This is a genomic window from Microbulbifer mixtoriginis (SeqCode) (assembly GCF_052467705.1).
Genome location: NZ_CP174322.1, coordinates 2,647,332 through 2,878,017, shown reverse-complemented (window position 1 = coordinate 2,878,017; position 230,686 = coordinate 2,647,332). Strand labels below are relative to the sequence as shown.

The window sequence follows — 230,686 nt, the reverse complement described above, 5'->3', positions numbered from 1 at the left end:
TATCTTCTGTTACTTCGATTTGCCGGGTTACACCAATTGCACTGTTGTCTGGAATAGTTGCCTGCAAGGCTTCCTCTCCAGCAGTTGAGCCTAGACCTTTCCATTCGGTGATAATTTGCTCACCAAGACTTTCTGAGTAGTCTAAAGCCTTAGCAACAGCTGCGCCGGCATCAACACGGCCAAAGCCATAGAGGTTATTAAAGTGATAACCTGCTGCATTTTTAACCCAGCCGTCATGAGCAAAGAAAGAGCCACCTGGGAGTGTGAGCTTAACTTTTTCGTTTCCAGCGTCAATCAAAGTACTTGTTGAAGCCAGAATGTGTCTAACATCACGCCAGGTCAGTTCTGGGTTTGCGGATAAGATTAGAGACACAACACCTGATGCATTCGGTGCAGCGGAAGATGTCCCATTGAAAGTTGAAGTATAGTTGCAACTCGCATTTTCTGGGTGGCCAGGGTAGTTGAACGGGAACTGGCTAGCTGCAAAGTCTTCGCCATAAGCGCCGCCCCAAGCGCTGATTGTTCTACCATTGAAGCCGGAATAACCATTAATACAGGTCATTTGGTCTGTTGTTACCATCGCTGGCGCCCAGCGACCATACTCACCAGCAGGAGCCGATATCATTGTGCTTGCGCCGGCTGTTGAGTAACTGGTATGTTTGCCGTTGGCGTTCACTGCAGCAACACTCAAGTAGTATGGGTGGGCCTGACTAGGTTCGAATGCTGCGCTATAACATGTTAAACCTAATTCATTAGCGCCATTGTCTTTACAGAAAGCCCCTTCGCGGCCGCCATCTATAAAAGAATTACCATTAGACTTAATGTTCAAAGCGCCTTTGCCGCTTCGAAGCATAAGGTTAGGGTAAGATTCAATAGCTTCATCTAAAGCAGAGTAAGCAATAAAAGCTGGCCAAGTGATACCGTAGCTGCGATTAAATGCTGAGATTTCCTCGCTTGTAGAAATACCACTTCCAGGAAACCCATGAATTAACAGTTCGGTTTGCTCTATTGTATCACCGCCCAAATAATTCATGCCGATTAACCCAGTATCTGGGGATGTGCCACGGCTACCTATATTGTTCCACCCTTTAGCAGCAATTAAGCCCGCGACACTAGTACCATGATCGCCGCTATCGGAAAGACTGGTTGGGTCTGTTCTGTCGTTTGCTGATACAGCTAAATTGAGAGAGCGATTAACTAGTACATTATCTATTAAGTCTTCATGACGAATCTCTAAACCAGAGTCTACGACAACCGCTGTTACACCTGCACCAGTTACACCCTGAGCATAAGCAGCTGCAACATTCATATCTTCGCCGGCAACAAGCTCCTCGGCTTCACCTTCTGCAAGTGCTTCGGCAGCTTCTACGGGAGTGTAAAATCCAGCATCTACCAGTCCTTGAGCCATCTGCTCACTTAATGCATACGATTTTTGGCCTGTATTGCGAAGGTGCCATTGCTGATAGGCTAGTGGGTCGTTTGCAACATTCACAAACTCAATTTTTGCAGATGTTGAGATATCATTTGCTGTTACGGAATAAGAAATTGAGACATCCTGGCCTGATATTGAAGTATATTCAAATTGGTTGCCATCTAACTTTAGCTCACCATGACTAAAGGTATAGATAGAAACGTCATCTACTTTATTAATAGCTACATCATTCTCAGAAATACTATATGCTAAAGCATCGCCATCTTCATCGCTGCCCAGCAGCTCACCAGATATAGGTACCCACTGCTTTGCTCCATCTATAGTAACAGTGTCCGCCGTTGGAGGAATATCGGCAATGATTTCGATCTTAGCCGTGGCTGAAGCACCATTCGCTGTTACAGTATAAGTAATTGAGGCGTCTTGTCCTGAAATTGAAGTGTATTTAAACTGATTGCCGTTTACTGATAATTCACCATGGCTGAATGCATAAACGTCATCAATTAAATTAATAGCTTTATCTTTTTCTGAAAAACTATAAGTTAAGGCGTCGCCATCAGGGTCGCTGCCCAATAGTTCTCCAGATACCGGAATTCCTTGCTTAACACCGCTGATAGTCACATCGCTAGCAATAGGCGGTTTATCAGCGGGAGCAGTTGTAGTAGGAGTAGGAGTAGGATCAGAAGATGAGCTACTATTACTATCACAGCCTGTTAATGTTAATAGAACAGCTGCTGAAATTACAGAAAGTCGAAACATCTTTTTATTCATTAAAATTCCCCATTGTCCCTATTTTAAGTAGTTATCGGGTTCTGGCATTATAAACCACCTAGTAGATATTTAGCCAACTAGATTAGGTTAACTTTATTCTGTATAAAACCTGACAAAAAGTATTATTGTGACATTCTATTACCTTTAGGTTATTTAGTGTGCAGTTAACATAGGCAGGAGATAAACGACTTAAGCTAATCCAGTACTCATTGAGTTACTCAGGCTACTGGGTACATTTTATGTGTGAAGCGATTGGGGGGGAGCAAAATAAATTGGTTGGTGAATTTGAAGGTTACACCAGTAGCTACAGCGAAAGGGATATGCTTTCATGAGCTAGTATGATATTTAAGGTGAGCTGAAAGATTAAAAGCCCCTTTGAATATTACTTTACATGACCAACTTTCAAATTGGTTCAAAAGTAATTCAAGGTTTGAAGTTGACACTTCAGGCTATAGTGCCAAGCAATTTTGAGAGGCTTTTAAGCTTAATATGGCAGCAATTAAGGCTAGGAAAAGAGCAAAATAAAAAATCTTTTATCGGTAGTTTTAAGGGCTTGGAAAAATAACATATAAAAATAATAATTTTTTTGAGGTGAAGTCAGTCTTAGCTAATTTTCCTTGGGATGGGTTTTTATCTAAATATTGTATAGTATGAAAGGCAAGTGTTTTTGGGGGAAACTTGATAGTTGATTTTCTATGCAAATTGAGTGACATTGTCGTTTCATGGCCTCTAAACGAAGAAGTTTATAAACATTAATTAAATAAAGGTGTTTTCGACTGTTATATTTGGGCTGATTTGAAGTGCGTTCTATATGGATATTTCTTTCTCGTGCCTTTCTTATTCTGTTTTATACATAAAGCCTTGCTAATAAAGTTGCGGTGTTGACTTAAGTTTTGCTGGCTTCTCGACTTTGCGCCAATGTGAGGGATTTTGAATGCAATGCTAAGGGAGGTTTCTAGAATGGCTGCGCCAACAATTTCACATGGTTGGGAGGGGGCTTATTTTAATGGCTACTTTGCTCAAGTGAAAACCATGTACACAAGTAGTAAAGTGTGACGTCTATTTCTAGTGCATCAAACAATATAAAATACTTAATTTCCGAGTTGCAGATGCCCTGTAAAAAACAGCCTTTTTATAGGAGTGTTTCCTGTGGGGTGGAGATAGCCTAATAGGTTGCCTTTTTATCAGGGCCATGGTTCTATTAATTTGAGTTAGAGAAGTTGTGACTGTTAAGTAAAAAACTCATGTGAGGTCTCTGGCATATTTTTGCTGCCATTCCAGAATAAAATCAAATAAAAAGGAAGTAGTTTTGAATAAGATAGTATTTGTGGTGTTGCTGATTGTATTGAGTGTAAAGGTCTTTGCATCAGATCCCAATGTAGATCAAGCCAGGGCCTCTTTACAGGTTGTCAAAGAGCTAACACCCTGGCCTTGGGAGGAGCCTGTTACTCCAATACTCGATGATTATTTGGCGGCTGAGTTTGACCAGTATCAGGGGTGGGCTAAATCACTTTATATGGTTGATGAATTGAAAATGCACAAGTGGGGTCAGTCTATCACTGAGTTTACCGTGCTAGCCGAACTTTTATATACCTTTCAGCCGGAAGATTACCAAGAGGAGAACAGGTTAACTTTTGAAGCTGCTATTGCGGATTTAGATATGTTCCGGATGGAGCTTAATGAATTCCTGTATCCCTATGTGCCTAGCTATAACCTCAAGCATCAGAATTTGGTACGGCATTTTGACGGTGAGGGCATTGTCATTGGGGTGTTTGATTTGTTTGATCCTGTTCGTTTACAGGAACAGCGCGAGCGGTACCCTAATATCGAAGCCGAAGTTCAATTTGGTGATCCCATCACCTTCCTGCATGGCAATACCGTTATTGATATTATCCTCGATATTGCGCCCAAGGCTACTATTGTACCCATAAGTACTGAAAGCAAAACGTACAATGAAGCCATGGCTTACATGCGTAACCGAGATGATATTGATGTAATTAATATGAGTCGGGCTTTTCATATCACCAATGATCAGCTGGATCCGGAGTTCTCTGAGCATCTATCGCATATTTTGCAATCCAAATTATTTACCAAGTCAATTGGGAATACAGGTACTGACCTGGAAGGTGAGAATACGGATGTTCGCAAGCGTCTAGGCCTTCCTCCGTTGGGAAGTTTCTTTACCTATGACCTGGATCTGATCAAGGCTTTTTTACAGCAAAATCAAGGTGCTCCAGGCAGTCAAAACTTGATGTTTGCGATCAATTTGCAGCCATTCTCCAACGAAGTCTCTTTAACTGCCACGGTTCCTGGTTATAACCCCTTGGCGATCAAGCGGAGCTTTGCTATTTCGGGAGATGCAGTTTACTCAGTTTCAAGCCATAACTTTGAATCCGGTAGCTCTTTTGCCGCACCACAGTTGGCGGCTATCAGCGCGTTGCTATTGGATGCAGCGGATCATTATGGGTACACCAGCGGTGAGGCCGTGCCATTGGTAGCGCAGTCGCTTCAGGGTACGGCAAGGCGATCCCACTTAGGTGCCAATAATACCGGATTGGGCCTTGTTGATGCCCACAAGGCATTAGCAAAGCTAATTCAGTCGAGTCGAAGGGTAGAATAGCTCTTTGCGCAGTTTTCGATGCCGGTAACAGCTACCTGTGCAATCTTCGTGTCGGAGTACTCTTTAAATGAAGGCAGGTGAGAATGCGGCAGGATCGTTTATGATTGCTACCCTGATCAGATATTTTATTAACCAGTACCTCTGGGAAGTTTAAATTGAAAGCAATCGTATTATTATTTCTGCTCTTTAGTAGTCTCGCCTGGTCTTCCGAAGATATCGAATGTGGCAAATCATGCACATTTGTACTGAAAAATCACAAAGAGGCCACTTACTCAATCATCAATGAAAAGAGAGCCGATGTAAGGCTCACTCCATTCTCAACCTTTAAGGTGCCTAACACTCTGATTGCATTAGATGCTGGTTTGGTCCGCAGCCTTGTACAGGAATTAACCTATGACCACTTGAAGTATCCGGCTCAGCGGTGGTGGCCCAGTATTTGGTATGACAAGCCGCTACCCATCCGGGCGGCTTTTCAAAATTCCGCAATGCCTATTTATCGGCAATTAGCCTCTCAAATAGGCAGGAAGAGAATGAACCAATATTTGATTCAGTTCGACTATGGTAACAGGGATATCTCCTCTGGTTTGGATAAATTTTGGCTAAATGGGAGCCTGAAGATATCGGCCAAGGAGCAGGTGAATTTCTTACAAAAGCTATTTTCTGGAGCCCTGCCTATTTCTGATGACTCTCTTGCTTTATTCAAAGAAGTTATGTTTGTAGAGGAGACAGACTCGTACAAGCTCTATGCAAAAACGGGAGGCGGGCAGATTAATGATGAATTTGCTTTGGGTTGGTATGTTGGCGTAGTGGAAACTGGCAACAATATGTATTTTTTTGCAGTCAATATAGATGGTAAGAGTTTTGCCGAAGTACAGCAGAGAAGGATTCAGTTTGCCCGACAACACTTGTCACGGCTCGGAGTGCTTTAGGTTTCCGCTTTATAAATAAGTTAATGATTTCCCATTACTGGCAAGCAGTGGTGCCACTTGGCACTACTGCTTTATCGTTTAAATTAAATTCGGATTTTTTCGCCCATTACTATCACACGGCTCATAGGAATACGGTAATATTCTACAGCGCTACTCACATTGCGGAACATAACCGCAAACAACCGCTCTCGCCATAAGAACATACGGCTATCCTCCTGCTTGGTTGGGGTGATGGTTTGTCTTGTTAAAAAATATGAAGCCTTATTGGGGTCGATATCCAGCTCTTTCTTAAGGCGTAGCCGCTTTAAAACCTTCCAAATATCCGGCTGCTCTATGTAGCCATAGCGTAAAAGTAAGTAGTGGCAGTTTTCACGGATTTCGCTGAGGATATACCGGTTGCCAGGCATTACTCGTGGAGTATTCACAAATGATACAGTAATGAACAGTAAGTTTTCGTGTAATACTTTATTGTGCTTCAGGTTATAAATCAGTGCGTGGGGAGTGGATAGCTGTCTTGAGGTAAGGAATACTGCAGTTCCAGGAACTCTTATAGGGTTTTTCTTCAGCAGGGCGGTTAGATAAGGCTCCAGTTTGAATTCTTGTCGCTGAAGTTGCAGTGCTAAGGCTTCCCTGCCATCTCTCCAGGTGAACATTGAGATACAGGCTATAGCACCTAAACCGAGAGGAAACCAGCCACCATGACTAATTTTTAGCAAGCTGGAGGAGAAAAAGGCGAGATCGATGCAGATAAAGAAGGCCGCCACTGATAGACAAAGTAGTAAGTGACATTTTAATTGAATGCGGTATACAACCGCGGCCAGGCAAGTACTTATCAACATGGCGCCGCTTACGGATACACCGTAGGCAGCGGCTAAATTGGTGGATGAACCGAAACCCACTACCGCTCCTATCACTAAAAACATAAGCAGCCTGTTAACACCAGGCATAAATATCTGCCCCTCAAGATGAGCTGAGGTATGACGAAGGGTAAGGCGGGGTAAAAGCCCTAGCTGCATTGCTTGTTTGGCCAAGGAGAAGCTGCCGGTAATACAGGCTTGAGAGGCAATAACTGTGGCGGCGGTGGCAAGTATGATTACCGGATAAAGCCCCCAACTGGGAAACATGCGGTAGAAGGGGTTATCGACTGCATGGGGATGGCTCATCAACAGTGCACCTTGTCCCATGTAGTTCAGAAAAAGAGCGGGAAAAACCAATCCCAACCATGCCATTCTGATTGGGCTGCGGCCGAAGTGGCCCATATCGGTGTAAAGTGCCTCAGCCCCGGTAAAAACCAGAAGAACAGCGCCTAATACCAAGAATGAGCTAAAACCATGACTGGTGAGGAATCTCAGGGCATGTTCAGGGTTGATCGCATGGAGAATCTGAGGGTTGTTGATGATGCTGGATACTCCAGCCACCAAAAGTGTGAGAAACCAGAGAGCAGTGATGGGTCCAAATAGTGTTCCTACGGTAGAGGTACCGTAGCGCTGAACTGAGAATAGGCAAATTAAGACTCCAATGGAGATAGGTACCACTAGAGATTGGTGTGTCTGATTTCCAACCTCAAGCCCCTCTATAGCCGAGAGTACAGAGATCGCTGGGGTAATAATGGCATCCCCAAAGAAAAGTGCAGCGCCAAGTATACCGGCGGTAACTACAAACCATTGGAGGTATTTTCGCCCTTCTGTGGCATCCATTGCCAGCGTCATCAGTGCCATGATGCCGCCTTCCCCACGATTATCCAGCCGCATTATCAATGTCACATATTTGATTGTCACGATCAGTATCAGGGCCCAGAAGATCGTTGAAACGCCACCGAGTATATTGGCCTCAGTTAAAGGAATATTGAGCCTCGAGTGGAAGATCAATTTAACCGCGTACAGGGGGCTGGTGCCTATGTCTCCGAAAACCACGCCGAGCGCCGCCAGCGATAGAAACCATTTTCCCTTGCGAGTCTTCTCTTTGCTTTTCATAAGGGGCTGCTATCAAAAGGCGGCCGAGCTTTCTCGATCTGCTGGCATTAGAGTAGATTGTGGGGCTGTTGTGGCTGGCTGATTCGGGATTGGCAATATCAATTTATTGCTTTCACTCTTGTGGTCCATGGGGTCCGCCTATCCAGATCCAGTTCTCCGTTGAAAGATATTAGCAAGCCGCTGGCATGGGCAAATTTGCCTTGCAAAGTAGTCTTCCAAACTGGACTAATAGGAAAAGTGGAGTTTGCGGCCTCCGAAGGAGTCATCCTGTGCTAAAACTCAGAGGGGTTTTGCATCCGTAGGTGCAAAATATTGACTCTGCCCAATGGGTGTGGGGAATGCTGGATCAGGTTTTAGGCTAGCAAGTAAAAAAGCAAAGAAAGAAGCGTCGAATACCCCATTTCCGGCCAAATCATGAGTGATTACAACGACGAGAGACGCCCCTATGAAAGCATCCGATCTATTTGTGCGCGCCCTGGAAGCCGAGGGGGTTGAGTATGTTTTTGGTATTCCCGGCGAGGAAAACCTGGATATGCTGGAGTCTTTGCGGGGCTCCAAAATACAATTAATCCTTACTCGTCACGAGCAGGCCGCTGGTTTTATGGCGGCCACTTATGGCCGCCTTACCGGTAAATCGGGTGTGTGTTTGGCAACCCTGGGGCCAGGTGCTACTAATCTGGTTACCGCGGCTGCTTATGCTCAGCTGGGAGGGATGCCTATGGTGATGATTACTGGGCAGAAACCTATTAAGAGTTCCAAGCAGGGACAATTTCAAATTATTAATATCGTCGACATGATGCGGCCCCTTACCAAGTACACAAAAACGATTGTGGGAGGGGATTATGTGCCGGCGTATGTGCGCGAAGCCTTTCGCCTCTCAGAGGAAGAGCGGCCAGGGGCTACGCACTTGGAGTTTCCTGAGGATATCGCCCGGGAGCATTCTGCCATGCCGGTGCTCGACATCAGCTATCAGCGCCGTCCCATTGCTGAAGAAAAAGCCATTCGTAAGGCGGCTGAGGCTATCGCCAGCTCTCGCAAGCCTCTACTGCTGATCGGCGCCGGCGCGAACAGAAAGCTGACGTCGAAGATGCTGAGAAAATTTGTGGAAAAGCTGGGAATCCCCGCAATTACCACGCAGATGGGTAAGGGAGTGATCGATGAATCGGGGCCGCACTTTATTGGCAATACGGCCTTATCCGATGGTGACTTTATTCATCGCACTATTGAGCAGGCAGATTTGATCATTAACGTAGGTCACGATGTTGTAGAGAAGCCCCCGTTCTTTATGCGCCCTGGTGGGCCAGAAGTAGTACATATTAACTTCAATGCGGCCCAGGTAGACCCGGTGTATTTCCCGCAGATAGAAGTGATCGGTGATATCGCCAACAGCCTATGGCAGCTGCAGGAACACCTAGAGCCGCAAGAGCACTGGAGTTTTAGTGATGCTCACCGCATCCGTGCTGCCTTGCAGAAGCATATTGAGGAGGGTTCGAGCGCAGATACTTTCCCCATCAGACCCCAGCGACTAGTAAGGGATGTGCGTGAGGTGATGCCAGAGAAGGGCGTGATTGCCCTTGATAATGGCATGTTCAAGATCTGGTTTGCCCGCAATTATCCCGCTTACTTTCCGAATACCGTACTTTTGGATAATGCGCTGGCCACTATGGGGGCTGGTTTGCCATCGGCCATGGCGGCCAAGCTGGTTTGTCCCGATCGCCGAGTGGTGGCTATCTGTGGGGACGGGGGTTTTATGATGAACTCCCAGGAAATAGAAACCGCTGTGCGCTTGAAGCTGGACTTAATTGTGTTGATTTTGCGCGATGATGCCTATGGCATGATCAAATGGAAGCAGTCCATGATGGGGCTTAAGAATTTTGGTCTCGATTTTACTAATCCTGATTTTGTGGCTTATGCGAAATCTTATGGTGCCGAAGGGCATCGAATACAGGCAACAGATGAATTGAAACCGATGATTGAGAAGTGCTGCCGGGAGGGTGGGGTACATTTGATAGAAGTTCCCATGGATTACAGCCATAACGATCGAATACTGAATCACGAAATTAAGGACTTGGCGAGCAAGCTATAGCTTGAGGTAGCAATGCTAGTTGCGGCCACATTTCAAGCTCTGGGCCGCAGTGATACCGCGATAGTATTCAGGAGGCTTCACCGATCAACAATTTTTTTCATTGCACTGCTACGCCAACTGAACCAGCTCAGTATCAAAACGAAAACGGCCGCAATGGCAGTGATAAAAAATGGTAGTCGGATATTAATTTCCATAGCGCCGCCTCCCAATAGTGAGATAAGGGTGGCCACAATGGTGAAGCCCGCTGTAGCGATACCCATTACCCATCCCTGTTCGCTCTCATCCACACTATTGGCAAACAAGTTCAGTAGTGCCGGATAGGCTAGTCCAAAGCACAAGTAGGCGAGAAACACACTCAAGTAACAAAGCCAAACCTGGATACTGAAAGCAAAAACCAGCGCACAGGCCCCCATAGTTAATGCCGATACCTTGATAACCAGTGGCTTACCCCATTTAGACAGCACGGGTTTAACCAAAAAGATACTGGAAGTACCCACGGCGATTCCCATGAATAGCATGGCCATACTGGTTCCCAGTAAGCCGAGGCCAAAGCGGCTGCTGAGATAGTTGGTGATAAAGATATAAAAACTGAGGTGAACCAGCATAAAACTTAGGTAAGCTGGGCAAAGCCTGATGACTAAGGGCCTCTCTTTGAGGTGTGCAAATTGCCTGAACAAGTCAGATAAGCGCAATTGAATAGGCGAAGTCGGGGGGCGGCTATCGTGATAAAAGAGCAGAATTAGGCCGAGGGTGATAGCAACCAAAAGTAGCGCAAAATAAAAAGGCAGTTGAATGCTTGCAATATTACCGAGCAGGGCCTTGTCGGCTAAGACTCCAGCGATAATTGGTCCCGCAACTGCTCCCGCGCTCATTCCCGCCACCAGTAACCCCAAGTTTTTTGAAGCATCAAGTTCATCGCGGCTTGCATCAATCATTGCCGCTTGGGCAATGGGCTGGTTACCGGCAGTAAATCCACTGACCACGCGCCCAAGAATCAGCAACCACAGGCTGCTGGCAAATAAGGCAGCGAGTGTAATGGCATAGCCTGCCAGGGCACCGACCAAGCAAAGTACCATCGCGCTTTTTCGGCCGATACTGTCAGATAACTTAGCGATATACACCGCCCCAATAAACCAAGCTAAAAAAAAGCTACTGATAACAATGCCATAGTAGAGGTGGCGGGTGGATTGTGTGGTGTCTGTAGGCAGGAATTGAAACTTGGTGGACATGACCAGTTCATTAATGATGGGGAATAGCAGTCCTTGACCCATCAAGTCGATAAATACCACAGCCAGCAGGGCCAGACGGCTCATTGCAGACATCGAGTTTCCTTATGGGGTTTGTATTGATCGCTGTGCAGGGTTGATGGCCCTGAAGAGAAGATAGCACTGAGGTAGTTGTTAGATGGGGCTGCTGAGGTGATGGTGTGGAAAGTTTGAAAGCTACAAAGGTCGCCCCCAAAGGGGATGGAGGCGAAAAGCTCGGCGTGATCAGTTAGCGCACTTCCTGGCACAGGTTGTATTGCGCAACGCAGCGGCTGACATAGCCAATCTTGATAAACGTTGCGCTGATAATCATAAAAATATGGCCCGCTACTTGGGCTGGGATAGAAAAATAATGGGAGAGCGGGTAGCAGATGACAACGGTGAGCAATAGCAGGGGGGTAGAGAGCAACAGGGTGAGATTTCCGGCCTTGAGCAAGAGTTCAAAACGCCTGCGAATTTTTAAAGTGTATGTGTTCAGCATTGTCTTCGCCTCTATTACTAAATGACCTCAATGGTTATTAGGCAAATGTTATGCCAGCTTAATAATTCTCTATAAATCAATATCTTAGGGTGATTATGATATTTGTTTGTGTCAATTTGACCTATATGGTGACCATGTCATAATGACACAAAAGAAGCTTATTGACTTGGTGGGATATGGTGGATATCAATTCTACTCTACTGCTTGAAGTAGCTCTGGATCTCGCAAATAGCCTGAATAATAGTGACCGATTTGAACGACTGCTCTCTACCATCCGCAAGGCAATTAAGTGTGATGCGGTGGCCTTGCTGGGGCTGAATGGAGAGGTGCTTACCCCCCTGGCTGTGCAGGGCTTGGCCAGGCGTACTATGGGGCGGCGTTTCCTAATTAACGAGCATCCCCGCCTAGCGCAAATCTGCAGTTCTGATGCTCCCGTTCGCTTCCCCTCTGATTGCAATCTGCCGGACCCTTTTGATGGCTTACTACTAGATAGGGAAGGGGACCTACCGGTGCACTCCTGTCTCGGTTTGCCGCTCTATTCTGACAATCATCTAGTGGGGCTGCTTACTTTGGATAGTATGACCTCAGACGCCTATAGCCTGATTAGCGATCGAACGCTTGAGCTAATCGCCGCACTCTCAGCCGCTACTCTCAAAACGGCTTTGGAGCTAAAAGCGCTGTCCCTTTCTGCTGAACATGCCGAACAACTGGTGAAAGAGTTGACCCAGGAAGCCTTTCTGCGCGATGGCGGTGAGTTAATTGGCGAAAGCCAAGTGATGAGGGCCTTGCGAAGCGACATTGAATTAGTTGCGGGGTCTGACTACAGCGTGCTTATTCTAGGGGAAACTGGAGTGGGGAAGGAGCTGGTTGCCCGCACGGTACATCGGCTGTCATCTCGCCGGGAAAAACCCCTTGTCTATCTCAACTGCGCCTCCTTAACAGAAACACTGGCAGAAGCGGAGTTATTCGGGCATGCGAAGGGGGCTTTTACTGGCGCTGATCGGGATCGCCCGGGAAAGTTTCTATTGGCAAACGGCGGGACACTTTTTCTGGATGAAGTGGGTGAACTGCCTTTATCAGTCCAGGGTAAACTGCTGCGGGTACTGCAAAGTGGTGAAATCCAGCCTGTTGGTAAGGATGCGGTACAGCATGTAGATGTGCGTATTGTGGCCGCTACCAATCGGGATTTGCTCAAAGAAATCGACTCAGGTGGATTCAGGGCCGATTTGTATCACCGCCTCTCTGTTTACCCTCTGGAAGTACCCGCACTATCAAAGAGAGAAAATGATGTTCTCCTGCTGGCAGATTATTTTCTGGAGCGCTCCACGAGGAAACTAGGCTTCCGTCAGTTAAGGCTATCAGCAGATGCTTCCAGTAAATTAAAGCGCTATGGCTGGCCTGGAAATGTGAGAGAGCTGGAGCATATCATCAGTCGCGCAGCGCTCAAGGCAAGAAAAAACGCATCACTCTCTGAAATTGTATCGCTGACAGCGGCACATATAGAGATTCCGGATGACATAGCAGCGCAACCAGAGTTTGAGAAGCCCGTTCAGCCTCCGCTTGGGGCAATAAATCTTAGGGTAGCCACTGAAGAATATCAGCGGGATCTTATAAAGCATATATTGACTCAGAGCGATGGGAATTGGAGTAGGGCAGCGAAATCGCTCTCAATGGATAGGGGTAACTTGGTCCGCCTTGCAAAACGTCTGGGTATCTATATAAAAAAAGAGGTTGTGGGCGTAAATTGATGGCGCTTTGCGCAATATAGGTTGCTAGGGGATATGGATGAATAGGGATATTTGTGATTGGGTTTGGAGTAGTTACTTTCACTAAGGATAATAAACAAATCTCTATAGCAGATTAGAAACCGGCGAGACACACCTGCGCTGACATTTTGGTTGTTATTGCCAGCACAGGATAGATCTATTGATAACCACCCTTATATTATGCACGAGCAGGTTCAGGCACGTCCAAGTCGGCCTTTTGAGTAAAACTCTGTAGCTCAGAGCGGAACAGCTTTTGTGAGAGTAGTGCAGACATAAAGGCTAAAACAAACAGAGCGCTAAATATCATCCCGCCAGTAATCACCGTCGCCAGGCCTCGATAAATTGCAGCGCTGCTCCCTGGGTTTAACACCAAAGGCAGGTTGCCAAAGATACAGGTGATTGTTGTTAGCATAATGGGACGAGCGCGCAAGCTGGCTGCTGCATAAATAGCTTCTAGCTGACTGGCCCCGGCCTGTAATGACTTTTGAAATTGATTCACTAATAGTATTGCATTGTTGACTACAAGCCCCATCAGAATTACGAATCCAATCATTGTAATTACATCAAGGCTTTGGGGGGTGAAAAGGTTTAATAGCTGTAAACTTAGCATTCCGCCGGCAAATGAGAGGGGTATAGCGCAAAGCACGGCGGCGGCCAGCTTTGCAGATCTTAGGGCAAAATACATCAACAGGGCGAGTACTGCGAGAGCAGCCAAGAATATTTTAAGAAATTCAACTAGAAACAGATTTAGTTCGTTTGCGCTGCCCCTGAACTGAGTGTGCAAATCGCTATAGGAGCTTTCAGCTAAAAAGGACTGTACCGATTGGTCTACATTTTCAACAAATGACTTCATTGCTACCCCTTCTGGCGGGGTTAGGTTTAACGATGCGCTGACTTCTTGCCCAACTCGTAAAATACTGGCAGGGGCTTGGGTTATTTTCGCGCTTGCTAATTCACGGACAGGAATCAGGCCGTGCCCATCAATCCATATTTCAGTGTTTAGAAGTGCTTCCAGGTTCTGAGGGTCTTTTGCTTTGAAGTAGAATGGTAGCGTGTTAGTGCCAGTATAAAAATGGCCTATGTATATCCCATCGGTCAAAGCCATAAGTTGGCGGTTTAGCTCTGAAACTGTAATACCTAAATAAGTTAATTGATCCAGGCGAGGTTGGAACTCTATGCGTACAGCCCGGTTTTGCAGTGCGCTCCCCTCCTGGATTTGTGCGTCTGGAAACTCTGCGCGCAGATGGTTCATTAACTCAGTGCCAGCCATTTGTAGCCTGGAAAGTTCAGCCCCTTTAATATCCAGTTGGCTTATTCGATTGTTTGGCATTGCAAATCGTAAAAGACCCCCATGCCTGAAATGGATACGGGTGCCTACAAGTCCATAGAGTACTTTCTCATTCATCCATTCCCGCAGTGATTCAAAATCCCAATCGCCTTGGGTATACATATAGAGGTTGCAATTGCTTGGGTTGCAGATAATGCCGTAAGTGGAAACATGATCTTCTATTTCCTTAAAGTTGTTGGTGATTCGATTCACCACGCGTTCTCCGTAATCCGTTCTAATAGCATCTGTGGCTAGTGCGCTCTCAAAGTTGATGAAAACAGAAACCATATTCTGTTTTGGGTCTGGCAATACATCTATGGATGGTGTGGAAACATAGGTAGCTATGACTGCGATGGGTAGCCCAAGAATAATGGCTGTAATAGACCGTCTGGGGGTAGCTGTAGCTTTGATGGAAAGGGCAACCCATCTTTTTAGGGCTAATAGAATTCTTGTGTTTGAAGATTCTTTCTTTATTTTTTTTGAATGGCCCAATATGTACCTTGCGAATGAAGGTAGTATTAATAAGGCAAAGAGCAATGAGGCGAGTAAAGCGCTTGAGATTGTAAAAGCAAGATCTCTAAATAACTGGCCTGTTGCAGATTGCATAGCAATTATAGGCAAGAATACAATGACGCTTGATATCGTTGATGATGCCAATGAACCTGTAACTTCTCGTGTTCCCTGTACAATGCTTTCCTGGGTGCCAATGCCTTGCTGGCGAATCCTTTGAATATTTTCCACCACAATAATTGCCGCATCTACCATCAATCCGATAGAAAGAGCGATGCCTGCCAATGAAATAACATTCATGCTTCTACCCCCAATATACATACCCACAACGACGAGGGAGATGCATACGGGAATGCTGAGGAATATTAACGTTAAAGTTCTCAGGTTGCGCAGAAACCAGTACAAAACCAAGCAGGCTAGCAGTGATCCAAGAAGGAGGCTCCCGTACACCAGATTTAGGGAGTCTCGGATTCCTTTGGAGTCATCACGGCTTATGGCCAATTCCATGTCTAACCGAGCTAACTCTCCACTATTCAGCTCCGCCATGGTTGACTTCAGCTGTGCAATAGTGTCAAGAACATTGACGTTTTCGGTGGGGAGCAAGTAGAAATAAAAGGATCGATTACCCTCAAGGGCAAAATATGCCCAGTCAGATGCAGGCCGTGCGTTTACAGAGGCAATGTCAGAGAGCCGTATAATCTGGTTCCCACGTGTGGCGATAGGTAATTGTGAGAGCTCATCTAGGGGGATCTGGCCCTTAAAGTGTAGTGCATAGTCTTTAGAGCCAATTTTCAGGTTGCCGCCCGATCGGTCCACCAGATCATTAAGATGTGCAGTTACCCCAGCAATACTTAAGGAATTTTGAGTCATCTTCTCTGGATCGAACTCAATATCGACACGCTGTGCGATAGGCGTAGCGGCAACTTCTATAGAGGATACTCCCTGGATTTTACTGATGGCTGGCTTTACGTGGTTTAAAAATGCATCAATTAATTCCAGCTCACTGGCTGATTTCTTCGAGTAGAGGAAGAAGGTTGCCAGCGTAGCCCCCGCACCATTGGCAAAGTTAAAAACTTGGGGTGTGCGGACTTGTGTGGGCCAGTTGGGTACCTGATTAATTCTGGAGAGTACCTCAATATACATTTGCTCCATATCTGCTTCAGAGTGAAAGTCAATCGTGACCCAGGCAAAGCCACTGTTGATATTTGTCTGCACTTCTTTCAGGTAGCTTAGGCTCGATAGCTCCTGCTCAAGTGGTGCAACTAATATCTGTTCTATCTCTTCCGCTGTCTTTCCCGGCCAAGGAATGGCCAGTGCAATTTGTGGGCGATTGATAGTGGGGAGTAGAGCGTTAGGTAAGTTTAGGCCCGCAATAATACCGGCAACAATTAAGGCAAAAGTGCAACTTATAATAAATGAACTGTATTTTTCCAGGGATTTCATGTGTTTTCCCTCTTTGTCGGAGAGACAGTTTCATTGGGTTGTAGGCCTTCATAACCCAGAACGACTACAAGATCTCCAGGTTTAATGGTTGAACGTACAACAAAGTGCCCCTTTAAGGTATCTATTATTTGAACCTCGGTACTAACCGCCCTTTGATCACTGTCTAGAGTCCAGACTTTATATTGGTCGCCCTCTAGTATTACGGCATCACTGGGAACTTTTGTTACCCTCTCCTGCGTTTTTTTAGTTGAGAGGGGTGTTTGCATCATTATTTCGAATCTCTGTCCTACTAATAGGGACGGGAATTGCTCTGATTCTGTTTCAAAGTAGAGGTTGAGATTTTGCGTTTCCGGATTGACCGTATGACTAATATTTCTTAAGGGGATATTTTGGTCCCTAAAAGTAAAGGAGCTGCTGTTGAGTAAATTCTCATTGTTTAATTTTTCTTCGGGAAGGCTGCACTCAATTTGATTTTCTTTTAGAGGCAGTAACTGCATGATTCTTTGCCCCGAATTTAGTCTCTCACCGGGGTTGGCTTCTATACTTACAACTTGACTATCAGTTCTTGCATAGTGTTGCAGTCGCTCTAAACGGTATTCGGCTGTTGTTAGCTGGTGCTCAAGTCTTTGCTTTGTGAGCCGGTAGGTATCAGCATTGAGTTTAAGGCTGTTTAAGTGGGACGGAGACACCATATCTGCTGAGCGAAGCTTCTCCAGTCTGCTCAGCTCTTCTTCCGCATAAATCAGCTGGCTCTGTGTGATTGCAATATCTGTGCGAATAATCTCAATCTCCTGAGAGAGATAAAATCCATCCTGTGCGGCTACTAACTCGCCAGCTTTAATTATTGAACCTACGGGTTTTATTTGGGTGAGCTCGGCTTCAGTGTGGCTGGAGACTTGGTGTAGGGGAGGAGATAATACCGAACAAAATAATCTGGTATTAATGGCTTGCTGCCACGGGTGTGCAGCCTCAACGAGTACTGCACGACTATCATCTGCCAATATACTAGAGCTAGAAAATAGAGTGGTAGAAATGATGCTGCTGGCAAGAAATGCTCTAAATTGACTGTTTCGCATTCGGAGGCTCTAGTCGATTTTATTCTTAGATTAATGTTTGTGGTGAGACTATCTGACACTAAAGAGACTTAATCTCTTTAGTGTTGTAGTTGACAAAAGGGTATGGGGATGCTGATTTTCCTGCAATTGGCCTACGACAAGGTGAGGCCTAAAGGGGATAAGCGGTGTTTGGAATTAGTTTCCATTTGCTCGGTTTTTTGAGAGGGCTTTTTGCTAGCATAATTTTTGTTTAGACACTTCCTAAGTGCCATTGGACATATCTTGCTAAAGCGGAATCGAAAAATTTTATTGTAGGCCTGCAACGTGTTATCAGTGTTGCTGAGTTCTGCTTTCTTTATGTTTATAGTTTTTTGTCATGCCAATTTTGCACTATCCAAAGAAACTCTCGAAGGCGCCTGCTTTTGCTGGTTAATAAGGCAATCAATAATTGCGTATCCAAGCACCTGTTTAACGAGAGCTTCTGCGGGATAGACTGGTTGCGTATTAAATAATTGGTACTGTCTTTTCTATTTTCTAGACTTTTCTACCGTCTTGTTTTGAGGTCACTTCCGCATCAGCCTTAACCCATTGAAAACCACCAGCAGGCTGGTTCCCATATCGGCGAATACTGCCATCCACATAGTGGCTTCACCGGCAAAGGCGAGTGCCAGAAAGACTGCTTTGATACCCAGGGCAAGGATAATGTTTTGCCAGAGAATATGAGCTGTCGTACGGGAGAGGCGGATAAAACTGGCGATTTTACCCAGGTTGTCATCCATCAGGGCAACGTCTGCCGTTTCTATGGCGGTATCGGTGCCGGTGGCGCCCATGGCGAAGCCGATATCAGCTCGCGCCAGGGCTGGTGCATCATTGATGCCGTCGCCCACCATGCCGACCCGGCCGTGGCCGGCAAGGGAATCCACTTCACGGAGTTTATCTTCTGGCAGCAGGTTGCCCATGGCCCGATCTATGCCCACCTCCTTGGCAATGGCATCGGCGGTGTGCTGATTGTCACCGGTCAGCATCAGGGTTTTCACCCCCAATTGGTGGAGCTCATCAATGGCTTTGCGGCTGGATTCTTTTACCGTATCGGCTACGGCAAACAGAGCCAGAACACGGTTTGTATCCACCAACATAACAACAGTTTTCCCCTGATACTCCAGTTTTGAGAGGCGATCCTCTAGCTCCTCACTGCAAACGCGCAATTCTTCCACCAGGCGGTGATTGCCCAGGTAATAGCCTGTGCCTTCAATCTCTCCGCGAATCCCGCGCCCGGCCAGGGCTTCAAAAGCTTCTACTTCTAGTAAGGGTGCTCCACTGGCGTTGAGAAAATCTGCCACTGCCTTTGAAACCGGGTGATCGGAGCGGTGGGCGAGGCTGGCGGCGAGGCGCTTTACCCGCGCCTCATCTGTGCCAGTTATCAGGGCAAAATCTGTTACCTGCGGTGCACCGTGGGTGATGGTGCCGGTTTTATCCAGGGCCAGCCAGCGCAGCCGGCGCCCCTCTTCGAGGTATGCCCCCCCTTTAATCAGCGTGCCGTGTCTTGTTGCTGCTGCGAGGCCGCTGACGATGGTGACCGGGGTGGCAATGACCAGGGCGCAGGGGCAGGCGATAACCAGCAGTACCAGGGCGCGGTAGATCCACTCCATCCAGGCACCGGAGAAAAACAGCGGAGGAATTAACGCTGTGGCTAGGGCAACTGCAAATACCAGAGGGGTATACCAGTGCGCGAACTGATCGACGAAACGCTGGGTGGGCGCGCGGCTGCCTTGCGCCTCCTCAACCGCGTGGATGATTCGGGCAAGTACGGCATCACTGGCTACGGCAGTCACCCTATATTCCAGTGCGCCAGACTCATTGATGCTACCGGCAAAGAGGCTGTCTCCAGCTTCTTTATCTACCGGAAGGCTCTCCCCAGTGATTGGGGCTTGGTTCACCGCAGAGTTGCCTTTTATTACTTCGCCATCCAGGGCGATGCGCTCACCGGGTCTGACCCTGACCTTGGCGCCGAGGGAAACGGTTTTTGCATTCACCTCGCGCCACTGGCCATCACTCTGAAGTACTGTGGCGGTTTCCGGGGCCAAGTCCATTAACTCGCGAATAGCGTTTCTGGCCCGGTCCAGAGACTTGGCCTCAATCAGCTCGGCGAGGGTGAACAGTACCATCACCATGGCGGCCTCGGGCCAGTGCCCAATCAAAAGTGCGCCTGTGACCGCGATGGACATTAGCGCATTCATATTCAGGTTGCGGTTCTTAAGGGCGATCCAACCTTTTTTGTAAGTAGAGAGCCCCCCGCCGGCAATGGCGGCTAAGGCCAGCAACATGACCAGCCAGCTGTTTCCTCCCTGTAACCAGAACACTACCTCAGAAGCGAGCGCCGCCAAGCCGGCCGCCCCCAGCAGCCACCAATTGGCCTTGGTTGCGGGTGGTGCATTTTCTGTATCCGATGGGGAGGCGACCCTGGCATCCAGATCCAGAGGGGCGAGTATATCCAGGATCTGTTGCTGCATACCCGGAGCGTGCCCAACCCGCAAAATGCGTTGCACCAGGTTAAAGTCCAGGCTGTAAATGCCTTCGAGTGGGGTGAGCTTGGCGCGGATCAAACCTTCTTCGGTAGGGCAATCCATTTTGGTGATTGAGAAGAGGGAGCTTTCGCTATCTTTTCCGGCGCCACTATCGAGCGGTTGTTGTAATGGTTCAGTGCTACTGCCACAGCCGCAAGTGGAATCCTGTTTTCCCATGGTTAACTCTCGAATAGCTCAATGAGTGAGCCAGCATTACAATCCCTCTAGTAACTATAGAGTCAAGGGGACACCAGCATGCGTTACCGAATAGGGGAGGCGGCCAAGCAGGCAGGCTGCAAGGTGGAAACGGTGCGTTACTACGAACAGGTGGGCTTGCTGCCGCAACCATTGAGGTCCGAAGGCAATTATCGCCTGTATTCAGAAGCGCACTTGGCGCAATTGCGTTTTATACGGCACTGTCGCTCCCTCGATATGCCCATTGAGGATATACGCAAACTGTTAACCTTGCGGGAGCAACCGAGAGAGCACTGTGCTGAAATCAATGCGTTGGTAGATGAGCATATTGATAGGGTGGACAGCCAAATGGCATTGCTCGAGCAATTGCGGAAGAGTTTGCTGGCATTGCGTAGCCAGTGCGGCGGCCCCGGTTCTACTGATTCCTGTGAGATTGTGCGAGAACTCTCCAGTTGTGACTGCCACCCGGCACAAAGCACCGTATAAGAGCTATCTGTAAGTTGAGAGTACCTCATTGAAAAAGTTGTTGAGTAAGTTATCGGGAGAACTATTGAGCTGGCCACGGGGAAAGTACCGGGTTGTCTTTCTAGTGGCTCTGGCTGTTGCTCTTACCCTTGCCGTTTGGGCCTTTTTCGCTGAGCCAAGAAGCTTCAGGATCAATGAGCAAGCGCTTCGCCTGGAGTCTTGGCCAGCTTCCTGTAGCGGTTTAAGCGTGGCGGTATTGGCGGATTTACATGTGGGTTCCCCCTATAAGGGTATTGAAAGCCTGCGCTCATTGGTTAACCAAGTAAATGCCAGCAGTCCTGACTTAGTGCTACTCCCCGGTGACTTTGTTATTCAGGGGGTAGTCGGTGGTTCTTTTGTGACACCGGAGAGTGCCGCTGAAGTGCTTGCCGGCCTCAAAGCCCCCTTGGGCGTTTTTGCTGTAATGGGCAATCACGACTGGTGGCTGGACCCGAAAAGAGTAGAGCGGGCTTTCACTGAGAAAGGCATCCCGCTGCTGGAAGATGCATCCACCAAGATCAGTAGCGGCCACTGTGCCTTTCAGTTGGTTGGCATCAGTGATTTCTGGGAGGGGCCACACAATATAGATCGGGCAATGTCTGCCATTGAAGAGTCGGAGACAGTCTTAGCCTTCACTCACAACCCAGATATATTTCCCCAAATTCCACAACGGATTGCCTTGACGATTGCCGGCCACACTCATGGCGGCCAGGTATATTTACCCTTGATTGGCCGCCCGATTGTGCCCTCCCGCTACGGGGAGCGCTATGCCATTGGGCATATCGAAGAGGAGGGCAAACACCTGTTTGTGAGCCCAGGGGTAGGCACCAGTATCCTGCCGGTAAGATTTCTGGTGCCGCCAGAAGTCACTTTGCTGAGGCTTTTTAGTCGCAGTGAATAAATAAGCAGTTTATGGTTGGTTGGATTGGTTATCTGCTTTGGCAGGATGTAAATAGAGCGCTGCATTAGAATGGTTGCCTGGCTTAATGGGAGAACCTCTTATGATAACTATCAAGCGCAAGGTCTTGTTTGGGGACTGTGATCCCGAGGGTATTGTTTATACCCCGAGGTTTTCCAATTTTGCCCTGGAGGCCACCCATGAAGCCATGTCTATTTTATTTGATGGGCCGGCTATAGCCACTATGAAGAAGCGGGGGTTCCTGACACCGGTGCGGGCCTTTAATCTGGAATTCTTAAGCCCGGTTACTTGGGATCAGGAGTTACAGCTTAAAGTCAGTGTACTCAAGGTTGGCAATCAGTCGTTTACCTTTCTTGTGCAGGCTTATCTCAATCCAGATCTATTGGCTTTTACGGCAACAATTACCTATGTCACCCTCTCGGTTGAAACCAAACAGAAGATCACCTTGCCGGAATGGTTGAGAGCGGCACTGACAGAATTTAATGCCCGGCAAACCTCTAATCCATAAAGTTCTCTACAAAGAGGTCCTTCCAGTTTATTTCCAGAGTAACTTGTACCTTTTCAGATAAGGGAAAATGCTCTGGATCGGAGAGTACAATTTTGGCGAGCTGATTGCGCTCCTGGGGTTTGAACGTATTCTGGAATTCTTCCGGCAGTTGATCAGAAATAGGCAGTAACTCAGAGATCACGCCTTTATCTTTGTAGCGGCCACTCTTGACTGTGACAACCATGCCCGGCCGAAGAGCAAGAATATATCGGCGCGGCATATAGGCGAGTACATAGGGTTCCCCCCAATAGACTTGCATTAGGGGTTCCCCTTCTCGGTAGACATCCCCTACAGAGGGTACAGTAGCGCCAACCAAGCCATTTACCGGGCTACGCACTTGGCCATCATCATAGTGGTCTTTCAGTCTCTGGTATGCCGTTCCGGCTACTTTGATTGCTGCATCGACAGCTTTTCTCTTCTTGTCTAGCGTGGTGCTTTCCACCTGAATCTTGACCAGTTCCTGGCCCGCATTAAAGTTATCCCTGAGCACTTCCTGATAGGTGATCTTGCTGACAAAACCCTTATCGGCCAGCTTATTGATTCGCGCCAGAATCTCCTCTATCTCTTGCTTGCGGTGTTCTGCAGGAACCAGCAGTTGTTTGGCAGTCTCGGAAAGCAGGGTAAATTCGGCGGAAATTTGAATCAGGTTGGCCTGGCGGCTGGAGAGGTCTGCCAAGCGCTCCAGTAGTTCCATGGATTCTATTTTGAGAAGTAGCTGCCCCTCTTTAACCGATTCCCCCTCATCAACCTCTACCGCGGTCACTCTGGTGATATAACCCATCTCGACTGCGGCATAATCCCTAAGGACCAGCCCATCTCCTTTGAGGATAAACAAATCCCCAAATAGATAGCGCAGAATAGCCAGGGCAAATAATATCAATACCCCGATATAGATGCGCCGCCCAATGGCGCTGTGGTGTGGGCGGACCTCACTGGCCATGGTATCTGGGCGGATATGCTTTCGTATAGTTCTCATTGAACTTACTCCCTAACACGATGCACTTTGGAGGGTGCGTAAGTGTCGGAATAGGAGGTTTTAAATACCCACTCCTGAATATAAGAGTAGAGCCGAACGATACGCATCAGATTGACATACAAAATACTGTATCCCAGCAGGTAGGGCCAAATTGGAGTGGCTCTAAATTTATTTGTGGCAAGTGCGCTGAGGGTGAAGGTAATAATGTCCATTATGATCAGGACAATCTGAGCCGCTATCAGAATAAACCAGCCATTAACGCCGTAATGGTAAAATAGCCAGACTAAGTAAACTGGCAGAATTAAGATGGCAATTACATTAAAGAGCAGGAATTCGAATTGATGAAAAAATTCCCTAAATTTAAGGCGACGTTCAAGCGGATTAATGAAGTGGCGATACTTTCTGAAGCGTAGGCGAACGGCATCTCTTTCCCAGCGAAACCTTTGCCGGATCAACGTTGCTAGGTTGGTGGGGACATCGGTATAGCAGATGGAGTCAGCAGCGTAGCCAATTTTCCAACCATAGTGGCGTAAGCGCAATGTGACATCCAGGTCTTCACCGCCGCCGGAGTCAAAACCGCCTACCTGTATTAAAGCCGTTCTACGAAAAGCACTAAAAGCTCCAGAAGCACAGGACATTTGTCCTAGCATGAAAAGCGCGTGCTTACCTAGAGAAATGCTAATGATATATTCAATTGCCTGAAAAACTGTAAGTAAATTCACATCCCAGTTGCGCACTAAAATATTGTTTGATGCCCCCCCGACCTCGGGATCATCGAACTGACGTAAGATATTCTTTATGGCGTGATAGTCGAAGGAGCAGTCGCAGTCAACGTTTAGGATAATTTTCCCTGTCGTATAGCGAATGGCTAGGTTTGCTGCAGCAGATTTCCCTCCGCGCAATTCTGTCGAATGTGCACCATGAATCAGGCCTATTTTTAAGAGTTGACGGATTTTATCTCTAGTCCCATCTGTGGAACCATCGCTTACTACAATAATCTCATCGGGAGGGCGGCTTTGCTCCCATAAGCTGAGTACACATTTCTCTATAGCGTCCTCTTCGTTGTGACCGGCAATAATCACAGAAACTTTCCCCAGACTTTTAAAGTCTGCTTCAAATTCTGGTTTCGAACTAAAAAAAACCAGTGCAGTAAAGAACGAAAATAAGTAGCGGGGGATCTCGAAGATCACCACCACCCAGAGCATCAAAAAAAGCGTTGTATAGCTTTGAGAGATAAGGTAATAGTAGCCGTCCTGAATTTCTTCCCACATTAGCTCAGATCCTCGGGGCCATAGACCTGGAGGATGGGTTCTACATCCAATCGCAAAGAACTCGCGGCTCTTTGCCCGGCTTCTTCACTAAATTTGTACAGATCTTTCTGACTGATATGGCTTACCAGGATAAAATCTTCCATCCTGCCTTTGGCCGCGGTAACCGGGTATTCCCCTTTCATCACCTTTTTTAGCGAGTGGCTTAAACTCTGGAAAAACTGATTGCGGCTGTGAAAAAATTGGCGGTTACCGTGTTCTTGCTCTACCAAATATTCATTTTCATATTTGATGCAGAGCAGGGCAAATTCGCTCTCATTGTTTCTCCAATCTTTCAGCTCTTTGTTTAAAACTACGATAAGTTCGAATGGAAGCCCGGCAAAGATAGGACTTTGCTGGGTGAGTTCCAGGAATGCATGGCCAGCATGCAGGTAATGAACGGCTTTTTCGGTGAGGCTATATTTAAAAATATCCCCGGTTTTTACCGAATCTCCATCTATATGGGTATCGCAATTAAGGCATAAAAAGCCAACTTCTGTTTCTGAACTGGATTTGCCGCAGGAATTGCATATCAAAATGGTGCCCGGTTTGTCGTAATCGCTGCCGAAATGGCTCATTTCCATTCGGCACTTGGGGCAGATTAAATATTCGCCTTGGCGAAAGTCGTCTTCAGGCCCCAGGTAGGCGCACTTAAAGTGGTGCAGATAGAAGGATTCTCTCAAGTTGGGAGATCGACATTCCGGGCACTCTTCGCGCACATTAAATTGAGAGGCACTGCAACCGTTACAAATATGCCGGCGGTCAAAAAAGCTGCCGGCCAGTAATTCGGCCGTCATCATTTTTTCGCATTCGTGCAATACTGTTTCTGAATCTAACAGGGTGTTAAAGCATACGGTGGTGCGCGAGTCTGGCTGGTAGCTAGGGGTCAGGCTTATCCCGGAGACAAAAATGCGGGCCAGGATTTTGTCGTCATCGTTCTGGGGGTTGTAGAAATCCGGGTGCAACTGAGAGCGGCGAAAGTTAAAGGAATCGATCAACTTGCCGTACTCTGTAGGGTCAGCCTTGAGCGTGTTAGAGGCATCCAGGTCTGCCCTGACTCCCAGTGTGCCGGTTAGGTCAATCACCGGTAGCAGGTGCAAGCCTATCTGGCTGTTCCAGAGTTTTTCGATGCACTGAGGAGTCATGGGCTCCTCAACCACCAGGGCATCACACTTCTCAATGCCTGGATGCACCGTATTAAAATCACTGGGCCAGCGATAATAGTTGTATGCATCAGTGAGAAAGGAGATGGCAAACCCTCCTACAGAAGGGGCAAACTGACGCCGGTTGTACTTGGTTGATACGGTTGGCGGGTAAAAATCCGCCTTAAGTAAAACGATAGACCACGAGGGCTGAAGCGCCAGACCGCAGGAAATAAGGAGATAAGGCTTGGTGTTATGAGCTGGGTATCACGATTGACTATAAAGTCGAGTTCCAGCCAAAAAAGTGGGGTCCCCAAGGGATAACTATCGGCTTCTAACGCATCCCGAACAGTTTACTCCCTTACTTTGTGTACTTTTGAGGGGGCGAAGGAATCCGCATAGGAGGTTCTAAAGATCCACTCCTGTACATAGGCATAGAGCCGTACTACACGCATCAAGTTGACGTAGAGGATGCTGTAGCCAATAAGAAAGGGCCAGAGTGGAAAAGTACTGAATTTGTAGGTGGCATAGGAGGCGAGCGCAAAGGTGAGGCAATCCAGCATTATCAACACTATTTGTGCACCGATTAAAATAAACCAGGCATTACTACCATAACTCGCAAATAGCCAGACTAAGTATATGGGCAAAGCGATAGCAGCGATCACATTAAAGATCAAGAACTCAAATTGATGAAAGAACTCTTCGAATTTTATGCGGCGTTTAAAAGGATTGATAAAGTGGGCGTACTTGCGGTAACGCAAACGCACAGCATCCCGCTCCCAACGCAAGCGCTGGCGAATTAGAGTCAGGATATTCGTGGGTACATCCGTATAGCAGATCGCCTCTGGGGCGAAGGCGATATCCCAGCCGTAGTTGCGTAGGCGAAAAGTAATATCCAGATCTTCCCCCCCACCGGAATCAAAGCCACCAATCTGGTCAATAGCGGTTTTTCGGAACCCGCTGTAGGCGCCAGATGCACAGCACATTTGTCTGATCATGGCCAATGCATGCCTGCCGAGGGAGATACTGACAATGTATTCGATGGTTTGAAATGCGGTGAGTAGGTTATCGTGAGGGTTGCGCACAAAAACATTACCGGAAACCACCCCCACTTTGGGGTCTTCAAAGGGGAGTAACACTTCCTTCATGGTGTGGTGCTCAAAGGAGCAATCACAGTCTACGGTGATAACGATATCGCCAGTGCAAAAGCGTATTCCCAGATTTAGTGCGGAGGCCTTACCGCCTCTAAGTTCTGTCGCATGGGCTCCCTGAATGAGTCCTCGGGTTAGTAGGCTGGACATCACTTTTCTGGTTCCATCGGTGGAGCCATCGCTCACCACGATGATTTCATAGGGCTTAACACTTTGCGCCCAAAGACTGTGCACACACTTTTCGATCGACTCCTCCTCGTTATGACCGGCAATAATCACCGAAATTTTGCCGATTTTCTCCAGATCTACTTCTTTCTCGATCCTTGAGCTAAAAAAGAAAACCGCGGTGAAGAAAGAGAAGATATAGCGAGGGAGTTCCAGAAAAATCACGATCCAGAACATGATAAACAGAGCGCCCCGGCTCTGTGCGAACAGAAAAGTAAAGCCGTCATGGATTGTCTCCATCATCGGTGCAATACACCTTTGATGGAGGCTCTAAGCTGCTTGTTCGGTGAGCAGCTACAGAGAGAGTCTTTACAGAGAGTTTCTTGGCTGTGGCCCTCTTTGAGCCGGGACATGGCTATTCCTCCAGCTTCGAGGCAAACCTGGTGGCAATTGCAAGCTTCTTTCCGGGCACTTTGAAGCCATAGATACGATATATTGAGAGGATCGAGACGCCAAATTGTCCAGCAGACCAGGCGCTATAGAAGGGATCAACTTCTAGGTGGTGATGATTGAACCAGTTCGCTTGTTTTTGCTTGTTACAAGTACAAAGTGGCCAGGGGTAGGGCGGCCAGAGGGGAAGACTTTGTAACTGGCTTAGCGCTCAAGGAATACTGCTGTGGCCATCCCGCCAGCAGTACAGACCCCAATAATCGCCTTGTTCGCATCTCTGCGCTTGAGCTCCATCAGTGAAGAACCCAGGTAACGAATGCCGGACATCCCATAGGGGTGCCCAAGGGCAATGGCGCCCCCATTAACATTAGTAATATCCCAAGGCGTGTCCAGTTCCGCTTGGTTATAGAGGGTGGTAACCGCAAAGGCTTCGTGTAATTCCCAAAGGTCTATCTCTCCCATAGAAAGCCCCTGATGCTTCATTAAGCGCTTGATGGCTGGCGCCACGGCGATACTCATTTCATCGGGGGCCACCGCTGCAAGCTGCATACCGCGAAATAGCCCCAGGATGGGCAGGTTTCTTTTGGCGGCCAGCTCGGCATCCATCATGACGACGGCCGCAGCGCCATCAGAGAGCTGCGAAGCGTTGCCCGCGGTTACCGTGCCGCCATCATTCACTGGCTCTAGAGCCGATAACCCTTCCAGGGTGGTACCGGGGCGTGGGCCTTCATCTTCTTTCAGCAACACTGTCTTTTCTGAGATCTGCCCAGTCTCTTTATCTTTTATCGACATGACTGTCTCAAAAGGAACGATTTCTTCGGCAAATTTGCCTGCTCTGTGCGCTTCCGCCACGCGTTTTTGCGACTCCACCACATAGGCATCCTGTGCCTGCCGGCTGATCGAAAAGGTGTCAGCGACGAAATCCGCTGTTTGGATCATGGTCCACCAAACAGCGGGGATTTGTTGTTGCAGGGGCTCATAGACAAAGTGATTCAGGTTCAGGTTGAACTGCACGAGACTAATACTTTCTACGCCACCGGCAACGCCGACCTGCATTTCCCCGCTGGCGATCCGATTCGCTACGATCGATGCGGCATTAAGACCCGAGCCGCAGTAGCGGTTAATCGTCATACCGGGCACTTTGACGCCACAACCTGCAAATAGGGCGGCGTTGCGAGCGATATTGTGGCCGGTTGCTCCCTCAGGTAATCCACAGCCCAGTACAACGTCTTCCACTTCCTCGGGATCCAAAGTAGCTCTGTGCAGCGCTTCCTTGATGACATGCGCGGCCATGGGGATACCGTGGGTTTGGTTTAAGGCACCGCGCCTTGCTTTGGCGATTGCGGTTCTACAGTAGGCAACAACGGCAACGTCTCGCATGGGGTATGCCCTGAGTTTTGAGGCTTTTGTAAACAGTAGAACAGCTGATATTGCTTTGTACTGGAAGCATTATCTGGAGGGTTAGGGGGGTTAAAGATAGTTTATTGACCTGCCACTTTCCTGGTATCTACTGCCCTACCAAGCTGTTTTCCTGGTATCTACTGCCCTACCAAGCTGTCAGATGTGACTAATGTAGCGTATATCGACTTTTTTCGGTTAAACCTTCATCAAAATTTAATACTTCGTAGAATAAACCGACTTCTTTGTTGGTACGCATTTCTATAAAATGCGCGCCAATTCACATTATTCGAATTCTAAATAACAAACAGGAAGTTGGGGTTTATGACTGTTTCTCGCCGTACATTTGTGCAAGCCATGGGGCTTGCGCTGCTTACACCATTTACCGTTCGCTCATTAGCGGCTAGCAATAGCGAAACCTATGCGCGCTTTAATCTGAGTGGCAGCCCCTCGGGCTACGATATCGATCAGGATGGGTTGATCTTCGATTTGTCTGTGGCCTCCGGTGATCCCAGCCAAACTGGTGTGGTGCTCTGGACCCATATCAATCCCGCTGCCTTTGTACCTGGCCAAATCCTGTATGTGGATGTGGCTTTGGACGATTCATTTACCCAGCCAGTGTTGAGTGCTGAGGTCAATGCTGAGGATATTAGTGCGGATCGCGACTACACCGTAAACATCGACCTGGAAGGCTATCTGTCTCCCAATCAGCGTTACTACTACCGCTTTAAATACGGCACACTGTGCAGCCGCACGGGGCGCTGCCATACCCTGCCAACTGGTGGGCTGGAAAGTATCAAAATGGCGGTGGTGACCTGTCAGGATTACACCACGGGTTATTACAACGCCTACAGCCATTTGGCGGATGAAGATGTGCATTGCGTATTGCACTTGGGAGACTTCATCTATGAGTACGCGCAGTACGAAGGTTTTGAGGATGCGATTGTTCACCCAATGAGCCTGCCTTCCGGCGGTAATGTGGCTATGGATCTCGAAGACTATCGCCATATTTACCGGGAATACCGCAAGGATAAAAACCTGCAGCGGGCAATGGAAATGCATTCCTTTATTATCACCTGGGATGACCACGAAACTGCGGATAACGCCTACTGGGATTACGATCGCGATACCCTGGGTGTGCCATCCCATCCCTACCAAACTGGCGCTAACAATCCCGATCAATTGCGCCAGTTGCGCCGCGATGCGCAACAGGCCTGGATTGAGTATGTACCGGCTCGTGTAAAAGTGGATGAGGCGGCCAGCCACGCCTTCGACTACCTGCAAATTTACCGCTCTTTCCAATTCGGCGACTTGGTCGACTTATATATGACCGATAGCCGAACCTATCGCACCAAAGAGCCCTGCAAAGACGGTAGTGCCTGGGAAAACTACTGGTGCACAGATTACGAAGAGAAATCCCAAACCATGCTGGGGAAAACCCAACGGGATTGGCTGATTAATGGCTTGGTCAACTCCAATGCCCGCTGGAAAGTTTGGGGTAACCAGACCCTGCTTGCCCAGTTAGCAGGCACCGCACTGGGGCGCCCCCTGGTATTCGCTAACTACGATGCCTGGGATGGCTATCATTGGGAGCGTGAGAAAATCCTCTCCAGTGTGAAAGACAACAGTGTCGATAATTTTGTTGTGCTGACCGGGGATCTGCACACCAGTATTGCCTCTTACCTGAAAGTGAACTTCAACAAGATCAGCAACTGGGACTATGACAACTTGGTAGGCATTGAGCTGATGACCCCTTCGATCTCGTCACCAAACCTGAATGATACGGTAGAGAGAGGGGTCGATGTGGGTAGCGTATTCACTTCATTGCTTAATGGAGGCGTGCAGGTTAACAATCCGCATATCAAGGATTTTGTCAGCAATATCTATGGTTATGCGGTGATTGAGTTCAACCACAGCGAGCTGAATTGGACTGTCTATGACATCGACAAAAAGTCAGACAACCCATCCACCAATAAAAAGACCTACAAAACGTTTAACTACGAACCCGAAGGTATGTGGCTGACGGAGAAATAGCCAAACCAATAACCATCTTTAATAGCGCCACCCAGTGACTCACCTCAGTGACTGTGGTGGCGCTTTCCCGCGCCTGTTGTATCAACGCCTACCTTTCTAGATTTGGGTCAGCCCCTAAGGCCTATAGAGGCTATCCGTGTTGCTATCTGTCTCTGGGTAACCTATACCCTCGTGACAGATCGAGCGGGTTCCGATGTCGATGCTCACCGTGAATACCACCAGGAGCCATTGATGTTACAGAAAGCGTACCCCTACTACCTGGCCAATGAAGCCATCTATGCCAATACCGAGCTGGATGTAACCGATAAGTACTCCGGCGAGGTGGCAACACAGGTTGCCATGGCAGATGCCAAGGTGATCGATAGCGCGATAGATTGGGCCTTGCTGGCAGAAAAACCCATGGCTGCGTTTCCGCCCTACAAACGCCAGCAAGTTTTGGATCACTGTGTACAGCGCTTTCAGACTCGCTTTGAAGAGTTGGCCGTGGCCCTGTGTATTGAAGCGGGTAAACCGATCCACGATGCCCGTGGGGAAGTCTCCCGTTTGATTGATACCTTCCGTGTGGCCGCAGAAGAGGCGGTGCGTATCGATGGGGAGATTATCAATCTGGAAATCTCCAAGCGCAGCGCGGGCTATCGGGGATTTGTTAAACGGGTTCCCGTTGGGGCCTGCTCTTTTATTTCACCGTTTAATTTCCCATTGAATCTTGCGGCCCATAAAGTGGCTCCAGCCATTGCTGCCGGCTGCCCCTTTGTGCTCAAACCCGCGAGTAGAACCCCGATCGGTGCCCTGATTATCGCAGAGGTACTGGCGGAAACCGATCTGCCCAAGGGGGCCTTCTCGGTGCTGCCCTGTCACCGCGAAGGCGCGGACCTGTTTACTGTGGATGATCGCTTTAAGCTGCTCAGTTTTACCGGCTCCCCTGCGGTAGGCTGGGACTTGAAGGCCAGGGCAGGGCGCAAGAAGGTTATTCTGGAATTGGGTGGCAATGCTGCCTGTGTGATTGATCGGGATACCGATCTGGAAGATGCGGTAGAACGCCTGATCTTTGGAGCTTTTTATCAGTCGGGCCAGAGCTGTATCGGTGTGCAGAGGATCTATGGGCATTCCAGTCTATATGAGGACCTGAAAGCGCGTTTGCTGGAGCGCACCAAGAAGCTTAAGAAAGGAGATCCTAAAAATGAACATACGTTTATTGGTCCGATGATTTCAGAGGGGGAAGCGACAAGGTTACATAACTGGGTTAAAGAAGGGGTTGAACAGGGAGGTACGCTTCTCTGCGGTGGTAACCGCGATGGCGCCATGCTCGAACCCACGTTATTAGAGAATGTCCCCAGTGATTGCAATGTAGTGCAGCAAGAAGCTTTCGGGCCTGTAGCAATACTGGAACCCTTTGATGATTTCGATGAGGTGCTGAAAAAGGTCAATGACAGCGCATTTGGCTTGCAGGCAGGGATTTTCACCCGTGATTTGTACAGAGCCCAAAAAGCCTGGGACACCCTGGAGGTGGGTGGCGTGGTAATAGGGGATGTGCCCAGTTGGCGGGTAGACAATATGCCCTACGGCGGTGTGAAGGATTCCGGCCTGGGCCGAGAGGGGGTGCGCTGGGCGATCAAGGATATGACCGAAGAGCGGTTGATGGTGGTGCGCTCACTGCCTGCCTAGCTCGAGATTTGTAGGGGCTCAATAAACATACCGGCTCGATCAGTGGCTCTTTAAGCGTATATGGCGGGATTGCCCCTTCCATCTAGAAGCGTACTTAATAAGCGGCTGGTGAATGACTTTAGATCAAAATACAGCATGCGACATGCGAAGAGGGTTTCGACAGAAGAGCTCCCGAAGTTGAGTACCTTTGAAATGATATCCATCTGTGAGCGCCCTCCTGAAGCCAAGAATCGCGCAACTCCCGGTCACTTGATTGGAGATCATGTTTAGAACATTTTTCTGCATTTAAATTGAAATTTTCATTCTGCTACGATTTTGGAAGATGTATTAATTGAGGTCGTATCAGGCTAAACAGCAACGAGTTCTTTTTTATGTCAACAACGATAAATCCAATGAGAAATGGTGGAATATGTTTGAAGTATGGGTGTGTAGCAATGATCTTGGCGATTAGTTCCTTTTCATCTGCTCTAGCTAAAGAAAAAGTTACGCTCAATGATTTTTATCGGCCGTTTGATCTATCTGATATTAATCAAAATAATATGCAAACTTGGCCATATTACAGATATACATCCATGCACTGGGATGACTATGGCATCTTTGGCACGGTGCATATAATGGGTGCAGATAAACCATCCAATCTGGAGGTAGTTAAAGAGCCCTTTAATATAAGTCTGGAAATCCACAAGGGCTGGCCTTTCGTTGAGTCGCTAAATGCCACTCAAACAAAAGGTTTTCTGGTTATGAAAGATAATAAAATTATCGCGGAGTTTTATGATAATGGACTTGATCACAATCAAACTCAGCTTTTGCAATCCGCTTCCAAAACTTACGCAGGAATCATTATCTCAAAGCTGATTGATAAAGGTAAGATAGATCCTAATTTGTCGATTGGAGATTATCTCTCTGATTTTGCTGGTTCAAAAATTGGAAAAGCCAAGGTGCAAGAGGTACTTGATATGACCTCGGGCTTATTACCTGCGACAGATTATCATGTGCCAGGGGGTGAAGCCTATTTATTTGAGGTTGAGCAAGGCTTAAAGCCGGGTAAACCAACTGGACATCGAAATGCCATCAAGAATGCTAAAGTCCAGAATGAATCGGGCAAAGTATATACATATAATGATAAAAACACCGATCTATTAGCCATACTTGCAGAAGAAGTTTCAGGGCACCCATTCAACAAGCTTCTTTCAGATCTCTTTAATGATTTTGGGGCAAATAGTTCTGGCTCCATTGCCTTAACCGTTGATGGTACTGCTAGCCCTTCTTATGGTATCAGTACTACCCTACGCGACTATGCACTTTTTCATCAGTGGATTGCACAAGGCAAGGCTCCAAAGAGCTTCTATGATTCAGTAAAAAATCTTGATAAGGACCTTCTTGCTAAATCTGAAAGTGGCAAGGCACTTGCCACTGCGTTGGGTACTCCTGTGGCATATGGGTCTCAAGCCTGGTACTTGCCTGAATACAATGTCATCTACACAGCTGGTTCCTATGGGCAATATGGATTTAGTGATCTCAATAGCGGTTTGTCAGTGGTCTTTATGCAGGACTGGGAAGACAATGCTGTACCCAAGAAACTAGTTGAAACAGTAGAGCGTGCAAAATTCATTATTAATAAATTTGGAAAACAAAAAGGTTCATAGTGCAAGATCAGTGTTGTAGAAATTCTTTACATGTTAGTTAATGTTGGTCTTGGGGAGATTGGCTGGGTTCCTATTGGAGAAATCAGGCTTTGAACGGTTTGTTTATGATGAAGCCTACCTGGAGTCTAAAGGTTGTAACTCTGGCTCTAAGAACAGTGACGCCCAGCCTTCGAAGCGTGGGGGTGTTTCTGGGCGGGGCACTGCCACAAGTAATGAAAAACATCCATGATGTGATTGTTATCGATGCCGGTCCTATCGGCATTACCGCTGCGGTTCAACTCTTATGCCGAGGTCTACAGCCATCGGTGCTGAAAAAAGACACAACCGTAGGAAGCGCCATGTTGAAGAATGCCTTTCATTTCTACTTATCAAAGATTATTGGCATCATTGGAAAGTTAGTGCTCATTGTTAAACACTAACTTTCCAACGGGGTAACTACTTATCTAGACTTCTTTTTTCTTAAATCGATGTATCTCACTGCGGAAAAAGGCTCTAATTGAGGTTGCCCCTCTACCCAGGAGTTTTTCTGTATGGTCTGAAAGCTCAAAGGTATGGCCCCATTCGCGAGTTACTGGCCAAAGTTGTGCTAAGGCATCAATATCGCTCTCGGGAATTCCAGAATTGAGTAATCCCAGCCTTGCAGTTTCATCGCTGATGGGCATGTATTTAATTTCTCTGTCTAACTCCTCAGATAAGATCTGTGCTATATCGCTATAAGTTATTTTTTCCGGACCAGTGAGAATATATTTCTTTCCTTTATGTAAATTTGGTTCCATTAAGATTTTTGTTGCCACATCGGCAATGTCTTGATGATCGACTGTCACAACGGTTGCGCCCGGTTCGGAACCAAAAGGCGCACTAATAGTACTTAAGTTGGCAACTTCATCGGCCGAAGCGAAGAAATTGCTGTTAAAGCTGGCGGGTTGTAGTATCGTCCAGTTTAAAGTGGATTGAAAAAGGTAGTCTTCTGCCTCTCCTAACCATCTTGCTATATCTATAGGCGAACTTGCATCGGCCCCTAAACCGGAGAGTTGCACTATATGCTTGACACCGGCTTGCTCAGCTACACGGATAAAAGCGGCATGTTTCTTGGTGAATGAGGATTCGAACGCGGTAACCAAAAAGGCTGATTCAATACCATTCAGCGCCTCTAATAGAGAGTGTTCATCTTCATAGTCCCCCTTTACGTAGCTGATATTCTTAGCTCTTATTGGCGCTTTCGAAATATCACGTAACATAGCTCTAACAGGCATATTGGTGTTGGCGAGATTCTCAAGAATGGCTTTGCCGTTGTTTCCAGTTCCGCCGGTAATCAGAATTTTTTCCATAGCTGTGTCCAAAATACAAATAATAAATTGATGCTTAAGCGCTTTGCTCGGATAAAGATGGGTAGTCCACATATCCCCGTTCATCACCGGAAAAAAATGAAGACATATCTTCTTCGTTATAGGGCCCATTACTTGCCAGGCGCGCTACTAGGTCAGGATTTGATATAAAGAGGCGTCCAAATGAAATGTAATCGGCTGTGCCATCGGCAATAGCGTTGTTTGCAGATTCCGAGTCATACATACCATTGGCAACGTAGCAACCTTTGTAAGCATCACGCAGCTGGGTATGGTCAATGGATGGTTGCTCATTTCTATCCCATGCCCGCTCCATCATCTGTAAGTAAGCCAGGTTATATCTACTGAGTTGACTGACAATATATGAGTAGGTTTCTTGAGCGCGGCTGTCTGTCAAGCTAATCTCTGGTGATAGCTTGATACCGACTCTGTCAGACCCCCAGACTTCACACAGTGCCGATAGAACTTCAAAGGTGAAGCGAGCTCTGTTTTCTATACTCCCTCCGTAAGCATCGGTGCGCTGATTACTGCTGTCATGTAGAAATTGAGCCGGCAGGTAAGGCCCCGCAGCGTGGAGCTCGACTCCATCAAAACCGGCTTTGAGAGCATTCTTAGCCGCCTGTTTGTAATCCGCGATAATGCCTTGAATCTCATTGTGAGTTAGGGCCCTGGGCATTGCGTAAGGTTTCTTTCCTTCATAAGTATGTGCTGCGCCTTCTGCAGCGATTGGTGAAGGCGCTACGGGAGCCTGGCCTCCGATAAGATCGGGGTGCACTTCTCGGCCCATATGCCAAAGTTGGATGAAAATCTTCCCGCCACGGCGATGTACAGCATCGGTAACCTTTTGCCAGCCTTTGATTTGTTCTTGCGTAAAAATACCTGGGGTATCTACCCATCCGAGCCCTTGAGCTGAAATCGCTGTGGCTTCAGAGATGATCATCGCTGCACCGGCTCGTTGGGCGTAATACTTGGCATTGATGTCTGTAGGTACGCCATCCCTTCCAACTCGAGCACGTGTCAACGCAGCCATGATGACACGGTTGTCAGTTTCTATTAATCCGAGATTTCCTGATGAAAAAAGACTCAGATTTAGATGATTCTTAGCCATATCGCTTAACTCTGCTTGTGTTGATAGGGCGTAGGATATTTATGTATACGATAGATAGATAATGGTATATTTGTATCAACATGATTAATAAGTTGAATCAGGTTTTGTTATGACCCAGGAACAACTCAAGATGTTTATCGCTGTAGTTGAGCAGGGCAGTTTTCGAGGTGCGGCAAAGGCCATTTTCAAAACCCAGCCGACAATCAGTAATGCAATTAAGAAGTTGGAAGAAGAGTTTGGCTTTCCCTTATTCCATAGGGATAGCTATCGTCCAAGTCTTACAAAGCAGGGGGAGGCTTTTTATAAGCAGTCTAAGCGCGTTATTCAGAGCCTTGAACAGCTCTCCGTAATGGGGCACCAGCTTGGAGCGGGAATAGAGCCAAAATTCACCGTGGTCATCAGCGGTATTGTTGAGCTATCTCCTTTATTAAAACAGATCAAACCCATAGTGTTGTCTTTTCCCAATACAGATTTCAGTATTAGTACTGAGCTATTGTCGGGTGTTATGGAACGTGTCGATAATAATGAAGCCGATCTAGCATTTGCTACTTTATACGGTGCTGAGAGTAAACATGAATGGAAGAAAATAGGGGAGGTTGAGCTTGTGAATGTCGTGGCGCCTGGGGTTTTCCCAGGGGAAAGTGTCTCACAGTTGGAAGCCGCACAGTTACCGCAAATTGTTGTGAGGGATACCGGCCACTCGGGAAACAAAGGGAATATTAGCTTGCTAGAAGTTGGGCGCAGGTGGCTTGTTAATGATTACCATACAAAAAAAGAATTGACTCTTGCTGGACTTGGTTGGGGGAGAATTCCCAGGCATTTTATAGAGGATGAGCTGAAGAAGAGCTTACTCGTCCCAATCAATGTCGAAGGCATCAAGGCATTTAGTAGTTTTGATTTATGTATTATCCGCAATAGAGAGCGTGCTCTGGGACCGATCGCTAGTAGGTTTTGGAACTTCTTTTAGATTAAGTTGCGAGATTCTGAAAGTATAAATACTTTTTATATTTGGAAATTCCCAAGTTACAAGGATTTCTGGCAATTATTTTAACTTTATCAAGTTGCCATGAAAATTGCAGGCTTGCATAAATTTTGCTTCTCTCCGTTTTGTTTAAGAGTTTTACAGTCAGTTGACTATAGAAATTCTTGCGTATAGTAAATTATCGGAAAGCTGAACTTGACCTGGCAGAGCAACTTCTAAAAAAACCGGTTACTGTCAGATCAAGTTCGAACGACTAAATATTAAGTTAAATTTCCCTAATAATCCCATCAATAATGTTTATAGGCTGGAATTAATATTGTATAGCTAGTGATGTTTACCCTTACCTTCCATTTGGTAGTGGAGCGGAGTCATTGACAAGATGTTCTTGACGCAATTCTTGCCATAGTGCATCAGGAATATTAGTTTCCATAGCCTCAACATCTTCTTTGATCCTACTAGGTTTGCTCGCACCTGGTATCACCGCAGCAATGGCTGGATTGGCCAGTACAAATTGCAAGCCAATAGCCTTAGTGCTAACTCCGTACTTATCGCCAATCGCTTTGATTTTGGAAACTTTTTGCAGTATCGAGTCTGATGCTGGCGCGTACTCAAAATTTGGTCCTCCGACTAGCGCTCCGGAGCTATAGGGGCCTCCAGCTACGATGCCGAGGTCGCGTTCTATTATCTGTGGTATTACTCTCTGGAGAGCTCGAGAGTGATCCAGCAAGCTGTAGCGGCCAGCGAGTAAAAAGCCATCGGGGCGAGGTTCTTCAAGATCAAGAAGTATTTCAATCGGCTCCACTCTGTTTACCCCCAGGCCCCAAGCTTGAATTACGCCTTCATCACGCAGTTTATCGAGAGCCCTGAAAGCACCTTTCCGCGCGCTTTCAAAAATGCCAAGCCATTCGTCACCATAAAAATCCTGGGCAACATCGTGAACCCATGCAATTTCAATACGATCGGTCTTTAACCGCTTGAGGCTGCCTTCTATCGAGCGCATTGTTGCATCGTATGAGTAGTCATTAACAACCTTATTGGGGCGGCCATGCTTGAAAATCTCACGCTTATCTTGAATATCTCGGTTCGCTACATCTTCAACTTCATCCAAAATTAAGCGGCCAACTTTGGTGCTGATAACATAGTCTTCGCGTGGGAAGCTAGACAACGCCTCACCCATACGAATTTCTGCAAGACCGGCTCCATAGAATGGCGCATTGTCAAAATACCTGATACCGCTATTCCAGGCCGCCTGTACCGTTGCTAAGGCTTCAGCATCCGGAATCTCGCGGAACATATTGCCAAGAGGTGCTGTGCCAAATCCGAGCTTGCTGGGCAATAGATTTTTCAGCTTCACTTGCTTCTCCCATCAATGAAATTCTTAACTTAAGAGGTTTTGACTATTTGGTCGGGCGATTAAGAATGCCTGACTAGCCAGTTACGTCCCGTTACCAATGTACTTAGCATAAAAACTGCAGCTGATTACTATGGCGATATGGCCTGTTTGTAATAGCCGACGGTAGTGGGTCGATGGAGTCAGTGTGGGGTAATAGCTTTTGATGAAAAAGCCGTATATAGGCAATATACTATTGATTTAGGGTCAACAATGCAGGTTACCCTTCAAGAGCTCCAGGTATTTACCACTGTGGTAGATACCGCTTCGATCACTTCGGCTGCCGAACGGTTAGAGCAGACTGTCTCCGGGGTTAGCCGTGCATTAGCCCGTTTGGAGCATAAACTGCAAACTACATTGCTACAGCGCACTACCAGGCGTCTGGAATTAACGGAGGAGGGACAAGCTTTCCTCAAATATGCACGGGATATTCTTGCTTCCGTGGAAGAGGCCGAGGAGCAGATGGCGGCCCGCAAAAAGCACCCCTCAGGTCTTCTGCGTATAGATGCCGCCACACCATTTATGCTGCATGTAATAGCACCTATGGTAAATAGCTTCCGAGCTAAATACTCTCAGATAGAGCTTGAGCTAAACAGTAATGAGGGGATAACCGATTTGATAGAGAAGCGCACTGATGTGGCTATTCGTATCGGTAAGCTCCAAGACTCAACCTTATACGCCCGGCCAATAGGTTCTAGCAGAGTTCGAATTCTAGCCAGTCCTGGCTACTTGCAACAACATGGTACCCCGGAGGATGTGGAGCAACTCGCCCAACACACCTTGCTTGGTTTCACAAAGCCTGAATCACTCAACAAATGGCCGCTGTATGAGCAGAGTGGGGACATACTGCACATTAAGCCAACGATTACTTCATCTAGTGGCGAGACTTTACGGCAACTAGCACTATCAGACGCAGGAATCGTATGTTTATCAGACTTTATGACCAAGAGAGATCGCCAAGCTGGGCGATTGGTGCAGCTATTCTCTAGTGAAACCTTAGACATGAAACAATCTATTAATGCGGTTTACTACCGTAACACGGCACTTTCATCACGTATTACTAGCTTTATCAATCACATTCTTGAGGAGCTGGGAGATCAACCATTCGATGAGGTTTAACCACATGCACACTTTTATGCAACAGCGAATCTTAGAGAGTGACGGACTAAGTTAATTTTCTGACTGAAGGATTGACAAGGCTAATTAAAAGCCAAAGCTCAGAATTCCACTATAGTCGGCTTGATAATTTTGCTGGCTATGTATTACGAGATGGGTTTGTCCACGGTGATCTGTTTGATATATACCCGCACCACACCGACTACAAAATCCATATTCTTTTACTGGTCCAGATTTAAAAGAATAGGTATTAAGCTGTTTTGAGGCATCTTCAATGAGAGCTGGATTGGAAGTCTCAACAAAACTTATTGCCCCAGCTACCTTAGGGGAAACTGAGCTGTTGAAAAGTTTGTAATGAATAGCCCCACAGTGACAAGTTAAGTGATTCATGGGTTAATTTCCAGAGTGGATTAGTATGGGTTTAAAGTTTACTATTTGGCCGATCTTAATAAAGATCATCAGCGGAAAGTCATAATTAGCTTTAAGGAAATAGTCGGTGCGGCGGGAATATGATAAGTACCACTTGATCAGTGTCTTTTGTGCGGTAGTGGATCATGGCTCTCTAAGCAAAGCCGGTAGCCATTTGGGCTTGTCAGCGCCAACTGTGAGCAAGACACTGGCTCAATTGGAGCAGGTGCTGGGCCAGGTACTATTGATCCGAACAACCAGATCGGTCTCGGTAACCGATGCAGGGAGGCTTGTTTACCAGCAAGGGCAGCAGATAATCAATGCCTTTACTGACCTGGAAGATCGGGTTGCTGAAATTGGGGCCTTGGACCGGGGCAAATTGCGCTTAACCTTCCCTGAAACATTGGGTGAAAATGTCTTTAGCCAGATATGTATTGACTTTCAAGAAACCTTTCCAGACTTTAATCTCGAACTGATCTTTACGCCTCACCATTTGGATATGGTTGAGGATGATATCGATATTGCCATCCGTGTTTGGTCGGCAATACCAGATAGCCAGTTTTATGCATTGCCACTTTTTCATATTCATCCCATTTTTGTGGCATCGCCTGAATATTTAAAAAAGAAGGGGCATCCAGACTCAATCGAAGAACTCGGAAAACATAATATTTTGTTGGCCAGGCTTAATGGTTTGAAAGATGGGTGGCTATTCAATGGCAAGTTCTATCAGTTTAAGGGTAATCTTGTTTCTAACAAGACCACTCATATCCGTGCTGCGGCAATAAATGGCAATGGTATTGCTATATTGCCTTCTTATTTCTGTCAGCCAGCCATTAAATGCGGTCAACTAATAGAGATATTTCCTAATTTAAAGCAAGAGGTTCAAGTAGTTGGCGCTCTGTATAAAGTTAAGCGTAATAGCTCAAAAAAAATAGATTTGTTTTTGAGTTTTCTAGAAAGGCGTTTACGAAAGTCAGATTTTGATCTGTTAGTTTCAGCGGAGTCCGAGTAGCTCGGCAGAGTGGAATTCGATTGAAAAACTGAATCTCAGGAGAATGTTAGATTACTTACCTGGTAATAAGACATTCATAGTGTGAGCAATAGAGTGTGTTCGCTCTTCCCCAAACAAGCAGGTTACGAGTGCAAGTGCGAACTCTATCGCGGTTCCTGGTGATTGGCTGGTCACTAAGTTCCGGTCAACAACCACTCGCTGATCGCTGACTTCCCTTACATATTGACTAAGCTCACTACGAAAAGCTTTGTAGCAAGTTGCTTTAAAATTGGTAATTAACTGATGTCGGCCAAGTACGATTACTGGGGCGGTACAAATTGCCCCTAACCAACGGCTGGATTCGATTTGTGCGCGGATAAGCTCCATTAGAGGTTCCGAGTTATGCATACACTCGGCACCTTCCTTACCTCCAGGCAGAGCTATTAAATTCCAAGTGGTATTTAAACACTCCTCTATACGATAAGGTGCTTCGATAACAAGATTTCGTAGGGTAGTGATGCGATTACTCGGCATAATAGAAGCTAGTGTTAGCTCCGCATCCGTCCGACTTAAAATGTCGTAGATAGCAATGGCCTCGATGTCTTCAACGCCATCTGCAAGGGGAATCAGTATTTTGGACATGGACACAGCTCCAAAAAGGCTAGGACTTAATTATTTATAGGCTTTCTAACCTAACGCCACACCTTAAAGCTGACCCCCAGCTCAGGGAGTTAGGTCCATACGGACCCAACTCATTGGTCCTTAAAGCTTAGCCTCGTATACGTCGCACCCGGAATTTACGTCCCTTCAGCTTTCCGTTTTCGATCTTTTTCAGTGCTTGAGATGCCACATTTCGTTTAATCGCAATATAGGCGGTTTGATCCAGTACGCTGATCTTGCCTACATCTTTACCGTTGATGGGGCGATCGCCGCCGGTTAATGCACCCAGAATATCGCCGGGGCGGACTTTTTGTTTCTTGCCGCCATCAATTTGCAAGGTGGCCATGGGCGCCTGAAATGGAGGCTCTCTCAGGATATCAGCAGGCGGTGGTGTATCGGGGTCGGATAGCGGGTCTTGGGCCAGATCCATTCGCAGTAGTTTGTGGCCTTCCTTCTCGGAAAAAAGGGAGTAGGCGCAACCGCGTTCACCGGCGCGGCCAGTCCGTCCGATGCGATGGGTGTGTACTTCCGGATCTTTGGCGATATGAAAATTAATCACGGCATCCAGCTTGTCGATATCCAGACCCCGTGCCGCTACATCGGTGGCCACCAGAATCGAGGCGCTGCCATTGGCGAAGCGAATCAGTGTTTCGTTACGCTGGCGCTGCTCCATATCCCCATGCAGAGCGAGCACGTTGAATCCCGCCTGTTTTAGGTCGCTGGCGACGTCATCGGTCTCGCGTTTGGTGTTACAGAAAATCAGGGTATTGACTGGCCTGTCATTGAGTAAAATGCGGCGGGTCATCTCCAGGCGATCATCGAAACTCTCAGTTTTGTAAAAGCGTTGTTCGATCACCTCCTCACTGTGCGCGGACGCAATGCGTACCATCACCGGCTTTTGCATAACTCGTGCACTGAGCCGTTCAATTTGATCCGGGTAAGTCGCGCTGAACAGTAACGACTGTCGCCGAGCTGGCACTTGCGCCAGAATGGTATCAATAACGTCCTGAAAGCCCATATCGAGCATCCGGTCGGCTTCGTCAAAGACGAGTGTGTCGACATGCTCTAAAGATAGGGTTCCCTTGCGCAGGTGTTCTTCGATGCGCCCTGGTGTACCAACAATAATGTGCGCTCCATGGGCGAGGGAGCCAATCTGTGGGCCAAACGGCATGCCGCCACACAGGGTCAGAATCTTAATGTTGTGTATTGCCCTGGCCAGTCGGCGCAGTTCCTGTGCAACCTGGTCGGCAAGTTCCCGTGTGGGGCACAGAATCAGCGATTGAATCCGAAATCGCTCAACACTGAGCCGCTGCAGCACCCCCAAACCGAAGGCTGCCGTTTTACCGGAGCCGGTTTTTGCCTGCGCAATGACATCTTTGCCGTCGAGTATGAGCGGAAGTGTCTTGGCCTGAACCTCGGTCATTGATGTGTAGTTGAGAGACGCCAGGTTTTTCAGCAGGGCTGGCTTCAAGGGGAGTTCGGAAAAGGGGGCAGTCAAGGTAAATCCTGGAGTCGTTGAATGTCAAATACGCGTATTACTCAACCAGCCAGGAAAGTGATTTTCACATTCTAGCTTTTGTCATTACTGCAATGTTGCAATCTGGGCAATACAAATCTTGCCTGGCATTTTAACAGTTAACTCTGAGGAAACCTATTTGCTCGCTGCCTTTAGAGCAGTGCACAGCTGACAAATAGGTAATTTACGCTGATGAAAAATGATCAGTAGAAAATCGGTGGGGCAATGGGGCAATGGGGCAATGGGGCAATGGGGCAATGGGGCAATGGGCCAAGTTGAGCCAATGCCCCCGCTTTTCTAGCTTTCCTTATCTGTACGAGCCTTCCACTGATAAAACACTCCGGGCATAACCAACAGTACAAACAACAATGTCGTGAGGGTGCCGCCGACCATGGGTGCAGCAATGCGTTTCATGACATCTGCGCCGGTGCCATCGGAAACCATGACTGGAATCAATGAAATCAACAAGGTGAGGCTGGTCATTAACATTGGCCGTATACGGCCCGCTGCCGCTTGTGCGACTGCAGCGGTATTGTCTTGCTGCGGCTTATTGGTTCCAGCAGCCGATAAATAGTGCAGCATCAATAGCCCCATCTCTGCGGCAAGGCCGGCCATAGCGATCATGCCCACCCATACGGCGACGCTGAGTTTGTAGTCAAGCAGATACAGCAACCAGAAGGCCCCGACCAGTGCCATCGGCATAGCGGTAAGTACAAACAGGGTGTCAGACAGCCTGCCGCGGTGCAGGTAAAGCAGGAAACAAACTGCTAGTAAGGTCAAGGGCACCAGCCATTGCAGCCGGGACTTGGCCCGCTCCAGGTATTGATACTGGCCAGCCCAGGCGATGCGCTGACCGGGCACCAAGTTGACTTGGTCAGCGACCACCTGTTTCGCACGGCCCACATAGTCGGCAACACCCACATCGCCTTTCAAGTCGACAAATACTAATCCCACTAACTGCCCGTCTTCATTGCGAATCATGGGCGGGCCAGTGCGGAAGTCCATATCAGCCAGTTGGTTGAGAGGCACCTGGGAACCATCTGAAGCGGGAACCAGGATTTGCTCCAGCTGTTCCGGGGTATCCCGGTAGTCGCGGGCATAGCGCACTAACACATCGTAACGTTCGCGCCCCTCGACTGTCTGGGTTGCAGCCAAGCCACCGGCAGCCGCGGCAATCACATCTTCGATATCCTGCACATTTAAACCGTGGCGGGAGGCCCGTGCGCGATCGATATCAAAGTCCAAAAAGTAGCCACCGGTGAGGCGCTCGGCAAAGACACTGCGGGTTTCATCGGCGGTGCGCTGATCGCTGCGCAGGGCTTCCTCAATAGCCAATGCGGTTTGTTCGATTTCTTCCAGGTTATCGCCAAACACCTTGATACCCAGCTGGCTGCGAATACCGGTGGCGAGCATTTCGGTACGGGTTTGGATGGGCATCCACCAGATATTCGGCATACCGGGATACTGAAGTTTCTCATCCATCTCCGCTAGCAGGTCATCCCAGGTCATGCCGGGCCGCCATGCATCCTTGGGCTTCAGGGTAATCACAGTCTCTACCATGGAGAGTGGTGCAGAGTCAGTCGCACTGTTTGAGCGGCCAATTTTACCGAACACGTGCTCAACCTCGGGGAAGGTTTTTAGCTCTTCATCCATTTGCTGCAGTACTTTGCCCGCTTCGGTCACAGACATACCGGGTAGGGCAGTGGGCATATAAAGGATGCTGCCCTCATTGAGTGGTGGCATAAATTCACCACTTAACTTACTGATGGGATAGGCCACGGAAACCAGGGCGATTACCGCGAAGGCCGCCACCATTTTGCGCTGGCGTACACAGAAGTGGATCACCGGTTGCAGTGTAATAACCAGGGCGCGGGTGACCGGGTTTTCCTTGGTGCGGATCTTGCCACGCATCAATAGTACGGCGAGTGCTGGGATCAGGGTGATCGCCAGCAGTGCGGCAAAGGCCATGCTGTAGGTTTTGGTATAGGCGAGGGGTTTGAACAAACGGCCCTCGGTGGCTTCCAGTGCAAACACCGGCAGGAAGGAAACCGTAATAATAATCAGGGAGAAGAAAATGCTCGGCCCCACTTCCTGCATTGCCCGAACAACCAACCTTCTTCGCTCAGCAGTAGACAATGCCTTATCGCCAGAGGTTGCCAGCTTTTTATGGATGTTATCCACCATCACCACGGCGGCATCCACCATGGCCCCAATGGCTACGGCAATCCCCCCCAACGACATAATATTGGCGGTCAACCCTTGTAGGGAAAGTGGAATAAAGGCCAACAACACGGCAATGGGCAGGGTGATCACCGCGACTAAAGCAGAGCGTGCGTGCAGCAGGAAAATGGCGATCACAGCGGCGACCACTAACATCTCTTCAATCAGAGTGTTTTTAAGGTTGTCGATCGCGCTGTTAATCAGCTTTGAGCGATCATAAGTCACCACCAGCTCGACGCCCTCTGGCAAGCCAGCGCGAACCTGTTCGATGCGCTCTTTAACCCTTTCAATCACCTTTAGGGCATTTTCACCGTAGCGCATTACCACAATACCGCCGACGGTTTGCCCCTCACCATCCAGTTCGGCAATGCCGCGCTGCATGGCCGGCCCCAAGGTAATATCGGCGACCTGATCCAGGGTGACAGGAATTTTTGCCGCGTTTACCCCAATGACTACCTCTTCCAGATCAGAAACATTGCGGATATAACCGCGGCCACGGACCATATGCTCGTGGCCGGCGATCTCCAGTACCCGCCCGCCGGTGTCGTTGTTACTGCGGCGAATGGCTTCGACCACTTTGCCCAGTGGAACATTAAACATCTGCAATCGATGGGGGTCGATCTGGACTTGATATTCCTTCTCATAACCACCGATAGACGCGACTTCGGCCACACCCTCCACAGAAGTGAGCCAATAGCGCAATTTAAAATCCTGTAGCGCGCGCAGTTCTTGCAGATCCTGCTTGCCGCTGCGATCCACCAATGCATACTGAAATACCCAGCCGACTCCGGTAGCGTCTGGCCCTAAAGTGGGCTGAACATCCCCGGGGAGTTGGTCTGACACTTGGTTGAGATATTCGAGCACCCGCGAACGGGCCCAATAAATATCGGTGCCGTCTTCAAAAATGGCGTAGACAAAACTGAGCCCAAAAAAGCTCTGGCCGCGGACATATTTGACTTTGGGCAACCCCAGCATAGCGGTGGAAAGCGGATAGGTGATTTGGTCTTCCACCAGGTCCGGACTGCGGCCGGGCCAGTCTGTCATGACGATGACCTGGGCATCGGAGAGATCTGGGATAGCATCCAGGGGAACACTGATAAGGGCCCGGTATCCCGCCAGGGCGGCTATCGCCACAAGGATCAGAGTAATCCCCGGCTTGCCAGCGCAGGCCCCAATAATACGGGCGATCAGCCCTTTGGGTTCGGTATTTACCACTGCTGTACCCCCGATTTCAGGCGACTCTCTGCCGCGATCAGGAACACGCCAGAGGTGACGATTTTGTCACCTTCCTGCAGTCCGGAGCGAATCACAATACGCTCGCTATCCCCGTAACCGGTGCGTACCTGCACCGGCTCCAGGCGGCCCTGGCCCAGATCACGGAAAACGATACGCTTCTTGCCGGAGATCAGCACGGAATCCCTGGGAACCACCAGCAGATTACCCAGTTTGGCACTTAACATAATGTCCGCGAACAGCCCGGGGCGAAGCTCGCCGTCAGTATTGGGCAGGGTTACGCGCAGCCGCGCACTGCGGTTACTGTGATTGAGAAACGGGTCGATCTGGGTGAGGGTTGCCGGAATTTCCTCGTGGTAGACGTTGGTTAACCGCACCTTGGCCGGCATACCTTTTTCCAGCAGTGGCAGCTGGTCCTCATAGGCGTGGGCTTCTATCCAGACCTGGCTCAGATCGGCAATACGCAGTAGGTTGTCCCCCTTCTGAAAGGCCGAACCCGCGACAATATTCTTCTCAATGATCACGCCACTGGCCGGAGCGAATATCGGCACATAGTCTTGCGCTTTCTGTTGCTCTACCAGCCAATCGATTTGCTCTTCTGAAAGTCCCCAAAGCAGTAAGCGCCGGCGTGCGGCTTTTTCCAGGGAATCGCCGCGGCGGCGCGCTTTCAGGTATTCATCCTGAACGGCCAGAAGCTCCGGGCTGTACACAGAAAACAGCACTTCACCGCGTTTAACTTCCTTGCCCTCAAAGTCGGCATCCAGGTCGCCAATCCAGCCATCGAAGCGCAGGCTGATATCCCGCAGGCGGGTTTCGTCGTAAGTCACCTGACCGTGTAGGTGAATGGGGAGGGCGAATGGCTGTCTTTCAACCGTGCCGGTTTTGATACCGATAGCCTGACGGCGACCACTTTCAACCACAATACTGCCGCTTTGCAGCTCATCATGACTGACCGGCTGCAAGTCCATACCGCAAATCGGGCAGGTGCCGGGCTGTGCAGCTCGTACCGACGGGTGCATGGCACAGGTGTAGTAAGCGGTATCGGAGGCCTCAGGTGCAGATTTCAAGCGCAAACCTTTGCGGTTGGTACTCATATCAAAGGCTAGGTCCACGTGGCGATCGTGGCCGGTAGCCACATCTACCACCATGGGCCATGAGCCCACCATCGCGAGCTCTATCTCCCCCTGAAAAATACCTGGGCTGGTCTCGTTGATATCCGCCTGGGCACGCATAGCTGGCATAGCACCCATTGCGGGCATTTCCGCTACTGCGCGAACTTCGGCACCGCTGACTGGACGGTTTTCTCTGTCCCTAACTTCGATACGAATCTGGTTCTTACCAGCGCGGGGCTGCTGTGGATCTACGGTTACAGCGATCTGAAAGGGGCCGGCAGGAATAAACTCAATATGGTCGGTCACCGCTAATCCAGCTGTTTTCTTCCAATAGAAGGCAGCGCCCGCCGCCGCCAGTAAAAAAACGAAAGAAACCAGGCTCAGCGTTTTTGCGCGGCTCATAGCAGACCTCCAAAGACAGAGGGGATCAGAATTTGGGTACCGAGCTCGGTGCTGTGCGGGGTGCCAAGTTGGCTATCAAAGGCACTGCCCATTTCTTTGCTGCTACGGGCAGCAACGGCTTGTAGGGAAATCAAAGGGTTCACTCCTAGAACAATCTTTCTGAAGCCCAACAGCAGCAATGACAAAAGTTGAAAGATGCATGGTGCTGCGGGAAATTTCGCAAATCAGAGAGAAGGAGTGATCAAATACGCAGGCGTAGAGTGGCCAACCAGGTTCGATTGCCGGGGAAGGTGGAGGCTAGGTGAAAGGGGGTAACCGCCTTGAGCACCGGTGGAGCTAGTATTTGCGGCCACTGGTAAGTGGGCGGTGGTGCCAGCTGAGGAAGTTCCAGGCCAAGGAAGGCAGCGGTTAAGGCGACTTCGTGATCATCCAGGGAGGTCTTGAGAGAAACCTGGGTGTCGTATTCACAGCAGTCGACCTCATCGGGCTCTGAGCTGGTAACCATGTGGTCACAACAGCACTCCGCTGCTGGCTCAGGGCTATCCATCATTTCGCAGGCAAGCACAGTTTGCACCTGGAACATCAGCAGGAGCAGGGCCGCCATAGCAATCAGTTTGGCGCGAAATGTGGAAGAGTAGTGTTTCATTACTAGTAAATCATACACCAGAGATCGGCCACCCGACAAAGATTGCCTTCACTGCGTGACTGGCTGGTATTCTCAAGTTTCTCCAGGCAATGAAAATATAAACGAGGCTCAGCAATTTCCCATGAGCCCTATGGTGGGAATTCCGACATCCATTTTCTCTTCGAGGCAGGCTTCCAAGCGATAATTAAGCTGTGCCCCTCTGAATAATGGGCCAAGTCACATATAGCTATCGAAAGCGACCTAAGGTTCCCCAATGCCATTCCTTCCAAATGCCGCCTTATTGTTGATTTCTTTAATGAGCATCATCTTTACTACTTCGGCTGTCGCTAGCTCTAATCAAGATGCCTTACAGATATTGCATGCTACGGCGAATGATCTCAATAAGAAAATTGATAGCGACTGGATACTGAGTAGGGAACGGAATTTGACAGCTTGGCTGCGAATGAAAGCAGTTCGCCAAGCGAGTTATGACGGTGAAGACTTGTCTTTCCTCCAAAAGCACGGCCTTGAAAAAAAGAGCCCGACTTGGTATGAGGTGAATTTAAAAGAACATCCTGAGTGGATGACCGCATACCGGTTGCTAATGCCGTTATCCTCTTGGCGAGGACTGCCTGAACACCAGGCTAAACTTTATGAACTTGGCATGACGGTGGTTGAAGTCAATAGACTCACTGGCTATATCCTTGCCAATGATATTCAGGAAATAACAATCCAGGCAGCGTTGGATTTTTTACGAGAGGAGGAGTCCACTTATGTAAGTAGATTTCTTCAAGGAGGTGAAGACTTTTCCTTAATCTATTTAGAATTTGTGGATAAGTTTTACACGCTCTCACATGTATTGGAAACCGATTGGGCGATAGGCCTATTTAACCTGTTCGATCGTGATGGTCAAGATATTTTATTGACTTACAGTTTGTCGAAAGTTAACTCCCGAATAGGTCTGGGGAAGAGTAATTTTAGCCTGGATGAGAAGGTTGACATATTCATGGGGTATTTTCTCTCTGGAGGATTTCATGCATCAACGAAAGAGTCATTGCAGAGACACAAAGAGAGAAGGCGAGCTGATAGAGCTCAAATTAATGTGGAATTTAAACCCCCGACCGATAAAGCCGTCAATGAGTGTCGTTGCGCCCCAAAGCAATGTTCGTATACCAATCATTGAATATACTCATTAATAGCGATAACGCCTTGTGTCGCTTATGTGGTCAATTCTTGATTTTGAGTGGTAGTAGCAATGGCTGTAACAAGGATCTGTATTTGTCTTGTCGTACTTCTCATTTCATTGCCTCTTGCGGCAGAAGAAAACACCTCCGCCGCTGAATCCTACGGTCCCCTTACAAAAATGACCAATTTATGGCTCCGGGGTGAAATTAGCAAAAGGCAGATTCGGGAACTGGCGTTAAGAGGGCGCTATGTGAATAGTTCTGATAAAGATAACGCCCATGTATCTTTTTTTCTGGACGAGATGCAGATAGTTGCTCGTGGATCATCAGTGTCTGGGCGATCAGCCCAAATTAATATCCAGGTCAATGAATCTAAGTTTGATCTGGATTATGACCTTGTCTCAATGCACCTTTTAATTAACGGGCATGGCAGTGGGCTATCGAATGAGCAGAAGTTTCTTCTGATTGTAATGAGCTATCGATTGGCAGCTGAGGGTTGGAGTAAATCTTTGGGAATAGACCAAATGGAGAAGAGCCTGATCTATAACACTCTAAATTACCTCTCTGAAATGCCGGCAGACTATAAGATGTGGGGGATGGCTAAGGAGATTAAATATCCTTTACATTAATAATAGAAACGGCCAATTTTAAGTCTGTGGTGATAATCTAATCGTTATCTAAATTGCTATTGATGAGATTGTGTTATCCAAGGTCTTATATGGACAGCAGAAGTGGCAATTTTTGTATTATGGTGACGCGCGCTCGACAGATTTAAATATATTTTCTAACCGATCTAAAAAAACTATTGGTCCAATCGTCCCAAAAAGGAGTGTTAACCGGCTAATTTTTTAAGTTGGTACGTCTGGTCAATAAAAGAATAATACTTTTAAGTGGTTCAATCTTGTGTCAAACCTACACTGGCATTAATCTGCTCTATTTTTGCTTAAAAGGATTTGCATGTCAGCCCGGATTTCACAGTTAGATTTGTTGAGAGGAATTGCCATATTGGGTATTCCTTTTATGAATATGGTTAGTTTTTCCATGCCCATGGCTGCCTATTTGAACCCTAAAGCATATCTGGCAGATGGACCACTTAATGATCTGATTTTTATTTTCTTACATATATTTGCCGATCAAAAATTTATGGGACTTTTTGCCATGCTTTTTGGAGCGGGTATTATCCTTCTTGCGGAGAAGCGATTAAACCAGCAAAAATCTGCCGCTAAGATTCATTACAGCCGCAACTTTTGGCTACTGGTTATAGGCTTGCTCCATGCGATCTATATCTGGGAGGGCGACATACTGACAGTATATGCGCTTGTTGCTATGGTGCTTTATATATTCCGTGGACTGCGTGGAAGTTGGCTCATTACGCTGGGAACTTTGAGTTTAATAGGCGCTGTACTGGTTTCAAACTATACCGGTGTTGTGTTATCCGGGCTCAGTGGGGAAGCTAAATATATAGTCTCAGATATCTTCGCACCTGATACAGCACAAATTCAAAGGGAAGTTGCGGCCTATACAGGTGGTTTCTGGGAGTTGGTCAATCACCGATTCGCAGCTGAAGATAGCGATGCAGATATGGAGGCGAATATCGTGATGCTATTTTTCAGTTTGTCGTTTATTTTGAAAATCGCCGCGATGATACTAATAGGTATGGGACTCTATAAAGTTGGTATCTTACGTGGTGAGGCAAGCCCTGAGACCTATAAAAAGATGGCTGTTGTCGCAACACCCATTGGTTTGATCCTTACTGTATTGGGTTTAGTTTGGAACTACAGCAATCATTGGGAGATTAATCACTACTTCTTATATGGCGATGCATTTAATCTGGTAGGGGCTACCTTCACCAGTATTGGCTATGTTGGCTTGGCCTGTCTCTGGTATCAGAGTAATACACATCTGTGGATTAAGAATAAAATACAACAGGTTGGCCGAATGGCATTTACCAATTACCTCGCTCAGTCATTGATTGGTGTGTTTATATTTTATGGCTTTGGAATGGGGCTATATGGTGCGCTGACAAGAGTAGAAGTTGTTGGTGTTTCTATTGGTCTTGTCCTTTTTCAGCTCGCTTATTCTGATTTGTGGCTGAAAGTTTTCCGTATGGGGCCTTTAGAGTGGTTCTGGCGGGCGCTAACCTATCTGAAGCTTCCACCGATCTTTAGGGAGAAGTCGCTCCAGACTGCCGGTAGGGGAACCTAATTAGTTTCATTTGAATAGTGAAAGGACACAGCAGCTAGGGCAGTGACAGGTGTTAAGGCCCAGAGAAGAAAAAGTAGCTCAAACTAGCCAGATATCCAAATCGCAGAAGCAGAGAGCCGGCTACAATCAAAGATGTGCAACATCACGCAAATAGCGCCGGTTTTAACTACGGGTGCAAGCTGCTGGTGAGGCAAATCGGCCGGTGACTTAGCCTGCAAGACAATCAAGCATGTCCTTACTGTATCTCCTGGGCCGATAGCAGATCGCTGGCGGCCAGTATTTGATCGATGCAGTCGTGTTCATTGTGGCATATCCTATTCCGGACTTGGTCTTGCCATATTTGTACTGGAGCAGAGTATCAGCAGAACATTCCCTACTGGGTTGTTGCAGGCATTTTGATATCCATCGTGGGCATTTTGGTATCTCTGCCTTTCAATCTCTTTTCTTACCAGCTATGCGCAAATTGTGTGCGGGCTCATTGGAACGGGAGGTGTAGATGCAGGCAAGTTGGGGCTCCAGTTTCAAAGGCACTGGCACCATAAGAAATGCAACGATCCCTGCCTGTGTCTTGCGTGACCCTGGCAATTCTGAGCCATCGGATCTTGTTTCCTGCGATTTGGTCTTTCGTAACGGAACGCTGATACAGGTTGCTCCGGCGGCCAATTTGCCAGAGGCGTCAGGCGGGCTCGACCTGGATAACGGCTTGGTCCTACCGGCTCTTGTCGATCTGCATACTCATCTGGATAAAGGGCATATCTGGCCGCGTGCATCCAATCCCGACGGCACTTTCATGGGGGCGATGCAGGCGGTTGACAGGGATCGGAGTAAAAATTGGTCAGCAGAGGATGTTCGGGTGCGTATGGAATTTGGGCTGCGTTGTGCCTATACCCATGGCACGGCCGTCATCCGGACGCACCTGGATAGTTCGCCGCTGCAAGATGAGATCACCTGGCCGCTCTTTTGCGAGATTCGCACCGAATGGGCGGGCCGAGTCGAACTTCAGGGCGTGTGTTTGTTCGGCATCCATCGCCTTGCCGCAGACGATCAATATTTGGGACGCATTGCGTCTAGGGTGCAGGCTGCCGGGGGCATCTTGGGAGCAGCGACCTACATGGTGCCCGATCTAGATCGGTATCTTGAAGCGATGTTTCGCGCGGCTATGGAGCATGCGTTGGACCTCGACTTTCATGTCGATGAGACGCTCGACCCATCCGGGATGACCTTGCGCCACATCGCGGAAACAGCTCTGCGCCTGGGCTTTCAGGGGAAAATTGTGTGCGGGCACTGCTGTACTTTATCGGTACAGCCTGATGACGAGGTGGACCGTACACTGGACTTAGTGGCTAAGGCGGGGATCGCGGTCGTGACTCTGCCGGTGAGCAATCTTTATCTTCAGGACCGGGTAATGGGCCGGACTCCGCGCCGCCGGGGTGTCACGCTGTTGCATGAAATGCGTTCCCGTGGAATAGATGTTGTTGTTGCTTCGGATAATACACGGGACCCCTTTTGCGCCTACGGTGACCTCGATCTGATTGAAGTCTACGCTCAGGCGACTCGCACTCTGCATCTGGACCATCCGGTTGGAGACTGGGTTCGGTCAATAACGACCACGCCGGCGGATATAATGGGGGTTTCTGCCGGCTGGATTGGGGCCGGTGAGTCGGCAGATCTGCTTCTCTTTCGTGCGCGCAATTGGAATGAACTCCTTTCACGCCCAAATGGTCCACGGCATGTGCTGCGCGCAGGGTACAGCATTGACAAGGACTTGCCGGATTTCCGCGAACTGGATCATCACATGCACATGGGAGCGCAACGCCCATGACTGACATCTCCGCTTTGAAAGCGAATCTCGACGGTATCAAGGTTGAGGATGATCCACGGATAGTGAGAAAAAAGAGCCGGGATTTCTTTTGGTATTCCCCGATCCTCAAGGAGCAACTTGATGGTGTGACCGGTGATCTGCTTGTCAGGCCGAAAAATGTTGACGAGGTTATTCGCGTTCTAAAAGTGTGCTACGCCGCGGACATTCCGGTGACGGCTCGGGGGGCGGGGACCGGCAATTATGGTCAGGCCATGCCACTTTCCGGTGGCGTTGTCCTGGATTTGTCGGAAATGGATGCTGTCAAGGATATTAAGCCAAGCGTTGTTGTTACCGAGCCTGGAGCCGTTATGGCGGATATCGATGCGCAGACGATATCCCGGACCGGTCATGCGCTCCGCATACATCCCTCCACCTACCGTATCGCGACCATCGGAGGATTTCTTGCGGGGGGAGCTGCGGGGGTCGGCTCGGTGAATTGGGGGGGGCTCAGGGATCTGGGTAACGTCATCCGTCTGCGGATGGTAACCATGGAGGCGGAGCCGCAGGTTCTGGAGCTGACAGGAAGCGATTTACAAAAGGCTATACACGCTTACGGTACGACAGGCATCATCACCGAGATCGAAGTGCCGCTGACAGAAGCTTATGACTGGATCGATGTGCTCATCGGGTTTGATGATTTTATAAATGCGATCCGTTTTTCTGAAGAGCTTGCCAACATGGATGGCCTTTTGAAAAAAAATATCGCTACGATTGAAGCACCGTTGCCCCATGACTATTTCTCACGGCACAAAAAATTTATCCGCAAGGAACAGTCCGTTGTTGTGCTCATGGTGGCAGCGTTTGCCATGGGGGCATTGGATGGGCTCCTGAGCCGATCACCGGGTGCTGAGATGTTGTACCGCTCCGATAGCGCAACCGCTGAAGATATCACGCATTTACCGCCGGCTTATGAACTCACCTGGAACCACACAACCTTGCGTGGCTTAAGTGTTGATCCGTCGATTACCTATCTTCAGGTCCGTTATCCTGATGTGAACCCACTTGAGACTATCGGCAAGTTGCAGAGCATATATGCTGAAGAGTTGCCCGGCCACCTGGAGTTTATTCGCTACAACGGACGCCTAGTTCCCATTGGTCTACCCATTGTTCGCTTCACGGATAAAACCCGGCTTGATGAAATTATCAAACGGCATGAAGCGCTCGGGTGTACGATTTTCAATCCGCACCGATTCACTCTGGAAGAAGGGGGGATGAAGCAAATTGACCCGGTGCTGCTTGCATTTAAAAGGCAGACAGATCCCAAGGGGCTACTCAATCCGGGTAAGATGATCGCCTGGGAGCATCCAGACTACAAGTTCGATAGTGATCAAGGGTTTTTGTTTCCAGGCTTACAGCGTTCATGAACTTGTATCATTCACCGGGGCCTGAATAGGCTGAATCGCCAGCACCAGTCTATGCCTGTATTGCCATGTTTATATAGCGGTATAATTTTTGAAATCTATGGTGCACTAAGAGCTAATATCGCTAAGTTCCCAGGGACGTGACTGTTATATTGGTTGGTAAGATGATTTATTTATTCGGGTATAAATAGGATGTGTAAATTTAGCATTAATCCTTTTCAGTTTTATTGAGCCATCTAATAATCGAGATATGTTCGTCATCTCCAATTGTAGTCATACTCTGATGGTTTCTATTGTGAATCTTGACTAAGTCAATATTATCTTGGCTTAAGCTTTTGTAATCTGAGTAAGGAGCGATTCGATCGGTATCTGAGGATATTAAAAGTATTGGAGTTTTAGATGATTGGATAAGTGGGATTATATTTGTATCCTCCAGGTTAATATTATTTTTTTCCAAGACTAAACTGGCGCCTTTGCGAATATCTTGTTCCGGAATGATTTTGCTAAGTATTGGATGTGTGACTTTAGAGTGATTATATAAGGCTTGATCAAATTGCGGCATTGGGGCTAATAAAATAACTCCATTGATATCCGTTCTCAAATTTGAGATATAGGTAGCGGTTAAGGCCCCCATTGAGTTCCCAACAATATAAAAATTATCCTTCTTAATAATATCTGCTTCAATGAGGTTGTTAATAAAAGGGTTGATGAGCTTGCTATCATAAACTCCATATTTCTTAATCCCACCTGATTCACCATGGCCGAGAAGATCTGGAACAACAACATGATAACCTAAGAAACGAAAATATATTGCCGAGTTCAACATGAATTCTTTGGATACCCGAAATCCGTGTAATAATATCACCGTTCCAGAATATATCCTTGTTAAAGAACTCTTATTCAAATTCATGCTGGCAGTACTTTCACTGCCATCTGCTTCAAATGTAACAGAGTATTGTAAATTTTGATCTATTAAAGGAGGTCCATGATAATAGCTTATACAGATGTCATCCTTTACAAAGCAATATTTATCTTTCTTAAAGCCATGTTTTATAATTCGTTCAATAGTTATTATTTCATCAAATGGGAAGCATTTAGAGCTTTCTATAAAGTTGGCAATCATTTGAGAACATACAGCACGTATAGGGCGTAACAGTAGGGTTGAAAATAGCACTGACAAATTAGCTATGGACTTCATTTCTATGTTTCCTATGCTGTATCTTTAGTGCTTGACTGAAATCTACAAATTGATATCGTCTGCCTGAATAATAGGCGGCACCTTGTTAGTTCTTTTGACCCTCATCAGCCTTTCAACCCGTTTTGTGCTAAAGGCTCCAGGGTATTGCTGGACTACAGATGCCAAGTTATGAATCTCAGCTAGAATTCGTTTTCGAACTATGTCGGATTCTGTAATACCGGTATAAGCTAAAGTAAGTTCGCTGGCAGATTTACGTGTTTCCCCGCTTTTTGTGAGAATCAGCTGCGCCTCCTCAACACCATCCTCTTCTCTAGCGATAGCAAGTATGTTCCTAACGCTAAAAATCGCACTATAAAGACTCACATCATCGTCCGCGCGCCCCTCAATCAGCAATGCATTTGGTTGACCACATGGGCAAGTGGCTTGCCGAATCAAATCCCCTAACCGATAGCGTATAACTGGTACTGTCCAGCCATCGCCAATACGTGTGAGTAGGGCCCCGTGATCGTCGGGTTCAATCAATTGATCCGCTAAAAGGTGGTAAGTATCCCGATCACACTCGGGCCTGTTAACAGCGATGCTGTTGGTCTCCACCGAACCGTAGTCACACCAGAAGCCGGCATTTGGAAAGGCCATACGCACCGTATTAAACTTTTTCTCGGTCCAGGGTTCCGCCATCCAAATAATTGTTTTGATGTTCAGTTTGCAATTGCCATCCAGGATGCCTCGGGCGAAGTCTGCTAATCCTGTGGGAGCTCCAGCAAGGGCATTAATCTCTATCTTGCGAAATGTCTCCAGCCAAGCGCCTGTTTCAGTGGGAGTAAAGGGCCCTACAGGTGCGGTAATAGCTCTGCTTTTTTCGGCGAGAGTTTGAATAAAGTAGTGGGCACCCCATAGGCGACCGGGGTTGAAAAGGTTGAGGAGTACATCGCCAGGCCCAAGTGGTTTCCACTGTTGTAGAAGTCTCTGTGTTGCCTGATGGAAGGGCGTATAGGCCAGCTTGGGGTTTCCTGTGGTACCACCGCTGGACATTAATATAGCGCCCTCTGTTCTTGCCAAGGCTTTGGAGATTTTTAAGATTTCTTTCGGCCCACTGATAGGTAGGTCTTCAATCCGGTTGGCGTTTGGGGGCACACTGAGCCCCCCCTGTACAGATATTGATCTGGCATGGTGTAACAGCTGGCTCCAATCTAAGTGTCCGATGGTCATGGGGAGCTCCGTGCTTCCATTTTTTAGTTGACTTGCCGGATGGATGGCCATAGTTATGAATACTTCAGCTAGGGCTTTTGCGCTGAAATGACCGAGAAATAGCCAAGTGCTTTGTGGCTTTGCGGATTTTTAAAGCCGGCTTTAGTGAGCATTTGGTATAGCTCCTTTTCGGAATATAACCGTGAACCATGATTCATAAAAAGATGGAAGCTAAATAAGCTCGGTGTAAGCTGGCTTTGATCTAGGATCATGTCATGAATAAAGATAAAACCCTCTTTGGGCAGTAGAGAGAAGGCCTTACTCAGTAAGGATTCACAGATAGCTTCTTGCCAGTCGTGTAGTACATTGCTAAAGCAGAGGCCGTCAAATCCCGTGGGCCACTCAGCACTGAATAGGTCCCCCTTTGCAATGATTATTTGCCGTGTTTTGTTAAATTTTTGTACATACTCCTTGGCAGTTTCACAGACTGGGGCAAGATCAAAGAGTAAAGCACTGCGATTTGGATACGTTTCACAAAAGGCCAGGGCGATAGTCCCTGAGCCGGCACCAGCATCAAGTAAGGTATCAACCTGTTTGAAAATACCGTCTGAAGCGGCTTTGACTGCAGAGGCGAAACCCTGAGAGTGCATTAGATGAGTAAAAGCGGCTGCCGAATCATTATCCATTTCATCGTTTTGCCACATATCGGTTACTGAACGCCCCTTACACTCCAATTCATATTCCCGCTTAAGGCTGGTTATAATTTTCTTGTCCAAATGATTGATATCGTAAATAGCAAAGGGGTCCAGCAGGACTTCCCCCCAATAATATAAACTGTTCTTATCTAAATAATTCTTTGCCAGCTCAGTGTTCTCATACTGGGCCAGTTCCATTTTGATATAACCCAGGTGATTAAGAATCAAAAGATATTGCTCAACACCCTTGCTACTAAGTTGGAGTGCCTGAGAGATCTTGTCGCTAGTGTTGTAGCCCTTGTCTATCAGGCCGTAAATATCAAGTTGAGCGGCAACCTTCAGACAAGCAAAGGTGTAGTTGCCCATCAGGCGATCCCACAAGGGGGTGTCTGAGGAGGTGGGCGCCTTTATATACATACTCTATCTCACTATTGTCTTTATAAATATCTTCAACACGAAGGGTTACACTCTAATATGTGTAGAAGTGACTTATATATTGATTTGTCGCTTAACTTCTATTTTTGTCACCTAATTGAACTCTAAGGTTTGTTTGTCTTTTCGCTATTTGGTTTAGGTCTATTTGTTTGCTCTTTTGCTTTTAGAGTAATAGTAGATCTCCAGTAAAGCACTAGGATGTCGCGATTTTGTACCAGTATAGGGCTGTGTGGAGTGGTTATGATTAGAGATTTTTTGCTGGAGATAAAAAAAACTTTTAGGGCTGATCAAGTTGTATCTGAGCAGGATGAAATAGCACAGCATATTGAAAATGTTACATCGTATAGCGTTGATGTTCCGTTAATCTTATATCCTGAGTCTGCTGAGGAAGTTCGACAGATAGTCTTAAATGCAAATAAATTTAAAGTTTGTATACAGCCTTTTAGTACCGGAAAGTCCTGGGGTTTTGGTTCAAAATTATCAACGCAGGGTGATCTAATACTTGTTGATCTTCATCGAATGAATAAGATTATCGAAGTAAATGAAGAGTTTGGCTATGCAGTTATTGAGCCGGGAGTGACACAGTTTCAACTTTTTAATTACCTCAACGAGACTGGCTCAAAGTATTTTTCAGACACAACAGGCTCTGCAAAGGATACAAGTATAGTAGGCAACGCTCTAGACAAAGGGGTGGGGTACAATATGGAGCGATATAAGCAACTTCTTAATCTGGAGGTTGTTCTAGGGGATGGGAGAATATTTAAGACGGGATTTGGGCATTATGCAAATTGTAAAGCAACTAATACCTTTCCGGAAGGAATAGGGCCATCATATCTTCGGATTTTTTTGCAATCAAATTTTGGAGTTGTAACTTGTGCAACAATAGAGTTGAGGAGAAGGCCTGAAAAAAAGTGCATGTTTTTGACGGTTTTAAAGGATGAAAGTTACCTGGGTGATGCAATCAATGCCCTCAAAGGAATTAAACAACTTGGGTTGGTTAATTCTATTACTCATTACTATGAAAATGTCCGGGTTAAAAATGGTCTGGCTCCTGTAATGTATCAAGATCTTAAGGGGCAGGGTGTTGATATAGATCGCGAGAGCTTGATGGGGTTTCTGAATCGATACTCATTTGGTGCAGGTGTAATATTTTCAAATATCAGTGGTACCAAATACCAGATAAAAGCAGCAAAAAAAGAGTTGAAGAGATTGAGTTCTTGGGGTATTACTTTTTATGTGACTGATAGGTTGATTAACTTAGGGTTGTATGCTTCCAAGCTTGTCGGCTGGAAAAAAATGAGCTCTTTTATTCATTGTAATGCAGGCTTTTATCGTATGGCATTGGGTGAGCCAAGTGATCGACCTATTATGAGTATTTATTGGCCGGCTCAAACGGAACTTCCTGAAGGATGGGAGAATCCGGATCACACTGACATTGGTATGCATTTCATTCTTCCAACAGTACCCATGAATGTTGAATATGTTCAGCAGGCAAACTCAATTGTTCGCAAAGTAAATACACATTACAGTAAGGCCCAAGCAAGTTATGCATTTGGCCTTGTTGATGACAAGACAACTCATTTCAGTATATCAACGCACTTTATACGTACCGATAAAGTAGCGCGAGAGGAGTCGCGATCTTTGGCAAAGGAGCTTAATGAAGAATTCATTAAGGCCGGCTTCCATCCTAACCGTCTGTTTGTTGATTTTATGGATCTTGTAGTTGATCCTGATGATGTTTTTTGGCAGGTCACAAGGGATATTAAGAAGGTTTTCGATCCAAATGGCGTCATTGCACCTGGCCACTACAATTTAACTTAACACAATTTTGGTAAATGTTAGTGAAAATTTTTTAGTTCTTATTATGGCTGTTGAAATTTTTATTTTAAGAAATTTTAACTTCCCCCTTTGGTTTGAGAGTGTAAGAGTTATTTAAATGTTTGCTGAGAAAAGATATCGGAAGTATATTAGTGATTTTAACTCTACTTTCACTGGAGGAATCAGCTTGGATGATTTCTTTGATAAGTATTACGAAAAGAGTGCAACTTTTGAGTATGTTCCCCAAGCCCGTAAAAATATTGGACGCGACCAGATTCTGGCCTTCTGGGAGGGCGTCTCTGAAAAAATGCAGGAGGTGATTCTAAGTCATACTCATTTCTTGGCGGATGAAAAAACTGTAGCTTCTGAAGCGCCGATAGATTTCCTCTGTAAAGAGGATCTTGAGTGGAATGGCATAACTTATAATGCCGGCTCAAAATTCAGGCTTATGATGTGTGCTTTTTATGATGTAAGTCCAAGCAACAAGTTTTCATATGTTAGGGTATATTCGATATATAACCCGGGTTATAAGCCTGATGAGTAAAATTTGTTTGCTCGCAATTGCTCAGCTAGGATCCTAGTTCGATGTTAAATGGTTTGTTTAGGCCCAACAAGTGGGCCATAGCTTTTGGATTCTTCAAGAGTCAGTCAATAGTAACTACAATTTTGCCCATAGCCACCTTTCAAGAAGCCCACTTATCAGCTTACTGATGGTGAGAAAAAGGAAATCAGGGATGAAGGCCAGAACCAAGAACGCACTACACATAAAGACCATCAAAAATCACCTGGCCGAACCTAGAGTGCTTCTGAATGATTCCGCAATACCGCTGTGAGCTCTTGGGTGTTTGCAGAGTGACTTACACTCTGCGTTACGATTTCTCGAAAGGTCTAAACATTCCTTAGAAACCACGCCGTTCTTGAATTCTGTCTTGAAAAGCTGGCGTGTAACTTTTATTGTCATACTTCAGATCGCTGTGTAGTTTTACCATCTTAGCGAAGTGTTAGGAAGGATTGGACCACTACAGCCACGTTATTTCATAATAGTCCTTTTAATTTGTACTTCTTATATACATGAAAAGTTAGTTTCATTTGGGGTGGGAGAATCATGAGAATACTGGCTTGACGAGTATAATAAGCTAGGTTCGCTTCATTTAGTTATTTCTGAGGAGGGCTGGTTTACAAATTCGCAGTAAATCTAGCTGATCTAATTGGTTACTATTCCGTAGGTAAGTTTTTCTGGGACTCAGCATGTGAGTTTCAGCCCTCAGTTAATACAACTGGTTTTTTACTTGGGCTTGAAGTAAAACTCGTAATCGCTGATTTGGGCTATGCTGGATGCGCCGAAGAAGGTGGTAAGACAATAGTGTATAGTGCTGAGTGGGAAGGGGAAGTAGTAGCAGGTAGACCTCTTGGTAGGCTTGGAAAGATGTTTAAAATTTCAACAGCCTCTCCTGTCGGAGTTATTGAATATAGTCCTATTCTGAATCAAAAAGGTGGAAGTGTTGGTGAAGGTCATATTTTCACTTTTGGAGGTACGACAGGTTGGAGCATAGAACTGGATAAAAATAATCAATCAAAGCCTAAGTGGGATTTGTTGAGAAAACTCTCCCCAGGAATTGACGTGACAAGACAGCGCGCTTGGAGGTCTGCTAGAGGCGAGAGTACAATATTCGAAAAAGCGCTTTATGCGTTGACGGTTCAGGCACCCAAGAATCTTTGCAGCGAATGGTTTGATGAGGCTCTAATTAAGAAAACTGAAAATTTTGAGGATTTTGCTTTAGAGAATGTTAAGTAAATCTTTATTTGAGCCGATGACTTTCGTTGTCGGCTATAGTTATACAGGGTGGGTTATAACTCTAATCTTACTTTGTGTTTTAGGTTTTTTTTCATATAAAATATTTATTTTTGAAAGAGAGAGTGAATTGTGGAAATTTGAGTCGGTTAAGTGGTTGCTTATAGGGTGGGTGTTTTTAACACTATTTGCCCTGACTCTTACGTTGTCAGAATGTTTTACCATATATAAACATCGTAAAGCTATGAAAGAAGGGGATGTTAATTATGCCGAAGGGAGGGTCGTGTATGGGAAAATCCCGTTTTCCTGGAAAGAAAAAAATGGTCCTCAAAGGCCTGTAGCTAAGATTGATGATATGCTATTTACCCTGCGTAGGTCACCTAGTGAATGTATCAATAGACTTCTTTCAGAAGGGGCCGTTGGTGATTATCAAAAGCGTTTAATTTATCGAGTTTGGTACGTTGAGAAATCTGGTGTAAATACATTTAAAGGATTGCAAGATTTTACTCCATGTGTAGTTAAGCTAGAAATACTCCCAGAATAATCGGGGCAACAATTCCGGTATATGCAATTCTGAACACCCATAGATTAGAGCGAGGCATTAGCAGCGTTGCTGGCGCTAGTTCCGGTGGCTATTTCTTTATGCTTTATAGTTAAGGTGAGGTGAAGTTCAGAATATCTATGCTTGGCCTTAGAAAAATTGTGACTTTGGAGAAAAAGTGGAAAGTAGTATCGAGAGAATGGGTGAGAACTATAGCTGGGTGTGGCAGAAAGGTGACGTCGACAGTCGCCTATGCCGTGTACCCAGCGGTTATCGAGCTGCCTGCAAGCTTGTCGTACAGCCGCCGCTTACTCCTCCAAGCCTTTAAAGCGACTTTTAAATTTACGCCTGAGATAAAACCAGTATTTGGGTGAGTCGCTCAGCCTTATTGAATAGGGGAGGCGATTTCGGAAATAAAACCTCACCTTCCGAGCCCCAAATACCGGCCACCCCCACCCTCTACCCCCAAAATGATAAACCCCAAAAAAAAGATCGCACTCAGGTCCTATTGGTCATCTCTTTCCTGTTACTGATAGTAAATAGAAAAGTAAATGGGAATGGTGGCTAGTAACCAAGACTGCACTGCCTGTGTGAAAAGTCTAGATATCCCTGCGAAGCCGCGCCTTGGTTGTGAGCCACTCTGAAGGCCAGAAGAATCACGGAATAATTCAGAGGATCCCATACATGAAAAATTAGTTTTACGAGGGTTGGAGGACCCTCGCAGTACGAGAAATAAGCACTCAAATCAATCGACAGTGACGACAACTTTGCCCATAGCTTTACCGCTACTCAGCCTTGCGTGAGCTTTGCCAATCTCCTTATAGCCAAAGGATGATTCGTCGAGTACGGGTTTGACATCACCCTTTTCTACAATAGATTTAAGGGCTTTTAAAATGGTCCCATGGTCTTTGCGCCCTTGATTATGAATCATAGGGATCAACATAAAAACGACATGCAAAGAAAGGCCTTTAAGGTGGGCCGTTGTTAAGTCAAGCTCAACCATAGCAACAGTTGATATCACTTGCCCATTGAGTGTGGCTGCTTCGAATGATTTTGCCATGTTAACGCCACCCACAGAATCGAATACGATATCAAAGCCTTTGTCATTTGTGTGTTCTTTGACGTATTCCTCGACCGTTTCTTTTTTGTAGTTGATTGGTGTTCCACCGAGCTTTTTGATTAGAGCCATTTGAGGCTCTCCGGCGCCTGTTGAAAAGACCTCGGTGTCAAAGTGACGGGCTAATTGCAAGGCAATATGCCCAACGCCTCCCGAACCACCATGAACAAGGACTTTCTGACCCGCTTTAATACCGGCACGTTTTAGCCCTTCATACGCGGTAATACCAACCAGTGGTAAAGCAGCTGCTTCTCGCATGGTTAAATTTGTGGGCTTTAATGCGATCAGGTTGGCATCCGCAATCATATATTCGGCCAGGGTGCCCGGTAAATCTGCTAAACCACCGGCACAACCATAGACTTCATCGCCAACCTTATAGTCACTGACACCTTCACCAACCTCTTCAATCGTACCAGCGAAATCCATGCCTAAGATGGCGGGAAGAGGTGGAGAGAAGGGCAGTTCCGTGCCCATTTCTCGGATCATCGTATCGACGGTGTTAACGCTGGTTGCTGCAACCTTTACCAGTACATGTCCAGCCTTAATTGTTGGCTTTGCTACATCGGCTTCTTCAAATACATCTGGACCGCCAAAGGCATTTACTATCATTGCTTTCATTTTTAATTCTCAAATATCACGGGTAATAATGGTAGTTAATCAGGATTTTGGACTGATTATCAGGGCGAATTATTAATAGTCAGCCCTTAGAATAGAGAGACTCTATTTTTCTATTGGAAAGAGAAGTCTTTCCAAGGGCTAATTGATGCTCTGTACTTGCATGACCAGTTCACTCCAATTACGCTGATTTTCAATATCGTGCTCTAATCCCTGCTCATCAGCGATCGAAAACCGCTTTAGTGCAGGTGTTTTACTGGTCGCTTGATATAACCAGTAGGCTTCAGCCTTCAATGCTTCATCTATGGGCTTGTCGATGGACTCATATACGGCCTGCTTACAGGCATTGATAGATTCAGCAGGAAATTGAGAGATTCTCTTTGCTAGTGAATCTACATATTCACCGATTTCATCAGGGTCCAGTGCTTTGTTAATTGTACCTAGCCTCTCCGCCTCATCTGCATCGAAGTCTCGAGCACTTAGAATGATCTCTAATGCTCTCCCTAAACCGGTCTGGCGAGCCATCCGAGATGCGCCACCACCGCAGGGCAGTATTCCCATACCAACTTCCATTTGCATAAACTTAAATTTGCCACGTGCGGCAAAGCGCATATCCAGGGCCAGCGCCAACTCGTGGCCGCCGCCTCGAGCAAAGCCTTCCAGTTTGGCAATGGTTGCCTGTGGAACTTTACTAATTCGCTCACAAACCGCTTGTAAATCGAGTAACTTAACTTCATCTCGGGATATTGCCTCATCAGACATATCCTTTAAGAGCTCGGTGTCATAGTGACAGACCCAAATTTCAGGGTTTGCCGATTGAAAAACTACCACTTTGGTATTGCGATCCCGTTCCAGGCGCATGGCTAAACTGTTAAGGTCCGCCAGCATTTCTTGCCCCTGGACATTAACTGGCCCAAAATCAAATGTGACCGTTAAAATGCCTTCCTTTTGTGCGGTTGAGAATGTAGTAAAGCCTTCATACTTCATCATTATGTCCTTTTAGGGGGGGAAGGTATTGATTGTTTAAGTTACAGGTTATGCTTTAGGGGATTTGAGCCCCTAACTCATTAGCAACGCTTTCAATTTCTAAAATAAGCAATTCATTCTTTGCCTCATCAAGAGCATCGGGGTGTGGCTGAGACCAATTGCCCAGGTCGTTATCAAAGTACTTGCCGGTAGCACTGGAGAATTCATCACTAAGAGCTGCTCGAACCAATACATCAGCGCCAATACCTATATCTCTCCCAAGCGAGCCATAAGCCTCTTTCACCATTTTGCTGCCCAAGAATGATGCGGGGTTAATGGCAATGAATGCTGGGGCTTCATTGCCAAGGGATTTGGATAATTGGAATGTCCACATCGTAATAGCCAATTTACTCTGGGCATAAGCATCACTATCAGAGAGGAGTTGCTCACCTTTAAGCGCTTCCAGATTCACAGGCGCCTGGGCGGCAGAGGATAGATTGATGACACGGCCACTACTATTGAACAGAGTTAAAAGGTGCTTGGTTAATATATATGGTGCAATAGTATTTACGATAAAACGAATATCGTACCCTGAGTCTGTAACTGGGTTGGGTATTTTAAGTACACCAGCATTGTTTATTAGTACGTCAATATTTGAATAGTGACTTTTAACTTTTACTGCCAGTGCCTCAACTTCAGATAGGTTAGTGAGGTCTGCCAGAAAAGTGTCTATTGTGGTTTCAGGGTAATCTTGTGAGATGCTTTTCTTTACCTGTGCCAATTTAGACTTGCTTCTGCCATGCAACAGTAAAGTATGGCCTTTTGACGCTAATAGCTTTGCCGTTTCCAGTCCAATACCATCTGTTGCGCCTGTTAGTAAAATTGTCTTCGTCATTAATTATTCCTATCCTTTCAACTCTGGAAGAATATTTGTAGCAATCTGTTGAAGTGTTTCTTGTACGTCTCGTTTATTAAAGCGTAGATTAAGCGCAATATGATTAATGCCAATTGCCGCTCTTGACTTCAAATACACAGCTAATTGATTGATGCCAATGCGAAACCCCAAATGTATTGGTTGTGGCGGACAATCAGGGTCGTCAATAACATCAATATACAGTGGCTCCATAACTGGCTTGGCAGGGACCCCTTCTTCGCAGATGTTTTTTCTTAGTTGTTTAATAAAATGCTTCTGCTCTATAAGGGGCCTGGGATATGTAATCCATCCGTCGCCATTGCTCACTAGCCAATCTGGGACCTGCTGGGAGGATCCTGTTATTAGTAACGGCAATTGTTGGCCATAAGGCTTTGGCAAAAGGTCCACTTCGCCAGATACTGCCCCAAGGCGATTCTCAAAATGAGGGTAGGGGGCTGTTATTTTTCGAATATATTTGTAACTCTCACGAAAAATCTCCCCCCTATCCTTATAAGGAACATTCATCGCTGGATACTCTTCAGGGCGATCGCCGCTGGCAATGCCAAGGATAAGTCGCCCTCCGGAGAGTTGATCAACCGAGGCAGCTGCTTTTGCAACGTGTGTCGGGTGACGTAATGGCAAAATAAGACTCGCTATGCCGAGGCTAATCTTTGAAGTAGCACCTGCAAGTAATCCAAGATAGACGAAAGGATCAAATACTTGCCCGGCATCACCAAATGAAGGCACATTGAACGGCACGTCTCTTAGCCAAACGGCGCTAAAACCTAGCTCCTCAGCGAGTTGAACTCTCTCAATATGATCTGCCATAGTTGGCACAGAGGTTGTCGAGTAGTTTTCAATAGGGACGACTAGGCCTATAGAAAGTCGTCCAGGTTTAAATACGCTATTGAAGCCAGTATTGATTTCGGGAAACCAAGCTTTTCTATCTCTTTGGCCAGAAGTCACTAAACATCCCCTTCAACATAGTTGACACAGCGGGTTATGGTTGTTGGCATTGCCATGTCCTTTGCACAATTGGGATCAGTTGGCTCATATCCCATAAATGTTCTGAAGAGAGAAAATACCATCTATTTATCTCTTCTAATCGCGAACGAACTTCCTGTTATTGCTTAGCTACAAGACCTTTTGAGGGCAACTACTCAACAGCTGGGCAAAGCCTAATTCATTGGTTATTACGAATAAATGAGGTATAAATGGATTCAGAATTCTGATTTTGGATATAATTGGTGGATACGAACGGAATAAGGCTTTTTGTGCTGGCTGCTGACCTGCTCAATATCAGTTCCGCAGGGCGTCAGCTTGGGTTGGCTCCATCAGTAGCCAGTGCGCGCCTGTCAAAGCTTGAGGTTCAATTAGGGGCGGATCTATTCCATAGATCCACTCGGAAGGTCACTTTATCGACAGAAGGAGCCGAATTCCTTCCCTATGCTAGAGAGATCCTTGCCCAAGAAGATGCTGCCTTGGCAGCCCTGGGTAAAGGCAGTTCAAATGTGAGCGGAACGCTAAGATTTGCGGCTTCAAGCACATTTGTACAGCGCTTTGTAGCACCAATACTGCCTGAATTTCTTGAGCGATATCCCGGTGTGGATGTGGAGCTTAAGCTATCTGATACACAAGTTAACCTAATCGAGGGAGGCTTTGACTTAGCCCTACGCAACTATGCCGTAGAAGACAGTAGTCTTATTGGACGTAAACTTGCAGAAGACAAGAGAATCCTGTGCGCTTCCCCCAGCTACTTAAAGAAATATGGTGCTCCAAATACGCCTGAAGATCTCATTCGGCACCAGCTATTGGTGTTTATGAATTCAAAGCCCAGAAAGCTGATATCTGAAAGTGATAAACAAGCTGGATCATTTCCTCCACCGAAAGGCAAGTCTCGAGTAATTTGTGATGATGGCGCCAGCATGCGTATAGCCGCCAAGGCTGGGGTTGGGGTTTGTATGAGTTCGTTATGGAATATTCATTCTGAATTAGAAGAGGGTACACTGGTTCGGGTACTTCCGGATTACAGAATTGATGACCAGGCAGCGATTTGGCTTGTCTACCCTAAATCTAATGTACTCACTTCAAAAGTCAGGGTGTTTATTGATTTCCTTGTTGAAAAGATTGGTATTTCAGCCTCCTGGGCAAACCTGAAATCCCAATAAAGTAGCCTTCACGTTATTCAGTCGCTCCGTAACTGGAGAGATAAATTGTATAGAAAATTGAGGCTGGAACTGTAAATTTAACACTGTAAATAAGTGGAAAGTTCTAGTAGAGATGTAAGAAAGGAATTGTTGTCCGCTAAAAATACAACAACTCCCTTCTTCAACTAGAGCACAAAATTATTGCGTCTTTTGGGGTGACGCTCAGTGGTGCGTTAATCCTGAACTCCGGCTAGCCTCAAATAAGAACCAAGATCGCCTTTCAGCCTGATCAATATACTCCTCCAGTATGCTCGCAGTTGCAATGTCACGATGCTCATCGCAAAGCTCATGGACTTTGCGCATATTCGCAATCATTTGCTGGTTGTCTTCAGCAAGTTCCGTGAGCATATCTTGTGGGTCTACATAATCCGCATCATTATCTGAAGATCGTTGTAGTTTGGCGATCTGGCCAATGGAGCGAAGTGTGGTTCCCCCCAGTTTACGCACACGCTCTGCCAAGACATCGGTCATCTCAAAAATTTGACTGGCCTGATCATCAAACAGTAGATGGTAGTCCCGGAAGTGCGGACCGCTCACATGCCAGTGAAAATTCTTCGTTTTCATGTATAAGCCAAAGGTGTCTGCCAGTAGCGTATTGACAGCGGTAGTAATGCTACTCCTAGCGTTCTCGCCCAAATCAGTTGGAGCCTTAAGTCTGGCTTGATCCTTTGCGCTTACTTGTTCACTGGTTGCTTTTCTCATAGGAAGCCTCATAAGGTTATGGCAAGGGGGAGGAGCTAGAAGAGTAAATATTATCTTGGCATTAGATTAGACGCCTGTAGGTCGACTCGCCAGTCAAGCCTGGGTCACTCTGAGACTTTCGCCTTCGTTCCCGCACAATATTTAGCAGGCGTCTGGTCTAAACCAAAAGCCTTCATCAGCTGCCTGCTTGCCCCAATATAGGATCCTACTGTTGCGCCTGACCAATAGCCGGTATCACAAGTCAACGAAACGCAGTCTCCCCCAAAAGTTACAAAAGGCTGATCACGTACTATTTTGCATGTGCAAATGGCTTTGAGTGGATTCATTGGGTTGACGATACAGGGTTGATCCAGGCAATCCGTCCAAGGGTTACCTTCTGGACAGGAAAGCACTGGTTTAGTCGGTGCCTGAGCGAAAGAAAAAGTCGATAAGACTTTTTTTACACCGGTCGAGTCAGTCACAGGAATCCGGGCTTTACATGCTGACATCCCGAAGTTTAAACCCTTGTTAACATCACATTGGCAAATTGCATTTGAATCCGGATTTCTAGGGTCCGGGATACAAGGGGCGGAAGTGCATAAGACATATTCATTACTACAAATATTGCCTTCACTACTTTGAGGAGGCTTAGGCTTACCTTCTTCAGCCGCTGCGTTAAACCCTATAAAGGCAAGAGCAATCAAAATCATTATGAATAAGAATGAATGCTTCTTCATGCACATCTCCTTTATGAATCAAGGGGCGAGTAGGATGTAAGCAGACATTTACTCAAACTCAAATAATAGCAGTCGTTGATTAATAGTTGTTCCCATTTCGCTATCGACCAGACAGTGTGTGGGAACACCCCAAGAACATGACCTTTAATTGGTTGTTAAGTAGTCGTGGTTGTGGCTTATCCAGGCTTATTATGAAAAAAGCTTATAGGATCGAAAAAGATAACTGCTCTATCTCGCTCTGCCTCTGGTAGATTCACCCAACGATATTTAAATTTTGAATATATCCGAAAAGTTTATAGACAGTATTACTGAGTAGTATTGAGCCATTTAACAATTGCATTATGCTCGATATTACCTATTGTATTCATGCTTGGATGAAACCTGCCATTAATTTTGAATATTTCGATATTATCTTTCTTCAACTGCTTGTAACTTGCATATGGTGAAATTTGGTCTGAATCTGAGAGTATTAGTAGAGTCGGAGTCTGTGAGGATTTTAAGAGGGGTTTTATGTTTGTATCCTTCAAATCTATGTTAGATTTTCTAAGAGCCAAAATCGCCCCGTTGCGTATGTCTCTCTCAGGGATAATCCTGCTAAGTATGGGGTGATCAATTTTTGCATAATTGTATACAGCCTCATCAAATTGTAGCATCGGAGCTAAAAGAATGATTCCACTGATATCTGATCTTGAAGTGGAAATATGTGATGCCGTTAAGGCGCCCATAGAGCTTCCTACAATATATATTTTTCCACCTTTGATGATCCCTTCTTCAATTAAGTTGTCGATAAGAGCACTAATATATTGACTATCATCTACTCCATATTTTCTCCTGCCACCAGTATCACCATGACCGAGAAGATCCGGAACAATAACCTGAAATCCAAGAAAGCGGAAATATAGAGCAGAATCCAACATAAATTCTTTTGAAGTACGGAATCCATGCAATAAGACTACGGTGCCAAAGTAATTTCGATCTAAAGAATTTCTATTTAAGTTAATCTTAACGATATTTTCTCTTTCGCCACGGTTTAATGTTACAGAGTAGCTAAGGTTATTTTCGTCTAAAGGTGAGCCGTAATAATAGCTTATACATACCTTTTTCTTAGGTGGGCAATATTCAGTTTTCCTAAAGTCTAACTTTTTAATACGTTCAGGAGTTATTCTGTCAACAAAGGAAAAGTTTTCAGCTTTTTCTATTGAGCTAGCTATTCTTTGAGAGCAGGCTGGGATAACTATGCATATGGAGATAACAGTTAGCACCCTGGCTAAAATTGACTTGGCTTTCATATTGCTTGAGTTCAATTAGTAACTGCAGTTTGTTCATATGGCGCGTAGATAGATTCGCTGTTCCATGAATTACTCACTTGGTGATATCCCGCGACAGCTTACTCTTGATATATCAGCTTAGCTGACCCTAAAAAATATAGCTTAAACATCTATACCTTATTATTACTGTCATTCAATATCCTGCAGGCTCAAGCCCACTAGTGAGCCACAATCGTTTCAATTTGGAATAGTGCATACCTGCCAGTAGAGTAGGGTGGTAGTTTTACCGCACTTCCTTAACCTACTTACTTCGCCTGCTCTCATACCGTTCCCGCATCATCACGGATATGCTTACAGGGACGGTACCTCAAACCTTCAGAAATACCAGTATGGCGAAACCAGTGGACAATAGCCGCCTTAAGCATTTGGTCGCAAACAGTGATCGTACAGCCTTTGTATCTTTACCTAAAATGTGAAACCATTAGTTTGCGCCGCAATCTTTCTTGGAATCACCCATAGCGGGTAACGATCTTTAAACAGCAACCAACTCAGAGATTCACAAGTACATAGCGAATAGGCTGCTCATAATGAATAAGGATAGATCGTGAACAGTTGGCGATGTCTCGGCCATAATCTCAGAAGTTCCGCTATTAACATCCCTAATGCTTATCTCAGCCTAGACGAAATTGAAGATCAATTAGTAGACAAATGATGTGTCCGTTGTTGATGGATCGAGTCCAAGCATGTAAATCACTATAAAGAAAGCTGCAGAAGCGGCCAGAGTAGAGCTTAAAACCAATCTAATTTGATGTAATAAATATGAATAGCCTCGTTATTCCCGCTGCGCTTCCCATTCCTTTTTCAAGCTTTCCTCACTCCAACCATGTCGGCCGGCTTGGGTTTCAAAAAATGGAACCCAGTGACTTTCAAGTACTTCAACTTCATCAGACTTTTGATTTAACTTCTTCCAACCAGTACCACCTGGCATACGACAGTTTCTACCGCCCGGTAACGGGGGAGTATTCTGTATAGCTTTCGCAAAACGATCAGACTTAGCCTTTACTTCGGAAATAGGGCCGAATTTAGAGGGATCAATACATATATAGTAACTACCACCTACTGAGGTAGCCTGTGCCTTACCGTTTATGAAGTCTGCTAAAGTGGGAACCTCTGGGGTTATGATACCTCTAGGATTTATGATGCCTGTTAGTAACTCGTTCCATAGATTCAGCATATAAACCCGGGGTTCGTGAAGATTCTGGAAGCAGGTCTGATCATATACACGACCATATCCCTCGACTGGAATTGCATAAGGAGCCAAATCATTACCCAGCTCACCTGTATCCGGGTCAATTACAGCATTATATTTAAGCTTGGTACCTTGCAAAACAGCCTGTGCAGTATCTGCATCATACCACTCACACAGTTTCGTGCTCATCCAGACCGGTGGCTGTTCTCCGCTTGGGCCTATGGCATCAAGCGGCGGTACGGCAATTGTATTTCCCATACCGCCCAGTGGGGAGCACATGGGTACAGAGTTATTCGACGCTTGTGCTACACAATCGGCTTGATGAGCAAGCCACGTGTATGCGCCAAAACTGCCAGCATCATTATGATTATGAGCAAATACTATTGAAATGCCTTGCTCTTTTGCTTTTTTGATCGCAGTCTGGGCAACTTTCGTCATCGTATAGTATCCAGATGAGCGTTTACCATCAATTGATGCCCAATTAGGACCTTCATCAACGATCTCAGGTTCAGCTTTGATATCCAACATTCCCATTTTATGGGTCAAATCTATGGCTTCATAAACACCGAGTCCCTGATTTAGTTTGCCCTGGAATATTCCGATCATTAATGCATTTGCCACCGCATTGCAGTGCTCATCGCTTGCCCCCTCAGCTTTCCATATCCTTCTAATGCAGTAACTTAAAAAATCTCCACTTGTTTTTCTCGTTTGTGCATCAGCATTCATATTTTCTTCCAGTTATATTAACCTGTTGGTCAAAGTATAGATGGGTATCAATGGAGAATTACAAACTATAATTTTATGATTTATCCAAAAAATTAATTGTAGTAAATTAAAATCTAGCTCTAAATTTATATTTAAACAATTAGGTAGTTAGCTACTATATAACTAGCCATTAATCTCAGAGCCTGCTTTATGAAAAAACTCTCAGGTAAGATCGCGATTATAACTGGTGCTACCAAGCAAAAAGGGTTGGGTCAAGCTGTAGCAATAAAACTAGCCTCATTAGGAGCAACTGTGATCCTTGCAGGGAGAGAAAAGTCAAAGGATAGCCTTGAATGTAATGTTAAAGAAATAGAATCTAGTGGCTGGGAGGCTACATATATATTTATAGATATGTCAAAACCTGATCAAATAGATAATGCAGTTAATGACCTGGCAGATAAATTTGGTCGCATTGATATTTTAGTCAATAACGCTGGGGTTGGATTTGGATCCGCCATTTTAAATGAAAATGAGAATAAAGATTGGGATATTAATTACAGCATCAATGTAAAAGGTGCATTATCTATGTGTAAGGGAGTACTGAAGATAATGGAAAAAGAGGGTTCTGGGGCAATAGTCAATGTTGCATCTACAGCTGGTATCGGGGTTTCTGCGGGTATGCCATATCCTTATATAGCTACAAAGCATGCATTGGTAGGTGCAACCAAAGCTTTAGCTTTAGAATATGCAGACAAGGGCATAAGGGTTAATGTTGTAGCACCTGGTGCAATCAATACAGATATGTTGCAGCAAGCTTATGCGGCAATAGCTGAAGGCGAAGGAATTTCTATTTCTCAGGCAGCCGAACAAGAAAACTCATCTATACCGTTAGGGCGCCCAGCAGAACCCTTTGAGGTTGCTGCGGCAATAGCTTTTTTAGCAAGTGATGAGGCATCGTATATTACAGGTGTTGTATTACCTGTAAGTGGAGGCTTGTCTCCAGGAATTTAGTAATATTTAAGAGGTAATAGCTTACTTTTAGGTTCATATAATTATATTGTATTTAATAAGATTTCCATGTGAGCATTCAAAATGCTCAGACTTGTACTTTCCCACTCATTTCTTTTGAAAAAATTAATCCAATTAAAAGGTCAAAAACCTTAACAAAGAAATGATAGCAGCCGAAAACTAACAGTTCCTAGGAAAACCGAATTTTGGAGAAATAAGCTATGAATAGATTCTTTGATATTAATGACCAAGTGGCAGTGATAACTGGAGGAAACTCAGGAATTGGATTGAGCACTGCAAAACGTTTCCATAAGGCTGGCGCTCACGTCATTATAGCGGGTATTGGTAGTGGGGATAATGCAATTCGGGATATAGAAGGCGGCGACTTTGTTGAAACAGACGTATCAAGTGAGTCACAAGTAAAAGAATTAATGAATTACGCAGCAGAAAAATTTGGGAAAATAGATACTTTGGTTAATTGTGCAGGCATAAACAAAGGATATGAAACGCTGCTTAACGTAGATTGCAATGACTTTGGGGCAAGCTATAGCGTCAATACAATGGGAGTCGTTTTTGGTATAAAATACGCCACACCTCATATGAAGTATGGTGGCTCCATAGTCAATGTTGCTTCAGCCGCCGCAAAATCTGGCGTTCCTTACCTTGCTCCATATGTTGCATCAAAATGGGCAGTTGTTGGTATTACACAGACAGCAGCATTGGAGTTAGGGGCACAAAATATTAGGGTAAATGCCATATGCCCAACTTCCGTTGATACACCAATGGCCCAAGCAGAAGGCGGCGAACCGCAATTAGCTATGGAAAAAGTTGCTGTTCCTTTGGGACGCATTGCACATCCAGATGAAATTGCCGCTTTGATACATTTTCTAGCGTCACATGACTGTACCTTTATCAATGGTCAAGCCATTAATGTTGATGGTGGTTTTAGTGCAGGGCTTTCTATCTCTGCATTCAATAAATTGGCTCATACTTAGATATAATTTAAGGTGTTTCATATTGTTATTTAAGTGGACGTAAAAATGAGTAAAAGGAATTACCCTTATCCAGAAATGTCGAAAGAGAAAAAAGCACGTCTTCAGGATTTATGGAAACATTCTAGAAGCTCTGATGGGATAGACCCGGAAGTAGCGTCTCACCTACAAAGAATGGGTAAGGTGGGCGGCGTTGGATTAGAAGTTGTTGGTAACCTAAACAAGGATTATTTAGGTGGCTTTATGTCGCCTTACTCTCGGGACTGTAAAAATGCAGACCTCGTAATAGTTGGCCAGCCCTTAGAAAAGGCTGCGCCGATGAATGCATCTCATAAATATGGTCCAAAAGTCCTTCGTGAGTTTTCAAAGAATGCCATGGGGACTATCGAACCAAATCCTGATGGAGGTTGGGATATACCTTTCGATACATGTAGAATCATAGATTATGGAAATATTGATACTTACGGGCGATTTGATTTGTCTGATGAGGTATCTAAAATAATCCAGGAATATGAAAAGATAGTTCTAGATAATGACTGTGTCACATTTACCTGGGGTGGTGATCATACAATTAGCTATGCACCAATTAATGTTCTCGGCAGAAAATTTGGCCCATTAAGTTTGATTCATTTCGACGCGCATTATGACCTGGTAACCTTCGCGGATTTTAACTATCCATATCACTCTGGCAATCAATTCACAAAAAATATGGCAGAGGGATATCTCGACCCAGAACGTATGATAACTATGGGTATCCGGGGAAGGATGACAGCCTTGGTTGGTGGACATGCAAAAAATTTTGGCGTAACTACTTATACTGCCGATCAAGTATTTGAGCTGGGGACGGACAAAATTGCAGAAAGGATTTTAGAGGTTGTTGGAGATGGACCTACATATTTCACTCTAGATCTCGATAGCCTTGACGCTACGGATAATGCTTCCAATTCAGCGGTGGAGCCCTTTGGACTAAAGTCTAGACAAATATGGGACATTATTCGATATCTCAGAAAAAATGGAGACATTGATCTTGTTGGTGCTGATGTATGTGAATATGCTCCATACCTAGACTCTACACATAGAGACGCATATATAGCATGCGGTATTAGTTGGAAACTGCTCTGTTGGCTGGCGGATTGTGTAGCTAAGCGTAAGGGAGAAAAACAAAAGACTGAATGGCCTTTAGCTATGGGTAAGGCAAGCCTGTGATATACAAATGAGGATTTTATAGTTTAATTTACTTTAAATGGACTTTGCATGGAATATAAATATTTAAATACATTTCTATCCGTTAGGCATGGCCATTTGTTCATTGAAGACTGTGATACGGTTGAGCTTGCTGAGAAATATGGAACCCCATTATTTGTTGTATCAGAAAACCATTTGGTTAAAAACTTAAGATCATATAGGAAGGCATTTGAGTCTGAATGGCCTGAGGGTAAGGTCAGAATTATGGCCGCGATTAAGGCAAATCCTGTTACAGCAATACGTAAAATACTGACAAGAGAAGGGGCCGGTTGTGACACTTTCGGTAAGGGGGAGTTGGAGCTGGCTCTTCGAGGAAACGTTCCATTAAAGGATATAGCTGTAAATGGATCTATTAAGGGACGAGAGATTATAAGTAAAGCTATAAATCTAGGTATTCCCATTGTTTTAGATAGTCCTATAGAGCTTTTATATTGTGAGCAGGAAGCTAAATTTTTAAAAAAGAAAGCTACTGTAATACTTAGAGTCAAGCCCTGGCTAAAGAATCTTGATCTAAATTCAGATTTTTACCCTGATCGTACTATTCGAGAAATGACACAAACTGTTAAGTATGGTATCCCTCACAGTGAGCTTGTAGATATGATTCCACAGCTTAAAAGCTCGAAATGGTGTGATCTCGTAGGCGTTCATACTCATGCAGGACGCCATTCTAAGAAAGCGGCCTTCTGGAAGGCTTTAATGAGAGACTATGCATCACTTATAGGTAAAATAAGTATGTTAATGGGAGGGGATTGGGTACCGAGAATAGTTTCAGTGGGTGGTGGCTTTGCAGCCTCTAATGATCATGAGACCCGAGTCCCGGTAACGGATTATGAAACTCCTACACCTAAAGATTATGCAAAGATGATTACTAAGCAATTTAGAAAATCAATGCAAAAACTAGGCCTTTCAACGGAAGGGATTGTACTTGAGATTGAACCAGGAAGAGCACTCCACAATGAAACTGCTATCCATTTAACAAAAGTTCATAACATAAAATTGGAACGAAACTATATTGCCCGCAGTTGGATAGAGACTGATACCTCTGAGTGTTTTCTAGGTATAGGCAGCTTAAATACAAATCCTCCATTTGATATTTTATTAGCCAACAGAGCAAATTCACCCGAGTATGCTCCATATGATGTTGTAGGAATAACGTGTAATTATGAATGTATTGCTGAGCAAGTCATGATGCCAGAAGTTGCTGCAAAAGATATATTGGCGTTCCTCAATACTGGCTCATATATAGAAACCTATGCGTGTAATTTTAACGCTCTCCCTCGTCCGGGTATGCTATTGGTGAGTGGCCATAAAGCTAGCTGGATTAAGCGACCTGAAACACAAGATGAGGTGTTTCAACGGGATATTATTCCTCCATGGATTAACTAGTTATCATTAGTCTTAGTATTTCAGCTCTTAATTTAAGATTAAATAAAATGTCAAAAGTTGAGCGCAGCTGGTTTCCAATGATTGTTATTTCTCTGTCAAATGTGATGCTTTATATAACAACTTTTGGTGTAAATGTTCTTATATCTCCGATCGTAAATGACCTTCAAAGTACGGTTTCAACCTTGCAGGCCGTTATTGTTTCTGCTTCGTTAATTGGTGGGGCATTAATGGTGACAGCAGGGAGGCTCGGTGATAAATATGGAGAAAAGAAAATATTTTCTATTGGAGTGGCCATTTATGTTCTTGGGATGATAATTGTCATTTTAAGCCCAAATACCCTTATTTTCATTGTAGGGTGGGCCATTGTTTGGCCTCTGGGGATGGTTATGGTTGTGCCCACATCAATCGCTTTAATCATGAATTATTATCATGGTAGCCAGAGGGTGTTGGCTTTTGGGGTTTATGGAGCTGTTCTTTCAGCTGTATCGGCATTAGCTCCAGTAATTGTTGGTTTAATAGCTGACAATGTTAATTGGCGCGTATCACTTTCTTTATCTCCTATATTTGGAATAATTACTTTATTGATGGCTCATTCCCTTCCTGAAACAGAAGGCGATAAAACGATAAGCATAGATGTCAGAAGTGTCATCTTGTCGACGCTAGGTTTTGGTTTCTTCTTAGTAAGCACAACTCTTGCTGGGCAGTATGGTTGGTTGTGGGAGAAGAGGCCATTAGTAATCGCTGGAAACACTATTACCTTTGGAGAGCTGTCAGTTGTTCCAATTATTTATGGGATGAGTCTAATTGCAATATTCTTGTTTATTGTTCGATGTGTTAGATTGAAGAAGCAGGGGAAAGTCCCATTGTTAGATTTAACCCTGTTTAAAAATATATCATTTTCATTAGGATTGTTCATTGGTGGCTTCTTTTTTCTTGTAAATGCGGGGTTTCTATTTGTTGTTTCTGTATATCTACAGGCTGGTGTTCAGATGGGCTCGCTCTCTACGGCCCTAACAACATTACCATTCACAGCAATTTTAGCGATATTATCATTTTTAACTCCACCCCTCGGAAAAAAAATTGCACCAAAATGGATTCTGATTTTTGGTGCAATCTGCATGCTCCTGGGGATATGGTTATCCGGGCAGTTGGCCAGAATGGATATGACACCTCTTGTGTTGCTAGTTCCTATGATTATTGCGGGAATAGGGGGCGGATTAATAATGGCCCAATATACGGGAGTTACGATGATGAATGTTAAACCTGAAAATAGTGGAGCAGCGTCAGGTTTAACTGAAACTATGAAAGAAATATTAGGGCAAGGTTTTGCTGTGGCTTTTGCGGGTTCTATACTTTTTGGATCCGTATATGCAAGTATGGCAGACTCGTATGCCAATATAGAGGGAAAAACCTTATCAGATAGAACTCGCCAGGAAGAGGTTGTCAAATTAGAAGATATATTTAATAGTATCTCTGTCCCTGAAGAAGAAAAGTATGTCTCAGAGTTGCCAGAAAAAATCAGATTAGCTTATTCAGATATAGTTTCGAGAGCCGCAAATACTGGTCTGAAAAACGCCCTTTTTTCTATAAATATATTTTTATTGCTTTCATTGGTATTGATGTTTTTTTTGCCTAACAGAATCTTGAGGTGAAAGTAAAAGGTTAGACTTTAGTGATTATCTTGTAATTCACAACATCTATAAATATTCCCCTTGATTAACGCAAAATGATTGATGTCTAACTAGATAGTAACTCTAAAAAAGCCTTTAGTACGCAGGCTTTTGTATCCTCCCAATTACGCATAAGAAGATCCTGCACAGCAACCGTGTGCATAATACAAACGCCTCGGCGAATAGGGCATACTTGTTAGTAGAGTAGGGCAGTAGTTTTACCGCCCCTCCTTAACCCGCTTGCTTCGCCCGCTTTCATGCCGTTCCCGCATATCGGAATCAATGTAGCGATCGGTTGTGGCCATACTTGCATGGCCCGCATCATCACGAACATGTTCCCGGGGACGATATTTCACATCTTCGGAGATTCCAGTGTGTCTTAGCCAGTGCACCGTGGCAGCTTTCAAGTCCTCCGCATCTTCACCAAGGCCTTCTCCAACCATCCGTTGGTAAGCGGCATCGAAACAGTTCTGTACGATATGTCGAACTTGGCGTGTACTGGTGGCAGGTCCCTTGCCGCGAGATTTTTGCACCAAGGGTGTCTGCTCATTGATGCTGGGCAGAGCAGGGAGCTGCAACTGGATTCTGTAGCGCTTTAAGGCACTTAACATCTGGTTGCACACGGTAATGGCTCGGCCTTTATTACCCTTACCGGTGACGTGAAACCACCAGTTTCCGTCGTGATCTTTCTTGAAGTCACCCATAACGGGTGCCGATCTTTCATCGGCAACCAGCTCAGAGATACGCAGATACATAGCGAATAGGGCGTTCATAATGAACAATGTACGCTCGTGCTCAAGTGGTGACATTTCGGCCATAACCTCAGCAGTTTCCAACACATAATCCCACTGCAGATTGCTGATGCGCCTAACTACCTGGCTTTGTTGCTCACGCCGGATGAACTTACTTTTTTGCCGGATCAATGCCACAGGGTTGGCGGGAACCAAGCCTTCCTGAAAGAGGAAGTCGAAGAAAGAAGACAGTGCTGTAAAGATACACTTGATGGCCGCCTAAGATGGCCGGAAGTCCTTGGCGGATGGGGTCTTACCTGAACGAAACTCAACCTTAGATACACTGACTACGAATGGCCGCCAATCTGAATTAACAACACGTTCGCCGTTTCTAGTTTTAAACCGGGCGACATTCTTTGTACCGATCCAGGCAAGTGGCGGTTCAATACAGAACTGAACAAAACCCTCTATATGCTCACGCTTGAGCGACAAGATTGAAACTTCTTCGATACGCCAAGCCCACTGCAGTAGTCGTTCAAGTTCGCGACGATAACTATTAAATGTTGCCTAGCTACCGTTGTAGCTGTAAAGAAACTTGAGCGTGAACTCCAGATCGGTATCCGCACCAGGAATCTGCTTACTGAGATAATGACTAGCGGAAAAGCTGGTGCAGCGGAATGGGTTCTCAAGATTACTCAGGTTATCGATGATTGGTGCTGGTGATTGATTGGAGGCAGACATAGAAAGGAAATGAAGTTGTTGTTGGAATGCAGTGGACGGCCAAGTAAAGTACTTAATTGAACGACCAGTATTCGGCCTTGGATAAGGTTTTCAATTCTGCCTTGTCTTTAGCTACTCCTAGTATGCTTAGAGAGAGTATTTAGCGTTGGCATAGCATAACCTTTTCATTCTGATAGCGTTTAAGCACCAAAAGCTAGCCAACTATCAGCGAATAGGTTTGCCCCAACTTCTGAACAACGTACGCCTTAACAGCAATATCCCTGGAATATCGCCAATCCTCCTCAACAAATTGAGGCAGAAAAAACTCTGTATATGTAGGGCAGGTTCGTTCTGGAAATCGTGATGCGCCGTACCACACTTGTTGGTGGTGCATTACAGGCGGTGTGATATCAGAGAGAGCCTAAGTACACACTCTTCCATGAGAGATGCGTGTCGCTAGGCATTGTTCGACATACCGAGGTATAAGCCTGTAGATTGCGCTTTAGTTAATGGAGACTAAATTCACGTATATCTGAAAAACGCTTCTGCTATCTTTCTACAGATCTATGGTTCAAAGATGTGACTCTTAAGACTTCATCAAGCGATTGGGATCAAACAATATTTGGCGGGTGATTCCTAGTAAAAATCATTTCCTTTATCCCGCTGCCACCTAATCTCTACATAGTCTTGGATTTTGTTAGTGCGCCAAACTAGCAATAACTAAGGACAACAATCGTTGAACCTTCCGCAGTAGCGGTCGTGGGTAGGGTAGGGGATGCTGATGAAAACCACATCATATATTGCACTTTCGTTACTTTTAACTTCCACAGTTCCAATTTTCGCCACAGCCCAATTGGCTATTCCAGAAATAGGGACTTCGGCTTATCCAGATGAAATGTGCAAACGGGTTAATCCGCATTTTGACAAGCTATTTAAAGCGCCAGTCGATGAATGCTTCAATGGCGTTGGTCAACCCTATCCAGAGTTAGTGGACGGCGTCTGTTCGGCGGGAGAACCTAAACGCAACGGTACGCGGATTTGGGGAATGGCTGAATCTCCCCAATTTTTATACTGGGGAACCGGCAGTAATTTTCTCTGTACCGCACAAGCGTCACCAACCGCAGTTTTGACACCGCTATTAGCCCCAACCCAGGGTTGGGTGTGCGAGTTTGCCGATGGGATACTTGCTCAGGAAAATCCAAACCTTAAGAACCTTGGGGACTGGCGGGCTCCCTCTGCCTACCGTATGGATACTTGTACACTTGAAGTCACAGAAGTTACTCCCACTTACGATCCGCTTCTACAGAACATCCTTGGATTACGCTCGGGTGGCTACGCGGACGATGTGATTTTTCTTGCCGGGCCGGGTGGTATACAGGAGGGAATTGCCGGCGTTGGCAGTGGTAACAGCATTATCATGTTGGCTTGGCAAGCAAGTACCGGACGGTATTTGGGCTCAAAGAAATTTTCTGAATATTCGAATATCCGTGAGTTCCTTAACTACGAAGGCGTTTTATATACCGGTGTGCGATTGCATGAGGATCTTGGTGGGGCGGGCCGGGTTCTGCGTTGGATGGGCAATCTCGATGATCCATTCCATTTTGAAATCATCGGTACTATGGAAAGTACTCCGGCAGACATGACGATACACAACGGGCGTATATTTTCTTCTACCTGGCCGAATGGTGATATTGAAACAGGAGAGGTGCAAGCCTACGCCGGGATAGTGATGAGTCCCCAAATACCTTCGGGTGGCTTCATGCCTAATGATGTCGAAGAGTGGGAGGAAGTTTGGAATGTTAGCGAGTACGAGCCAGACCCTGTCAGCGCTCGAGCCTATGCCGGTGGAGATATTACTTCATGGCGTGGGAATCTCTACTGGGGTACGATCAACTTTCCGTTCGGTGGATTCAGGAGCCATGTTCTCGCCTATGGTGAGACATGGGGTACTCCTATTGGAGAGCTGGACACCATTATGGCAACCCATAGAGCAACAACCGTATTCCGCGGGGACAACTTTGAAGGAGAAGGGCAGCCAAATGTTGAAGTTCTCTATGGGTATGAAACGGTTCAGGCTTGGGACCCCGATCTCAACAAGTTTGTGGAAACACAAACCTTGTCAGGGCCTCCAAAGCTAGGGGGAGCCGGACTGGGCTGGCTGTTTAATGTATACACTTGGCGCCTGGGAGTGACTGGAGACAATCTGTATCTGGCTACACTTGACGTCAGCTCACTTATACCGAGTGTAATTGATCTTGCGGGTGAGCTTCCCTCGGAATTGCTGATGCTCCTTGAGGATGCGTTATCCAGCCCATCAATCTCTGGTGCAAAACTCTATCGTTTTTTCTCTCCAGATCTACAAGCAATCCCTGCCACTATAAATGGTGTAGGCAATTCGGGTAATTTCGGTTTCCGTACGATGATCAACCACCCAACTTTTATGTGGCTGGGCACCGTAAACCCCTTCCATCTAAATCCCGAAGGGGGTTGGGAGTTGTATCGGTATGCACCGACCACACCGGTTCAGCAGAAATCCGTGGATGGGGCGAGGTCTGATTAGTTCAGTGTCTTCACTGTAGCCGAATTTGCAACCCATCAAGGAGTTAAGGGTTTGGATTGTGTTATGACTGTGCTGGATGATGGATGAAAGCTCAGCCGGAATTGGCGAAAATTAAACACTTAACCTGGACAGTCCAACTGTGTGGACGGCCAAGTAAAGTACTTAATCAGTATTCGTATAAAACCGTTCTTTTAAGTCTGAGCCCTTAAAAGTTTCTATTCTTGATAAATAGAATCAGACAGCACATTTCTGAAGGCCAATTTCAAACGACTCAAAGAGTATTGTCATGAAAAAGGTTTTAGTGACCGGCTTTGAACCATTCGGGCATACGCCAATAAATCCTGCAGAATCGGTAATGCGTGTTTTGGATGGTACCCGTATTGGGAATTCAGATGTTTTTGGAATCCTGGTTCCTAGTAACTTCTTTGAGTGTATTGACGTAGTAACTAGCGCTATAGATGAGCTCCGTCCACAAATAGTGATCATGATGGGTGAATATGGTGGGCGATCGATGGTTACGGTAGAGCGAATTGCTCAAAATTTTAACGATTCTACTCGATACAACCTAAAGGATAATCGTGGCGTAGAGATGCAGGGCGCACCTACGGTTGCCAATGGACCGGTAGCCTATCGTAGTAATCTTCCTCTCAGAGCTATGGTTAGGGCAATGCGTGAAGCCGGAGTGCCTACAGATATTTCGGATAATGCCGCCACTTTTTGCTGTAATCACTTGATGTATGGCGTTTTGCACTTTATTGCCAGCAATCAACTGGATATACGCGCAGGGTGGATTCACCTTCCGCAATTACCTCAAGTAGCGGCTTTGCCCGAAAACCTTGGTACACCCAGCATGTCTAGAGAGACCTCAGCACTTGGTGTCCATGCTGGAATAGAGGCCGCATTGCTACATACTGAGGATATTGATGTTCCTATTCCATCCAAGTTTCAAGTCTAAGACCTACTGAAACTATTAAGAAGGGTTTTGACAATGGAGATTGAATGTCTTTGGGAGTGTAACGATGGATTGGGAGAAACACCCATCTGGCATGCAGAAGACACCTCTATCTACTGGGCGGATCATGTCGGCCCTTCGGTTGATCTGGCAGGGCCCCGGCGGCCATCGATTCGGCGGCTAAACATCTCTACTGGTGAAAGAAAGACTTGGGAAATGCCGGAGCAGGTAGGGTCCTTTGGTTTCCGTAAGGGGAGAGGGTTAGTTGGCGCTGCCAATTCAGGATTCTGCACCATTGACCTCGAAACAGGGGAGTTTGAGACAGTTGTTGATCCGGAACCGAATCTACCCCAAAACCGGCTAAACGATGGAAAGATCGATCGAAGAGGGCGTTTTTGGTGCGGTAGTATGGATACGCAATTGAAAGGTAAAGTCTCTCATTTATATTGCCTTGAGCCTGATTTTAGCGTGCGCCAGGTTGCTAAAGACTTTTCCTTTGTATGTTCCAATGGGATTGCTTTCGACCCAGAGGACACTCGTATGTACTTTGGCGATACCATTGGTGGCATGGTCTATGTATTTGACTTGGATATGGATGAGGGCCGTATCAGTAACCGAAGGCCGTTCTTTTCAGTTCAAGAGCGTAAGCCCGCGATTGTAGATGGCGCAACAGTCGATGCTGAAGGGTATTATTGGTTTGCTTTGAATCTTGGCGGTAAGATTTTAAGGATTGATCCTAAGGGCCGCCTTGATCGTGAGATTGACCTACCGATCCGAAGTCCCACCTGCGTCACATTCGGCGGCGACAATTATGAAACTCTCTATGTTACTTCACAGCAATCATTTGTAACTCCTGAGGAACTGGCTCGTCACCCGCAGCCAGGTAGTATTTTTGCTATTCATGGCCTTGGTGTTCGGGGGCTCCCGGAGCCAAGGTTTGGAGCTTGAAAAGCTCCGAGTAAGGATCACTGATGAGTATCTGTCTAGCTTATTGACACAGGATAATTTTGCAGATACGTAATCTCCAAAGATTAGGGCACCCAAACCCAGTAAGAATGGATGTGGGTGCCCGCCTGGTACTTGTTAGTTATCGTTTAGATCGTAAATAATAAATTTCTCCCAGGAACCTATTGCTTTGCGATTCGCATTAGCCCGGCCATCTGATTCTGCAACGATGTAATTACCATGTTCTGGGTTGTATAAGGAGATCACGTCACCATTTTGTAAACAGCCCGAATTGTTGTCTGAGTGATTGATCAACTTAAATGTTTCCCAGCTGTACCTAGCCGTTCTATCGACATCTAAAGCACCACTTTGTTGGGCACTGTAGTAATAACCATCGGTGCTTTGCAGCCACACGTCATCCCCGTCTATTAGGCAACCTTGTTGCAGGCTATTTCCTGTAAGGACAATAGTCTCATGGCTACCAATTACTGAGGCATTGGCGTTGGCAGTTTTGCCATTTCCTCCATTACCTGCTGCGCCCAGATACTTCCCGTGGGCACCTTTAAGTGCCACTTTTAAGGATTTAATGGGGGGCTTTCCGACGGCCATGTAACCTACAACTGCTTTTATAGTTTCCTCTTTATTGCTGTTTGCCTCCTGTACCATCAGGCTCATTTCAAATGTGCCAGTTTTCTTATTTCTGACACGCGTGCTTAGTGTTTCATCCCTGTCACTACCTTGTACTTGGCTGATCAGTAAGTAATCCTGTAAGTCGACCCCGACAGTTTCAAAGTCCGGGGAGCCACTCAAATTATCTTCCAGTGCAACGGCGCCAATATGAAGCTGCAATCCATTGGCAATTGAGTAACTACCAGCCTCCATCACTACATAATGCACCACTTCCGATGTATGGATGCCATCGTTCCAGGCAAACTCCGCAACACGCACATCGAAGCTGGTTGAAGTGATATTGCGAATCTCAGTTGTTATCGGGTCAGTGCCGGCAATACCAATTACTGAAGCAAACACCACAGGGTTTTCATAACTGAAGTCCAACTCTATAGTAGTCCATTCGTGATTTATCCCGTAAGCCTTATCAGCCTCGCCACCTACAAAGCGCCGGTTAGTAAAACGCACTACATCGACCTTTTCACCTTCATGGATCAATTCCATATCTTGTGACTGATCTTCTACGTTAATCAGATAGCATTCACCGTTATCGGCCTCTGCCATACGTAATATTGTTGGATCAAAACCGTTAAAGCTTACGTTTTGATGTAAAAGCACATCGTTTGAACTCTCGCAGTTACCATGCCCCGTATTAGTTTCTGTGTCTGTTACATTATTGACCTGGAATCCACTCACCGAAGCCATTTCGATAGTAGATGCGTTATTAGCACTGGCCAATTCCCACATTTCTCTATCCGTTAAATCATCTACGTTTGCTTCCCAGCCAAAACTTAAGGTCTTTCCATCGACTTCTAAAGTTGTCTCCCATACATGGCGGGTCTCTGCCCAGCTCCAGTACCATTTGCTTTTGATCTTGGCTTGTGAAACAGTAAAAATGAAATTACTAAAGCTTTCGTGAGTCTGCGTATTACCAACAACTGTTGCCCAGACTTGTTCATCAGCACTACAGCTGTAAATTTCTACAACCTCCTCATTACGAATAAAGGTTTTGGTACCCAGGCAGTGACGATAAACAGCCACATAACCATCACCCTCACGTGCAAACAACCAGTTCTGGAAACTGGTTGCTTCATCGAATTGCTCTGTTGGCCAATGCAAATTTACTGGTGCAGTTAGAAAGTCATCTACAGGTAAGAAGTCAGTTGCTCTGTTAACACCATCCATAAAGCGCAGCTCCATCGCAGGTTTGTACAAAACCATGGCTACATTCTCATTTTGCTTTATATAGGGTAAGTGCGTGTTCATTTGCTCCTGGCCACCAGCCTTCCAGCCACCGTATTCCGCACCTGAACGAGTATAAACCGGTATAGTACCGGTTGTTGCTATCCAGGGCAGCTGCTGCCAACCTGCATTCCCCGCATGGAAATCCTGGTATGACGATAATTGCACATTGCCATGGCGATACAGATCCATGGTTTTTTCTGAAATAATTGAGCTTGTGGTGAAAGGTGCACTGGTTTCAGTAAGAAGAACACCTGACATGTCGACTACGTCATCTGCCAGGTTTGACTCCACAATCAAATCTTCCAAAAAGAAGTTCAGACCGGCAAGTGGATTCAGGTAATATTCCAACATCTCATCAATCAGTTCTGGGTGGGCATAGGCGCCGGCAGATTGAGAGAAAATTAACTTATCTTGGAGGTCCAACCCAGCCCATACGGTATCAACTTCAGTGATAGGGTGGCCGGAAGAATAGCTTATGTTAATCTCACCATTAAGTTTTTCAAGGCGATTATAGGCAACACTGCTTACATCTAGTGTAGTCATGGCAAAAATATCCATATGGGTACTACCCGTAAAATCTTGTGGACCTTTGCCAGTAATCAACGCGGTATATCGTGCGAACTTATTATTCAAGAAGTTAAGATCTTGGTGAACACCTTCATAGGTCCTTGAATCGACGGCTATAGCTGCACCAAGGTCGTTGGTGACCATAGCGATATCATTAAGAAAAATAAGGGCAACCTGTCCAGCTAGGGTTTTAATCTCTGTATCCTGGGCATAGTCGTATAAATTTAACAATGCTGTCAGGGAAAATGGGCTATAAACATTTGAAGTGGACTCATATACTCCAAACTGCTTTTTAACCTCCAGATAACGTACAAGACGCTCCCTTAGTTTTTCGGGTCCACCACCTATATCCCAACCTTCCATTTCAGAAAGTAACCAGCTGGAAGATAGCCACATAAGTACGTGATTTTCAGAAGTGTAAACTCGCTTTCCTTCAGTATCTTCATCCTGCCAATAAGGTAGTTTGATAATTTCACTCAGGATAATATCATCGTACTCATCACTCTCTGCCAATAGCCTAATATATTCTATCAGGCGCATATCAGGGTTTTTGTAAGCGTGCTTTCCTGGTGTAAAAAGATCGGTCAGCCCCCGAGCCAGAGCCTCTTTATCCAGTGGTAAATCATAATATGCCCTGAGTACATAATGATCGTTATTAGGTTCGGCTTTGGATGAATCAAGAACGCGTTCGATATAAGCTACCTGCCGATCACGGAAGGCATTTAAATATGCAGGATGCGAGGAGGTATCATAGTCTGTAAGGCTCCACAGCCGCGCACCGTCCTCGGAATTCTGCCCCCCCGTGGTGAACCAGTCCGATATATCGAGATCCATGCCGAAGTAATTTAATGCCGTGACTGTACCATCGGCAACGCCGTAGAAGAAATTAAGTGAACCTTCAACCACGGTCGTTAGTCCATCGTATATCCACTCACCGGTATCTACAATGAAACCAATTGCTGACGTTACACCATCCTCTACAGTTGTAACGACATCCTCAATAATCTCTTCAACTCTCTCTTCAACAGTATCCCAAGTATCAACAACCCAGGTTGTAAATTTATCCCACAATCCTGCATGGGCATATGCTGGTAAAATTAGAATAAACATAAGTGCGATACACGCACCTATTTTTTTGAGCTTCATGATCAAGTCCTATATTGTTTTTTTGACCAAATAGAAGTAACTCTTTGGAGGGGAAATATTTTTTGTTAAAAATTAATCATATAATTTAGAAAGTTCCACGAATTTCATGCAATGTCGCATATTAAATTATTATTGGATAAAGTAAGTGATGTATGCTGGCTGTTCGAACTTCAAAATTCGTTCAGCAATGTAAGACCTTGTTGTTGATCGGGTCAAATAGAGATGGCGTATAGTGAGAAACTGATCTCACGAAGCTTTTAAAAGTTGATTCTGCAATCTCATGAAATATTGCGTTAATAATTTCGTAATATTCATAGGCTTCTGTGTTGAGAAAGTGACTTTGGTTCGCCTTGTGCAAATGGTTTATCTAAATAAATCTAATTGGCAGAGGCATGAGTGTCGCAACTAAGATGTAGAGTGCCAAGGGGGCTAATTACCTGAATTGGTTTTACCCAAGTACAGTAGATGTTCTCAGTTGTATAAGGATACGAAGTGACCACTACCCATAAGTTTTACTCATATTCCGGTTTTGGTGCTTTAGTGAAGGGGTGAAATTCATAGTGACCTATAAAAAAGATGGCAGCAGCCTGTATTAGTGGTTAATAGCTGAAAAGATGTGAATTCGATACTATCGCCTAAAGCTAAACTAATCACTACTGATTGACTTGACACCTTCCGCCGAATAAATCAGATTACTTGACCTTGAACGGACAGAACACCTTCTGATAAAGACAACTGATAACTAAATGCTCAGGTAGTGAACGGTAATTTAATGGAGCTGCCGCAAATCGATAGCTAAAACTGTACACCTCACTATGGATTTCACTTTTCCGACTTGGTATAGATATTGTTAGAGGGCTATACATTACCAACTGGTTAGCAATTAGGAAACTCTTTGGTCTGCTAGCTTCTATCTCTGAACGTGGCTGATACACAAAGGTAAGGCAGAGTGATAATAAGTTATCAATGAGTAGTGATTTAAAATCCGCGAGCTTAGCCAAAATTAAATAGAGCGAAAGGGGCCCACCCCGAAGGGTGGGAAATACCTTAATGGGTTTGATGCTCTAAAGCATTTAGGAAAGTTGCAATATCATCTACTTGTTGTGTGCTTAATTTCTGCCCCAATTGGTACCAAGCCATATCGTAAATTGCTTTTTCAATGGTTTCTACACGCCCGTCGTGGAAGTAAGGAGCGCTTCTGCTTATATCGCGTAACATTGGAACTTTAAACATCATTTTATCTTTTTCAAGGCCTGTAACTTTATAACGACCTAAATCTTCTTGGTGTGGATATTGGTTGACTAGCCCCATCTTCTGGTACATGTTTCCACCCAAGGTTGCACCATTGTGGCATGCCGAACAACCAGTGTTGATAAAGGTTTGCAAGCCCTTTAACTCACTTTTTGTCATAGCCTGATCATCGCCGCTCATAAAATCATCAAAACGATCATTCGTAATCAGGGTGCGCTCAAATGCAGCTATGGCCTGAGCAATATTGTCGTAAGAGATAGCATTTTCTTTACCAAAGGCGTGTTTGAAACTTTCTTGATATTCGGCAATTTTTGAAATCTTTGTCTCAACAGCCTCTTCTGAAGGCATTCCCATCTCTACAGGGTTTAGAATTGGACCTTTGGCCTGTTCCTTCAGGTCCTCTGCGCGACCATCCCAAAATTGAGCCATTTGGAATCCTGAATTCCAGACCGTTGGAGAGTTTCGATCACCCTTGGTACCAGGTAAAGCTCCCGGTGATGTCGCTTCATTGTCAACGCCCGAACCATTGTAGTTCCCTACTTGATGGCAGCTGTTACAGGATTGGCTATCATTGACTGAAAGCCGTTTGTCCATGAACAGTGCTTTTCCAAGCTCAACCATAGCTGGGGTGTCATTCTCACTGCCTGGCATAGTTTCTGAGAGAGTGCCGAACATAATTTTTGATTGTTGACGTAATTGATTTATATCAATTTCGGCTGTTGCCGTTGTTGATAGCAAGCTTGCTGCCGCTATCAAGCTGCCAATGATTGGAAGCTTTAGATCTCTTTTCGAAAAAATTTTCTTAATCACTTTGGTATCTCTCCCAAATCTCAAAAAAGAATGAAAACTAACCTATTTTTAGTCAAAGTTAGACGGTGCCACTATATAGGGGAGCTCGTTCAGCTGATACCATGATTTAACAAAAAATTTGTTGATTTTTGGAATATCCAGAATTGTTCACAAAATATTTTCCAAATATTATTCAGAACTTGACCTATACATTGAGTGCACTGGTTTTGGCAAAATTGATGTCTTGCTATTTACCTTTGAAAATTGCAGGGCAATTTCTGAGATGGGGAGGAAGTGTAGAGTTGAGGGGATACTTATCGGCATCTCCAAAGAGAAATGATTCGTATTTCTGCTAGTCGGTTGGTGGTGTAATATTTACTCGAACGATAAATGACCCCTTAACTATCTGAATGTGGTCAACTTTTTAGTTAGAGCTTTTAGGAAGCTTTTAATCTTATTGTTATATCTGTTTAACTTTTATATTGGTCTACGTATTCTAAATAGAGGCGTTCCGCTGCCTATCAAGCTACCGGGCTTAACAAGAATCTCTTCGATCAATCTCTTTGGTGAAATTGGGTACTTTACCAATTAGTCCGCCTTTTCGGGGAATTATATTTTGGAGCCACCTGAGAATCTCTGTCGATACTCCCGAGGAGAAAGACCGGTCTGTTCGACTTGCAATGTGCCCGTTTCCAGTAGTTCGCGGGCCTTCTGCCTTTCAAGCTCTAAAGGTTATATCTAGCTCTTTGGTTATAACTTTTTGTCTCTTAAGGATATCTTTCCTGTATCTATCTGTTGACTCTCAAGTGGCTTGAGAGTCCATACTTCAACTCACGCGCAGAAGGGTGAACAGATAGGTGGAACTATGTTTAGAATCGGTGAGTTTTCAAAAATAGCCCAGACCGCTGTTTCACAATTACGGTATTACGATCAAATTGGTCTGTTTCAGCCTGATCACACAGATGAGTCCACAGGGTATAGATACTACAGCACTAATCAGTTGCCTGAATTAAACCGTATTATCGCCTTGAAAGAGCTGGGAATTTCGCTTGAACAAATTAAGATCATGGTTCTTCAGGACGTATCGGTGCAAGAAATTCAAGGCATGTTACTGCTGAGAAAAGCACAAATAGAGCAAACTGTTCAGGAACAAATTAATCACCTAAAGATCATTGAAGCACGCCTAAAAGAGGCTGAAAGGCCTGAGAGTTTGAATTTCGATGGAATTATTCTTAAAAGCGTTGCTGAGCAGCCTTTCTATTCTGTTAGAAAGATAATGCCAAACCTATTTGACACAATCCACTTGGTGACCGAGCTAAGGGAATATGTACCTGACGTGGCGGGGAAAGACCAGCTTGGCCCTCTAACGATCATACTTCACGGTAATGCTTTTAGTATTGAAAACGTAGATATCGAAGTAGGGTTTCCAGTTAAGAGGAGTATCGAAAGAGTTCTACTGCTACCTGGAGGAAGTGAAGTTAAAGGACGGGTTCTCCAATCAGAGCAGAGTGTTATTTCTACGATCAGGGTAGGAGCCTTTGAAAACGGGTATGAGAAATATGCTCAGCTAGGTAGGTGGATAGAGAATAGTGATTTTCAAATATCAGGGCCTGCAAAAGAAATATTTATAAAGCCACCATCCCAAGGGGACCCTGAAGATTGCGTTTGTGAGATTCAATTTCCGGTAACAAGGCCAACCACATCTGTTTGAATACATAGGTAAAGCCCTATAGATATCGAACAGTAAAACATATTAAAAATCAGATTTTAATGAATAGGCAATTAAGGCTTAGGGGTTCGTATATCTTAAAAACAGAATACTTTATTTTTACGTCATAATTTTTAATTGGGAGAGTGCAAATGAAGATTGTCAATCAAATTAACATCAACACTTCTATTGATAAAGTGTGGGAAATATTATCAGGTAATTTTAGCGAGATTAGTAGTTGGACCAGTGCCGTTGTTGTATCCACTGAAAACCCAGATTTACCGAAAGGTGATGGTCGAAAGTGCGAGTTGCCTGATGGAGCCATTGCCAGTGAAACATTAGTGAATGTGGATAGTGGTCAGCATACTTTTTCCTATGAGGTAAAGCTATCTAGTATGCCATTCTTTGTTAGATCCATGATTAATACTTGGAAAGTTGAACCGGTTGCTAATGGGCAGTCACGAGTTAGCTTTGAAATTGGTGTAACTTTGCTCCCCATATTTGCTCAGATTATGGGAGTACTAATGAAGAGGCAGTTTAACAAACTTGCCAAGGTTGTGCTTGAGGAGTTGAAAGTCTTTTCAGAAACCGGAAAAGTCCATCCGCGAAAAGAAGAACAAATAAAACTTAACATAGCTAAGGCCGCTTAGCAGTAATATCAACAGGCAATAATGATATCTCTCGGGGGGGCTGAGACCTATAGCCCCCAAATATTTCATATTACCTACCCTTAAGGTTTTTCAATGTCGTATTCAGTAGACTTAAGACGTGGAGAGCTGGCAATAGAGGGAGCACCTGAAATTCATTTAAACAATAAGAAGTTCAGTTACATACCTCAGCAATTTTTGCGATATTACCATACAAGAGAAACTGTAAAGGACTCCTGATCCTCATTATAGGGCAGGGCGGTAGTATTATCGCTCCTCCTTTACCCGCTTACTCCGCCCACTTTCATGCCGCTCCCGCATGTCGGAATCAATGTAGCGATCGGTCGTAGCCATACTTGCATGGCCTGCGTCATCGCGCACATGCTCGCGGGGACGGTACTTCACATCTTCAGAAATACCTGTATGGCGGAGCCAGTGCACAGTGGCTGCCTTAAGATCTTCAGCATCTTCCCCTAAGCCTTCTTCAACCATCCGTTGGTGGGCAGCATCAAAGCAGTTTTGAACAATCAGGCGCACCTGTCGGGTACTGGTAACTGGTCCCTTGCCACGGGACTTGTGCACCAGAGGTGTCTGCTCATTGATGCTGGGCAGAGCAGGGAGCTGCAAATAATTTCTGTAGCGCTTCAAGGCCTTCAGCATTTGGTCGCAAACAGTGATTGCCCGGCCCTTGTTTCCTTTACCTGTAACGTGAAACCACCAGTTTCCGTCGCGATCTTTCTTGAAATCACCCATAACTGGTGCCGATCTTTCATCCGCAACCAACTCAGAGATTCGCAAATACATAGCGAATAGGGCGTTCATAATAAATAAAGTTCGCTCGTGATCAGTAGGTGATGTCTCGGCCATGATCTCAGCAGTTTCCAGAACATAGTCCCACTGCAAGTTGCTGATTCGACGTACAATTTGGCTTTGTTGCTCACGTCGAACAAACTTACTTTTCTGGCGAATCAGTGCCACAGGATTGGCTGGAACCAAGCCTTCTTGATAGAGGAAATCGAAGAAGGATGACAATGCAGTAAAGATGCATTTGATCGCTGCCTGGGATGGCCGGAACTCTTTAGGAGAAGCTGTCTTGCCAGCACGAAACTCAACTTTGGACACACTGACTATGAATGGCCGCCAATCGGCATTCACAACGCGCTCGCCATTTTGTGTTTTGAATCTGGCAACATTCTTAGTCCCGATCCAGGCAATTGGCGGCTCAATGCAAAACTGCACAAACTCCTCAATGTGTTCGCGCTTCAAAGTCATTATTGAAACTTCTTCAATGCGCCAAGCCCATTGCAGCAAGCGCTCAAGTTCACGGCGGTAGCTGTTAAACGTTGCCTGGCTGCCGTTATAGCTGTAAAGAAACTTAAGCGTGAACTCCAGATCGGTATCAGCACCAGGAATCTGCTTGCTGAGATAACGGCTAGCTGAAAAGCTGGTGCAGCGGAATGGATTCTCAAGATTGCTTAGGTTGTCGATGATTGGTGCTGGTGGCCGGTTGGAAGCAGACATAGAAATATGGATTTGTTGTTGGAATGCGGTGGACTGCCAAGTAAAGTACTTAATCAGTATTCATAAAAATCCGTTATTAATCAATAAGTTATCATAATTTTGGCCAACTAAAGTACTTAATTGCACAAATATTTATCATTGCAGGATCAAAAATTCACTTTCCCAACTAAAGTACTTAATTGAACGACCAATATAGGCCTTAATTTGTGATGAAAGGAGCTGCTGGTGTCAGAGATACCCGAGACTAATGCCCTCGTTTATATCTTGAAAAGGACAGCGACGGATTTGATTATAGTAACGCTGCAGTAGTAGCACCCCTGCATTTTAAATGCGGGGCCTTTCATCGAGTTAGGGTTTTACAGCGGGCTTTAATGTTAGGAAAAATGAGTCGGCCGGATCATAGTTTCACATTAACCATAACTAGCTCCTTTAATTATCGTCTAAGCCTACAGAACCTTGCTTGCCAACAGATGTTCGCACCCAATAAAGCTCAGATTCCGCGTGCGCACTCAATCTTTGACTGATTAGTCAAAATTATTAGCCCGACCTGATTTTGGATCTTAAATGAGCACTTATCACAACTTGCGATGCCCTCTTGACTTTCAGTAGGTGTTATCGAAGGAAGAGTAGTTGCTGATTCCTCTTAAAGTCGAGAGTGGGCATTCTATCAATGCCTTCTCATTAATCAGCGGCGTTTTATGAACCCCAATTTATATTGTCTAGCCCACATGAATGATATAACGTATCATTTCTCTGGTTGATGCGTATTGATCTGTGTTCGGACTAAATAGATTAGAAGGATTATTGTGAGAGATACTCTAGGAATTTTCGCATCCGGTATTTGTCTGCTTCACTGTTTTTTGCCTCCTTTATTACCCGCTTTGGGAGGTTTAGGGGTATTAGGTGTTTTACAGGGCGACCAGTTTGTCCATTTACTTCTGCTGGTTCCGGTCTTATTTTTGGCTTTTGGCAGCTTCCCGGCCTCCTGCCGACGCCATCAGCGTTACACGGTAATGGTTGTGGGGTTCTCGGGGACGCTGCTATTGGTTGGTGCGCTTTACCTTGAAGGGCCTTGGGAGCTGGTTGCCAGTGTTGTTGGTGCTGGCCTATTGATCATTGCCCACTGGGTGAACCAGCGCTTAGTGTATCGGATCGCTTTGGTTGATTAGGTAAGGATGATGAAGTCTGCTGGAGTTCTGCTGATCGCTTTGTCCCTGGTTGGCTCAGTTGTGGGAGATATGGGAAGTCATGTCCATGGTAAGGCCATGATGTATCTAGTGGCCGAGACAGATAAAATCCGCATCGAACTAGAGTCACCTTTATCCAATTTAGTGGGGTTTGAGCATGCGCCTCGTAACGATACCCAAAAATAGCTGTTAGAGCAGGTTACTCTCGAACTATCCAAGCCTGATCATTTTTTGGAGTTTGGCAGTGCTCAGTGCCAGCCCTTAAGTGTGGAAGTTGGGGCGCCATATTAGTGCAGAAGTTAGCAGTGACAGCTCAACGCACAGTGGTTTCCATGCTAGTTATGAATTCAAGTGTGATAATCTCGCACAGTTCAACAGTGTCATTGTTACCCTGTTTGAGAGGTTTCCCGGTATTCATGGGATCGCAGTGCAATGGATCAGCTCCGGTCATCAGGGAGCTGAACTGCTCACTGGTAAAGACAACAAATTGCAAATGAAATAGGCTATGAAAGCATCCCAAATCAAACAAACTCTGAGCGTGGCGGAGCAAACCTGTCGCAGTTCGGGTGCCCGCTTGACTGAAAAGCGCAAGAACGTTCTTACTGTTTTGCTGCGTTCAAAAACTCCGCTGTCTGCCTATGAGATAGCGGAGCATTACAACGGTGACTTTCGCGACTCAATTCCCGCCATGTCAGTCTACCGAATGTTGGATTTTCTGGCAGCAGAGAACCTGGTTCACAAGCTCAATTCAGAAAACAAATACCTGGCCTGTGCTCATATTGCCTGTGACCACAGCCACCAGACTCCACAATTTTTAATCTGCAATCGTTGCCGCAAGGTGCGGGAAATTGGTATTAGGCCTGAAGTCATTGATGCACTGCGCGATACGGTTGAAAGTGCCGGATATCATCTCGAGACATCCCAGTTGGAGCTGGACTGTGTTTGTGATGAGTGCAGTCGGGATGCAGCTTAGTGGCAGCTGGTCAGTTAATACGTGGGGTGCCTGCCAACGTTATCACCGGTTTTCTGGGCGTCGGCAAGACAACAGCTATCCGGCATCTTCTGGAAATTAAGCCCGCCGATGAACGCTGGGCTGTTCTGGTCAATGAGTTTGGAGAAGTGGGGGTTGACGGCGCACTTTTTGAACCAGAACAGGAAGGCAATATTTATATTCGAGAGGTACCTGGCGGCTGCATGTGCTGTGCTGCCGGTTTGCCGATGCAGATTGCTTTAAACCAGTTACTGGCTAAGGCCAGGCCCCATAGATTAATAATTGAGCCGACGGGCCTGGGACATCCTAGAGAGGTGCTGGCGACTTTGTCTGATGCCGTGCGCGGTGGTGTGTTGGGCCTTCACGGTACACTAACTTTGGTCGATGCGCGTTGTATTGAAGATGAGCGCTACTTGCGCAGTGAGACTTTTCGGCAGCAACTAGAAGTTGCTGACTTGGTGGTGGCTAATAAGTCTGACCTTTATGGCCCTGAGGACTTGCAAAATCTACAGCGTTTTCTGTCATTTCTAGGTGAAGGTACGGAAAAACCTCTACAGGTAGTAGAGCAGGGGCGTATCGAACTAGAGTGGCTCCAGCTGCCCTGCAGTTTTCAGGTCTCGCCAGGGAGTGATCACCATCATCCAGTAATCCAGGTGGCGGATGAGGTTGAGCTATTGCCGGAGTGTGGCTATCTCCGCTCAGAAAATTGTGGAGAGGGATATTACAGTTGTGGTTGGCGTTTTAGCCCTGAATTTATATTTGATTATGATGCGCTCTTTTCACTATTCAGTGGCACTGACGCTGAGAGAATCAAGGGGGTATTTATTACCGAGCAAGGTGTATTTGGATTTAATAAGGCTGACATAGTGCTTACAGTATTGGAGCTGGATGACACATTGGAAAGCCGGGTGGAGGTGATTAACCAAGCGCGTTTGGATTGGGGCGCGATGGAGAGCTGCTGGATTGCTGCCCAGGCGGATAATCAGGGTACCCAAACATAAGTGTTTTACGAATCCAAATAGCTACTCGACTAGAAGCTATTTCATAACTTCTTTAACGTAATTAACATGCATACAGTATAGAAAAAACACGATAAGAGGAAAAATATCGCTCCCATCTAACAACCAAGCGGCGGTAATTTAAAAGTCCGCTCAACTTTCCATCGGCGAGCATACTTCTGAGCTTTCTACCATCCTGCCTTGGGGCTTTATTTCTATTTCTCCTGTGTAGACAGATAAGGAAGATCTTTACATCGCGCTCCAGAAAGCAAAACCCACAGGATGTCCTCAAAACAGGCTTGATTATCAATGGGTTTTGGGCCTCCCTTTCCTCGTTTTAACTCAGGAGGACAAAATTCGATCAATTCCTATTGTTCATCGATTAACATTGACTTGAATTGGCTCACTATTGCAGTACCTTATTCAAAGTGATTGCACGAAAATAGTTCATTTCAAGTTATGAAAAAGCCTATATGGTTAATATTTCCAGTAAAAAATTGAGTGTTAAGCAATCAATGCTGATGGGGATAGAGCAGGAGCAAGTGAACACTTTGGATGTCAACAATGGCAGGGAAACTCAAAGCTATACATTAAAGCCAGGTGAGAGTAGGGTAGCTCAATAGGCTATACACCACTTTTGCGAAAAGTTAAATAAATTAGCCTTTTACCGGCATATATATCCCGATTGAATGGGAATTGCCGTTATGATTTCTCTCTTTGCCAAAAAATGAGCCATATATAGTGGCTCCCAACTGGCTGTATTTCCATCAGTTAATTATTGCCTTCTCCATGACCATGAGAAGAAGGTTCGCGGTAAATTTCATGGGTTATTCCTAAGAAGAGTTTTACGTCCCAGTAGGCGCTCGTCACTCGTCGGCGGATTCGAAATCAAAAGTGAGTAGCAGTCGCAGTTGGCCGGGCTCGACACTCGGTGAGCGGTGGATTAGACCGGCCCCTTCATTGCCCTCCCAGAGTTCGCCCTTGAGAAGGGCAACCGAGCCGCATGCCAGGTGATTGATGGAAGTTGGAGGGAATTCCTGGTTAGCCTTTAAGTCGAGTGTATTTGGGGTAATAGAATCTGGTGTCAGCCACTCTGTACCCGTACCTAAATAAGTCGTAATCAATCGACAGGGCACCCGGTCTACATGAAACTTTGGGCACATTGCACCGTTCAGGGTTGTTAAACGAATACCGACTCCACTTAGCTCAAATAGATAACTGAACATATCTGCCAATAACTGGATATCAGCACACAAGTGCGGGTAGGGACCAAGCTCTGGTAATGCTTCACCGAGACGCTCGATCTTGGCGGTAGGTAATAGAATCCTACGGTTGGGGTGTACACCACTATTTAAGAGCGAGCGGCAATCACTGGCTATGCTACTGGGCAGTTCCCGTTGCCAGATGGCCATATTGATATCAGCTTGGAAAATATCTGCTAAAACTTCTCCATTATCTGCAGATACGACCCGACGGGTATTTGGCAGGTCTGCCACTGACAGTCCTTCCTCTTTCGGAGCCAGTTCAGTATTTGGAGCTTGTGTAATAATTGTCTCATGGCTTCTTTCTGTAAAGTCGGTCAGGCTCAAGCTAATCTCCAATTAAGTAACTTCGGCTAATAAACACTATTTTCAGAGGCTTTAATTGCTTTGCTCTCTGCTATGGCGGGCGGTGCAATACCTAAATACCTCACTCGCGCACTACCCGCTCCTTAATGCATGCTACGATATAACATAACATATTGAGTGTGGTCGGCCTAGGCAGCCTCCAACATTGGGGTGAATCAAGCTTGAAGACCGAATTTATCGGGAGTTCTGATAGCTGGAGGGAGCCTTGGTGAGGCGTATTGACCAGTGCCTGGCGCAAGTAGATTGTTCGGCGATGTTCTTTTTAGCAGCAAAACTGTTTATCTCAGATTTCTTTCTTGCCGTCGTCGTAATTCACATTTTGTTCAGATTTAACTGAGCTAAAATGATACATTGTATCAATTGTGTATTTATAGTTTATCCCATTTGAGTGGAAGAGCCAGGGAAATAATGGCAATGATTGGCAGGATTTAGCTAGAGGTGCAGCTTCGTGCCGGCCTACAGCCGGGGAGGGTGTGTTACTCTGTCAGCCTGTCGTGTTTATAAGTGAATTTTCGGTGTACCGGAAAATACAGGGTTAGCGTTGGGAAGTACCCAAAATTAACCTGTTTTTTTTAAATATTGCTGAGTAAATATGAAAATAAATAATTCTATTGTTTACGGGGTTGCAACTGCTGCATTATTTGTTGGAGCGAGTTGCGCCAGCCTCGCCGCAGAGAAAGAGAGTGTTTCGACTGAAGGCATGTGGCAACCTCACCAGTTGCCTGAGCTGTCCAAAGAGCTTCGCACTCATGGCCTGGAGCTAGACCCAGCCAGCATGACCAAGCTTACCGAATTTCCAATGAACGCGGTGATCAGCCTGGGGGGATGTTCCGCTTCCTTTGTCTCTCCCAAGGGATTGGTGATTACCAACCACCACTGTGCCTACGGTTCAATTTCATACAATTCAACCGAATCCAAGGATTTACTCGCTGAAGGTTTCCTGGCCGGAGATTTGTCTGAAGAGCTGCCTGCTGCACCGGGCTCCCGAGTTTACGTCACCGTTGCAATGAACGAAGTAACGGATAAGGTCAACGAACGCCTGACTGATGAGATGGATGGCGCTGCACGTTTTGCCGCAATCGAAGAAGCGGAGAAGGCGCTGGTTTCTGAGTGTGAAAAAGATCAGGGCCATCGCTGTGAGATCTACAGCTACTACGGCGGTTTGAATTACTACCTGGTTAAGCAGTTGGAAATCCGCGATGTGCGTCTGGTGCATGCACCCGCAGTTTCAATCGGCAAATTTGGTGGCGATATCGATAACTGGATGTGGCCTCGCCATACCGGCGATTACGCTTTCTACCGCGCCTATGTTGGCAAAGATGGTAAACCGGCTGATTATTCCAAAGATAATGTCCCTTACGAGCCTAAGCACTATTTGCCTGTAGCGGCAAAAGGGCCTAAAGAAGGTGATTTCGTGATGGTTGCCGGTTATCCGGGGCGTACCAACCGTTATCGCACTGCCCAAGAAGTGGAAAGCAACTTCAACTGGTATTACCCAAACATGCAGCGGGTGCTGGGTGAATGGTCGGAAACGATTGGTGCGGCAACTGCCAACAATAAAGATGCAGAGTTAAAGTATGCAAGCCTCGTGGCAGGTTTGAATAATTACTCTAAAAACTTTACCGGCATGATGGAGGGTTACCAGCGCAGCGATCTATTGCAGCGTAAAGAAAAGCTGGAAAAAGCTTTGCAAGCTTGGGTGGATTCAGACAAGGCCCGCGAGACAAAATACCAGTCGACGATCGATGATCTCGAGGCGCTGGTTGTAGAAAAAGAATCAACCCGTGAACAGGACCTGGCCATCGATTATATGGATCGTTCAGCCATGCTGGGTGCCGCAAGCAAACTGTATCGATTGGCTAAAGAGAACGAAACACCCGATGCTGATCGCAAGCCGGGCTATCAGGTACGGGATCTAACCCGATTCAAAGAGGGCATGCGTCGTATAGAGCGCAGCTATCATCCATCAGTCGACAAACAGATCTGGCTCTACTTCCTAGACCGGTATCAGGCGCTCCCGAAGGAGCAGCGTATAGCCAGCTTTGATCGTTACTTGAATATCGGAAAAGGCAATACTGACCTAGAGGCAACTCTCGACAAAATGTATAAGGAAACAGAGCTTTCCGATATTGAGGTACGTGAAGCGTGGATTGGTAAAAAGCCTGAAGACTTCAAAGAGAGCAAGGATCCGTTTATCCAGCTGGCAGTGGCCATGTACGATGATATGCTTGCCCGTGAAGAGTATGAGGAGTCCATTAAAGGGCGCTTCGCCCAATTGCGCCCACAATATATGGAGATGCTGATAGATTATTACCACTCCCTAGGTAAGCCGGTCTACCCGGATGCAAATAGCTCTCTTCGCGTGACCTATGGCCTGGTTAATGGCTATGAGCCACCAGCTGGAACAATTAAAGAGGCAGCAGATGGTAATGACGGTAAACAAGGCTTTGTACCTTTTACTACATTGCGTGGTATTAAGGCAAAGTATACCGGCGAGGACCCCTTTGATGCTCCCAAGGCTCTGATGGAAGCGATCGATAAGCAGAGCTATGGCCGTTACTATGAAAAGCAGCTGGATTCAGTGCCGGTTAATTTCCTAAGTACCGTAGATATTACCGGCGGTAACTCAGGATCTCCGACAATGAATGGTCGCGGTGAGTTGGTGGGAGTCGTATTCGATGGAACCTACGATAGTATCAATGCTGATTGGGACTTCACCGATAGTACCCGGGCGATTCATGTCGATATCGCTTATATTCTCTGGGTAATGGAGAATATTGACGGAGCCGGATACTTGGTTCGGGAGATGGGCCAGTAACCGACTATAGTTGAACTAACGTCCTCAAGTGAGCAATGCTACCTGAGGGCGTTTTTCTTTGTAGGGTTGAATACTATCCACCGCCATATTGTAAGCCGCAGTACCGAACTCGCTCTCTTTTTTAGTGTTCTTAGTTTCCCTTCTATAGAGAAAGGCGCGTACAGAGCGTCGACTGGAACTCCCTTAGGAAAAGTGCCGTGGATAACCTAATTCGGAGGTGGGGGGTAAGTGGATACAGGCTCCAAAGTAGGGCACAAAAAGGAAGCTGGAAATTGTTAGTTCATCATTAAATTCAATCGGGACGATAAATCCAACAATGCGTATCTGTTGATTGTCGAGCTCTGGTTTTATTCTAGTGGAAGTCAAAGCGGCCTGGGAACGGCTTTCATTTTCACTCGTGGTGATAAAAGCCGATGTGTTAGGTATTGAGTCGGCAGCGGAGCCATCAAAATATCATCTATGTATTCTGATGGGCTGAGTTACTGCCCTCAGATTAGTGCGGGGTTTATCTGGATGGAGTTGTCATGGGCGAACATACAATCATACTTTTACGTTCAGTATTTGCCGGAACTTTAATTGCAGCTGTAATTCCTGGATGGTTGAGTAGATAATAGAGCATAGTTTAGAGTATTTGTTCCCCCGATTGTTGAGAGAGGTTGTGTTCTATAGGCCAGTAGCATCACTAAGCTAATCGCTAATTATTTAGTGATGCATTGAGGCTAATCTATCCCCTTACTGGTTTTCATATTCCAAAAGCTTTTTCTTATCAATTTTACCTACGGCAGTAACCGGAAGGCGAGATAACACACTAAGTTGCTCTGGTAGCTTAAAGGCAGCCAGTCCTCTTTTTGTCAAGAAATCGCGTAACATGTGTAAAGAAGGTGCTTTATCTGCACATACGATAGCCGCTCCAACTTGTTCCCCGAGTTCTTTATCCGGTAAGGGAATGATAGCTACTTGCTGAATATGGGGATGGGCGAGCAGGTGCTCTTCAATTTCGTCGCATGCAAATGTTTCCCCTCCCCGATTCACAACATCTTTGAGTCGTCCGGTAACTACAATATTGCCGTTGTCCAGAATGCTTACACGATCTCCACTGCGATAGAAACCATCGGGGGTAAAAGCACGGCGATTATGCTCTTCGGCTCGGTAATAGCCTCTCAATGTGTAGGGTCCACGAGTGAGTAATTCTCCTTCTTCTCCGGCTTTCACTTCCTGCCCGTACTCATCAACCACTTTTAGAGTATCGAGGGAACTCATAGGTCTTCCTTGAGTATTGGTGATGGTTTCATTGTTATCTTCGCGATGGGTGTAACAAATCAATCCTTCGGCCATACCGAATACCTGCTGTAGTGCACCGGGAAAAGCAACTATCGCAGCATTGGCGTCAGTTGGACTCAGCTTTGAGCCACCAACTTGAAGTAAGCGGAGAGAGCTTAAATCAGCATCTTCCCATTCTGTCGCTGCAGTCCAGACTTGAGCCAGTGCTGGGACCAGGGCTGTGGCGGTTACGCCGTAACGCTCTATCAGCTCAAAGCAGTAGTCCGGGCTTGCATCTTTGGTGAATATGACTTGCCCACCCATGGATAGCGTGCCCAGAATGCCGGGGCAACCCAGTGGAAAATTATGGGCGGCGGGGAGTACTGCCAGATAGATTTCATCTTTTCCTAAATTACAAGCAGCCGTAGCGCAGGTAATGTTGTAGCGATAGTCATTGTGGGTGCGTGGAATAAGTTTCGGAAGTCCTGTAGTGCCACCGGAAACGAGGAATAGAGCAGGGGCGTTAGGGTCTACGGGAACAGGGGTGAAGCCTTGGCATTCTGTTCTGGGCAGGGAGGGGAATGTGTCATTTTCATCAGAGCTGTATATGGCTCGCAAGGTCGGAGATTGCGAAGCAATTTGTTCTATCATGCTGGGGCGGCTTTCATCACTTTCAGCTCCTGAAGTGATATAAATACTGGCACCAGAGACCTGTGCAAAATGGCATATTTCATTTTGGCGATGTGCAGGCAACGCTAAAACAGGAACCAGTCCCGCTCGAAATAAGCCGAGCAGGGCTGTAATAAAACTGACCTGATTGCTCCACTGGAGTATTGCCCGCTCCCCAACTTTGTAGCCTTGTTCCACCAGGCCTGCAGCAATGCTATCGGCCTCATTAACCAATTCGGCATAAGTTAATTGATTCGATAGGTCCCGAACTGCGCATTGATTGGGAAAATTTTTCGCATTACGTGTGATCAGCTCCCAAATAGGTTGGTTATCCCAAATTCCTTGTTGCTGATAGAAAGCCTCTAGTTCCTTTGGGTGAGGCGTGTAACCATTAAGCAAATTATTTTCCATGCAGGTCTCCTGAAATGTTTGGGTGGGGCAGACGAGTGTTTTTTTGAATCTTCTTCAGATTTCTAAATTAAGAATTAACAGTTAGTATTCACGGCTTCAAATTTCTTATTGAGATAAATCTATGTCCGGCGCTTGGCTACAAATCCCTCGCCCTCAACCTAAAGCGGCTATCCGACTTTTGTGTTTGCCTCATGCTGGTGGTACAGCATCACTTTATCGACCCTGGGTGAAATTATTGCCAGATTCCATAGAATTGGTTCTCGTATGTTTACCGGGTAGGGAGCAACGCTGTAATGAAGCTATGCCCGCAGATATGCAAACTTTAATTGCTTTGTTAAGTAGGGCTATCAAACCTGTCATCGATAAACCCTGGGCAGTATTTGGGCACAGTATGGGAGCTACAGTTGCTCATGAATTGGCTCTCTCCTTGTATCGCGAAAAATTGCGCGGTCCTGAACACATATTTGTCTCTGCGCGCGAAGCGCCACAATTTCAAAAGAGTGGAAACATACACCAGTTGAGTGATGAATCTCTGTGCCAACAACTCATTAAGCTTGGCGGCACCTCTCCTGAATTATTGGAATTTCCTGAGTTAAGGGCTCTACTACTCCCTGCTATACGCCAGGATTATCGATTGATCGAAACCAGCAAGATGTCCTCGGACCAACTTTTAGATTGCCCCATCACTGCGATGCTAGGACGCGATGATCCTGAGTTGAGCACCGATGAAGCTCGGGGTTGGCAGCAGTGGACCAATGGTGAGTTCCAGTTGAAAGAATATGCAGGTAACCATTTTTATCTGTCCGATTGTCCCGATCTGGTTGTTGGTCATATTGCTCAGAAGCTCCGCTTGACCTAACTGCATGAAAAGTTAAGTTGGCCGTATAAAACCTTTCTGTTTCTTGTAACGCTATCAAAATCAATTGTCGGGAGAATAGGGCTGTTGAGCGGCTCTATATTCTCCATCGCTCAATAGATAGCGGATCTCTACTTCGATTAATTCGAGATCGTTATTTTTAATGATGTTCGAATTATTTCTCTTTAGTAACAAGTAACCCACACTCTCTCCACCCTGATGTCCAAATCTAAAATAAACATCCCGTTGATTTCGCAAATGATATGTTATAACGTTTCATTATTAATGGGAAGATGAACAGCTTAGGTGATGGAGTTTCTATGCAAGCAACGAAGCTGCCAATGGAGTGTAAAAATCTGGATGAGATCCGCCAAGGTATTGATTCCATTGATCGCGAGATCATCAGGCTGTTGCAGCAGCGTATGGGATATGTTTTGTCTGCAGCGCAGTTCAAACCAGATGAAGCCAGTATTCCCGCTCCAGATCGGGTTGCGGCTATGTTGATTGATCGCCGTGGTTGGGCTGAGGAAGAGCAGTTATCTGCTGACTATATCGAGTTGCTTTTTTCTGGGGTTATCCAGTGGTTTATCAAACAGCAAAAACTGCATTGGCGAACTGAGCGTGCCCTACATGCTGAGGAGGGTCTATGAAGGGGCGCTCTAAGTACGACGGACTGGAGGCCTGTTTGCAGGAAGCCAAGTCCAGGGTAAGCCAGGGACAGCCAGAGGTTCTGGCATCATTTTCCTTCCCATGCCACAGGCGCGATCCAATTGGGTTGTTTACTGCTAACTATCGACATGAACGAATAACATCTCTGTGGGGTACGCCCTCCAGTGATTTTTATTCCCTGAGTTTTGGCTCTGCCTACGAGTTTAGCTGTGCTCCTGGGAAATCCTGGTCTGAGATTCAAACTAATTGGCAAAAATTACAGGCTTCTTCTGTCGTGAGCGGGGGACATCAACCAATTTTGTGTGGTGGGTTTGCTTTTGATTACCAAAAAGACCCTTCAACGCTTTGGCAAGATTTTCCTTCAGGCGTGCTAACGCTACCTGAGTTAGCCCTTTATTGTGAAGCGGACCACAGTTATGTGGTAATAAATTTAATCGTGACTGGTCATACAGACTGCAGTCTCGCTACTGAGCAAGCCAAAGCGCGGTGGCAAGGCATCTTATCTCGTAACCCTGACTCCTCTACAAATGACAATTTACCGCTGGTGGAGAGTGATTTTAGTAATAGTGATACTGATCAAATGGATTGGCAACAGGGTGTTGTTGATGCGGTCGAATCAATTAAGCGTAACGAATTTCAAAAAGTGGTTCTCGCTCGTTCTGAAGCACTGAACGCGGACTGCTGCCCGGGAAGTATTCTCGGATATTTACAAGAATCTTACCCCGATGCCTATTTGTTTGCCTTTTCCCGCGGAAAAAGTTGCTTTCTTGGGGCTTCGCCCGAGCGCTTAGCGGCTGGTAAAGACGGGCGTATCAGTACCGTTGCTTTGGCCGGTAGCGCACCTCGGGGAAAAGATCCTGCAACTGATTACAAATTGGGATTATCTCTGCTCGATAGTGACAAAGACCGCTTCGAACACGACCTGGTTGTTCAACATCTCCTCTCTATTTTACGTAAACACTGCCATCGTGTAGTGGAACCTGAACCGCCTCAGCTCCGTAAATTAAAGCAAATTCAGCATTTGCTTACGCCTCTAGAGGGCTTGATGAAAGATGACGTAAATCTATTGGATATTTTATCGGATTTACACCCAAGTGCTGCGGTGGGTGGCCTGCCGAGGAGAAAAGCACTGAAGTATATCCGTGAAAATGAAGGCCTGGATCGTGGTTGGTATGCAGGACCTGTTGGTTGGCTCAATGCTGAGGGGGAAGGGGAGTTTGCTGTTGCTCTGCGTTCTGCGCTTTTTACCTCGGGCAAGGTGACACTATTTGCCGGTTGCGGCCTGGTTGAAGCCTCCCTTCCTACCCACGAGTATCGTGAAAGTTGCATCAAAATGCGTGTTATCCGAGACGCAATAAGGAGCGTATCTCTTGTCGCCGAAGCCGCAGAATAAATCAGAGCCAATCAGTCCGGCCAGTTTGTTAAAGGATTTAGTTTGTCAGGCTATTGATGCCGATATTAATGACATTAATCCGCAGGGTGACTTAATTGCACTGGGGCTCAACTCAGTGCAAATCATGAGGATTGTTGGCCAATTAAGGCAGAAAAAGATCAAGGTAAAATTTGCTGATCTTATCGCGGTGCCTCGATTGGAAGCCTGGCTTTCCCTACCTCAATTGGCTATTGGAACTGAAGAAAGTACCAGTGAACATTTATCTGTGCCGGGCGCTTTTGATGAAATCACTCCCTTTGATTTGGCACCGATGCAACATGCCTATTGGATTGGGCGAGACCCGAATCAATATCTAGGGGGCGTTGCCGCACACTTTTATCATGAGTTTGATGGCCAGGATGTAGTACCTGATCGATTGGAACAGGCTGTGCGCTCCCTCTTCGAGCGACATGGGATGCTGCGTGTTCAAATCCTCGATGATGGCCGACAGCAGATTCCCGCTGAAGTGAGCTGGCCCGGTTTAAAGGTTCACGATTTCAGGCACCAAACTGCTGCAGAAGCGGAGCAGAGTCTTATCGCTGTTAGGGAGCAACTCTCCCATCGGCAGCTGGATATATTGCAGGGTGAGGTTTTTGATGTTCAGCTCTCATTGTTACCTGCGGAATTAAAAGCGGGCGGCACACGCCTGCATATTAATCTGGATATGGTAGCCGCAGATGCCTTTAGCCTGCGCGTGTTACTGAATGACCTAGCCAAGCTCTACCTCGAACCAGAGCAGTCTCTGGTTCCGTTGAATTACAGTTATCCGCGCTACCAGGCTGACCGCAGCGCTCTTCACTCAAAGGAAGAGCGCCGAGCTGAGAAGCAGCAGGCCAAAGAACACTGGCAGGATCGCCTGGCAGATTTGCCCGGTGCTCCTCAATTACCCACTGCGATAGGTACTGAGTCTAAAGACACTCGTCGCGTTGTTCGTCGCCACTATAGTCTGTCTGCTGACCAGAAAAACCAGCTGGCGGAACTTGCGAGCCGTCACGGAATTACTTTGTCCATGACCCTGGCAGCGGCGCTTGCCGAAGTGCTTACTGTCTATAGCGAAGAGTCAGACTTCCTGCTGAATCTCCCCCTGTTCGACCGGGAATCCCTGCACCGGGATGTCAACTCCCTGGTGGGAGACTTTACTTCTTCGATCTTGCTTGCCTGGCAGGGCAGCCAGAGTGGAACCTTCGTTGAGCGTGCACAGCGTTTACAACACAACTTCCGTCAGGATGTAGCGCACGGGAGTTATTCCGGCGTAGAGGTGCTGCGTGACCTCAGCAGGCAACAGGGACAAACGGTGTTTGCGCCGGTTGTCTTTACCAGTGCGCTTGGGTTGGGAGAATTATTTGGCGAGTCAGTTCGCAGTGCCTTTGGAGATGTCAATTGGATTATCTCCCAAGGACCACAAGTGTGGCTGGACGTACAGGTTATGGAACTCAAAGGTGGCCTGTCCGTAAACTGGGATGCGCGAGAAGCTGCTTTTGCTCCCGGCGTCCTGGATGGCATGTTTGCCGCCTTTACGCAGTTACTGGAATGCCTGATCGGCAGCCCGGAATTCTGGGCCCAGCCGATACCATCGCTGCTGCCTGCGGAGCAAAAGCAGCAGCGCCAGCAGGTTAATTCCACAGCCAAGCCATACCAGCCTCACCAATTACATGAACATTTTTTTAGCAATGCTAAAAACTGCCCGGAAGCAGTGGCTCTCTATTGGAAGGGTGATCAAATCCGTTACGGTGAGTTGGCCCACAGTGCTTTGGCGATGGCTGCGTATTTACAGCTTCAAGGTGTTGAGCCCGGTGATTTGGTCGGTATTTTATTACCCAAGGGGCCGGAGCAGATTATTGCAGTCTTGGGCGTATTAGCGGCAGGAGCGGCTTATCTGCCGCTGGGTATAGACCAACCACCGTTGCGTAGAGAGCGCGTACTCAAACTTGCTGGAGCCAAGCTGGTTATAGATAACTTGTCTGTGCTCTCCGGTGTCGCGCCTTCATCCCAGCCTGTCGTGGGAGAGGCCAAAGATCTCGCCTATACCATTTTTACCTCTGGCTCTACCGGTGAACCCAAGGGCGTCGAAATTAGTCACGGGAGTGCCTGGAACACCATAGCGGACATTAACGCGCGCTTTTCGGTTAACGAAAATGATCTCGTGCTCGCCGTATCAGCATTGGATTTTGACCTTTCCGTTTACGATATTTTTGGGCTCTTGTCCGCCGGCGGTGCACTGGTATTGGTTGAAGAGGAATCCCGGCGGGACGCTGAGCGCTGGCATCAGCTGGTGTGCCAACATGGCGTAACGGTTTGGAATACAGTACCGGCGCTTTTGGATATGCTGCTCACCACGGGTGGTGATACTCCAGCTGGAGAGCTGCGCCTGGTATTAAATTCTGGCGACTGGATCAGCCTCGACCTGCCGGAACGATTAAAGCGCGTAAACCCCGGTTGCCGCTTTATCGCATTGGGTGGCGCCACTGAAGCTTCTATTTGGTCGAACAATTTTGAAGTCAAAGAAGTTGATTCCTCTTGGCGATCTATTCCCTATGGTTACCCCTTAGCCAACCAGCAATTCAGAGTGGTGGATGCCCTGGGGCGCGATTGCCCTGACTGGGTGACAGGGGAGTTGTGGATCGGTGGTGCTGGCGTTGCATTGGGGTATCGCGGTGCTCCCGGTATCACCGCAGCCCGTTTTGTGACAGACGAAGGCGAGCGCTGGTACCGCACCGGAGACTTGGGCCGCTATTGGCCGAACGGGTGCCTGGAGTTTTTGGGCCGCGCCGATAATCAGGTCAAGGTGCGTGGACACCGCATTGAACTCGGCGAGATTGAAGCGGCACTGACCGCACACAAAGGGATTGCGCAAGCGGTTGCATTGCTGACTCAGCGAGGTGTGGTTGCGGTTGTCGCTCTGGAATCCAAATTATCGCAAGGGAATATCAATCCAGAAAAGTGCTTTGTTGATTTGCAGCAGTTGCAGGAACCCTTGAACGACCTGCGTGAATTCCTGACCCAACGATTGACCAGCGCCATGCTGCCCAGTGAGCTTTGCTGTCTCGCTGAAATACCTCTCACCGCCAATGGCAAAATTGATCGCGGCGGTTTACAGCAGTTTGCCGATGAATCCCTGTCGCAGCACCAGGCAAAGCAGAACCCACCGCAAGGTAAATTAGAGCAGCAGGTGGCTGCCGCCTGGTGCAAATTCCTTGATGTTACCGATATAGCGCGGGACGATAACTTCTTCGCACTTGGGGGTGACTCCCTGTTAGCAACCCGTGTTGTGCGAGACCTGCGCGAGTCTGGCTTTGAAGGTGTCACACTGTCGGAATTGTTTAGCCAGCCCAGCCTGGCCGACTTCGCTGCGACATTAGTTCAAGATCCAACTGAGAACCCACAGCGAAACAAAGGTACTAGCGAAATTGCTGCTACACCCTGGCAATCGGATAAGGCCAGTCGGTACGCCGCTTTTGAACCTACCGATGTTCAGCGGGCCTATTGGCTGGGGAGGGACCCGGAATTTGTTTTGGGTGGTATCGGTTGTCACTTTTACCGCGAATACGACGTTGTTGATCTCGATCTGGAGCGCTTGGAATCTGCGCTAAACGCTATGATTGCCCGCCATGAAATGCTGCGGGCTGTATTCGACAGCGAGGGGCGACAGCGCATCCTTGCCGATGTGCCGAGATTTTCCATCGATGTTACAGAGGTAGACCGCGATCCAGCTTCTGCTTTTGCGCAACTACGACAGGACTGCGCGGAGCAGGTGTTTGAGCCAAGCCGGTGGCCACTGTTTGATGTCCGTGCGGTGCGCTGTGGCCGTAATACCCGATTGGCTATCGGTTTGGATAATTTGATTCTCGATGCTTTCAGTATTCTGCTGTTTTACCGTGAGTTAAATATTCTTTATCAGAGCCCTGAAACTCCTCTACCTTCTATCGAACTCTCTTTCCGCGACTATGTGCGCAATGTATTGCCGCAAACTACCGCAGTATTTGATAGTGATCTTGCCGAAGGTCCCCTGGCTGCCGCAAAAACCTTTTGGCAGCACAAACTATCCGAACTGCCTCCCGCGCCCCAGCTGCCCATTGTGCGGGAGCCGGCATCCATTGAGCGCCCGCACTTTGTGCGCCATCAACAGCATATTGAAAAGCGGATGTGGCAAAACCTGGTTGCGCGCGCGGCTGAGCAGGGAATCACGCCTTCGAGCCTCCTTTTAACGGCTTTTGCCGAAGTGCTTAGTCGTTGGAGCAGTCGCCCCGACCTGAGCTTGAACCTTACCCTGTTCGACCGTCGTGAAGTTCACCCGGATATCTATCGGGTGATGGGGGATTTCACCTCCCTGACCCTGGTGGGTTACCGGCCAGAGGCCGGTGACAGCTGGTTGGTGAGAGCGAAAAAAATACAAGGGGAAGTTGGCGCGGCCCTGGAACATCGCGATATTTCCAGTGTTAGCCTGATGCGGGAATTAGCCCGCCGGCAGAGCGACGCGGAAGCCACAATGCCCGTGGTCTTCACCAGTGCACTGGGTATTCCCGGTGGTACAGCGGCACCGGAAAATGGACCTCTGCGGGAACCCGTCTGGGCCCTGACACAAACGCCACAAGTCTGGTTGGATCACCAGGTGGTCGAAGTCGAGGGTGGCGTTTTTTTAAATTGGGATGTTGTCGAAGCGCTTTTCCCTGAGGGGATGTGCGCGGAAATGTTCCAGGCCTATATCGGCTTGCTCCAATGGGCGGGTGACGCTGAATGGGATTCCACACCGCCTGATTTATTACCCAAGTCTCAACGGGATTTGAGAACCCAGCTTGAAAAGCGTACCGCGATTGATCCAACGGATAACTTGTCGCAGCGATTTTTCCAGCAGGCTAAAGCGAATCCCGACAATATCGCCTTATATTGGGGGGACGAAAATTCCCTGAGTTATGGCGTCCTGGCAGAGCGTGCTTTGCGCATTGCTGCCTGGTTATTGGAAAGCCAGGTTTCATCTGCTGAAGTAGTGGCCGTTAACCTGCCCAAAGGGCCCGACCAGATTGCCGCTGTTTTGGGGGTACTCGCAGCGGGAGCTGCTTATTTACCTGTCGGTATCGATCAACCGCAGGCCAGGCGCGAGTCAATGTTGCGCCGTGCCGAGGTAAAAGTGGTACTCGACAAAAGCGCAATTCAACAGGCCGAACAGTTCGCTTCTATTGGTGAACCGATTGCAACAGAAGCTGAGCAACTGGCTTATATCATTTTCACTTCCGGCTCCACAGGTGAACCCAAGGGCGTCGAAATCAGTCATGGTGCCGCCTGGAATACCATTGCGGATATCAACGAACGTTTCTCTGTTGATGAAAATGATCGTGTACTAGCTATTTCAGCCCTGGATTTTGACCTCTCTGTTTACGATATTTTTGGACTGCTATCGGTCGGTGGTGCGCTGGTATTGATTGATGAGGAGGACCGGCGGGATGCCGAGCGCTGGCATCAATGGGTATGTCACTACGGCATCACCATCTGGAATACGGTACCGGCGCTACTGGATATGTTACTCACTGTCGGTGCCGGTACACCGCCTGGCAATTTGCGTTTGGTATTAAATTCCGGCGATTGGATTGGCCTGGATTTACCCCAGCGATTAAAACAAGCACAGCCCGAATGCCGTTTTATCGCACTGGGTGGCGCCACTGAAGCTTCTATTTGGTCTAACAGTTTTGAAGTTGTAGATGTCGATCCAAGCTGGCACTCGATCCCGTACGGATACCCCCTGGCCAACCAGAAATTCAGGGTAATGGATACCCAGGGGCGCGATTGCCCTGATTGGACAACGGGCGAGCTGTGGATCGGTGGTGATGGTGTCGCCATGGGCTATCGCGGGGCGCCCGAATTGACCGAAGCGCGCTTTGTTACGGTCGATGGTGAGCGTTGGTATCGCACCGGGGATCTTGGACGCTACTGGCCCAATGGATGCCTGGAATTTTTGGGGCGTGCCGATAGCCAGGTGAAGGTCCGTGGCCATCGCATAGAGCTGGGTGAAATCGAAACCGTATTTAATCGTCAGATGTTTGTGCAGCGCGCGCTGGTGCTAACCACAGAAGAACAACAGCTGGTCGCTGCCGTTGTGCTCGCACCCGAATGCCCACCAACTTTTAGTACTGATGACTTGCGCGAGTATCTTCGCTGTCACCTGCCTTCCTATATGGTCCCGGATTTCATTGTGACTTTGCCGGAAATGCCCCTGAGTGCAAACGGCAAATTGGATCGGGCTTCAGTATTAAAACTCGTGAATGCGGTGGAAAAACCGCAACAGGAAAAAGCGGCTGAGCTGGCGACAGATAACGAGCGTCTGGTAGCCCAGATTTGGCAAGAGCTTCTTAGCCTGCCCGTAATAAACCGCGAGCAAAATTTCTTTGAATTGGGTGGCGATAGTTTATTGGCAACCCGGTTTATCGACCGCCTAAAACAGCAACACCGTTTGCTGCTTCCCCTCAGGCGTTTATTTGCCTCTCCGAGACTGGCAGATGTTGCCGGTGCCCTAAGTGCAATGGAACCGCTAGTGGATGTTGATCCCGATACGGTGGAAGAGGGTGTGATATGAGCTTGTTGGCAATTTTATTTTTCAGCGATTGGACGGAGTTTTAACCCCATGACGGCTATGGAACTGATCGACGAATTACAAGGGCTTGGGGTGGAACTCTGGACCGAGTCTGAACAACTGCGCTTTCGCGCGGCCAAAGGCCTGCTGTCGGAGCAGCACAAGCAGAGGCTGCGGGAACACAAGTTACAAATTATCGAAATACTGAGCGCTGCTCAAACAGCCGTTGGCAACGACCAGGACCTGGGAGTGCTGGTTGAGGCTGATAAAGATAATCGGCATGAGCCTTTCCCTTTAAGCGATGTGCAGACTGCCTACCTGTTGGGTCGACAAACTGCGTTTGGCTACGGCGACGTTGCTTGCCACGGTTACCTGGAGCTGGAATACCCGGGATTAAATCCAAAAGGTTTGCAGGAAGCCTGGAACCAACTCATTGAACGTCACCCGATGTTGCGGGCGGTTATCGAGCAGGAGGGATACCAGCGGGTTCTCCCCCAAGTGCCGTACTACGAAATGAAAAGCCAGGACCTCACGGGTTTGGACGAGGATGCCCTGGAACTTGCCTTGGAATCGGTGAGGGATGAACTGGGCCACCGCAACTACACCATTGGTGAGTGGCCCATGTTCGAGCTGCGCCATAGCCGCATAGATAAGGGCCATATAGTGCATTTCTCTATGGATGCACTGATCGCAGACTGGGCCAGTGCGGGCATTTTATTTAATGAGCTCGATCTCCTGCTGTCTCACCCCGGTGCAGTCCTGCCGCCACTGGAAATTGATTTTCGTGATTACCTACTGGCCGAACGAAGTTTATTGGATAGCCAAGGCTACCAAAATGATCGCCGCTATTGGTTGGATCGCCTGGAGCAATTGCCACCCGCACCTGAGTTACCGGTTTTGCCGCCTGCTTCCGAGGCTGAATCTGTACGTTTTAATCGCCACCACTACCGCCTGGACACGGCGCATTGGCAGACACTGAAGCAGCGAGCCGGTACTGCCGGCTTAACCGCGTCGGTTGCCGTGCTGGCTGCCTACGGAGCGGTATTGCAGCGGTGGAGCCGCCAGCCATGCTTTAGCCTGAGTCTTACCTTATTGAATAGGCTGCCCTTACACCCTCAGGTTAACCAGCTGGTCGGTGATTTTACTTCGGTCAGTGTGTTGGCGATTGGTGATTGCAATGGAAAAACCTTTCGCGATTGGGCGGCAGGCATTGGCGAACAGTTGTTCAGTGATATTGATCACCGCTTGTTCTCCGGTGTGGAAGTACTGCGGGAAATGTCCCGTGCGCGAGGACCCGAGGCCGCATTGATGCCGGTTGTATTTACCAGTGCTATTGGCCTGGGAGATACCGAAAAACCCGCTAGCGGTAGAAAGTCCGGCAGAGGAATTACCCAGACACCGCAAGTCACCCTGGATTGCCAGGTGAGAGATGATGCCGAAGGTCTGGAAATTAACTGGGACGTGCGCCAGGGCATTTTTCCATCGAGCCTGGTGGAGGATATGTTCGCGGCCTTTACCGGCTTATTGAATGAGCTTGCTGCTGGCGGCGACGGGCAATGGCTTGGCAAGTCTCCGGTTTCTTTACCCGAGTGGCAGCAACAGGAAAGGTATCAGGTTAATCAAACCGATGGGCCAGTTCCTTCAGAGTTATTGCATCAGGGCGTATTTACCCAGGCAGCGGCGACACCGGAAGCTACCGCCATTATTGATTGCAATGGCAGTGTGAGTTATGGCGACCTGGCGAAAAAAGCGGCGGGTATCGCCAAATTGCTGAGCAAAGAAGGTTTCCAGCTGGGTAGCCGCGTAGCCATTGCAATGCCCAAAGGGCGAGAGCAAATAGCGGCGACCCTCGGTGTGCTCCTGGCCGGTGGTATCTATTTGCCACTGGACGCGGCACAACCGGAAATACGGCTCAATAAATTGTTGCTCAGTGCAGAGACGGAATACGTCCTGACACTCAGCGACCTCGCCAGCCAAATTAAGTGGCCATCAGAAGTGCAGGTGATCAGTGTAGATAGCCTGGCACCTGAAACTGAGATCCCGCTAGCCAGTAACAGCGACCCGGAGCAGCTGGCTTATGTTATCTACACCTCCGGTTCTACCGGCGAACCCAAAGGTGTGATGATTAATCATCGGGCCGCGTTAAATACGGTGATGGATATTAATCGCCGCTTCGAAGTGAGCCCGGGCGATCGCATTTTGGGTTTGGCCCAACTCAGTTTTGATTTGTCGGTCTACGATATTTTTGGCCCCTTGGCAGCCGGTGCGATTTTGGTGTTGCCCGATCCGGCCCGCGGTGCAGACCCTTCACATTGGGCGGAGGTCATGGATGAGCACCGGGTGACACTGTGGAACTCTGTCCCCGCGCAGTTGCAAATGCTGGCTACCTATTTGGATACAGAGCCTCGGCCGTTGTCCGAATGGCGACTGGCAATGCTATCGGGAGATTGGATTCCGGTTACTTTACCGGAACATATCAGGCGCCATGTGCCCGCACTGGACCTGATCGGCATGGGTGGGGCTACAGAAGCTGCAATCTGGTCCAACTACCACCGTATTGATCGAGTCGATCCCGCCTGGAGCAGTATTCCCTATGGCGTGCCGCTGACGAACCAGGGCTTCCGGGTGCTGGATTGCCAATTGCGCGATGCCCCTGTGTGGGTGGCGGGTGAGCTGATGATTACTGGCCTGGGATTGGCCGATGGTTATCTCGGTGATGCGGCCCTCTCTGAGCAGAAGTTCTTCTCTCATCCGGTGGACGGCCAGCGCCTTTACCGCACTGGCGATTTGGGCCGCTATTTGCCCGGTGGTGAACTCGAATTCCTGGGCCGTGAAGACGGGCAGGTAAAAATTCGCGGACACCGTATCGAACTGGGAGAGGTGGAGTCTGCGCTATTGGCCCACCCGGCAGTGTCAACAGCAGCGGCGGTGATTGAGAAGAAAGAGGGAGGCTCGCGAGCGGATTTAAACCTGTTGGGCTTTGTGGAAAGTCGCCGCATGGATGATGCGGAGCCGGCGGTTATCGATCCAGAACTGGTAAATTCGGTGCGTCAGTTTGCGCACTACCAGGCCGGTGAGCCGGAAGCTGTCAGTGTCGGCGACTATGTGCAGGCGCTTGAAGAAGCGGCCCTGTTGTCGATGCTTCACGGCTTGATGGGCCTGGGGGCATTTACAGATTGCAAGCAGGGATACAGTGCAGAAGAAATTCTTTCACTAGCGGAAGTCCACGAAAAGCATCACTGGCTGGTGCGTCGTTGGTTGGGCCTTCTCGTTAATGCAAAGCTGCTCGGCTTATCCGCGATCAGCGCCGGCGCTGAGGAAAAATATACTCGTACCCAGGCAGTCGACATATCTGCTGTTGACGAAGCGTGGAAGCGCGTTGAGCAGGGAATTGAAAGCGGTTTTTGTAATCGGGAATTCCTGCAATATCACCGGGATCATGTCGAGTTATTACCCCAGTTACTAGCAAATCAACAAAACCCGTTTGAATTGTTGTTCCCCCAGGGTGACCAGCAGGTGGCCTTGTCCCTCTATCGGGATGACCTTATCGCCCGCTATAACAATGCCGCCGTTGCCGCATTAATTAACCGCATTGCCGCCCAGAGCGATAGAGGGTTAACGGTTCTTGAGTTGGGTGCTGGCACAGGGGCTACCAGTGCGTCGGTTATTCCCATGTTGGATGGATATGACGTTGACTATCTATTTACCGACATGACCGCATTTTTCCTGACTGAGGCTCGCCGTCAATTTAAAGAATGGCCTTGGGTGCGCTTCGGGTTAATGGATCTCAATACAGACTATCGCGCTCAGGGTTTGGCGCCTAATAGTGCAGATGTCATTTTATGTGCCGGGATGCTCAACAGTACCCGAGACCCAGAGGCGGCTATTGCCAGTGCAGTCGAATTGCTGGCGCCCGGAGGCTGGTTAATCCTGACTGAGCCAACGGTGGATCACGCCCATATCCTTCTCACTCAGGGTTTTATGATGGACCCGGCTGGTGATGATCGCGCTTGTGGGGCGACCAAGTTCCTGTCTATCGAAAAATGGCAATCGCTGCTAAAAGCCCATGGTGCTGGCCAAGTGCTCTGTCTGCCGGAAGATGAGCATCCTTTGTCTGCTTTTGGTATGAACTTATTGGCCGCGCAGATGAAAACTGATCGGCAATATTTGAGTGCCGGGAAACTGCGGGACTTTTTAGCGAATAGATTGCCCGCGCATATGGTGCCCGCCCATTTACAAGTTCTCGACCAGCTGCCGCTCACCGCCAATGGCAAAGTCGATCGCAAAATGCTCGCCGGTTGGCGCCCTGCGACTGGCGATGCACAAGAGGCTGCGCACTCAGAACAGATGGACCCTCTGGAAACGGCTCTGTGCAAGCTCTGGGCTAATGCACTGGGCCTCGATAATGTGGGCCGACAGGACAGCTTTTTCGATCTCGGTGGTGACTCGCTGATTATGGCGCGGGTTGCAGGGCGTTTGTTGGAAGAGATTCCCGAGGCAAAATCGTTCACTTACGACGCCTTGTTGCGCCACATGCTCAATGGACCGACGGTTGCTGCATTGGCCAGAGCACTGAGAGTTGAGCCGGATGCCGCTGCCGAGGAACAGGCAGACACGGATAGTGACAACCTGGTTGCAACTACCCGCGAGGGCAGCAACTCCTTGATGGTTCCTTTCAGCCATAAAAGCGAGGGTAAAGGGGCATTCAAAGAAGAGGCGCCGGTACGGATTATGTTCCATGCGGCCCTGGGTACCCTGGATTATTTCCAGCACCTGGGTAAAGCGCTTGCGGCCCAGGATCTGGGCCCAGTCATTGGAATTGCTGTCGCCGATACAGAAACGTATCTGTCCATTGATGCCAAAGAGTTAATCGAGCGCACCGCCGATGATTACGCCCAGAGAATCATCGACGAGGGCTATCAGCGTTGCCAGCTAATTGGCTATTGCCTGGGCGGCCTGCTGGCGACGGAAGTTTCGCGCAGACTGCTGGAGCGCGGTGTCGATGTGATTGACCTGAGCCTGATCGACAGTATCCCAATGTTTGTCGATACCGATGAAGAGCTGGCTTTCGAAGCGATTTTTGCCCCCAACCTGAATCTCGACCCAGTAAAAGCGGTATTTGGTGAGCATATCGAGAGCGAAGATATTTCCCGCGCGATCGAGACCTTAATGCAGAAACACAACGGTCGTGTTCCTGCCGGTGCAATGGCAGAACTCGACGGTGATGCCGGGCTTAAAGCGGTCGCCGAAGCCGTGCGGCAACGCTCACAACTCACCCAGGAACAGCGCCTGGCCGGTTATACCGAGATGGCCTCTGCCCAGGCGGGTGTGCCGGTTGAAGCCGCGATGATACCAGGGCTTTTCCGGGTGTGCCGACACAGTATGCGTGCTGCCTGTTTTGATCTGCCTCCCTATATTGGCGATATGACCTACTTGCGCTGCCAGGAAGAGCAATCCTTCGGTGTCACTGCCGGCGTAGGCCATATGGCCGCGCCTTATTGGCAGGATGTTTGTCTGGGTGATTTTGAATTAATCCATGTGCCGGGCAATCACTTCAGCGTGATGGAGCCGCCGCAGGTTGCCACTGTCGTTGAGCACTTGGCAAAACCATTACAGCGCGGTAAAGCGGGCAAATAGATGTCTGAGCAAATTTTGCCAAAGTCTAATTTGCGAAAGCCCAACCTGCGGGAACTGATGCGTCCATTTCTTAGCCTCGTGTGGCTGGGGGTGGCGCTCGGTGCCTGTGGTGCGCTCACTTCACTGATTCCTTTTATCGGTATCGTTGAGCTGGCTCGCCTGTTCCTGACGCCCGATATCAGTGATATCGCCGATGCGATTATTCCCGTTGTATTCGCGATAGTTGCCGGGCTGGCGATGGGTTGGATCTGCACCGTGATCGGTTTGTGGTTAACCCATATTGCCGACCAGCGTATGCAGGCGGAACTGCGACGGGCCCTGGTGCGGAAATTGGGACAGGTGCCCCTTGGTTGGTACAGCGAGCACACCTCCGGCGCGGTGCGCAAAGCGGTGCAAGACGACCTTGATGATCTTCACCATATGGTTGCGCACCACCAGGTGGAGTTGGCTGCAGCGTTTGTACTGCCACTGGCGGGCCTGGGTTATTTAACCTGGCTCGACTGGCGCTTGGCCCTGTTGGCAGTACTTACCCTGCCAGTTTATCTGCTGTCCTACGCCTGGATGATGCGCGGTTTTGGGGAAAAAATGCAGCAGCTGGATAAGGACTTTGCTCGGGTCAGTGCTGCGATTGTCGAATTTGTTCACGGTATTGCGGTGGTCAAGGTTTTCTCACAAACCGGCCGCGCCCACAGAAATTACCAACAGGCCGTCGAGGATTTCAGTCGCCGTTACACGGGCTGGGTGACACCGCTTGTCCGTTTGGAGGCTGTGACCTCTTTGGCCTTATCTGTGCCAGTCATTATGTTGGTGAGTTTGTCTGGGGGCGCCTGGCTGGTGGTGAATACAGGCATTCAGCCGATTGATGTTCTCGCAACAACGCTGATCGCCGTGATGATTCCCCAGACCATCTTGACCTTGAGCCAGGGACTGACCGCTCAGCAAAAAGCCAAAGCGGCCGCATGCAGGATCGATCAATTATTGGAGGTTGCGCCCCTGGCTGTTACCTCTGAACCCAAAGAGCCCAAAGATGCAGGGCTGCTCTTTAAGCAGGTTAGCTTTGCCTATACCCAGGATCGGCCGGTATTAAGCGATATTACTTTGCGCTGTCGCCCCGGTTCGATCACAGCTTTGGTTGGGAGTTCCGGTGCCGGGAAATCCACCCTGGCCAAGCTGGTGCCCCGTTTTTATGACGTGACCCAAGGTGCTGTGCTCCTGGGGGACGTCGATATCCGTGATATTGCTCCAGACAATTTATATCGACATGTGGGTTTTGTACTTCAGGAGACCCAGCTGTTGGCAGGTACCGTAGCAGATAACCTGCGTCTTGGACGACCGGATGCCAGTGACCAGGAGCTGATTGAAGCTGCGCGCAGTGCATGCATTCATGAGCGAATTTTGCAGTTCACCCAGGGATACCAGGCGGTATTTGGCAAGGATGCCTTTTTTTCTGGTGGTGAAGCTCAGCGTTTAAGTATTGCACGCACGCTTTTAGCAGATGCCCCTGTGCTGATTCTGGATGAAGCCACGGCTCATGCTGATCCCGAATCTGAAGCCCTAGTTCAGCAGGCATTATCGCGTTTGGTGAGGAATCGTACGGTACTGGTGATAGCCCATAAGCTGCACACCATCACCGGTGTCGACCAGATTGCGGTCCTGGACGGCGGCCGCTTGGTTGAATGCGGAAGTCACCGGCAATTGTTGGCCGAAGGCAAGCACTACGCGGAATTATGGCGTTTGTACAACAGTGCCGAACAGAGTGAAAAAGCAATGAGTGGTGAGGCTCAGGTTACTAGCGGGGTCTCATCATGATTCGCAGTTTGCTCGCCATTCTCGGACCTGCGCATCGCCGTGAAGTTGGCATTTATGCGGTATGGCTTCTGGCCTATGGGGTTTTGCAGGGAATCGCGGTGACACTTCTGGTGCCCCTGCTCAGCTCACTGTTGGCCTCTGAGATGCAGGCGGTTGGCTTTTGGTTGATCGCTCTGTTCTCGGTTGTTGTGATCGCCTGCGTTGCCCGTTACCAGCAAACCATTAAAGGGGCGACACTAGCCATTCTGGTATTGAAAACCCTGCACAATCGCCTGGGTGAACACCTCTCTCAACTCCCTCTGGGTTGGTTCAATTCCGAAAAAGTGGGTCGTGTATCCCGCAGTGCAACTGGGGGCACCTTGATGGTGACCAATATCTTTGCACATCTGCTACCCCCTGTTGTCAGCGGCGTTGTCACTCCTCTGATAGTGGGGGTGGCGATGTTGTGGTTTGACTGGCGCTTGGGGCTGACCGCTTTGTTGTTTGTGCCCCTGATTTATATCGGCCATCGCTGGTCCGCCCAGTGGATAGGTGCCATGGAAACGGAAGTGGATGCTGCCGGTGCTCGCGCCAGTAGCCGAGTAGTGGAGTTTGCCCGCAATCAAGCGGTACTCAGGTCATTTGGCAAAAATGTCAGCGGTTACCCCCCACTGGAAGAGGCGATTGCCGGACAAAGCAGAGCCGCTGGGTCCATGTTACGGCAGACCTTCCCCCGTTTGTTTGCCGGGGGATTTATGGTGCAACTCGCCTTTGCAACAGTTATTGCCGTGGGCATTTGGCTCACGCTCCATCAACAACTGCCCCCTATCGAATTGGTGGCTTTGCTAGCTTTGGCGGCCCGATTTACCGGTCCTCTGGCGGAACTCGCTGGGCGCAGTGGTCTGCTGCGCATGGCCGGTAATGATTTAAGCAGACTGGCCGCTATTCTTTTTGAGCAGCCGCTACCTCAGCCACCAATATCTCAGCCTTTTACCGCCCAGGGCGGACTGGTTGAGTTTTCACAGGTGAATTTCAGTTATGAGCCGGGACAACCGGTATTGCAGGATCTTTCCTTTAAGGTTTCTCCGGGCACAACTACAGCGATAGTCGGTGCATCAGGCTCAGGTAAAACCACCATCACCCGTTTGTTGCTGCGTTTTTTTGATACCGATCAGGGCCAGGTAAAAGTGGGTGGGGTGGATGTACGACAACTGCGTACAGAAGATCTGATGCAGCAGATTTCTATTGTTATGCAGGATGTGTATCTGTTCAGCGACACCCTGGAAGCGAATATTCGTTTGAGCTGTCCCGAAGCCAATCAGAAAGAACTGGAACATGTGGCGAAACTGGCTGGCGTGGATGAGATTATCGCGCGCTTGCCACAGGGGTGGCAGACACAGGTAGGAGAGGGGGGGGCTGCACTTTCTGGCGGCGAACGCCAGCGGGTCTCTATCGCCCGCGCCCTATTAAAAGCTGCACCAATCGTTGTGCTGGATGAAGCGACAGCGGCGCTGGACCCACGCAATGAAAAATACCTGAACAGCTCCCTGAGGCAGTTACAACAGGGTTCCACTCTTATTGTAATCGCCCATCAATTGTCCACCGTGATGAATGCGGACCAAATCGTCGTGCTTGATGCAGGCGCTGCGGCTGAGACTGGAAATCACCGTGAACTGTTATCCCAGCAGGGCCTTTATGCACATTTTTGGCGCCAGCGCAGCCGCGCAACTGGCTGGAGACTGGTTGAGACCGATACGGAGGTGAGTCTATGACAATTGCGATTTTAGGTGGTTACGGTGATGTGGGTACAGCCGTTACCAGTTATTTACAGTCCCTTGAATTAGGGCCTTTGCGTATTGGTGGCCGCAACGCAGATAAACAGCCGTTATCCAATAATTCAGTAATTTCTTTTCACACAGTGAACTACCTGGATGCCGCCTCACTGGATCAATTTGTATCCGGCTGTAAGGTTCTGATCAATTGTGCAGGACCTTCATATTTGATCGGCGACAGGGCTGCCAAGGCTGCGGCACAAGTGGGAGCTGTCTATATCGATGTTGCTGGTGATGAGGCTCTCTATGAACAACTTGATTCATCCTATTACCAGAACCGTGGATTAATCGCAGTTCTATCAGCTGGTTTACAGCCGGGGCTTAGTAGCTTGCTACCGCGCTGGCTGGCGGAGCAGGAATTTTCAGAGGTAGAGAGTCTGACCAGTTATTTCGGTTTGCGCGATCGATTTACGGATGTCGCTGCCGATGATTATTTGCATGGCGCTTACGAACAGCACAGTAAGCCATTGGCGGCCTGGCGTAATGGTCGCCGACTAAATAGTATTTTGAAGCGCCGCTCCGATGTGGAGCTGCCGTTTTTCCCTGACACTGCCACTTTACTCTCTTATTTAAATTGTGAAAGCGAGCGCTTGGCTCGGGACTTATCCCTCTCTGAAGGCGATTGGTATAACGCGATTACCGGTTCTTATATTTTATCGGCATTTAATAGCGCCCATGGTTTGGGTCGCGATGAAGCCCGAGCAGCATTGTGTCGGGCCAGTGCGCTGGATCTGGCGGGGCGCCATCCTTATGTAGTCATGCTTTTGCAGCTTACCGGTAATTACTACGGGCAAGAGCGTACTCGCACGGCCGCGTTGCGGGGCACCGGCAATGCAGATTTAACAGCCGCGGTAGCTGCAGTTACCACTTTGGCTGTACTTCGCAATGAAATCCCTGCGGGTTGTCATTACTGCGCCGAAGTGTTGTCCCCGGCATCAGCGATGGAGCGTATGTCGGAGATTGGTGCATTAACATTTTTAACCACCCTAGAAACGGGAATTGAAGATATGGTGTGCCTTGAGGAGGGAGCCATTTGAAAAACCTGACACTTCCACCTTCCAATACTGCCCATGAGGCTGGACTGGCAGCTCTACCCGCTGAGATGACGGTAGACAGTGGTTTGGCGCAACTACCTGCTGCAATGCAAAGGCTGGAATTCATCAGCCTACGGGCGATTATGGAATTGCTTTCTTCCAGCGGCGCGTTGACCGCCGAAAATGTCGGGCGCAGCAGTGACGAAATTATTAATACACTGGGTGCCGCCTGCCGACACCACTGGCTGGTTCGCCGCTGGCTGGTGGCCTTGGTTGAGCGAGAGTTTTTGAAGCTGAGTAATGGCAACTACTCCTGGGAACAAATTCCCAAGGGTGCAGCTGGGCCAGATAAATTACCCGAGGCCTACGATGCGCTGGGATTTCCCCCGGAAATGGCTCAGTCTCACCAAAAGCTCCTCACGCATTTGGCTGAACTGGTGCGGGATCAGGTCTCCATTAATCAACTGCTGTTCGAGAATGGAGAAATACTAACCGCATTGGCCGCCTACCAGAACAACTGGTTTACGACTTATCTCAATTATGCGGCGGCAAGCATTGTAAAACAGGCTGTTAAACCCGGTCCTATGTTAAGAGTGCTGGAATTAGGCGGCGGCGCGGGTCTAACCACTGTTGCAATTTTAGATACTCTGGCTGGCAGGCCGATTAATTATCGCTTTACGGATATATCGCCTCTATTCACCACTGCGGCCCAGAAGAAATTCCGCAATCACATCGGCTTACGCTGCAGCCTGCTCGATATCAATGCGGATTTTACCGCGCAGTCAATCCCAGCAGCCAGCACCGATATTGTTGTGGCTGGCAATGTTTTGCACAACGCCGCTCATATTGGCCAAACCCTGCAGCGTATTCGTCGTGCTCTGGTCACTGGTGGCTGGCTGTTGTTTAGCGAATCCACTCGGGAAAACCATGCCATGTTAACAGCAATGCAGTTTCTTCTTTCCCCCGCAGAATCGGTGCCCCTGCTGGGGAGCGAAGACCGGAGAGGGGGAACCGACCAGGTGTTTATCGACAGCACGGCATGGAAGGAAGAGCTGGTTAAGGCCGGCTTTGAGGTTAAGTGCTTCTTACCTTCATCGACATCGCCATTATCGGTCGCGGGTCAAACTCTATTTTTTGCGATAGCTGTTTAAGGAGCTGTAATGAAAAATGAAGTAATAACAGCGGAACTCTTAAGTGGATTAGAGCAGTTGGGAGAAGCGCCTGCATTATCCCTTGATGGTCATGAGTGGAGTGGTAACCAGGTACTGGCCTGGACAAAAGCTGTTGCAGAAAACCTGGGTGAGCAGTTGGATATTTTGCAAGGTAATGCACTGCTGTTACCTGCCAATAGTTGCGAAGAAGCAGTTCGACTGCTTTTGCACTTGGTGGCGCTAAGGTTGGGGATCGGGTTTGAAACTGAACCCCCGGCTAATGCAGAGGTTGAGCTCTTTCAAGTACAAACCCCAGATTTATTGGAAGTCGTTCAAGAAGAACTTTCCCTGTTGTTAACACACAAGGGGCTGATAGAGGATGACACCACTGAAGCAAATTTCACACTGTATAAATCCCAACAAGAGTCGCTAAGGGCTCTTCAGGGCAGTGTAGGGGTATTTTCCCCTCTGAATAAGTTTACTCGATTTGCCATTCTTGCGGCATGGAGTAGTGGGCTTGCTGTCTATTTACAGTCGCCTGAAATCAATCCCGCAAAAGCACTGGTTGTTTTGGAGCGCTCGGGGTTTAGCGGAGTAATACTGCCGGCAACTTTATTAAAGGGATTGGTCGCACATCCCGCAATTGCCCTGACAAACCTGAAAAGTCTGCAATGCCTGTTATATGAAACCGAAGTATTGCTGCCACAACCCCTGTTGCAGAATGCTCGGCGCCTATTAGCCAGTGAGATAGCTGGTTGGGTCTGTAGCGAGACAGATATAGAACCTGTTGCAAAGGCGGAGCAGGCGTTAACCCAAAAGCTTGAGGCCATCACTGAGAGCGTTGCGAAACACCCCGCCGTCGCCAACTCTTTCACTGTGCCCCTAACCGGGGGCGACCGCTGGGCTGTGTTTGCACAAGCTAAGGTACAGGAGAAGATACAGGGCAAGCCTGGCATGCCCGATATGGCTGGGTTATTTGAAGGGATCAATACCGAGCTGGATACAGAATTTGCCCATATTGACTTGGAACATGCGGTAAAGGTTACCGAACAGCTTAACGCTACCGCTTTGCTCTCTATGTTGAATGCTTTTAGTCACCTGGGACTGTTTTGTGATCAGCACTCAGTACACAGTTTGGCAGAGCTACTCGAAACCCCACCGGTTGCTCAACAGCACCGAGCCTTGATTAAACGTTGGGTTAGGGTTTTACAGGAGCAACAGTTACTTAGTGCTGACGGTGACAGCTGGCGTGTCGAGGTTGATCCAGATAGCTACAGTGATACCGCTCTTGCCCAGGCCTGGGGTCAATTGGAACAGGATTGGCGAGCACTTTCTGGAGCGAGCAAAACGATCGATTACGCCCGCGCTAATGCGGAGCAATTACCAGATCTGATTCGAGGCAAAGTCCAGGCTGTGCACCTGTTGCTCCCCCGTGGTAGCACTGAGTTGGCGAGTGCGCTCTACCGGGAGGGTATAGCTGCCAGGTACCAACAGCGTGCAGTCAGCGCTTTATTGAAGTCCATTTTAAATAACTGGGAAGGGCAACCACAGCCCCTGAAAATTTTAGAGGTTGGTGCAGGCACTGGCGCGACAACCCAGGCTCTCTTGCCCGTGTTGGACGATGCCAGTGGCCATATTCAGTTTGATTACCAGTTCACGGATATCTCTGTGGCTTTTCTCGACAGCTTTTTCGCACAGCATGGTGATCAGGAGCAACGCCCCTGGTTGCGCCGTGGTTTGTTTGATATTGATCGTTCGTTGCGCAGCCAGGGATTTTCTCCCAATAGCTTCGACGTAATTATTGCCGGTGGTGTTTTTAATGCCGCCCATAACACAGATGCCTCCCTGCGAAGAGTGGCTGAGTTATTGCGCCCGGGAGGTTGGTTCATTATGACCGAGCCAACCAGTGAGGAGTTCTGGGTAATGGCTTCACAGGCATTTATGTTGGTTGATGCCGTCGACGAACGTACGGATTCCGGTGCAACATTTCTGTCACTTTCCCAGTGGCACAATGCCCTGGAGGCTGCCGGATTAGAGTTGGCTATGGATTTGCCGGTATCTGAACACCCCCTTTCCAGGCAGGGACATCGCTTCTTTGCCTGTAGAGCCAAACAAAATCAAATGCGCCTAACGGCAGATTGCCTGGCCGAATATATCGATCATTTTGATTCAGAAATCTTTATCCAGGTTTTGGACCAACTGCCTTTGACGCTTGAGGGGCAGGTAGACAACGCCCAGTTGCAGGAATGGGCCCAGTTCATGGACAGTCATCAGGGAGATTCGTCCTATGGGAATTGACAAGCGCAAGCGAGTTGTCGTTGCAGGGACAGGCTTTGGCCGTATTTATCTCGAAGCCCTGACTTCCTCCAGATTACCCGGTCGGGAATACTTTGAGTTGGCCGGATTACTGGCTCGGGGCAGTGATTTCTCCAGAAGTTGTGCCGAGCAATATGGGGTGCCGCTTTACACCGAGGCAGAACAAATCCCCGATGATGTCGACATAGTCTGTGTTGTTGTTCGTTCTGGGGCAACGGGGGGCGAGGGTTCTGAATTGGCCCAATCGCTACTCAAGCGGGGTATTCATGTATTGCAGGAGCACCCGGTCCACACCAAGGAAATTACTGCAAACCTGCTGGCGGCAAAGCAGGGAAATGCGGCTTACGCGGTTAATACGCTATATCCAAATTTGCGTCCTACCAGGCAATTTTTGGCGGCGGCCGAATATTTACGTCGGCACCAGTGCCTGGAAATGGTCGATGCGATCTGCAACAGCCAGATGGCCTATCCGCTGCTGGATGTCATTGGCCGCGCGGCAGGTGGCCTTCGCCCCTGGTCTTTTAGTGAGCCGGTACACGCTGAAGGACACCCTTTTCAGAGTTTATCGGCCACTCTTGGTGGAGTGCCCTTGACGTTGCGCATACAAAATCAGGTGCACCCACAAGACCCGGACAATCACTCCCTGTTACTGCATCGACTTGCCATAGGTAGTGAGGGGGGTGTTCTAACCCTGGCCGATACCCACGGCCCCGTGCTGTGGAATCCAAGGCTGCATTCACCACGGGATCAAACAGGCAGGCTGATACTGAGCGGTGAGGGTATCGAGCGATTGGCGGTTCCCAGCATGGTAACCCTGGGTGATTCGGACATGCGCAGTTACCACGATATTTTTGCCCTCACTTGGCCTGAGGCCGTTATCCAGGCTCTGCATTCCCTTTGCGCTGATATCGCGCAACCTGAAAAACGCAGGCAAAGCGGCCAGTGGGCTTTGAGTGTGTCGATGGCATGGAGTGATTTAACTGCGCGTATCGGTATGCCGGCATTAATCCAGCCCGGGGAACCGGAACCAGTATCAGTGCAGGCACTTACCGATATTGTTCGCCAGGCTTGCGACTAAAAGGCAACGCAAATAGCAAAAAAAGTGATTACGGAATTTTTACTTATAAATGGGGTTAGGAGAAGAGATGCAAAAGCAATCAGGGTTGATCGTTGAAGGACTCTTTAAGACTTATAAAAACGGGGTGAAAGCGCTAAACGGTGTTGATTTGGAAGTTGGCCCCGGAATGTATGGGTTGCTCGGGCCGAATGGCGCTGGGAAAAGTAGTTTGATGCGCACATTGGCAACCCTGCAAACGCCAGATAGTGGTCGGATTATTCTCGATGGTGTGGATGTTCTGGCAAATCCGGATTTTATGCGTAGGAAATTGGGTTATTTACCGCAACATATTGGTGCTTACCCCGGGATTGCCGCGCGGACATTACTGGATCGTTTCGCCTGGCTTAAAGGTTTTACCCAAACGAGTGCTCGACGTCGGGAAGTGGATCGGCTTTTGGAGCAGGTTAATTTGGCCGATGTGGCCGATCGAGCTGTATCAACTTATTCCGGCGGCATGCTGCGTCGCTTTGGTATTGCTATTGCACTTATCGGTGAGCCGCGCCTAATCATTGTCGACGAACCCACAGCAGGCCTGGACCCCGCTGAGCGCAATCGTTTTCACTGTGTTTTGGCGGATGTCGCGGCGGATGCGATTGTATTGCTCTCCACCCATATCGTTGAAGATATCGAAAACCTGTGTCAGCGCCTGGCGATATTGGCCTCAGGGCGCATCGTCGTTGAGGGGACAGCCCCGGAAGTGACTGCTCCCCATAAAGACAAGATGTGGCAAGCACTGATTCCTCGGGGCGAGCAGTTACCGGAATCCCTGCACAATATTGCCAAGCCCGATGGCACCCAGGTAATCGTGCACGGTGAGAAACCCGAAGACCCGCGCTTTACGGCCCATACCCCGCGCCTGGAAGATATTTATCACCTGGCGATTGAACAGGTAAAAGACCAGCGGGAGGCGGCATGAATAAGCTGGCGCTTATTGCCCATGAGGCAAAGCTGGAAATAAGGGCCGGTTTTAGCAGCGGCATTGTGGCATTGGCCTTTTGGGGCTTGGTGATTTACCTGCTATTGAATTTGGTGAACGCAGACTATATGCAAAAAATGGGGGCTACAGATATCCCCCGGAACTCGCCATCGCTCATTTACCTAATGGGTGCTGGGTGTATGTTCTTCCAGTTTTTTGCCTGGGCCTGGGTATTCTCACAGCCGATTCTGCGCGATCGCAAAGCCAGTTTGCACGAAGTCATTTATACAACCCCGAATTCCTTGAAGGTTATGCTTTGGGGGCGGTTTATTGGTGCAGCGGTTATAGGAGCCATATTAAGTGCATCGGCGCTGGTGGGCTTTTTATTCTCGCCGGTATTGGTCGGGATGGGCTTACTGCCTGAAGCGGCGATTGGCCCAGCCCCCTGGAAAGCCCTCGGCTTTGCATGGATCTGGCTACAGATCCCCGCCAGCGTCGGTATCGGTGCTCTGTATTTTATTATGACGCTACGCACTCGAAGCCTGGCAGGTCCTTTTGGGCTCGCTGCGGCTCTGATGATGCTGTGGATGTTTGCTGTAATCGTGCTTCAGGGTGCAAGCATTAATCCGCAGCTGGCTGCGGTAATGGACCCTTCGCTGTTTACTTTTGTTTATACGGAAGTCACCTCCTGGACACCTTTGCAAAAATCCTCTTCTTTATTGCCCTTTACCCTGGGCTCGGTATTAAACCGGATTTTTTGGTGTCTTTTACCGCTACTCGCTCTAGCTGTCTACTTGAAATACCTGCGACGGGAGGACCTGGTTCTGGAAGGGTCTGCCAAACCTACTCGCGCTAAAGCCAGCAAAAAGACAGCTGCCAGTAAAGTAGTAAATCTCACTCCATCCAAGCCGGATAGCGCATCACTTGGCCGCAGCCTGCGTCAATTAATGCTGGAAGCCCGTTGGAGGCTGCTCCATGTATGGGGTAGTCGGGCCTGGTGGGTTGGTGTGGCGATACTCGTCGTGATGGGGGTCGTCAGCTCTTTTACCCAAATTATCTGGCATGCCGAAGGGCCCATGGCACCGCGTTTGGAAATGCTGTTGCCACTCCTCAAGGATGTTATTTTTCTTGTGATTGCATTTGTGATCGCAGCGCTGACTGGCTTGGTATGCCGCAGGGATCAGGTGCCAGGGTTTGAGGATATGCTGGCTGCTACTCCAGCGCCGGATTATATGCGCCTGTTTGGTGTTGCCCTTACGGTATTTGCTATGACAGTGCTGTTGGCACTGCTACCGGGATTATCGGGCATCTTTGCCGTACTTCTTTCTGCACCAGCCTCTGTCGATATAGGCCAGGCATTTACCTACCAGTTGTTGATAGTGACAGCGCCGTTATTAGAGTTGTCGATGATGGTGCTCCTGGTGCATGCGCTATTCCGACATGCGGGCTTTGCCTACTCCATGTCAATGTTCGTGACTTTTATTTTGGTACTGAATCATGAGTTGGAGCTGGTGCATTACCCTCCCTATGAAGTGGGTATTACTGCACATATCCAACTGTCGGCCCTCAGTGGTTGGGAACCTTGGATCGGTTATTTGTTAGCGCTGGATGGATTCAAAGTTGCACTCGCCGTATTGATGGTCGGCCTGGCTGCGCTATGGATTCCAAGGGGATTGGATAGCCGCATGTCCCGGGGTTTTGCCCTGATACGCTCTCGCCTTATGGCTCCTCAGGGTGCCTTGGTGGCTTGTTCCGCTCTATTTCTTCTCGGTCTGGGTACTGTACTGGAAGACAAGTTGGTAGTGCAGGGAGGTTATCAATCACCGGAGCAACTGAAGCGGGAAGATGCAGCCTGGGAAGCATACTGGTTGCCGAAAGCTAGTGAGTTTGAAGTATCTGGCGGTGATCTGAAAATCAGTATCAACCCGGATAATCAGACAGTGGAAGCTGAGTGGCAATTGCTCCAAGTCCAGGTTGATGGACAGGGCCTGCATTTTGAATTGCCTCAGGGATTTGTCTTGGTGAATACTTTAGTGGATGGGCGTGAAGTAACGGCTGAACAACGCTACGACCATATGTCCCTGCCAATTTCAGGCTGCCCTGAGCCAGGTTGTAATATCAAACTATCGTGGCAACTGACTGCTCCCGGCTGGTCAGCTGAGGGGGAGCCCTCGGGGCTGACACCCAGCGGAGTCTGGTTACAAGCCAGTGATATTGTTCCGCGTCTAGGCATTGATCCCGAGCGTATTTTGCGGGTGCCAGCAGAGCGCGAAGCTCTGGGTTTAAGCCGTGAGTTCATCCTGCCAACCGCACAGCTTGCCACACCCCTTGAAGGCGCAGCCCCTTCGGGAGATTGGCGCTGGCAAGTTCGTATTAAAAGCGCTGACAAGCCTGTGTTCAGCGAGCAGGGGAGTACTAATGGTCCCTTGGATTTCGCCATTCAATGGGCACCTGATAAGGAACTTGCAGTATTCGATGGTTTTGAAATTCCCCATGAGTCCAACCGCTCTAATATGGTCTCCGCCATTGCAAAAGATGTGGGCCAGATGCAGGCCTGCGTTAATGAGCGGCTGGGTACGGATATCGAAATTAAGAGAATTGCCCAGTGGCCAAGAGGGCTCGGCGAGACTCGCGCCAGCGGTACCTTACTGCAATTATCCGAAGGTCCTCACTGGGATATTGCCGATGAGGGCACAGGACGTTGGCTGAGGCGTGTTGATATTGCCCGTGCCTTGGCCCGTCAGCATCTAGTTGCCAAGTCGGATTTACGACGTATTGCTGGTTCTGCATGGTTAAGCGATGGAGTTTCGGGAGCGATAGGCCTGTTGTGTGTTGCAGAAATTGACGGTATCGAAGTGCTCGATGACGTTCTGGTTCGCTATTCCGACAAAACGACTAGAGATTTGGCAGGCAGCGAAATACCTGTTGAACGTTTAAGCACAGCGCCGATTTCTGGTTGGGCTCGCTACTACGCACCGGTGGCCGCACTGGATTGGACACTTCATCAAACTCCGGAATCCCTGTCTGCATTACTTGATGATATTCAGCAGCAGAAAAATATCGAGAGTGTGTTAAACGCCTATGTGGGCGTGACACGCACACAAAATATGCTCGGGGCTCCTCTTTCATCAGCTTTAACGGTCGAATATTTGGAAACAGGCCAGATACGCCTGGATGGGCAGCGTTGGCGCTGGGAGAAAGGCGGGTGGCAGCCGGTTACCGAAACTGCCAGTTACCGTTTGTTAGCCGATATCAACGAGCTGGATGCAGAGGTCATCAACGGAAATGCACTGATCGATCGTTTGCCTTCCGAAAAAGTATTGGCGCTAGATATCTGGCCATCTTATCAGCGGGACCCTGCACAGAATTTACTGGCTGAGAGTTCTGAAGTTTTGAATAACGATTAATTATAGGTAGAAAGGATATTAATTCATGCTCAGCTTAATCCGAGATAAAAAAGAACTCAGCAAACAGATTTCATTGCTATCCGCAACATTAATGTACGCCTCTGGAGCCTATTCTGCTGCGGAAAATGCTGCTTCTGAGAACGCGATGGAAGTTGTTGAAGTCACTGCACGGCATACAAAAGAGAAAGCCAAGGATATTCCCTTCAGTTTAAGTGTTATTGGTGAAGAGGAGATAAAAAACCGGCTGCATCTCAACGTTGAAGATGCTATACGCAGTGCCCCCGGAGTTGATGTCTACTCATCTAGTGGTGCGGTGGATGCGAATATCCGCATCCGTGGTGTTGGCTCTCTCAACCAGGTAAACAAAGATGATGGCTCTGTGGTGGTTAACCTTGATGGTGTTTCTATGCCGGCAGGGAATGTATCCCTCGGGACTCTGGATATTGAACGCCTGGAAATTTTAAAAGGTCCGCAAGGGACTTTGTTTGGGCGTAACAGTGAAGCTGGGGCGATCAATATTACCACCCAGAAACCAACTGAGGAGTTTGAAGCATATGGCCGCATTGAGCTAGGTGAAGATAACCAGAGCCTTTATGAAACGGTGATCAGCGGCCCGTTCTCTGAATCACTCCGTGGTCGCTTGGCTGTGCGCCACACCAGTGAGGACCACTGGGTTGAAAATACCACTAATGGTGAGCCAATGACCGAGCCTGAAGATCTGGCATTCCGGGGAAGCTTGCTATGGGATTTGGGCCCGGAGACCTCTGCGCTGTTTATCGCAGAGAGACAGCACCAGGACGGCTTCTTGAACTTGCAGTTGTTGCAACCTTTTGGCGATGATCCAAGCAGTGAACATACCTTGGGGGCATTTGACGATAACGAGAAAACAGTTGAGCGTTTTTCCACAGAAATCAACCATCAACTGGGTAATAGTCAATTGACCTCAATCACCGCATTGGTTGACACAGATTTTAGTTACCTAACCGGTTACGACCCGGCGACTATGACAGCTGTCTTTGGCTTCCCGATGGAGTATCTTCGTGGCGATAGCCAGGATGAGCAAACGATCAGCCAGGATTTACGTTTGTCCTCGCTACCTGATGCATCGACTTTCTGGGTGATTGGAATCAACTTACACGATACCGAGAGAAGCTTTGACTCTGTTAATCTAGTGTCCTACGCCAACCAATACCGGGATTATGAAACTGATAGCCAGGCTATTTATGGTGAGACTACGCTTCCTATAACCGAAGCCATAAAATTAACAGCAGGATTACGTTACACCCAAGAGAGTAAGGACTACGCCGGCGAGTACGCCAGCTATGGCACGAATGGGAGTTTTTATGTCTCCAAAGATCAAAGAACTTTGGATGATAACTATACAACAGGGCGATTGGCTCTCAACTACTCCCTCAGTGAATCTACCAACCTGTACACAATGGCCGCACGAGGCTATAAATCCGGTGGCTTCAATGACTTTGCTACACAATCAGCTGATAGCTTGGCATACCGCCCAGCAACAGTTGACAGCATTGAAGTAGGTATCAAGTCTGAATCAGACAGCTTGAATATCAGCGGTGCGATATTCTTTAACTCAGTGGAAGATGACCATTTGCTCGGCTTTGATTTTGTTACTGCTTCATCGGCAGCGGTGAATGCGGATACGGAGACCTTTGGTGCAGAGATTGAAGTCGATTGGTTTATTACTGAGAGGTTCAGTATTGCCGGGGGCTTGAGCTTCCTTGATACAGAAATTACCAAAGATGTGTACGGCGTTTCCGGTGGTGATGTTATGGCGGGTAATGAAGTACCCGATGTGCCTAGCTGGAGTGCAAGTCTGGCATTAAATTACTACCAGCCACTACCAGACTTTATGGGTTTAAGTGCACCAGCTCTCAATACCAATCTAACAGTTCGCCATGTGGATGAGCGCCCGGCAGATGCACAAAATCATTTTAATCTGGATGCTTATAGTAAAGTGGATCTGCGCCTAGCACTGCAAACAGATTCTATGGAACTCTACCTGTTTGCCGATAACTTGCTGGATGAGCAGTATCAACTATACGGTTACACCAATGCGATATTTGCTCCTGACGCCAGAATAGGGGCGCCGGCAAAAGGGCGTCGCGCGGGAATTGGAGCACTTTATCGTCTGTAATGAGGTTATGACAGCTTAGTTAATAGCTGTTTTGTATAGCTCGATGGTTAGTGGATCAATCTCTTTACAAGATTGATCCACTAATTTGTTTAATTTACAGGGGTTATTTTACTTCCATGCAATAGAGTTGGGTCCAAATATTCGTTCAGACCACTAACTTCTATGCCTGTAACTTTGGTTGTGGGACCGGGTTTGATATTAAATATGGAATCTTGATTGGTTAAACGTTGCACAGACTGCCAGTCCTGCTCACTGACTTCCATATGCACTTTACTCAGGCCAGTAGCACCATTTTTATGATTTGTTTTTTGGGGGTATTGAGATGGGTTGTACGGACTCACTAAGAATGGCAGTCGCTCAGAGCGAGGATAAACAAAGCGGAAACTGGTTTTTTCTCCGTTTGGCTTGGTGCGTTGCCATGGAATTACTCGCCCGGTTTGAACCCCTTCACGGTTCATTACTGAAAGATCATTATCAAAATCGTCACTGACTAAGGCAACATCACAAAAACCTTCTCCTTCTTGTGACCAACGTATCATCCTACGTCCCGCGCCTCGGCCGGCAAAGATATCAATAAGCCATTTGAAATAGTGGGCATTGGATGGAGATGTCAATAATTCAATAATAGCCCCTTCACTAAACCAAATATGGGCGTGCTGGGCGCTCTTTTCTTTTGTGGCGTAATCCACGGAAAAACCGAGCTGGCGGAAATCTCGTACGGCTTGATGAATATCCTTTACCCAGAGTAAAACGTGGCTACAGCGAGTTTTCATGATAATACCCGGAATTTTTAATTATCCAACGACTTTGTTAAAACTAAGATTTAAACGACAATACATAAATTACGCTTAGTTATCTCAGGTCAAACTTGAGCATATATGGTTTCTTAGGAATTAAAATCTATTTCTTTATGGGAGCGGAAAGGGTTAACGGTATATGTCCATAAGCGAACTAAGCGTAACTTCACCAAAACGTGCAAGTAAAATACTTTCTGCTTCATTCATTGCATCTTTTAGGGCCGTATTTACGGAATGTTCAATGATGCAGTCATCGTGTTCGTCGGTGAGGCCAATAGTAAAAACTGAGCTCTCACCCAAGGCTTTGTGAATATCAAGAAGGGTGATTTCATTTAAGGGTTTTGTGAGCGACCAGCCGCCGTTGTGCCCTTTAATGGATCGCACATAGCCCTGATCACGCAAAAGCGCCATGGTCCTGCGGGCTACAACGGGGTTGGTAAGGAGCATAGCGGCCATCTTGTCTGAAGTAACAGGCTTGTCAGCCACGCTCAGATGGATAAGGACATGAAGTGCCCGGGATAGTCTGCTGTCTTTACGCATAAGTCACCTGTGTCTCAGGTCATGTAGCTTATCACGAAACTTTTGTTGTTACATTTGCCGTGCAGCCTTATACTTTTGTGTAACAATTAAAGTTACATGATAGTGGAGGGATGGATGTGGACGTGTTGATCATTGGGGGCAGTTTTGCCGGCTTGTCGGCGGCAATGCAACTTTCCCGGGGACGTCGCAAGGTTGCTGTGTTGGATGCGAATAAACCCCGAAACCGCTTTGCGAAAGCGTCTCATGGTATATTTTGTCTGGACGGTAAGACTCCCGCAGAGATTCGTACAACGGCATTATCTCAGTTGAGCTCCTATTCAAACTTTCAACTTATAGAGGGCACTGCGAATAGTGTTGAGATCCTGAACAAGGGGTTTGTTGTCAAGACACAAGGAAATACCACTTTTGAGGCGAAGAGGCTGATTCTTGCAACAGGCATTTCTGACCAGTTACCGAATATTCCCGGGGTGAAAAAGCGCTGGGGAAGAAGTGTGATTCACTGCCCTTACTGCCATGGTTATGAGTTGAGTGATCGCCCATTAGGTGTACTGGCAACCAGCGAACTCTCTTTCCATCAAGCAGCGATGATCCCCGATTGGGGGGCAACTACCTTATTCACCCAGGGGAAGTTTAGCCCTGGGGGGGAGATACTCGACCATTTACTAGTCCGTGGTGTGATTGTAGAGGAAGTCCCGATTATCCGCCTAGAGGGAGAAGGGAATAGTTTGAGTGGCGTTATCTTAGCGGATAAGCGCAGATTACCACTGGAGGGGCTTTACGTGAGCCCTAAATCTGAGATGACTTTGCCTTTTATAGATAAATTGAGTTTGGAGCTGGAGGACTCGTTTACAGGACGGATTGTGAAAGTAGACGAGTTTAAGGAAACCTCCGTTAAGGGAATATTTGCCGCGGGAGATTTATCCAACCCAATGCAAAGTGGAACCTTTGCTATTGCATCAGGCACCATGGCAGGGATTGGGGCTCATCGCTCACTGATATTTAACTGTTGATCTTTCTTCTGGTTACAACTTAGGTGATAAAGTTTTTAGATGCGGGCTTAAATGTTTGGCGTACTGATGAACACGTGAATACTGACGTGAATAGAAATGCTTAGAAGGAACTGTAAAGCATAAGTTATGACAAAGGGTTAGGTGCGGTAGTCGATTTTCCTATGGCAACACTAGGTTAGTTACCTATATTGTCCCTTGCTATTCATAAAGTTTAAAAGCTAGAGATAACCGGTACGTTATATTTTAATGTGGGGCACCTCTAAAAATTGTATTTTTTCAATTTTATCGCCTTTCAATTCCTATGACTCGGCGCTTACGTACGCCATAAAGGTAGTTTATAGCGGTGCTCTATCAGCGGTACATCTCATAAATGCATGAAAACACGTGTAGTGATTTGAAACGAAAAAATTTGAGTCGGCATAAAGTTACCACATTAGGCAGTACGATTGTTGGGGGGGTTCTTAGTGGTTAATTTTTCGGCAAGGAAGAATTTTTTATAATTTTGTGCAGCTTTTTGGTGGAGGTTTATCTATATGGAAAAGGCCTTAGTCAGGATCTTATAGCTGCTGAGCTTGTCAGCATTGAAAGTATGCATGCTTAACTTACTTATAAATTTCCAGGTTTTATACCTTAAATAAAGCAGCTTATTAATGTGTGGCATTTTTTGTCCACACAGAAGCACTTACCCTTTGGTGTTATTCAAGATATCCATAAATATGTGCGAGATTTGGGTGTGTGGTTATTGATGATGGGAAAAGATGGGGGAATTTTTGTTGGTTATATTTAAGTCGCCAAAAGTATATTTCTGCAATTTAAATTACATCCGCACTTAAAAGATTTATTCTTTGAGGTTGAGAATTTCTCGGGCAGTAATATGACCTGCTCCCATAAAGTTTCAGCTAGGTTCGATAGGTTATTATCACTGGCGAGAGAATGCCTGTGAAGGCCAATGTGTAGCGAAAATACCATTCTGGAAGTTGGAATTACTGCTGAATAGTTGGTGATTATTACTTATAAGCTCTGCGGTCTATTTCGTCTTTTAAAGGCTGTCCAATTTCCATTCGATCAGTTCACTTACCATCAAAATTCCTAGTTAAATATAATTTTTTTGATACGATATAACATTAAATTATACTTGGGCAATATAGCCGTAATTTATTTCATAAGACATTAATTAATTGTTTTGATGGCATCTCTTGTGAAGTGATTCTCATATTTTTGCGGAAAAATATTTATTACTTTGGCATTTTATAACGATTGTAAATTTGTCATCGAATCCCACTCAGGTTTAAGGGTTATCGCTGAGGATAGTATTTCTTAAGCCGTTATACGTTTGTACCAACAAGAAGCGTTGGTACCAATTTCGTTCTAGCTGACTAAATGATCTTATATTCAGTGAATATATTTGGCCAAGGCGAAATGGCTTAGGAGTAACTAATTTCAAAATATTTTTATTTTGGAATAAATATAACTTCAGAGAAACTATAGTAATGAAATTATTATTAAATAAATTTTTTAAAAAGACGGTTCTAACAAGTACATTTTCGCTACTATGTAATGCGCCTTTCGCTACCTATGCGGAAGAGGCGGACAACGCGCTAATGACTGATCGAATAATCGTAAAGTACAAAGAAAATGCTAAGGTAGGACGGGCATCTATCATGGCTAAGGAGACGGTAGACAAAGCCTCCCGCCATGCCGGCCACAAACTACGTCACCTGCGCCGTATGGCTACTGGTGCACAGGTAATGCGTTTAGAAGGTCGAAAAAATAGAGCTGAATTAAATGCAATTATCGATCGCCTGAGGCAAGACCCGGATGTGGAGTACGCAGAACCAGATCTGATCTTGAAAGCAGTGGCTGTACCTAATGACCCAAGTTACCTCAATCAGTGGCACTACTATGAATCTACCGGTGGCTTGAACCTTCCATCAGCCTGGGATACCACTGCGGGTAACGGGGCTGTTGTCGCGGTACTCGATACTGGATATCGACCCCATGCAGACCTGGCAGCCAACATTTTGCCGGGCTACGACATGATCGACGATACCTTCGTTTCTGTAGATGGCGATGGTCGCGATAGCGATGCCACCGATCCGGGTGATTGGTATAGCTCTGGTACTTGTGGAGATAGCTCCTCAAGCAACAGTAGCTGGCACGGTACCCATGTCGCCGGCACTATCGCGGGCGTTACCAACAATAATCTTGGTATCGCTGGTGTTGCCTATGAGGCCAAGATTGTTCCTGTCCGTGTGCTCGGCCGTTGTGGTGGCTATACGTCAGATATTGCTGACGGCATCATTTGGGGGGCTGGCGGTTCTGTAAGTGGTCTGCCAACCAACGCGAACCCTGCCGACGTACTCAATCTTAGTCTTGGCGGCAGCGGAAGCTGTGGTACTACCACACAAAATGCCATCGACACTGCTCGCAGTCTCGGTGCGACTGTTGTTGTAGCTGCTGGCAATAGCAATGCTAACGCAAGCCAATTTACTCCTGCCAGTTGTGATGGGGTGATCTCAGTAGCTGCGACTAATCGCAGTGGCGGTCGTGCTTACTACTCCAATTACGGTAATGTGGTAGATGTTGCAGCGCCGGGTGGAGCACAGAGCTTCGCCAATGACTCTGACGGCGTCCTCTCTACCTATAACAATGGTGCTACTGACCCCGGCAGTGATAGTTACTATTACATCCAGGGCACCAGTATGGCGGCGCCTCATGTGGCCGGTGCCGCAGCATTGCTCTACTCTGTAGATCCTACCTTGACCCCAGATGAAGTTGAATCAATCCTCACCAGTACCGCACGGAGCTTCCCGGCTTCTTGCAGCAGCTGTGGCTCAGGTATTGTCGATGCAGCAGCGGCCGTAGCCTCGGCCAATGGTGGCGGCGGCGGTGGCGGTAACGACGGCGGTGAACTTGAAAATGGTGTTGCTGAGACTGGTATCGAGGGTAACAGTGGTGATGAAATTAACTTCACCCTAGAAGTGCCTAACAACGCTACAGACTTGTCTTTTGTAATGTCCGGTGGAAGCGGCGATGCTGACCTCTACGTTCGCCATGGCAGCGCTCCGACAACCAGCACCTATGACTGCCGCCCCTATACCTCAGGCAATAATGAAACTTGTGATATCGATAACGTACAGGGAGGAACCTATCACGTCATGGTACGTGGATATAGCTCCTTCTCTAACGTTAGCCTCGTAGGCAGCTACACCGCAGGTGGTGGCGGCGGTGGCGGTAGCGACAGCTGGGAAGAGACAAATCTCAGTGGTTCCCGCAACAGCTGGCAGCACTTCACTATCGACGTTGACAGCGGAGCTTCAACGCTGAGTGCCGTAATGTCTGGTGGCAGTGGGGATGCAGACCTCTATGTTCGTTTCGGCCAAGAGCCCACCCGCACAGCGTATGATTGTCGTCCTTACGAGTGGGGTAATGATGAAAGCTGCAGCATCAGCAATCCAGGCGCAGGTACCTGGTATATCAGTATCCGCGGTTACTCTGACTACTCTGGCGTTTCTCTGAGTGCTAGTACTGAGTAAATGGGCTAACTCCCATTCGACAGGTTCCTGTAGGGTGGATAGATAGCTGTTCTACTCAAATAATGCCAGTCAGTTAATCTGACTGGCATTTTCATTTAACACGTTGATCTCCGCAGAATCCTTTCCCAGTTATATCGCCGGCAATATCACCAATTCTGTGATGATCATTTTTACTGTGCGATTAAAGCTCGTTTTATCAGAGTGAATCACCTTCAAGTTCCAGCCTTTTCTTTAAAGTAGATAAATTTTCAAAAACTATTTTGCAGCCTTTCTGTGCACAGTGATTGGAAGGCCCTTAGTTATCTCTATATCGGTGCAAAGACAGATAAATGAGTTTATTTAGGTGGAGGCTGTCACAAGAATAGAAAGAGGCCGGCAATCACCTAAGAAGGATACATCGGTTGCCACTACTATCCCTGTGGGCAAAATTGAAACACTGGTACTAATTTTGTCTCAATATCCAGCCATGACTTGCTCAGGCATATATCTTGCGTAAACCCTAACGTGCCCTGTCACAACAGGGACATTGGTACTAATGGTTAGGATGTCACACCCCGTCGGCTAAATCATCATGGAGAGATAACAATAATGAAGTCACTGTTGAAAAAATCCACTCTAGCAGGTGTGTTTTCACTTCTATGTACAGGCTCCTTCGCCACCCAAATGGATAACATAAGTAGCTCCCCAACAACTGACCGGATCATTGTGAAATACAAGCAGGATTCCACGATCGGACGGTCAGCGAGCATGAATCAGGAAACTGTGGATAAAGCCTCTCGCCGTGCGGGCCACAACTTGCGCCACTTGCGGCGCATGGCGACGGGTGCACAAGTCATGCACCTGGGGAGCCGAAAAAGCCAAGCCGAGATCAACCTGATAATCAACCGCCTAAAGCAAGACCCCAATATTGAGTACGCTGAGCCCGACTTGATGATGCATCCTATGGCGGTCCCAAATGACCCCAGCTATTACGACCAGTGGCACTACTTTGAAGCTGATGGCGGACTGAATTTGCCCGGAGCCTGGGATATAACTCAGGGGGAGGGCGTGGTAGTAGCAGTTATTGATACCGGTTATCTCGCTCACTCAGACCTCATGGACAACTTGCTACCTGGGTACGACATGATTTCGGATTCCGATATCGCTGTAGATGGGGATGGCCGTGATAGTGATGCCAGTGATCCCGGGGATTGGTATACCGATAGTTACTGCGGAAACCCACTGTATCCCGAGTTTGATAGCAGCTGGCATGGGACTCATGTGGCCGGCACCATTGCTGCCGTCACCAACAACAATATGGGCATCGCTGGGATAGCCCATAAAGCAAAAGTGCTCCCCGTTCGAGTACTCGGCCGCTGCGGCGGTTACACTTCTGATATTGCTGATGGCATTGTCTGGAGCGCTGGCGGCTCGGTTAGTGGTGCACCAGCCAATGAAACTCCGGCTCAAGTGTTGAACTTGAGCCTGGGGGGCTTTGGCCTCTGTGGAAGCACAACTCAAAGTGCCATTAATACGGCCCGTAGCCTGGGCGCTACCGTTGTTGTTGCGGCGGGTAACTCTGGGCGGAATGCCTTCTGGTTTTCGCCAGCTAACTGTTCAGGAGTTATTACAGTATCCGCAACCAACCGCTCCGGTGGGCTTGCTTACTACTCCAACTACGGCAATGTGGTCGATGTCGCTGCCCCCGGAGGTGAAACTAATTCGGTGGAATCCGATGGCGTTCTCTCTACATTAAACAGCGGAGTGCGAACTCCCGGTAGTGATAGCTTCGCATACTATGCCGGTACCAGCATGGCCGCTCCACATGTTGCCGGTACAGCTGCACTTATATATTCAGTCAAGCCCGATGTTACACCAGATGAGGTTGAATCCATTCTCACCAGTACAGCCCGAAGCTTTACGGGCTCTTGTCGGCGCTGTGGATCAGGCATTGTTGATGCGGCGGCAGCCGTTGAGGCCGCTATAGAGAATTGAATTGTAGAAAGGAGTTAGTTTTATAAAAGACCGGCACCTCGTCGGTCTTTTACGCTTTTCCACTAAAGGAGCTAGCCAAGTACAGCGGAGAGGTTAATATTCATCCTTGCTCCCATGCGGGAAATGGATCATTCAATGTCGCCCAGTATTCTTTGCCTCGTAGCACTTCGTCCACGCTTAGCAGGCAATCATCAAGCGCTTTTGTCATACTGGTTTGATTCAGACTCTGGCCAATAAATACTAGTTCTTGCCGCATATCACCAAAGGGTTCTACCCATTGCTTTTCAATGGAGTTGCGATAATTTTCGTCAGTGGGCCAGTTTTCCTTGGGCACAGCTTTCCAGAACATCCCAGCGAACCCATAGTGGGCAATGCCTCCCGCCTGACTCCATTCGCCCGCAAACTCAGGGCGGGACGCCAGCCAAAAATACCCTTTGGAACGAATTAACTTGCCGTGCCTCTCAGTATTGTGCAGAAATTGATGAAATTTTTCTGGATGGAAGGGGCTACGTGCTTCGTAGCTGAAACTGCTAATGCCATACTCTTCAGTTTCAGGAATATGCTCACCTCGCATCTCTTTAAGCCAACCAGGTGCTTGCTGCGCGCGCTCGAAGTCAAATAAGCCGGTACTTAAAACCTCGTCAATATTGACTTGCCCTTGAGAGATCGGAACTATTTTTGCCTGCGTGTTTAGAGTTCGCAGAATGGCCTCTAGGCGCTCAACATCAGAAGGGCCAGCTAAATCCGTTTTACTTATCAGAATGACATCTGCGAACTCGACCTGGTCGATCAGCAAATCAGTTACACTGCGTTCGTCGTCTTCGCCTAATGATTCACCAGCATCCTGTAAAAATACTGCCTCGTCATAGTCCTTTAAAAAATTGACTGCATCGACCACCGTCACCATTGTGTCCAAACTGGCAACATCAGAGAGAGAAACACCATTTTCGTCGGCAAAAGTGAAGGTTTCTGCAACGGGTAAGGGTTCAGAAATCCCCGTTGATTCAATAACGAGATAATCAAACCGTCCTTCCTGCGCAAGCTTAGTGACTTCCTCCAGAAGGTCTTCCCGCAGAGTGCAGCAAATACAGCCATTACTCATTTCAACAAGCTTCTCCTCACTACGGTTAAGAGAAACTTCGCTCTGTACTTTCGTCGAATCGATATTGATTTCACTCATATCATTGACGATTACAGCAACTTTTTTGCTTTCGCGATTGTTCAGTATGTGGCTAAGTACGGTAGTTTTACCGGCACCTAGAAAACCTGAAAGGACGGTGACTGGGAGTTTGTTTGTATGTGCCATTAGCCTCTCCGCACTCTGCGTATTCATCCATGTGTACTAGGTTAATTGGATGTTGAGCAATGATATATCGTATCTTTTTTGGGTCAAGCTATTTCATTTATATGAGGGTAGGGCGGTAGTATTACCGCTCCTCTTTTACCCGCTTACTTCGCCCACTTTCATGTCGCTCCCGCATGTCGGAATCAATATAGCGATCGGTCGTAGCCATACTTGCATGTCCCGCATCATCGCGCACATGCTCGCGGGGGCGGTACTTCACATCTTCAGAAATACCCGTATGGCGGAGCCAGTGCACAGTGGCAGCCTTAAGGTCTTCAGCATCTTCCCCTAAGCCTTCTTCAACCATCCGTTGGTGGGCAGCATCAAAGCAGTTTTGAACAATCAGGCGAACCTGTCGGGTACTGGTAACCGGTCCCTTGCCACGGGACTTGTGCACCAGAGGTGTCTGCTCATTAATGCTGGGCAGAGCAGGGAGCTGCAAATAATTTCTGTAGCGCTTCAAGGCCTTCAACATTTGGTCGCAAACAGTGATCGCCCGGCCTTTGTTACCTTTACCTGTAACGTGAAACCACCAGTTTCCGTCGCGATCTTTCTTGAAATCACCCATAACTGGTGCCGATCTTTCATCTGCAACCAATTCAGAGATTCGCAAATACATAGCGAATAGGGCGTTCATAATGAATAAAGTTCGCTCGTGATCAGTTGGTGATGTCTCGGCCATGATCTCAGCAGTCTCCAGGACATAGTCCCACTGCAAGTTGCTGATTCGGCGCACAACCTGGCTTTGTTGCTCACGTCGAACAAACTTACTTTTCTGGCGAATCAGTGCCACAGGATTGGCTGGAACCAAGCCTTCTTGATAGAGAAAATCGAAGAAGGATGATAATGCAGTAAAGATGCATTTGATCGCTGCCTGGGATGGCCGGAACTCCTTGGGAGAAGCCGTTTTACCAGCACGAAATTCAACTTTGGACACACTGACTACGAATGGCCGCCAATCGGCATTCACAACGCGCTCGCCATTCTGTGTTTTGAACCTGGCAACATTCTTAGTTCCGATCCAGGCAATTGGAGGCTCAATGCAAAACTGCACAAACTCCTCAATGTGTTCGCGCTTCAGAGTCATTATTGAAACTTCTTCAATGCGCCACGCCCATTGCAGCAAGCGCTCAAGTTCACGGCGGTAGCTATTAAACGTTGCCTGGCTGCCGTTATAGCTATAAAGAAACTTAAGCGTGAACTCCAGATCAGTATCAGCACCAGGAATCTGCTTGCTGAGAAAACGGCTAGCTGAAAAGCTGGTGCAGCGGAATGGATTCTCAAGATTGCTCAGGTTGTCGATGATTGGTGCTGGTGGCCGGTTGGAAGCAGACATAGAAATATGGAGTTGTTGTTGGAATGCAGCAAATTATACGGAAAATCGGGCATTTATAAAATATCCGATATTCACAAATATCGGAAATAGTAGGCTTGTAACAAGCCCTCTAGCTTAGTAACTTTCTTACATCGCCAGCTTAAATCAGCTTCTGGGCTCTTCTCCTTCTTCATGCTAGAAATCACTATTTCCTAAACGAGTACCGAATTAGATTGACAGCTCAAGGCTAGATTCCAGATGTTACTTCAACGCCACATGATAAAGGTCTTATGACATGGAATATCATCATATTAAATATGAGCAAAATGGCCCTGTAACCATCATTACTTTTAACCGTCCAGAGGTTAAGAACTGCATTGGAACACGCGCTCATCGCGAGCTGGTGGATGCATTCGATCGCTTTCGTACTGATAAGGGAGCTAAAGTTGCGGTAATCACCGGCGCTGGCGATTCTGCATTTTGTGCAGGGGGTGATTTGAAAAGCAATCTTGCTGCAACCGAACCCACCAATCACCCCGATCCTGACGAGGCTGTTTTATGTCCTGTAGAACCCGCTGATATTGCCCGGCATAATCGAGGTGAAGCTCCAGGTATTATAGGTCCATCCCGCTGGACCGATATTTATAAGCCTATCATTGCGGCTGTGAACGGAATTGCTTATGCGGGTGGCTTTGAGTGGGCATGTTTTGCTGATATGCGGATTGTAGAAGAACACGCATCCTTTGGTATGACTTGTCGTCGTTGGAATATCGGCTTAGCCGATGGTGGTACTCAGCGTCTGCCGCGTATTGTTGGTATGGGGCGAGCGCTGGAGTTAATCATCACGGGAAAAGTTATTAATGCTGAAGAAGCTTATCGCATTGGGTTGGCCAACGAAGTGGTACCAAAGGGAGCCGCATTAGATCGTGCCGTTGAGTTGGCACAGTATATCTCCACCCTTCCCCAGCCAGCGATTCACTCTGATAAAGAAGCCGCCATTCGTGGTTATGGAAAGGATCTTGATGAAGGTCTACGAATTGAGGCTGAGTGCTTTAACCGATTATTCAGCGACTCTGAATCCAAAGCAGAGCTGTCCGAAGGCTTGAGGCGCTTTAACGAGCGCGATCATCCTGACCGAGTGCGAGGGCAAGCCAAAACACCCGGCATTATTCGTAGCGAAATGGAGTAATTACGATAAGCCAAAAGAAGGCTGTATTTGTAGTAGAGGCCCATAGTGGCTATATGGGCCTCATTACTTTGTTGAATCAGTGGGGTTCTTATCGTCACTTTTATGATCTGGACAGGCACCCTCTTCCCAAGGCCCAGTTTTTATTAGACGCATGAATCGGATACGTGTTGTTTATTTGCTTTTACGCTCAACCATTCGAATCCATATCCTTACTCCAAGCCATTGGCAAAAACGCATCATCGAGACTGACATTCAGATTGTGGGTAGAGTAATTCGAGAGTACTTTTAGACTAGTTCCAACTATCACCTCTAGAACCGTCTCTTTCGTATAACCTGCTGCAAGAAACGCCTCAACCTCCTCTTCTGTGGCCCATCCACGTTTCTCATTGATAATGACACTGAATGCTCGGAGCGCTTCGAGTTTAGGATCATCGAGTGTTTTGCCGCTACGCAGCGCCTTGATTACATTTTCATCTACACCGGCCATTTTGCAAACGGCGGTATGCGCAGCCATGCAGTAGGTGCAACCGTTTAGGCGGCTGTTTGTCATCAGGATTATCTCTCGCTCCGTTTCGCTCAAGCGAGATTTATCAAATAATCCCATAAGTGTTAGGTAGCTCTCTACCATTACAGGTGATTCGGCCATGGTTGCCATTAGATTGGGTACAAATCCCAATTTCTTTTTAGCGGCTTCTAGAGTGGGCTTAGAGGCTTCTGGTGCTGTTTCAATTGTGTAACGTGTAAAATTGACCATGAGTCTTACCATATAAGTTGGGTTTTACGGTGCTCGATATCGATTTACATTGAGTGCTTGCACCTCTTTGGCGCTAGTCAGCGCTAAAGAGGTGGAGGTGTTTACATACTATGCAGTTGTAGACTGACTCAGCTTTTCAAGTACGGGAAATAAGTCGCTGGGTTCGGGGCGACGCGTATAGTCAGGATTCACCTCCGCATATGCGATTGTTCCATCAGTATCTATGACATATCTTGCTGGCATAGGTAAGTTCCACGCGCCGTCACGATGGATGGTCGGGAGTTCGACTTTGAACACCTTGTGGAACTCAATTACATAAGGTTGTAATGTCCAGCGGATACCAAACTTTTCAGCAAGCTTTCCACTTTGATCAGTCAGAATTGGGAAGCTTAGCTTGTTATCTCTCTGAGATTTACGGCTTTCAGCGGGCCCTTGCATGGAAACAGCAACCAGGGTTGCGCCACGCGCTTTGATCTCTGCGGCAACTTCTTCTAACGCTTGCAGCTCAATATTGCAGTAGGGGCACCACACGCCTCGATAGAACGTTAGAATAACGGGCCCTTTGGCAAGGAGCCCTTCCAGGGCAACGTCGTTACCTTCTGAATCTGGCAATGTAAAGTATGGGACTTTCTCCCCTACTTTAATCGAACGTTCAATTTGGCCACTAGCAGCCAATTCCTTGGATGATCTGGCAAAGGCTTCAAATGCTCCTTCCGGGGCCTGTTGCTTAAATACTTCTTTGAAAGCATCTAGTTTGTCTTGAAGAGACATAACCTACTCCTCTAATGGTTTAAAGTTTGGAAGCGCGAGCTTTGGGTAAGCCTTCGATGGACCAAGAGGCGACGTACTTAACTCTCCAATTGGCCTCTATGCAGGTACTTACGCCAAACCACTATTGGGAAGGTTAGTTACTTTGATTTGTGCTATAAACATGCTATTTTGAAACTCATTGTATCCATTAGGGACACAATCTGTGTTTCAACAAGCCCATTTGAACGAAATAGTCGTATTTATTGCCGTAGCCGAACACGGAAGCTTTACAAAGGCGGCGGCATCATTGAACTCAACCAAATCAGGCGCTGGTAAGGCAGTTAAGAAGCTTGAGGAGGAGTTGGGTCTTAAGCTATTCAACAGAACCACACGAAGTATCAGGCTGACAGAAGAAGGCAAAATATTTCTGGATGCCGCAAAACATGCGTTAGAAACAATCAATGAGGCCAGGCTTTTGCTGCATGCCAGGAAGGATGAGCCTGCCGGACGATTGCGTATCAATTTGCCAATAGGCATAGGCCGAAATATTGTCAGTGCTTTAAAGGGGTTCACGCAGTTGCATCCCAAGGTTACGGTCGAGGTCTCTCTTTCAGATAGCCTGGAGGACGCTATTAAAGGTGAATGGGATGTCGTTGTTAGAATTGGCGAACTAGAGGATAGTTCTTTTATCGCAAAAACATTATGCGGATCTAGACGTATTTTGTGTGCTTCGCCTGAATACCTTTCCCAGAAAGGTAAACCTAAGAATTTGGAGGAGCTGAGAGAGCATGATGCTCTTGTTTTCAGAGCGCCTACAGGAAAAGTAAGAGCCTGGTCATTTCGAGAAAATGATGACTCAATTACTGAATTCTCCCCTTCCCCGCTGGCAATTTTTAGAGATGGACGAACACTGATAGATGCAGTAGTCGCTGGTATGGGTATTGCTCAGGTATATGATACTGCTCTCGGTTCTTCTATTCAGACTGGCGAAGTTATTGAGTTGTTTCCTGAGAAAGTAGTACCCGGTCCACCGGTTAGTGCACTGATTCCCAGTGGTAGAGCGATGCCTGCGAAAACGAGAGTTTTTATCGATTTTCTACAAAGCGTGCTGGATTAGGATTTAGGGTGTCAGGTGAAATCGCAGAATAATTTCATAAAGAGAACCCCCTCTCTAGTTCTAGAAAGGGGGAGATTGGTTGACGAAAACCTTCTGGTTGTTAAGTTTGGGCCTTTCGCTAAGCAATGCTTTTAAAGGTTGGTTTGTCCTTTTCTAGCTGTGGTGCTGAGTCAGCAAAAACATGCAGGAAAGTCGTAGGATTTGGGCGTCTGCGATAATTGTCGGTCTCATCTCCGAATAGAACCTTGCCACCTTCGTCCAGTGCTATCACCGTAGCCATAACAGTATCCTTAGGGTACCCAGGCATTCCTGCAGGAGAACCGCCAATATCTTCAATGCCTAAGGCTTTAGCACCCATTAGGTTGTCATCTTGAAGAATTTCAAAATGACCAGGCAGGTCAAGCTTGTCGGCTAACTTCCTTGAGTTGTCGTAGCCTTGGTTAGAGATAAACTTTACCTTCACATCATATTGCTTAAGTGTCTCAGCATACTTCTTCACTTCTTTTAACTGGTTCATACAGAATGGGCACCAGTTGGCTCTAAAGAACACTAATAGTGTTTTAGATTCGTCAAAAGAGGTGGAAGACACACTTGATTTATCTAATCGATTAAAGTTCATTTCAGGCAGTTTTTGGCCTTTTGATATGGCTTTGCTCTTTTTACGGTTGTAGACGGAGAATGACCAGATATACCAGTGAAGGGATAGGAAGCCCAGAGCAGCAGCTGCAATAGGAATGTATAGAGACAAGGACATTGGAGCCTGGTTCGAATAAGTTGAATAAGCAACCAATGCAACTCCTATAAAGTTAACGGCTTGAATAATTGGTAATCTTTCTGATGTTCTTGAAATGCTGAACACATTTGTTAAGACCATCAAGAAAAATGGTAAAGGCAGGGTCGCTAAAAGTGCGCCGACCCAAACCGGATCGCCACCAGATATATAGATCATGATGCCGGACCCTACTCCGCCAAGCATGTTTAATAGAATCATTGGTAAAATAAGTTTTGCTTTCATTTCAAGCTCCTGAAGCGTTGGGTTTATGTCCAAAACTTGCGATCTATCCTAGTACATCACATTGACTCAATAATCAGTTCGAATAGAGAAACAATGTTGCGAAAACGGATACAATTGAATTTATTTTATCGATCTATTAGTTGTGGCTGGCATGAGTAACTTACACTCAGTTCTAGCAGGAATTTAGTATTTCTTAACAAATAAAGGAGCGAGTAAGCTGGAAGAAGGTGTAAAGATGTAGACAAGATCAGACCACGATCTGACAGATCGTCTTGAATAAGAAGGGTTTATCGGTTTTGATGAAAGTGCCTAAACCTAAAAGCAAAACCAAAGATAAACCCCATGATCCATACTAATGATCGCATCATCAAACATTAACTGCTAGGTGATTTCGATTGCAATACCACTCCAAACGTAACTATGCCTTCCAGCGTTTTGATGGCGCAACGTTCGCCATCCAATATCAGCCCTCCAAACTGGTTGATCTTCATTCGGGTTATAATATTTGATTGTGGACCCATCCTTGGCAACCAGGATATTATGGAAACCCATTTCATGAGCAGACCCAGGGGAAGGGCCTCGAAACATCATAAAAGCGCAATTGTAAAAGGTGTCGGCACGCAAGTTCCTCGGCATTCCCCCATTACTAGCTGGCTGTATAAGATTTGTAAACAACGCATTATAATCATTTCTATTGGCCGCCTGCGCGAATTGAAGGCACATGTCTTTCTGAGTCGCGTCATATAAAATCCGACCGGTACGCCCAGGGCACTGGGTATTCACATAGTTTCGCACACGCATCGGCGAACTATTGTTGGCCGCCACTAAGGGATGGTCAGCACCGTTTGGCATAGGAGGTAGGTCCGCATTCTGCCATTTGACGGCGTTCCACAGAGTCCCTTCCACAAATGCCTGTGGCCTTGGTGCACGGATGTCGTATCCTGACACTGCGATCTCGGTGCAGTGAGCGGCGCAAGAGTTGCCGACCTGGCTGGGTAAAGTTTTTAGATGCAACATCAAAATTTCCTTTTTTGTTATGTCTGATAGTGAGAGTAGTGAATCCAGTGTACCAATTTGATAGGCATAATATATATAACGGAGTGGAAAAGAATAATACGAGTTATTACGTAATCCTCTCCTCGATGACGCTGATTGGCTGTAACAAAATTGAATTGATTACGGCGATGCTGATCGTTGTAACAGCTAACGAATTTCTGTGCTCAGACCCTGGCATCTCGTACATTTTTGCTTGTAGTGCATTACCTGCATTACCCGGTAGAGCAACCTCACTTGAAAGCTGCCTTGCTGTACCTTAATAATGCTGTACTTTTGAATCTACACCGGCCTTTTTTGAGATTTCCTTCTCTATCCGTAACTGCTTACTTTCTCGTCGTAATCGATATAATTTCGAAATTTCACTCAGAGTGCAGTCAAACTAAAGTAACTCATTCTTGAGTAAGTAGCGGCTGCGATGGATTGAGGCGATGATTCCTTGCGGAAGATCTATGCTTACAAAAACAAGGGTTTTCATCGTTTATTTTGAAAAATGAGCTTAATTAAGCTTCTGGATGTTTAATGTAATAAGGGAGCAATCCAAAGGCCATCTGGTACTGGCTATGTTGTTTGATCCAAAGGTTCCTGGAAGTCAGTAAAGCTCAGTTATACAACTTAATCTTTAACAGACGAGTCCATATTTTTATTGGATTCTAAGCTCCAGCATTATTCTCTATTATATGTCGTATTAACTAATGTATCTTTGAGCCCAGGCTCCAATAACATTGCCGACATATTCAGCATCTGATTTCTTCATAAGCAAGTGATCGGCTTTATCTAAGGAAATAAAACTTTTTGGATGGTGCGCGGCGCTAAATATTTTTGCAGCATGATCAATAGAAACAGTGCTATCTAGTGGTGAATGCATAACTAGTAAAGCTTTCCTTAATTCCTTAAGGTTAACCAAGATGTCTGCTTCATTTATATCGTCGATAAACTGCTTTTTAAGTGTAAACTCTCGGCCAGCAAGCACCACTTTTGCCTGTCCTGTTTTATTGATGTTATCGAGCTTATCTTTAAACATATGTTGGATATGTTTTACATCACTTGGAGCGGCTATAGTAACAACAGCTTTAGCTGTCTTTAGCATACCAGCGGCTTTTAATACGGCAGCACCACCAAAACTATGCCCAATTAGCAATTTTGGCGCTTCAAAGCGGTTTTCAATTTCATTGCAAGCACTAAGTAAGTCTTCAACATTAGATGAAAAGTTAGTATTGGAAAAATCTCCATCACTGTTACCTAACCCAGTAAAATCAAATCTTAATACTGATATTCCTTTGCTAGTCAATGATTTACTAATAGCGCTCGCAGCAATGATATCTTTTGAGCATGTGAAACAATGTGCAAAAATTGCATAGGCCTTTGGGTTCCCGGTGGAATTCTCTAATTTACCCTTTAATTCTACACCGTCACGATTTGGGAAATTAAATTCCATAATATTATCCAATATATATTGATGAATTACTTCAACTTTTCAGCATACTTCTTCACTTCTTTTAACTGGTTCATATTGAGGTAAAGACGCCCCATTGTCCGCTCCAGTTACTTCAACTATTGCATGGACCTACAAAGCCGCATTCGACTTTGCCAAAGTAATTAATGCTTGTATCGCCTTCTATCCGAATCAAGTGGTAACCGAAAAGGTTGAGGCCTTATTATGACAGTATAAAAATTGGTGATTACACCGGTATAAGATAGATGGCTATTTGAACTGTATCAATCAATCCATATGACTGCTGGAATATAGGAATTCCACGGATTTCCGTGAAGGCCTAATGCCCTTAAAGAAAATAGAAACTTTGCGATTTGTTATACTTCTCCACCTTTCTGCAAGCACTTGTAGCGAAGGATCACCCCGCCCGATTTAAGGGCGTCCGCCCGCATGAGTTCAAAATTCTTCTGGATGGCGTCAGCTTTGAAGAGAGGTGAGCCTGCTCCAAGCACGATGGGGGCAAGGCATATCCTGTATTCGTCTACCAAGCCCCTTGCGAGCAGAGTAGCTACAAGGTCTGCGCTTCCGAAAACGAAGATATCTCTCTTCCCTGTCTCCCTCTTCAGCGCGCGAACGTGTTCGCCGGCCTCGCCTTTTAAAAGGCGAGTGTTTGACCAATCGGCGGTTTCAAGTGTGCGAGTGATGACAGCTTTCTCAAGTGAGTTCATCATGTCCGCAACCGCCCCCGTTTCATTCCTCCAATGACTGGCCATCCCCTCATAGGTGCAGCGTCCAAACAACAAGGTGCCGATTTCATCGCCCTGCTGAAGAGAGAAAGCTTCTAACTCGTCGCCCCACACTGTTCCGTGATGGTCCAACGCCCAGGGCGCAGTGCCTTCAAAGTACCCGTCCAACGTCATCACATTCCAAACAACTAAACGCCTCATATCCTGTTTCTCCTAAACAAGCGATTGAGTAGATGAATTCTTCCCTTTGTAGCTGGATGATGTGTGGCAGGCACCCGTATTAGCCATATTCGTTGTGTCTACGCCACCAATGATATGGCTGTGTCTGCTGAGTGCCGTCGGGAGCCGCTTCCCAGTTTTCCTGGCGGCCGAGCGGTGTGAGATCCAAAAGAGTCCACACCGTGCCAAGTGTTTCGACACCTCGGCCGTTAGTGAAATAGGTTCGATAGAGGTCCTCTCCATCGCGGAAGAAAACGTTGATACCAAATCCGGTAGCCACATCTAAATCAGCGTTGAAGCTGTCCTTGGTTTCATACCAGGGGATGGCCCAACCCATACGTTTCTTGAATGCCTCTATCTCAACGATCGGCGCTTTTGACACAAAGACGAGAGAGGTGTCTCGGGCATGCAGATGGGCAAGATGAGGGATCTGATCGGCGACCATGCAGCAGCCTTCGCATGGGCTGGGATCAGCGGGCTTCAACATATGGTGGTAAACGATGAGTTGTGAATGGTCATCGAACAAGTCAGCCAGAGTCGCAGTGCCCCCTGGACCCTCAAAGGCATAATTTTGTTCGATCTTCACCCAACCCGAATACCGTCGTTTTTCTGCCATCTGGTCGTGCGCACGGGTCAGCTCCTTTTCTGCTTTGCGGAGTTCAGCGAGTTCATCCTTCCAGGCCTCCGGTGACAGGATCTGCCGGACTACTCCGGAGATCTCCTTAGTTTTCCTGCTCTGAATTAAAGCCATAATCAGCTCCAGATCTTGAGTAAAGTTGAGAAGAGTACTTCCCCATGAACTCATACTTCCTCGGCGGCTGCCTCTATCGTGGCGATATCGATCTTACTCATGGACATCATCGCCTTAAAGGCACGCTTCGCTTTGTCACGATCAGAGTTCGTTGTCAGATCCAGAAGCTGTCTTGGTGTAATTTGCCACGAGTGGCCCCAGTGATCCTTGCACCAACCACAGGCGCTTTCTTGTCCACCATTACTGATGATCGCCTCCCAGTAGCGGTCGGTTTCTTCCTGATTCTCGGTGACAACCATGAAACTAACGGATTCATTTGGCCTGAAATTCGGACCGCCATTCAGACCAATAAACTTGCGCCCGAGTACGGTAAATTCGACAGTCAGTTCACTGCCTTCCTGACCGCCAGGGTAGTCGGTCACCGCTTGATTAACTCGATCTACATGACTATCTGGAAAAGTTGCGGCGTAGAATTCCGCCGCCTTCTTTGCTTCGCCATAGTCAAACCACAGGCAGTTTACGAGTTCAGTCATATGTATTCTCCTATGCTTTGGACAGTATGCGGTCTCTTCACCGTCAGCTTTGAAGGTTGCTGCAATGCGCTCCATATCGTAACTGCGCCCTGGTTCAGGTTCGATAAAGACCCCTGCCCCTTCGGTGTTTGTGATGAATGGCGGTCTCCGTACCCTCCCGAGGAGGGTGTTCTGTTACCTCACTCAGCATGATAAATATCGTCTAGAACTGCTTAGCCAAGTCTGCGCTATGCCAAAGGTTGCTTGGGATCGATGCGAGTTGTTCATCGATACTTTGTTTTTTATCGCTCCATAGCGCCTTTGCCTGAAATTATTTTGCTGCGGAACTTGGCTATTCTCGAAACCCGTGTAGCCGGTTTCTTGGCTGAATTTAAGTTGAAGGCATAGCTTCGCTGGCGCCCTGGTGTTAATGCATGAAACGCTTCTGCAAGCTCGGGGTCGGCATCCATGGCTTCAACCAGTTCATCTGGGAGCTTCATATCGCGTTCTGCTTTTGGGGGCTTAATGCCGGCTTTGGCATATTCCTTCGCTTCCTCGATGTAAGCCCGTATAACTGATTCGAGCTTTGTCACTTGGTCGTTGGATTTCAGGGGGATCATATGTGGGTGTTGGGTATTCTCACCAAGCTTTTGAAGTAAGCCTTTGGGGTCTTTCAATAACGCCGCATCCATAAAGCTAATGAGGAATTTCTCTCGAAACGCTCCAAGGATGACAATATTCCGACCGGCGAATGTGTAGCAAGGCTGCCCCCATTTTACGTGCTCTTCCAGATCCATGCTCTGGCATATCCGGCGCAACTCATTAAGGCCGGATTTCCATTTCTGGGTCGAGCAATCAGGCGTTGCAAAGCGTTCACAACGTCCACAACCTTTCGAAAAATAATCTGCGATATCTGAAATCATTGCCATAACCGGTTGTCCCGTACGAGCAAAGTCCCTGCCACTATCAAACTATCATTTTTCCGGAGTTAGATTTTGATGTCCCCTCCCCTACGGCTTCTGCCTTTGAACCCGAGTGTTTTAGCAACTATGGCGTTCCATGTTTATCTGTGAGTTTTGATCAGCGCCCTAACCAGCATTCAGCATCTCCTATTATTTACGCCAGCTTGAGATTGGGCTGCCGGCGTTAATCTTGTTGAAGCGAGAAGTCTCCAGTGGTGATACTTCCATCCCGCATGTAAGTTACGCAAATAGCGCCACTATCTGTCGTCGTAGATTGCTGTACATGGAACCCCAAAGGGGTCACACCAGCACCGAAGAGGCGCTTTCCTTTGCCCAGAACCAAGGGAAAAATCAGCAGTTTAAACTGATCTACCAGGTCTGCTTTAAGTAGAGTCTGAATAAAATTGGCACTGCCCGGAACCAGCAAGTCAGGACCATTGATAGCCTTGATTTCACGAAGTCGTGCGACCGGATCATCGCCCAGCCATTCGCTGCCTTCCCAGGTAAATTCAGGTTTCGTGCGCGAGGCCACATACCGTATTGTACTGTCAATTTTTTGGGCCATCTGGATTTCTCCATCATCAACACCCTCAGGTGGAGGGTCAGCAGCTACTTTTGGCCAATGAGCAGCAAAAATATCGTAAGTCCGATGGCCAAGCAGGAGTTCGAATGGGGCTGCGAAGACATCTCCCATAAATTTACCTACACCTTCATCGAAATAAGGTACCACCCATCCACCATGCTCAAAGCCCCCTGAAGTGTCCTCCTCTGTACCACCGGGAGCCTGCATCACGCCATCCAGACTAACAAATGTGTTTACAATTATTTTTCGCACACAGTTCTTCCTTGGTGATTTTGTTGATCAAAATGGCGTCGCGAGTTGTGCTTAGGCTATTGCTTTCAATCACCATTGAGACTTGAAGAGATCGCTTATTGATCTTCTTTATTCGACTTCCACCCTTGTTGCCTCCAGGTAAGCGGCGAGATTAGAAAGAGCGCACTGCCATCCATTGCGTGTTCCGTCGATCATTCCCGAACCGACCAGAGAGGTGATCTGTATCGTCACCTGGAGTTCAGTCGCGCGCTTATTTTGACTAATCGCCACGGTGATCAAAGAGGCACTCAATAAAGAGTCGTCGGTATACACACGCTCGGTAAAAAGCAGGCGATGCGGCATACTGATGTCGTAGTAGTGTGTTTCGACTCGGAATTGCAGATCATTCTTTTGGCCGCACCGATGTACGTCAAGGCCTCCGACGCGAAAGTCGTTTTCAATAAACTCGACTGCCTCATCCTTAGAAGGTGCCCCCCATATTGAGCGGGCTTTTGGGTTTTCCCATGCTGAAAAAACCTGTTCTGCTGGTGCTTTGATTGTTTTACTGATGGATATGGTGTCGTGCGATAACTGTTGGCTCATGCTAGTCCCTTTGCTTAATGGCAGTTCCCAGGCTACCGACTAATAGTTAGCTGATTGGATAACTATAAAAAGCAATAATAGTTAGGTCAATGGATAACTTACTAGTGGCGCAAAAGAGTAAGAGAATTGACCTCTATCTGCTTAAAGTGAGGTGCAATGACATAACAACTATGATCGGCAATGTCATAAGGGGGTGAGGTAGGTGAGCCGATCACGCCCTCCAGTTTTTTAACAGAAGATCAAGAAGTCGGCTATTGGAATGGAGGGGGGACCTACAGGGTTTGTAATATGGCACCCTGTATCTCTATCGTACTCAGTCATCCTGTCCTTCAGCGCCAAGTGCTTCGACAAAGCTCGCCATTCTTGCCATCCGGCCTTCCCACTGGGCCGTCTGTGTATTAATCCAAGTTTCTGCAGCTGTCAGTTGCTTCGGCTTGATCTCGCAGGTTCGTACGCGGCCAATTTTCTTGGAGCGGATCAAGCCCGCATCCTCCAGCACACCTATGTGCTTCATGAATGAAGGTAGTGCCATTTCAAACGGTTTAGCGAGCTCGGTGATTGATGCCGGTCCGCTGGTCAGGTGCTGAATGACAGCGCGGCGCGTTGGATCTGCTAAGGCTTGGAAGACTGTATTCAGATTTTCGTGATTGTTACCCATTTGACTAAGTATATAGGTGTAAAATCGTTAGGCAATGGCCGCGGTTTGCTAATGCCCGTAAAAAACACCCTAACAAAAGTGCTTCATCTCCTCCCTAAAAGATATGTTTTAGTGTTAACAGAAAGCAGGAAACCTCCTGATAAAAAGAACAAGGTGCAATAGTGATCGATTTTTCCTATCAAGCGGACGTTCAAACCAAGCCTATCTCCTACACCGTTAGGGCAACACCGGAAGAAGTCTTTACTGCCTGGGTTACGCCGAGCATGGTTGAAAAATGGTGGGGGCCTGACGGTTTCACTACGCGTGTGCTCAATCTCACGGCAGAGGTTGGCAGGAGCTTTGCTTTTGAAATGACAGCTCCAGACGGCAGCTCTTGCGTAATGTCTGGAGTATATCGTCGTGTCGACAGGCCGAAGTTTCTAAGTTTTGAGGTCCATAAACATTGCAATCTCAGCTTGCCACATGGCACCGAACCGCAAAAGAATTCGTCATTGGTCGAAGTAGTGTTCAGAAGCAGTGAGCTTGGCACTGTCGTTTCGCTTACGCATACACTTCTAAACCCTGACTACGCAGAGCTGGCAGCGATCAGTTGGGCCCAATCACTTCGATGTATGGAGGCTCGATTTTCTGGATCGGCAAATCTGATCTGAGATGGCAAGGTGTCTTGATGGCAGTCATGAGTCTGTGCACATCTTACACGCTGTCTAATTTGATACTACCAACCACATGCGCATTTAAGGCCTTAAATTCTTCATGGCATTTTCGGCCGTATAAAGTTTGACCAATATGCCTATCAGATGTGTGAAGAATTTTCATTGAAGGCAGCGGCTAATTTACCGCTGCCAGAGTATGTCTTATCAGTTAGAGGTTCTGCACTTTAAAAGTCAGAAAGTAACCTTCGGTACTTAAGAAAACCTGTAGCTGCTGATTCAGTACACCACCCTGCTCTTTTGCTGTAACAACCCACTGACGCTGATTGTTAACACGCTGCATAGCGGCGCTTAGCGGCTTGTCAGACCAGGACTCGTTAAGCTTACCCTCTTTGATTAGGCGAGCTACTTCCTGGCTGGCGATGCCTTTGGCTTCTACCATGGATACAGTGGCAAAATTGTCTCTCTCATGGTCACCATGGGCGAAAGCAAGATTTGCGAAGCCTAAGGTAACTGATACACCGATGACTCGAATAAGTTTGTTCATAATACTCTCTTTCTTCTCGGTTTTAGCGAATGTTGATCAAAAAGCGTTACTGTTTGAGTCCAATAACCTCGTAGAACCCCTTTGTTTTTAGAGTGATCTTCACAGATTCCTGACCGTTATTCTTCCAATACCAGCCATGGGAACCATCAAAAGGCGTGGTGAGAGAGCCACTCATCTTGTTTGCGGTAGCAATAGCAAAGCTCTCAAAGTAGCCGGTAGTATCGCCTGCGGGTTCGCCGTGAAAATCAAAGTAAAGTTCACCACTCTCCGTTACCCACTCGTACTCCAGATGGCCGTATTTATCCAATTGAAATTTGTATTCAACCCCACGGCCAGCGGGCACTTCAATAGTTGTGGTGTCAGTCCGATAAGCAAAGGTCTGCTCACCACGCTGCACTATTTCCGGCACAGCAATTTCCTGCTCTTGACTGTTTAATTCAGTCAGCCCCAGTGCTCTGCCAATTCCAGTAGGATCTATATTGTATTCAGCTGGCAGGATTACTGTGGTCAACATAATGGCTGCAAGCACGCCAGCAGCAAGTGTGGATTTAATCAGCGTTTGTGCAGACTGCACTGGCATTTCAGTTGTATTCATTCTGTAAGCTCTAAATCTGAGTTCTTTCTGTTCAATTAACTTAATAAAGTCACTTTCTGGCTAACTAACCTACGAAGTAGCCTGTCATCTGGTAACCCACCAACATCAGTCCACCACTCATTAGTAAGGTATTTGTCATAGTGGAAAAGCGCAGAAAACTGTCAAAGCGACGCCAATAATTGATGGCGAGAAGAATAAACAGCAACGCAACAAACTGACCAATTTCTACTCCGACATTAAAGGCCAGAATGTTCTCCACCAACCCATCGCTGGACAGCTTGAATTCCTGTAATTTGGTTGCCAAACCAAAACCGTGGAAGAGTCCAAAAATCAGTACGGCAGCCTTGGTATTAGGCTGGAAGCCAAAAACCCGTTTGAAGCCGCCGAGATTATCGAAGCCTTTATAGACAATGGATAATCCAATAATGGCATCGATCAAATAGGCATTCACATGGGTGTCGTTAAGCACTCCAAATAACAAAGTTAAGCTATGACCGAGCGTAAAGAAGCTTACATAGATAAGAACATCTTTTGAGCGATATAAAAAGAAAATGACTCCCACCAGGAACAGCAGGTGGTCATAGCCTGTCACCATATGCTTGGCGCCAATATATAGAAAGGGAATAATAGATACCCCTTCGTTGCCGGCAAGAAAAGTCTTTGTAGCATCGTCCACTCCATGGGCAAATAGCGGCATAGATATCACCATACCTGCTATCAGCGCCATCAAGCCGAAAACTGTTTTTAAACTATTGTGCAACGTTACTATCTCCTGTTATTAAAGTTCTAAATTCTTGTGAACCAAAGCGCACACAGGCCCAGTTAACTGGCTCCAGCCAGAGCCACTTCAGGGTTATCTTGTAAGCTCTCCGACTTGGCATTCCTGCCATGTAAAATTCTGTAGAGTGCCGGCAACACTAAAAGTGTCAGGATTGTTGATGAGACAATACCGCCAATAACCACCGTAGCCAGTGGGCGCTGTACCTCAGAGCCAATACCAGTATTCAGGGCCATGGGCACAAAACCGAGTGAGGCAACCAGTGCGGTACTAATGACTGGACGTAAGCGGATCAGGGCGCCCTCAATAATGGCCTTTTCTATGCTGTAACCTTGGTCTCGCAGGTCGCGAATAAAGGAAACCATCACCAGGCCGTTAAGGATGGCAATCCCGGAAAGTGCGATAAAACCAACGGCTGCGGAAATGGAGAAAGGGATATCCCGCAACATTAAAGAGAGCACACCGCCGGTTAATGCGAGGGGTATACCGGTAAAGATAATTGCCGCATCTTTTATGGAGCGAAGTGCCAACAGGAGAAGCCCCATAATCAACACAAGGGTCAGCGGCACTACAATCGATAAACGTTCAGTAGCAGACTGTAGCGTTTGATAGGTCCCGCCGTATTCAACCCAGTAACCAGGTGGTATTTCCACTTTATCGGAAACGGACTGCTGTACATCGGCAACAAAGCTACCCAGGTCCCTACCCCGCACATTAGCCGTTACCACTACCCTGCGTTTACCGTTCTCGCGGAAAACCTGATTGATACCGGCAGTGAGTTCCAAGCTGGCAATTTCCTCCAGGGGCACATAGTTGTCATTGGGTCGATGAATCGGCAGTTTCTTTAGCGCATCCAAATCCTGGCGCAATACCTCTGGCAAACGCACAACAATATCGGTGCGGCGGTCTCCTTCATAAAAGCGGCCAGCAACCGTACCTCCCAGGGCGGTTGCCAGCTGCTCCTGTACTTGGCTGATGGCCAGCCCATACTGGGTTAGTGCGGCTTGGTCAGGAACAATGGCAAGAACCGGTAAACCGCTGGTTTGCTCCATCTGTATATCAGCAACGCCTTCTACACTGCCTATAGCCGCTTCAATTTCACTGCCCAAACGCTCTAATTGCTCGAAATCATCGCCAAAGACTTTGATCGCCAATTCCGCACGTACCCCCGCTAAAAGCTCGTTAAAGCGCATCTGGATTGGCTGGAGAAATTCATAGCGGTTTCCGGGGATTGGCTCTACCAGCTTTGCCAGCTCTTCTACTAATTGCTCTTTCGGCTTATCCGGATCTGGCCACTGAGACCTGGGTTTCAGGATAATAAAGTTATCGGCAACACTTGGGGGAACGGCATCGGTAGCCACTTCCGCAGTCCCAATTTTGGCGAATACACGCTCCACTTCGGGCAACTCTTTAATCCGCTCCTCTAGGGATTTTTGTAGTGCAATCGCTTGTTCCAGGGATGTGCCGGGAATACGCAAGGCGTGCATGGCAATATCGCCTTCATCCAGATTCGGCACAAATTCGCTACCCATTCTGCTTGCCGTATAGCCGGAAACCAACACCAGTAGCGCAGCAATAGCGACAACCATGCCACGCTGGCGCAGTGCAAACTCCAGGGCCGGGCGATAAAAGCTATTCAGCTTCTCAAGTGCAGGGTTTTTCTTTTCGATCACCGGTTTGCGAAATAGCAGCGCTATGCCGGCTGGCACCAAAGTGATGGAAAGAAACATCGCAGAAAGCAGCGCAATCACCACGGTTATAGCCATTGGATGGAACATCTTGCCCTCCACTCCGGTCAGGGCAAAAATGGGTAAATACACGGCTGTGATAATGAACACACCAAACATGGCCGGGCGAATCACTTCCCGCGTCGATTGGAATACCAGGGTAAGCCGTTCTTTTAGATCTAACTGGCCACGCGCGCGGGCGGATTCGCTGAGGCGTCGCAGACAGTTCTCGACAATAATGATGGCCCCATCCACCAACAAGCCAAAGTCCAGCGCCCCCAGACTCATCAGGTTTGCACTTACGCGGGCCTGCACCATGCCGGTGATGGTCATTAACATGGCCACCGGAATGACCAGTGCAGTGAGAATTGCTGCGCGAACATTCCCCAGCAGCAGGAAAAGAACCGCGATAACCAGCAGCGCACCTTCCATAAGATTGGTTTGGACCGTGCGCAATGTCTGGTCAACCAGACCGGTACGATCATAAACCGCAGTCAATGTGATACCTGGTGGTAGACTCTGTTTGATATCCTCTAACTTTTCACCAACTGCACCTGCAACGGTGCGACTATTTTCGCCAACCAGCATGAAAACGGTGCTCATCACCACTTCCCTGCCGTTCTGAGTAGCCGCCCCGGTGCGCATTTCGCGCCCCTCTTCGATCTTGGCCAAGTCGCCAAGGCGAACAGCAACGCCATTCACTTCCGCAACCAGGAAATCCTTCAGTGTCTCTAACGAGCTTGCCTGCCCAGGAACCCGCAACAACCACTGGGCGCCACTGTGTTCAATAAAGCCTACACCGCGGTTACGATTGTTCTCCTCGATCGAGCGAATCAGGTCTTCTTGGGTCAGGCCGAATGCCAGCAATTTCTCTGGCTCAATAGCAATTAGAATTTCTCTCTTGAATCCGCCGATCGGATTGACTTCCACCACACCTGGTACACGCAATAACTGCGGGCGCACAATCCAGTCATGCACCGAACGTAAGTCCTTAGGTGTTACCGCACTGCCATCAGCATTGGTGGCTCCGGGTTCGGAGTCCACTGTGAACATAAAGATTTCACCAAGACCTGTGGCGATAGGTCCAAGCTCCGGCTTCAAACCAGCAGGCAGTGCACCACGTACACTAGTGAGCCGTTCATTCACTAACTGGCGGGCAAAATAAATATCGGTGCCATCTTCAAAAATCACCGTAACCTGGGACAACCCATACCGCGAAACGGAACGTGTATAAGCAAGGCTCGGCAATCCAGCCATTGCATTTTCCACAGGGTATGTAACCCGTTGCTCAACTTCTTTTGGGGTATACCCCGGTGCCTCCGTATTAATAACCACCTGGATATTGGTGATATCCGGTACCGCATCAATGGGCAGCCGGGTGAAATTCCAAATGCCCAAACCGCACAGTAGTAGCACAAGGGCAATAACCAGCCCGCGATTTTGAATTGAGGTTCTTATCAAGTACTCAAGCATGCCGAACCCTCAGTGATCGTGGGATGCACCGGACTTTTCAATGTCCGCTTTAATGATGTAGCTGTTACCGGTGACATACTCGATTCCCGGTCGAATCCCCCCCAGCACTTCAACCCAGTCGCCTGCTTCACGCCCCAGCTCCAACATGCGCACTTCATACTGGTCGCCCACCTTGGCATAAACGACAGTAAAATCGCGGAACGCCTGTAAACCGGAACGCTTGACGGCAAGAGGCACCTCATATTCAGCAACTTGGATATCGCCGCTTACAAAAGAACCCGGTGCGAGGCCTGCGGGAATATCTTGCAGTGACACTCGAACGGCGGTGGCCTGGTTGGGTTTCATCAAAGTATCAATTTGTTTCACTACCCCGAGCAGAGGAGTTTCCAAGGACTTGATATTTACGGAAACGGGCGTGCCCTGGCGAATCTGGGGGCGTGTTGAGGGAAAAACATCCAACTCTGCCAACAATGCAGTATCATCGGCAACCGTTAATAAAACTCGACCTGCGGTTTGTTCACCGGGGTTTACATTGCGCTGGACTACTACACCGGCAATTGGGGATTGAATAGTGTAGGTGTTTAGGTTTTGATTGCTGTTAATGGCAATTAGGGGTTGCCCTTTTTTAACGCGCTCCCCCAATCCCACCTGCACAGTTTCTACAAAGCCATCGAAACGCGCACTAATTTCACGAACCTGCTCTGGATCTACAATAAGCCTGCCGTAAGCGCGGCTGGTTTCACTCATCCTGGCGGGGCCAACGGTTTCCGTATCAATTTCCATGGATTCAGCAATACTGGATTCGATACGGGTTCGCCCCTCAAAATTATCGTATTGCCAACGGTATTCTTGCCCCTGGTACTTGGCTGTTAGAGTCACAACAAATGAGTGGGGCTCATAGATCACCATATCACCACGCAGATAATCCCCCTCGGGCCTGAATTTGATGTGGTCCTCTCCATCTCCAAGCCTTGTAAGAATCACTTTAAGATCAACCTGTTGAGGATTAACCAGCTCTCCATCGTTACTCACCCAAACCCGAAACTCCGGGGGAACACCAGTTTCATAAATACTTAGCTCAACGGCAAAATCACCTTCTTGCAACATGCGCCCACGATTGGGCCCTTTTTCCGGTTCCGCCTCTGCGACAGCTCCGGCCGCATAGACACTGCCGCTGCCACTAAGGAACAAGGAAAGTAAAGCACTGAATATCAGGCTGGAAAAAACTGCGGATCTCATATCTCGCTCTCGCTTATCTGTGCCAATGACAGGCCGGTAAGTTTTTCAATTTCAATCAGGCTAAGGTGTGCGTTGTACTGTGCCTGGAGCAGTGAAAGCTGCGCATCGCTAAGCCCTTGTTGGGCTAGAGCCAATTCCGAGTAGTTGTAGCGGCCACGTCGATAGGCTTTTTGCGTAGCGGTGAGCGCTTTATCCAAACTGGGAATCATCTTTTCATTCAAGGCGGCAGCCACGTGCCGGTGATGCTGTAGCCTTTGGGTCATCACAAAGAGTTGTGTATCCAATGCAATCTCTTTCGCATTTCTTTCTGCTCGAAAACGATTCTGTTCCGCCCTCAAAGCAGATACCTTGCCGCGATTGCGATCGCCCTTACCTAGAGGGATTGCGAAGCCAGCCACTAATCCATAATCTCCGCTCGCTTCGTTGCGACGAATTCCTGTATCAATCCGCCACTGAATGCCCGCTTCTGCTCGTGCCAAATCAATTTCCGCCTGCGCCACGCGCTCGCGGCTCATGAATATTTCCAAATTTGGGTTGCTCGCCACCAAGCTTCGCAATCTAGATAAATCAACTTCTGGAATGACACTGGAAAGAGAACCAACCACCGCTCGAAAACTGGGCTCCCTGGAGCCCCACTGGGCAGCTAATTGATATCTGGCAATATCCAACTCGTGCTCGACATCTTCCACAGCTAAGAGTCGACGCTGGAAGTCGACTTCCGCCCGAAAAGTATCGGCTTCATTCGTTCTGCCAACACTAACTTGGCGATTAATTTCGGCGGATATCCTGCGAGCCAGGTCGACTGCTCTTTTAGCAATTTCCAGGCGTTCCTGCTGAGCCAGTACCTGGAAAAAGTAACGCGCAGTATTAGCGGCAACTTCTAACTCAAGAACCTGCTTTTCGGCCTCAATCACGGAAGTCTTACTGCGTGTAGCCAATACACGTTTTTCTGCGAGATCACCCTGTAATAGCCAACTGATGCCTACTGTTACCTGGGAACTGCCGTTGCCATCGCTGTCCTTTTCCTCCCCCACCCCCTCGGCGGCAACACTAAGCTCCGGGCGTGGTCCAAGCTTGGCGTGCTTCGATAAAGCATCTACAGCCTCAAACTGATATCGGTAACCCGATAGTTCAGGATGATTTTGCAAGCTTTTAAGAATTGCCTGCTCATAAGTGAGGCCCGATAACTCCTCGCCCTGTTCTGCCCTAAGGGGTCCACTTAATGCGACTAAAAAGAACACGGCTCCGGCCACAAAAAACCGATCAGCAATCGGTTTTTTAGTTATGACTAAACGCAAACAATTAAACACTTCGGCTTCCTTAGTGGGAGAACAGGGTTTCGACGGTGTGGTGGAGTGCATCCACCGAAACGAGGCAAGTGCCAGTGAGAACTACAAACAATCCAGCTAACAATAAAGGGGATAAGTTGCGCCCCTTATTATCAGACAGCAAGTAACGAATACGGGCATCCAACTGGTCAAGAGCGAAATAACAGGCCAATGCTGAACTTCTCGCTTTGGGCTGCAACCCATTGGAGATACGGGTTACCTTAAGCAGGGTTTGGGCGATAAAGGTCTCACTCCACCCCTGACTATGGGCATAAGCGTCTGCACGCTGCTCCATACACAGCGCCATTTGCCGATTCAGGTAATTCCCTAAACGCGTGGGGAAAAAGCTGGCAAACAAAGCGAATATTAATTTCTTCAGAGGATCAAATTTTTGCGCATGGGCTTCCTCATGCAGGCGCACCACCTCAAACTCTTCCGCTGTTAACTGGTCTCGCAGACCGCTGGTATAAAACCCTTGCGGACGGAGCAGACCACTGGTGAAAGCCTGGGGCCCCTTTGCCTGGATAATACTCTGGTCAGACTTATCCCTTTCGCAAAGTTGCATTAACAATCGGAGCTGCGCCAAATGGCGATGAGCTCGTTTAAAACTTTGAAACGCCAAAAAACCGCTAAAGAAAAGAAACGCAATAGTAAAAACACCGTGCCAACTGTAGAGGTTAAAAGCATTGATATGGTGCCAATGCGCCAGTGATGCAACGCCTCCCAAAAGGCTGGGGAAAGCCAGGATAACAGCGGCAGTGGAAGCCGCGAACCACGGCAGCAATACCGCGCTCCACAGCAGTAAACGCCGGCTACTGGCAGACAGGCGAAGTGAATGCCGGGAAGCAGAAAGGCAGGCAGCTGATACCAGTAAAATACCGATAAACAGGCCAAGCGCTGCAATAGTCAGCAGGTTTAGCCAGAGTGCAACCTGCCCCAAAATCATTCGCGATCATCCTGCTGGCGCTTAATCTTCTGGCTTTCGATCAACTGCTCCAGCTGCTCCAATTGGCTTTCGCTTAACTCCGATGAGATGGAGGTAAATGCGGCTACCAACCCGTTCTCATCATCAACGAACTCACGAGTAACGTCTTGAATCAGCTGCCCGACAAACTCGTAGCGCTCCACTGTCGGGCTGTATTGGAATGCATGCCCCTGCTTCTCCCGGGACAGCAAACCTTTCTTGTAAAGGCGATCCAGCGTGCTCTGGATAGTATTGAGAGAACCTCCACGGGCCCGGCTCAAGTCCGAGTGGACCTGTTTGGCATCCGCAGATTTTCTATCCCAAAGATATTGGAGCACCTGTTTCTCAAGATCACCAAGTCGCATAGACCATTATTCCAACTGTTAAAATCATTCCTTGAATGATGGTAGAGCGGCAAAAACCGATCGTCAATAGGTTTTTAGAATAGAAAAAGAAACACGATCAAAGCCCCTTTCGGGCTCCAAATCACTTGAGCTAAGTTACTTTAATCAAAGGCTAAATCAGCTTACTACATTTAGGACTCTTGTCTATAAATCGCTCCGAAAGCCCCATGGGGCGAGCCATGAAGAGCACATCTGCTGCATCGCAGCTCTTGGAAGGGGCTAAGTCCGTCCGTGTCGAGATGCGCTTAACATCTACAGCCTTCAAGGCTTTGTGAAATTATTCAGAGTCTCCCAAGATTTCATATAAATTCGCCCGGTTAAATTTCCAACAACAGTGTGCAACGGTTAACTTTTTGAGAGGTGATTGATTAACGTCGTGACTTTAATCTCACTGGTTAAGACCGTTTATTTCAGGAGCCTCACAACAGTTTGTGGGGCATGATCCCTGGTCAACTGAGCGCAAGCTCAGCTGTGCCGGCCTCGCTTTCCGAATCGATGCCGGCTGGGTCGTTCTCGGTTGGATCAAAGCTGTCGGCACGTGCCATGCGCCAGGCCCGGGCATAGAAGCCCCCCTCGCCATGTGCCCTGAGCAATTCGCCAGGCTTGAGGTAGACGTGGATTTGCGAAAATAGCTGAACTTCTGTGCCACCGGTACGGCGTACTAGGTGTTTTCCTTCTAGCTGTGCTGGATGCTCTAATCCGGCGGCGGCTAACATCTCGGCCAGGGTACTAAGGGTGTTGTGGTGGAAATTATGTACCCTGTCGGCTTTCTCAGGCACCACCAGGGCTCGCTGTCGCAGCTTGTCTTGGGTGGCTACGCCCGTGGGGCACTTGTTAGTGTGGCAGGATTGGGATTGGATACAGCCGATTGCAAACATAAAGCCGCGTGCCGAGTTGGCCCAGTCGGCCCCTATAGCCAGCACACTGGCAATATCGAACGCCGAGATTATCTTGCCGCTGGCACCTATCTTGATCTTGTCTCGCAGGTTCAGGCCGACCAGGGTATTGTGGATAAACAGTAGGCCTTCGCGCAGGGGCACGCCGATATGATTGGTGAATTCCAACGGTGCTGCTCCAGTACCCCCTTCCTTGCCATCTACCACGATAAAATCTGGCAATATGTCACTTTGGAGCATGGCCTTTGCGATGCCCATAAACTCCCAGGGGTGTCCGAGGGCCAGCTTAAAACCCACTGGTTTACCGCCGCTAAGTTCCCTCAGTTGTTTGATAAAAGTCAGCAACTCAAGGGGGGTAGAAAAGCTGCTGTGGCTCGAAGGTGAAATGCAGTCCTCGCCCTCAGGCACGCCGCGGGTGGATGCTATCTCCGCAGTCACCTTGTGCCCGGGTAGGATGCCGCCATGGCCGGGCTTGGCGCCCTGGCTAAGTTTTAGCTCAATCATCTTAATTTGCGGGTTACGAGCCTGTGCCTTGAAGCGGTCTGGATCGAAGCTACCGTCCTGGGCTCGACAACCAAAGTAACCCGAGCCTATTTCCCAAATCAGATCGCCGCCGAACTCGCGATGATAGGGGCTGATGCTGCCCTCCCCTGTATCGTGGGCAAAGTCCCCTAGCTTGGCGCCCTTGTTCAGGGCCCTGATGGCGTTGGCACTAAGGGACCCAAAGCTCATAGCGGAGATATTGAAGATCGAGGCCGAATAAGGCTGGCTGCACTGAGGTCCCCCTATGAGCACCCTGAAGCTCTTGTGCTCTCTGACCTCCTTGGGGCGTATGGAGTGATTGATAAACTCAAAACCAGGTTCGTAGACGTCTATCAAGGTACCAAAGGGTTTGGATGCATTCTCATTCTTGGCCCGGGCATAGACCAGGGAGCGTTGGGCCCGGGAAAAAGGTAGCTCGTCTTCTTCTCCTTCTAACAGGTATTGGCGTAGCTCTGGGCGAACACGTTCCATGAGATAGCGAATATTGCCCAATATGGGGTAGTTACGGCGCACCGCATGGGTTTTTTGAATCAGATCGTAAATTCCTAGGAGACTCAGAAGGCTGCTGATTGCGGCAATAGGCCAGAGCCAGGAGTAAGAGTCCAACAGAGGCAGGCTGACGATAGTCGTGAGAACACAACAGCCAAAAAATGTATAGCGATTGAGCAGGAATAGTTTCATCATTGTATTTCGTACAGGCTATTGCTGTTTTCTCTCCTTGAAGGATGTATTTTCTACCAGCTCGGAGTCAATCGCATTTACGTGGATATTCTATGTAGTTACTTCACTAACTCACGTCTTGATCAATCTCGCCAAGAAAAAGCTAGTGTATCAATTAATACATAACCATCAATAAACTGCATATCATCGATATAAAAAGTCTCGCAATAAGTTTCAGTTTTGAGGGTTATATATAATCCACTACGTCAAAAGACTGCCCAGTTTCATTGGTTAAAACTGCATGACGATACGCTTTTGCAGAGTCCGACGCTGAGATGCCGCTAGAACTATCCATACCCATCATATCCATGGTTTCTTTCACAAAATGTGGACTAACAGCATTCAAACGAAGCTTATGGCCGAGCTCTAACGCTGTGGCTTTCACAAAGGATTCAATGGCCCCATTTACCAGGCTGAGTGCAGAACCGCCCCGCATAGGATGTTGAGCCAAAACACCTGAAGTTAAAGTGATACTGCCACCCTCTCGAATATGGTCACGGCCAATCTGGAAAATACTAATTTGCCCTAACAACTTACTGTTGATAGCTGCCTTAATTTGATCAAATGTCAGTTCCTCAACTGGCGCAAAAACTGCATTTCCTGTGGCTGAAACTACTGCGTCAACTTGGCCGACTTTCTCAAACATGTCCTTGATAGATGCCCTGTCCTCAATATCAACTCTGTAGTCGCCTTTGCTGTGACCTACTTTTACAACTTCATGGTCTTTAAGTTCAGCCACAACTGATTTACCAATGGTTCCGTTAGCGCCAATCACTACAATTTTCATGCTATAACCGTCCTTAGTTTGTTAATTAAAACATTCAGCTATTCTTTGGTCATAATGGAAAAGTTGTGCCTAGAAATACACCACGTTAAAGGTTTTAGTGTAGCTATTAATCAAATGGAATCTTGTGTTCCGGTTTACCTTCAAACTCAACTCTTATCAGATAGATTGCGCAATATATATTGGAAAACGTAGTGAAATGGTTTTGATTTGGATGTGAATATGATCCTTGTAGGTAATTTTTCATTGTGAGTTCATTTGATCTATCTCATCTTGCAGTTTCTCTAATTCCTCCAATACATTTAAAAATTTTTTACCAAATTTTGTAACTGTGTATTCAACCCTGGGAGGAATTTCGTTATAGCTCACGCGTTCCAAGATACCAAACTCTACGTTTTTACGGAGACATTCATTAAGCACTTTTGCGCTCAGACCCTCCACACTGCGTACCATCTCTCCTGGTCGATTTATTTCCAAAGCCAGCAAGCGGTAGACTGTAAGCGACCATTTACAGCCATAGATAGTCTCAACCATCCGGGCGCTTTGCTTTGGTGGCGCCTTTCTTAGGACTTTCTTTTTGTTTGGTTCCATAAATACTTACCAAAAAGTAACTAATACACCGAATTGTACCTACTTTTCATCAGGGCTTTGCTTTGCCTAGACTACTTGCACGCTATCTACATTATCTTATCGAGGAAAATTTGTGAACGAGACTATAGTTGAAGCTAAAGACAAAGATAGACGTGAGTTGGCCCTTGTTGTGGGAGGATCAAGTGGAATTGGGCTAGCTACTGCGGAGCAGCTGATAAAACAAGGGATAACGCCCATAATCGTTGGTAGTAAGGAAGCAAAGCTAAAAAAGGCAGAGGATTATCTATCTACCTATGGTGAAGTGAAAACGCTCCAGGCAGATCTTTACCAAGAAAAAGATGTCAGTGCTCTCATTGAGCTTATCGAGAAAGATGAAGCTCATTATCGATACTTGGTAAATGCTGCGGGTTATTTCAACCCCAAGCCATTTCTATTGCATGAAAATGATGACTATGACAGATATCTAGAAATCAATCGTTCGTTATTTTTTATTACCCAAGCTGTTGCGAAGAATATGATAAAGCATGGCTCTGGTAGTGTAGTTAATATTGGTTCTATGTGGGCCCAGCAAGCAATTAAAGCCACTCCATCTTCAGCATATTCAATGGCAAAGGCTGGGCTCCATGCCCTAACCCAGCATTTAGCCATGGAGCTTGCCGAGTACAACATAAGAGTTAATGCAGTCTCTCCAGCAGTCGTGAAAACACCAATTTATGAGAACTTTATTGATCCAAATGAAATAGATGAAGCACTATCCGGATTTGATTCTTTCCACCCCATTGGGAGAATTGGTGTGCCAAATGATGTTGCAAATGTTGTTAACTTCCTTCTAGGTGGAAACTCTAGTTGGGTTACCGGTGCAATTTGGGATGTAGATGGTGGTGTTATAGCTGGAAGAAACTAACAGATATCTATTAAGTTATTCTTTGTGAAGATAAAAAGCTCAAGTATGCCTAGTTAAATACTGTGGCCGAATCAGTTATAAGATTTGGCCACACTCTGACCTTTCTATCAGTAAGTTAATGAAAATCTTTTCTTAAGCAATAATATCGCCCAACTGGAAAGTACAAATGGTGCTGTTAATACAACGATGCCAGTATTGATAAAAGCCATTGCGATGGGCACGGTTAATGCACTCCCCACAAGTGGAGCAAGCCATTGCTTACTTCTACTTGTTAAGGCAATAGCACAAAGTGATGCATTGTAGCCAAAGATTCCGGCAAGAATGAGTGTTGTCGATAAAGATAGAAGCTCAGCCAATAATGTGGCAAATAGTCCACCAATGATGCCCCAAAGGGCATGTAGTTTATTGGAAATGAAAATCCCAAGCAAAAAACAAGCCCCCGTAATGGCATTATTTTGGAAGATAATCTGTCCTATACCTTCGAATATCCCCCAAGTTGAGATTTTCTCACTCATCGATGTTATAGCTGGCTCTAGATTGAGTGCCGGAGCCATGGCCCAGATAACCCATATCACCATAATGTATGGTGCGGTATAAGCTGGAAGAGGAAAGTGAATCATCATTAAGCGCATTATTAAAACGGTTAGAGCGCTTCCAGCAATAATTAAGAAAACGGTGAGTGACGAAGGTGCATATAAAGAGAATACGACTACACCAATCAATGCGCCATTGTACCCAAATAGCCCCTCTTCAATATCATTCACCGGGTAATGTTTAATCTGTGCAAAAATTGTTGAGGAGATAACACCAACTAGGACTCCAATAGCCATAGTGATGGAGTTAACTGCCACACCAAACAAAAACAAAGCTCCGCTCAATGCGTTCTTCTGAAGGATGACTTGGCTAATTCCTCTGAGTAGGCTGATAAAGAAACAACTGATCTTTGTGGATATCGATTTCTTCATAAGTCGCTCAATCTAATTCACCCCTTTGTACTCATTGACAATATAACGAATGAAATACTGAAACTTCTGTAGGTATTGGTAGTCGATACTCTTTCAGCAATTTGATTGTTTTAGATTTATTGGTTAGGTATTGTAAACGCATATTGATTTGCCTGACTGACTTCTTCAATAGGTACTGATCGCCATGGATCGACGTGATTTTTCTAAAGTTTTTTTGGGGGCTGCCATCGCATACACCCTGCCCCAGCCACTCTTTGCATTAGACGCTTTATCAAATAATACAGCGAAAGGTGTAGACGAGCTTCAACGTCTTGTACGTCATCGTATTCTTAAGCAGCATGGGGCACATGCCGCGGTTACAGGCACCCTGAAGCCCTCTGGTCGTCGCATCATTACCGTTCGGGATCCTGAAGCCAAGGATGACTACCAGCTAGGCGGTGATACCATTTTTGAAGTTGCCTCGTTAACTAAGATTTTTACCGCCCTGCTACTAGCTGTTGAAGTCGTACATAAGCGCGTAAGGCTCGACGACCCACTTCAGGATTACGTACCAGATGGAGTAAAGGCTCCAACTTTTAAAGGACGACAAATCACCCTCACCGACCTGGCTACACATGGTGCTGCATTGCCGCTTAGGCCCAACAACCTTGCTACATCGGTACCCGATGCGCCGAATAAATATGCAGGTTATTCCTTTGATCAGCTCTATGGCAGCTTACCAAGCTACCATCTACAAACTAGTCCAGGCTCTCAATTTAACTATTCAAACCTGGCTTTTGGACTTTTAGGTCAAGGCATTGCTTTGAAGTCAGGCCGCTCTTTTGCAGAGATACTGCGAGAGCGTGTAACAGAGCCACTAGGGTTGAGTGACACTACTTTAGAGGATGACCCGAGAAAGGCAGCACGACGCGCTCAAGGCCATGACTTTTACCTCAGCCCGATTGGCCCCACTAGTGATGGTGTGCTCGCTCCGGCTGGTGGTTTGCGCTCTACTGCCAACGATCTCCTCACTCTTCTCGACTTGTTCACCAACGGCCAGGGCCCTAAGGATTTGGTGGCTGCCTCGCGTTTGATGTTGTCGGTCGATAGGCCTGGAGGCAGTGATATCACTCGTATGGCCCTGGGTTGGCGCAGAACGACGACCCATGGAGAAACCTATTATTGGTCTAACGGCAGCAGCGATGGATCACGCACATTTATGGGCTTTAACCCAGCACGGAGAGCCGGTGTTGTTGCCTTGGCAGATGCTGCGAGTGGCGAAGGATTAGACGATATCGGCCACCATTTTTTGAACCCCCAGCAAACTGTATCTACTAAGATCGTCCCTACCCCAGATTTCATTACTTTACCTGAGAAAGTTCTTTTAAGGGGGATCGGACGCTATGAGCAGGCTAAGGACGATGTCATCGAGATTAGTCGTGGCTATACGGGCCTTATTGTTTCAGCGGGATACGGAGAGTTCGTCATTCGACCGCAATCATCCACACTATATGCATCTAAGATGGTACCAGGGCTAACTATCGAATTTGAAGGCGCTGATGTGGGCCCTGTCGTTTCGCTGATCCTCCGTCAAGATGACAAAACCTATATCTACAAGCGTCTACCTTAACGTGGAAGTCCAGAGAAGAGCTTAAACTCTTCTCTTTATTATTAAGAAGGCCCCTACCCACTCAACGTACAGTAAGAACACATAGTTTTATACTTCGTGATTGGGATGGAATTGACAAAAACGAATTACATAGCTGCCGGCGATCACAATTGTTAACATAATCCAACATTAGCAAAAGACAGCTCAAGTTTTTGTGGTTTCAGCGGGTCACGTGGGAAATAGTTGAAACCCCCAGCGCAAAATCATCTGGGCTCAATTTAGGGGGTAAGTTTATCTCTTAGAATGGGTAACTTGGTGTTTTCATTTTGATCTTAGAAATTTAATTAGATCAATACCTCCTTGTGAGATGCATGCTGAATCGATTGAATTTATTTATGTATACGCTTGGGGTTTCTCAATAAGTTTTGAGGGGTATTTCTGAGAGGTTTTTCCGCCTTTGTATTGATATTACTTGCAGAAATTCATTTCTCTACTAATTACATACCTTATCCCTACGTCGTTAAGGATGCTCAGAATTTACTCATTATTGGGGATTTTGATAATAATTTCGATACTAATTTTGGAGAGTTCATATGAAGATGTCCTACCGGTGGCTTAAATATACCCTCGCCACACTTGTCAGTTTCACAGCGGCTTCACAGATGGTAATTGCGGGCAATAAAGATAATCTAATTACTAATCCGGCGGCACTTGAAGCCATGGGTTTTGATAGCGCGGCGTCTAATGTATATGTAGCTGAAGGGCTTGACCCAGAAAGGCCATTTGATTTTCCCTTATATGCATCAGGTAATCCTGATTCCCAAGAGGGGCTATTCCCCACAGGGAGCACAGACTATTCACCAATTATGCCGAAGTCATTTATTGGGCGACAGGATACTACTGGGTCGGAATGGTTATATTCCGCAGGAGGTGGTACTGAGCTGAGCCGGCTTGGCACTGAGCGGTTTGCCGATGCCCAATTTTGGGATCTACCTAATGGTGGAACCTTGGAGTTTTTTCGGTGGTGGTGGTCTGATAATGACCCCAATTCTGCGATGGCAGCTATGCTATTTGAGGTTTGTCAACCGGCCTTCGGCGCTGGTGCAATAACATTCACACTTGTAGTCAATAGTACGAGCACTGATGCAGCTAATGGATCAACCGCAATTAACATCCCTAGCCGCCCGATTAATACACAAAGCTGTTATTACCTTGCAAGGGTAAGGTTTGATGCTGCTACCAACCTTCTAAGACTGCAAAAAGTTCGGCTCCAATTTATTCACCCATGAGATTGTTCAAACGCTAGTTGGTATTCTTATGTGAGGTCTCCTCTGTATGGACGAGGCCTTGCTCATACTCTTCATCACAAATGATTGTGGGTCTAAGGTATACCATATTTTTCAGCGAGGCGATCAATATCCGCTTGGGATCTAGAGTTCTTGGGACATTTGGCTCTAAACCAGGGGTTCAGATCGCTATCACTGCCAGCCGGTAAATCTTTCAGGTCAAAGCATTTATCACCGAGTTGAACAAAAGTGCCTGTCGCTGTTGTGTAGAGGGCATCTTTTGTTTGAAGCTGGCGAACTTTGTTGTTCTCTCGATCTAAAGCTCTCTTTAACCTCGGATCAAAAACCACCGCTTTGCTTTTTGCTCCAGATTCAGCGGGAACCGTTAAAGTAACGGCTTTTTGAGACGATAAGTTTTCGGGCTGAGTAGTATTTGCTAGGTCTCTATGTTCACTCGTTGTCACTCTACTCGGGGCTTCATGTTTTTGCTGAATTCCGGATGAGGGCGGTTTTGCAGTAGCTGAAGCTGCAGGCAATACTTCACTCTGCCCTACTTTCGGTTTTGTAGTGGTTACAGACCTTTTGGGCCTACCTGCACTGTCTGGGCTGTTTATTGGCGAGCTCGCAGTCGGTTTTTTATGGTTTAAGATAAACCTAATTGTAGATTGTTTGTTCACCTGATTATCTGGTGTCATGGACACTGGAATAGTCAATAAAGCCATGTGTAAATTGAGCGCTATCGCCAGGGAAACCCAAAGGCGCCATGAAATTGATGTTTCGTTATCTTTATATACTAAGGGGGGAGGCTGGAATTCCATCTGACTTAAATATCACTTCCGTAGAATGCCTCGGCAAGCACCCAAAAAGAAAAGATCTGACCTGTTGGCTTGCGAGGTTCCAGATCTGACTAGATTTCAGCCAAAAAGTTCTTTATAAGTAATCCCTCGGTTTCTATGACGAAGTCCAGTCCATGCTTTAAATATGAAGAGCTACCTAGATTACTAACATAAGTGACACACGTCTGCCCGCCAAAAAATCCAGCGGACTCAAGTAATTAAACGCCTTCCTTGGGCGAGTATTGATTCGGAACACTGGATCATCAATGCGTCTTTTGGGTATCTTGCTAATTTCTAAACTCGCAAGGAAAAAAAATCACTACTGAGGCGGTTGGCGCTTCATCATGACACTAAGAGCATGAGTGGTATTCAGACAGCGAAGTTCACTAAATTTTCAAAGAAAGGCTTGGTGCTACCAATGAAAAAGCGAAAACTGCCAGACCCAGTCAGAACTGGGATAAGTTCAATAATGCTTTCTTTTCAATGGGGGCAATCATAATAATCCCATGATGGTTGCGAAAAGCCACCCTTTCCCAAAATATCTGGCCTCCCCTTGTACATAGAGTAGACTTTCAGGATTTGCTGAAAAGCTACATATACATAGTCGGGAGACTTAATAAACCTATCTTCCCTGAGGCTCCAATAATACATGGCATCACTATTATAAATAGCAAAGTGGTAATTTCGTTTTCTTGCGCTGGCTAATCCACTTCCAACTTCCTGTGAAGGCAAGTATAACTTGAAGTATACAGCCTGCTTTATAACCTCCTTTAAATTTACATGTTTAAAGTTGGTGATAAAATATGCAGCCTCCGATCTTTTATGTGGAGCAATAATACAGTAGTTACCTATTCCCAGAAGTCGGTCCGCATCAGATTTTGCCCTGTTTGAGAAATCACTAGCAATAAACCAGTAAATCACTGTCGTTATTATGGTGGGGGTAATCAAAATAAGTAGAACGCTAAAAGCTATCGTGAGAAAAAATTCTGTATTGATCGTATTTGAAGCCATATAAGGCAACCTGCTGACCACACTGAAAAATTTAATAGTGAAGTATTTCGTTGTTATTTGGGGGGATTAAAAACAGGCTTGAATACTAAAGCTACCTGATGCTCCTGGCCGCTGTCTTTTAACGGAATGACTCCTGAAGTGACTCTTTCTCCATCCAGCGTCAGTGATTCGATCTCTCGCGGACAGCCACCGCAATTACTGATGTCGATCTCATAGCGACTGCTGCCAAAGCGCAGCGATAAGTGATAGTTATGCCAGGATTGCGGTAGGCAGGGTTCGATCACCAAGTGATTACCGTCGAGAATTTTTGCCCCAAGTAATGCCTCTAGTGCACTGCGATATAGCCAGCCGGACGCTCCGGAATACCACGTCCAGCCACCGCGCCCCACATGGGGGGCCACGCCGTAGACATCGCCGGCTAATACATAGGGCTCTGTGCGATAGCGCTTTACGCCTTCAAGGGTATCGGTGTGGGTAATTGGGTTTAACAAATTAAAGTAATGCCAAGCCCGCTCGCTCTGGCCGAGTCCGGCCGCGGCCCAGACGGCCCATGTGGCGGCGTGGGTGTATTGGCCACCGTTTTCACGAATTCCCGGTGGATAACCTTTGATATAGCCGGGGTCCTTCTTGGTTTTGTTAAACGGTGGCTTAAGCAACAGTATTTGCCGGGCGCACTCGTTTACCAGGTGCTGGTCGGCCGATTCCATCGCTTTACGGGATCGCTCAGTGGGTTCCTGCTGGGATAGCACCGACCAGGTTTGTGCAATCAGGTCGATTTTGCATTCATCGCTGTCCTTAGAACCAATCGGCGTGCCGTCATCGTAATAAGCGCGCCGATACCAGGCGCCGTCCCAGCCACCGTCTTCTGCCTGTTGACGGAAATTTTCTCCCAGCTGACGGTAATATTCCGCCAGTGCAGAATCGCCGATGTAGTCGCACAGGGGCGCCATATCCCGACAAACTCGCAGTAAAAACCAGCCCATCCATACACTCTCACCGCGGCCGGTGGTACTGATACGGCTGAAGCCGTCGTTCCAGTCGCCGTTGCCGATTACCGGTAGCCCGTGCGGTCCTACGGCGCCGGCGCGCTCAATTGCGCGGCAGCAGTGCTCGTAAAGAGACCCGGATTCATCGCTGCTTTCAAACTCGGCGTAGCGCTCATGCTCATCTTTGCCCAGTGGTGCCCCGGCAAGATAGCTGACCGGTTCATCCAGGATTTGGTAATCACCCGTGGTGCGAATGTATTGGGCTGTAACAAATGGCAGCCACAGTAAGTCGTCGGAGCAGCGGGTGCGTACACCGCGTAAGGGATTTTCATGCCACCAGTGCAGTACGTCTCCATCCTGGAACTGGCGTGAGGCAGTGCGCAAAATATGTTGGCGGGTCCAATCGGGATGGGTCCACAGCAGTGCCTGTACATCCTGAAGCTGATCACGGAAACCAAAGGCACCACTGGATTGATAGAAGCCGCTGCGGCCCCAGAGGCGGCAGGCCAGGGTTTGATAAGGTAGCCAGCGGTTTACCATCAGCTCGGTGGCCTTATCGGGCACTCGCACCTGAACAGAGCCCAGATAATTCTCCCAAAACTGTTCGAACTCGGCCTGGGAGTTTGCGGCTCTTTGTGGATCCCGGAATTCACCGGCCAAATCCAAAGCCTGGGCACGATCAATCCCCTCCCCCATCACAAAATAAATGTGTTGGGTTTCGCCGATAGCCAGATCAATGTGGACTTGATAAGCGGCGCAAGGGTCGCCGCCAGACTGCACCCTCCCCGAGAGGCCAATCCGAAACAGTGCCTCCGGTGCCTGTGGGCTCCCGGTACTGCCAATAAACTCATGCCGATCTGTGGTCAGACCGTGAGGTGGCAGGCTGGCAGTCAGGAAGGCGACACCGGGTTTGGCATCCGGGACAAAGGCGTTGCGGGCCAATAACGTATTGCTTTCTGGTATGAACTCACTGACTTGATGAGCCCAACTGTTGCCGCGGGTCAGTCCCATTACCCACTCCACGTAGTAGGTGGCCGTTAAGCGGCGAGGCCTGTTCCAGCCATTTTTCAATGTCAGCCGGCCAATTTTCACCGGAGCAGTGCGATCGACCGTAATACGCCAGGACTGCTCAAGGCCGTGGCTGTTATGGCGATACTCGGTGTAACCTGCCCCATGTCTTACCTGATAGTCGGTCTCGGCGGGCCGCGGGGCCGGGGTTGGAGACCAAACCTGAGCGCTCTCTTCATCGCGTAGGTAGAGGGTTTCACCACTGGGGTCGCGGACCGGATCGTTATTCCAGGCGGTCAGCCGGTGTTCACCACTGTTGCCGCTCCAGGTACAGCAGGAGCCCCCTTCGGATACCAGACAACCGAAGTTGGGATTAGCGATGATATTTCCCCAGGGTGCTGGAGGGCGCTGGCCCGGTTCTTCCGTCTTGCCTGCTTGTAGATGCAGGATGTACTCGCGCCCATCCGCTGAAAAACCACCCAGGCCATTATCAAATATAAGATCATTTGGGCGTTGCAGGGCTGGTGTTGGTAACTGGACATAACCTGCAGATTGCACCGGTACAAAAGGAGGCAGTGGCTGCATCTGAGCCTGTAGTGCGGTGGCACTATTCTCCAGCTGTGTGGCCACTGGCCCTGCTGAGGAATCGAGTAATATCCGTGCGGCAGCCAAAAGGCCTATACGATCAGACTCTGGCAGCTCCTGGCCTGGCACCATCACCACTGAGCCGTTTAGTTTGCGCATAGTACGACCGCGAATATCGGCGATCATCTCCTGTAACCTGTCGCGGGTCTGCTGGGAATAACCGGCGGAATCCTCATCGACAATAACCAGATCTATAGCCAGGCCGCGGCCGCTCCAGAGAGTGTGGGCTTGCAGAATGGGTTCTGCAAAATCAATGCCCTGCTCACTGCGCACCTGCAATAACAGGATTGGGTTATCTCCGGAGATGCCACGGCTCCACAGGCAACGCTGAATACGATGACTGCGGGCCAATACTCGGGAAGAGGCGCGCAGCCCGCCGGAGGGAGCTAGCACAGCGGAGAGCAATTCCATCATCCAGTAGACATCTGCCGCGGGGATACGCAGGTTGTGTAATTCCTGCTCAGACTGCATTCGCGCCAGGTCGTATACCCAACGTGCCTTGGGCCGCGAGCGATAAGAGCGCAACACAGCCAACAACTCCCGGCGTGACTTGCTGGCGCCAGTCAGGTAGATCACTTCGACTTCAGAATGAGGCGAAATAGAAATTTCTTGGGCTGAGGCAATTACCGGGTCTAATACAGGGCCAGTTGTTCCCGTGAAGCCTTCCAGGCCTCGTTGCAGAGCCAGAGGCCTTGCCGGGGACCCGCCGCGGCCGAGGAAACGTACCCGATCGGTTTCCCAGCCCAGCTGGTGACTTACATCGGCAGAAACCAATGCGCAGTGGGCCAGATAGATCGGTTTTTCCTCGCCGCTGCGAGGCCGCCTTCGATAGAGCATTACCTGCTCATCGGGCAGGTACTGGCTCTCCACAAACAGTTTGGCAAAGGCGGGATGACGCTGGTAATCGCGTTCTGGCGCTAGCACCACCTCGGCATAATCCGCCAGCAGCAGGTGGCGGCTGCGATTGCTCTCATTTTTGATTACCAGTCGGCGAGCTTCTAAGTCATGCTGGGAACTGAGGGCAATGTGTAAGCGGCAGAACAACTCCGCTTCACGGCGCTGAAACTCTACTTCCTGTGGTGAGAAGTTGGCCATACAGTGGCCGGCGTCTCCGCCACAGGGGGCCAGCCCCACAGAAAATAGTTCGCCGCTATCCAGATCGCGGACATAATTCCAGTGCCCGCCCTGGTGTTGGGTCGGATCTGGCTGCCAGCGTGTCAGGGCAAGATTGTGCCAATAGCTGCCACCTGAACCATCTGCTCCGAGCAGCAGGGTGTGGTGGCCGTTAGAGAGCAGGTTGTATTGCGGATAGGGTCTCCCCGGAAGAGCAGACCAGCTCTGCAGGGCTCCCTCGGCGTGGAAACTGCGCTGTAGCCCCGGCTGCTGCCAGGGTCTTAGGGCCGGCCGCGCGGTGGGCAGGCGCTCGTGCAGTAGTGGCGTCAGGCCGGCAATGCGCACATCGCTGTGGAAGCGTTGTTGCATTATGTCGTCGTGGAGGTAGTTATTAATGGCCAGCAGGATCATGCCCTGGTGGTGGCTCATATAGGAGCGCACAGTGCGTGCGCGTCGAGGTATAGCTTTGGCCGTACGGCCGTAGTCAATCGCTTCATACAAACCGAACTGGCCGTAACCACCTTCGGCGCGAAGCTGGCGCAGGTTCTCCATAACCCCTGCGGCATCGAATGGTAGTGCCATCATGGAAGCATAAGGCGCTATAACCAGGCGTTCACCGAGGTCGCGACGAAAACCGATGCCGGGCACTCCAAAGGCACGGTATTGGTAGTGCAATTGGCTGTCCAGTTCGTAGTAACCGGATTCGGCGATACCCCAGGGCAGTTCGAAGCGGCCGGTAAACTTGCGATGCACTTCAATCGCATTGCGGCAGGCCCGCCCTATCAAACTGTGCTCTGGCGTTTCCATAAACAGCCGCGGCATTAAATACTCAAACAGGGTCGCACTCCAAGACATCAACACCACCCGGCGATGAAGGTGCCGAAATGGTCGCTCAAGGTGGCGCCAGTGGCGCGCCGGTACATCGCCTTTGGCAATAGCGAGGAAGCCGGTTAGGCGAGATTCTGAGGCGAGTAAATCGTAGTGGTTGGCGTCTAGTGCAGCATCGGTAATGTTGTAACCGATATGAAATAGGTGCTGATCGCGATCGTAGAGGAAGGCGAAATCCATCTCTTCCACCCAGTTGAGCGCCCTGGTGGAAAGGCTGGTAATGTCTCGGCAATAACTGGCGGCATTTTCCCGTGCGCTTTCCAGTGCGCTGTGCATTTTTTCACACCAAGAGGCGGCTTCTTCGTGCTCTTGTGGTTCTGCAGTGAGGTGTTTTTGCAGTTGCAGCAGTTGTTGTTCCGCAGCATCGCAAAAGTCTGGCATGGTCGATAGGGAAACTGGGATTTTCAAAGTGTCTGCGAGAGAGAGGTAAGCTTTTCTGACATGCTCCACACCCTCCCGGCAGACTTTGGGTGGTACCTGCATAAGTCGCAGCCAGGGTTCGAGCGCCTCCTGATAGCGCCTCGCGGCCACCGCATGGCGGTGCAATTCATCGAGCCATTGGCGTAGTCGACCGAGATCCTCTGCGCTGAAATTTTTTTCGTCACCCTCGATCAGCGCCAGCATCTGTTTCTGTAGCCAGGGTACATCTCTCTCATAGATATCGTCGATGGTTTGCCACCAGCGATTGTGCTCCGCGCCGGCTTGTAAACGTTGGCGAAACTGCGCTAGCTGCGCGTTGATCTCACGGATTTCGTTGGGGGCGGAGTCCGTATCGACCGGCTGCAGGGTTTCTGCCATGGCATCGAGGGTATCGGTGATCCCCAGTACCAGCTGGCGTCCACTCAGTGGTTCACTTTTCAGGGATTCCAGGCCGGAGGCCAGGGTTAGTAAGCTGCCGGCCAGGTTGCCGCTATCCACGGTGGAGACATAGCGGGGGTTGAGCGGGTGTAGTTCGCGGGTTTCGTACCAGTTGAGAAAGTGTCCGCGATAGCGCTCCAGTCCGCGCATACGGTCGAAGCTGTTGTTGAGTCGAGCTAATAGCAGGCTGAGATCAACGTAACCAAAGTCGTAGGCGCTGAGAATAGAGAGCAAGCCCAGCCCGATATTGGTGGGGGATGTACGCCGGGCCAGGACCGCCAGGGGTTCTTCCTGATAATTATCTGGCGGCAGCCAATGGTCATCAGGCCCCATAAAGTGTTCGAAGAAAAACCAGGTTCGCCGGCTTAGCAAACGCAACTCCCGCTTGTCCTCTTCTGTTAGAACTGATGGCTCCAGCTCTCGCGGTAAATTGATATGGTGAAGAAGTTGGGGTGCAAAGAGCCAGGCCAACAAAAACGGTGCTGCAGGTAAGAGACTGGCGGGAACCCAATAAGCCAAGCCTGCAGTTACCAATAGAGCGATCAGTGGGGAAACCCACATCGCACGCCAACTGCCAAACGCAGTCAGTGCACTGCTGACAGAGCGATTCACATGTGCCGCAGATGTCCATTGCAACAAATGGCGGTGGGAAACGCGCAGCCGATAGAGTGTGCGTACGATCGCATCCAACGCGTTAAGCGCTTGCACCGGGAGCAGAACCAGCGATAGCAGCCAGTGTAAAAAGCGCTGCTGTAGAACCGCCGGCCCTCCCCGGAAATGAAGATGGGCGCGGCTGGGATCAGCGATGCTGCGCCAGACCATTGATAGTAATTCCTGCCATACCGATGCGGAAGACAACAAAAGTAGCGCCGAAGTCCAAGCCCAGGCATGGCCCGGTAGCCAACCGCTCCAGGCCAGCAGAAAAAGTGCCAACAGGCAGGGGGCCTCCAGGCTGCGTCGCAGATTATCGACGATTTGCCAGCGCTGAATTGTCGGTAAAGGGTTGTCGACTTGTTCACCGCTATCGACCGGTACACGTTTGCCCAGCCAGGAGAGTATCTGCCAATCACCGCGAATCCAGCGGTGCGAGCGGCGCAGCATGGCGAAAACATTAGGCGGGTATTGTTCGTAAAAGACTGCATCCGACAGCAGCCCTACTCCACCGATGGCACCTTCGATTAAATCGTGGCTGAGGATGGCATTTTCTGGAAGATGCCCGGCCAGGGTCTGGGAGAAAACCTCCGGGTCGTAAATTCCTTTACCGGTAAATATCGCCTCGCCGAACAGGTCCTGGTAGGCATCCGAGACGGCGTGGGTGTAGAGGTCTACGGTGCGATCACCGGCAAAAATCTGGCTGAATAGGGTTCCATCAGAGCTAGCCGGGTCAGTTTCCACCCGGGGCTGTAAAAATCCATAACCTGCCACCACTCTCTGAGAGCTGCTGTTGACCACTGCGCGATTGAGTGGGTGCGCTATGGCACCAACGAGGCGTCGTGCGGTGTCTGGTGGCATCTGGCTGTCGGCATCGAGAGTGATGACATAGCGAATGCCTTGCAGTTGTTTGCGATCGCCAAAACAAGTGGTAAAACTGTGTTCCTCATTGCCAGACAATAGTTTGTTGAATTCGATTAATTTGCCGCGCTTGCGCTCCCAGCCCATCCAACAGTTTTCCAACGCATTCCAGCGGCGCTCACGGTGTAATAGTAAAAACGGTGATCTGCCCTCATCGACCCTGTGGCGTTCGTTCAGAGTTTCAATAGATGCTTTGGCGATTTCTAATAATGTTGTGTCCTCACTGGTACTTTGCGTATCCGCGTCTGCAAAATCACTTAAAACTGCGTAAACAAGATTCTCATCTCCGTTGTTGAGGAAATTGATTTCCAGACACTCGAGAATCCTTTGCATATCCTCCGCATCGGCAAACAGTACCGGCATAACCACAACCGTGCGGTATTCACTGGATATGCCCTTATCAAAATCCAGTTTTGCTAGCAGGCGCGGGGGCAAGCAGTGGGTAATCAAGCCGTTAACCAGAGCCAGGGCCATACCGACCACTGGCACTACGGTAACCAGCAGTACCAATAACGTCAAAATGATAGAAGCACCGCTCCAGAGTAGATAAACAGCCAGGGCAAGTAGCGGTGGAATCGAGAAAAGAGCCAATCCGGAAAAGAATACCCTGGATGCCTTGTGCAATAGCTGCCAATGAAGGCGCTGCAGAAAGCCTGGGCGATATTCCAGTAGGATTTCCAGCTGTGGACGCCCTTCATCTATCAGGTAGTATCCCACATGCCGGGTGGGCTTATCGGTTTCCTGTACGTCGCTCAGTTCCACCACGCACTGGGCAACCTGCTGCTCGGTTTTGCCACTGCCGCGCGCCAGCTTTTCTATCACATCCCGGTATCTATCGCGGGTTTCAAAATCCATTCGGCGGTAGGCGTCTGCAGGGTCTTTGCGCAATATATTTTCTACACGACTGAGGGACTCAACAAAATCCCGCCAGTTACAACTGCGCAGTTCTCGCAGGCTAATGATACCGCTGGCAATGCCAACGCTGAGTTCCTCTTCTGTAGCGGTATGTCCTCCCAGGACATCCTCGGCCAGCTGCGCCAAGTGCTCCAATAGGCAAAGGCGTAAAAGTGCGGGCAGTGCCCAGAGTTCGCCGGTGGTTAAAACAGCATCCTCCTGGTAGTGCTCAACCAACAGGTGAATGGATTGAATATCTACGGGTTGGGAGAAGTCGGTGATCAATGCATCGGCAAGGACATGCAAACGCAGGTCGACACTGCCGTCTTCGGCAGAAACTTGTGGCAACTGCTTTAAGTAGTTCACCGGCAGGGACTCACATACCAACTGCAGGGCTTCCTGGACCACATGGCGGTTATCTAGTAGCCACTCTTCACTGCGAGTACTTTTTTCGCCCGCCTCTACCCGAGTGGCGAGATGCCGATAGATTTTCTCGAAATGTTTTTCTAACTGACGCAAGTGCAGTCGCAAGCGGTAGCCACCACCGGTACCGACAGGGCTTGCGTGCTGCTTGGCCAGCGCGGCTATGTCTTCCAGGCGCTGCTGTTCATTATCCCGGTTCGAATTGTTACCAATCCCGTGGGCGGTACTCCCAGATTGAGTACCGCTTTGCTCGGACTTTGCATGTACAAAGAACTTGTACCCCTGGCGAGCGCCCTGCTTTTTCCAAAACCGCAATTTCATCGATGCGCTTCATTTCTTACCGGAAGAGTTGAGTGGCGAATTTGGCAGGCTATGTTGTCAGCGCGCAGAGCCTGTAATTGGGATTCCTGCAAATCCTGGAATACCAGAACCGGCAGGTTACTGTGGGATATAACGGAGTGGCAGACGGTACCCGTTACGTGTTGCTCACCGGTTTGCCAGTCGTGCGCGCTCATGGCAATCAGATCGACATCCTCTTCCGCAGCAGTGGCATAAATACACTCGGCGACATTCTGTGCAACCAGCAGCAAGGGCCGCACTTTGATGCCGTTTTCCAATTGGCGAGCCATCTCCTCCAAGTAGACTTCACCCGCGCGTCGATTGCATTCGACAAACTTTTCCCGTGTGGCGTGTTCTTCGCGGGTGATCGGCATTTTGCGGGGCATATCTGGCACAGCAATCACTTGCAGCAGAATCATTTCCATTTCTTGCCCACGCATCATTGATGCCGCCTGGCAAGCAACCCACTCGGAATGAGAGGAACCATCCATCGAGACCAGAATACGGCGGTAAGCCATGTTTTCCTGGGCTGGAGGTTTTAAACCCGGATGCACTATGATGAAGGACCGCCCAGAGCCACTAAAAATCTTTTGGGCGGTGCTGCCAAAGTCGAAACGGCTGACGCCACCCTTGCCGTATGCAGTGAGTACAATCAGATCGATATCGACCTCATCGCAGTACTCTACAATCTGCTCTGCTGGGCGCCCCTCCACCACAGACTGGCTTACAGTAATACCCTGCTCTGAAATGGGCTCAGCCAAACGGTTGAGGTAGCTACGCAGCTCTACTCTGCGCAGCCGCCAGTCCACCGGATCTATGCTCTGCTCTTCAGAATTTTGTACATGAAGAAGGTGAATTTTTGCACCACTGTTCTGGGCCAGCATAACTCCATGGGCGATGGCCTCTTCAGCGATAGCTGAGCCATCAAGAGGAAGTAGGATTTGTTTAAACGGCATCTCATTACTCCCTACCGGGGCCCGGCCTGGATCTTCACTAAATGTCATAAGGTTTTATGGCGGAAAGTTTTACTTGCTCGCTACACTGCTGTTCCGGGTTTTAACCTTGTGTTAAACGCGATCCCTGAAAAGCTCTCTAGCACGGTTAAGCTCAAGAGTATTGCAAAGTGTCTATGACGGTGTTGCCCCTGCTGCCAACCTGCAAAAATGTGCTCTATGTCACTGAAAGTTTCAGCTTTGGTAGAGCTGCGCTGGCTTTCAACACACATTGAGAGCATCTGATCACTAGTAATAAGAATAAACCCATAAAGAGGCAGCAAATTGTGAGCCAATTAAAGCGGGGCTTAGGCTGTAGGGTTGGTCAGGCTGAGAACAGATCAAGGTACGGAATTAAGAATTTTCCCTGGCAGTGGAGCTTTGTGTCTGGCGGGAAAGGCGTATCCGCATCTGTTTTTCGATCTCGATAATGGCAAACAGCGCCACGCCAATCGCAACAATCAGAATGCCATCAAAAAGTGGCACTGCCTCAGTAGCAAAGACTTCCTGCAGGAGTGGGACATAGGTAATGGCAAATTGCCCCAAAGTGACCATGATGACTGCCATCCACACCACTTTGGTGCCGCGCACTGCCTTCCAGGTGAGAGAGGTGCCATACATATTGCGAATAAAAAACAGGTGGAAAATTTCCATTACCACCAATGTATTCATGGCCATGGTTCGCGCCAATTCCAATGAGTAGTGCTGCTGAATGGCGTAGGTATATATTCCGAATACGCCACACAGGAATAAGGTGCTAACTAATGTGATATGCCATACCAGTACACTGGTAAGGAGCGGTTGGTCGCGCAACCGTGGTGGGCGGTGCATAGTATTTTCTTCTGTGGGCTCAAAGGCGAGCGCAATACCGAGCGTAACAGCGGTAATCAGGTTTACCCAAAGTATTTGGATCGGTGTTATCGGCAGTACCATGCCAAAGAGCAGCGCCACAATAATGGTTGAGGCTTCCCCTGCGTTGGTGGGCAGCGTCCAGCTAATCACTTTCTTTATATTGTCATAAACCGTGCGCCCCTCACGGACCGCAGCGCCGATGGAAGCGAAATTATCATCGGCTAGAACCAGCTCGGAGGCCTCTTTGGCTGCCTCTGTCCCCCCCCGGCCCATGGCAATACCCACATCGGCGCGTTTTAAAGCGGGGGCATCGTTTACGCCATCGCCAGTCATTGCCACAGTCATATCGTGGGCCTGCAATGCGGTTACCAGCCGCAATTTATGCTCAGGCCTGTTGCGGGCGAAGATATCCACCTTCAGGACTTCTGCCGCTAATGCCGCGTCATTCAGGTTGTCGATGTCCACTCCCGTTAGGGCTTTGTTAGGCCGCTGCAAGCCTATCTGTTGACCGATGGCTTTTGCGGTCGCGACATGATCGCCGGTAATCATCTTCACTCGAATACCCGCGCCCCTACACTCCGCAACTGAGGTTATAGCTTCCTGACGGGGTGGATCGATCAATCCCACCAAGCCTAGAAGAGTCATAGTTCCCTTTACGTCTGAGTGCTCCAGCACCGTGTGCTCTGGCTTTACCTCTTTTGTGGCGAGCGCCAAGACACGCTGTCCCAATGCCGCCACCTCCTCGGTCTTTTGTCGCCAGTAAGTCTCCATCAGCGGTTCGCAGCCTCCATCCTCGCTGCGATAGGTTTTGCACATTGCCAAAACCTGTTCCGGCGCCCCTTTAACGGCGATCAGTGCATGGTTCTCATGGTTGTGGTTTAGGCTGGCCATATACTTATGCTGGGCATCAAAGGGGATAATATCGGTACGGGTCCACTGCTTGCGCACCTCCCCGCTATTCATTCCCGCCTTTGCTGCGAAGGCCAGTAAGGCCCCCTCCATGGGATCACCCTCGGCGAGCCAGTTGCCATCCTCTTTTCTGAGCTCGGCGTCATTACAAAGAACCGCGACACGGGCTAACTCCTGCAGTGGGTTTGGGGCTGACATCGCTACCGGCGCGCCGCCGAGCATGACTTCACCCCGCGGTTCATAGCCTTCGCCCTCTACTTCATAGCGTTGTGCGCCTGTAACTACTGTGGCGACGCACATCTCGTTGCGGGTGAGCGTCCCAGTTTTATCGGTACAGATTACCGATACTGATCCCAGGGTTTCGATAGCCGGCAGGCGCCGGACAATGGCGTTGCGCCGCGCCATCGCCTGGGCCCCGACCGCTAATGTGATGGTTAGAACTGCCGGTAAGCCCGCGGGAATGGCCGCTACCGAAAGCCCAACAATGGCCATAAACAGTTCATTAAAATTGTGCTGCAATACAAACAGCCCAAAGGCGAAGATCAACGCAGCAACGGCCAGAATAAAAAGGGCCAGCCATTTGGCGAAGAAACCCATCTGTTCAACCAACGGAGTGGTTAAAGTTTCAACACTGGCGAGCATGCCACTGATATGACCGATCTCAGTCTCTGCTGCGGTGGCCACTACTACCCCCACTCCCTGCCCATTGGTGACAGTGGTTCCGCTATAGGCTAAGCAACTACGGTCCCCCAAGGGGGTATCGGTGTTAACCGGATCGGTATGTTTTTCTACCGGGATGGATTCCCCGGTCAGGATGGCCTCTTGTACCTGCAGACCGTGGGTTTTTAACAGCCGCAAATCGGCAGGCACTTTGTCACCAGCCTCAATGAGCACAATATCGCCGGGTACCAGTTTCTCTCCCTCCACAGTGAGCCGCTGATTGCTGCGGAGGACTGCGGCGCGTGGAGCCAGCATATGGCGGATAGCATCCATGGCCCTTTCCGCTTTACCCTCCTGAGCAAAGCCGATAATCGCATTGACGATAACCACCGCCAGGATGACCCCGGTATCTACCCAGTGTTGTAGTAGGCCTGTGATAAGCGCCGCCCCGAGCAGGACGTAGATCAGGAGGTTGTTGAAATGGGAGAAGAAGCGCCGCAGAAACCCTTTGCGAGCTGGTGCTGGCAGGCAGTTAGGCCCGTAGGTTCGCAGTCTTAGTGCAGCTTCCTCCTCACTGATTCCGGCCATACTGGTCTTCAGCTCGGAGAACACCGCATCTGGGGACATTGAGTGCCAGTTTTTCTCAGGCCTTGTCTGAAGCACGGTTCACCTTTATCGGATTACCTTTCACAGTTTTCGACTGAGCTTAGCAATGAATAGTCATGCGTTTAGACTGGGAAGCTTAGTAAAAATGAAGCCAGCCGCTTGCTGTGACAAAACGCCACTGCCAACTAATCGCGCTCTAGCACTTAGTTTAATCAGAACCTTACCCGAAACTGCGGGGCGGGAATCAGGGCAATGCATGACATTAAAATGAACAATGCCAGGGAGGTTGAGGCTGCTATCAATGTTTCCGCAGGATGTTTATAAATGCTATTGGCTAACAAATTCTTGGCAACTGTTCTCCTGGCAAGCGCTGTAACAGGCGATCACATCCCAGGCTGTTTTTTAGAATAACCTGGGCACTGGGCTTGCCAGTGACTTTTCCAATAATTGCACAGGATGCCCCTACCCGTTCCTCTCTTAGGATAGCGCTGGCCTGATCAGCGCACTCTGCGGGAATAAATGCAACGAAACGCCCCTCGTTGGCCACGTAAAGGGGGTCTAGGCCCAGCATTTCACAGGCTCCGTAGACTGATTCGCAGACTGGGATCTGCGCTTCATCCAGTTCGAAGGCCTGCCCACTGGTTTCGGCCAGTTCCACCAGGGCCGTCGCGAGACCACCGCGAGTGAGATCCCGCAAACAGTGAAGCGGAATACCGCCCTGCAGCAATGCTGAAATTGCAGCATTGAGCGGGGCGCAGTCACTGGTGAGTGCAGTTTCGAATTCCAATCCCTCACGGCTTGCCATAACGGTAATGCCGTGTCGGCCAATATCCCCGGACAATAGAATTCTGTCACCTGGGCGGATATAACTGGGTTCTATTGGGTGATTACTCAGTAAGCTACCCACTCCACTGGTATTGATATAGATACCATCGCCCTTGCCTCTCTCCACGACCTTGGTGTCCCCGGTAACCAGCTTTATACCGGTTTCCTCGGCTGCGGCAGCCATGGATTGCAGCACTCTTTTTAATGTGTTGAACGGCAACCCTTCTTCCAGTATCAAGCTGCAACTCAAGAATTTTGCCTCGGCACCGCCCATGGCCAAGTCATTGACGGTTCCGTAAACGGCCAATTTGCCGATATCCCCACCGGGGAAAAACAAAGGGGTAATTACGAATGAGTCGGTGGTGAATACCAGGCGATCAGAATCCCAAGGCAAGGTAGCGCTGTCGTGGGCCTGGTCGATCCAGGTGTTTTTGAACAGAGGTTGGATAAACTCCTTCAGAAGTTGCTGGGTCATCTCGCCACCACTGCCATGCCCCAGGCGGATACTGTCCTTATTGGTTGTTGGGAGAGGACATTGAAGATTCACGGGTTTTTACCTGTTGGCTATAGCGGTGGTAGGCGGAGCAGGCACCCTCGGAGGAAACCATGGGGGCGCCCAGGGGGTGGTCTGGGCGGCAGGTTGTGCCGAAATGGGGACAGTCGCCGGGCTTTTTGAGGCCGAGCATAATGGCACCACTCATACACTGGTGTTGCTCCCGGGGTTTGATCTCTGGCAATGCAAATTTCTTTGTTGCATCGAGATCTGAAAACTCTTCAGCAAGTGCCAAGCCACTCGCTGGAATTTCACCCAGGCCCCGCCAACACTGAGCAGAAACGCTAAATACATTGTTCAGTAACACTTGTGCCGGGCGGTTGCCGGTTCGCTCTACCGCTCTTAGATACTGGTTTTCCACCTGATAACTGCCCTGCTCTAATTGGCGCAGGCACATCAACAAACCTTCAAGAATATCCAGGGGTTCAAAGCCGGTAACGACAATCGGCACCTGATACTTTTCGGCAAGGGGCAGATAGCTTTCGTAACCAGTAATTGAGCACACATGGCCAGCGGCAAGAAATCCCTGCACACGTGTATCCTTGGCGGCGCATATAGACGCGATGGCAGGTGTCACCAAAAACTGGGAAACCAACAGGGAAAAATTCTTAAGCGACTTTTGTTTGGCTTGGGTGGCAGCCATGGCATTCGCGGCTGCGGTTGTTTCAAATCCTACGGCAAAAAAGACCACCTGCTTTGTTGGGTGGTCCTCGGCAATCTTCACCGCCTGTAGGGGGGAATAGATAATGCGAATGTCGCCACCATTGGCTTTCACATCGAGCAGGCTGTGTTCTGACCCGGGTACTCGCAACATATCGCCAAAGGAACAGAAAATCACTCCCGGTAATGCAGCGATGGCAATGGCCCGATCAATGGTCTCCAGGGGGGTCACACAAACCGGGCAGCCCGGTCCATGAACCAACTCTATTGCTTGCGGTAGTAACTGGTCGAGGCGATTCTTAACGATGGCGTGAGTCTGCCCACCGCACACTTCCATAATCGTCCAGGGGCGCGTGGTTTCTTTGCGAATTTCTGTGGCTATCTTTTGGATAGTTTCGCTCTGGCGGTATTCATCGACAAATTTCACGGCATCACTCCTGGCCGCTCGGCCCGCTCAGGGATTCCAGGTCGCGAAAAACACGTTCGGCTTCTTCTTCCCGTATCTGACTGATGGCGATACCCACATGGACTACCACATAATCGCCAACGCCGGCATCTGGCACCAGGGATAAGTTGACTTGCCGGGCTATGCCGCCAAAACGTACCTTGCCCAGGCGTTCCAGGGGGGAATTGTCTGTGATCTCTTCAATAAGGCCGGGAATACCTAAGCACATGCCCACTTAGTCCCCCGCAGATTGTCCGGCTGCAGCCATGCAGTGGGCATAGTGAAGTTGCCCAAGAGCAATACCGCCATCATTGGGGGGGACCTGGCTGTGGCAATGCACGGTAAATTCCCGCTCACGCAGCAGTGTCGCGGTGCGTTCCGTTAGTCTTCGGTTTTGGAAAACACCGCCGGAGAGAAAGACCTGACGCTCCCCGATCTCACTGACCACTGCCAGAATCATATTTGCCAAGGTATTGTGGAAAGCCGCAGCCCGTTGCGGCAGCGACTTACCTTCATCGTGTATCAAGGCGCTAATACAGGGGGCCCAGTCCAGCTCCCACTTGCTTTGACGCTGATACAGGTCGAATGGATAGCTGTCACTACTCTGAATTCCTCGGGCACTATGTTCCAGCACCATGGCGGCCTGCCCCTCATAGCTCGACTGGCTACACAGCCCCAATAGTGCGGCCACAGCATCAAACAGGCGCCCGGCACTGCTGCATAGAGGGCTGTTGACCTCACCTTCCAGCATGGTGACCAAGTTACGGCGTTCACTGCGGGTAAAGCAGCGCTTGAGCAGCTGGTGTTGCAGTGCCATGTATCCGGAAATTTCATATAGCAGGCCCGCCGCAGCCCGCCGTGGTTCGCGCACGGCTTTTTCCCCGCCTGGCAGGGGAAATGTGCGCAGGCTGGCGACGTGTTCCACTTGCGATTTACCGTCCCAGAGGAGGAACTCCCCGCCCCTCACTATGCCGCTGCTGTCATAGCCAGTGCCGTCCCAGCAGACGCCGAGTGCGGCACCACTATGACAGTGTTCGGCCATACAGGAAAACAGATGGGCAACATGGTGTTGTACCCCCAAGCGTGGTGCCTGCTGTTGCATTGCCCAGCGGTGAGAGCTATAGCCTGGGTGCTGGTCGTGGATCAGCGTTTGTGGTCGGCGCTGTTGTAAGCCAGTGAGGTCCGCAATTGTGCGGTCAAAGTGCTCAATTGCGGTGGCGCTACTCAGATCACCAATATGTTGACTCTGATAAATCCAACCATTGTGGGACAGCGCCACGGAATTTTTTAAATCTGCCCCCAGGGCTAAATAGGATTGGGTGAGTGCCTGTTGTGACAGTTTTGCCTGGGTAATGGGTAGTGGGGCATAGCCGCGAGCACGGCGTAACATCAAGGGACGGTCTTCTACTACCCGCAGTACCGAGTCATCCAGTGGCCTCACTATGCGGCGGTTATGCAGTAAAAAAAAATCGGCAATTTTGCCAAGGCGCCGCAAAGCCTCCGTATTTTCAATGCAAATTGGCTCTTCAGCCAAATTGCCGCTGGTGGCGACAAGGGGGGCCGCATACTCTTCGGCAAGGAGTAGATGCAGTGGTGAGGCTGGCAACATCACCCCCAGATCTGGTGAACCCAGCGCTACCAGCTCGTGTACCCTGGCATTCGCTTCCGGTTTTGCTTCCAGTAGTACGATGGGGCGTGCCGGTGAAGTAAGCAGTTTTGCCTCCAACTCAGAAATCCGGCAATCACGTCGTGCTGCTGACAAAGAGCTATACAACAGGGCAAAAGGTTTGTGTGGGCGCTGCTTGCGTTTGCGTAATGTCTGTAATGCCTGGCTATTGCCGGCATCTACCAATAGTTGGAACCCCCCTACACCTTTCAGTGCAACGACTTTTCCACTGGCCAGGTTGGCGAACGTCTCATTCAAGGCTGCCAGGCCGGTGAGAAGCACCTTGCCTTTGCTATCACAGAGCTGCAGCTGTGGGCCACATTCTGGACAGGCATTGGGTTCGGCGTGAAAACGGCGGTCTTCGGGATTGGTGTATTCGGCTTGGCATTTGGCGCATTGAGGAAACTGATCCATTGCAGTGTTGGCGCGATCATAGGGCATCTTATCAATGATGCTAAAGCGCGGGCCGCAGTGCGTGCAGTTGATGAATGGGTATTTGTGCCTGCGGTTACGGGAATCCTGCAATTCGGCCTGGCAGGAGTTACAGGGAGCTATATCTGGCAGCACCAGGGTAGATTGTGCGGCGGCAACGGTGCTTTCTCGAATCTGAAAATCGCTGTCACCCTCGGCAGGAATTACCTCACTATCAATACTGAGTATCAGGCTGTGCGGCGGCTTTTCCAGAGGCAAACGCTGCAGGAATTTCTCGATGCCTGTGCTTTTTCCCTCAACCTCCAACTGTAATCCACCACTATGGTTGGCAACCCAGCCGGTCAGTTGGCAATCCCGCGCCAAGCGATAAATATAGGGTCGAAACCCTACGCCCTGTACCAGGCCTTTAATCGCTAGCCGGCGACGCTCATTGTCCATCACTGGCCTCAAATTGCAGATTTTCCAGGATAATGTCCTGGGCTTCGGCGTGGTGAATATCAGTGAGCTCTTCAATTTCCAGTTGCAATCCCTCTAGGCTGGTTCCGAAGGTTGCCTGTTCGAAGTGTTCCCGTAGATGTGGGGCGGATATATGAGCCAGGGCACCTAGGCGCAGCTTGGCACCCACTACCCTGGCGCCTTCGTTCTCGGCAAGCTGCTGTATTTTTTCGATCAGATTGCTGATCAAGGACTGTTCATGCATCACTGGTCTCCATTATCAGCTTTGTCCGTTATCGCCTTGTAGAAACGCAAGTAGCTCCTGCTCGGCACGCTCCGCGCCTAACTTCACTGCGGCAGTGAGACGATCACAGGAGCTGATGTTCTCGGCACAGATGGAAAAAATTTCCAGCCTGCGGGGCAATGCCCCCAGCACTCTGCCCAAGTCGATCGCTTCTCTGAGGTTAAAACCGTGGCTGGAGGTCGTGCAGTTACTGGGCGCGATAATATCGGCCAGGCCATCGGCTCGGATTAGTTCGCCCGATTTTTGCTCATCGGACAAAATCGCATCTACCAGGCAAACCTGACGATCTTTCCAATGCCCCACAAGGGTTACCATGTCATTGCCGCTCTCCAGAAAATCTGCGCTTCCTTTTAATTGGCTGCGCAGCTTGTCGAGCAGATAGGGCCCCACACCATCGTCTCCCCGGAAGCGATTGCCAAGGCTGACCAGCAGCCAGCGCTCAGGAGATTCTTTTTGGCTCATGTTGCAAATGTAGCTGCAGGAAATGGGTTGAGCAGGAAATACAGGGGTCATAATTGCGAATGGCGCGCTCACATAAACCCTGTAATTGTTGCTCGGGCAGGTGCATGAATTTTGGCAGCATCAGGCGTAGATCATCTTCGATAGTTTTTTGATTTTGAGAGGTGGGAGCGACGATCTTGGCAAAAGTAATTTTGCCTTGCTCATTCATGGCGTAGCGGTGATAGAGCAGTCCGCGAGGGGCCTCGGTAGCGGCACAGCCACTAGCCTCTCTGGGTTCTACAGCCAGGTAGGGCTTATCGGGGGGTTGAAACGCATCGATGAGGCGCACTGCTTCCTCCAGGGCGTAGAGTACTTCCAGGCAGCGCACCACAATACTTTTGAAGGGATTATTGCAGGGGGCTCGGAAACCCAACGCCTCGGCAAGGCTTCTCACTTCTCCTGAGAGTTGGGAGTAGTTGAGGTTGTAGCGCGCCATGGGCCCGACAAGGTAGGCGCCCCGCTCGATCAATAGACTGTGCAATGCCGTACTGTGCGGTACCTGCTGTTCGCGAAAATGTTTTTCGTAGTCCTTTACCGAAATATCCAGCCCGCGATTGGAAACAATACGCCCCTCATTCATGGGGTATTCACTGGGGTTGGACAGGGCGACGCATTCATAGGACTGCTCACAATGGGGAAATGGAAGACCCGCCGCCCAACGCGCCATGAGTTCTGCCAGATTGTGGGCTTCTAACAATTGGGGGCGCAGTGCTTGAAAGGACTCCAGGCTGGGCACTCGATAAAAGCCCCCTACGCGCACGTTGATTGGGTGGACCTCCCTACCCCCAAGCAGACGCACCAGCGCATTTCCAGTTTTCTTGATTTCCAACGCCCGTTGTACAACCTCTGGGTGGTCTTTGGCCATGGCCACGGCATTGGGATAGCCGAGAAAGTCCGGTGCATGCAACATGCTGATATGCAGCATATGGCTTTCGATCCACTCTCCACAGTAGAGCAAGCGGCGCAAATTTCTCAAGGGTTCTGTAGGAAACAGACCCAGCGCGTTCTCCATGGCGTGCAGCGCGCTCATTTGATAGGCCACTGGGCAAATGCCGCAAATACGGGCGGTGATATCTGGTGCTTCGGTGTAATCGCGCCCCCGCAAAAAGGCTTCAAAGAAGCGTGGGGGTTCAAAGATCTTTAATTGTACTTCGTGCACACCATGATCGTCGTAGCGTATATAGAGCGCACCCTCGCCTTCAACGCGTGCCAAATAATCGACTTTGATGGTTTTACTTTTACCGGCCATTAGTTGCTCTACCCGTTAGGATTTTCCCTTTTGGCGATGCTCTCTATCTTGACTAATTTCTTTAAAATGAGGTGATAAACCATTGAAATTACGTAGATTTTCAATGACAGTTGATCTGTCTGCTCCTAAATTTTGTTCCCACCAGTGACACAGGGATTCACCATTAGGGTTCTCCTTCGGGCCATAGCAGGCATAGCAACCGCGGTTGTAACTAGGGCAAAGCGCGCCACAACCAGCATGGGTTACCGGCCCCATGCAGGGGGTGCCATGGGCCACCCACACACAGACATTGTTCTTAAGTTTGCATTCGATACACACTGAATGGCTGGAAACCTGAGGTGCACGAGAGTTCAGGAAAGCACTGATGACCTCTAACAGTTGCAGTTTGTTGATCGGGCAGCCCTGCAGCTCGAAGTCCACCGGCACATGGGCGGCAATGGGGGTGGACTCTTTTAGGGTATGGATATAAGAGGGCTCGGCGTAAACCACAGAAGTAAACTCGACGACATCGGCAAAATTGCGCAGTGCCTGGATACCGCCGGCAGTGGCACAGGCGCCAATACTTACCAGGAACTTTGACTGACGCCGCACCTCCTGAATTCTCAACAGGTCGGCGGGTGTCGTAATGGAGCCCTCCACCAGGGAGATATCGTAGGGCCCCTCCTCCACCTTACTGGAGGCCTCCATAAAATAGGCGATCTCCACTTCCTGCCCCAACAGCAACAGCTCATCCTCACAGTCCAACAAGCTGAGTTGGCAGCCATCACAGGAGGTGAATTTCCAGACCGCCAGTTTGGGTTTGTGGGGCTGCCGGCTTATAAGCTGCGAATCTGCAGCCATGGGCGAATATCCTCATAGCAAAAAACAGGACCATCCTTACAAATAAAGTTTGGACCCCACTGGCAGTGTCCGCAGAGACCGATGGCGCATTTCATATTGCGCTCCATCGAAAGATAGATAGAGGACTCTGGCACACCTTTGCGTATCAGAACCTGGATACAAAAGCGCATCATAATTTCAGGGCCGCACAGAAACGCCACCGAGTTGGCGCCATCTATTTGTGTGGCCTGCAGAGGATCGGTAATCACACCAATATGCCCAGGCCAGGAGCCATCACCGTGATCTACCGAAGTCTCAAGCTCGAGCTGGGTGCTCCACTGAGCGAGCTCCTCTCTATATAGCAATTCACTTGGGCGCCTGGCACCATAAAAGAGACGCACCTCGCGTGCGGTAAGTCGCTCCCGCCGCGCCGCATAGATTACTGGGCGCAACGGCGCCAGTCCGAGACCGCCGGCAATAATCAAAAGATCTTTGCCAGCGGCAGTATCTAGAGGCCAACCGATGCCGAAAGGCCCCCTTACACCTAAAGTGTCTCCCTCCTGTAGGCGCTCTAGGGCCCGGGTGACATTCCCCTGGGCGCGAATGGTATGGATGAGCTTGCCGTCCCCGCTCCCCAGTCCACTAAAGGAAATGGCGGATTCTCCGGTACCAAAGGCGTACAACATATTGAACTGACCGGGAGCAAAATTCATCGGTGGCTTATGCCGCCTACCGTTCTTAGCTTCCAGCTGTAATGTGAAAGTCCCCGGATATTCCACGCGCCGCTGGCACACCCGGTAAACGGAGGGGATCATGTTGGGTGGCCCTGGTGATCTGGGCCGTAAATATCCAGCAACTGAATACGTGCGGACTGCAGCCGTTCAGTAGCAATTCGCGCAAAGCGCTTCATCAGCTCAAAACCCAGTTTAGGTTCCTGTTCGCATTTATTGCGCAAGCATTCCCCGCCCAGGCGCAGGCTGCGAACATCTTCCATGGCGCGGGCATCAAAAGCAGAGATATAGGGAGGAAACAGCCAGGACCACCCGAAAATATCACCGCCATGGAGTGTGAGCAGGCACAGAGGGCCGCGATTTGGTACAAAAGTCTCTACTGCTACCCGGCCACTGCGAATCAGGAAAAAGTGGTTTGCCTGACTATTTTCCCGCGCCAGGTAGTCGCCCTTGTGATAAATACAGTTCTCACCGCAGGAAGCCAGAAACTGCAGATCACTCTCTGCCAAACCTTGAAAGAAAGGATGCTCGTGAAGAAGATCGGCAATGGTCTTCATGGTGACTCCTGGCTGGGCGTCTGTTTTTGATCCAGGGCTCGGATATTTCGGACCTCTTCGGTGAGGTCGATACCCACAGGGCACCAGGTGATGCAGCGACCACAGCCCACGCAACCAGAGCTGTCAAATTGGTCGTGCCAGCTGGCCAGTTTGTGAGTCATCCATTGCCGGTAGCGTGACCGGGTATCGGCGCGTACGGAGCCGCCGGTAATATGACTGAGATCTGCAGTAAAGCAGGAATCCCAACGCTCCCAGCGCTCAGCATGTTCGCCACTGAGATCGGTGGTGTCCTCAACGGTGGAGCAAAAACAGGTTGGACAGGCCATGGTGCAGTTGGCACAAGATAGACAGCGATCAGCGACTTTATCCCAGTTCGGGCTATCGAGGTTTCTATAGAGTAGCTCTTTCAAATCTGAGCTATCGAAGTGGCGTGGTCCACGCCGCATTTCCTCCTCAAGGCGCTTCACCTTACCTTTAGCCAGTTTACTTTCCCCCTCACTTGCTGGAAGCAAGGGGAGTTGCTCCAGAAGCTCCTTACCGGCATCCGAGCCACTGGTGATCAGAAAAAAGTGCTCCCCGGCTTCAATCACCTCTGTCAAGGTGAGATCGCTGGGCAAAGTGACTTCTGGACCGGTATTCATCGAAGTACAAAAGCAGGTATCCGCTGCCGAGGTGCAATTCACCGCAACGGTAAACAACTGTTTCCGCCTTTGGTGGTAACTCTCATTGGGATATTCCCCCTGGCACAGGATACGATCCTGGATAGCAATGGCGTGCAGCTCACAGCTTCGAACTCCCAGGAATGCCTGCTTTGGGGCTGACTCCTGAGTCTCAACGATTTCTATGGTTTGATGTTGCTTGGAGACCTTCCATATGGGCCGGCGGGGTAATTGCAGGTATTTCTTCCAGGAATGAGGCCCTACGGCATAGCCAAAGTAAGCTTCATCTTCCCGGCGCTTAACTCGGTACTGCCCAGCCTGCTGCTCATCGGTCCAGCCTTGAGGCAGATTTGAGAGTGAGTGAACTTCACCGAATGTGATGGCTCCATCGGTCAATCTGGGCCCATACAGCAGGAATCCTCTATCGCGGATTGCTTGTATAAGGCACTCCAGATCGGGCGCTTGTAGCCGATAATCCATAGTGCTTAATGCTCAATAATAAAACATGCAGCTTGGTAGCCGAGAGCGGCTTTGTTAATCAGTGTAGTGTTAAAGCAGAAGTGTTTTTCAACACTGGGTTACAGGCATAAGGGAAGAAAGTCGTATTGTTATTTTCTTCTGTTAAAGAGCATTGATGACGACAGTTTTTAGGCGGTACTTTTTATCATGCTGGACATTACGAATTATCAATAAAAGTATGAAGACGTGCCCCTGTAGCACATTAGAAAACAACAATGGTTGCCTTTGTAACAATCTTGCCTGCCCCACAACTGTATATTGAGAGCCAATCTCCGCAGTAAGAATGCAAGTTGCAGGTGTCACTCATTAGTGCCTCTTTGATATAGTGAGCAGATAGCTGCTAATAGCCATTGTTTTATCTGTTTAACAGATTTTAAAACTGGAGATTTAGGTTGAGTCAACATAATGAAGAAGTACCTGACATGGAAACCCCTCCGTTAGCCAAAGGGTGGATGCGTTGGCTATGGGGGGCCGTGGCTTGTTTCTTTATGCTTGTCGGAATTATTGGTGCCATCCTGCCTGGGTTACCCTCTGCCGTATTTATTGTTGTTGGTGCCTGGGCGGCCTCTAAAAGCTCTGAACGGCTGCATCAATGGATTGAGGAGCATCACTTATTTGGTCACCTATTAAGAACCTGGCGTAGTGGTTACATCAGTAGGAGAACCAAACTACTGGCTACGCTGACCATGGCACTTTCTATGGCTCTTGCCGTTCATCACATTTCCAATCTGTATTTACTCTTTTTCGCAGTTGGTGGTATCGGTTGTGGGCTAATCTGGATTTGGAGTCGGCCTGAGCCAACGGGCTGATGGTCAAGGTGGCCTTTAGTATTTAATAAACGGGCGATAAAAAAGAATGATTTCGTGAAGTGGAAATGTATTAAACCTGTAACTTATGTCACCAAAGGTTAAAACCTGACTTTGCGTTTATCGTCACAGTAATTTACCACCTAATAGGTATTGCCCCGATTTTTCCTCGGTTTTTCTGTATTCAAACAGTATGAATTTGACTAAAAACAAGAGTTTTCAGGTTGATTTCGCATTGTTATAAAAATGGGGATTGAATTAGTTGACTTTGCCTGGGATCAGAATATCCTCTGCGCCCTCTCGTTGATTGAGGCGCCCACTAATAGGCTCCTTCTTCGGGAAGCTTCAAGGATCTTGTGTTAGTAACATAAGCTTTATTGAACTGCAAAGTAATAACAATAGGGATGTTTCATGCAGGAACTCTACCGGGCCCCAGAGAGTGCTCTTGGTAATGAATCTTTAATCTACAAGCCAAGTGTACTCTGGAAGGTATTGTTTTTTCTTCTGGTTCCGATAGAAGTGATCTCTCAGTATGAAGCCTTTGCTTACAATGAATACAATCAGTCGATCTGGTGGTTGATAGCGAGCCTGATCATCTATACCACTTATTTTGTGGGTTTCTTTGGGTTGGCTTTTGCCAAAAAAATTGGCAGCGCGAGATTTTGGGCGTTTTTCCTTCCTGTGATCATTGCCACCGATATCTATGAATTGGGGACTGTGATCATCACAATGAATATGGCGGTATTAAAAAACCAAATGGCTGTATTAATGATTACACCATTAGCCCTATTTCTTTGGTTTATTATTTTTAGGTATCGTAAAGTTTTTCGGTATATAAAGTAAAAGTTGCCTTTTAAAACGGCAATTTAATTGCGGGTTTTATGTTGCTAGTAATGAGTCTATGCCCAATGTTAACAGCCCCTACAAAATTAATGTCCCTGTTGTGAAAGTTGCTATTAGGCTGCATGAGATTTCAAAAGGGTCTCAGCTTTACATAAAAATTTTTAACCAGCTTGCTTTTAGATTCCTCTGAAAAATTGGTACACACTTCCCATTCATTTTTAACCTAAGCATGTATGAAGTGCCTATCTTAGAGCTCATTAGTAAGGCCTCTTTTCTTGTGTTTCCAAGAGTACTTAAAGTAAGATTTGGAATCTACTTGCATAACCTTCAAGTAGATTTGTTATAAATATATTCTTAGTGAGTGGAATACATGAAAGGGATTCTTTTTTGTCTGTTTTTTGCTTTGATGTCTTTCGATATTCAGGCAAATTCTATAAACGACGTTACTTTCCATGGTGCAATACCTAATGATGGTATAGATGATACTCTTGCATTTAATACTGCGATAAAAAAATCAACAGGTGTTGTATATGTGCCAGCCGGGGAATATAACCTCTCCTCCCGGCTAAATTTCAATTCCCACACACAAGGATTAAAAGGAGATGGGATGGGTATTACATCGCTTATTTGGAATTCAGGCAGTGGTATATATTTTAAACCACCAAAAGGGTTTGATGGCGTTGCTCTTTTACAAGGAGTATCTCTCATAACAAAAGCATCTGACTCTGGAAATGCCTTTCAATATGATGGGGAGAGTTATTTATCGAGTGGTATAATTCAACCACGTACTCGAGCAAAAATTATCGTCCGTGATGTCGAGGCATATGGTCATGATGGTGTTAATAGTGATGGCTGGAATTATGGGCTGATAATTGATAACTCGCTTGGAGCAATGATAAGTGGCTATCGATTTTCAGGGCGTAACTCAGGTGATTCACCTATGAGTGATGCGGGTATTTTGATGCGCGGCAGTGGTAAGCCTGTTGAAATCACTATCTCAGAAACATCTATTTACCATGCCAAATCAGCCATTTCAGTATATGACCATGAAGGTCTTTTTGTTGAGAATTCCAATTTAGTGGCTGTTAATGAGGGGGTTCGTATGGAGACAAGAGTCGCTAGCACGAAGCCTCAGCTAAATATTAGCGATAGCCATATAAACTGCAGAGCTTCGTGCGTCATTGCAAATGACATAAATGACATTAGTGTTAAAAACAATCTTTTTTATCTGCGAAAAACAGCAGAAAAAAATGGTTTCGGTGTAAAACTTACAGGGAATGGTGTTAGATTTAATATTTCAGGTAATACTTTTGCCAACACCTCACCAAAGTACAATTTTGACTTGGTGTATTCCTCATCTGATTACGGATTAATCAGCAATAACATTTTTAATAATGGCAATCGAGGTACTGCTATTTGGCTTGGGGTTGGGAGTTCAAATGTTAAAGGGATGGGTAATCTATGTTATAGATGTGGCTCAAGAGTCTATAACCAAGGAGATGCCACTAATTCGATTACTTTTTTAAACTAAACCATTAACAATAAATGCTTGGCCTGGCAATCTTTATCATATCAATAGTGAAGTGATTCTGTCAGGTCAAGATTAAATGATACATTTATCACGACCTATAAAGGGTTAATAACTTCCGTGGCCAGGAAAGTAAAGACTAAGATTTTTTATAATTAATATATAGAGTCCATTCTTCACAGCTGATGATTAGAAATTATTGATAGTAAGTTTACTTCCCCCCCAATGATGAAATAGTCACAGTGTAGACAGCCTCAGAGAGGGCGTGGCCCTAAAGTCAGCTTAGACCTTTGTCCCCTAGGCTAGTATGCTGTATAACCATACAGCCTTTCTGCCACAGCAGACCAACGCTAACCATTTGTCCCCATATTATGGCCGCCACTATCGAGCTAGCACCTGACTATTATTTGACCAACTTCCGGGCCTTGGTTGATTTTGTAGTGTCCCGCTACAAGCAGCTACTTTCCCCTGCTGAGATTAACTTTTATCGTGAGTTCTACGAGCTTGATGCTGACAGTCAGCGCCTTTATGTTCGGTTGCTATCCCGAAAGGGTATTCCATCATCTTTGGGGGCACTGTTCAGAGAGGGGAAACTGTCTTACAGAGAAATTGACGATCTTGGTGAGGCCATTGACTCTCTTTGCGCTGCTGGTTTTTTAAAAAGGAACCCACCCCTGGCAGACCGCGAACTTATAGCGCTGTTTACTAAGGCGGAACTGCTCTCAGCGGGGCCTGCTGGCCTGCGCAAGTCCCTAAAACGGGGAGAGTTAGAGGAAGCTTTATTGGCGGCCTCCTTTGAATGGCGAGAACGGATAATGGCCGATGAGGCATTGCTTGCAGTTCAAAGGGCCGAGTGCTTTCAAACCTTCCAGCTTTGTTTTTTTGGCAATCTGAACCAGAGCCTTACGGAGTACGTACTGAAGGACCTGGGGTTATACCAATATGAGCCCTACCCATTAGATAGTCACCAGCTGCCCTTCCAGAGTCGAGAGCAGATTGAGCAGTACTTACTCTATTACAGCTGCCTTGAACAAGCTGAGGAGGTACTCTCTGGTGATGCCGGTGGAATCCATAAACTGACTGGTCAATTACCCGCTGGCATTCCTGGAGATTTGACTTTGGCCAGGCGTGTGGATCGTCTACGCCTGAAGCTGGCGCGACAACTGGAAAGACTGGATAAGTTGGAAGCTGCAGAGAGACTCTATCAGGATTGTGAGCAGCCGCCTGCCCGTGAACGCCGGACGAGAATTGCCGCAAAGCGTGGTAATTTCGATCAGGCGCTTTCCCTATGCCGTGAAATTCTCGAATCTCCCCTCAATGAAGCCGAACGATGTTTTGCCGAGAGTTTTGGGTATCGCACGGCCAAGCGCATGGACTGTGCTCAAACCTGGAAGAATCCCCAGCCTTATCAGTCACCGCAAGAAATATTTACCCTACCCCAGGCCCCAAAAAGAGTAGAAATTCTGGCAGCTGCGGAAGTGGCAAGGCAGGAAGAAGGTGTCTGCCACTATGTAGAGAACAGTCTATTCAATGGGGTACTGGGCCTCTATATCTGGGACATTCTCTTTGCTTCAGTGCCAGGTGCCTTTTATAACCCTTTCCAAATAGCCCCAAGTGATTTCCGTAGCCCAAATTTTTACTCATCACGCCAGAGCTTACTTGAATCGCGACTGTCAGAGCTTTGTCAAAGCTCGCTAAAGCTGCGGGTTATGCAAACCTACCGTGGAAAACAGGGTATTGCCAATCCACTGGTAGCCTGGGAAGCACTACCCCAGGAACTGCTGGAGCTGGCCCTGGATCGTATTCCTGCAGAACATTGGCACGCACTGTTTCAACGTTTACTCAGGGATATCAATCATCACCGCAATGGCCTGCCAGATCTGATTCTGTTTCCCAAAAAAGGAAGTTATGAGTTATTAGAAGTCAAGGGCCCCGGTGATCGTCTCCAGCAAAACCAGCAGCGCTGGCTGACGTTCTTTGCCGCTCACAATATTCCCCACCGGGTGATACATGTGGAATGGTTACAGCCTTGAGGGGTAAGCCCACAGTTGCAGCGTTACTGGCGGAGCCTACTGAGGAGCATGATATCTCCGAAAGCGCCTCTTCCCTAAAGTTATCTGTGGGTGAATTAGTGGCTTTCTCTTGCCGCAGAGGGGATTTGATCCATACCGGCGGGCCAGGCCCAACCGCCCAGGAGGGCATTCGCGCTCACCAAAAACTGCAAAAACGTCGCCCCAAAGGCGCAGAAGCGGAATACCGTTTACAGGTTCAGCTGGAGTGCTCAGGCCAGGATATCCTCTTGGAGGGACGGGTCGATATCCTTCATCCGCAAGCTGACTTGCACCAGCCGGCACAACTGGATGAAATCAAAACCACCTATTGCCATCCAGATGAGCTTCCCGAGACCACCCGCCTACTACATTGGGCTCAGCTTAAAATTTACGGTTTCTGCTATTTGCTACAGCAGCGCCAAAAAGGGAGTTCGGTTGAAGAGGTCTCCCTGCAGATGGTCTGGTACAACCTCAAAGAGAAAAAGTCCTACCCGGAGCAAAGCCTGTTCAACTGGGAGGCTTTGGAAAGTTTTGCTGGAGATGCCCTCAGTCTGTATATCCATTGGCATAGGTCCTGGCAAGCGCATCGGCAACAAGTGATTCAAACAGCAAAAAGCCTCTCATTCCCCTTCCCTGATTACAGACCCGGTCAGCGCCAGCTGGCGGTATCCGCTTATCGCTGCCTTAGGGATGCAGGACAACTGGTTGTGGAGGCGCCCACTGGTATTGGCAAAACCATTAGTACGCTGTTCCCCGCTATCAAAGCCCTTGGTGAGGAAAAGCTGGACCAACTGCTATACCTCACGGCAAAAAACTCTGGCAGGCAGGTAGTGCGAGAGACTATCGCTAAGCTACATGGAATTGGGCTAAAGCTTTCACTATTGGAGCTGCGTGCGCGTGATACGACCTGCGCTTGCAAACTGGGATTGTGTAGCCGCGATGATGAAGGCACCTGTCCTCGCACACAGGGCTTTTACGACCGCCTGCCGCAAGCGCGCAAACAACTGCTGGGGCAACCCTGGATCACACCGGAAGCGCTCGCGAAGGTTGCAGATCAGTGGCATCTCTGCCCTTTTGAGTTGTCCTTGCAAATGCTGCCCTGGGCGGATTTGGTGGTCTGTGACTTTAATTACGTCTTTGATCCTTTGGTGCGTATTTCCACACTACAAGATCCGCGTTACAGGCGCGCACTATTGGTAGATGAAGCGCACAACTTAAGCGAGCGCGCACGGGAAATGTACAGCGCTAGCTTGAGCCGCAGGGATAGTCGCCGCGCGGCCCTGGCCTGTAAAAGTAACCACCCACAGTTGTACCGGCGTATCCAATCCCTGGTACGCGCACTTGCTCAATGGAGCAAACGGTTTCAAGAGCAAAACCTCTATAAGGAAATAAGCTCAAGCCAAAATGTACAAGCCTGGTGTAGCCCGCTGAATTCCGAAGAGGATCGCCCTACAACTGTGTCTCGCGCTATCCAGAAGGTACTAGATGCACTGAGTGAATTATCTGAACAGGAAAAATTCCCCCCTGAAGAGATCGGGGAATGGTTGAAAAGTCTTTATCGATACGCCTGCATAGAACAAATTCTTTCTGGTCAACACCAGGCCCTGACCCGTGTGATCGATCAGGACGCCCCCTGGCGGGAACACCAACTAAAGCTGATGTGTATGAATGCCGCGGGTTTCCTACAGGAATCTTGCGCCCAGTTTCATGGAGCTATTTTCTTCTCAGCCACCCTACGCCCCACACAGTTTGTCACTGAACAGCTTGGGATTGAGCCAGAAACGCCTTACTTGATGCTGCCATCACCTTTTGAGCCTTCCCACCAGGGGGTTTTTCTTTGCCCTTTTGTGGATACCCGCTATCAGGCTCGGAAAAGTGCACTCCCAGCACTAGTGGACTTGATTGCCCGAGTTTACTTCAGCCGTCCTGGCAATTACCTGGTGTTTTTCCCCTCTTACCACTTTCTGCAAATGGTCGTAGAACGTTTCCAGCAGGATTATCCGGAAATACAGCCGCTACAACAGACGCCAGGCGCCAGTGATCGCGAAAGAGAAGCCTTCCTGACCTCGTTTAGTGAGGGTGCACAGAGCCTGGGTTTTGCCATTATGGGCGGCGTTTTTGCTGAGGGCGTTGATTTTGTTGGGGAGAAATTGATTGGCACTATTATCGTTGGTACCGGTCTTCCCCAAGTAAATGAAGAGCAAGAGCTGCTGCGACAGTCGGCGGAGCACCCACAGTCCCCCTCAGCGGTCAATGGGTTTGATATTGCCTACCGCTATCCCGGTATGACTCGGGTATTGCAGACAGCGGGAAGAGTGATTCGCACTGAGTCAGATCGGGGCGTTATTATTTTAGCTGACTACCGTTTTGCGGATATGTTTTATCAAAACCTTTATCCCAAACATTGGCAAATCCAAACAAGTAAGAGTGGTGAACAACTTTCACAGCAATTAAGCTGTTTTTGGAATTGGCAAAACTTAAACGAGTGTACTGTAGAATAAATATATCGTTTGAATTTAAGCGAATATCTATCAAACGTTATTTTGAGCTAAATAAACGGTTAGGTGGTTGTATCGCATTGACGCCGCCACTAACAATTTACTCCCATTCCACGTCGCACTTAATATTAGTTTTTATTTGTCCGTAAAGCCTGCTATATTCTTTTAACATAAGTCTTATAGGATAGCTGTTTTCTATTACCGTCAAGTCAAGCTCGTTACTTGGTGGTATTCCCGCCGCTATTTTGAAAACTATCGGTAAAGCAGATTTAGCAAACTAAATATAGTCAGTATAAGCAAAGCAGCTATAAACAGTTATCAATTCCTGCGGCAAGCGTTAAAAGTAAAGTGAATTCAACCATAATAATATGGTGAATATCATTCCCGCCCTTCGAGTTACTCGTCGGATAGATTATGATATGCACTGTCTATTAGTTATTTGAACATTAGCGCGAAAGGGATAATAGTGCAGTGCGAGAAAGTTTGTTTACCACTAATCGTTTAATATTTAGAAAATGGAGAGATTCAGACCTCTCTATGATTCAAAAGGTATATGGCGATAGTGAGGCAATGCGATGGGTTGGGGATGGAAATACATTAAGTTATGAGGAATCTAAGGCATGGCTGAAAGTCACCCATAATAACTATATGAGTCGTGGCTATGGTATGTTCGCTGTAGAATTAAAAAATACTTTAGAGGTTATTGGTTTCTGCGGTATTGTCCACCCTAATGACCAAGTTGATCCCGAGATTAAATATGCATTTTCCCGAGATTACTGGGGGCAAGGCATGGCGACCGAAGCAGTGGTTGGGCTGATTGACTACGCTACAATAGCTTTTGGCATTGGCAAATTCATTGCGACTATTGCGCCTGAAAATATTGCTTCAGAACGTGTTTTACTAAAAGCGGGAATGCTGCAGGGGGGTATATGTAATGACGATGAGGGTATTCCGGCAAAGTGTTTTTATTTTAATACTCAGCCCTCTGTGTAAAAAGGCTTACCAAGTGAGTAATATCTATAAAGTTGTCACTGAAAACCCGTTTAAAACCCCTGTGATTTCACAGGGGCAATAGGAGTGGCTAACTGCTCAGTTAAAATGTCGTATCAACTTCTGGTTCACAAACTCTTTGATGCCCAGCTCGCCCAGTTCACGGCCGTAACCGGATTTTTTTACACCACCCATTGGCATGCTCGCATAGCTTGAGGCCACATGATTGACGAAGGCAGTTCCACATTCGAGTTTTTCAGCTACACGCTGCCCCCTCTCGTGATCCTTGGTATAAACCGATCCTCCCAGGCCAAAGCGGCTATCGTTGGCCATCTCAATAGCTGCCTTCTCATCTTTTACCACCCAGACGCAAGCGATGGGTCCAAAGAGTTCCTCCTCGGCCGCAGGTGAGCCTGCCGGTATATCGGTTAGAATGCCTGGCTCAACAAACGCTCCGTTGCGCTTCCCGCCTACCAGCAAGTGAGCCCCGGCTTTAACTGACTCACTGACCTGCTCTTCCAGTTGCTCCGCGGCTTTTTCGGTGCACAAGGGCCCGTAATCTGTGGTGTCTTCAAGGGGGTCACCCGGTTTCAATTGTTCAAATAGTTTGGTGACTCGCCCAAGGAATTCATCGGCAATAGGCTCCGTCAGGATGATTCTCTTTGCCGCTAAGCAGATTTGGCCGCAATTTCCAAGCTTACCTTCCACAAATCGCTCAACAGTCAAATCCATATCTGCATCTTCGAGTACGATAAATGGGTCCACACCACCGAGTTCCATCACGGTTTTCTTCACGTTGCGCCCAGCCTGCTCAGCAACCTTCGCGCCCGCTGCATTGCTGCCTGTAAAAGATATCCCTTTTACCCGATCATCATCGATAATTGGTGCGGCACCTGCGGAAGTAATTGGCAAGTTGGTGTAGACCCCCTTGGGCACACCGGCATCGAATAACAGTTGCTCAAATGCCTCAGCACACTGGGGAACATTTGAGGCGTGTTTCGTTAGAACAACATTGCCGGCGATTAAGTTGGCTGCGGTAAAGCGGGAAGGCTGGTAGAAAGGAAAGTTCCACGGCTGGATACCATAGACAACACCGAGGGGTTGAAATACCAGCGTGCCCTCCCCCTCCCGGGTAGAAAGGTGTTGCGGAGCCAAAATCTTCTCACCTTCCTCGGCATAATAAGCAAAAATCTCTGCGCAGAGCGCTAATTCGCCCAGCCCATCGTTAACCTTTTTGCCCATCTCCTGTGCCATTAATTTGGCTAGCTCATCGGCACGCTCCTCGAATAGCTGACCAGCGCGCCTGAGTATTGTTGCTCGCTCACTAAAGCTTCGTTTACTCCACTCCACGAAAGCGTTATCCGCTCGGCCAATAGCTTTATCGAGCTCATCTGGAGTCATCTCATGAAAAGTCTTTAAGGTTTCACCATTTAATGGATTGATAGAGATCAGAGGGCGCTTGGACTTGACCATAGTTAGACTCCCGGTGAATTTTGACAGGCAAGATAAAACTGCTACAGGCAGAAGTAGGTGTAAAAGCTCTAAGGGCTCTTGATTCGATTTTCCACAATAAGCAACTTCAGTCACCAAAGGCTTAGCAAAAGGAGCTTTTAGGTGCCTGGCCAAAGTGTAGCCGTTTATTCGGGGCCCGATCAGGTAACCCTCTTGTGGAGCAGGTCGAGCTTGTAATAGTATCCCGGGCAAATTCCAGTCATCCGTTCTCACCTAAGCTAGCTATGGTAGCAACCCGAAAATTTTATCGCCGTGGACCGGATGTGCGCGGTAGTGAGCAGGTATCCTTTGTCGATGTTCGCAGGCGTTTTGGCTTTAGATCTATAGCCATTGGCCGCTGGGTGACTGCTGAGGAGCGCGATCGCGCAGCAGGGTTGTTTTATGATGCGCTTTCCGACTTAATGGCCATACTGCAGGGGCCCGAAACATTGATTTCCCTGCGCGGGAACCTCTCTTTTCAATACGGTATTGGTGGCCGCCCTGGAGTCTCCGCATTTTATGACCCTTCAGCCAAGTCGTTTTCCCTGGCTAAAAATGCCGGTCCAGGAGCTATTGCCCATGAGTGGTTTCATGCACTGGATCACTATCTTGCGCAAAAAGCATTTAGCGACACTTCGAGTAGCATGTATGCCTCTGAGGCCTGGCTACGCGATGCAACCCCGGTACCCCACCCTCTGAATGACCTGCTTTTTGCATGCTTTAAAACGGTAATGCTGGATGAAGGTGGCAATAACCCAAGTGAACTGGTGAAAGCTTCTGTTAACGTCGATAAAGTAAATGGCTCTATTTATTACAGCCAGCCAGTAGAACTTTGTGCCAGGGCTTTTGAGGCCTTTATTCAGGATTCCAGTATCAATAATAATTTTTTGGTTGCAGGCTCTAAAGCCAGCCAGGAGGCAAAACTAGGCTTATATCCGCAGGGTCAGCAGCGTCTAAGAATTAATCAGGCTTTTACGGCTTATTTTTCCTGCTTGGGAAATAGCCTTTGGTCATTAATGCGAGCCAATCAGTAATATTGACTTGCTTGTATTAACTAGAAGATTCGTCGTCCTTACTTTAAGAGTTTGATTTTATCTTCCAGATGCGTTTTGAATTGATACAGATGAATAGCGTCAAGAAAGCAATGATTTACCTCAGTATGTAATGAGGTCATAAGACGGTTGGCTTGTTGTTGGTATTTACCCCAGGCAATAAAAGGTATCCCTGGATCACAGTTTTCTTGTTGGACCGGTTTCACTTGCATGCTTGAAAAGTCACCCCAGGGGTAGCAGGTGATATTCAAAATATCGTAGCGATCCATAAATGTATTTACCGGGAGGTATTCTGATTGATCTTTTGAGAGTTGCTTTGCTTTTTTGACGAAGTCAATGAGGTGCGTTTCCATTTCAGCCATAACAAGCTTAAAGAGATCATCATTTTTATTCAAATCGGTGAACAGCGGATGCAATATATCGAACTCGAAGGGTTGGCCATCAACTACCCTATGCCTAAATCCGGCTATCTCATTTGCGGTTTGAGTAACAAGAAAAATAAGGCTGTAATAAAAAGATATTGTATTTTTCTTACAAAAAAAGGCTAACTCCGTAACATCTAGAGGCTGGGTTAAACTTAAACGGGTCGACCCAGCACTACTCATAAAGAATTTAAAGTGGTCCCCTCTATTCCAGCTTTCAATATCTATCGGTGTGGCGGGCATCTTCATTCCTGGTAATCATTGTGTCCCAATATTCAAGAGAATGTTAATACTCTATCTTGACTTCTCATTCGCTCAGGGGGAGTGAAATCAGCGATAGGTTGTTCACAATTAGAGTTCGCGATTGATTAAATCGCAGTCCATTGCTTCATAAAGGCCCGATGGACGGCAGGGATTGAGGAGATTGCTTTAAACGATAACCATAAAAGGGATTTTGCCATGGGATTTGCGGAAGAAATTAAATGCCTTGCCAACTCAGTTTTCTTCACCACAGCTTTACCTGCTGCATGACGTAACCGTGAGTATTCATCAACGCTCCCGTTAGTGATTGCCGCTGCTGCAGCAATCGCATCCGCCATACCAAGATTCATACCCTTCCCACCAACAGGAGAATGACAATGTGCAGCATCCCCTGCCAGTAAAATCCGGCCCTTACGGTAAGATTCGGCCTGCCGTATTGAGATTTTGAAGGCTGCTGTTCGTCGAACGTTGGTGATATCCAAGGGCAGTTTTATTGCTGACAGAGCATCTTCTGTGGATGATGCGATACGCGCGCGATGCTTTTCGATTGGCAATATCAGGGAAAACTGGTTATCAGGCCCATAGAGATCCAAAGTGATCTCTTCTGGATCGAAGTCACCCGCCAAATCCACATCTGCGATGGACCATTTGCTGGGTAAGTCTATTCCCGGATAGGGGATTTTCAACTGTTCGCGGGTTGCTGATTGGATGCCATCGGCAGCAATCACCCAGTCGAATGAGCCGCTGGTATTATTGGAAAAACTAACCAATGCGCTGTCTTGCGTGGTACTTATGCCGGTAACTGAGAGCCCATACTCAACCTCAACACCTTTGCCGGATAGCACATCACGCAGGATTCCCTCGGTGCGGTTTTGCGGCAAACCGAGCGGCACCCTCTTCCTGAATTCATTGCCACTGTTATCCAGATAAACGAGGGTCCTCTCATCTCGTAAAATATGCATTTTCTTGAGGGGCATGGCTTCTGCAAGGAGTGGATCTGCAGCACCCAGCTCGCCCAAAGCATCTATAGTCGCAGGCATAATGCCAACCGCTCGGGAGAGTTCCGAGGGCGCATTTTTACGCTCAACAATACGACAATTCACCCCCTTGTAGGCTAAAGCGTTTGCAGCAGTTAACCCGGTGGGGCCAGCACCAATAACCAGAATGTCCATATTCACCACTTACAATCTATGAAGAGGTGCTCGAGGCAGCAGTACATGCAAGTGCCTCCACTCAACTACAAAGAGCAATTGCTGCAAGCTTAGACAACTTTGACATGGGGCTCAGCAACCTGGGGTAGAACCGGTTGCTGATACCCACAAAGGGGGCGGGGGTACTAGGGTGTTTCTCTCCCAGGTTTTTCCGCTGAATCAGCTACTTCGCCATATCCCAAGGAAGAACTTGACTTATCCATAGCTGCTCCCTGCCTGTCTAAAACACCGATATCCAGAACAGGGGAGGCATCAATATGCTGGGCATCCATCATCTGGGCTACACGCTGGAGCGAGGCAATGATCATACTCTGCTCCCAATCCTTCAGATCACCAAATTGGCGGGCGAATTGATCTTGGAGCGGGATAGGTGCATCTCTCAGTGTTTCTGCAGCTTGATCTGTGAGGTAAGCATGCACTTTACGCTTGTCTGATTGAGAGCGCTGGCGATAGACAAGCCCCCTTTTCTCAAGGCGATCCAAGATGTTGGTCACTGTAGCTTGACTGAGGCTCACTTCGTTGGCCAGTTCACCGATGGTGACTTCGCCCTTATTTCTAATGGCCTGTAACAATAACACCTGGGGAGCGGTCAGGCCTGTTGTTTTGGCCAGGTGCTTGGAGTGTAAATCTGTGGCTCTTATTACACGCCGAAGGGCCACTAGCACTTGTTCAATACTGTTCAAAGCTACCTCTCAATCTCAGAATCAGGGCGATTGGGCGGATTATATAACCCTATATCCTAATTACTAAACGCTTTGAGCCTCCCGAAAAAATATCTTCACTACTAAACAATCGCCAAGTACCCCACCACCCCTTCAAAGTTCTGAAGTGGGGCGAAGCACCATCTTTAGGTATTTCTGCCCACTCAAAGGGTATACAACCTGCGAATCTGCCCAATTTCTGTGCAAAAAATGTGATCAGGTCCTATATAGTCGCCCTAGACTTTATATTTAATTTGTGTACGATATTTAGCACTCTAACTATTTCAGTAAGCATTTCAGCATCTAAAAGATGAATAAAGCGTAAAAAACACTCTAAAAGAGTAATTTTTACACAATCAAATATTTAGAGCTGGAAGTATAATTTGTCGTTCAGGTTGTTATTTTGTCTAGTTCAGAAAGTATTTCTTTGAGAGCGCCATCCCTGGAGGATGGCATGTCTGTTCACAAGTTGATTGAGAGCTGTCCACCCCTGGATGCCAACTCAAGCTACTGCAACCTCCTCCAGTGCAGTCACTTTGCCGACACTTCAGTGATCGCAGAAGCAGGCGATAAGAAGCTGGGGTTTATCTCCGGTTACTTGATCCCTGGTCGCACAGATACCCTGTTTATTTGGCAGGTTGCCGTGTCGGAAAAGGCAAGAGGGCTGGGGTTAGCCTCTCTCATGCTCAAAAATATCATCGAGCGCCCTCAGTGCAGATCAGTGAGATTTATCGAGACAACGATCACTGAACATAACCTCCCTTCCTGGGCCCTCTTCCAGAGCACTGCAGAGAAGCTCTCTGCAAGCCTCCAATCCTCCCCCTGGATGGACTCCCAGACTCACTTTGATGGTCTGCATGACTCCGAAACCCGTGTACGTATCGGGCCTATTGCTCAAACAAAAACAGCTTAAAAGAGAGATAACTATGAAAATTTTTGATGAGATTGAATCTGAAGTACAAAGTTACGCCCGCTCTTTTCCGCGAGTATTCAATCGTGCAAAAGGCGAACTCATGTGGGACGAGGAGGGGAATCAGTATCTGGATTTTCTAGCTGGTGCCGGTACTCTCAATTATGGGCACAACAATCCGCTATTTAAGCGGGCTCTGCAGGACTACATTCAGAGTGATGGCATTACCCATGGTTTGGATATGCACACCAAAGCCAAGGGTGAGTTCCTGCAAGCACTTAACGATAAGATTCTCAAGCCACGCAATATGGAATACGTGGTTCAGTTTACTGGCCCAACCGGGACAAATGCGGTTGAAGCAGCAATGAAAATTGCCCGCAATGTTACCGGGCAGCAAAATATTGTGACTTTTACCAATGGTTTTCACGGTGTGAGTTTAGGCTCCCTGGCAGCTACCGGTAACTCCCACCACAGGGATGCTGCTGGGGTTAGCTTGAATGGCACTCATCGCATGCCCTATGACAACTATCTTGGCAAAAATATCGATACTACAGAGTATCTTGACAAGGTGCTTACAGATTCCAGCAGCGGAATCAATTCTCCCGCGGCGATTATTGTCGAAACCGTTCAGGGTGAAGGAGGCATTAATGCGGCCAGTATCGAGTGGTTGAGAAGCCTACAAGCTGTGTGTAAAAAGCACGGGCTGCTCTTTATCGTCGATGATATTCAGGCTGGCTGTGGCCGCACTGGAAATTTTTTCAGTTTCGAAGAAGCCGGTATCGTGCCTGACATCATTACCCTTTCCAAGTCACTCAGTGGCTACGGGCTGCCCTTTGCCCTGGTTTTAATGAAGCCCGAATTAGACCAATGGAAACCTGGTGAGCACAACGGCACATTTCGTGGTAACAACCTGGCTTTTGTTACGGCCAAAGCGGCAATTGATCACTATTGGTCAAATGATAACTTTTCGCGGGAAATCAAACGTAAAGGGAAGTACATCTCCGAGCGGTTGGCAAGTATTGTCAGTCAATATGGTGAGGGTAACTTCACCACTAAAGGCCGCGGCATGTTCCAAGGTATTGATTGTGTGAGTGGCGAACTTGCAGAAAAGATTACCAAACTCGCCTTTAAGCAGGGGTTAATCATTGAAACTAGTGGCGCAGATGATCAAATCGTTAAGCTACTCTGCCCTCTGGTCATCACTGACCAGAACCTTAAGAAAGGTATCGACATTATTGAATCAGCAATTCGAGAAGTCTGTGCTGGAGAGCAGGATATCCCTGAAGAAAGAGTCTATTTCGAGGCCTGCTAGACCCAATTGTATCCAAAACTCAATGATCCAGCTGGAAAGCTAAGCCTGCTGATAACCAGGCTATATAGTTACACATACAACATAAAGGAATATTCATGATTGTTAGAAATCTACAAGAAGCCAAAAAATCAAACCGAAGAATCGTCTCGCCAGATGGCAATTGGGAGAGTACACGCCTACTTTTAAAGGATGATGGCGTTGGTTTCTCCTTCCACATCACCACCATATACACCGGTGCTGACTTCCAAATGCACTATCAAAACCACCTGGAAGCAGTTTACTGCGTTTCCGGCAGAGGAGAGGTGGAGACGATGGATGATGGGAAAAAGCACCCTATCGAGCCTGGTACCATCTATGTCCTCGACAAACATGATCGGCACACTTTGAGGGCATTTGAAGAAATGACCATGGCCTGTGTGTTTAACCCTCCTTTAAATGGAAAGGAGGTACACAACTCTGAGGGCGCATATGAACTAGAAGCCGACCCCATTGAATAGGTAGTCAATTACAGGGCAGCAGCTGAAATGAAGTACCTGCTAGAACGCATCCATTCGCTCAGAAATGATATGTACCCCTCCAGAAAACGAGGAGTCGCAGGTCGAGTAACACGGCGTAGAGATCCAGTAGTTTATGGTGGACCAAATCCCCCTCCCCCGCTGGATCTTGAGCAGGTGGACGCCTATAGGCAGCAGGGATATATCGTTCTTGAAAATGTATTTTCTGAGAGGGAGGTCCAGGTCTTTCAAAAAGAGCTGGAAACCCTCAAGGAAGACAATGACATCCGCAGCTCTGATGAACTTATTACGGAGTTAGAAAGTGAAGAAGTGCGCTCGGTATTTCGTATTCATGAACGCAGCAGCCTATTCAGGAAGCTTTCAAGGGATAACCGGATATCAAATATCGCGAGATATATTTTGGATGATGAGGTTTATATCCATCAATCTCGGGCGAACTATAAACCTGGATTTCGTGGCAAGGATTTCTATTGGCATTCTGACTTTGAAACTTGGCATGTTGAGGATGGAATGCCGCGAATGCGCGCACTCAGTGTATCCGTAATCTTAACCGAGAGCCGGAATTACAACGGCCCATTAATGCTCATTCCGAAGTCCCATCACCACTACATCGGCTGTGATGGTGAAACCCCTGAGGGGCATTATTTAAGTTCTTTGAAAAAACAAGAGCTCGGAATTCCGTCAGATGATCACCTACGCAGGCTGACATCTGAAGGGGGCATAAAATCTGTTATAGGTAAACCTGGCAGTTTAGTCGTATTTGATTGCAACCTGATGCACGGCTCCAGCAGCAATATTAGCCCATATCCGAGATCCAACTTGTTTTTTGTCTTTAATGCATTGAGCAATAAGGTAGAAGACCCATTTTGTAGCCTCCCACCAAGGCCAGAACATATCTGCACGAGGAAATCGATTTCTGTTATCTGATATGAAACCTAACCCAGTGGCATTCACCCACTGGATACGCCGTTATCAAGAGAAAGAAAGGACCAGTAAGAGACAATGCATACGATAGAAAAGATTGGTGGCACCTCAATGTCGGACTATGAATCTGTCCGGGACAACATTATTAAAGGTGACTCCAAAAGGCTCTACAATCGTGTTTTTGTAGTTTCAGCTTATGGTGGTATTACCGATCTACTTCTAGAGCATAAAAAGAGTGGCCAGCCGGGTATTTATGGCCTCTTCTCAAGCAGTATTGAGGATGATAGCTGGCTGGTGAAGTTTGGTGAGCTTCGCACACAGCTGCGACAGATCAACGATCGTCTATTTGGTGACACTGACTTGCTCAAGGAGGCCAATCTCTTCTTGGATGAGCGCCTGGAGGGGGCTAAGAAGTGCCTTCGAGACTTACAAAGTCTCTGCCAGCATGGCCACTTTTCTCTAGATGCCCACCTGGGAACAGTAAGAGAAATGCTTGCCAGCCTTGGCGAGGCACACAGCGCTTGGAATACATCAAAACTGCTGCAGCGGGATGGAGTCAATGCGTGCTTTGTAGATCTAACGGGCTGGCGTACCAGTAAGCACATACCGCTGGATGAGCGCATTCGTGATGCCTTCGCCAACATCGACTTGAATCAACAGTTACCGATTGTTACCGGTTATGCCCACAGCGATAAGGGACTGCTTATTTCCTTTGACCGGGGTTATAGTGAAATGACCTTTAGCCGCCTTGCCGTACTCACAGGAGCCAAAGAGGCAGTGATCCACAAAGAGTTCCACTTGAGCAGTGCGGACCCTCGCCTAGTTGGACCGGATAACGCTGTGCCTATCGGCCGTACAAATTACGATGTGGCCGATCAACTGGCCAATCTGGGTATGGAGGCAATTCATCCCAAGGCGGCAAAGGGTTTACGCCAGAAGAATATCCCCCTCCGGGTAAAGAATACCTTTGAGCCAGAGCACGCCGGAACATTAATCACCCGTGACTATGTGAGTGATTCGCCCTGTGTGGAGATTATTGCTGGCTGTAAAGGTGTCTATGCGCTGGAACTTTTTGATCAGGATATGGCGGGCACGATCCACGATTATGATCGGGAAGTGCTTACGGTAATAAAGAGGTACAAGGCCCATATTGTATCTAAAAATACCAACGCCAATACCCTAACCCACTTTTTGGCGACTAATCTGAAAACCATCAAGCGTATACAGGCATCTCTGGAAGAGCGCTTCCCGGAAGCAGAATTGAACCAAAGGAAAGTGGCTATTGTTTCCGCCATCGGGAGCGATATGCATATCCCCGGCGTACTGGCAAAAGCGGTTCAATCACTGGCTTCTAACGATATTTCAGTACTCGCTATGCACCACTCTATGCGGCATGTGGACATGCAGTTTGTTGTTAGTGAACCAGATTATGACACTGCCATTAGAACACTTCATGAGGCACTGGTTGAGGTTTATGATCATGGGACCGCAATATGCCTCGCCTCCTAAACACCTGTTTTTTGACTTTTCTTTTGCTTTCCCCGGCTTCCGTTTCCCAGGAAACGGAAGCCGATAATGAAGACAGTGCGCAGAAAGAGGTGGAATCTTTACAGAAGCCGCTCTATACACCATTTATAGAGCGGTATGTGCTGGATGAAATCAAACAGTTGCGTATCGACCAAGCCAAAGCTAAACAAGAGTTGATCCAGCAGATTGTCGACCGGGAGCATAATTCCGTGGACCGAGCGGTTGCTTATGCAACCGATACGGTCACCTACTTCTTTTACCTCATAGCCGCCGCCACTTCCATATTGGTCTTAGTGGGTTGGCGATCGCTACAAGATATTAAAGAGCGTGTGCACTCCCTAGCGGATGAGGAGATATCAAAGCTGGTTCAAGAATATGAAAAACGTCTGGAGGTCATAGAGAGTCAATTACAACAAAAGACCCAGCACATTGAAGAGAATCGCGAGGAAATTGAGCTGACTCAAGAAGTACAATCTCTCTGGCTACGTGCTCAGCAGGAATCCTCAATCGCCAACAAAATCGCGATCTATGATGAGATTCTGCGTCTTCGTCATGAAGATGTTGAAGCATTGACATATAAAGCTGATGCAGTGCTGGAGTTGAACGAGCCCCAATGGGCTGCAAATCTTTGTCAGCAAGCCCTAGGAATTGATCCAGATAACAGCCATGCCTTCTACCAGCTAGCTTGTGCCTATACGGCTATGGAGCAGTTTGATGAAGCGCTACGGTATCTGGCTGAGGCCATTAAGAGGCGAGAAAGTTATCGGGATGAAATTCTCAGTGACAATGCCTTACAGCCACTGGCGGTAAGTGACGTTTTCAAGGATCTAGACAAGGTTATTGCTCAAACCCCGCCGCCACATAGCCGCGAAAAAGATACTTAGCAAGCTGTCACCTTGGCATTTTAAAGCTATAAGACTATGTGAGCTCAAGTATCAATACGCGGATCAATAAAGCCATGAGTGAATCAAGCCTTGATGAAAGCCGCCGTGGCTTTCTAAGAGCCATGACCGCAGCTACAGGCGCCTTACTAGCCCCCTCTGCAAGTGTTGCTCTTACTCCCCCATCAACGTCCAAATTGCCAAGTGGAGTTAACCCCAAAAATTTCATTATTCATGGGATTAACCCACTGACAATAGAAACCCGTCGATCTTTGATGGGCATGAGCGCTATCACCCCTGAGCCCCGGTTTTTTGTGCGCAACAATTTGCCATTGCCCTCCCCCCAGATTGTTGAGCGACCGGACACCTGGATGCTTGAAGTCAAAGGCTTAAAGCAGCCCACTGCTATCTCTGTAGCAGAGCTGAAAGGGCTGGGTTTAGATGCCGTCGGTGCAGTTATTCAATGTACAGGCAACGGCCGCGCTTTTTTCGAGCATGAACCGGCAGGCTCTAAATGGGGAGTTGGCGCAGCCGGCTGCGCTATCTGGACAGGCGTTCGGCTGAAAACCCTGTTTGATCATTTTGGCGGTGTGGATGCGGGAATGAACTTTTTGACCGCTACTGGAGGCGAGATCATTCCTGAGGGGATGGAGCGCAATGACCTGGTCGTAGAGCGATCAATCCCTATCAAGAAGGCGTTGGACGATACTATATTGGCTTGGGAAATGAATGGCGCTCCAATACCGCTACTGCATGGTGGCCCTTTACGGCTCATCGTTCCAGGTTATTTCGGCTGTAACAATATTAAGTACGTTAAGACTCTCATCTGCGCACCGCAAGAATCCGAGGCCAAAATCCAAAAAACGGGTTACCGCCTTAGACCCATTGGCGCTCCCCCTGGCCCAGACTACCCAAGCATGTGGCGAATGCCTGTAAAGTCTTGGGTAAATGGGCCGGGTGCGGACAATACCCCAGCTCTAGCTGGGGAAGTGACTTTCTACGGTGTTGCGCTTTCTGGTGAACGCGGGGTGAAGAAAGTAGAAGTCTCGCTCGATATGGGCAAAACCTGGCAGGATGCAGCGCTAGAGGATTTGGACCTCGGCCCCAACGCTTGGCGAGTTTTTTCTTATACCGTGAATTTACCAAAGGGTCCGCACACCATCGTCTCGCGCGCCACAGATACCCAAGGGGATATCCAACCTAAAAAACGTGTAGAGAACGAACGCGGTTATGCACACAACGGCTGGCTGGATGCAGCACTTACGGTAAACCTGTTGGGTGAGTTACCCAGGGAGAAAGTTACAGCAACTGATCAACATATGGTGAAAGAAGAAAGCCCCCCCCCAGAGCGTGAATCGGTCTCTTTATCTGCAGAGGGTCAAGCCGGAAAGCAAGTCTATCTCGAGTCTCAACCTTCTTGTGGAGCTTGCCATACCTTGAAAGATGCCGGCTCTGAGGGCCTTATAGGCCCCAACCTTAATGAATTAAAACCTAATGCAGAAAGCGTGAAAAACGCTGTTACCAATGGCGTTGGCGCTATGCCAGCATACAATGACTTGATGACGAAAGAGCAGATTAGTTCTTTGGCAACTTATATTGAGGAGGCTACAAAATAGTGAGGTGGTCAAATGTATCCCGAGCACATTGTTTATTTGATTTAACTAATTGATGTGTTAAATAAAAAAATAAAAGCTAGAACGTAAAAACGCACGAAATTTGTGTTTCAAAAATAAAAACAAAAATTGCTAAAATAAGGATTATCATTGGTTTATTCATTTGTTGGGTTTTTATTATTATTCGTGCTGGTAGGTGTATTCTCAGCGCTTTTTAGTCGCAACACCAAGGCCGATTATTACCTGGCTAGCAGTGGAGTTCCCCCCTGGTTAGTAGGCCTGTCGGCAGTGGCGACTAACAATAGCGGTTATATGTTCATCGGGGTTATTGGTTATACCTACATGACCGGGTTCGCTTCTGTCTGGTTAATGGTGGGCTGGATCGCTGGTGACTTTATTGCTTCACTTTATGTACACAAAAGAATAAGAACTGCCACTGACTCAAGTGGTGAAGTCAGCTATGCCGGCGTGCTTAGCAATTGGTATGGGCAAAATCACTCTGCCCTACAGCGGATTATAGGTATCATATCTTTACTATTCTTGCTCACCTATGCATCAGCACAGATGGTTGCCGGCAGTAAGGCGCTACATGTACTACTGGACTGGCCTCTCTGGTCTGGCGCTGTGGTTGGGGCGTTGCTGGTATGTCTTTATTGCCTGGCCGGCGGCATACGCGCTTCCATTTGGACTGATGCTGCACAGTCGATTGTTATGATCGTCGCTATGGGCACACTTCTAGCCGTAGCCCTTATCAGCCTGGGAGGTGTCTCAAGTGCAATGGGGCAAATGCAAGCCGTCGAGGGATTTACGAACTGGTTTCCCCAAGATCTGGCCTTTTCTGGTTGGGGCGGGCTCGTTATTTTTGTCATCAGTTGGGGGATTGCGGGGCTATCTGTGATTGGCCAGCCCCACATAATGGTCCGCTTCATGACTCTGAGTGATCCCGGCAAAATGCGCACGGCGCGGGGCTGGTACTACCTGTGGTTTGTTCTCTTTTACTCCATGGCCACAGGGGTCGGCTTGCTATCCAGGGTTTTCATCGCCGATTCCGGCAGCTTTGATGCTGAGCTAGCATTGCCGACCATGGCCATAGAATTGCTGCCACCGATCGTTGTTGGGTTGATCCTGGCTGGCATCTTTGCTGCAACCATGTCCACTGCGGACTCATTACTTCTCAGCTGTTCGGCAGCTATTACCCACGACATACTGCCACATAAAATTGAAAAGACCTGGCTTTTAAAGGTCACCACTGTGTGCATTACCGCTGTGGCTCTAACCCTAGCATTAACTAACAATCAAAGCGTCTTCAGCTTGGTGATATTCTCTTGGTCCGGACTTGCCAGTGCATTTGGTCCTCTATTATTGGTGCTGTGCCTTGGCGAGAGACCCTCCCAAGCTATCTCTGTAACAGCAGTTATCGCCGGATTTATGGCCGCGATTATCTGGCGAATGCTAGGGCTTCACGGCCTACTCTATGAAGGGCTGCCTGGAATTATCGTTGGGCTTATGGTTTTTTATCTGGCAAAGCTTTTTCCCCGGCCACTGGCTTTAGCTGAGTCGAACCATCCCTCTAGCTAGTAGCACTTTCTGTACCCTAATTTTGTTTTGGAGCTTTTTGGAGGTTCCAAGCTGCTTTTCTCCATTTTAGGTGTAAGGGTGTCGACAAGAAAAGGGTGACTTGGATACATGCAAGCAGGCCCACCTTAGTACTTGTATGCACCAGAAGAGACTTGCCCCAACGTTATAGTAGACACAACTTCAAAGAGCGGTTATAAGGCCGGGCAGCGCTCACTATTGCAAGCAAGCAATTTGCTGAAGACTAAATTTAGTGAGCAACTTGACCTAACTCTCCAAGACCAGAAGCAAGGAAATTGGTCCGTTTTTCGAGAGTCTCAACCACATAACAATCTGTTGACTCCAAGTGGTTGATGTCTGTTTTTTTAGTAAAGCTACATCCATTGCATCAAACAGATCACATAAGCGTAATTTTAAAAATATGAAAATAGCGATCTTATCGAGAAACCCAAAACTTTACTCTACCCGACGCCTGGTTGAGGCAGCAAGTGCGCGCGGTCATGAAGCACAAGTGATTGATCATGTTCGATGTTTTATGGATATGGGAACTGAAAACCCCTCCATTCACTATGGCAATAAAGAGTTTATACCTGGTGATTTCGATGCGGTAATTCCACGGATTGGTTCATCTGTCACTTTCTATGGCACTTCAGTTGTTCGCCAATTTGAGATGATGGGAACCTACTGTGTTAACGAGTCTGTCGCCATATCTCGCTCACGAGACAAACTCCGCTCTATTCAACTTTTATCGCGAAAAGGCGTGGGGATTCCCATTACCGCCTTCGCTAACTCACCGGATGATATAGAGGGCTTAATTAGAGAAGTGGGTGGTGCTCCTCTGGTCATCAAAGTACTGGAGGGCACTCAGGGCATTGGTGTCGTTCTCGCTGAGACAAAAAAAGCAGCAGAGAGCGTTATCCAGGCCTTCATGGGGGTAAAAAGTAATATTCTTATCCAAGAGTTCATAGAGGAAGCTGGTGGTAGTGATATACGCTGCTTTGTAGTTGGTGGCAAGGTCATTGCTGCTATGCAGAGGACAGCTCCAGAGGGTGAATTTAGATCAAACCTTCATAGGGGTGGAACAGCCAAGCTTGTTAAGCTGTCTCCCGCTGAGAGAGCTAGCGCAGTAAAAGCTGCGAGCATCATGGGGCTAAATGTGTGTGGTGTAGACCTTCTTCGCTCAAGTCGAGGACCATTAATTATGGAGGTAAACTCTTCTCCAGGGTTAAAGGGTATTGAAGAGGCTACTAACAAAGATGTTGCAGGGATGATTATCGAATTCATCGAAAATAACGCAAGACCCAACAAAACAAGGACTCGCGGTAAGGGATAATATTAATAAAAATGCCAACAGCAAACCAACCAATAACAATCAATGGTGTTACTGTACTCCCTGGGGAGTCTCGAGTAATCGACCTCCCTATTGCCAAACTGTACACTCATACGGATATCAACATTCCTGTACAGGTGATGTGTGGCAAAAAAGCTGGGCCGCGGCTGTTTATTAGTGCGGCTATCCATGGAGATGAACTTAACGGTGTAGAAATTGTACGGCGCTTGCTAAGAACAAGTGCAATAAAACGCTTAAGAGGAACCTTAATTGTTATTCCCGTTGTCAATGTATTTGGGATTATACAACACTCTCGATATCTGCCTGATCGGCGTGATCTAAATCGTTCATTTCCGGGGTCAAAACGTGGCTCCCTCGCAGCTCGACTTGCTCACATCTTCTTGCAAGAGATTGTTTCTCAATGTGATTACGGTATTGATCTGCATACTGGGGCATTACACCGCTCCAACCTACCGCAAGTACGAGCCGACTTAGATGATCCGGAAACAAAAACTCTCGCAGAAGCTTTTTCTGTTCCAGTAATACTTAACTCAAACTTGCGTGACGGCTCTTTGCGTCAAGCAGCTAAAGAGCATGGAGTTAAAATATTACTGTATGAGGCAGGAGAAGCATTGCGATTTGATGAGTTATCCATAAGCGCGGGCGTTCGAGGTATTTTGTCCGTAATGCGTAAGTTATCTATGCTAGCGGCAGGTAAAAATATCCGCAAACAGTCGGAACCATTTGTAGCTCGTTCTAGTAGCTGGGAGCGGGCACCGGAAAGTGGCCTGCTACGCTCTACAGCCCCACTTGGAGCTCATGTTAACAAAGGGGATATCTTAGGTATAATTTCTGACCCATCAGATCTATTTACACCTAAAGAATATGAGGTTAAATCTCAGTTTTCAGGCCTCATCATTGGGAAGACCAATATCCCACTGGTTAATGCCGGCGACGCCCTCTTTCACATAGCCCGTTTTGAAGATATTAAGGAAGCTGCGGCATCGGTAGAGGTTTTCCAAAGCGTACTGGAATACTCAGAAAGTACATTACTGTAGATTGCCCAATCTCTTAATTTATACCTGGACTTTCTTTGAAGTAAAGCCAAGAAGAGTACGTATATCTTCTTGGCTTATTCACATCGAGTTTACTTAACGATCTTGATTCAAGATATAAGCTCTTCTATCTCAATGATCATCCACCATCTGTTTCTCACGCTGATAAACCAATATAGAGGAAATACGAAGCGCTCCAAGCACGAGTATAAAAGCAGAGAACGCATAAAGCATCTCGGCTTTAACATCATGCTTAAATAGGGAGATAAGTATTTCGCGCAAAACAAAAACAATTGCCGCGTCAACAATGAAAGTTAGTCTCAGCTTGTGAGTGTTGAAATACTCAACTAGAGAGCGAGACAATTCGATCAAGACATAAAGAGTTAAAACGTCAGTAATTATCCCTATGTAATGCCCAGTTATACCTTCAAAATTTAACAGTTTCCATGTCGTAGTGAATAACTGTATCGTACCTATGGCAATTCCAATAATGATAAACACAAGGATAACAGCAAAAACTAAGTCAACTGCTTTATCAAAGTATTGTTTTATTTTCTCGCTTTTCATTTTTGTAGCCAACACAATTAATTTTAGAATGGTAGGCGGGTATAATCGAGCCCCCTACCGGCCAGGCATTAGACTACGCTTGCTTGGTACCATCAAGCGAATCTTAACTAGCATAACGACGTTTAATTATTTCGTAACTATGCCGATTGGTTGCTATAGCTGGCAGCGTTGGAAGCAAAAATTCTGCACAAAAAATCAAGTTGGTATTATCTTTGGGTGAACACCTCCATCGACAGTTCGCTACCATCCAATTGATCCGTACTCATAACTCAAGACATTCCTCATTTTAAGCTTGAAAATTTCTAAACTGGCGCAGTGTCGCTGGTAACCACCAATCACTAAAGAGTCTTTTGTTGGGTTCACATTGCAAGAGCATCTTGCCCACTCTTGCTATTTTTTGGTGAAAGCCTAATCAAGTTATCCGTATGACTGAAGTTACCGTTGAGGATTAAGGTCGGGTAAACCGGGGCTTGTCGACTTTCACTGAATTATTAGCACCGACGATTATGTTTTGTGCAACATATCGAAAGGATCGTTTTTTGACCAATTTCGTAAACGACCAATATGCGGCTAATTGACCCAACATCCGATAAGCGGTCACTTATCGTTCATTAACTAATGCTTATATCCCTTGCAGCCAAAAAAGTACGGGGCCAGTTAGCAGCAAAAGGCAATCATTACTCGCTTACCTGCGCCCCCTGTTAGGCTCTGCCAGTTTTATATTTTTCGTTCCGGCCACCCCTCTCTTAACTCTCATACCTTTGCAAGCCATTTCCTGTGCTGGTTGATATTTGATCGCTCGCATATCTGTGATTTTGATAGAGTTCGAATGAGATTTTTAAGCTATATGAATCAATTTTCTGCGTATGACTCACCTGTAAGTCGATCATATACTGGAAAATCAACCTCACAATTTATCCCGTTGTGCAGTGCATTGAATTCGAACAATTAGAGTTCAAACTAATAATATGTTACATTTTGCGTCATAAAGCTTGGTACTTAGGTGCTAAGGCGTAGGGGTTCCATCATATTCGCCACTGAAATCCGGCAGGTGAGACCCCTAGTGATTGTTATGAAATACAACGATGACCAGTGGTTCAAAGTTTGCGGTTAACAGGCCGCCAACCCTACTTCATCGACTTAGAAACAACCTATTGACTCTCTGTTAGAGCAGTATGGAGAAACAGATGTCATTGGAAAAAAAACAAAGCTTTGTTGATGGCCGCTACCTGGCAAACGAAAGCGGTGAATGTTTTGACGTGTTCAACCCTGCTACCAACGAGGTCAGCTATCAGGTTGAGGTTGCCGACGAGAAGGTACTCGCAGAAACCATCGAGAGCGCCAAGCGCGGTTTTGCCCAGTGGTCAGCGATGATGCCGGTCGAGCGCAGCCGCATCCTGCTGAAAGCAGTAGCACTGTTGCGCGAGCGCAACGACGAACTGGCAGCTATCGAAGTGGCTGATACCGGCAAGCCCTGGCAGGAAGCCAGTGTTGTCGACGTGGTGACTGGAGCCGACTCCATCGAATTCTTTGCCGGCCTGGCTGCAGGCATTGAAGGCAATCAGCAGCAAGTCGGTGAGGACTTCTACTACACCCGCCGCGAGCCCCTGGGCATCTGCGCCGGAATCGGTGCCTGGAACTACCCCTTACAAATCGCTTGCTGGAAAGCCGCCCCGGCCCTGGCCTGCGGTAACGCCATGATCTTCAAGCCTTCCGAAGAAACCCCCAAAGGTGCTTTGAAGTTGGCTGAAATCTTTATTGAAGCGGGCATGCCCCCGGGTGTTTTCAACGTAATCCAGGGCGATGGCGCCGTGGGTGCCTGGCTGACTAACCACCCGGATATCGCCAAG

The 230,686-nt window shown here is 47.8% G+C and carries 172 protein-coding genes (2 of these 172 only partly in view); 83 read left to right on the top strand and 89 right to left on the bottom strand.

Features of this window, described 5'->3' with window-relative positions; genetic code table 11:
- Window positions 1-2,200, bottom strand: the 5' portion of a protein-coding gene (locus ACJJIB_RS12550) for a S8 family serine peptidase (protein WP_444886302.1). It extends 443 nt beyond the left edge of the window; 2,200 of the gene's 2,643 nt are visible here — the first part of the coding sequence; it begins with the start codon at window positions 2,198-2,200; its stop codon lies off the left edge, out of view.
- Between the two features lie 391 nt (window positions 2,201-2,591).
- On the opposite strand from ACJJIB_RS12550, the gene ACJJIB_RS12545 reads away from it, so the two are divergent.
- The 3 genes from ACJJIB_RS12545 to ACJJIB_RS12535 all read left to right on the top strand — a co-directional run bounded on the left by ACJJIB_RS12545 (window position 2,592) and on the right by ACJJIB_RS12535 (window position 5,749).
- The gene (locus ACJJIB_RS12545) at window positions 2,592-2,765 is read left to right on the top strand and encodes a hypothetical protein (RefSeq protein ID WP_444886301.1); all 174 of its coding nucleotides are present in this window, start codon (window positions 2,592-2,594) and stop codon (window positions 2,763-2,765) included.
- Window positions 2,766-3,509: 744 nt separating this feature from the next.
- Window positions 3,510-4,820 carry a hypothetical protein gene (locus ACJJIB_RS12540; protein ID WP_444886300.1) on the top strand — a complete coding sequence of 437 codons (1,311 nt, stop codon included), beginning with the start codon at window positions 3,510-3,512 and terminating at the stop codon, window positions 4,818-4,820.
- Between the two features lie 155 nt (window positions 4,821-4,975).
- Complete coding sequence (locus ACJJIB_RS12535) at window positions 4,976-5,749, top strand: penicillin-binding transpeptidase domain-containing protein (RefSeq protein WP_444886299.1); 774 nt, start codon at window positions 4,976-4,978, stop codon at window positions 5,747-5,749.
- A gap of 83 nt (window positions 5,750-5,832) precedes the next feature.
- Here the strand turns inward: ACJJIB_RS12535 and ACJJIB_RS12530 are convergent, their stop codons facing one another.
- Window positions 5,833-7,722 carry a potassium transporter Kup gene (locus tag ACJJIB_RS12530; protein ID WP_444886298.1) on the bottom strand — a complete coding sequence of 630 codons (1,890 nt, stop codon included), beginning with the start codon at window positions 7,720-7,722 and terminating at the stop codon, window positions 5,833-5,835.
- A 445-nt stretch (window positions 7,723-8,167) separates the two neighbouring features.
- Between ACJJIB_RS12530 and ACJJIB_RS12525 the strand changes: the two genes are divergently transcribed.
- Window positions 8,168-9,808, top strand: coding sequence for an acetolactate synthase large subunit (locus ACJJIB_RS12525; RefSeq protein ID WP_252081750.1), 1,641 nt, complete (start codon window positions 8,168-8,170; stop codon window positions 9,806-9,808).
- Window positions 9,809-9,885: 77 nt separating this feature from the next.
- Here ACJJIB_RS12525 and ACJJIB_RS12520 read toward each other — a convergent pair whose 3' ends face one another.
- Together ACJJIB_RS12520 and ACJJIB_RS12515 are read right to left on the bottom strand one after the other, a co-directional pair.
- Window positions 9,886-11,130 carry an MFS transporter gene (locus tag ACJJIB_RS12520; RefSeq protein ID WP_444886297.1) on the bottom strand — a complete coding sequence of 415 codons (1,245 nt, stop codon included), beginning with the start codon at window positions 11,128-11,130 and terminating at the stop codon, window positions 9,886-9,888.
- Between the two features lie 172 nt (window positions 11,131-11,302).
- Window positions 11,303-11,554, bottom strand: coding sequence for a hypothetical protein (locus ACJJIB_RS12515; RefSeq protein ID WP_444886296.1), 252 nt, complete (start codon window positions 11,552-11,554; stop codon window positions 11,303-11,305).
- A gap of 161 nt (window positions 11,555-11,715) precedes the next feature.
- Between ACJJIB_RS12515 and norR the strand changes: the two genes are divergently transcribed.
- Entirely contained in the window at window positions 11,716-13,302 is a 1,587-nt protein-coding gene (gene norR / locus ACJJIB_RS12510; protein ID WP_444886295.1) for a nitric oxide reductase transcriptional regulator NorR, read from the top strand.
- A 196-nt stretch (window positions 13,303-13,498) separates the two neighbouring features.
- Here norR and ACJJIB_RS12505 read toward each other — a convergent pair whose 3' ends face one another.
- The 3 genes from ACJJIB_RS12505 to ACJJIB_RS12495 form a co-directional block, all read right to left on the bottom strand.
- Window positions 13,499-16,600 carry an efflux RND transporter permease subunit gene (locus tag ACJJIB_RS12505; RefSeq protein WP_444886294.1) on the bottom strand — a complete coding sequence of 1,034 codons (3,102 nt, stop codon included), beginning with the start codon at window positions 16,598-16,600 and terminating at the stop codon, window positions 13,499-13,501.
- A complete protein-coding gene (locus tag ACJJIB_RS12500) occupies window positions 16,597-17,676 on the bottom strand; it encodes an efflux RND transporter periplasmic adaptor subunit (protein ID WP_444886293.1) in 1,080 nt (359 codons plus the stop codon). Before ACJJIB_RS12500 ends, ACJJIB_RS12505 begins: the two co-directional genes overlap by 4 nt.
- 542 nt (window positions 17,677-18,218) lie before the next feature.
- Entirely contained in the window at window positions 18,219-20,396 is a 2,178-nt protein-coding gene (locus tag ACJJIB_RS12495; protein WP_444886292.1) for a heavy metal translocating P-type ATPase, read from the bottom strand.
- Between the two features lie 78 nt (window positions 20,397-20,474).
- On the opposite strand from ACJJIB_RS12495, the gene cadR reads away from it, so the two are divergent.
- The 3 genes from cadR (at window position 20,475) to ACJJIB_RS12480 (ending at window position 22,345) form a co-directional block, all read left to right on the top strand.
- On the top strand, window positions 20,475-20,900 hold the full coding sequence (cadR, locus tag ACJJIB_RS12490) for a Cd(II)/Pb(II)-responsive transcriptional regulator (protein ID WP_444886291.1): 426 nt from the start codon (window positions 20,475-20,477) through the stop codon (window positions 20,898-20,900).
- 28 nt (window positions 20,901-20,928) lie between these two features.
- A complete protein-coding gene (locus tag ACJJIB_RS12485; RefSeq protein WP_444886290.1) occupies window positions 20,929-21,819 on the top strand; it encodes a metallophosphoesterase in 891 nt (296 codons plus the stop codon).
- A 100-nt stretch (window positions 21,820-21,919) separates the two neighbouring features.
- The gene (locus ACJJIB_RS12480) at window positions 21,920-22,345 is read left to right on the top strand and encodes an acyl-CoA thioesterase (RefSeq protein WP_444886289.1); all 426 of its coding nucleotides are present in this window, start codon (window positions 21,920-21,922) and stop codon (window positions 22,343-22,345) included.
- Here ACJJIB_RS12480 and ACJJIB_RS12475 read toward each other — a convergent pair.
- The 5 genes from ACJJIB_RS12475 to ACJJIB_RS12455 form a co-directional block, all read right to left on the bottom strand.
- Window positions 22,335-23,360: an HlyD family secretion protein gene (locus ACJJIB_RS12475; protein WP_444886288.1), complete on the bottom strand. Its 1,026-nt coding sequence runs from the start codon at window positions 23,358-23,360 to the stop codon at window positions 22,335-22,337. The genes ACJJIB_RS12480 and ACJJIB_RS12475 overlap by 11 nt on opposite strands.
- A gap of 5 nt (window positions 23,361-23,365) precedes the next feature.
- Entirely contained in the window at window positions 23,366-24,631 is a 1,266-nt protein-coding gene (locus tag ACJJIB_RS12470; protein WP_444886287.1) for a glycosyltransferase family 2 protein, read from the bottom strand.
- A complete protein-coding gene (locus ACJJIB_RS12465; RefSeq protein ID WP_444886286.1) occupies window positions 24,631-25,812 on the bottom strand; it encodes a TackOD1 domain-containing metal-binding protein in 1,182 nt (393 codons plus the stop codon). Before ACJJIB_RS12465 ends, ACJJIB_RS12470 begins: the two co-directional genes overlap by 1 nt.
- 350 nt (window positions 25,813-26,162) lie before the next feature.
- Entirely contained in the window at window positions 26,163-27,428 is a 1,266-nt protein-coding gene (locus ACJJIB_RS12460) for a glycosyltransferase family 2 protein (RefSeq protein ID WP_252081737.1), read from the bottom strand.
- A gap of 351 nt (window positions 27,429-27,779) precedes the next feature.
- Window positions 27,780-28,955 (bottom strand): thiolase family protein, encoded by a 1,176-nt coding sequence (locus ACJJIB_RS12455; protein ID WP_444886285.1) that lies wholly within the window; start codon window positions 28,953-28,955, stop codon window positions 27,780-27,782.
- A gap of 342 nt (window positions 28,956-29,297) precedes the next feature.
- On the opposite strand from ACJJIB_RS12455, the gene ACJJIB_RS12450 reads away from it, so the two are divergent.
- The 4 genes from ACJJIB_RS12450 to ACJJIB_RS12435 all read left to right on the top strand — a co-directional run bounded on the left by ACJJIB_RS12450 (window position 29,298) and on the right by ACJJIB_RS12435 (window position 34,737).
- Window positions 29,298-31,007, top strand: coding sequence for an alkaline phosphatase D family protein (locus tag ACJJIB_RS12450; RefSeq protein WP_444886284.1), 1,710 nt, complete (start codon window positions 29,298-29,300; stop codon window positions 31,005-31,007).
- Between the two features lie 171 nt (window positions 31,008-31,178).
- Entirely contained in the window at window positions 31,179-32,672 is a 1,494-nt protein-coding gene (locus tag ACJJIB_RS12445) for an aldehyde dehydrogenase family protein (RefSeq protein ID WP_444886283.1), read from the top strand.
- 371 nt (window positions 32,673-33,043) lie between these two features.
- Window positions 33,044-34,318: a serine hydrolase domain-containing protein gene (locus ACJJIB_RS12440; protein WP_444886282.1), complete on the top strand. Its 1,275-nt coding sequence runs from the start codon at window positions 33,044-33,046 to the stop codon at window positions 34,316-34,318.
- A gap of 104 nt (window positions 34,319-34,422) precedes the next feature.
- Window positions 34,423-34,737: a hypothetical protein gene (locus ACJJIB_RS12435; RefSeq protein ID WP_444886281.1), complete on the top strand. Its 315-nt coding sequence runs from the start codon at window positions 34,423-34,425 to the stop codon at window positions 34,735-34,737.
- Window positions 34,738-34,761: 24 nt separating this feature from the next.
- Here ACJJIB_RS12435 and ACJJIB_RS12430 read toward each other — a convergent pair whose 3' ends face one another.
- Window positions 34,762-35,646, bottom strand: a complete 885-nt coding sequence (locus ACJJIB_RS12430; RefSeq protein ID WP_444886280.1) for an SDR family oxidoreductase — start codon at window positions 35,644-35,646, stop codon at window positions 34,762-34,764.
- Window positions 35,647-35,680: 34 nt separating this feature from the next.
- Complete coding sequence (locus ACJJIB_RS12425; RefSeq protein ID WP_444886279.1) at window positions 35,681-36,769, bottom strand: alkene reductase; 1,089 nt, start codon at window positions 36,767-36,769, stop codon at window positions 35,681-35,683.
- Between the two features lie 109 nt (window positions 36,770-36,878).
- Between ACJJIB_RS12425 and ACJJIB_RS12420 the strand changes: the two genes are divergently transcribed.
- Window positions 36,879-37,736 carry a LysR family transcriptional regulator gene (locus ACJJIB_RS12420; RefSeq protein ID WP_444886278.1) on the top strand — a complete coding sequence of 286 codons (858 nt, stop codon included), beginning with the start codon at window positions 36,879-36,881 and terminating at the stop codon, window positions 37,734-37,736.
- A gap of 355 nt (window positions 37,737-38,091) precedes the next feature.
- On the opposite strand, the gene ACJJIB_RS12415 is transcribed toward ACJJIB_RS12420, so the two are convergent.
- Window positions 38,092-39,105, bottom strand: coding sequence for an aldo/keto reductase (locus ACJJIB_RS12415; RefSeq protein ID WP_444886277.1), 1,014 nt, complete (start codon window positions 39,103-39,105; stop codon window positions 38,092-38,094).
- Between the two features lie 249 nt (window positions 39,106-39,354).
- On the opposite strand from ACJJIB_RS12415, the gene ACJJIB_RS12410 reads away from it, so the two are divergent.
- Entirely contained in the window at window positions 39,355-40,260 is a 906-nt protein-coding gene (locus ACJJIB_RS12410; RefSeq protein ID WP_444886276.1) for a LysR substrate-binding domain-containing protein, read from the top strand.
- A gap of 84 nt (window positions 40,261-40,344) precedes the next feature.
- Here ACJJIB_RS12410 and ACJJIB_RS12405 read toward each other — a convergent pair whose 3' ends face one another.
- Window positions 40,345-40,647: a GFA family protein gene (locus tag ACJJIB_RS12405; RefSeq protein ID WP_444886275.1), complete on the bottom strand. Its 303-nt coding sequence runs from the start codon at window positions 40,645-40,647 to the stop codon at window positions 40,345-40,347.
- 106 nt (window positions 40,648-40,753) lie between these two features.
- Between ACJJIB_RS12405 and ACJJIB_RS12400 the strand changes: the two genes are divergently transcribed.
- The gene (locus ACJJIB_RS12400; RefSeq protein WP_444886274.1) at window positions 40,754-41,677 is read left to right on the top strand and encodes a LysR family transcriptional regulator; all 924 of its coding nucleotides are present in this window, start codon (window positions 40,754-40,756) and stop codon (window positions 41,675-41,677) included.
- 51 nt (window positions 41,678-41,728) lie between these two features.
- Here ACJJIB_RS12400 and ACJJIB_RS12395 read toward each other — a convergent pair whose 3' ends face one another.
- The 6 genes from ACJJIB_RS12395 to ACJJIB_RS12370 form a co-directional block, all read right to left on the bottom strand.
- Window positions 41,729-42,298: a DJ-1 family glyoxalase III gene (locus ACJJIB_RS12395; RefSeq protein WP_444886273.1), complete on the bottom strand. Its 570-nt coding sequence runs from the start codon at window positions 42,296-42,298 to the stop codon at window positions 41,729-41,731.
- A 127-nt stretch (window positions 42,299-42,425) separates the two neighbouring features.
- Entirely contained in the window at window positions 42,426-43,814 is a 1,389-nt protein-coding gene (gene dbpA / locus ACJJIB_RS12390) for an ATP-dependent RNA helicase DbpA (protein WP_444886272.1), read from the bottom strand.
- Window positions 43,815-44,129: 315 nt separating this feature from the next.
- Window positions 44,130-47,267 carry an efflux RND transporter permease subunit gene (locus ACJJIB_RS12385; RefSeq protein ID WP_444886271.1) on the bottom strand — a complete coding sequence of 1,046 codons (3,138 nt, stop codon included), beginning with the start codon at window positions 47,265-47,267 and terminating at the stop codon, window positions 44,130-44,132.
- Entirely contained in the window at window positions 47,261-48,799 is a 1,539-nt protein-coding gene (locus ACJJIB_RS12380) for an efflux RND transporter periplasmic adaptor subunit (protein ID WP_444886270.1), read from the bottom strand. The genes ACJJIB_RS12385 and ACJJIB_RS12380 overlap by 7 nt, the downstream gene beginning before the upstream one ends.
- Window positions 48,796-48,942, bottom strand: a complete 147-nt coding sequence (locus ACJJIB_RS12375; RefSeq protein ID WP_444886269.1) for a hypothetical protein — start codon at window positions 48,940-48,942, stop codon at window positions 48,796-48,798. Before ACJJIB_RS12375 ends, ACJJIB_RS12380 begins: the two co-directional genes overlap by 4 nt.
- Before the next feature lie 98 nt (window positions 48,943-49,040).
- Complete coding sequence (locus ACJJIB_RS12370) at window positions 49,041-49,445, bottom strand: hypothetical protein (protein WP_444886268.1); 405 nt, start codon at window positions 49,443-49,445, stop codon at window positions 49,041-49,043.
- A gap of 253 nt (window positions 49,446-49,698) precedes the next feature.
- Between ACJJIB_RS12370 and ACJJIB_RS12365 the strand changes: the two genes are divergently transcribed.
- From ACJJIB_RS12365 to ACJJIB_RS12345, 5 genes are all read left to right on the top strand, one after another.
- Window positions 49,699-50,607 carry a hypothetical protein gene (locus ACJJIB_RS12365; RefSeq protein ID WP_444886267.1) on the top strand — a complete coding sequence of 303 codons (909 nt, stop codon included), beginning with the start codon at window positions 49,699-49,701 and terminating at the stop codon, window positions 50,605-50,607.
- Between the two features lie 72 nt (window positions 50,608-50,679).
- Window positions 50,680-51,237 carry a hypothetical protein gene (locus ACJJIB_RS12360; protein WP_444886266.1) on the top strand — a complete coding sequence of 186 codons (558 nt, stop codon included), beginning with the start codon at window positions 50,680-50,682 and terminating at the stop codon, window positions 51,235-51,237.
- Between the two features lie 328 nt (window positions 51,238-51,565).
- Window positions 51,566-52,813, top strand: coding sequence for a DUF418 domain-containing protein (locus tag ACJJIB_RS12355; protein ID WP_444886265.1), 1,248 nt, complete (start codon window positions 51,566-51,568; stop codon window positions 52,811-52,813).
- A gap of 496 nt (window positions 52,814-53,309) precedes the next feature.
- Entirely contained in the window at window positions 53,310-54,635 is a 1,326-nt protein-coding gene (locus ACJJIB_RS12350; protein ID WP_444886264.1) for a cytosine deaminase, read from the top strand.
- A complete protein-coding gene (locus ACJJIB_RS12345; protein WP_444886263.1) occupies window positions 54,632-56,038 on the top strand; it encodes an FAD-binding oxidoreductase in 1,407 nt (468 codons plus the stop codon). Before ACJJIB_RS12350 ends, ACJJIB_RS12345 begins: the two co-directional genes overlap by 4 nt.
- Window positions 56,039-56,243: 205 nt before the next feature.
- On the opposite strand, the gene ACJJIB_RS12340 is transcribed toward ACJJIB_RS12345, so the two are convergent.
- The 3 genes from ACJJIB_RS12340 to ACJJIB_RS12330 form a co-directional block, all read right to left on the bottom strand.
- Window positions 56,244-57,233, bottom strand: coding sequence for an alpha/beta hydrolase (locus ACJJIB_RS12340; RefSeq protein ID WP_444886262.1), 990 nt, complete (start codon window positions 57,231-57,233; stop codon window positions 56,244-56,246).
- 42 nt (window positions 57,234-57,275) lie between these two features.
- Complete coding sequence (locus ACJJIB_RS12335; RefSeq protein WP_444886261.1) at window positions 57,276-58,442, bottom strand: AMP-binding protein; 1,167 nt, start codon at window positions 58,440-58,442, stop codon at window positions 57,276-57,278.
- A gap of 68 nt (window positions 58,443-58,510) precedes the next feature.
- Window positions 58,511-59,533: a methyltransferase gene (locus tag ACJJIB_RS12330; protein WP_444886260.1), complete on the bottom strand. Its 1,023-nt coding sequence runs from the start codon at window positions 59,531-59,533 to the stop codon at window positions 58,511-58,513.
- A 258-nt stretch (window positions 59,534-59,791) separates the two neighbouring features.
- On the opposite strand from ACJJIB_RS12330, the gene ACJJIB_RS12325 reads away from it, so the two are divergent.
- The 5 genes from ACJJIB_RS12325 (at window position 59,792) to ACJJIB_RS12305 (ending at window position 64,030) form a co-directional block, all read left to right on the top strand.
- Window positions 59,792-61,372, top strand: coding sequence for an FAD-binding oxidoreductase (locus tag ACJJIB_RS12325; protein WP_444886259.1), 1,581 nt, complete (start codon window positions 59,792-59,794; stop codon window positions 61,370-61,372).
- A gap of 115 nt (window positions 61,373-61,487) precedes the next feature.
- The gene (locus ACJJIB_RS12320; RefSeq protein ID WP_444886258.1) at window positions 61,488-61,913 is read left to right on the top strand and encodes a nuclear transport factor 2-like protein; all 426 of its coding nucleotides are present in this window, start codon (window positions 61,488-61,490) and stop codon (window positions 61,911-61,913) included.
- An 819-nt stretch (window positions 61,914-62,732) separates the two neighbouring features.
- The gene (locus ACJJIB_RS12315; RefSeq protein ID WP_444886257.1) at window positions 62,733-63,164 is read left to right on the top strand and encodes a hypothetical protein; all 432 of its coding nucleotides are present in this window, start codon (window positions 62,733-62,735) and stop codon (window positions 63,162-63,164) included.
- A complete protein-coding gene (locus tag ACJJIB_RS12310; RefSeq protein WP_444886256.1) occupies window positions 63,154-63,705 on the top strand; it encodes a hypothetical protein in 552 nt (183 codons plus the stop codon). Before ACJJIB_RS12315 ends, ACJJIB_RS12310 begins: the two co-directional genes overlap by 11 nt.
- Window positions 63,706-63,880: 175 nt before the next feature.
- On the top strand, window positions 63,881-64,030 hold the full coding sequence (locus ACJJIB_RS12305) for a hypothetical protein (RefSeq protein ID WP_444886255.1): 150 nt from the start codon (window positions 63,881-63,883) through the stop codon (window positions 64,028-64,030).
- Between the two features lie 417 nt (window positions 64,031-64,447).
- Here ACJJIB_RS12305 and ACJJIB_RS12300 read toward each other — a convergent pair whose 3' ends face one another.
- From ACJJIB_RS12300 to ACJJIB_RS12285, 4 genes are all read right to left on the bottom strand, one after another.
- A complete protein-coding gene (locus ACJJIB_RS12300; RefSeq protein WP_444886254.1) occupies window positions 64,448-65,437 on the bottom strand; it encodes a zinc-dependent alcohol dehydrogenase family protein in 990 nt (329 codons plus the stop codon).
- Between the two features lie 138 nt (window positions 65,438-65,575).
- Window positions 65,576-66,424 carry an enoyl-CoA hydratase/isomerase family protein gene (locus tag ACJJIB_RS12295; RefSeq protein WP_444886253.1) on the bottom strand — a complete coding sequence of 283 codons (849 nt, stop codon included), beginning with the start codon at window positions 66,422-66,424 and terminating at the stop codon, window positions 65,576-65,578.
- 52 nt (window positions 66,425-66,476) lie between these two features.
- Complete coding sequence (locus ACJJIB_RS12290) at window positions 66,477-67,295, bottom strand: SDR family NAD(P)-dependent oxidoreductase (protein WP_252081706.1); 819 nt, start codon at window positions 67,293-67,295, stop codon at window positions 66,477-66,479.
- A 9-nt stretch (window positions 67,296-67,304) separates the two neighbouring features.
- Window positions 67,305-68,279: an LLM class oxidoreductase gene (locus tag ACJJIB_RS12285; RefSeq protein ID WP_444886252.1), complete on the bottom strand. Its 975-nt coding sequence runs from the start codon at window positions 68,277-68,279 to the stop codon at window positions 67,305-67,307.
- A gap of 281 nt (window positions 68,280-68,560) precedes the next feature.
- Here ACJJIB_RS12285 and ACJJIB_RS12280 point away from each other — a divergent pair, with 281 nt between their 5' ends.
- The gene (locus ACJJIB_RS12280) at window positions 68,561-69,481 is read left to right on the top strand and encodes a LysR family transcriptional regulator (protein WP_444884794.1); all 921 of its coding nucleotides are present in this window, start codon (window positions 68,561-68,563) and stop codon (window positions 69,479-69,481) included.
- 201 nt (window positions 69,482-69,682) lie between these two features.
- Here the strand turns inward: ACJJIB_RS12280 and ACJJIB_RS12275 are convergent, their stop codons facing one another.
- From ACJJIB_RS12275 to ACJJIB_RS12260, 4 genes are all read right to left on the bottom strand, one after another.
- Window positions 69,683-70,222, bottom strand: coding sequence for a Dps family protein (locus tag ACJJIB_RS12275; RefSeq protein WP_252081703.1), 540 nt, complete (start codon window positions 70,220-70,222; stop codon window positions 69,683-69,685).
- Window positions 70,223-70,326: 104 nt separating this feature from the next.
- On the bottom strand, window positions 70,327-70,938 hold the full coding sequence (locus ACJJIB_RS12270) for a hypothetical protein (RefSeq protein WP_444886251.1): 612 nt from the start codon (window positions 70,936-70,938) through the stop codon (window positions 70,327-70,329).
- Window positions 70,939-71,243: 305 nt separating this feature from the next.
- The gene (locus ACJJIB_RS12265) at window positions 71,244-72,227 is read right to left on the bottom strand and encodes an alpha/beta hydrolase (RefSeq protein WP_444886250.1); all 984 of its coding nucleotides are present in this window, start codon (window positions 72,225-72,227) and stop codon (window positions 71,244-71,246) included.
- 811 nt (window positions 72,228-73,038) lie between these two features.
- Window positions 73,039-74,181, bottom strand: a complete 1,143-nt coding sequence (locus ACJJIB_RS12260) for an Ldh family oxidoreductase (protein WP_444886249.1) — start codon at window positions 74,179-74,181, stop codon at window positions 73,039-73,041.
- A gap of 189 nt (window positions 74,182-74,370) precedes the next feature.
- On the opposite strand from ACJJIB_RS12260, the gene ACJJIB_RS12255 reads away from it, so the two are divergent.
- The 5 genes from ACJJIB_RS12255 (at window position 74,371) to ACJJIB_RS12235 (ending at window position 80,443) form a co-directional block, all read left to right on the top strand.
- On the top strand, window positions 74,371-75,171 hold the full coding sequence (locus ACJJIB_RS12255) for an SDR family NAD(P)-dependent oxidoreductase (RefSeq protein ID WP_252081699.1): 801 nt from the start codon (window positions 74,371-74,373) through the stop codon (window positions 75,169-75,171).
- 218 nt (window positions 75,172-75,389) lie between these two features.
- On the top strand, window positions 75,390-76,163 hold the full coding sequence (locus ACJJIB_RS12250; protein ID WP_444886248.1) for an SDR family NAD(P)-dependent oxidoreductase: 774 nt from the start codon (window positions 75,390-75,392) through the stop codon (window positions 76,161-76,163).
- A gap of 45 nt (window positions 76,164-76,208) precedes the next feature.
- Window positions 76,209-77,366, top strand: coding sequence for an arginase family protein (locus ACJJIB_RS12245; RefSeq protein ID WP_444886247.1), 1,158 nt, complete (start codon window positions 76,209-76,211; stop codon window positions 77,364-77,366).
- A gap of 48 nt (window positions 77,367-77,414) precedes the next feature.
- Window positions 77,415-78,791, top strand: a complete 1,377-nt coding sequence (locus ACJJIB_RS12240; protein WP_444886246.1) for a diaminopimelate decarboxylase family protein — start codon at window positions 77,415-77,417, stop codon at window positions 78,789-78,791.
- Window positions 78,792-78,838: 47 nt separating this feature from the next.
- Window positions 78,839-80,443: an MFS transporter gene (locus tag ACJJIB_RS12235; RefSeq protein WP_444886245.1), complete on the top strand. Its 1,605-nt coding sequence runs from the start codon at window positions 78,839-78,841 to the stop codon at window positions 80,441-80,443.
- Window positions 80,444-80,679: 236 nt separating this feature from the next.
- Here the strand turns inward: ACJJIB_RS12235 and ACJJIB_RS12230 are convergent, their stop codons facing one another.
- Window positions 80,680-81,408, bottom strand: coding sequence for a site-specific integrase (locus tag ACJJIB_RS12230; protein ID WP_444886244.1), 729 nt, complete (start codon window positions 81,406-81,408; stop codon window positions 80,680-80,682).
- Window positions 81,409-81,759: 351 nt separating this feature from the next.
- The gene (locus ACJJIB_RS12225; protein WP_444886243.1) at window positions 81,760-81,933 is read right to left on the bottom strand and encodes a hypothetical protein; all 174 of its coding nucleotides are present in this window, start codon (window positions 81,931-81,933) and stop codon (window positions 81,760-81,762) included.
- Between the two features lie 760 nt (window positions 81,934-82,693).
- On the opposite strand from ACJJIB_RS12225, the gene ACJJIB_RS12220 reads away from it, so the two are divergent.
- The 3 genes from ACJJIB_RS12220 (at window position 82,694) to ACJJIB_RS12210 (ending at window position 86,372) form a co-directional block, all read left to right on the top strand.
- The gene (locus ACJJIB_RS12220) at window positions 82,694-84,472 is read left to right on the top strand and encodes a hypothetical protein (RefSeq protein WP_444886242.1); all 1,779 of its coding nucleotides are present in this window, start codon (window positions 82,694-82,696) and stop codon (window positions 84,470-84,472) included.
- Window positions 84,473-84,758: 286 nt separating this feature from the next.
- Window positions 84,759-85,427 (top strand): pyroglutamyl-peptidase I, encoded by a 669-nt coding sequence (gene pcp, locus ACJJIB_RS12215; protein WP_444886241.1) that lies wholly within the window; start codon window positions 84,759-84,761, stop codon window positions 85,425-85,427.
- Between the two features lie 33 nt (window positions 85,428-85,460).
- Window positions 85,461-86,372, top strand: coding sequence for an SMP-30/gluconolactonase/LRE family protein (locus ACJJIB_RS12210; RefSeq protein WP_444886240.1), 912 nt, complete (start codon window positions 85,461-85,463; stop codon window positions 86,370-86,372).
- A gap of 135 nt (window positions 86,373-86,507) precedes the next feature.
- Here the strand turns inward: ACJJIB_RS12210 and ACJJIB_RS12205 are convergent, their stop codons facing one another.
- Together ACJJIB_RS12205 and ACJJIB_RS12200 are read right to left on the bottom strand one after the other, a co-directional pair.
- The gene (locus tag ACJJIB_RS12205) at window positions 86,508-89,996 is read right to left on the bottom strand and encodes a fascin domain-containing protein (protein ID WP_444886239.1); all 3,489 of its coding nucleotides are present in this window, start codon (window positions 89,994-89,996) and stop codon (window positions 86,508-86,510) included.
- Window positions 89,997-91,043: 1,047 nt separating this feature from the next.
- Window positions 91,044-92,057: a cytochrome-c peroxidase gene (locus ACJJIB_RS12200; protein ID WP_444886238.1), complete on the bottom strand. Its 1,014-nt coding sequence runs from the start codon at window positions 92,055-92,057 to the stop codon at window positions 91,044-91,046.
- Between the two features lie 844 nt (window positions 92,058-92,901).
- Between ACJJIB_RS12200 and ACJJIB_RS12195 the strand changes: the two genes are divergently transcribed.
- Both ACJJIB_RS12195 and ACJJIB_RS12190 read left to right on the top strand, forming a co-directional pair.
- Window positions 92,902-93,747 (top strand): MerR family transcriptional regulator, encoded by an 846-nt coding sequence (locus ACJJIB_RS12195; protein ID WP_444886237.1) that lies wholly within the window; start codon window positions 92,902-92,904, stop codon window positions 93,745-93,747.
- Window positions 93,748-93,896: 149 nt separating this feature from the next.
- Window positions 93,897-94,394, top strand: a complete 498-nt coding sequence (locus ACJJIB_RS12190; RefSeq protein ID WP_252081688.1) for an SRPBCC family protein — start codon at window positions 93,897-93,899, stop codon at window positions 94,392-94,394.
- A 264-nt stretch (window positions 94,395-94,658) separates the two neighbouring features.
- On the opposite strand, the gene ACJJIB_RS12185 is transcribed toward ACJJIB_RS12190, so the two are convergent.
- The gene (locus tag ACJJIB_RS12185) at window positions 94,659-95,912 is read right to left on the bottom strand and encodes a tyrosine-type recombinase/integrase (RefSeq protein WP_444886236.1); all 1,254 of its coding nucleotides are present in this window, start codon (window positions 95,910-95,912) and stop codon (window positions 94,659-94,661) included.
- Window positions 95,913-96,718: 806 nt separating this feature from the next.
- Between ACJJIB_RS12185 and ACJJIB_RS12180 the strand changes: the two genes are divergently transcribed.
- The 5 genes from ACJJIB_RS12180 to ACJJIB_RS12160 all read left to right on the top strand — a co-directional run bounded on the left by ACJJIB_RS12180 (window position 96,719) and on the right by ACJJIB_RS12160 (window position 99,091).
- Window positions 96,719-97,081, top strand: a complete 363-nt coding sequence (locus ACJJIB_RS12180) for a MerC domain-containing protein (protein ID WP_444884807.1) — start codon at window positions 96,719-96,721, stop codon at window positions 97,079-97,081.
- A 9-nt stretch (window positions 97,082-97,090) separates the two neighbouring features.
- Entirely contained in the window at window positions 97,091-97,285 is a 195-nt protein-coding gene (locus ACJJIB_RS12175) for a ZrgA family zinc uptake protein (RefSeq protein WP_444884808.1), read from the top strand.
- Window positions 97,286-97,364: 79 nt separating this feature from the next.
- Window positions 97,365-97,601 (top strand): ZrgA family zinc uptake protein, encoded by a 237-nt coding sequence (locus ACJJIB_RS12170; RefSeq protein WP_444886235.1) that lies wholly within the window; start codon window positions 97,365-97,367, stop codon window positions 97,599-97,601.
- Window positions 97,602-97,604: 3 nt separating this feature from the next.
- Window positions 97,605-98,072 carry a Fur family transcriptional regulator gene (locus tag ACJJIB_RS12165; RefSeq protein ID WP_444884810.1) on the top strand — a complete coding sequence of 156 codons (468 nt, stop codon included), beginning with the start codon at window positions 97,605-97,607 and terminating at the stop codon, window positions 98,070-98,072.
- The gene (locus tag ACJJIB_RS12160; protein ID WP_444884811.1) at window positions 98,072-99,091 is read left to right on the top strand and encodes a CobW family GTP-binding protein; all 1,020 of its coding nucleotides are present in this window, start codon (window positions 98,072-98,074) and stop codon (window positions 99,089-99,091) included. Before ACJJIB_RS12165 ends, ACJJIB_RS12160 begins: the two co-directional genes overlap by 1 nt.
- An 863-nt stretch (window positions 99,092-99,954) precedes the next feature.
- Here the strand turns inward: ACJJIB_RS12160 and ACJJIB_RS12155 are convergent.
- Entirely contained in the window at window positions 99,955-100,677 is a 723-nt protein-coding gene (locus ACJJIB_RS12155; RefSeq protein ID WP_444886234.1) for a DUF1826 domain-containing protein, read from the bottom strand.
- Between the two features lie 631 nt (window positions 100,678-101,308).
- Between ACJJIB_RS12155 and ACJJIB_RS12150 the strand changes: the two genes are divergently transcribed.
- Window positions 101,309-103,534, top strand: coding sequence for a S46 family peptidase (locus ACJJIB_RS12150; protein WP_444886233.1), 2,226 nt, complete (start codon window positions 101,309-101,311; stop codon window positions 103,532-103,534).
- Window positions 103,535-103,717: 183 nt separating this feature from the next.
- On the opposite strand, the gene ACJJIB_RS12145 is transcribed toward ACJJIB_RS12150, so the two are convergent.
- Window positions 103,718-103,900, bottom strand: coding sequence for a DUF3299 domain-containing protein (locus tag ACJJIB_RS12145; protein ID WP_444886232.1), 183 nt, complete (start codon window positions 103,898-103,900; stop codon window positions 103,718-103,720).
- Window positions 103,901-104,266: 366 nt separating this feature from the next.
- Complete coding sequence (locus ACJJIB_RS12140; protein ID WP_444884815.1) at window positions 104,267-105,874, bottom strand: (2,3-dihydroxybenzoyl)adenylate synthase; 1,608 nt, start codon at window positions 105,872-105,874, stop codon at window positions 104,267-104,269.
- A gap of 121 nt (window positions 105,875-105,995) precedes the next feature.
- Here ACJJIB_RS12140 and ACJJIB_RS12135 point away from each other — a divergent pair, with 121 nt between their 5' ends.
- The 14 genes from ACJJIB_RS12135 to ACJJIB_RS12070 all read left to right on the top strand — a co-directional run bounded on the left by ACJJIB_RS12135 (window position 105,996) and on the right by ACJJIB_RS12070 (window position 136,749).
- Entirely contained in the window at window positions 105,996-106,733 is a 738-nt protein-coding gene (locus tag ACJJIB_RS12135) for a thioesterase II family protein (RefSeq protein ID WP_444886231.1), read from the top strand.
- 317 nt (window positions 106,734-107,050) lie between these two features.
- On the top strand, window positions 107,051-107,380 hold the full coding sequence (locus ACJJIB_RS12130; protein ID WP_444886230.1) for an isochorismate lyase: 330 nt from the start codon (window positions 107,051-107,053) through the stop codon (window positions 107,378-107,380).
- The gene (locus ACJJIB_RS12125; RefSeq protein WP_444886229.1) at window positions 107,377-108,792 is read left to right on the top strand and encodes an isochorismate synthase; all 1,416 of its coding nucleotides are present in this window, start codon (window positions 107,377-107,379) and stop codon (window positions 108,790-108,792) included. The genes ACJJIB_RS12130 and ACJJIB_RS12125 overlap by 4 nt, the downstream gene beginning before the upstream one ends.
- On the top strand, window positions 108,770-115,396 hold the full coding sequence (locus tag ACJJIB_RS12120; protein ID WP_444886228.1) for a non-ribosomal peptide synthetase: 6,627 nt from the start codon (window positions 108,770-108,772) through the stop codon (window positions 115,394-115,396). Before ACJJIB_RS12125 ends, ACJJIB_RS12120 begins: the two co-directional genes overlap by 23 nt.
- A 48-nt stretch (window positions 115,397-115,444) precedes the next feature.
- Window positions 115,445-121,030 (top strand): non-ribosomal peptide synthetase, encoded by a 5,586-nt coding sequence (locus tag ACJJIB_RS12115; protein WP_444886227.1) that lies wholly within the window; start codon window positions 115,445-115,447, stop codon window positions 121,028-121,030.
- On the top strand, window positions 121,031-122,839 hold the full coding sequence (locus ACJJIB_RS12110) for an ABC transporter ATP-binding protein (protein WP_444886226.1): 1,809 nt from the start codon (window positions 121,031-121,033) through the stop codon (window positions 122,837-122,839).
- Window positions 122,836-124,590, top strand: a complete 1,755-nt coding sequence (locus tag ACJJIB_RS12105) for an ABC transporter ATP-binding protein (protein ID WP_444886225.1) — start codon at window positions 122,836-122,838, stop codon at window positions 124,588-124,590. Before ACJJIB_RS12110 ends, ACJJIB_RS12105 begins: the two co-directional genes overlap by 4 nt.
- Complete coding sequence (locus ACJJIB_RS12100; protein WP_444886224.1) at window positions 124,587-125,687, top strand: saccharopine dehydrogenase NADP-binding domain-containing protein; 1,101 nt, start codon at window positions 124,587-124,589, stop codon at window positions 125,685-125,687. Before ACJJIB_RS12105 ends, ACJJIB_RS12100 begins: the two co-directional genes overlap by 4 nt.
- Window positions 125,684-126,835 (top strand): class I SAM-dependent methyltransferase, encoded by a 1,152-nt coding sequence (locus ACJJIB_RS12095; protein ID WP_444886223.1) that lies wholly within the window; start codon window positions 125,684-125,686, stop codon window positions 126,833-126,835. The genes ACJJIB_RS12100 and ACJJIB_RS12095 overlap by 4 nt, the downstream gene beginning before the upstream one ends.
- A gap of 9 nt (window positions 126,836-126,844) precedes the next feature.
- On the top strand, window positions 126,845-129,133 hold the full coding sequence (locus ACJJIB_RS12090; RefSeq protein ID WP_444886222.1) for a class I SAM-dependent methyltransferase: 2,289 nt from the start codon (window positions 126,845-126,847) through the stop codon (window positions 129,131-129,133).
- Window positions 129,123-130,229 carry a Gfo/Idh/MocA family oxidoreductase gene (locus tag ACJJIB_RS12085; protein WP_444886221.1) on the top strand — a complete coding sequence of 369 codons (1,107 nt, stop codon included), beginning with the start codon at window positions 129,123-129,125 and terminating at the stop codon, window positions 130,227-130,229. The genes ACJJIB_RS12090 and ACJJIB_RS12085 overlap by 11 nt, the downstream gene beginning before the upstream one ends.
- 67 nt (window positions 130,230-130,296) lie before the next feature.
- Window positions 130,297-131,184, top strand: coding sequence for an ABC transporter ATP-binding protein (locus tag ACJJIB_RS12080; RefSeq protein ID WP_444886220.1), 888 nt, complete (start codon window positions 130,297-130,299; stop codon window positions 131,182-131,184).
- The gene (locus ACJJIB_RS12075) at window positions 131,181-134,591 is read left to right on the top strand and encodes an ABC transporter permease (protein ID WP_444886219.1); all 3,411 of its coding nucleotides are present in this window, start codon (window positions 131,181-131,183) and stop codon (window positions 134,589-134,591) included. The genes ACJJIB_RS12080 and ACJJIB_RS12075 overlap by 4 nt, the downstream gene beginning before the upstream one ends.
- A gap of 25 nt (window positions 134,592-134,616) precedes the next feature.
- Window positions 134,617-136,749 carry a TonB-dependent receptor gene (locus ACJJIB_RS12070; RefSeq protein ID WP_444886218.1) on the top strand — a complete coding sequence of 711 codons (2,133 nt, stop codon included), beginning with the start codon at window positions 134,617-134,619 and terminating at the stop codon, window positions 136,747-136,749.
- Between the two features lie 89 nt (window positions 136,750-136,838).
- Here the strand turns inward: ACJJIB_RS12070 and ACJJIB_RS12065 are convergent, their stop codons facing one another.
- Both ACJJIB_RS12065 and ACJJIB_RS12060 read right to left on the bottom strand, forming a co-directional pair.
- Entirely contained in the window at window positions 136,839-137,522 is a 684-nt protein-coding gene (locus ACJJIB_RS12065; protein ID WP_444886217.1) for a VOC family protein, read from the bottom strand.
- Window positions 137,523-137,675: 153 nt separating this feature from the next.
- A complete protein-coding gene (locus tag ACJJIB_RS12060) occupies window positions 137,676-138,086 on the bottom strand; it encodes an Rrf2 family transcriptional regulator (protein ID WP_444886216.1) in 411 nt (136 codons plus the stop codon).
- A gap of 110 nt (window positions 138,087-138,196) precedes the next feature.
- On the opposite strand from ACJJIB_RS12060, the gene ACJJIB_RS12055 reads away from it, so the two are divergent.
- From ACJJIB_RS12055 to ACJJIB_RS12045, 3 genes are all read left to right on the top strand, one after another.
- Window positions 138,197-139,096 (top strand): NAD(P)/FAD-dependent oxidoreductase, encoded by a 900-nt coding sequence (locus ACJJIB_RS12055; RefSeq protein ID WP_444884832.1) that lies wholly within the window; start codon window positions 138,197-138,199, stop codon window positions 139,094-139,096.
- Between the two features lie 1,601 nt (window positions 139,097-140,697).
- A complete protein-coding gene (locus ACJJIB_RS12050; RefSeq protein ID WP_444886215.1) occupies window positions 140,698-142,632 on the top strand; it encodes a S8 family peptidase in 1,935 nt (644 codons plus the stop codon).
- A gap of 747 nt (window positions 142,633-143,379) precedes the next feature.
- The gene (locus tag ACJJIB_RS12045) at window positions 143,380-144,606 is read left to right on the top strand and encodes a S8 family peptidase (protein WP_444886214.1); all 1,227 of its coding nucleotides are present in this window, start codon (window positions 143,380-143,382) and stop codon (window positions 144,604-144,606) included.
- A 100-nt stretch (window positions 144,607-144,706) separates the two neighbouring features.
- Here the strand turns inward: ACJJIB_RS12045 and zigA are convergent, their stop codons facing one another.
- Window positions 144,707-145,912 (bottom strand): zinc metallochaperone GTPase ZigA, encoded by a 1,206-nt coding sequence (gene zigA, locus ACJJIB_RS12040; protein WP_444886213.1) that lies wholly within the window; start codon window positions 145,910-145,912, stop codon window positions 144,707-144,709.
- 121 nt (window positions 145,913-146,033) lie between these two features.
- Window positions 146,034-147,287, bottom strand: coding sequence for a tyrosine-type recombinase/integrase (locus ACJJIB_RS12035; protein WP_444886212.1), 1,254 nt, complete (start codon window positions 147,285-147,287; stop codon window positions 146,034-146,036).
- 274 nt (window positions 147,288-147,561) lie between these two features.
- On the opposite strand from ACJJIB_RS12035, the gene ACJJIB_RS12030 reads away from it, so the two are divergent.
- Entirely contained in the window at window positions 147,562-148,455 is an 894-nt protein-coding gene (locus ACJJIB_RS12030; protein WP_444886211.1) for an enoyl-CoA hydratase-related protein, read from the top strand.
- A gap of 187 nt (window positions 148,456-148,642) precedes the next feature.
- Here the strand turns inward: ACJJIB_RS12030 and ACJJIB_RS12025 are convergent, their stop codons facing one another.
- Together ACJJIB_RS12025 and ACJJIB_RS12020 are read right to left on the bottom strand one after the other, a co-directional pair.
- Window positions 148,643-149,209: a carboxymuconolactone decarboxylase family protein gene (locus tag ACJJIB_RS12025; RefSeq protein ID WP_444886210.1), complete on the bottom strand. Its 567-nt coding sequence runs from the start codon at window positions 149,207-149,209 to the stop codon at window positions 148,643-148,645.
- 108 nt (window positions 149,210-149,317) lie between these two features.
- Window positions 149,318-149,980 (bottom strand): peroxiredoxin-like family protein, encoded by a 663-nt coding sequence (locus ACJJIB_RS12020; protein ID WP_444886209.1) that lies wholly within the window; start codon window positions 149,978-149,980, stop codon window positions 149,318-149,320.
- A 202-nt stretch (window positions 149,981-150,182) separates the two neighbouring features.
- On the opposite strand from ACJJIB_RS12020, the gene ACJJIB_RS12015 reads away from it, so the two are divergent.
- Window positions 150,183-151,076, top strand: coding sequence for a LysR family transcriptional regulator (locus ACJJIB_RS12015; RefSeq protein ID WP_444886208.1), 894 nt, complete (start codon window positions 150,183-150,185; stop codon window positions 151,074-151,076).
- A gap of 118 nt (window positions 151,077-151,194) precedes the next feature.
- On the opposite strand, the gene ACJJIB_RS12010 is transcribed toward ACJJIB_RS12015, so the two are convergent.
- The 9 genes from ACJJIB_RS12010 to ACJJIB_RS11970 form a co-directional block, all read right to left on the bottom strand.
- On the bottom strand, window positions 151,195-152,091 hold the full coding sequence (locus tag ACJJIB_RS12010) for a TlpA family protein disulfide reductase (RefSeq protein WP_444886207.1): 897 nt from the start codon (window positions 152,089-152,091) through the stop codon (window positions 151,195-151,197).
- 1,741 nt (window positions 152,092-153,832) lie between these two features.
- Window positions 153,833-154,582, bottom strand: coding sequence for an alpha/beta hydrolase family protein (locus ACJJIB_RS12005; RefSeq protein WP_444884873.1), 750 nt, complete (start codon window positions 154,580-154,582; stop codon window positions 153,833-153,835).
- Window positions 154,583-154,956: 374 nt separating this feature from the next.
- Window positions 154,957-155,526 carry a dihydrofolate reductase family protein gene (locus ACJJIB_RS12000; protein WP_444884874.1) on the bottom strand — a complete coding sequence of 190 codons (570 nt, stop codon included), beginning with the start codon at window positions 155,524-155,526 and terminating at the stop codon, window positions 154,957-154,959.
- A 79-nt stretch (window positions 155,527-155,605) separates the two neighbouring features.
- Window positions 155,606-156,295 carry a DUF899 domain-containing protein gene (locus ACJJIB_RS11995; protein ID WP_444886206.1) on the bottom strand — a complete coding sequence of 230 codons (690 nt, stop codon included), beginning with the start codon at window positions 156,293-156,295 and terminating at the stop codon, window positions 155,606-155,608.
- 50 nt (window positions 156,296-156,345) lie between these two features.
- Window positions 156,346-156,828, bottom strand: coding sequence for a VOC family protein (locus ACJJIB_RS11990; protein WP_444886205.1), 483 nt, complete (start codon window positions 156,826-156,828; stop codon window positions 156,346-156,348).
- A gap of 281 nt (window positions 156,829-157,109) precedes the next feature.
- Entirely contained in the window at window positions 157,110-157,736 is a 627-nt protein-coding gene (locus tag ACJJIB_RS11985; RefSeq protein WP_444886204.1) for a YdeI/OmpD-associated family protein, read from the bottom strand.
- Window positions 157,737-157,953: 217 nt separating this feature from the next.
- Window positions 157,954-158,604: a dihydrofolate reductase family protein gene (locus ACJJIB_RS11980; protein ID WP_444886203.1), complete on the bottom strand. Its 651-nt coding sequence runs from the start codon at window positions 158,602-158,604 to the stop codon at window positions 157,954-157,956.
- 108 nt (window positions 158,605-158,712) lie between these two features.
- Window positions 158,713-159,186 (bottom strand): SRPBCC family protein, encoded by a 474-nt coding sequence (locus ACJJIB_RS11975; RefSeq protein WP_444886202.1) that lies wholly within the window; start codon window positions 159,184-159,186, stop codon window positions 158,713-158,715.
- Window positions 159,187-159,499: 313 nt separating this feature from the next.
- The gene (locus tag ACJJIB_RS11970) at window positions 159,500-159,844 is read right to left on the bottom strand and encodes an ArsR/SmtB family transcription factor (RefSeq protein ID WP_444884880.1); all 345 of its coding nucleotides are present in this window, start codon (window positions 159,842-159,844) and stop codon (window positions 159,500-159,502) included.
- Window positions 159,845-160,005: 161 nt separating this feature from the next.
- On the opposite strand from ACJJIB_RS11970, the gene ACJJIB_RS11965 reads away from it, so the two are divergent.
- Window positions 160,006-160,494, top strand: coding sequence for an SRPBCC family protein (locus tag ACJJIB_RS11965; RefSeq protein ID WP_444884881.1), 489 nt, complete (start codon window positions 160,006-160,008; stop codon window positions 160,492-160,494).
- A gap of 211 nt (window positions 160,495-160,705) precedes the next feature.
- Here the strand turns inward: ACJJIB_RS11965 and ACJJIB_RS11960 are convergent, their stop codons facing one another.
- The 11 genes from ACJJIB_RS11960 to ACJJIB_RS11910 all read right to left on the bottom strand — a co-directional run bounded on the left by ACJJIB_RS11960 (window position 160,706) and on the right by ACJJIB_RS11910 (window position 173,083).
- The gene (locus ACJJIB_RS11960; protein WP_444886201.1) at window positions 160,706-161,041 is read right to left on the bottom strand and encodes a DUF6488 family protein; all 336 of its coding nucleotides are present in this window, start codon (window positions 161,039-161,041) and stop codon (window positions 160,706-160,708) included.
- 46 nt (window positions 161,042-161,087) lie between these two features.
- On the bottom strand, window positions 161,088-161,636 hold the full coding sequence (locus tag ACJJIB_RS11955; protein WP_444886200.1) for a hypothetical protein: 549 nt from the start codon (window positions 161,634-161,636) through the stop codon (window positions 161,088-161,090).
- Between the two features lie 64 nt (window positions 161,637-161,700).
- Window positions 161,701-162,396 carry a HupE/UreJ family protein gene (locus ACJJIB_RS11950; RefSeq protein WP_444886199.1) on the bottom strand — a complete coding sequence of 232 codons (696 nt, stop codon included), beginning with the start codon at window positions 162,394-162,396 and terminating at the stop codon, window positions 161,701-161,703.
- A gap of 62 nt (window positions 162,397-162,458) precedes the next feature.
- A complete protein-coding gene (locus ACJJIB_RS11945) occupies window positions 162,459-165,614 on the bottom strand; it encodes an efflux RND transporter permease subunit (RefSeq protein ID WP_444886198.1) in 3,156 nt (1,051 codons plus the stop codon).
- Between the two features lie 9 nt (window positions 165,615-165,623).
- On the bottom strand, window positions 165,624-166,853 hold the full coding sequence (locus ACJJIB_RS11940) for an efflux RND transporter periplasmic adaptor subunit (RefSeq protein WP_444886197.1): 1,230 nt from the start codon (window positions 166,851-166,853) through the stop codon (window positions 165,624-165,626).
- Window positions 166,850-168,163 (bottom strand): TolC family protein, encoded by a 1,314-nt coding sequence (locus ACJJIB_RS11935; RefSeq protein ID WP_444886196.1) that lies wholly within the window; start codon window positions 168,161-168,163, stop codon window positions 166,850-166,852. Before ACJJIB_RS11935 ends, ACJJIB_RS11940 begins: the two co-directional genes overlap by 4 nt.
- A gap of 10 nt (window positions 168,164-168,173) precedes the next feature.
- A complete protein-coding gene (locus tag ACJJIB_RS11930; protein WP_444886195.1) occupies window positions 168,174-169,127 on the bottom strand; it encodes a M56 family metallopeptidase in 954 nt (317 codons plus the stop codon).
- On the bottom strand, window positions 169,124-169,510 hold the full coding sequence (locus ACJJIB_RS11925) for a BlaI/MecI/CopY family transcriptional regulator (protein ID WP_444886194.1): 387 nt from the start codon (window positions 169,508-169,510) through the stop codon (window positions 169,124-169,126). The genes ACJJIB_RS11930 and ACJJIB_RS11925 overlap by 4 nt, the downstream gene beginning before the upstream one ends.
- 488 nt (window positions 169,511-169,998) lie before the next feature.
- On the bottom strand, window positions 169,999-171,672 hold the full coding sequence (locus ACJJIB_RS11920) for an FMN-binding glutamate synthase family protein (RefSeq protein ID WP_444886193.1): 1,674 nt from the start codon (window positions 171,670-171,672) through the stop codon (window positions 169,999-170,001).
- A 223-nt stretch (window positions 171,673-171,895) separates the two neighbouring features.
- Entirely contained in the window at window positions 171,896-172,495 is a 600-nt protein-coding gene (locus tag ACJJIB_RS11915; protein ID WP_444886192.1) for a short chain dehydrogenase, read from the bottom strand.
- A gap of 240 nt (window positions 172,496-172,735) precedes the next feature.
- A complete protein-coding gene (locus tag ACJJIB_RS11910) occupies window positions 172,736-173,083 on the bottom strand; it encodes a winged helix-turn-helix transcriptional regulator (RefSeq protein ID WP_252085938.1) in 348 nt (115 codons plus the stop codon).
- Between the two features lie 112 nt (window positions 173,084-173,195).
- Between ACJJIB_RS11910 and ACJJIB_RS11905 the strand changes: the two genes are divergently transcribed.
- Window positions 173,196-173,987, top strand: coding sequence for an SDR family NAD(P)-dependent oxidoreductase (locus tag ACJJIB_RS11905; protein ID WP_444886191.1), 792 nt, complete (start codon window positions 173,196-173,198; stop codon window positions 173,985-173,987).
- Window positions 173,988-174,094: 107 nt separating this feature from the next.
- Here ACJJIB_RS11905 and ACJJIB_RS11900 read toward each other — a convergent pair whose 3' ends face one another.
- On the bottom strand, window positions 174,095-174,952 hold the full coding sequence (locus ACJJIB_RS11900; protein WP_444886190.1) for an urea transporter: 858 nt from the start codon (window positions 174,950-174,952) through the stop codon (window positions 174,095-174,097).
- Between the two features lie 184 nt (window positions 174,953-175,136).
- Here ACJJIB_RS11900 and ACJJIB_RS11895 point away from each other — a divergent pair, with 184 nt between their 5' ends.
- A complete protein-coding gene (locus ACJJIB_RS11895) occupies window positions 175,137-176,561 on the top strand; it encodes a serine hydrolase domain-containing protein (protein ID WP_444886189.1) in 1,425 nt (474 codons plus the stop codon).
- 572 nt (window positions 176,562-177,133) lie between these two features.
- Window positions 177,134-177,829, top strand: coding sequence for a hypothetical protein (locus ACJJIB_RS11890; RefSeq protein ID WP_444886188.1), 696 nt, complete (start codon window positions 177,134-177,136; stop codon window positions 177,827-177,829).
- Between the two features lie 92 nt (window positions 177,830-177,921).
- Here the strand turns inward: ACJJIB_RS11890 and ACJJIB_RS11885 are convergent, their stop codons facing one another.
- From ACJJIB_RS11885 to ACJJIB_RS11810, 16 genes are all read right to left on the bottom strand, one after another.
- Window positions 177,922-178,644 (bottom strand): hypothetical protein, encoded by a 723-nt coding sequence (locus ACJJIB_RS11885; protein WP_444886187.1) that lies wholly within the window; start codon window positions 178,642-178,644, stop codon window positions 177,922-177,924.
- Between the two features lie 498 nt (window positions 178,645-179,142).
- Window positions 179,143-179,673 carry a hypothetical protein gene (locus ACJJIB_RS11880; protein ID WP_444886186.1) on the bottom strand — a complete coding sequence of 177 codons (531 nt, stop codon included), beginning with the start codon at window positions 179,671-179,673 and terminating at the stop codon, window positions 179,143-179,145.
- Between the two features lie 53 nt (window positions 179,674-179,726).
- Entirely contained in the window at window positions 179,727-188,381 is an 8,655-nt protein-coding gene (locus tag ACJJIB_RS11875) for a GH36-type glycosyl hydrolase domain-containing protein (RefSeq protein WP_444886185.1), read from the bottom strand.
- Window positions 188,378-189,355 (bottom strand): universal stress protein, encoded by a 978-nt coding sequence (locus ACJJIB_RS11870; protein WP_444884900.1) that lies wholly within the window; start codon window positions 189,353-189,355, stop codon window positions 188,378-188,380. Before ACJJIB_RS11870 ends, ACJJIB_RS11875 begins: the two co-directional genes overlap by 4 nt.
- A gap of 390 nt (window positions 189,356-189,745) precedes the next feature.
- Window positions 189,746-192,475: a cation-transporting P-type ATPase gene (locus ACJJIB_RS11865; protein WP_444884901.1), complete on the bottom strand. Its 2,730-nt coding sequence runs from the start codon at window positions 192,473-192,475 to the stop codon at window positions 189,746-189,748.
- Window positions 192,476-192,752: 277 nt separating this feature from the next.
- Window positions 192,753-193,790 carry a hydrogenase expression/formation protein HypE gene (gene hypE / locus ACJJIB_RS11860; RefSeq protein ID WP_444884902.1) on the bottom strand — a complete coding sequence of 346 codons (1,038 nt, stop codon included), beginning with the start codon at window positions 193,788-193,790 and terminating at the stop codon, window positions 192,753-192,755.
- Window positions 193,756-194,883 (bottom strand): hydrogenase formation protein HypD, encoded by a 1,128-nt coding sequence (hypD, locus tag ACJJIB_RS11855; RefSeq protein ID WP_444884903.1) that lies wholly within the window; start codon window positions 194,881-194,883, stop codon window positions 193,756-193,758. Before hypD ends, hypE begins: the two co-directional genes overlap by 35 nt.
- A gap of 4 nt (window positions 194,884-194,887) precedes the next feature.
- Window positions 194,888-195,130: a HypC/HybG/HupF family hydrogenase formation chaperone gene (locus tag ACJJIB_RS11850; protein WP_444888930.1), complete on the bottom strand. Its 243-nt coding sequence runs from the start codon at window positions 195,128-195,130 to the stop codon at window positions 194,888-194,890.
- A 6-nt stretch (window positions 195,131-195,136) separates the two neighbouring features.
- Complete coding sequence (hypF, locus tag ACJJIB_RS11845; RefSeq protein WP_444886184.1) at window positions 195,137-197,437, bottom strand: carbamoyltransferase HypF; 2,301 nt, start codon at window positions 197,435-197,437, stop codon at window positions 195,137-195,139.
- Window positions 197,427-197,699: a hydrogenase/urease maturation nickel metallochaperone HypA gene (locus ACJJIB_RS11840; RefSeq protein WP_444884905.1), complete on the bottom strand. Its 273-nt coding sequence runs from the start codon at window positions 197,697-197,699 to the stop codon at window positions 197,427-197,429. Before ACJJIB_RS11840 ends, hypF begins: the two co-directional genes overlap by 11 nt.
- 15 nt (window positions 197,700-197,714) lie before the next feature.
- Entirely contained in the window at window positions 197,715-198,200 is a 486-nt protein-coding gene (locus ACJJIB_RS11835; RefSeq protein WP_444886183.1) for a hydrogenase maturation protease, read from the bottom strand.
- The gene (locus ACJJIB_RS11830; RefSeq protein WP_444884907.1) at window positions 198,178-199,488 is read right to left on the bottom strand and encodes a Ni/Fe hydrogenase subunit alpha; all 1,311 of its coding nucleotides are present in this window, start codon (window positions 199,486-199,488) and stop codon (window positions 198,178-198,180) included. The genes ACJJIB_RS11835 and ACJJIB_RS11830 overlap by 23 nt, the downstream gene beginning before the upstream one ends.
- A 15-nt stretch (window positions 199,489-199,503) precedes the next feature.
- Window positions 199,504-200,328 (bottom strand): NADH-quinone oxidoreductase subunit B family protein, encoded by an 825-nt coding sequence (locus tag ACJJIB_RS11825; protein WP_444886182.1) that lies wholly within the window; start codon window positions 200,326-200,328, stop codon window positions 199,504-199,506.
- Entirely contained in the window at window positions 200,304-201,122 is an 819-nt protein-coding gene (locus ACJJIB_RS11820) for an FAD/NAD(P)-binding protein (RefSeq protein ID WP_444884909.1), read from the bottom strand. Before ACJJIB_RS11820 ends, ACJJIB_RS11825 begins: the two co-directional genes overlap by 25 nt.
- Window positions 201,119-201,595: a cyclic nucleotide-binding domain-containing protein gene (locus ACJJIB_RS11815; protein WP_444884910.1), complete on the bottom strand. Its 477-nt coding sequence runs from the start codon at window positions 201,593-201,595 to the stop codon at window positions 201,119-201,121. The genes ACJJIB_RS11820 and ACJJIB_RS11815 overlap by 4 nt, the downstream gene beginning before the upstream one ends.
- A complete protein-coding gene (locus ACJJIB_RS11810; protein ID WP_444886181.1) occupies window positions 201,592-202,734 on the bottom strand; it encodes a 4Fe-4S dicluster domain-containing protein in 1,143 nt (380 codons plus the stop codon). Before ACJJIB_RS11810 ends, ACJJIB_RS11815 begins: the two co-directional genes overlap by 4 nt.
- Before the next feature lie 431 nt (window positions 202,735-203,165).
- On the opposite strand from ACJJIB_RS11810, the gene ACJJIB_RS11805 reads away from it, so the two are divergent.
- From ACJJIB_RS11805 to ACJJIB_RS11780, 6 genes are all read left to right on the top strand, one after another.
- The gene (locus ACJJIB_RS11805; protein ID WP_444886180.1) at window positions 203,166-203,582 is read left to right on the top strand and encodes a YbaN family protein; all 417 of its coding nucleotides are present in this window, start codon (window positions 203,166-203,168) and stop codon (window positions 203,580-203,582) included.
- Between the two features lie 408 nt (window positions 203,583-203,990).
- The gene (locus ACJJIB_RS11800; protein ID WP_444884913.1) at window positions 203,991-204,422 is read left to right on the top strand and encodes a hypothetical protein; all 432 of its coding nucleotides are present in this window, start codon (window positions 203,991-203,993) and stop codon (window positions 204,420-204,422) included.
- 370 nt (window positions 204,423-204,792) lie between these two features.
- Entirely contained in the window at window positions 204,793-205,953 is a 1,161-nt protein-coding gene (locus tag ACJJIB_RS11795) for a glycosyl hydrolase family 28-related protein (protein WP_444886179.1), read from the top strand.
- Between the two features lie 437 nt (window positions 205,954-206,390).
- Entirely contained in the window at window positions 206,391-207,983 is a 1,593-nt protein-coding gene (locus tag ACJJIB_RS11790; RefSeq protein ID WP_444886178.1) for a VRR-NUC domain-containing protein, read from the top strand.
- Window positions 207,968-210,502 carry an ATP-dependent DNA helicase gene (locus ACJJIB_RS11785; RefSeq protein ID WP_444884915.1) on the top strand — a complete coding sequence of 845 codons (2,535 nt, stop codon included), beginning with the start codon at window positions 207,968-207,970 and terminating at the stop codon, window positions 210,500-210,502. Before ACJJIB_RS11790 ends, ACJJIB_RS11785 begins: the two co-directional genes overlap by 16 nt.
- Window positions 210,503-210,970: 468 nt before the next feature.
- A complete protein-coding gene (locus ACJJIB_RS11780; RefSeq protein WP_444886177.1) occupies window positions 210,971-211,492 on the top strand; it encodes a GNAT family N-acetyltransferase in 522 nt (173 codons plus the stop codon).
- 96 nt (window positions 211,493-211,588) lie between these two features.
- Here the strand turns inward: ACJJIB_RS11780 and ACJJIB_RS11775 are convergent, their stop codons facing one another.
- Window positions 211,589-212,962, bottom strand: coding sequence for an NAD-dependent succinate-semialdehyde dehydrogenase (locus ACJJIB_RS11775; protein ID WP_444886176.1), 1,374 nt, complete (start codon window positions 212,960-212,962; stop codon window positions 211,589-211,591).
- 263 nt (window positions 212,963-213,225) lie between these two features.
- Here ACJJIB_RS11775 and ACJJIB_RS11770 point away from each other — a divergent pair, with 263 nt between their 5' ends.
- Entirely contained in the window at window positions 213,226-214,014 is a 789-nt protein-coding gene (locus ACJJIB_RS11770; protein WP_444886175.1) for a CLCA_X family protein, read from the top strand.
- Between the two features lie 38 nt (window positions 214,015-214,052).
- Here ACJJIB_RS11770 and ACJJIB_RS11765 read toward each other — a convergent pair whose 3' ends face one another.
- The 3 genes from ACJJIB_RS11765 to ACJJIB_RS11755 all read right to left on the bottom strand — a co-directional run bounded on the left by ACJJIB_RS11765 (window position 214,053) and on the right by ACJJIB_RS11755 (window position 216,609).
- Window positions 214,053-214,697 carry a CatA-like O-acetyltransferase gene (locus tag ACJJIB_RS11765; protein WP_444884918.1) on the bottom strand — a complete coding sequence of 215 codons (645 nt, stop codon included), beginning with the start codon at window positions 214,695-214,697 and terminating at the stop codon, window positions 214,053-214,055.
- Window positions 214,698-214,822: 125 nt separating this feature from the next.
- On the bottom strand, window positions 214,823-215,887 hold the full coding sequence (locus tag ACJJIB_RS11760; protein WP_444884919.1) for an FAD-dependent oxidoreductase: 1,065 nt from the start codon (window positions 215,885-215,887) through the stop codon (window positions 214,823-214,825).
- Window positions 215,888-216,051: 164 nt separating this feature from the next.
- Window positions 216,052-216,609, bottom strand: a complete 558-nt coding sequence (locus ACJJIB_RS11755) for a MarR family winged helix-turn-helix transcriptional regulator (RefSeq protein WP_252085909.1) — start codon at window positions 216,607-216,609, stop codon at window positions 216,052-216,054.
- A gap of 472 nt (window positions 216,610-217,081) precedes the next feature.
- Between ACJJIB_RS11755 and ectA the strand changes: the two genes are divergently transcribed.
- The 10 genes from ectA to ACJJIB_RS11705 all read left to right on the top strand — a co-directional run bounded on the left by ectA (window position 217,082) and on the right by ACJJIB_RS11705 (window position 228,272).
- Window positions 217,082-217,540, top strand: a complete 459-nt coding sequence (gene ectA, locus ACJJIB_RS11750) for a diaminobutyrate acetyltransferase (protein WP_444886174.1) — start codon at window positions 217,082-217,084, stop codon at window positions 217,538-217,540.
- A 13-nt stretch (window positions 217,541-217,553) separates the two neighbouring features.
- Window positions 217,554-218,849, top strand: a complete 1,296-nt coding sequence (gene ectB, locus ACJJIB_RS11745) for a diaminobutyrate--2-oxoglutarate transaminase (protein ID WP_444886173.1) — start codon at window positions 217,554-217,556, stop codon at window positions 218,847-218,849.
- Window positions 218,850-218,944: 95 nt separating this feature from the next.
- Window positions 218,945-219,346 (top strand): ectoine synthase, encoded by a 402-nt coding sequence (locus tag ACJJIB_RS11740; protein ID WP_444886172.1) that lies wholly within the window; start codon window positions 218,945-218,947, stop codon window positions 219,344-219,346.
- A 27-nt stretch (window positions 219,347-219,373) separates the two neighbouring features.
- On the top strand, window positions 219,374-220,291 hold the full coding sequence (gene thpD, locus ACJJIB_RS11735; protein WP_444886171.1) for an ectoine hydroxylase: 918 nt from the start codon (window positions 219,374-219,376) through the stop codon (window positions 220,289-220,291).
- A gap of 75 nt (window positions 220,292-220,366) precedes the next feature.
- Entirely contained in the window at window positions 220,367-221,797 is a 1,431-nt protein-coding gene (locus tag ACJJIB_RS11730) for an aspartate kinase (RefSeq protein WP_444886170.1), read from the top strand.
- Window positions 221,782-222,699 (top strand): TPR end-of-group domain-containing protein, encoded by a 918-nt coding sequence (locus ACJJIB_RS11725; protein WP_444886169.1) that lies wholly within the window; start codon window positions 221,782-221,784, stop codon window positions 222,697-222,699. The genes ACJJIB_RS11730 and ACJJIB_RS11725 overlap by 16 nt, the downstream gene beginning before the upstream one ends.
- 74 nt (window positions 222,700-222,773) lie before the next feature.
- Window positions 222,774-224,312, top strand: coding sequence for a molybdopterin-dependent oxidoreductase (locus ACJJIB_RS11720; protein WP_444886168.1), 1,539 nt, complete (start codon window positions 222,774-222,776; stop codon window positions 224,310-224,312).
- 147 nt (window positions 224,313-224,459) lie between these two features.
- Window positions 224,460-225,887 carry a sodium/proline symporter gene (locus ACJJIB_RS11715; protein WP_444886167.1) on the top strand — a complete coding sequence of 476 codons (1,428 nt, stop codon included), beginning with the start codon at window positions 224,460-224,462 and terminating at the stop codon, window positions 225,885-225,887.
- A 418-nt stretch (window positions 225,888-226,305) separates the two neighbouring features.
- Entirely contained in the window at window positions 226,306-227,217 is a 912-nt protein-coding gene (rimK, locus tag ACJJIB_RS11710) for a 30S ribosomal protein S6--L-glutamate ligase (RefSeq protein WP_444888929.1), read from the top strand.
- Between the two features lie 11 nt (window positions 227,218-227,228).
- Window positions 227,229-228,272 (top strand): succinylglutamate desuccinylase/aspartoacylase family protein, encoded by a 1,044-nt coding sequence (locus ACJJIB_RS11705; RefSeq protein ID WP_444886166.1) that lies wholly within the window; start codon window positions 227,229-227,231, stop codon window positions 228,270-228,272.
- A gap of 129 nt (window positions 228,273-228,401) precedes the next feature.
- On the opposite strand, the gene ACJJIB_RS11700 is transcribed toward ACJJIB_RS11705, so the two are convergent.
- Entirely contained in the window at window positions 228,402-228,836 is a 435-nt protein-coding gene (locus ACJJIB_RS11700) for a phosphate-starvation-inducible PsiE family protein (protein ID WP_444886165.1), read from the bottom strand.
- Window positions 228,837-230,023: 1,187 nt separating this feature from the next.
- Between ACJJIB_RS11700 and betB the strand changes: the two genes are divergently transcribed.
- Window positions 230,024-230,686: the 5' portion of a betaine-aldehyde dehydrogenase gene (gene betB, locus ACJJIB_RS11695; protein ID WP_444886164.1), read on the top strand. The gene runs 801 nt beyond the window's last position; 663 of the gene's 1,464 nt are visible here — the first part of the coding sequence; the start codon lies at window positions 230,024-230,026; its stop codon lies off the right edge, out of view.

Excerpts from the sequence above, each read along its gene's own strand:
- ACJJIB_RS12360 (WP_444886266.1), top strand. The coding sequence starts at position 50,680 with ATGGCTGTAACAAGGATCTGTATTTGTCTTGTCGTACTTCTCATTTCA.
- ACJJIB_RS12195 (WP_444886237.1), top strand. The coding sequence starts at position 92,902 with ATGTTTAGAATCGGTGAGTTTTCAAAAATAGCCCAGACCGCTGTTTCA.
- ACJJIB_RS12005 (WP_444884873.1), bottom strand. The coding sequence starts at position 154,582 with ATGGAATTTAATTTCCCAAATCGTGACGGTGTAGAATTAAAGGGTAAA.
- pcp (WP_444886241.1), top strand. The coding sequence starts at position 84,759 with ATGAAAAAGGTTTTAGTGACCGGCTTTGAACCATTCGGGCATACGCCA.
- ACJJIB_RS11825 (WP_444886182.1), bottom strand. The coding sequence starts at position 200,328 with ATGGCTGCAGATTCGCAGCTTATAAGCCGGCAGCCCCACAAACCCAAA.
- ectB (WP_444886173.1), top strand. The coding sequence starts at position 217,554 with ATGAAAATTTTTGATGAGATTGAATCTGAAGTACAAAGTTACGCCCGC.
- ACJJIB_RS12345 (WP_444886263.1), top strand. The coding sequence starts at position 54,632 with ATGACTGACATCTCCGCTTTGAAAGCGAATCTCGACGGTATCAAGGTT.
- ACJJIB_RS11895 (WP_444886189.1), top strand. The coding sequence starts at position 175,137 with ATGGATCGACGTGATTTTTCTAAAGTTTTTTTGGGGGCTGCCATCGCA.
- ACJJIB_RS12295 (WP_444886253.1), bottom strand. The coding sequence starts at position 66,424 with ATGATGAAGTATGAAGGCTTTACTACATTCTCAACCGCACAAAAGGAA.
- ACJJIB_RS12310 (WP_444886256.1), top strand. The coding sequence starts at position 63,154 with ATGTTAAGTAAATCTTTATTTGAGCCGATGACTTTCGTTGTCGGCTAT.
- ACJJIB_RS11700 (WP_444886165.1), bottom strand. The coding sequence starts at position 228,836 with ATGAAAAGCGAGAAAATAAAACAATACTTTGATAAAGCAGTTGACTTA.
- ACJJIB_RS11920 (WP_444886193.1), bottom strand. The coding sequence starts at position 171,672 with ATGATGAAACTATTCCTGCTCAATCGCTATACATTTTTTGGCTGTTGT.
- ACJJIB_RS12440 (WP_444886282.1), top strand. The coding sequence starts at position 33,044 with ATGTCAACAACGATAAATCCAATGAGAAATGGTGGAATATGTTTGAAG.
- ACJJIB_RS12265 (WP_444886250.1), bottom strand. The coding sequence starts at position 72,227 with ATGAAAGCCAAGTCAATTTTAGCCAGGGTGCTAACTGTTATCTCCATA.
- ACJJIB_RS12070 (WP_444886218.1), top strand. The coding sequence starts at position 134,617 with ATGCTCAGCTTAATCCGAGATAAAAAAGAACTCAGCAAACAGATTTCA.
- ACJJIB_RS11810 (WP_444886181.1), bottom strand. The coding sequence starts at position 202,734 with ATGGATTATCGGCTACAAGCGCCCGATCTGGAGTGCCTTATACAAGCA.
- ACJJIB_RS12370 (WP_444886268.1), bottom strand. The coding sequence starts at position 49,445 with ATGAAACACTACTCTTCCACATTTCGCGCCAAACTGATTGCTATGGCG.
- ACJJIB_RS12320 (WP_444886258.1), top strand. The coding sequence starts at position 61,488 with ATGTTTGCTGAGAAAAGATATCGGAAGTATATTAGTGATTTTAACTCT.
- ACJJIB_RS12140 (WP_444884815.1), bottom strand. The coding sequence starts at position 105,874 with ATGGAAAATAATTTGCTTAATGGTTACACGCCTCACCCAAAGGAACTA.
- ACJJIB_RS11705 (WP_444886166.1), top strand. The coding sequence starts at position 227,229 with ATGCCAACAGCAAACCAACCAATAACAATCAATGGTGTTACTGTACTC.
- ACJJIB_RS12060 (WP_444886216.1), bottom strand. The coding sequence starts at position 138,086 with ATGCGTAAAGACAGCAGACTATCCCGGGCACTTCATGTCCTTATCCAT.
- ACJJIB_RS12050 (WP_444886215.1), top strand. The coding sequence starts at position 140,698 with ATGACTGATCGAATAATCGTAAAGTACAAAGAAAATGCTAAGGTAGGA.
- ACJJIB_RS12405 (WP_444886275.1), bottom strand. The coding sequence starts at position 40,647 with ATGAATCACTTAACTTGTCACTGTGGGGCTATTCATTACAAACTTTTC.
- ACJJIB_RS12135 (WP_444886231.1), top strand. The coding sequence starts at position 105,996 with ATGTCCGGCGCTTGGCTACAAATCCCTCGCCCTCAACCTAAAGCGGCT.
- ACJJIB_RS11740 (WP_444886172.1), top strand. The coding sequence starts at position 218,945 with ATGATTGTTAGAAATCTACAAGAAGCCAAAAAATCAAACCGAAGAATC.
- ACJJIB_RS11890 (WP_444886188.1), top strand. The coding sequence starts at position 177,134 with ATGAAGATGTCCTACCGGTGGCTTAAATATACCCTCGCCACACTTGTC.
- ACJJIB_RS12240 (WP_444886246.1), top strand. The coding sequence starts at position 77,415 with ATGGAATATAAATATTTAAATACATTTCTATCCGTTAGGCATGGCCAT.
- ACJJIB_RS11820 (WP_444884909.1), bottom strand. The coding sequence starts at position 201,122 with ATGATCCCCTCCGTTTACCGGGTGTGCCAGCGGCGCGTGGAATATCCG.
- ACJJIB_RS11815 (WP_444884910.1), bottom strand. The coding sequence starts at position 201,595 with ATGAAGACCATTGCCGATCTTCTTCACGAGCATCCTTTCTTTCAAGGT.
- ACJJIB_RS12330 (WP_444886260.1), bottom strand. The coding sequence starts at position 59,533 with ATGTATATAAAGGCGCCCACCTCCTCAGACACCCCCTTGTGGGATCGC.
- cadR (WP_444886291.1), top strand. The coding sequence starts at position 20,475 with ATGCGTTACCGAATAGGGGAGGCGGCCAAGCAGGCAGGCTGCAAGGTG.
- ACJJIB_RS12030 (WP_444886211.1), top strand. The coding sequence starts at position 147,562 with ATGGAATATCATCATATTAAATATGAGCAAAATGGCCCTGTAACCATC.
- ACJJIB_RS11970 (WP_444884880.1), bottom strand. The coding sequence starts at position 159,844 with ATGGGTAACAATCACGAAAATCTGAATACAGTCTTCCAAGCCTTAGCA.
- ACJJIB_RS12250 (WP_444886248.1), top strand. The coding sequence starts at position 75,390 with ATGAATAGATTCTTTGATATTAATGACCAAGTGGCAGTGATAACTGGA.
- ACJJIB_RS11925 (WP_444886194.1), bottom strand. The coding sequence starts at position 169,510 with ATGCGACTTGGTGATCTTGAGAAACAGGTGCTCCAATATCTTTGGGAT.
- ACJJIB_RS12520 (WP_444886297.1), bottom strand. The coding sequence starts at position 11,130 with ATGTCTGCAATGAGCCGTCTGGCCCTGCTGGCTGTGGTATTTATCGAC.
- hypF (WP_444886184.1), bottom strand. The coding sequence starts at position 197,437 with ATGGACAATGAGCGTCGCCGGCTAGCGATTAAAGGCCTGGTACAGGGC.
- ACJJIB_RS12210 (WP_444886240.1), top strand. The coding sequence starts at position 85,461 with ATGGAGATTGAATGTCTTTGGGAGTGTAACGATGGATTGGGAGAAACA.
- ACJJIB_RS12365 (WP_444886267.1), top strand. The coding sequence starts at position 49,699 with ATGCCATTCCTTCCAAATGCCGCCTTATTGTTGATTTCTTTAATGAGC.
- ACJJIB_RS11960 (WP_444886201.1), bottom strand. The coding sequence starts at position 161,041 with ATGAACAAACTTATTCGAGTCATCGGTGTATCAGTTACCTTAGGCTTC.
- ACJJIB_RS11880 (WP_444886186.1), bottom strand. The coding sequence starts at position 179,673 with ATGGCTTCAAATACGATCAATACAGAATTTTTTCTCACGATAGCTTTT.
- ACJJIB_RS12245 (WP_444886247.1), top strand. The coding sequence starts at position 76,209 with ATGAGTAAAAGGAATTACCCTTATCCAGAAATGTCGAAAGAGAAAAAA.
- ACJJIB_RS12130 (WP_444886230.1), top strand. The coding sequence starts at position 107,051 with ATGCAAGCAACGAAGCTGCCAATGGAGTGTAAAAATCTGGATGAGATC.
- rimK (WP_444888929.1), top strand. The coding sequence starts at position 226,306 with ATGAAAATAGCGATCTTATCGAGAAACCCAAAACTTTACTCTACCCGA.
- ACJJIB_RS11885 (WP_444886187.1), bottom strand. The coding sequence starts at position 178,644 with ATGGAATTCCAGCCTCCCCCCTTAGTATATAAAGATAACGAAACATCA.
- ACJJIB_RS11995 (WP_444886206.1), bottom strand. The coding sequence starts at position 156,295 with ATGGCTTTAATTCAGAGCAGGAAAACTAAGGAGATCTCCGGAGTAGTC.
- ACJJIB_RS12220 (WP_444886242.1), top strand. The coding sequence starts at position 82,694 with ATGAAAACCACATCATATATTGCACTTTCGTTACTTTTAACTTCCACA.
- ACJJIB_RS11725 (WP_444886169.1), top strand. The coding sequence starts at position 221,782 with ATGCCTCGCCTCCTAAACACCTGTTTTTTGACTTTTCTTTTGCTTTCC.
- ACJJIB_RS12045 (WP_444886214.1), top strand. The coding sequence starts at position 143,380 with ATGAATCAGGAAACTGTGGATAAAGCCTCTCGCCGTGCGGGCCACAAC.
- ACJJIB_RS12340 (WP_444886262.1), bottom strand. The coding sequence starts at position 57,233 with ATGAAGTCCATAGCTAATTTGTCAGTGCTATTTTCAACCCTACTGTTA.
- ACJJIB_RS12205 (WP_444886239.1), bottom strand. The coding sequence starts at position 89,996 with ATGAAGCTCAAAAAAATAGGTGCGTGTATCGCACTTATGTTTATTCTA.
- ACJJIB_RS12470 (WP_444886287.1), bottom strand. The coding sequence starts at position 24,631 with ATGTGGGAAGAAATTCAGGACGGCTACTATTACCTTATCTCTCAAAGC.
- ACJJIB_RS12410 (WP_444886276.1), top strand. The coding sequence starts at position 39,355 with ATGCAGGTTACCCTTCAAGAGCTCCAGGTATTTACCACTGTGGTAGAT.
- ACJJIB_RS11870 (WP_444884900.1), bottom strand. The coding sequence starts at position 189,355 with ATGCCGTTTAAACAAATCCTACTTCCTCTTGATGGCTCAGCTATCGCT.
- ACJJIB_RS12450 (WP_444886284.1), top strand. The coding sequence starts at position 29,298 with ATGACTGTTTCTCGCCGTACATTTGTGCAAGCCATGGGGCTTGCGCTG.
- ACJJIB_RS12460 (WP_252081737.1), bottom strand. The coding sequence starts at position 27,428 with ATGATGGAGACAATCCATGACGGCTTTACTTTTCTGTTCGCACAGAGC.
- ACJJIB_RS12430 (WP_444886280.1), bottom strand. The coding sequence starts at position 35,646 with ATGGAAAAAATTCTGATTACCGGCGGAACTGGAAACAACGGCAAAGCC.
- ACJJIB_RS12515 (WP_444886296.1), bottom strand. The coding sequence starts at position 11,554 with ATGCTGAACACATACACTTTAAAAATTCGCAGGCGTTTTGAACTCTTG.
- ACJJIB_RS11785 (WP_444884915.1), top strand. The coding sequence starts at position 207,968 with ATGGTTACAGCCTTGAGGGGTAAGCCCACAGTTGCAGCGTTACTGGCG.
- ACJJIB_RS12500 (WP_444886293.1), bottom strand. The coding sequence starts at position 17,676 with ATGCGAAACAGTCAATTTAGAGCATTTCTTGCCAGCAGCATCATTTCT.
- ACJJIB_RS12380 (WP_444886270.1), bottom strand. The coding sequence starts at position 48,799 with ATGAGCCGCGCAAAAACGCTGAGCCTGGTTTCTTTCGTTTTTTTACTG.
- ACJJIB_RS12335 (WP_444886261.1), bottom strand. The coding sequence starts at position 58,442 with ATGACCATCGGACACTTAGATTGGAGCCAGCTGTTACACCATGCCAGA.
- ACJJIB_RS11850 (WP_444888930.1), bottom strand. The coding sequence starts at position 195,130 with ATGTGCTTAGGTATTCCCGGCCTTATTGAAGAGATCACAGACAATTCC.
- ACJJIB_RS12525 (WP_252081750.1), top strand. The coding sequence starts at position 8,168 with ATGAAAGCATCCGATCTATTTGTGCGCGCCCTGGAAGCCGAGGGGGTT.
- ACJJIB_RS11940 (WP_444886197.1), bottom strand. The coding sequence starts at position 166,853 with ATGAGATCCGCAGTTTTTTCCAGCCTGATATTCAGTGCTTTACTTTCC.
- ACJJIB_RS11795 (WP_444886179.1), top strand. The coding sequence starts at position 204,793 with ATGAAAGGGATTCTTTTTTGTCTGTTTTTTGCTTTGATGTCTTTCGAT.
- ACJJIB_RS12395 (WP_444886273.1), bottom strand. The coding sequence starts at position 42,298 with ATGTCCAAAATACTGATTCCCCTTGCAGATGGCGTTGAAGACATCGAG.
- ACJJIB_RS11835 (WP_444886183.1), bottom strand. The coding sequence starts at position 198,200 with ATGAGCCAAAAAGAATCTCCTGAGCGCTGGCTGCTGGTCAGCCTTGGC.
- ACJJIB_RS12505 (WP_444886294.1), bottom strand. The coding sequence starts at position 16,600 with ATGAAATCCCTGGAAAAATACAGTTCATTTATTATAAGTTGCACTTTT.
- ACJJIB_RS12545 (WP_444886301.1), top strand. The coding sequence starts at position 2,592 with ATGACCAACTTTCAAATTGGTTCAAAAGTAATTCAAGGTTTGAAGTTG.
- ACJJIB_RS12065 (WP_444886217.1), bottom strand. The coding sequence starts at position 137,522 with ATGAAAACTCGCTGTAGCCACGTTTTACTCTGGGTAAAGGATATTCAT.
- thpD (WP_444886171.1), top strand. The coding sequence starts at position 219,374 with ATGAAGTACCTGCTAGAACGCATCCATTCGCTCAGAAATGATATGTAC.
- ectA (WP_444886174.1), top strand. The coding sequence starts at position 217,082 with ATGTCTGTTCACAAGTTGATTGAGAGCTGTCCACCCCTGGATGCCAAC.
- ACJJIB_RS12010 (WP_444886207.1), bottom strand. The coding sequence starts at position 152,091 with ATGAAAGCAAAACTTATTTTACCAATGATTCTATTAAACATGCTTGGC.
- ACJJIB_RS12025 (WP_444886210.1), bottom strand. The coding sequence starts at position 149,209 with ATGGTCAATTTTACACGTTACACAATTGAAACAGCACCAGAAGCCTCT.
- ACJJIB_RS12225 (WP_444886243.1), bottom strand. The coding sequence starts at position 81,933 with ATGTCTGCCTCCAATCAATCACCAGCACCAATCATCGATAACCTGAGT.
- ACJJIB_RS12090 (WP_444886222.1), top strand. The coding sequence starts at position 126,845 with ATGAAAAATGAAGTAATAACAGCGGAACTCTTAAGTGGATTAGAGCAG.
- ACJJIB_RS11985 (WP_444886204.1), bottom strand. The coding sequence starts at position 157,736 with ATGGCAATGATTTCAGATATCGCAGATTATTTTTCGAAAGGTTGTGGA.
- ACJJIB_RS11770 (WP_444886175.1), top strand. The coding sequence starts at position 213,226 with ATGGTAGCAACCCGAAAATTTTATCGCCGTGGACCGGATGTGCGCGGT.
- ACJJIB_RS12300 (WP_444886254.1), bottom strand. The coding sequence starts at position 65,437 with ATGAAAGCAATGATAGTAAATGCCTTTGGCGGTCCAGATGTATTTGAA.
- ACJJIB_RS12075 (WP_444886219.1), top strand. The coding sequence starts at position 131,181 with ATGAATAAGCTGGCGCTTATTGCCCATGAGGCAAAGCTGGAAATAAGG.
- ACJJIB_RS12325 (WP_444886259.1), top strand. The coding sequence starts at position 59,792 with ATGATTAGAGATTTTTTGCTGGAGATAAAAAAAACTTTTAGGGCTGAT.
- zigA (WP_444886213.1), bottom strand. The coding sequence starts at position 145,912 with ATGGCACATACAAACAAACTCCCAGTCACCGTCCTTTCAGGTTTTCTA.
- ACJJIB_RS12125 (WP_444886229.1), top strand. The coding sequence starts at position 107,377 with ATGAAGGGGCGCTCTAAGTACGACGGACTGGAGGCCTGTTTGCAGGAA.
- ACJJIB_RS12235 (WP_444886245.1), top strand. The coding sequence starts at position 78,839 with ATGTCAAAAGTTGAGCGCAGCTGGTTTCCAATGATTGTTATTTCTCTG.
- ACJJIB_RS12035 (WP_444886212.1), bottom strand. The coding sequence starts at position 147,287 with ATGTCTGCTTCCAACCGGCCACCAGCACCAATCATCGACAACCTGAGC.
- ACJJIB_RS12530 (WP_444886298.1), bottom strand. The coding sequence starts at position 7,722 with ATGAAAAGCAAAGAGAAGACTCGCAAGGGAAAATGGTTTCTATCGCTG.
- ACJJIB_RS12020 (WP_444886209.1), bottom strand. The coding sequence starts at position 149,980 with ATGTCTCTTCAAGACAAACTAGATGCTTTCAAAGAAGTATTTAAGCAA.
- ACJJIB_RS11990 (WP_444886205.1), bottom strand. The coding sequence starts at position 156,828 with ATGACTGAACTCGTAAACTGCCTGTGGTTTGACTATGGCGAAGCAAAG.
- ACJJIB_RS11800 (WP_444884913.1), top strand. The coding sequence starts at position 203,991 with ATGCAGGAACTCTACCGGGCCCCAGAGAGTGCTCTTGGTAATGAATCT.
- ACJJIB_RS11875 (WP_444886185.1), bottom strand. The coding sequence starts at position 188,381 with ATGAAATTGCGGTTTTGGAAAAAGCAGGGCGCTCGCCAGGGGTACAAG.
- ACJJIB_RS11915 (WP_444886192.1), bottom strand. The coding sequence starts at position 172,495 with ATGAAAATTGTAGTGATTGGCGCTAACGGAACCATTGGTAAATCAGTT.
- ACJJIB_RS11775 (WP_444886176.1), bottom strand. The coding sequence starts at position 212,962 with ATGGTCAAGTCCAAGCGCCCTCTGATCTCTATCAATCCATTAAATGGT.
- ACJJIB_RS12455 (WP_444886285.1), bottom strand. The coding sequence starts at position 28,955 with ATGCGAGACGTTGCCGTTGTTGCCTACTGTAGAACCGCAATCGCCAAA.
- ACJJIB_RS11720 (WP_444886168.1), top strand. The coding sequence starts at position 222,774 with ATGAGTGAATCAAGCCTTGATGAAAGCCGCCGTGGCTTTCTAAGAGCC.
- ACJJIB_RS12115 (WP_444886227.1), top strand. The coding sequence starts at position 115,445 with ATGACGGCTATGGAACTGATCGACGAATTACAAGGGCTTGGGGTGGAA.
- ACJJIB_RS12465 (WP_444886286.1), bottom strand. The coding sequence starts at position 25,812 with ATGACTCCTCAGTGCATCGAAAAACTCTGGAACAGCCAGATAGGCTTG.
- ACJJIB_RS12150 (WP_444886233.1), top strand. The coding sequence starts at position 101,309 with ATGAAAATAAATAATTCTATTGTTTACGGGGTTGCAACTGCTGCATTA.
- ACJJIB_RS12105 (WP_444886225.1), top strand. The coding sequence starts at position 122,836 with ATGATTCGCAGTTTGCTCGCCATTCTCGGACCTGCGCATCGCCGTGAA.
- ACJJIB_RS11765 (WP_444884918.1), bottom strand. The coding sequence starts at position 214,697 with ATGCCCGCCACACCGATAGATATTGAAAGCTGGAATAGAGGGGACCAC.
- ACJJIB_RS12100 (WP_444886224.1), top strand. The coding sequence starts at position 124,587 with ATGACAATTGCGATTTTAGGTGGTTACGGTGATGTGGGTACAGCCGTT.
- ACJJIB_RS12480 (WP_444886289.1), top strand. The coding sequence starts at position 21,920 with ATGATAACTATCAAGCGCAAGGTCTTGTTTGGGGACTGTGATCCCGAG.
- ACJJIB_RS12055 (WP_444884832.1), top strand. The coding sequence starts at position 138,197 with ATGGATGTGGACGTGTTGATCATTGGGGGCAGTTTTGCCGGCTTGTCG.
- ACJJIB_RS12275 (WP_252081703.1), bottom strand. The coding sequence starts at position 70,222 with ATGAGAAAAGCAACCAGTGAACAAGTAAGCGCAAAGGATCAAGCCAGA.
- ACJJIB_RS11910 (WP_252085938.1), bottom strand. The coding sequence starts at position 173,083 with ATGGAACCAAACAAAAAGAAAGTCCTAAGAAAGGCGCCACCAAAGCAA.
- ACJJIB_RS12425 (WP_444886279.1), bottom strand. The coding sequence starts at position 36,769 with ATGGCTAAGAATCATCTAAATCTGAGTCTTTTTTCATCAGGAAATCTC.
- ACJJIB_RS12270 (WP_444886251.1), bottom strand. The coding sequence starts at position 70,938 with ATGAAGAAGCATTCATTCTTATTCATAATGATTTTGATTGCTCTTGCC.
- ACJJIB_RS12495 (WP_444886292.1), bottom strand. The coding sequence starts at position 20,396 with ATGGGAAAACAGGATTCCACTTGCGGCTGTGGCAGTAGCACTGAACCA.
- ACJJIB_RS12260 (WP_444886249.1), bottom strand. The coding sequence starts at position 74,181 with ATGAATGCTGATGCACAAACGAGAAAAACAAGTGGAGATTTTTTAAGT.
- ACJJIB_RS12190 (WP_252081688.1), top strand. The coding sequence starts at position 93,897 with ATGAAGATTGTCAATCAAATTAACATCAACACTTCTATTGATAAAGTG.
- ACJJIB_RS12085 (WP_444886221.1), top strand. The coding sequence starts at position 129,123 with ATGGGAATTGACAAGCGCAAGCGAGTTGTCGTTGCAGGGACAGGCTTT.
- ACJJIB_RS12420 (WP_444886278.1), top strand. The coding sequence starts at position 36,879 with ATGACCCAGGAACAACTCAAGATGTTTATCGCTGTAGTTGAGCAGGGC.
- ACJJIB_RS12165 (WP_444884810.1), top strand. The coding sequence starts at position 97,605 with ATGAAAGCATCCCAAATCAAACAAACTCTGAGCGTGGCGGAGCAAACC.
- ACJJIB_RS12000 (WP_444884874.1), bottom strand. The coding sequence starts at position 155,526 with ATGAGGCGTTTAGTTGTTTGGAATGTGATGACGTTGGACGGGTACTTT.
- ACJJIB_RS12475 (WP_444886288.1), bottom strand. The coding sequence starts at position 23,360 with ATGAGAACTATACGAAAGCATATCCGCCCAGATACCATGGCCAGTGAG.
- ACJJIB_RS11840 (WP_444884905.1), bottom strand. The coding sequence starts at position 197,699 with ATGCATGAACAGTCCTTGATCAGCAATCTGATCGAAAAAATACAGCAG.
- ACJJIB_RS11830 (WP_444884907.1), bottom strand. The coding sequence starts at position 199,488 with ATGGCCGGTAAAAGTAAAACCATCAAAGTCGATTATTTGGCACGCGTT.
- ACJJIB_RS12290 (WP_252081706.1), bottom strand. The coding sequence starts at position 67,295 with ATGACGAAGACAATTTTACTAACAGGCGCAACAGATGGTATTGGACTG.
- ACJJIB_RS12355 (WP_444886265.1), top strand. The coding sequence starts at position 51,566 with ATGTCAGCCCGGATTTCACAGTTAGATTTGTTGAGAGGAATTGCCATA.
- ACJJIB_RS12080 (WP_444886220.1), top strand. The coding sequence starts at position 130,297 with ATGCAAAAGCAATCAGGGTTGATCGTTGAAGGACTCTTTAAGACTTAT.
- ACJJIB_RS12110 (WP_444886226.1), top strand. The coding sequence starts at position 121,031 with ATGTCTGAGCAAATTTTGCCAAAGTCTAATTTGCGAAAGCCCAACCTG.
- ACJJIB_RS12185 (WP_444886236.1), bottom strand. The coding sequence starts at position 95,912 with ATGTCTGCTTCCAACCGGCCACCAGCACCAATCATCGACAACCTAAGC.
- ACJJIB_RS11900 (WP_444886190.1), bottom strand. The coding sequence starts at position 174,952 with ATGAAGAAATCGATATCCACAAAGATCAGTTGTTTCTTTATCAGCCTA.
- ACJJIB_RS11955 (WP_444886200.1), bottom strand. The coding sequence starts at position 161,636 with ATGAATACAACTGAAATGCCAGTGCAGTCTGCACAAACGCTGATTAAA.
- ACJJIB_RS12435 (WP_444886281.1), top strand. The coding sequence starts at position 34,423 with ATGATGAAGCCTACCTGGAGTCTAAAGGTTGTAACTCTGGCTCTAAGA.
- ACJJIB_RS11730 (WP_444886170.1), top strand. The coding sequence starts at position 220,367 with ATGCATACGATAGAAAAGATTGGTGGCACCTCAATGTCGGACTATGAA.
- ACJJIB_RS12350 (WP_444886264.1), top strand. The coding sequence starts at position 53,310 with ATGCAGGCAAGTTGGGGCTCCAGTTTCAAAGGCACTGGCACCATAAGA.
- ACJJIB_RS11930 (WP_444886195.1), bottom strand. The coding sequence starts at position 169,127 with ATGATTTTGGGGCAGGTTGCACTCTGGCTAAACCTGCTGACTATTGCA.
- ACJJIB_RS12175 (WP_444884808.1), top strand. The coding sequence starts at position 97,091 with ATGAAGTCTGCTGGAGTTCTGCTGATCGCTTTGTCCCTGGTTGGCTCA.
- ACJJIB_RS12255 (WP_252081699.1), top strand. The coding sequence starts at position 74,371 with ATGAAAAAACTCTCAGGTAAGATCGCGATTATAACTGGTGCTACCAAG.
- ACJJIB_RS11975 (WP_444886202.1), bottom strand. The coding sequence starts at position 159,186 with ATGAGCCAACAGTTATCGCACGACACCATATCCATCAGTAAAACAATC.
- ACJJIB_RS11760 (WP_444884919.1), bottom strand. The coding sequence starts at position 215,887 with ATGGACATTCTGGTTATTGGTGCTGGCCCCACCGGGTTAACTGCTGCA.
- ACJJIB_RS11945 (WP_444886198.1), bottom strand. The coding sequence starts at position 165,614 with ATGCTTGAGTACTTGATAAGAACCTCAATTCAAAATCGCGGGCTGGTT.